206 protein-coding genes and 2 pseudogenes (1 of these 208 cut by a window edge) are annotated in these 227,947 nt (G+C 61.0%); 100 read left to right on the forward strand and 108 right to left on the reverse strand.

Annotated elements, in window-relative coordinates; all coding sequences use genetic code 11:
- The first annotated feature begins 46 nt into the window (after positions 1-46).
- From hisF to Q8O69_RS12645, 3 genes are all read left to right on the forward strand, one after another.
- Complete coding sequence (gene hisF, locus Q8O69_RS12635; protein WP_305592621.1) at positions 47-817, forward strand: imidazole glycerol phosphate synthase subunit HisF; 771 nt, start codon at positions 47-49, stop codon at positions 815-817.
- Positions 818-1,028: 211 nt separating this feature from the next.
- Positions 1,029-1,784: an ABC transporter substrate-binding protein gene (locus Q8O69_RS12640; RefSeq protein WP_305592623.1), complete on the forward strand. Its 756-nt coding sequence runs from the start codon at positions 1,029-1,031 to the stop codon at positions 1,782-1,784.
- 76 nt (positions 1,785-1,860) lie between these two features.
- Entirely contained in the window at positions 1,861-2,616 is a 756-nt protein-coding gene (locus Q8O69_RS12645; protein ID WP_305592625.1) for an ABC transporter substrate-binding protein, read from the forward strand.
- Positions 2,617-2,919: 303 nt separating this feature from the next.
- On the opposite strand, the gene Q8O69_RS12650 is transcribed toward Q8O69_RS12645, so the two are convergent.
- From Q8O69_RS12650 to gpmI, 3 genes are all read right to left on the reverse strand, one after another.
- The gene (locus tag Q8O69_RS12650; protein WP_305592627.1) at positions 2,920-4,227 is read right to left on the reverse strand and encodes a S41 family peptidase; all 1,308 of its coding nucleotides are present in this window, start codon (positions 4,225-4,227) and stop codon (positions 2,920-2,922) included.
- Positions 4,228-4,261: 34 nt separating this feature from the next.
- A complete protein-coding gene (locus Q8O69_RS12655; RefSeq protein ID WP_305592629.1) occupies positions 4,262-5,512 on the reverse strand; it encodes a murein hydrolase activator EnvC in 1,251 nt (416 codons plus the stop codon).
- Between the two features lie 409 nt (positions 5,513-5,921).
- Complete coding sequence (gene gpmI / locus Q8O69_RS12660) at positions 5,922-7,457, reverse strand: 2,3-bisphosphoglycerate-independent phosphoglycerate mutase (RefSeq protein ID WP_305592630.1); 1,536 nt, start codon at positions 7,455-7,457, stop codon at positions 5,922-5,924.
- 139 nt (positions 7,458-7,596) lie between these two features.
- Between gpmI and Q8O69_RS12665 the strand changes: the two genes are divergently transcribed.
- The 3 genes from Q8O69_RS12665 to secB are packed head-to-tail and all read left to right on the forward strand — an operon-like array spanning position 7,597 to position 8,802.
- Complete coding sequence (locus Q8O69_RS12665; RefSeq protein ID WP_305592632.1) at positions 7,597-8,010, forward strand: rhodanese-like domain-containing protein; 414 nt, start codon at positions 7,597-7,599, stop codon at positions 8,008-8,010.
- A 1-nt stretch (position 8,011) separates the two neighbouring features.
- Positions 8,012-8,266, forward strand: coding sequence for a glutaredoxin 3 (gene grxC / locus Q8O69_RS12670; RefSeq protein WP_305592634.1), 255 nt, complete (start codon positions 8,012-8,014; stop codon positions 8,264-8,266).
- Positions 8,267-8,310: 44 nt separating this feature from the next.
- Positions 8,311-8,802: a protein-export chaperone SecB gene (gene secB, locus Q8O69_RS12675; protein WP_305592636.1), complete on the forward strand. Its 492-nt coding sequence runs from the start codon at positions 8,311-8,313 to the stop codon at positions 8,800-8,802.
- Positions 8,803-9,057: 255 nt separating this feature from the next.
- Here secB and trmL read toward each other — a convergent pair whose 3' ends face one another.
- Complete coding sequence (trmL, locus tag Q8O69_RS12680) at positions 9,058-9,534, reverse strand: tRNA (uridine(34)/cytosine(34)/5-carboxymethylaminomethyluridine(34)-2'-O)-methyltransferase TrmL (protein WP_305592638.1); 477 nt, start codon at positions 9,532-9,534, stop codon at positions 9,058-9,060.
- Here trmL and Q8O69_RS12685 point away from each other — a divergent pair.
- Complete coding sequence (locus Q8O69_RS12685) at positions 9,533-9,973, forward strand: hypothetical protein (protein ID WP_305592640.1); 441 nt, start codon at positions 9,533-9,535, stop codon at positions 9,971-9,973. The genes trmL and Q8O69_RS12685 overlap by 2 nt on opposite strands.
- A 971-nt stretch (positions 9,974-10,944) precedes the next feature.
- Here the strand turns inward: Q8O69_RS12685 and ntrC are convergent.
- The 5 genes from ntrC to glnA form a co-directional block, all read right to left on the reverse strand.
- The gene (gene ntrC / locus Q8O69_RS12690; protein WP_305592642.1) at positions 10,945-12,381 is read right to left on the reverse strand and encodes a nitrogen regulation protein NR(I); all 1,437 of its coding nucleotides are present in this window, start codon (positions 12,379-12,381) and stop codon (positions 10,945-10,947) included.
- Positions 12,378-13,463, reverse strand: coding sequence for a nitrogen regulation protein NR(II) (gene glnL, locus Q8O69_RS12695; RefSeq protein ID WP_371136132.1), 1,086 nt, complete (start codon positions 13,461-13,463; stop codon positions 12,378-12,380). Before glnL ends, ntrC begins: the two co-directional genes overlap by 4 nt.
- 207 nt (positions 13,464-13,670) lie before the next feature.
- Positions 13,671-14,288 carry a DUF4124 domain-containing protein gene (locus Q8O69_RS12700; protein WP_305592870.1) on the reverse strand — a complete coding sequence of 206 codons (618 nt, stop codon included), beginning with the start codon at positions 14,286-14,288 and terminating at the stop codon, positions 13,671-13,673.
- 2 nt (positions 14,289-14,290) lie between these two features.
- Positions 14,291-14,845 carry a DUF4124 domain-containing protein gene (locus Q8O69_RS12705; RefSeq protein WP_305592644.1) on the reverse strand — a complete coding sequence of 185 codons (555 nt, stop codon included), beginning with the start codon at positions 14,843-14,845 and terminating at the stop codon, positions 14,291-14,293.
- Between the two features lie 174 nt (positions 14,846-15,019).
- Entirely contained in the window at positions 15,020-16,426 is a 1,407-nt protein-coding gene (gene glnA / locus Q8O69_RS12710; RefSeq protein ID WP_275962192.1) for a glutamate--ammonia ligase, read from the reverse strand.
- Between the two features lie 326 nt (positions 16,427-16,752).
- Between glnA and thiI the strand changes: the two genes are divergently transcribed.
- The 12 genes and pseudogenes from thiI (at position 16,753) to Q8O69_RS12775 (ending at position 35,939) form a co-directional block, all read left to right on the forward strand.
- A complete protein-coding gene (gene thiI / locus Q8O69_RS12715; RefSeq protein ID WP_305592647.1) occupies positions 16,753-18,207 on the forward strand; it encodes a tRNA uracil 4-sulfurtransferase ThiI in 1,455 nt (484 codons plus the stop codon).
- 161 nt (positions 18,208-18,368) lie between these two features.
- Positions 18,369-20,189 carry a translational GTPase TypA gene (gene typA / locus Q8O69_RS12720; RefSeq protein WP_305592648.1) on the forward strand — a complete coding sequence of 607 codons (1,821 nt, stop codon included), beginning with the start codon at positions 18,369-18,371 and terminating at the stop codon, positions 20,187-20,189.
- A 368-nt stretch (positions 20,190-20,557) separates the two neighbouring features.
- Positions 20,558-22,213: a ShlB/FhaC/HecB family hemolysin secretion/activation protein gene (locus Q8O69_RS12725; RefSeq protein ID WP_305592650.1), complete on the forward strand. Its 1,656-nt coding sequence runs from the start codon at positions 20,558-20,560 to the stop codon at positions 22,211-22,213.
- 48 nt (positions 22,214-22,261) lie between these two features.
- Positions 22,262-23,086 (forward strand): annotated as a pseudogene (locus tag Q8O69_RS22225) (filamentous hemagglutinin N-terminal domain-containing protein); the annotation flags it as partial.
- Positions 23,087-23,233: 147 nt separating this feature from the next.
- Positions 23,234-30,538 (forward strand): hemagglutinin repeat-containing protein, encoded by a 7,305-nt coding sequence (locus Q8O69_RS12735; protein WP_305592654.1) that lies wholly within the window; start codon positions 23,234-23,236, stop codon positions 30,536-30,538.
- A gap of 739 nt (positions 30,539-31,277) precedes the next feature.
- Complete coding sequence (locus Q8O69_RS12740) at positions 31,278-31,535, forward strand: hypothetical protein (RefSeq protein WP_305592656.1); 258 nt, start codon at positions 31,278-31,280, stop codon at positions 31,533-31,535.
- Complete coding sequence (locus Q8O69_RS12745) at positions 31,532-32,344, forward strand: Imm49 family immunity protein (protein WP_305592658.1); 813 nt, start codon at positions 31,532-31,534, stop codon at positions 32,342-32,344. The genes Q8O69_RS12740 and Q8O69_RS12745 overlap by 4 nt, the downstream gene beginning before the upstream one ends.
- 386 nt (positions 32,345-32,730) lie before the next feature.
- Positions 32,731-33,150, forward strand: a complete 420-nt coding sequence (locus Q8O69_RS12755) for a hypothetical protein (RefSeq protein WP_305592660.1) — start codon at positions 32,731-32,733, stop codon at positions 33,148-33,150.
- 81 nt (positions 33,151-33,231) lie between these two features.
- On the forward strand, positions 33,232-33,915 hold the full coding sequence (locus Q8O69_RS12760; RefSeq protein ID WP_305592662.1) for a hypothetical protein: 684 nt from the start codon (positions 33,232-33,234) through the stop codon (positions 33,913-33,915).
- Between the two features lie 91 nt (positions 33,916-34,006).
- A complete protein-coding gene (locus Q8O69_RS12765) occupies positions 34,007-34,678 on the forward strand; it encodes a hypothetical protein (protein WP_305592664.1) in 672 nt (223 codons plus the stop codon).
- Positions 34,679-34,939: 261 nt separating this feature from the next.
- Positions 34,940-35,359, forward strand: coding sequence for an RDD family protein (locus Q8O69_RS12770; RefSeq protein ID WP_305592666.1), 420 nt, complete (start codon positions 34,940-34,942; stop codon positions 35,357-35,359).
- 112 nt (positions 35,360-35,471) lie between these two features.
- Positions 35,472-35,939 (forward strand): hypothetical protein, encoded by a 468-nt coding sequence (locus tag Q8O69_RS12775; protein ID WP_305592668.1) that lies wholly within the window; start codon positions 35,472-35,474, stop codon positions 35,937-35,939.
- Positions 35,940-36,014: 75 nt separating this feature from the next.
- Here Q8O69_RS12775 and Q8O69_RS12780 read toward each other — a convergent pair whose 3' ends face one another.
- Entirely contained in the window at positions 36,015-36,695 is a 681-nt protein-coding gene (locus Q8O69_RS12780; RefSeq protein WP_305592670.1) for a polysaccharide lyase family 7 protein, read from the reverse strand.
- Between the two features lie 744 nt (positions 36,696-37,439).
- Between Q8O69_RS12780 and Q8O69_RS12785 the strand changes: the two genes are divergently transcribed.
- Positions 37,440-38,651: a M23 family metallopeptidase gene (locus Q8O69_RS12785; RefSeq protein WP_305592672.1), complete on the forward strand. Its 1,212-nt coding sequence runs from the start codon at positions 37,440-37,442 to the stop codon at positions 38,649-38,651.
- 122 nt (positions 38,652-38,773) lie between these two features.
- Here Q8O69_RS12785 and Q8O69_RS12790 read toward each other — a convergent pair whose 3' ends face one another.
- The 17 genes from Q8O69_RS12790 to Q8O69_RS12870 form a co-directional block, all read right to left on the reverse strand.
- Positions 38,774-39,850 (reverse strand): polyamine ABC transporter substrate-binding protein, encoded by a 1,077-nt coding sequence (locus tag Q8O69_RS12790; protein WP_275962197.1) that lies wholly within the window; start codon positions 39,848-39,850, stop codon positions 38,774-38,776.
- A 78-nt stretch (positions 39,851-39,928) separates the two neighbouring features.
- Complete coding sequence (locus Q8O69_RS12795) at positions 39,929-40,270, reverse strand: cupin domain-containing protein (RefSeq protein ID WP_305592674.1); 342 nt, start codon at positions 40,268-40,270, stop codon at positions 39,929-39,931.
- An 11-nt stretch (positions 40,271-40,281) separates the two neighbouring features.
- Positions 40,282-41,688 (reverse strand): FAD-binding oxidoreductase, encoded by a 1,407-nt coding sequence (locus Q8O69_RS12800; RefSeq protein WP_305592676.1) that lies wholly within the window; start codon positions 41,686-41,688, stop codon positions 40,282-40,284.
- A gap of 48 nt (positions 41,689-41,736) precedes the next feature.
- A complete protein-coding gene (locus Q8O69_RS12805; protein ID WP_305592677.1) occupies positions 41,737-42,558 on the reverse strand; it encodes an AraC family transcriptional regulator in 822 nt (273 codons plus the stop codon).
- A 68-nt stretch (positions 42,559-42,626) separates the two neighbouring features.
- Positions 42,627-44,108: a right-handed parallel beta-helix repeat-containing protein gene (locus tag Q8O69_RS12810; protein ID WP_305592679.1), complete on the reverse strand. Its 1,482-nt coding sequence runs from the start codon at positions 44,106-44,108 to the stop codon at positions 42,627-42,629.
- 15 nt (positions 44,109-44,123) lie between these two features.
- The gene (locus Q8O69_RS12815) at positions 44,124-45,233 is read right to left on the reverse strand and encodes a polysaccharide lyase (protein WP_305592681.1); all 1,110 of its coding nucleotides are present in this window, start codon (positions 45,231-45,233) and stop codon (positions 44,124-44,126) included.
- On the reverse strand, positions 45,224-46,642 hold the full coding sequence (locus Q8O69_RS12820; RefSeq protein ID WP_305592683.1) for an alginate biosynthesis protein AlgX: 1,419 nt from the start codon (positions 46,640-46,642) through the stop codon (positions 45,224-45,226). The genes Q8O69_RS12815 and Q8O69_RS12820 overlap by 10 nt, the downstream gene beginning before the upstream one ends.
- Before the next feature lie 34 nt (positions 46,643-46,676).
- Positions 46,677-47,324: an alginate O-acetyltransferase AlgF gene (locus Q8O69_RS12825; protein ID WP_305592685.1), complete on the reverse strand. Its 648-nt coding sequence runs from the start codon at positions 47,322-47,324 to the stop codon at positions 46,677-46,679.
- A 14-nt stretch (positions 47,325-47,338) separates the two neighbouring features.
- The gene (locus tag Q8O69_RS12830; protein WP_305592687.1) at positions 47,339-48,442 is read right to left on the reverse strand and encodes an alginate O-acetyltransferase; all 1,104 of its coding nucleotides are present in this window, start codon (positions 48,440-48,442) and stop codon (positions 47,339-47,341) included.
- A gap of 10 nt (positions 48,443-48,452) precedes the next feature.
- Positions 48,453-49,886: an MBOAT family protein gene (locus Q8O69_RS12835; protein ID WP_305592689.1), complete on the reverse strand. Its 1,434-nt coding sequence runs from the start codon at positions 49,884-49,886 to the stop codon at positions 48,453-48,455.
- A gap of 17 nt (positions 49,887-49,903) precedes the next feature.
- Positions 49,904-51,298 (reverse strand): alginate export family protein, encoded by a 1,395-nt coding sequence (locus tag Q8O69_RS12840; RefSeq protein ID WP_305592691.1) that lies wholly within the window; start codon positions 51,296-51,298, stop codon positions 49,904-49,906.
- Entirely contained in the window at positions 51,295-52,713 is a 1,419-nt protein-coding gene (locus Q8O69_RS12845; protein ID WP_305592693.1) for a sel1 repeat family protein, read from the reverse strand. The genes Q8O69_RS12840 and Q8O69_RS12845 overlap by 4 nt, the downstream gene beginning before the upstream one ends.
- A 65-nt stretch (positions 52,714-52,778) precedes the next feature.
- Positions 52,779-53,924, reverse strand: coding sequence for a PilZ domain-containing protein (locus tag Q8O69_RS12850; protein ID WP_305592695.1), 1,146 nt, complete (start codon positions 53,922-53,924; stop codon positions 52,779-52,781).
- A 17-nt stretch (positions 53,925-53,941) separates the two neighbouring features.
- Positions 53,942-55,474 carry a glycosyltransferase gene (locus tag Q8O69_RS12855; protein ID WP_305592697.1) on the reverse strand — a complete coding sequence of 511 codons (1,533 nt, stop codon included), beginning with the start codon at positions 55,472-55,474 and terminating at the stop codon, positions 53,942-53,944.
- 75 nt (positions 55,475-55,549) lie between these two features.
- Positions 55,550-56,977 carry a mannose-1-phosphate guanylyltransferase/mannose-6-phosphate isomerase gene (locus tag Q8O69_RS12860; RefSeq protein ID WP_305592699.1) on the reverse strand — a complete coding sequence of 476 codons (1,428 nt, stop codon included), beginning with the start codon at positions 56,975-56,977 and terminating at the stop codon, positions 55,550-55,552.
- A gap of 117 nt (positions 56,978-57,094) precedes the next feature.
- Positions 57,095-58,405 carry a nucleotide sugar dehydrogenase gene (locus Q8O69_RS12865; protein ID WP_305592700.1) on the reverse strand — a complete coding sequence of 437 codons (1,311 nt, stop codon included), beginning with the start codon at positions 58,403-58,405 and terminating at the stop codon, positions 57,095-57,097.
- Positions 58,406-58,893: 488 nt separating this feature from the next.
- Positions 58,894-59,292: a YkgJ family cysteine cluster protein gene (locus Q8O69_RS12870; protein ID WP_305592871.1), complete on the reverse strand. Its 399-nt coding sequence runs from the start codon at positions 59,290-59,292 to the stop codon at positions 58,894-58,896.
- 314 nt (positions 59,293-59,606) lie between these two features.
- Here Q8O69_RS12870 and Q8O69_RS12875 point away from each other — a divergent pair, with 314 nt between their 5' ends.
- From Q8O69_RS12875 to Q8O69_RS12905, 7 genes are all read left to right on the forward strand, one after another.
- On the forward strand, positions 59,607-63,185 hold the full coding sequence (locus Q8O69_RS12875; RefSeq protein WP_305592702.1) for a DUF2339 domain-containing protein: 3,579 nt from the start codon (positions 59,607-59,609) through the stop codon (positions 63,183-63,185).
- The gene (locus tag Q8O69_RS12880; protein WP_305592704.1) at positions 63,182-64,552 is read left to right on the forward strand and encodes a DUF3999 domain-containing protein; all 1,371 of its coding nucleotides are present in this window, start codon (positions 63,182-63,184) and stop codon (positions 64,550-64,552) included. Before Q8O69_RS12875 ends, Q8O69_RS12880 begins: the two co-directional genes overlap by 4 nt.
- Positions 64,553-64,746: 194 nt before the next feature.
- Positions 64,747-66,390, forward strand: a complete 1,644-nt coding sequence (locus tag Q8O69_RS12885; RefSeq protein WP_305592705.1) for a histidine kinase N-terminal 7TM domain-containing protein — start codon at positions 64,747-64,749, stop codon at positions 66,388-66,390.
- A 92-nt stretch (positions 66,391-66,482) separates the two neighbouring features.
- Entirely contained in the window at positions 66,483-67,490 is a 1,008-nt protein-coding gene (locus Q8O69_RS12890) for a class 1 fructose-bisphosphatase (protein ID WP_275962205.1), read from the forward strand.
- 3 nt (positions 67,491-67,493) lie between these two features.
- Positions 67,494-68,111, forward strand: a complete 618-nt coding sequence (locus Q8O69_RS12895; RefSeq protein ID WP_305592707.1) for a DUF924 family protein — start codon at positions 67,494-67,496, stop codon at positions 68,109-68,111.
- A gap of 68 nt (positions 68,112-68,179) precedes the next feature.
- Complete coding sequence (bamE, locus tag Q8O69_RS12900; protein WP_305592709.1) at positions 68,180-68,434, forward strand: outer membrane protein assembly factor BamE; 255 nt, start codon at positions 68,180-68,182, stop codon at positions 68,432-68,434.
- Positions 68,434-68,997 carry a lipocalin family protein gene (locus Q8O69_RS12905; RefSeq protein ID WP_305592711.1) on the forward strand — a complete coding sequence of 188 codons (564 nt, stop codon included), beginning with the start codon at positions 68,434-68,436 and terminating at the stop codon, positions 68,995-68,997. The genes bamE and Q8O69_RS12905 overlap by 1 nt, the downstream gene beginning before the upstream one ends.
- A gap of 7 nt (positions 68,998-69,004) precedes the next feature.
- On the opposite strand, the gene Q8O69_RS12910 is transcribed toward Q8O69_RS12905, so the two are convergent.
- Positions 69,005-69,295 carry a DUF2141 domain-containing protein gene (locus tag Q8O69_RS12910; RefSeq protein ID WP_305592713.1) on the reverse strand — a complete coding sequence of 97 codons (291 nt, stop codon included), beginning with the start codon at positions 69,293-69,295 and terminating at the stop codon, positions 69,005-69,007.
- A gap of 376 nt (positions 69,296-69,671) precedes the next feature.
- Here Q8O69_RS12910 and Q8O69_RS12915 point away from each other — a divergent pair, with 376 nt between their 5' ends.
- Genes Q8O69_RS12915 through Q8O69_RS12930 form a run of 4 tightly spaced genes read left to right on the forward strand, consistent with a single transcriptional unit; the run spans position 69,672 to position 72,982 of the window.
- On the forward strand, positions 69,672-70,400 hold the full coding sequence (locus Q8O69_RS12915) for a dialkylrecorsinol condensing enzyme (RefSeq protein ID WP_305592715.1): 729 nt from the start codon (positions 69,672-69,674) through the stop codon (positions 70,398-70,400).
- Between the two features lie 19 nt (positions 70,401-70,419).
- The gene (locus Q8O69_RS12920) at positions 70,420-71,586 is read left to right on the forward strand and encodes a beta-ketoacyl-ACP synthase III (RefSeq protein ID WP_305592716.1); all 1,167 of its coding nucleotides are present in this window, start codon (positions 70,420-70,422) and stop codon (positions 71,584-71,586) included.
- Positions 71,583-71,990, forward strand: coding sequence for a hypothetical protein (locus tag Q8O69_RS12925; protein ID WP_275962212.1), 408 nt, complete (start codon positions 71,583-71,585; stop codon positions 71,988-71,990). The genes Q8O69_RS12920 and Q8O69_RS12925 overlap by 4 nt, the downstream gene beginning before the upstream one ends.
- The gene (locus Q8O69_RS12930) at positions 71,987-72,982 is read left to right on the forward strand and encodes a BtrH N-terminal domain-containing protein (RefSeq protein ID WP_305592719.1); all 996 of its coding nucleotides are present in this window, start codon (positions 71,987-71,989) and stop codon (positions 72,980-72,982) included. The genes Q8O69_RS12925 and Q8O69_RS12930 overlap by 4 nt, the downstream gene beginning before the upstream one ends.
- A 64-nt stretch (positions 72,983-73,046) precedes the next feature.
- On the opposite strand, the gene Q8O69_RS12935 is transcribed toward Q8O69_RS12930, so the two are convergent.
- Genes Q8O69_RS12935 through Q8O69_RS12960 form a run of 6 tightly spaced genes read right to left on the reverse strand, consistent with a single transcriptional unit; the run spans position 73,047 to position 77,429 of the window.
- Positions 73,047-73,604, reverse strand: a complete 558-nt coding sequence (locus Q8O69_RS12935; protein WP_305592721.1) for a hypothetical protein — start codon at positions 73,602-73,604, stop codon at positions 73,047-73,049.
- Positions 73,595-74,719 (reverse strand): beta-ketoacyl synthase N-terminal-like domain-containing protein, encoded by a 1,125-nt coding sequence (locus tag Q8O69_RS12940; RefSeq protein ID WP_305592723.1) that lies wholly within the window; start codon positions 74,717-74,719, stop codon positions 73,595-73,597. The genes Q8O69_RS12935 and Q8O69_RS12940 overlap by 10 nt, the downstream gene beginning before the upstream one ends.
- Entirely contained in the window at positions 74,716-74,982 is a 267-nt protein-coding gene (locus Q8O69_RS12945) for an acyl carrier protein (protein WP_275962216.1), read from the reverse strand. The genes Q8O69_RS12940 and Q8O69_RS12945 overlap by 4 nt, the downstream gene beginning before the upstream one ends.
- Positions 74,964-76,148 (reverse strand): ABC transporter permease, encoded by a 1,185-nt coding sequence (locus Q8O69_RS12950; protein WP_305592725.1) that lies wholly within the window; start codon positions 76,146-76,148, stop codon positions 74,964-74,966. The genes Q8O69_RS12945 and Q8O69_RS12950 overlap by 19 nt, the downstream gene beginning before the upstream one ends.
- Positions 76,145-77,029, reverse strand: coding sequence for an ABC transporter ATP-binding protein (locus tag Q8O69_RS12955; protein WP_305592727.1), 885 nt, complete (start codon positions 77,027-77,029; stop codon positions 76,145-76,147). Before Q8O69_RS12955 ends, Q8O69_RS12950 begins: the two co-directional genes overlap by 4 nt.
- Positions 77,022-77,429 (reverse strand): beta-hydroxyacyl-ACP dehydratase, encoded by a 408-nt coding sequence (locus tag Q8O69_RS12960; RefSeq protein ID WP_305592729.1) that lies wholly within the window; start codon positions 77,427-77,429, stop codon positions 77,022-77,024. Before Q8O69_RS12960 ends, Q8O69_RS12955 begins: the two co-directional genes overlap by 8 nt.
- Before the next feature lie 102 nt (positions 77,430-77,531).
- Here Q8O69_RS12960 and Q8O69_RS12965 point away from each other — a divergent pair, with 102 nt between their 5' ends.
- Positions 77,532-78,086, forward strand: coding sequence for an isoprenylcysteine carboxylmethyltransferase family protein (locus tag Q8O69_RS12965; protein ID WP_305592731.1), 555 nt, complete (start codon positions 77,532-77,534; stop codon positions 78,084-78,086).
- A gap of 4 nt (positions 78,087-78,090) precedes the next feature.
- Here the strand turns inward: Q8O69_RS12965 and Q8O69_RS12970 are convergent, their stop codons facing one another.
- Positions 78,091-78,525: a hypothetical protein gene (locus Q8O69_RS12970; protein ID WP_305592733.1), complete on the reverse strand. Its 435-nt coding sequence runs from the start codon at positions 78,523-78,525 to the stop codon at positions 78,091-78,093.
- 108 nt (positions 78,526-78,633) lie between these two features.
- Here Q8O69_RS12970 and pip point away from each other — a divergent pair, with 108 nt between their 5' ends.
- Together pip and dtd are read left to right on the forward strand one after the other, a co-directional pair.
- Positions 78,634-79,605, forward strand: coding sequence for a prolyl aminopeptidase (pip, locus tag Q8O69_RS12975; protein WP_305592735.1), 972 nt, complete (start codon positions 78,634-78,636; stop codon positions 79,603-79,605).
- Complete coding sequence (gene dtd / locus Q8O69_RS12980) at positions 79,602-80,039, forward strand: D-aminoacyl-tRNA deacylase (RefSeq protein ID WP_305592737.1); 438 nt, start codon at positions 79,602-79,604, stop codon at positions 80,037-80,039. Before pip ends, dtd begins: the two co-directional genes overlap by 4 nt.
- On the opposite strand, the gene Q8O69_RS12985 is transcribed toward dtd, so the two are convergent.
- Complete coding sequence (locus Q8O69_RS12985; protein ID WP_305592739.1) at positions 80,036-80,623, reverse strand: 2-hydroxychromene-2-carboxylate isomerase; 588 nt, start codon at positions 80,621-80,623, stop codon at positions 80,036-80,038. The two genes, dtd and Q8O69_RS12985, sit on opposite strands and share 4 nt — an antisense overlap.
- A 46-nt stretch (positions 80,624-80,669) precedes the next feature.
- Positions 80,670-81,398 carry an SDR family oxidoreductase gene (locus Q8O69_RS12990; RefSeq protein ID WP_305592741.1) on the reverse strand — a complete coding sequence of 243 codons (729 nt, stop codon included), beginning with the start codon at positions 81,396-81,398 and terminating at the stop codon, positions 80,670-80,672.
- A gap of 100 nt (positions 81,399-81,498) precedes the next feature.
- Between Q8O69_RS12990 and Q8O69_RS12995 the strand changes: the two genes are divergently transcribed.
- Positions 81,499-81,984, forward strand: coding sequence for a helix-turn-helix domain-containing protein (locus tag Q8O69_RS12995; protein ID WP_305592743.1), 486 nt, complete (start codon positions 81,499-81,501; stop codon positions 81,982-81,984).
- A 98-nt stretch (positions 81,985-82,082) separates the two neighbouring features.
- Here the strand turns inward: Q8O69_RS12995 and Q8O69_RS13000 are convergent, their stop codons facing one another.
- From Q8O69_RS13000 to ubiE, 9 genes are all read right to left on the reverse strand, one after another.
- Positions 82,083-82,790: a 16S rRNA (uracil(1498)-N(3))-methyltransferase gene (locus Q8O69_RS13000; protein WP_305592745.1), complete on the reverse strand. Its 708-nt coding sequence runs from the start codon at positions 82,788-82,790 to the stop codon at positions 82,083-82,085.
- Positions 82,787-83,590 (reverse strand): twin-arginine translocase subunit TatC, encoded by an 804-nt coding sequence (gene tatC, locus Q8O69_RS13005; protein WP_305592747.1) that lies wholly within the window; start codon positions 83,588-83,590, stop codon positions 82,787-82,789. Before tatC ends, Q8O69_RS13000 begins: the two co-directional genes overlap by 4 nt.
- The gene (tatB, locus tag Q8O69_RS13010) at positions 83,587-83,940 is read right to left on the reverse strand and encodes a Sec-independent protein translocase protein TatB (protein WP_305592748.1); all 354 of its coding nucleotides are present in this window, start codon (positions 83,938-83,940) and stop codon (positions 83,587-83,589) included. Before tatB ends, tatC begins: the two co-directional genes overlap by 4 nt.
- Before the next feature lie 3 nt (positions 83,941-83,943).
- A complete protein-coding gene (gene tatA, locus Q8O69_RS13015) occupies positions 83,944-84,174 on the reverse strand; it encodes a twin-arginine translocase TatA/TatE family subunit (RefSeq protein ID WP_275962231.1) in 231 nt (76 codons plus the stop codon).
- Positions 84,175-84,202: 28 nt separating this feature from the next.
- Positions 84,203-84,535: a phosphoribosyl-ATP diphosphatase gene (locus Q8O69_RS13020; protein WP_275962437.1), complete on the reverse strand. Its 333-nt coding sequence runs from the start codon at positions 84,533-84,535 to the stop codon at positions 84,203-84,205.
- A 7-nt stretch (positions 84,536-84,542) separates the two neighbouring features.
- A complete protein-coding gene (gene hisI, locus Q8O69_RS13025) occupies positions 84,543-84,944 on the reverse strand; it encodes a phosphoribosyl-AMP cyclohydrolase (protein WP_305592749.1) in 402 nt (133 codons plus the stop codon).
- Between the two features lie 67 nt (positions 84,945-85,011).
- A complete protein-coding gene (gene ubiB / locus Q8O69_RS13030) occupies positions 85,012-86,601 on the reverse strand; it encodes a ubiquinone biosynthesis regulatory protein kinase UbiB (protein ID WP_305592750.1) in 1,590 nt (529 codons plus the stop codon).
- A complete protein-coding gene (locus Q8O69_RS13035; RefSeq protein ID WP_305592751.1) occupies positions 86,598-87,215 on the reverse strand; it encodes an SCP2 domain-containing protein in 618 nt (205 codons plus the stop codon). Before Q8O69_RS13035 ends, ubiB begins: the two co-directional genes overlap by 4 nt.
- Entirely contained in the window at positions 87,215-87,985 is a 771-nt protein-coding gene (ubiE, locus tag Q8O69_RS13040; protein WP_090254901.1) for a bifunctional demethylmenaquinone methyltransferase/2-methoxy-6-polyprenyl-1,4-benzoquinol methylase UbiE, read from the reverse strand. Before ubiE ends, Q8O69_RS13035 begins: the two co-directional genes overlap by 1 nt.
- A 174-nt stretch (positions 87,986-88,159) precedes the next feature.
- On the opposite strand from ubiE, the gene Q8O69_RS13045 reads away from it, so the two are divergent.
- The 3 genes from Q8O69_RS13045 to Q8O69_RS13055 all read left to right on the forward strand — a co-directional run bounded on the left by Q8O69_RS13045 (position 88,160) and on the right by Q8O69_RS13055 (position 89,834).
- On the forward strand, positions 88,160-88,438 hold the full coding sequence (locus Q8O69_RS13045) for a polyhydroxyalkanoic acid system family protein (RefSeq protein ID WP_275962236.1): 279 nt from the start codon (positions 88,160-88,162) through the stop codon (positions 88,436-88,438).
- Between the two features lie 150 nt (positions 88,439-88,588).
- The gene (locus Q8O69_RS13050) at positions 88,589-89,029 is read left to right on the forward strand and encodes a phasin family protein (RefSeq protein WP_275962237.1); all 441 of its coding nucleotides are present in this window, start codon (positions 88,589-88,591) and stop codon (positions 89,027-89,029) included.
- A gap of 10 nt (positions 89,030-89,039) precedes the next feature.
- Positions 89,040-89,834, forward strand: a complete 795-nt coding sequence (locus Q8O69_RS13055; protein WP_305592752.1) for a phasin family protein — start codon at positions 89,040-89,042, stop codon at positions 89,832-89,834.
- Between the two features lie 63 nt (positions 89,835-89,897).
- Here Q8O69_RS13055 and Q8O69_RS13060 read toward each other — a convergent pair whose 3' ends face one another.
- The 11 genes from Q8O69_RS13060 to betB all read right to left on the reverse strand — a co-directional run bounded on the left by Q8O69_RS13060 (position 89,898) and on the right by betB (position 104,368).
- A complete protein-coding gene (locus Q8O69_RS13060) occupies positions 89,898-90,512 on the reverse strand; it encodes a TetR/AcrR family transcriptional regulator (protein WP_275962239.1) in 615 nt (204 codons plus the stop codon).
- Between the two features lie 87 nt (positions 90,513-90,599).
- On the reverse strand, positions 90,600-92,282 hold the full coding sequence (gene phaC, locus Q8O69_RS13065) for a class II poly(R)-hydroxyalkanoic acid synthase (RefSeq protein ID WP_275962240.1): 1,683 nt from the start codon (positions 92,280-92,282) through the stop codon (positions 90,600-90,602).
- 204 nt (positions 92,283-92,486) lie between these two features.
- Entirely contained in the window at positions 92,487-93,347 is an 861-nt protein-coding gene (phaZ, locus tag Q8O69_RS13070; protein WP_275962241.1) for a poly(3-hydroxyalkanoate) depolymerase, read from the reverse strand.
- Positions 93,348-93,503: 156 nt separating this feature from the next.
- Positions 93,504-95,183: a class II poly(R)-hydroxyalkanoic acid synthase gene (phaC, locus tag Q8O69_RS13075; RefSeq protein WP_305592753.1), complete on the reverse strand. Its 1,680-nt coding sequence runs from the start codon at positions 95,181-95,183 to the stop codon at positions 93,504-93,506.
- Positions 95,184-95,698: 515 nt separating this feature from the next.
- Complete coding sequence (locus Q8O69_RS13080) at positions 95,699-96,073, reverse strand: DUF971 domain-containing protein (protein ID WP_275962243.1); 375 nt, start codon at positions 96,071-96,073, stop codon at positions 95,699-95,701.
- 91 nt (positions 96,074-96,164) lie between these two features.
- The gene (gene hslU / locus Q8O69_RS13085; protein ID WP_305592754.1) at positions 96,165-97,505 is read right to left on the reverse strand and encodes an HslU--HslV peptidase ATPase subunit; all 1,341 of its coding nucleotides are present in this window, start codon (positions 97,503-97,505) and stop codon (positions 96,165-96,167) included.
- Positions 97,506-97,717: 212 nt separating this feature from the next.
- On the reverse strand, positions 97,718-98,257 hold the full coding sequence (gene hslV, locus Q8O69_RS13090) for an ATP-dependent protease subunit HslV (RefSeq protein ID WP_167146634.1): 540 nt from the start codon (positions 98,255-98,257) through the stop codon (positions 97,718-97,720).
- A 132-nt stretch (positions 98,258-98,389) separates the two neighbouring features.
- Positions 98,390-99,070: an SPOR domain-containing protein gene (locus tag Q8O69_RS13095; RefSeq protein WP_305592755.1), complete on the reverse strand. Its 681-nt coding sequence runs from the start codon at positions 99,068-99,070 to the stop codon at positions 98,390-98,392.
- The gene (gene argS, locus Q8O69_RS13100; protein WP_305592756.1) at positions 99,071-100,810 is read right to left on the reverse strand and encodes an arginine--tRNA ligase; all 1,740 of its coding nucleotides are present in this window, start codon (positions 100,808-100,810) and stop codon (positions 99,071-99,073) included.
- 214 nt (positions 100,811-101,024) lie between these two features.
- Complete coding sequence (gene betA, locus Q8O69_RS13105) at positions 101,025-102,713, reverse strand: choline dehydrogenase (protein WP_305592757.1); 1,689 nt, start codon at positions 102,711-102,713, stop codon at positions 101,025-101,027.
- Positions 102,714-102,895: 182 nt separating this feature from the next.
- Positions 102,896-104,368, reverse strand: coding sequence for a betaine-aldehyde dehydrogenase (gene betB, locus Q8O69_RS13110; protein WP_305592758.1), 1,473 nt, complete (start codon positions 104,366-104,368; stop codon positions 102,896-102,898).
- A 273-nt stretch (positions 104,369-104,641) separates the two neighbouring features.
- Between betB and Q8O69_RS13115 the strand changes: the two genes are divergently transcribed.
- Both Q8O69_RS13115 and Q8O69_RS13120 read left to right on the forward strand, forming a co-directional pair.
- On the forward strand, positions 104,642-104,914 hold the full coding sequence (locus Q8O69_RS13115) for a CopG family ribbon-helix-helix protein (RefSeq protein WP_305592759.1): 273 nt from the start codon (positions 104,642-104,644) through the stop codon (positions 104,912-104,914).
- A complete protein-coding gene (locus tag Q8O69_RS13120; protein WP_305592760.1) occupies positions 104,911-105,201 on the forward strand; it encodes a type II toxin-antitoxin system RelE/ParE family toxin in 291 nt (96 codons plus the stop codon). Before Q8O69_RS13115 ends, Q8O69_RS13120 begins: the two co-directional genes overlap by 4 nt.
- Before the next feature lie 142 nt (positions 105,202-105,343).
- Here the strand turns inward: Q8O69_RS13120 and betI are convergent, their stop codons facing one another.
- From betI to Q8O69_RS13195, 15 genes are all read right to left on the reverse strand, one after another.
- Positions 105,344-105,934: a transcriptional regulator BetI gene (gene betI / locus Q8O69_RS13125; protein ID WP_305592761.1), complete on the reverse strand. Its 591-nt coding sequence runs from the start codon at positions 105,932-105,934 to the stop codon at positions 105,344-105,346.
- 135 nt (positions 105,935-106,069) lie between these two features.
- A complete protein-coding gene (locus Q8O69_RS13130; protein ID WP_305592762.1) occupies positions 106,070-106,759 on the reverse strand; it encodes an L-2-amino-thiazoline-4-carboxylic acid hydrolase in 690 nt (229 codons plus the stop codon).
- 34 nt (positions 106,760-106,793) lie between these two features.
- Positions 106,794-107,336 carry a DinB family protein gene (locus Q8O69_RS13135; protein ID WP_305592763.1) on the reverse strand — a complete coding sequence of 181 codons (543 nt, stop codon included), beginning with the start codon at positions 107,334-107,336 and terminating at the stop codon, positions 106,794-106,796.
- Positions 107,337-107,363: 27 nt separating this feature from the next.
- The gene (locus Q8O69_RS13140; protein ID WP_305592764.1) at positions 107,364-107,672 is read right to left on the reverse strand and encodes an NIPSNAP family protein; all 309 of its coding nucleotides are present in this window, start codon (positions 107,670-107,672) and stop codon (positions 107,364-107,366) included.
- A gap of 71 nt (positions 107,673-107,743) precedes the next feature.
- Positions 107,744-108,712 carry an endonuclease/exonuclease/phosphatase family protein gene (locus Q8O69_RS13145; protein WP_305592765.1) on the reverse strand — a complete coding sequence of 323 codons (969 nt, stop codon included), beginning with the start codon at positions 108,710-108,712 and terminating at the stop codon, positions 107,744-107,746.
- Positions 108,713-108,741: 29 nt separating this feature from the next.
- The gene (locus tag Q8O69_RS13150; RefSeq protein WP_305592766.1) at positions 108,742-109,437 is read right to left on the reverse strand and encodes a triacylglycerol lipase; all 696 of its coding nucleotides are present in this window, start codon (positions 109,435-109,437) and stop codon (positions 108,742-108,744) included.
- 5 nt (positions 109,438-109,442) lie between these two features.
- Positions 109,443-109,751, reverse strand: a complete 309-nt coding sequence (locus Q8O69_RS13155) for a cupin domain-containing protein (protein ID WP_305592767.1) — start codon at positions 109,749-109,751, stop codon at positions 109,443-109,445.
- A gap of 40 nt (positions 109,752-109,791) precedes the next feature.
- Entirely contained in the window at positions 109,792-109,998 is a 207-nt protein-coding gene (locus tag Q8O69_RS13160) for a DUF2986 domain-containing protein (protein WP_305592768.1), read from the reverse strand.
- A gap of 407 nt (positions 109,999-110,405) precedes the next feature.
- Complete coding sequence (locus Q8O69_RS13165; RefSeq protein WP_305592769.1) at positions 110,406-110,957, reverse strand: GNAT family N-acetyltransferase; 552 nt, start codon at positions 110,955-110,957, stop codon at positions 110,406-110,408.
- A 117-nt stretch (positions 110,958-111,074) separates the two neighbouring features.
- Positions 111,075-111,905, reverse strand: a complete 831-nt coding sequence (locus tag Q8O69_RS13170) for a hypothetical protein (RefSeq protein WP_305592770.1) — start codon at positions 111,903-111,905, stop codon at positions 111,075-111,077.
- A gap of 267 nt (positions 111,906-112,172) precedes the next feature.
- Positions 112,173-113,033, reverse strand: a complete 861-nt coding sequence (locus Q8O69_RS13175; RefSeq protein WP_305592771.1) for a glycine betaine ABC transporter substrate-binding protein — start codon at positions 113,031-113,033, stop codon at positions 112,173-112,175.
- Between the two features lie 400 nt (positions 113,034-113,433).
- Positions 113,434-114,378, reverse strand: a complete 945-nt coding sequence (locus Q8O69_RS13180) for a choline ABC transporter substrate-binding protein (RefSeq protein WP_305592772.1) — start codon at positions 114,376-114,378, stop codon at positions 113,434-113,436.
- Positions 114,379-114,410: 32 nt separating this feature from the next.
- Positions 114,411-115,292 carry a proline/glycine betaine ABC transporter permease gene (locus Q8O69_RS13185; protein ID WP_305592773.1) on the reverse strand — a complete coding sequence of 294 codons (882 nt, stop codon included), beginning with the start codon at positions 115,290-115,292 and terminating at the stop codon, positions 114,411-114,413.
- Entirely contained in the window at positions 115,285-116,490 is a 1,206-nt protein-coding gene (locus Q8O69_RS13190) for a glycine betaine/L-proline ABC transporter ATP-binding protein (protein ID WP_305592774.1), read from the reverse strand. The genes Q8O69_RS13185 and Q8O69_RS13190 overlap by 8 nt, the downstream gene beginning before the upstream one ends.
- A 665-nt stretch (positions 116,491-117,155) precedes the next feature.
- The gene (locus Q8O69_RS13195; protein WP_305592872.1) at positions 117,156-118,085 is read right to left on the reverse strand and encodes a choline ABC transporter substrate-binding protein; all 930 of its coding nucleotides are present in this window, start codon (positions 118,083-118,085) and stop codon (positions 117,156-117,158) included.
- A 336-nt stretch (positions 118,086-118,421) separates the two neighbouring features.
- Here Q8O69_RS13195 and Q8O69_RS13200 point away from each other — a divergent pair.
- Positions 118,422-119,801 (forward strand): annotated as a pseudogene (locus Q8O69_RS13200) (L-serine ammonia-lyase).
- Positions 119,802-120,215: 414 nt separating this feature from the next.
- Positions 120,216-121,319 (forward strand): GlxA family transcriptional regulator, encoded by a 1,104-nt coding sequence (locus Q8O69_RS13205; RefSeq protein ID WP_305592775.1) that lies wholly within the window; start codon positions 120,216-120,218, stop codon positions 121,317-121,319.
- Positions 121,320-121,490: 171 nt separating this feature from the next.
- Here the strand turns inward: Q8O69_RS13205 and gbcB are convergent, their stop codons facing one another.
- A complete protein-coding gene (gene gbcB, locus Q8O69_RS13210) occupies positions 121,491-122,594 on the reverse strand; it encodes a glycine-betaine demethylase subunit GbcB (protein WP_305592776.1) in 1,104 nt (367 codons plus the stop codon).
- 351 nt (positions 122,595-122,945) lie between these two features.
- Between gbcB and gbcA the strand changes: the two genes are divergently transcribed.
- The 8 genes from gbcA (at position 122,946) to Q8O69_RS13250 (ending at position 132,977) form a co-directional block, all read left to right on the forward strand.
- On the forward strand, positions 122,946-124,238 hold the full coding sequence (gene gbcA, locus Q8O69_RS13215) for a glycine-betaine demethylase subunit GbcA (protein WP_305592777.1): 1,293 nt from the start codon (positions 122,946-122,948) through the stop codon (positions 124,236-124,238).
- Between the two features lie 538 nt (positions 124,239-124,776).
- The gene (locus tag Q8O69_RS13220) at positions 124,777-125,754 is read left to right on the forward strand and encodes a dipeptidase (protein WP_305592778.1); all 978 of its coding nucleotides are present in this window, start codon (positions 124,777-124,779) and stop codon (positions 125,752-125,754) included.
- Positions 125,755-125,899: 145 nt separating this feature from the next.
- Positions 125,900-126,430 (forward strand): DUF5943 domain-containing protein, encoded by a 531-nt coding sequence (locus Q8O69_RS13225; protein ID WP_305592779.1) that lies wholly within the window; start codon positions 125,900-125,902, stop codon positions 126,428-126,430.
- A gap of 15 nt (positions 126,431-126,445) precedes the next feature.
- The gene (dgcA, locus tag Q8O69_RS13230; RefSeq protein ID WP_305592780.1) at positions 126,446-128,506 is read left to right on the forward strand and encodes a dimethylglycine demethylation protein DgcA; all 2,061 of its coding nucleotides are present in this window, start codon (positions 126,446-126,448) and stop codon (positions 128,504-128,506) included.
- A 172-nt stretch (positions 128,507-128,678) separates the two neighbouring features.
- Positions 128,679-130,643, forward strand: coding sequence for a dimethylglycine demethylation protein DgcB (dgcB, locus tag Q8O69_RS13235; protein WP_305592781.1), 1,965 nt, complete (start codon positions 128,679-128,681; stop codon positions 130,641-130,643).
- Positions 130,640-131,863, forward strand: a complete 1,224-nt coding sequence (locus Q8O69_RS13240; protein ID WP_305592782.1) for an electron transfer flavoprotein subunit alpha/FixB family protein — start codon at positions 130,640-130,642, stop codon at positions 131,861-131,863. The genes dgcB and Q8O69_RS13240 overlap by 4 nt, the downstream gene beginning before the upstream one ends.
- A 69-nt stretch (positions 131,864-131,932) precedes the next feature.
- Complete coding sequence (locus Q8O69_RS13245) at positions 131,933-132,706, forward strand: electron transfer flavoprotein subunit beta (RefSeq protein WP_305592783.1); 774 nt, start codon at positions 131,933-131,935, stop codon at positions 132,704-132,706.
- Positions 132,707-132,731: 25 nt separating this feature from the next.
- Positions 132,732-132,977 carry a hypothetical protein gene (locus Q8O69_RS13250; protein ID WP_090379281.1) on the forward strand — a complete coding sequence of 82 codons (246 nt, stop codon included), beginning with the start codon at positions 132,732-132,734 and terminating at the stop codon, positions 132,975-132,977.
- On the opposite strand, the gene Q8O69_RS13255 is transcribed toward Q8O69_RS13250, so the two are convergent.
- A complete protein-coding gene (locus Q8O69_RS13255) occupies positions 132,974-134,017 on the reverse strand; it encodes a low specificity L-threonine aldolase (RefSeq protein WP_305592784.1) in 1,044 nt (347 codons plus the stop codon). The two genes, Q8O69_RS13250 and Q8O69_RS13255, sit on opposite strands and share 4 nt — an antisense overlap.
- 421 nt (positions 134,018-134,438) lie before the next feature.
- Here Q8O69_RS13255 and Q8O69_RS13260 point away from each other — a divergent pair, with 421 nt between their 5' ends.
- From Q8O69_RS13260 to torT, 10 genes are all read left to right on the forward strand, one after another.
- Complete coding sequence (locus tag Q8O69_RS13260) at positions 134,439-134,741, forward strand: hypothetical protein (RefSeq protein WP_305592785.1); 303 nt, start codon at positions 134,439-134,441, stop codon at positions 134,739-134,741.
- A gap of 73 nt (positions 134,742-134,814) precedes the next feature.
- Complete coding sequence (locus tag Q8O69_RS13265) at positions 134,815-135,546, forward strand: TraX family protein (protein WP_305592786.1); 732 nt, start codon at positions 134,815-134,817, stop codon at positions 135,544-135,546.
- Between the two features lie 206 nt (positions 135,547-135,752).
- Positions 135,753-137,006: a serine hydroxymethyltransferase gene (glyA, locus tag Q8O69_RS13270; protein ID WP_305592787.1), complete on the forward strand. Its 1,254-nt coding sequence runs from the start codon at positions 135,753-135,755 to the stop codon at positions 137,004-137,006.
- A gap of 76 nt (positions 137,007-137,082) precedes the next feature.
- Positions 137,083-138,333, forward strand: a complete 1,251-nt coding sequence (locus Q8O69_RS13275) for a sarcosine oxidase subunit beta family protein (protein WP_305592788.1) — start codon at positions 137,083-137,085, stop codon at positions 138,331-138,333.
- A gap of 12 nt (positions 138,334-138,345) precedes the next feature.
- Entirely contained in the window at positions 138,346-138,672 is a 327-nt protein-coding gene (locus Q8O69_RS13280; RefSeq protein WP_305592789.1) for a sarcosine oxidase subunit delta, read from the forward strand.
- The gene (locus Q8O69_RS13285; protein ID WP_305592790.1) at positions 138,669-141,689 is read left to right on the forward strand and encodes a sarcosine oxidase subunit alpha; all 3,021 of its coding nucleotides are present in this window, start codon (positions 138,669-138,671) and stop codon (positions 141,687-141,689) included. The genes Q8O69_RS13280 and Q8O69_RS13285 overlap by 4 nt, the downstream gene beginning before the upstream one ends.
- Complete coding sequence (locus tag Q8O69_RS13290) at positions 141,682-142,314, forward strand: sarcosine oxidase subunit gamma (RefSeq protein ID WP_305592791.1); 633 nt, start codon at positions 141,682-141,684, stop codon at positions 142,312-142,314. The genes Q8O69_RS13285 and Q8O69_RS13290 overlap by 8 nt, the downstream gene beginning before the upstream one ends.
- Before the next feature lie 127 nt (positions 142,315-142,441).
- Positions 142,442-143,305, forward strand: a complete 864-nt coding sequence (gene purU, locus Q8O69_RS13295; RefSeq protein ID WP_305592792.1) for a formyltetrahydrofolate deformylase — start codon at positions 142,442-142,444, stop codon at positions 143,303-143,305.
- 144 nt (positions 143,306-143,449) lie between these two features.
- Positions 143,450-144,649 carry a formaldehyde dehydrogenase, glutathione-independent gene (gene fdhA / locus Q8O69_RS13300; RefSeq protein WP_305592793.1) on the forward strand — a complete coding sequence of 400 codons (1,200 nt, stop codon included), beginning with the start codon at positions 143,450-143,452 and terminating at the stop codon, positions 144,647-144,649.
- A 180-nt stretch (positions 144,650-144,829) separates the two neighbouring features.
- The gene (gene torT / locus Q8O69_RS13305; RefSeq protein WP_305592794.1) at positions 144,830-145,861 is read left to right on the forward strand and encodes a TMAO reductase system periplasmic protein TorT; all 1,032 of its coding nucleotides are present in this window, start codon (positions 144,830-144,832) and stop codon (positions 145,859-145,861) included.
- Between the two features lie 21 nt (positions 145,862-145,882).
- Here torT and Q8O69_RS13310 read toward each other — a convergent pair whose 3' ends face one another.
- Positions 145,883-146,776 (reverse strand): acyltransferase, encoded by an 894-nt coding sequence (locus Q8O69_RS13310; protein WP_305592795.1) that lies wholly within the window; start codon positions 146,774-146,776, stop codon positions 145,883-145,885.
- A 181-nt stretch (positions 146,777-146,957) separates the two neighbouring features.
- Here Q8O69_RS13310 and Q8O69_RS13315 point away from each other — a divergent pair, with 181 nt between their 5' ends.
- The 6 genes from Q8O69_RS13315 (at position 146,958) to Q8O69_RS13340 (ending at position 153,749) form a co-directional block, all read left to right on the forward strand.
- Complete coding sequence (locus Q8O69_RS13315) at positions 146,958-148,184, forward strand: HD-GYP domain-containing protein (RefSeq protein ID WP_305592796.1); 1,227 nt, start codon at positions 146,958-146,960, stop codon at positions 148,182-148,184.
- Between the two features lie 1,627 nt (positions 148,185-149,811).
- Positions 149,812-150,402: a methyl-accepting chemotaxis protein gene (locus Q8O69_RS22230; protein WP_371136136.1), complete on the forward strand. Its 591-nt coding sequence runs from the start codon at positions 149,812-149,814 to the stop codon at positions 150,400-150,402.
- A gap of 171 nt (positions 150,403-150,573) precedes the next feature.
- Positions 150,574-151,260 carry a two-component system response regulator CreB gene (creB, locus tag Q8O69_RS13325; protein ID WP_305592798.1) on the forward strand — a complete coding sequence of 229 codons (687 nt, stop codon included), beginning with the start codon at positions 150,574-150,576 and terminating at the stop codon, positions 151,258-151,260.
- Entirely contained in the window at positions 151,260-152,693 is a 1,434-nt protein-coding gene (creC, locus tag Q8O69_RS13330; protein ID WP_305592799.1) for a two-component system sensor histidine kinase CreC, read from the forward strand. The genes creB and creC overlap by 1 nt, the downstream gene beginning before the upstream one ends.
- Positions 152,694-152,837: 144 nt before the next feature.
- Positions 152,838-153,275, forward strand: coding sequence for a CBS domain-containing protein (locus Q8O69_RS13335; RefSeq protein WP_305592800.1), 438 nt, complete (start codon positions 152,838-152,840; stop codon positions 153,273-153,275).
- 27 nt (positions 153,276-153,302) lie between these two features.
- Positions 153,303-153,749, forward strand: a complete 447-nt coding sequence (locus tag Q8O69_RS13340) for a GNAT family N-acetyltransferase (protein WP_305592801.1) — start codon at positions 153,303-153,305, stop codon at positions 153,747-153,749.
- Here the strand turns inward: Q8O69_RS13340 and Q8O69_RS13345 are convergent.
- Entirely contained in the window at positions 153,746-154,255 is a 510-nt protein-coding gene (locus Q8O69_RS13345; protein WP_305592802.1) for a DinB family protein, read from the reverse strand. The two genes, Q8O69_RS13340 and Q8O69_RS13345, sit on opposite strands and share 4 nt — an antisense overlap.
- A 128-nt stretch (positions 154,256-154,383) precedes the next feature.
- On the opposite strand from Q8O69_RS13345, the gene Q8O69_RS13350 reads away from it, so the two are divergent.
- On the forward strand, positions 154,384-154,536 hold the full coding sequence (locus Q8O69_RS13350; RefSeq protein WP_275962302.1) for a DUF3096 domain-containing protein: 153 nt from the start codon (positions 154,384-154,386) through the stop codon (positions 154,534-154,536).
- A 39-nt stretch (positions 154,537-154,575) separates the two neighbouring features.
- On the opposite strand, the gene Q8O69_RS13355 is transcribed toward Q8O69_RS13350, so the two are convergent.
- From Q8O69_RS13355 to gbpA, 6 genes are all read right to left on the reverse strand, one after another.
- Positions 154,576-154,917 (reverse strand): DUF2834 domain-containing protein, encoded by a 342-nt coding sequence (locus Q8O69_RS13355; protein ID WP_305592803.1) that lies wholly within the window; start codon positions 154,915-154,917, stop codon positions 154,576-154,578.
- A gap of 52 nt (positions 154,918-154,969) precedes the next feature.
- Positions 154,970-155,806 carry an alpha/beta fold hydrolase gene (locus Q8O69_RS13360; RefSeq protein ID WP_305592804.1) on the reverse strand — a complete coding sequence of 279 codons (837 nt, stop codon included), beginning with the start codon at positions 155,804-155,806 and terminating at the stop codon, positions 154,970-154,972.
- A 72-nt stretch (positions 155,807-155,878) separates the two neighbouring features.
- Positions 155,879-156,349 (reverse strand): OsmC family protein, encoded by a 471-nt coding sequence (locus Q8O69_RS13365; RefSeq protein WP_305592805.1) that lies wholly within the window; start codon positions 156,347-156,349, stop codon positions 155,879-155,881.
- A 31-nt stretch (positions 156,350-156,380) separates the two neighbouring features.
- Positions 156,381-156,821: a DUF2628 domain-containing protein gene (locus tag Q8O69_RS13370; protein WP_305592806.1), complete on the reverse strand. Its 441-nt coding sequence runs from the start codon at positions 156,819-156,821 to the stop codon at positions 156,381-156,383.
- 188 nt (positions 156,822-157,009) lie between these two features.
- Complete coding sequence (locus Q8O69_RS13375) at positions 157,010-158,572, reverse strand: S8 family serine peptidase (protein WP_305592807.1); 1,563 nt, start codon at positions 158,570-158,572, stop codon at positions 157,010-157,012.
- Between the two features lie 390 nt (positions 158,573-158,962).
- Positions 158,963-160,384, reverse strand: coding sequence for an N-acetylglucosamine-binding protein GbpA (gene gbpA, locus Q8O69_RS13380; protein WP_305592808.1), 1,422 nt, complete (start codon positions 160,382-160,384; stop codon positions 158,963-158,965).
- Between the two features lie 257 nt (positions 160,385-160,641).
- Between gbpA and creD the strand changes: the two genes are divergently transcribed.
- From creD to Q8O69_RS13405, 5 genes are all read left to right on the forward strand, one after another.
- Positions 160,642-162,000, forward strand: coding sequence for a cell envelope integrity protein CreD (gene creD / locus Q8O69_RS13385; RefSeq protein WP_305592809.1), 1,359 nt, complete (start codon positions 160,642-160,644; stop codon positions 161,998-162,000).
- Between the two features lie 56 nt (positions 162,001-162,056).
- The gene (locus tag Q8O69_RS13390) at positions 162,057-162,362 is read left to right on the forward strand and encodes a hypothetical protein (protein WP_305592810.1); all 306 of its coding nucleotides are present in this window, start codon (positions 162,057-162,059) and stop codon (positions 162,360-162,362) included.
- Between the two features lie 403 nt (positions 162,363-162,765).
- Complete coding sequence (locus Q8O69_RS13395; RefSeq protein ID WP_305592811.1) at positions 162,766-163,026, forward strand: DUF4212 domain-containing protein; 261 nt, start codon at positions 162,766-162,768, stop codon at positions 163,024-163,026.
- Between the two features lie 3 nt (positions 163,027-163,029).
- On the forward strand, positions 163,030-164,799 hold the full coding sequence (locus Q8O69_RS13400; RefSeq protein WP_305592812.1) for a sodium:solute symporter family protein: 1,770 nt from the start codon (positions 163,030-163,032) through the stop codon (positions 164,797-164,799).
- Between the two features lie 83 nt (positions 164,800-164,882).
- Positions 164,883-165,389 (forward strand): hypothetical protein, encoded by a 507-nt coding sequence (locus Q8O69_RS13405; RefSeq protein WP_305592813.1) that lies wholly within the window; start codon positions 164,883-164,885, stop codon positions 165,387-165,389.
- Between the two features lie 79 nt (positions 165,390-165,468).
- Here the strand turns inward: Q8O69_RS13405 and Q8O69_RS13410 are convergent, their stop codons facing one another.
- The 5 genes from Q8O69_RS13410 to Q8O69_RS13430 form a co-directional block, all read right to left on the reverse strand.
- On the reverse strand, positions 165,469-165,651 hold the full coding sequence (locus Q8O69_RS13410; RefSeq protein WP_304871183.1) for a hypothetical protein: 183 nt from the start codon (positions 165,649-165,651) through the stop codon (positions 165,469-165,471).
- The gene (locus tag Q8O69_RS13415; RefSeq protein ID WP_305592814.1) at positions 165,648-166,778 is read right to left on the reverse strand and encodes a PepSY domain-containing protein; all 1,131 of its coding nucleotides are present in this window, start codon (positions 166,776-166,778) and stop codon (positions 165,648-165,650) included. The genes Q8O69_RS13410 and Q8O69_RS13415 overlap by 4 nt, the downstream gene beginning before the upstream one ends.
- 60 nt (positions 166,779-166,838) lie before the next feature.
- The gene (locus Q8O69_RS13420; RefSeq protein ID WP_305592815.1) at positions 166,839-169,244 is read right to left on the reverse strand and encodes a TonB-dependent siderophore receptor; all 2,406 of its coding nucleotides are present in this window, start codon (positions 169,242-169,244) and stop codon (positions 166,839-166,841) included.
- Between the two features lie 128 nt (positions 169,245-169,372).
- Positions 169,373-170,326, reverse strand: coding sequence for a FecR domain-containing protein (locus Q8O69_RS13425; RefSeq protein WP_305592816.1), 954 nt, complete (start codon positions 170,324-170,326; stop codon positions 169,373-169,375).
- A complete protein-coding gene (locus Q8O69_RS13430; RefSeq protein ID WP_305592817.1) occupies positions 170,323-170,841 on the reverse strand; it encodes an RNA polymerase sigma factor in 519 nt (172 codons plus the stop codon). Before Q8O69_RS13430 ends, Q8O69_RS13425 begins: the two co-directional genes overlap by 4 nt.
- Positions 170,842-171,048: 207 nt before the next feature.
- Between Q8O69_RS13430 and yegQ the strand changes: the two genes are divergently transcribed.
- Positions 171,049-172,365 (forward strand): tRNA 5-hydroxyuridine modification protein YegQ, encoded by a 1,317-nt coding sequence (yegQ, locus tag Q8O69_RS13435; RefSeq protein ID WP_305592818.1) that lies wholly within the window; start codon positions 171,049-171,051, stop codon positions 172,363-172,365.
- Between the two features lie 113 nt (positions 172,366-172,478).
- On the opposite strand, the gene Q8O69_RS13440 is transcribed toward yegQ, so the two are convergent.
- The 3 genes from Q8O69_RS13440 to Q8O69_RS13450 all read right to left on the reverse strand — a co-directional run bounded on the left by Q8O69_RS13440 (position 172,479) and on the right by Q8O69_RS13450 (position 177,459).
- Positions 172,479-173,183, reverse strand: coding sequence for a PolC-type DNA polymerase III (locus Q8O69_RS13440; RefSeq protein WP_305592819.1), 705 nt, complete (start codon positions 173,181-173,183; stop codon positions 172,479-172,481).
- A complete protein-coding gene (locus Q8O69_RS13445) occupies positions 173,180-175,111 on the reverse strand; it encodes a putative nucleotidyltransferase substrate binding domain-containing protein (protein ID WP_305592820.1) in 1,932 nt (643 codons plus the stop codon). The genes Q8O69_RS13440 and Q8O69_RS13445 overlap by 4 nt, the downstream gene beginning before the upstream one ends.
- A 170-nt stretch (positions 175,112-175,281) precedes the next feature.
- Positions 175,282-177,459, reverse strand: coding sequence for a malate synthase G (locus Q8O69_RS13450; RefSeq protein WP_305592821.1), 2,178 nt, complete (start codon positions 177,457-177,459; stop codon positions 175,282-175,284).
- Between the two features lie 299 nt (positions 177,460-177,758).
- Between Q8O69_RS13450 and Q8O69_RS13455 the strand changes: the two genes are divergently transcribed.
- Entirely contained in the window at positions 177,759-178,205 is a 447-nt protein-coding gene (locus Q8O69_RS13455) for a GNAT family N-acetyltransferase (protein WP_305592822.1), read from the forward strand.
- A 21-nt stretch (positions 178,206-178,226) separates the two neighbouring features.
- Positions 178,227-178,745, forward strand: a complete 519-nt coding sequence (locus Q8O69_RS13460; protein ID WP_305592823.1) for a glycine cleavage system protein R — start codon at positions 178,227-178,229, stop codon at positions 178,743-178,745.
- Between the two features lie 213 nt (positions 178,746-178,958).
- On the opposite strand, the gene rarD is transcribed toward Q8O69_RS13460, so the two are convergent.
- From rarD to Q8O69_RS13480, 4 genes are all read right to left on the reverse strand, one after another.
- A complete protein-coding gene (rarD, locus tag Q8O69_RS13465; protein WP_305592824.1) occupies positions 178,959-179,852 on the reverse strand; it encodes an EamA family transporter RarD in 894 nt (297 codons plus the stop codon).
- Between the two features lie 140 nt (positions 179,853-179,992).
- Positions 179,993-180,565, reverse strand: a complete 573-nt coding sequence (locus Q8O69_RS13470; protein WP_305592825.1) for a DUF4166 domain-containing protein — start codon at positions 180,563-180,565, stop codon at positions 179,993-179,995.
- Between the two features lie 35 nt (positions 180,566-180,600).
- Positions 180,601-181,575 carry a serine/threonine protein kinase gene (locus Q8O69_RS13475; RefSeq protein WP_305592826.1) on the reverse strand — a complete coding sequence of 325 codons (975 nt, stop codon included), beginning with the start codon at positions 181,573-181,575 and terminating at the stop codon, positions 180,601-180,603.
- A 198-nt stretch (positions 181,576-181,773) separates the two neighbouring features.
- The gene (locus tag Q8O69_RS13480; protein ID WP_305592827.1) at positions 181,774-182,508 is read right to left on the reverse strand and encodes a ComF family protein; all 735 of its coding nucleotides are present in this window, start codon (positions 182,506-182,508) and stop codon (positions 181,774-181,776) included.
- A gap of 80 nt (positions 182,509-182,588) precedes the next feature.
- Here Q8O69_RS13480 and bioB point away from each other — a divergent pair, with 80 nt between their 5' ends.
- The 11 genes from bioB to Q8O69_RS13535 all read left to right on the forward strand — a co-directional run bounded on the left by bioB (position 182,589) and on the right by Q8O69_RS13535 (position 195,776).
- Entirely contained in the window at positions 182,589-183,644 is a 1,056-nt protein-coding gene (gene bioB / locus Q8O69_RS13485) for a biotin synthase BioB (protein ID WP_305592828.1), read from the forward strand.
- 111 nt (positions 183,645-183,755) lie between these two features.
- Entirely contained in the window at positions 183,756-184,937 is a 1,182-nt protein-coding gene (bioF, locus tag Q8O69_RS13490) for an 8-amino-7-oxononanoate synthase (protein WP_305592829.1), read from the forward strand.
- Positions 184,930-185,661 carry an alpha/beta fold hydrolase gene (locus tag Q8O69_RS13495; protein ID WP_305592830.1) on the forward strand — a complete coding sequence of 244 codons (732 nt, stop codon included), beginning with the start codon at positions 184,930-184,932 and terminating at the stop codon, positions 185,659-185,661. The genes bioF and Q8O69_RS13495 overlap by 8 nt, the downstream gene beginning before the upstream one ends.
- On the forward strand, positions 185,654-186,460 hold the full coding sequence (gene bioC / locus Q8O69_RS13500; RefSeq protein ID WP_305592831.1) for a malonyl-ACP O-methyltransferase BioC: 807 nt from the start codon (positions 185,654-185,656) through the stop codon (positions 186,458-186,460). The genes Q8O69_RS13495 and bioC overlap by 8 nt, the downstream gene beginning before the upstream one ends.
- Before the next feature lie 63 nt (positions 186,461-186,523).
- Positions 186,524-187,213, forward strand: a complete 690-nt coding sequence (gene bioD, locus Q8O69_RS13505; protein WP_305592832.1) for a dethiobiotin synthase — start codon at positions 186,524-186,526, stop codon at positions 187,211-187,213.
- A gap of 96 nt (positions 187,214-187,309) precedes the next feature.
- Entirely contained in the window at positions 187,310-187,609 is a 300-nt protein-coding gene (locus Q8O69_RS13510) for a hypothetical protein (RefSeq protein WP_160014726.1), read from the forward strand.
- 155 nt (positions 187,610-187,764) lie between these two features.
- Positions 187,765-188,457 (forward strand): putative metalloprotease CJM1_0395 family protein, encoded by a 693-nt coding sequence (locus Q8O69_RS13515; RefSeq protein ID WP_371136134.1) that lies wholly within the window; start codon positions 187,765-187,767, stop codon positions 188,455-188,457.
- A gap of 165 nt (positions 188,458-188,622) precedes the next feature.
- Entirely contained in the window at positions 188,623-190,428 is a 1,806-nt protein-coding gene (locus Q8O69_RS13520; RefSeq protein WP_275962337.1) for a phenylacyl-CoA dehydrogenase, read from the forward strand.
- Positions 190,429-190,603: 175 nt separating this feature from the next.
- The gene (locus Q8O69_RS13525; RefSeq protein WP_305592834.1) at positions 190,604-191,893 is read left to right on the forward strand and encodes a GGDEF domain-containing protein; all 1,290 of its coding nucleotides are present in this window, start codon (positions 190,604-190,606) and stop codon (positions 191,891-191,893) included.
- Between the two features lie 112 nt (positions 191,894-192,005).
- Positions 192,006-193,802, forward strand: a complete 1,797-nt coding sequence (locus Q8O69_RS13530; RefSeq protein WP_305592835.1) for an acyl-CoA dehydrogenase C-terminal domain-containing protein — start codon at positions 192,006-192,008, stop codon at positions 193,800-193,802.
- A gap of 195 nt (positions 193,803-193,997) precedes the next feature.
- The gene (locus tag Q8O69_RS13535) at positions 193,998-195,776 is read left to right on the forward strand and encodes an acyl-CoA dehydrogenase C-terminal domain-containing protein (protein WP_305592836.1); all 1,779 of its coding nucleotides are present in this window, start codon (positions 193,998-194,000) and stop codon (positions 195,774-195,776) included.
- A 228-nt stretch (positions 195,777-196,004) separates the two neighbouring features.
- On the opposite strand, the gene Q8O69_RS13540 is transcribed toward Q8O69_RS13535, so the two are convergent.
- Positions 196,005-196,637, reverse strand: a complete 633-nt coding sequence (locus Q8O69_RS13540; RefSeq protein ID WP_305592837.1) for a HutD family protein — start codon at positions 196,635-196,637, stop codon at positions 196,005-196,007.
- 270 nt (positions 196,638-196,907) lie between these two features.
- Between Q8O69_RS13540 and hutI the strand changes: the two genes are divergently transcribed.
- The 6 genes from hutI to hutC all read left to right on the forward strand — a co-directional run bounded on the left by hutI (position 196,908) and on the right by hutC (position 204,568).
- Positions 196,908-198,143 carry an imidazolonepropionase gene (hutI, locus tag Q8O69_RS13545; RefSeq protein ID WP_305592838.1) on the forward strand — a complete coding sequence of 412 codons (1,236 nt, stop codon included), beginning with the start codon at positions 196,908-196,910 and terminating at the stop codon, positions 198,141-198,143.
- The gene (gene hutG, locus Q8O69_RS13550; RefSeq protein ID WP_305592839.1) at positions 198,133-199,071 is read left to right on the forward strand and encodes a formimidoylglutamase; all 939 of its coding nucleotides are present in this window, start codon (positions 198,133-198,135) and stop codon (positions 199,069-199,071) included. The genes hutI and hutG overlap by 11 nt, the downstream gene beginning before the upstream one ends.
- Positions 199,072-199,191: 120 nt before the next feature.
- Positions 199,192-200,517 carry a YjiH family protein gene (locus Q8O69_RS13555; protein ID WP_305592840.1) on the forward strand — a complete coding sequence of 442 codons (1,326 nt, stop codon included), beginning with the start codon at positions 199,192-199,194 and terminating at the stop codon, positions 200,515-200,517.
- Between the two features lie 39 nt (positions 200,518-200,556).
- Complete coding sequence (gene hutU, locus Q8O69_RS13560; protein WP_305592841.1) at positions 200,557-202,239, forward strand: urocanate hydratase; 1,683 nt, start codon at positions 200,557-200,559, stop codon at positions 202,237-202,239.
- On the forward strand, positions 202,236-203,771 hold the full coding sequence (gene hutH / locus Q8O69_RS13565; RefSeq protein WP_305592842.1) for a histidine ammonia-lyase: 1,536 nt from the start codon (positions 202,236-202,238) through the stop codon (positions 203,769-203,771). The genes hutU and hutH overlap by 4 nt, the downstream gene beginning before the upstream one ends.
- 83 nt (positions 203,772-203,854) lie before the next feature.
- Complete coding sequence (hutC, locus tag Q8O69_RS13570) at positions 203,855-204,568, forward strand: histidine utilization repressor (protein ID WP_305592843.1); 714 nt, start codon at positions 203,855-203,857, stop codon at positions 204,566-204,568.
- A 6-nt stretch (positions 204,569-204,574) separates the two neighbouring features.
- On the opposite strand, the gene Q8O69_RS13575 is transcribed toward hutC, so the two are convergent.
- Positions 204,575-205,231, reverse strand: coding sequence for an endonuclease I family protein (locus tag Q8O69_RS13575; RefSeq protein WP_305592844.1), 657 nt, complete (start codon positions 205,229-205,231; stop codon positions 204,575-204,577).
- Between the two features lie 198 nt (positions 205,232-205,429).
- On the opposite strand from Q8O69_RS13575, the gene Q8O69_RS13580 reads away from it, so the two are divergent.
- Positions 205,430-205,675: a hypothetical protein gene (locus tag Q8O69_RS13580; protein WP_305592845.1), complete on the forward strand. Its 246-nt coding sequence runs from the start codon at positions 205,430-205,432 to the stop codon at positions 205,673-205,675.
- Here the strand turns inward: Q8O69_RS13580 and Q8O69_RS13585 are convergent.
- The 3 genes from Q8O69_RS13585 to Q8O69_RS13595 are packed head-to-tail and all read right to left on the reverse strand — an operon-like array spanning position 205,665 to position 207,566.
- Positions 205,665-206,072, reverse strand: coding sequence for a PaaI family thioesterase (locus Q8O69_RS13585; RefSeq protein ID WP_305592846.1), 408 nt, complete (start codon positions 206,070-206,072; stop codon positions 205,665-205,667). The genes Q8O69_RS13580 and Q8O69_RS13585 overlap by 11 nt on opposite strands.
- Before the next feature lie 28 nt (positions 206,073-206,100).
- Positions 206,101-206,979, reverse strand: coding sequence for an alpha/beta fold hydrolase (locus Q8O69_RS13590; protein ID WP_305592847.1), 879 nt, complete (start codon positions 206,977-206,979; stop codon positions 206,101-206,103).
- A complete protein-coding gene (locus Q8O69_RS13595; RefSeq protein WP_305592848.1) occupies positions 206,976-207,566 on the reverse strand; it encodes a TetR/AcrR family transcriptional regulator in 591 nt (196 codons plus the stop codon). Before Q8O69_RS13595 ends, Q8O69_RS13590 begins: the two co-directional genes overlap by 4 nt.
- A gap of 197 nt (positions 207,567-207,763) precedes the next feature.
- Here Q8O69_RS13595 and Q8O69_RS13600 point away from each other — a divergent pair, with 197 nt between their 5' ends.
- The 3 genes from Q8O69_RS13600 (at position 207,764) to Q8O69_RS13610 (ending at position 210,679) form a co-directional block, all read left to right on the forward strand.
- Positions 207,764-208,360 (forward strand): LemA family protein, encoded by a 597-nt coding sequence (locus Q8O69_RS13600; protein ID WP_160014708.1) that lies wholly within the window; start codon positions 207,764-207,766, stop codon positions 208,358-208,360.
- A 17-nt stretch (positions 208,361-208,377) separates the two neighbouring features.
- Positions 208,378-210,300, forward strand: coding sequence for a M48 family metallopeptidase (locus tag Q8O69_RS13605; RefSeq protein ID WP_305592849.1), 1,923 nt, complete (start codon positions 208,378-208,380; stop codon positions 210,298-210,300).
- 190 nt (positions 210,301-210,490) lie between these two features.
- Complete coding sequence (locus Q8O69_RS13610) at positions 210,491-210,679, forward strand: hypothetical protein (RefSeq protein ID WP_305592850.1); 189 nt, start codon at positions 210,491-210,493, stop codon at positions 210,677-210,679.
- 39 nt (positions 210,680-210,718) lie between these two features.
- On the opposite strand, the gene Q8O69_RS13615 is transcribed toward Q8O69_RS13610, so the two are convergent.
- Both Q8O69_RS13615 and Q8O69_RS13620 read right to left on the reverse strand, forming a co-directional pair.
- A complete protein-coding gene (locus tag Q8O69_RS13615) occupies positions 210,719-211,624 on the reverse strand; it encodes a LysR family transcriptional regulator (protein ID WP_305592851.1) in 906 nt (301 codons plus the stop codon).
- 69 nt (positions 211,625-211,693) lie between these two features.
- Positions 211,694-212,623 (reverse strand): ion channel, encoded by a 930-nt coding sequence (locus Q8O69_RS13620; protein WP_305592852.1) that lies wholly within the window; start codon positions 212,621-212,623, stop codon positions 211,694-211,696.
- Between the two features lie 176 nt (positions 212,624-212,799).
- Here Q8O69_RS13620 and Q8O69_RS13625 point away from each other — a divergent pair, with 176 nt between their 5' ends.
- Together Q8O69_RS13625 and speB are read left to right on the forward strand one after the other, a co-directional pair.
- On the forward strand, positions 212,800-213,879 hold the full coding sequence (locus tag Q8O69_RS13625; protein WP_305592853.1) for an extracellular solute-binding protein: 1,080 nt from the start codon (positions 212,800-212,802) through the stop codon (positions 213,877-213,879).
- Between the two features lie 10 nt (positions 213,880-213,889).
- Positions 213,890-214,861: an agmatinase gene (gene speB, locus Q8O69_RS13630; protein WP_305592854.1), complete on the forward strand. Its 972-nt coding sequence runs from the start codon at positions 213,890-213,892 to the stop codon at positions 214,859-214,861.
- Between the two features lie 268 nt (positions 214,862-215,129).
- Here the strand turns inward: speB and Q8O69_RS13635 are convergent, their stop codons facing one another.
- From Q8O69_RS13635 to tyrS, 4 genes are all read right to left on the reverse strand, one after another.
- Complete coding sequence (locus tag Q8O69_RS13635) at positions 215,130-216,689, reverse strand: acyl CoA:acetate/3-ketoacid CoA transferase (protein ID WP_305592855.1); 1,560 nt, start codon at positions 216,687-216,689, stop codon at positions 215,130-215,132.
- Positions 216,690-216,788: 99 nt separating this feature from the next.
- Positions 216,789-218,174, reverse strand: a complete 1,386-nt coding sequence (locus tag Q8O69_RS13640) for a GntP family permease (protein ID WP_305592856.1) — start codon at positions 218,172-218,174, stop codon at positions 216,789-216,791.
- A 599-nt stretch (positions 218,175-218,773) separates the two neighbouring features.
- Positions 218,774-220,234 (reverse strand): sigma-54-dependent Fis family transcriptional regulator, encoded by a 1,461-nt coding sequence (locus Q8O69_RS13645; protein ID WP_305592857.1) that lies wholly within the window; start codon positions 220,232-220,234, stop codon positions 218,774-218,776.
- A gap of 262 nt (positions 220,235-220,496) precedes the next feature.
- A complete protein-coding gene (gene tyrS / locus Q8O69_RS13650; protein ID WP_305592858.1) occupies positions 220,497-221,738 on the reverse strand; it encodes a tyrosine--tRNA ligase in 1,242 nt (413 codons plus the stop codon).
- Positions 221,739-222,033: 295 nt separating this feature from the next.
- Here tyrS and Q8O69_RS13655 point away from each other — a divergent pair, with 295 nt between their 5' ends.
- The gene (locus tag Q8O69_RS13655) at positions 222,034-223,119 is read left to right on the forward strand and encodes a GGDEF domain-containing protein (RefSeq protein ID WP_305592859.1); all 1,086 of its coding nucleotides are present in this window, start codon (positions 222,034-222,036) and stop codon (positions 223,117-223,119) included.
- A 141-nt stretch (positions 223,120-223,260) separates the two neighbouring features.
- Entirely contained in the window at positions 223,261-224,622 is a 1,362-nt protein-coding gene (locus Q8O69_RS13660) for a bifunctional diguanylate cyclase/phosphodiesterase (RefSeq protein ID WP_305592860.1), read from the forward strand.
- Positions 224,623-224,940: 318 nt separating this feature from the next.
- On the opposite strand, the gene Q8O69_RS13665 is transcribed toward Q8O69_RS13660, so the two are convergent.
- From Q8O69_RS13665 to Q8O69_RS13675, 3 genes are all read right to left on the reverse strand, one after another.
- Positions 224,941-225,711: a hypothetical protein gene (locus tag Q8O69_RS13665; protein WP_305592861.1), complete on the reverse strand. Its 771-nt coding sequence runs from the start codon at positions 225,709-225,711 to the stop codon at positions 224,941-224,943.
- An 18-nt stretch (positions 225,712-225,729) separates the two neighbouring features.
- Positions 225,730-227,166 (reverse strand): cyclic GMP-AMP synthase DncV-like nucleotidyltransferase, encoded by a 1,437-nt coding sequence (locus Q8O69_RS13670; protein ID WP_305592862.1) that lies wholly within the window; start codon positions 227,164-227,166, stop codon positions 225,730-225,732.
- Positions 227,167-227,240: 74 nt separating this feature from the next.
- Positions 227,241-227,947 carry the 3' portion of a nuclease-related domain-containing protein gene (locus Q8O69_RS13675; protein ID WP_305592863.1) on the reverse strand. The gene runs 64 nt beyond the window's last position, so the window shows 707 of its 771 coding nt (coding positions 65-771); its start codon lies off the right edge, out of view; it ends in the stop codon at positions 227,241-227,243.

The following is a 227,947-nucleotide window of genomic DNA, read 5'->3' on the forward strand; positions in this document are numbered from 1 at the left end:
CGACGATGGGTATCGCTGCGCTCAACCCATCCTACGGAATACTGTTATGGCTTTAGCTAAACGCATCATCCCCTGCCTCGACGTGGACAACGGCCGCGTGGTCAAGGGCGTGCAGTTCGAGAACATCCGCGATGCCGGCGATCCGGTGGAAATCGCCCGCCGTTACGACGAGCAGGGCGCCGACGAGATCACCTTCCTCGACATCACCGCCAGCGTCGACGGCCGCGACACCACCCTGCATACGGTCGAGCGCATGGCCAGCCAGGTGTTCATTCCGCTGACCGTGGGCGGCGGCGTGCGCAGCGTGCAGGACATCCGCAACCTGTTGAATGCCGGTGCGGACAAGGTCTCGATCAACACCGCGGCGGTGTTCACCCCCGAGTTCGTCGGCGAGGCGGCTGCGCGCTTCGGTTCGCAGTGCATCGTCGTCGCCATCGACGCCAAGTGCGTGTCGTTGCCCGGCGAGCCCCCGCGCTGGGAGATCTTCACCCACGGCGGGCGCAAGCCGACCGGCCTGGATGCCGTGCTTTGGGCGAAGAAGATGGAAGACCTCGGTGCCGGCGAGATCCTCCTGACCAGCATGGATCAGGACGGAGTGAAGCGCGGTTACGACCTCGGCGTTACCCGTGCCATCAGCGAGCTGGTCGGCATTCCGGTGATTGCCTCCGGCGGCGTCGGTAACCTGGAACACCTGGCCGCCGGCATCCTCGAGGGCAAGGCCGATGCGGTACTGGCCGCGAGCATCTTCCACTTCGGCGAATACACCGTGCCCGAGGCCAAGGCCTATCTGGCCAGTCGCGGCATCGTGGTGCGCTGACAGGCTGTCGGGCGAAGCTGGGAACGAGTCGACGGCACCTGCCAGCGCCCTGCGGTAATGTGTCGGCTGGCGTCTGCCGACAAATACATAAATGCGTCATTCCAGGTCTAGTAGCGGACTGGCCGCGGCGTGCCGTCCTGGCCGGCGCTGGTGCAATCATTCGGGCTGAGTATGCTGCGGCGACCTGCCATCAGAAAAAAGAGAATGCAATATGTGCAAACGCCTGCTGTTCGCGTTGGCCGGCACCCTTATGCTGCTTGCCGGTATCGCCCGCGCCGACGTGGCTGCCAGTTACCGCGTGGTTCTGCTTACCGAGAATTTTCCGCCCTACAACATGGCGAGCAACGGCAAGAACTTCGCTCGGGAAGACAATCTTGACGGCATCGCCGTGGATATCCTGCGCGAGATGTTCAAGCGTGCCGGGATCGACTACAGCATGACCCTGCGCTTCCCCTGGGAGCGCATCTACAAGCTGGCGCTGGAGAAGCCGGGTTACGGGGTGTTTGTCACCGCGCGTCTGCCCGAGCGCGAGGCGCTGTTCAAGTGGGTCGGGCCGATCGGCCCGGACGACTGGGTGCTGCTGGGGCGGGACGACAGCACTATCAGGCTGGACAGTCTGGAAGAGGCCAAACGGTACAAGGTCGGTGCCTACAAGGGTGACGCCATCGCCGACCATCTGCAGCAGCAGGGCCTGCAGCCGGTTACCGCCTTGCGCGACCAGCTCAACGCCAAGAAGCTCATGGCTGGGCAGATCGACCTCTGGGCCACCGGCGACCCCGCCGGACGTTACCTGGCGAAACAGGCAGGTGTCTCCGGATTGAAAACCATCCTGCGTTTCGACAGCGCCGAGTTGTACCTGGCGCTCAACAAGGCTGTGCCCGACGAGGTGGTACAGAAGCTGCAGGCTGAGCTGGAGCAGATGCGCGGCGAAGGCGTGGTCGATGACATCCTCGGCCGCTACCTGTAAAACACCCTCTCAGCAGCTTGGCCACGAGCCGGGTTGCCGCTAGCCATAATCACAACACATGCGAGCGGAAAGACTAATGTTGAAAATCATAAAAAGCAGTCTGTTGTTCGGCCTTATCTTCAGTGCCTGCGCGGCCCATGCCGAGTTGCCCTATGGCTACAAGGTGGTGCTGCTGACCGAGAACTTCCCGCCGTTCAATATGTCGGTCGACGACAAGAACTTCGCCCGTGACGACGGCATCGACGGTATCAGCGCCGAGATCGTCCGGGCGATGTTCAAGCGCGCCAAGATCGACTACAGCCTGAGTCTGCGCTTTCCCTGGGATCGGCTGTACCGCCTGACCCTGGACAAGCCCAACTATGGTTTGTTCTCCACCACCTTCACCCCGGAGCGCCAGCCCCTGTTCAAGTGGGTGGGGCCGATTGCCAACACCGGCTGGGTGCTGCTGGCCGCGCCAGGCAACAACCTCAGCGTGGCGAGCCTGAAGGAAGCTGGGCAATACAAGGTCGGCGCTTACAAGAACGATGCGGTCAGCCAGCATCTGGAGAGCCAGGGGCTGCAGCCGGTCAATGCGCTGCGCGACCAGCAGAACGTGCAGAAGTTGATCAAGGGGCAGATCGACCTGTGGGCTACCACCGATCCGGTCGGGCGCTACCTGGCCAAGCAGGAAGGGGTCAGCGGCTTGACTACCGTACTGCGTTTCAATGAGGCCGAGCTGTACCTGGCGTTGAACAAGGACACCCCGGACGAGGTGGTACAGCGCTTGCAAAAGGCGCTGGACGAGCTGCGCAACGAAGGCTTTGTCGAGGACATGATCAACAGCTATCTGTAGTCGTTAAGCGGCGTTAAAAAGCCCGGCCTTGAGTGATCAAGGTCGGGCTTTTTGCTGGTTATAAGTCCGCGTGTCGGGCTGTGAAGAACTACCTGTAGGAGATCCCCCGTCGTCCTGACAGCCGCGCTGTCGCGCAGCAAACTGGGTGGATCTAACCTGTCTGTCGGCTTGTGGACACCTGTGGGAGGGGCTTTAGCCGCGAAGCTTTGCTGTGCCGCGAAGAATTCGCGGCTGAAGCGCAGCGCCGCCCGGCCGCTCCTACAGTATCTGCTTTATGCCGCAGGCTTCTTGCTGGGGATGGAGTCAATCGCCGCGGGTGATGTTCAGGCCCTTGAGCAGATTGAGTGCCTGGCTCAGCTGGTAGTCGTCATCCTGTGGGCGGGCCGGCTGGCCGGATTTGTTCTGGCTGGGTTTGTCCGCGCCGCCGTTGCCGTTACCCAGGTGACCCTGCAGGTCGGCTTCCTTGATGTTGGCCTCATCCTGTTCGCGGGTCAGCTTGGCGCGTGCCACTTCGATGTCCGGCACTATGCCCTGGGCCTGGATCGAGCGGCCATTGGGGGTGTAGTAGAGCGCGGTGGTGAGTTTCAGGGCGCTGTCGTTGTTCAGCGGCAGCACCGTTTGCACCGAGCCTTTGCCGAAGCTGTCGGTGCCCATCAGCACGCCGCGCTTGTGATCTTGCAGGGCGCCGGCGACGATCTCCGAGGCCGAAGCGCTGCCGCCATTGATCAGCACCACCAACGGCACGCCTTCGCTGGCATCTGCCGGGTCGGCGGAGAAACGCAATTCGGAGTTGGCGATGCGCCCTTCGGTGTAGACGATCAGGCCTTTCTTGAGGAAATGGTCGGATACCTCGACCGCGGCCTGGAGTACGCCGCCGGGGTTGTTGCGCAGATCCAGCACCAGGCCACGCAGCTTCTTGCCGTTGTCCTTGCGCAGCTTGTTCAGGGCCTTGCCGACTTCCTCGCCGCTGTTGACCTGGAACTGGGAGATGCGCACATAGCCGTAGCCGTCCTCGAGCAACTGGCTCTTGACGCTCCTGACCTTGATCACCGCGCGGGTCAGTTCCACATCGAAGGGCTTGCCGCCCTCGCGCACCAGGGTCAGGAGGATCTTGCTGCCGGCTTCGCCGCGCATCTTGTCCACGGCTTCGAGCATCGACAGGCCCTTGGTCGGCTGGCCGTCGATCTTGACGATCAGGTCGCCCGGCTGGATCCCGGCTTTCGAGGCCGGGGTGTCGTCGATCGGCGAGATCACCTTGACGAAGCCGTCTTCCATGCCGACTTCGATGCCCAGACCGCCGAACTCGCCGCTGGTGCTTTCCTGCAGCTCACGGAAGGTTTGCGGGTCGAGGTAGGCGGAATGCGGATCGAGATTGCTGAGCATGCCCTTGATCGCATTTTCCAGCAGGGTCTTGTCGCTGACGGGTTCGACATAGGCCGCCTTGATTCGATCCATCACCTCGGCGAAGGTGCGCAGTTCGTCCAGCGGCAACGGCGCCTTGTCATTCGCGATGGCCGCCGCCGGCGGCGTTTCGGCGGCCTGCAGCAGGTGAGGGCCGCCGAGCAGTGCGATAGCCAGGGCCAGAGAGGTGAGGCGAGACAGATGCGGCATGTCGAACTAACTCCTAGAGAGGTGAACGCAGTGCTTATCCTTGCGTGCGGCACCATTGTGCGGGGTCGCTGGGGCGGCCCTGCTGGCGGATCGCGAAATACAGCGCGGGAGTGTCTTGCCCGCCGCTGGTGCCGACTGTGGCGATGGGCTCGCCGGCATTGACCAGGTCGCCGGCGTCCCGCAGCAGGCTCTGGTTGTGCCCATACAGGCTCAGGTAGCCATTGCCATGATCGAGAATGACCAGAAGCCCGGCGCCGCGCAACCAGTCGGCGAACACCACGCGGCCGCCATGCACGGCGCGAACCTGGCTACCGGCGCTGGCGCCGATCAATACGCCATCCCACTTGGTCCGAGCGTCAGCGCCGCGCGGGGTTCCGTAACGGGCGACCAAACGTCCATCGACCGGCCAGGGCAACTTGCCGCGCGCCTGGGCGAAAGGCCCGCCGTAAGTGCTGCCGGCGCTGACCAGTGGGCCGCTGCCAGGGTTGCTGGCGGCGGCAGTGCTGCTGCGCTGTTGCTCGCGCGCCGCGATCAAGGCCTGCTGCCGCGCCTGTTCGGCTTCGCGCGCCTGGCGGGCCAGGGTGGCTTCGATGGTTTTCAGGACCCGGGCCAGTTGCGCCTGCTCCTGCTGGCGGGCCTTGAGCTTGTGGTCGCGGGCGGAATATTCCTGGTTCAGCTTGGCCAGGGCCAGTTGGCGCTCCTTGCGCGCCTGGGCGAGTTGCTCGGCGCGAGCGTCGAGGGCGCCTTTGTCTTCCAGCAACTGGTTCTGCTGCTCGACGATGTCCTGCTCGACGTTGGCCAGCTGGCGCAAGGTTTCATTGAAGGTGGCCAACTGCTCCATGCGCGCTTCGCTGAGGTAGTCGTAATAGGTCAGGGTGCGCGAGAACTTTTCCGGATTCTGCTGGTTCAGCAGCAGCTTCAGGTATTCCTGGCGACCGCTCTGGTAGGCGGCGCGGGCCTGAATGCCGATCAGTCGTTGTTGCTCGAGGCGCGCGTCATGGAGTTTTTTTTTCTCTTGATTGAGGCGCTGGATTTCCACCTCGCCGTCTTTCAGGCTTTTTTGCAGCTCCTCGACCTGCTTTTCCAACTCGCCCATTTCGGTTTCGGTTTTCTGCAGGTCTTTCTGCACGCCGGATTTGTCCTGCTGCAACTTCTCCAGCAGCTTTTTCAGCTCGGCCACATCGCTGCGGGCGGCTTCCAGCTGTTTCTGGGTGTCGGCTTTCTCGTCGGCAAACGCCGGAGTCAGCAGGCAGGCGAGGAAAATCAGGGCAAGGAAGCGAAACATGGTACTGGCGACACCTGGGCGGGAGACGGGCCTAGTATGCCTAAAAATCCAGCGGCAAGCTGCAAGATGCGTTGACCGCTCGGCGCTGCCGGCAGGCCCGGGGTTGCCGGGATGTTGGGCTTCGCGGAGCTCAGCCCAACCTACGCAGACTAGTGTCGTGTCAATCCTGAAATGTCGGATCACTGTAGGGTGGGTTAGCGGCGCCAACCACCGAACGATCAGGCACCGCCATCGTGGCGCGCCGCGTAACCCACCAGGCGATATGCCTGCGTTGCGCCAATGGTGGGTTACGGCGCAACGGATCTTACTGGTTCATCGCTATCGGCAGCGTGCGCCTAACCCACCCTACAGGGGATCGCGGTACATGGGTAAGACCGCGATTGACCGACATTTCAACGTTGTCGTGACACTACTTCAGTTGAATGATGCTGGTGCCGGTCATTTCCTCTGGGATGGGCAGGCCCATCAGAGTCAGCATGGTCGGCGCCACGTCGGCCAGCACGCCGCCTTCGCGCATGCTCAGCTGGCGCTTGCCGATGTAGATGAAGGGCACCGGCTCGCAGGTGTGGGCGGTGTGCACCTGGCCGGTGCAGGCATCCTCCATCTGTTCGACGTTGCCGTGGTCGGCGGTGAGCAGGGCTTCGCCGCCGACTTTGTCCAGCGCCGCGACGATGCGGCCGACGCAGCTGTCCAGGCATTCCACGGCCTTGACCGCGGCGTCGAACACGCCGGTGTGGCCGACCATGTCGCCGTTGGCGTAGTTGACGACGATCACGTCATAACGCTGTTGCTCGATCGCCTCGACGATCCGCTCGGTGACCTCCGGCGCGTTCATTTCGGGCTGCAGGTCGTAGGTGGCGACATTCGGCGACGGGATCAGGATCCGCTCCTCGCCCTCGAATGGCTCTTCGCGCCCGCCGGAGAAGAAGAAGGTGACGTGGGCGTATTTCTCGGTTTCGGCGATGCGCAGCTGGGTCTTGCCGTGCTTGGCCAGGTATTCGCCGAGCACATTGGTCAGGCTGGCCGGAGCGAAGGCGCTGGGCGCCGGAATGTTCGCGGCGTACTGGGTGAGCATGACGAAGTCGGCCAGTTGCGGCAGGCGGGCGCGTGGGAACTCCTGGAAATCGGCCTCGACGAAGGTGCGGGTCAGTTCGCGGGCGCGGTCGGCGCGGAAGTTCATGAACACCACGGCGTCGCCGTCCTCGACCTGGACCGGCTGGCCGAGGGTGGTGGCCTTGACGAACTCGTCGTTCTCGCCGCGGGCGTAGGCGGCCTGCAAGCCTTCGAGCGCGTTGGCGGCGTTGAACTGGCCCTGGCCGTTGACGATCAGGTTGTAGGCCTGCTCGACGCGGTCCCAGCGGTTGTCGCGGTCCATGGCGAAGTAGCGGCCGATCAGGCTGGCGATGCGGCCCTTGCCGAGCCTGGCGAAGGTGCTGTCGAGCAGTTCGATGAAGGCCTGGGCGCTTTTCGGTGGAGTGTCGCGACCGTCGAGGAAGGCGTGCAGATAAATTTTATCGGCGCCGCGCTGGGCGGCCAGTTCGGCCATGGCGGCCAGGTGATCCTGGTGGCTGTGCACGCCACCATCAGACAGCAGGCCGAGGATGTGCACGGCCTTGCCGGCGCTCACCGCCTGATCCACCGCGCGGGTGATTGCCGGGTTGTCGAAGAACTCGCCGTCGCGGATGGCCTTGGTCACCCGGGTGAAATCCTGGTACACCACGCGGCCGGCGCCGAGGTTCATATGGCCGACCTCGGAGTTGCCCATCTGGCCGTCCGGCAGGCCGACGTCCATGCCCGAGCCTGAGATCAGGCTGTGCGGCTGGGTGGCGCGCAGGTGGTCGTAGACCGGCGTGTTGGCGGAATGGATGGCGTTGTATTCGGTGCTGTCACTGTGACCGAAGCCGTCGAGAATGATCAGGACCAAAGGTTTGGGCGTGGCGCTCATTAATCTGGCTCGCTGTGCATAAGGGCAAGAGGCCGGGCATTTTAAGGCCTGGTGTCGGATCCGTCACCGCTGGGCGGGGTGTGGCCGACCTGTGGGGCTGTGTATACTGCCGGGATTTTACCGTCCCCGGAACCACTCCATGCTTGCCAATCTGATTGAATTTGTCTCTACCCACTATGTATTGGGCGGATTGTTCGTTGTCCTGCTGGCGCTGCTGATCTTCACGGAGCTGCGCAAAGGCGGACAAAGCCTGAGCAGCCGCCAGCTGACCGCCTTGATCAACAGCGAGCAAGGCCTGGTACTGGATGTGCGCGGGCAGAAGGATTTTTCTGCCGGCCATATCGTCGGCGCCCTGCATATCCCCTATGAAAAAGTCGTCAGCCGCATCGCCGAACTGGAAAAATACAAAGGCAAGACCCTGATCGTGGTCGATGCCATGGGCCAGCATGCCGGTACGGTCAGTCGCGACCTGAAAAAAGCCGGTTTCAATGCCGCCAAGCTGTCTGGCGGGATTGCCAGCTGGCGCGGTGACAACCTGCCATTGGTGAAGTGATATGTCTGCCGTCGTCATTTATTCCAGCGATTGGTGCCCCTACTGCATGCGCGCCAAGCAGTTGCTGGCTCGCAAGGGCGTGAATTTCGACGAAATCAAGGTCGACGGCAAGCCCGAGGTGCGCGCGGAAATGACTCGCAAGGCGCAGCGGACCTCGGTGCCGCAGATCTGGATCGGCAGCAGCCATATTGGTGGTTGCGACGATCTGTATGCCCTGGAGCGCGCGGGTAAGCTGGATGCGCTGCTCGAGGCTTAGTACCCTCCTCATCTACTCAGTACCCACGACAAGAAGGCTTTGCCATGACTGAACAAGCTAGCAACGGCGCCGCCGCCCAGGGCGAACAGAATCCGCAGTTTTCCCTGCAGCGCATCTATGTGCGCGACCTGTCCTTCGAGGCGCCGAAGAGCCCGGAAATCTTCCGTCAGGAATGGACTCCGAGCGTTGCCCTGGACCTGAACACCCGGCAGAAGCCGCTCGATGGCGACTTCCACGAAGTGGTGCTGACCCTTTCGGTCACCGTGAAGAATGGCGAAGAAACCGCCTTCATCGCCGAAGTCCAGCAAGCCGGGATCTTCCTGGTCAAGGGCCTGGACGCCGCCTCCATGAGCCACACCCTGGGCGCGTTCTGCCCGAACATCCTGTTCCCCTATGCCCGTGAAACCCTGGACAGCCTGGTAGTGCGTGGCTCCTTCCCGGCCCTGATGCTGGCGCCGGTGAACTTCGACGCGCTCTACGCGCAAGAACTGCAGCGCATTCAGCAGCAGGCTGACGAGGCCGCTCCGGCCCACTGAGGCGTCGGCTCCAGTCGATAAAAAGCGCCCCATACAGGCTGTATGGGGCGCTTTTTTTTGGCTATGTACCCATTAACTGTTGAGCCAGATCGCAACCTTGTGGGAGGGGCTTTAGCCGCGAAACAATGTCAGTGTTTCGAAGATTTTCGCGGATGAATCCGCGCCTACAAAAACCTTTGCCATCAACACAGAGCCTTTTTGTATGCGCGCCAGCCCGGGTCGCTGGCGCAAGGTCGTTGCTGCGCGCGGTGCGGTCTATTCGGCGGGATCCGCTGGCATGGCGAAATCCTGCTGGCGCCAGGCCTCGTAGACCGCCACTGCCACGGTATTGGACAGGTTCAGGCTGCGACAGCCTGCGCGCATCGGCAGGCGCAGGCACTGCTCGGCGGGCAGGCCGTCGCGGATGTCCTGGGGCAGGCCGCGGCTTTCCGGGCCGAACAGAAAGGCATCGCCGGGTTGGTAGCGCACCTGGTGATAGAGCTGGGCGCCTTTGGTGGTGAAGGCAAAGACGCGCGGCTGGCCGAGGCTCTCCAGGCAGCTGGACAGGTCCGCATGGCGCCGCAGGGTGGCGTACTCGTGGTAGTCGAGGCCGGCGCGGCGCAGGCGCTTGTCATCCAGCTCGAAGCCCAGTGGCTCGATCAGGTGCAGGTGGCAGCCGCTGTTGGCGCAGAGCCTGATAATGTTGCCGGTATTCGGCGGAATTTCCGGTTGAAAAAGGATCACGTGAAACATGCGCGGCTCCAAGCCTGAAGACGGTCGGCATTCTACTCCTGATCCGGGACCGCGACCGCGTCCCTGGGCGCGGGTGATCGGCTCCCTGGCGCTATTCGGCTTCCTGATCGGATTGATGATCGGCCGCATGCTGCAGCCCGACCCCCTGCGGCTGGCCAGTGTCGAGGTAGCGCAGCAGGGGCTGCAGCTGTGGTTCAACGTCGAGCCGAAGGTGCGTGTCGATCACATCGCGGGGGTGTTTTTCCTGCGGGTCGAAAGCCTGGGTCGTGAGCAGCAGGGGCAGTTGCGCCTGCAGGACAAGATGGTCAATTGGCGGCTGCGGCGCGAGGGGCGAGACTTGCTGCTGCGGCTGCTGGCAGCTCGTCCGCTGCGCGGCGAATGGCGTGCCGAGGCGCTGGACGGGCGCTGGCGGCTGACGGTCAGCCTGGCCTACGAATAAAAGAGGGGAATCCCCGGCCTGCCTGTACCAAGGTCCCCGAAACTGGGATTGCTTAAGCATATGCAGGGGGTGTGCCAGTTTTATTACGATGGCGCAAAGCTCCGTTTTTGCTGGGTTGCGGCGCTGTCGCCGGGAGTCGGGGCGCTGTGCCCGCGGACAAAAATGTTCCTTGCCTGTGCATTCGGGGGCATCCGGGCGCCGATCCGGCGCATGGGTCGAGGTCGCCGCGTCCAATTGGTGCTGGCGACGGCCAGGGGCAAGAGCGATGATCGGGCGGATTACCCTGGGGCTGATCAAGGATTACGGGGCGGCGTAGCCCGGATAAGCCCAGGCGCAATCCGGGAAGCACTCTCGCGGATTACCCTGGCACTTGTTGGGCTGCGAGAGCCGGGCGGCTGGATAAGGCGTCATCCAGCCGATGTCGCCGACCTGGTACTCGAGCCGCAGGGCTCGTCGGTCTGCGCTTTTGCTGGCTCGGGGTGGTGCCGGAGGGCTTTCTGCCGCGGTCGGCCAAGGCCAAGCAGCAGAAAAAGGCTATGTTCCAGTTATGTGTTGTATGCAGCAATGCCCTGTAGGCGCTAGCTTGCTGGCGATCCGGCGTCCCCGCGATACTTTCTGATCAAAAGCATCGCCAGCAAGCTGGCTCCTACAGTCTGCTGTACGACAGCGCGGCGTCAAAGACGGGCGGCCCCTCTTACGGGGTGACCTCTCTTGAAGAGCTGTCAGCGCAAGTCGCGCAATCGTGCAATACGTAACCGCTATAGAGCAAAAAAAGGCTATATACCTGTTAACTGTTGAGCCTGATGGCAACCTCGTGGGAGGGGCTTTAGCCGCGAAACATTGTTAGTGTTTTGGAGATTTTCGCGGATGAATCCCCTCCCACAAAAACGTTATCTCTCATGCAACAGATAACGGGTACATAGCCAAAAAAAAACGGGCCAGCGGCCCGTTCTTGCCTATCCAGCCGGCGCTCAGCTGTCGTCGCTGTCGTCGTCGTCGGCGCTATCGACCTTCATGCCCAGTTCCTTGATCTTGCGGGTCAGGGTGTTGCGGCCCCAGCCCAGCAGCAGGGCGGCGTCACGGCGGCGGCCGGCGGTGTGCTTGAGCGCCGTTTCGATCATGATCCGCTCGAAGGTTGGTACGGCGCTGCCGAGTAGATCCGACTGGCCGCGGGTCAGGGCCTGGTCGGCCCATTGGCGCAGGGCCTGTTCCCAGTTGCTCACCGGTGCGCTGTCCTGCGGCTGGCTGAGCAGTTCCGGGGGCAGGTCGCCGACATGCACTTCGCGCCCGGAAGCCATCACGGTGATCCAGCGGCAGGTGTTTTCCAGCTGGCGTACGTTGCCGGGCCAGGGCAGGTTGCGCAGGTAGCCCTCGGTCTCGCTTTTCAGCAGTTTGGGCTCCACCGCCAGTTCCAGTGCGGCGCGGGCGAGGAAGTGGCGGGCCAGGGTCGGGATGTCTTCGCGGCGGTCGGCCAGACGCGGGATGTGGATGCGGATCACATTGAGACGGTGAAACAGGTCTTCGCGGAACTTGCCTTCCTGCACCAGGGTTTCCAGGTTCTGGTGGGTGGCGGCGATGATCCGCACATCCACCTTGACCGGCGTGTGGCCGCCGACCCGGTAGAACTCGCCGTCGGCCAGCACGCGCAGTAGGCGGGTCTGGGTGTCGGCCGGCATGTCGCCGATTTCGTCGAGAAACAGGGTGCCGCCGTCGGCCTGCTCGAAGCGTCCGCGACGCTGGTTGGCGGCGCCGGTGAAGGCGCCTTTTTCGTGGCCGAACAGCTCGGATTCCATCAGGTCTTTCGGGATCGCCGCCATGTTCAGCGCGATAAAGGGCGAGGCGGCCCGCGGGCTGTGGCGGTGCAGAGCGTGGGCGACTAGTTCCTTGCCGGTGCCGGATTCGCCGTTGATCAAGACCGTGATATTGGAGTGGGAGAGCCGGCCGATGGCGCGAAACACCTCCTGCATGGCCGGCGCTTCGCCGATGATTTCCGGCGTGCGCGGCTGCTCGACAGGTACCTGCAGGCCTTGCTGCTCCTGTGCGTGCTGGTAGGCGCGCTTGACCAGGGCGACCGCCTCATCGACGTCGAACGGTTTGGGCAGGTACTCGAAGGCGCCGCCCTGATAGGACGCCACGGCGCTGTCCAGGTCGGAATGGGCGGTCATGATGATGACCGGCAGGCGCGGGTAGAGGTTGCGGATCTGCGCCAGCAGTTCCAGGCCGCTGGAACCGGGCATGCGGATATCCGAGACGATCACATCCGGCTGTTGCCGGCTGAGGTGGCTGAGCACGCCGTCGGCGCTGTCGAAGCTCTGGGTGGTCATGCCTTCCTGTTGCAGGGCTTTTTCCAGCACCCAGCGGATGGAGCGGTCGTCGTCGACGATCCATACGGTTTCACTGCGACTCATGACGGAGTTACTCCTTGTTCAAGCGGCAGGAAGATCGAGAACAGGGTATGCCCGGGATGGCTCTCGCACTCGATCAGCCCCTGATGCTGACTAATGATGTTCTGGGTTATCGCCAGGCCCAGCCCGGTGCCGTCGGCACGTCCGCTGACCATGGGATAGAAGATGGTGTCCTGCAGCTCGGCAGGGATGCCGGGGCCGTTGTCGATGATTTCCAGGCGGGCCACCAGGCGATGGCGGATATGGCCGATGGTGAACTGGCGCAGGGTGCGGGAGCGCAGGGTGATGCGGCCCAGGCGCAGATCGTTTTGTCCGGACAGCGCCTGCATGGCGTTGCGCACGATATTCAGTACCGCCTGGATCATCTGCTCGCGGTCGATCAGCACATCCGGAATGCTCGGGTCGTAATCGCGCACCAAAATGATGCTGCCCTGGCTTTCCGCTTCCACCAGGCTGCCGACGCGCTCGAGCACCTCGTGCACGTTGGTCAGCGCCAGGGACGGCAGTTTGTTCGAGCCGAGCATGCGGTCGACTAGATTTCTTAGCCGGTCTGCCTCCTCGATTATCACATTGGTGTAATCCTTGAGGCTTTCTTCGGGCAGCTCGCGGGCCAGCAGCTGCGCGGCGCCACGGATGCCGCCGAGGGGGTTCTTGATCTCATGGGCCAGGCCGCGCACCAGCAGTTTGGTGGTTTCCTGTTTGGACAGCTGCGCCTCCTCCTTGGTGATGCGCAGCAGACGGTCGCGCGGGTGTACTTCGAGCAGCAGCAGGGTTTCGCCTTTGCTGAGCACCGGCGTCACCGCGTAGTCGACGGTCAGGGTTTGGCCGCTGACCGAGGTCACCACCGCTTCACGCTTGTTGAAGGGGTGGGCTTGCTGGACGGCCTGGCGTAGTGCGCTTAGCGCCTCGCTGGATTCGGTAAACAGTTCGCTGATGAATTGCCCGTGACTGCGCTGGCCACTGACGGCCAGGAGCATCTCCGCTGCCGGGTTCATGTACTCAAGACGCAGGTCGTCGTTGAGCAGCAGCGTGGCAGTGGTCAGGTTGTCCAGCAGCAGGCGGTGCAGTGCGTCGTTGATGATCATATGGGATGTCAGCAGACCCTTGGGTTCCAGCAATTCAGCTGGAAAATGCAAGAAGCAAACCAAAGCCCCGAAAAGAAGCGTGTTTGGCCGTGGGATGCCGGGAATTAGCTGCTTTTCAGCGCAGCCGGGTCGCGCGTGGCGACCCAAAACAGGGAGAGTATAGAAATGCCGGGCAATATGCGCACTGCTTTGGTGCGCGGTGCCGGTTTAGATAAATGGCACGAAGGGAATGTCTTTCTTTTCCGGCGGCTTGTCCTTGAGCGGACACTCCGGGCGCACGCCGTAATCGGCCTTCTTGCAGGGGTTGACCATGCGCTTCTGTGCCAGGGAGATGCGCAACATGTGGAACGGCTGGGTCGGCGTGCGTTCGATAATGCGCCCCTGCTGATCGATGATCTCCACCGCCAGCTGGTGGGTGCCGCGGTCGATATTCTCCAGTGGGAATACCGGGCTTGTGCCCGCTTCGCCGACCTGTACGCCGTCCAGCAGCAGACGATAGCTGTGCTGGGGGAAGAGTTTTGGTTCGCTGTTGACGCTGACAATCAGGTTGCCGGCGCTGTCGCGGATGGTCGCATCGGGCTGCGGCACCAGAATACGCAGCAGGCTATAACGTTGGCTGGGCTCTGGTGGCGCTTCAATCACTGGCGCGGTGTGCGTCTGGATGGCGGGCATCGAGTTGCTGGGCGCCAGCTCGACACGCTCGGCATTTCCCGAGCGGGGTTTATCGGTGAAGACGCGATTCCCTTCGGCATCTATATAGGTGTAGACCTGCGCGAAGGCAGGTAGAGCGAGCAGCATCAGGCCGCATAACAGCAGATTGCGCATGGTCATGGAGCTGGCTTGGGTTTTGGAGGCGGTGGGCGCAGGGCCGGGCTGCTGGTATTGACCCTTTGCACGGTAAAGGTGGCAGTGGCGCTCTGCTGGATCGACTGCTCGCCGCTGAGTACTTCCACGGCCAGGCTGTGTTCGCCGCGATCCGCATTGCTCACTTGCAGGCGTGGCACGTTGCTCGGTTGACCGTAAGGCTTGCCGTCGAGCAGCAGGCGTAGGCGATGGTTGCTGGCCAGGCGCGGCTGGATGTCCACACCCACGCTGAAGGTGCCATTGTTGGCGCGCAGCGCTTCATCGTCGGGGATGCCGGTCAGCTGCAGTGTGCTGTAAGGCGCGGCGTTGCTGACTGGGTCAGGGGTGGTTGCGGCTGGCAGGCTGGGTACCGGCATCGACACGCTATTGGTTTTCGGCAACTCGACATTCTGCGTTGCCTGGCCTTCCGGCGGCTGGTCGGTGAATACCGTATTGCCATTGGCGTCAGTGTATTTGTAGATCTGCGCACTGGCTGGCAGCGCCAGGCTCAGTAGCAGGCAGATGAGTAGAGGGCGCATGCCTGACTCTCCCTAGTGATGTGCCCTAAGCCTTGCACTGGTAAGGCGCTCTGGCAAGCCCGTTGATGGCTGGGCGTATACCAGCGCAGGAATCATCGGGTTAAAAGGTGTTGCGGGTGTGCCTCAAAACGCAAAAAGGCCACCCGAAGGTGGCCTCTTGTATTGCGTGCGGGATTAGACGCTGTAGTACAGGTCGTATTCCAGCGGGTGTACGAAGGTGCGTACTTTGATTTCTTCTTCGCTTTTCAGCTCAAGGTAAGCGTCGATGAAGTCGTCGGAGAACACGCCGCCTTTGGTCAGGAACGCACGGCCTTTATCCAGCTCTTCCAGGGCTTCTTTCAGGCTGCCGCACACTTGCGGGATCAGCTTGCCTTCTTCTGGCGGCAGGTCGTAGAGGTTCTTGTCGGCAGCATCGCCTGGGTGGATCTTGTTCTGGATGCCGTCGATACCAGCCATCAGCAGAGCTGCGAAGGCCAGGTATGGGTTGGCAGCCGGGTCCGGGAAGCGTGCTTCGATGCGGCGAGCTTTCGGGCTGGAAACGTAAGGAATACGGATCGAAGCCGAACGGTTACGCGCCGAGTAGGCCAGCATTACTGGAGCTTCGAAACCTGGGACCAGACGCTTGTAGGAGTTGGTCGACGGGTTGGTGAAGCCGTTTAGTGCTTTACCGTGCTTGATGATACCGCCGATGAAGTACAGAGCGGTGTCGGACAGGCCGGCATAGCCTTCGCCAGCGAAGGTGTTCTTGCCATCTTTGGAGATGGACATGTGTACGTGCATACCCGAACCGTTGTCACCGTACAGTGGCTTCGGCATAAAGGTCGCGGTTTTGCCATAGGCATCGGCCACGTTGTGTACGCAGTACTTCAGGGTCTGAACTTCGTCAGCCTTGGCAACCAGGGTGTTGAACTTCACGCCGATTTCGTTCTGACCGGCAGTCGCCACTTCGTGGTGGTGAACTTCGATGACCAGGCCCATTTCTTCCATGGCATTACACATGGCAGTACGGATTTCGTGGTCGTGGTCGCACGGCGGAACTGGGAAGTAACCACCTTTGACGGCTGGGCGGTGGCCCTTGTTGCCGCCTTCGATGTCAGCGTCGGTGTTCCAGGACGCCTGCTCGGAGAAGATCTTGAACATCGAGCCGGAGATGTCGGACTTGAACTTCACTTCGTCGAAGATGAAGAACTCAGGCTCTGGACCTACGAATACGGTGTCACCGATGCCGGTGGTTTTCAGGAACTCTTCAGCGCGCTTGGCGATCGAGCGCGGGTCACGATCGTAGCCTTGCATGGTGCTTGGCTCGATGATGTCGCAAACGATGATCAGGGTTGGCTCTTCGGTGAACGGGTCCAGTACGGCGGTTTCGTCAACCGGCAGCAGGATCATGTCGGAGGCTTCGATGCCTTTCCAGCCGTGGATGGAGGAGCCGTCGAACATTTTGCCGACTTCGAAGAACTCGTCGTCCAGCGCATCGCGTGCCGGCATGGTCACGTGGTGCTGTTTGCCCTTGGTGTCGGTGAAGCGCAGGTCAACCCACTTCACGTCGTGTTCTTTAATAAGTTGAATCGACTTCGACATGCTGTCCTCCAGGTGGATAAGGCTCGAATCGTGAGCCCTCAATAGTACGGTACGGCCGCGGCATACTCCGCCAGGGCATCCTGCCTCACAAGGGAGCAAATTGCATGCCAGTGCACAGGAATGGGTGTAAGCCCTGAAACTCAGGGCTGGCGGGGGCTGCGTGGCGCTGCCTGATAAATATTTGCACTGTTATGGGTCGCTGTATTTGTTGCGCGCTCTTAAATGGTGCGCGTTTTGTGCGCGTGAGGATTTTTGATCAAAGCGTGAGCAATTTCCGCTATAATCCGCGCCCCTGTTTTTTCGCGGCCTCGGCACTCACTGTTTTCATGAAACTGATCGTTAAAGTCTTCCCAGAAATCACCATTAAAAGTCGGCCGGTGCGTAAGCACTTTATCCGGCAGCTGGCGAAGAACATTCGTTCGGTTTTGCGTGAGTTCGATCCACAGCTGCAAGTCAGCGGTGTGTGGGACAACCTGGAAGTCGAAACCCAGATCAGTGAGGCGAAAACCCTGCAGGCGATGATCGAGCGCTTGAGTTGCACGCCGGGCATCACTCATTTCCTGCAAGTTGATGAATACCCGCTGGGTGATTTCGACGATGTGCTGGAAAAATGCAAGCTGCACTTCGCCGATCAGCTGCCGGGCAAGATTTTCGCCGTACGCTGCAAGCGCGCCGGCAAGCATGCGTTCAGCTCCATGGATGTCGAACGCTATGTCGGCAGCCAGCTGCGCCAGCAGTGCGGCGCAGCCGGCATCTCGCTAAAAGATCCCGACGTTGTGGTGCGCATGGAGATCCGCGACCAGCGCCTGTTCGTTATTCACCACCAGCACGAAGGCCTGGGCGGTTATCCGCTCGGCTCGCTGGAGCAGACCCTGGTGCTGATGAGTGGCGGTTTCGATTCCACCGTCGCCGCTTACCAAATGATGCGCCGCGGCCTGGTTACCCACTTCTGTTTCTTTAATCTAGGCGGCCGCGCCCACGAGCTGGGCGTGATGGAAGTGGCGCACTACCTCTGGCAGAAGTTCGGCAGCTCGCACCGCGTACTCTTTATCAGCGTGCCGTTTGAGGAAGTGCTGGGCGAGATTCTCGGCAAGGTCGATAACAGCCAGATGGGCGTGATCCTCAAACGCATGATGCTGCGCGCCTCTACGCGCATGGCCGAGCGCCTGCAGATTGATGCGCTGGTCACCGGTGAAGCGATTTCCCAGGTGTCGAGCCAGACCCTGCCGAACCTTGCGGTAATCGATTCGGCCACCGACATGCTGGTGCTGCGTCCACTACTCGCCAGCCATAAGCAGGACATCATCGACACCGCCACGCGCATCGGCACCGCCGAGTTCGCCAAACATATGCCGGAATATTGCGGGGTGATTTCGGTCAACCCGACCACCAAGGCGAAGAAGCTGCGCATCGAACATGAAGAAAACCAGTTCGATATGGCCATCCTCGAGCGTGCCCTGGAGCGCGCGACCCTGCTGCCGATCGACAAGGTGATCGACGAGCTGGGCAAGGACGTGCAGATCGAGGAAGTCAGCGAAGCCCTGGCCAGCCATGTGATCATCGATATTCGTCACCCCGATGCCGCCGAGGACGAGCCACTCGCCCTGCCAGGCGTCGAGGTCATGGCGCTGCCGTTCTATGCCCTGAACAGCAAGTTCAAAGAGCTGGATGAGGCGCGCCAGTACCTGTTGTATTGCGATAAAGGTGTGATGAGTCGTTTGCACGCCCACCACTTGCTGAGTGAGGGGCATGCCAATGTGCGCGTTTATCGTCCGGCATAAAACGCCCGGGTTGAATGGCGGCAGTATCCGCCATCGCCCTCCCGACCCACAGGCGGCGTAACAGCCACAGCGCTCGTACGCCGCCTGGCAGAAAACGCAATTAGTTAATACTCGCCGCCTAGAATAAGCGGCACACCGAATCCTCTGATCGAGATACACACGTGATCGAAAATCTACGCAACATCGCCATCATTGCCCACGTTGACCATGGTAAGACCACCCTGGTAGACAAACTCCTGCGTCAGTCCGGCACCCTTGAGCGCAACGAGCTCAACGACGAGCGCGTGATGGACAGCAACGACCAGGAAAAAGAGCGCGGCATTACCATTCTCGCGAAGAACACCGCGATCAACTGGAACGGCTACCACATCAACATCGTCGACACCCCCGGCCACGCCGACTTCGGCGGTGAAGTTGAGCGCGTGATGTCGATGGTTGACTCCGTACTGCTGCTGGTCGACGCCCAGGACGGCCCGATGCCGCAAACCCGCTTCGTGACCAAGAAGGCCTTCGAAGCCGGCCTGCGTCCAATCGTGGTAATCAACAAGGTCGACCGTCCAGGTGCGCGTCCGGACTGGGTTCTGGACCAGATCTTCGACCTGTTCGACAACCTCGGTGCTACCGAAGAACAGCTGGACTTCAAAGTCGTCTACGCCTCGGCCCTGAACGGCATTGCCGGTCTGGATCACACCGACATGGCTGAAGACATGACCCCGCTGTACCAGTCCATCGTCGACAACGTGCCATCGCCGCAGGTTGATATCGATGGTCCGTTCCAGATGCAAATCTCCGCACTGGACTACAACAGCTTCCTCGGCATTATCGGCGTTGGCCGTATCGCCCGTGGTCGCGTCAAGCCGAACACCCCGGTGATCGCCATCGACGCTGACGGCAAGAAGCGCAACGGTCGTATCCTCAAGCTGATGGGTCACCACGGCCTGCACCGCATCGACGTTGAAGAAGCCACCGCGGGTGACATCGTTTGCGTCAGCGGCATGGACTCGCTGTTCATCTCCGACACCCTGTGCGACATCAACCATGTCGAAGCGATGACTCCGCTGACCGTCGACGAGCCGACCGTATCCATGACCTTCCAGGTCAACGATTCGCCGTTCTGCGGTAAAGAAGGCAAGTTCGTTACCAGCCGCAATATCAAAGAGCGTCTGGACAAAGAGCTGCTGTACAACGTGGCCCTGCGTGTTGAAGAAGGCGACAGCGCTGACAAGTTCAAAGTCTCCGGCCGTGGTGAGCTGCACCTCTCGGTACTGATCGAAACCATGCGTCGCGAAGGCTTCGAAATGGGTGTAGGTCGTCCGGAAGTGATCATCCGTACGGTCGACGGCGTGAAGCAGGAACCCTTCGAAAACGTCACCATCGACACCCCGGAAGAATCCCAGGGCAAGGTCATGGAAGAGATGGGCCTGCGTAAGGGCGACCTGACCAACATGGTGCCGGATGGCAAAGGCCGTGTACGTCTGGAATACAACATCCCTGCTCGCGGTCTGATCGGTTTCCGTAACCAGTTCCTGACCCTGACCAACGGTGCTGGCATCCTGACCTCGATCTTCGATCGCTACGACACCATGAAGTCCGGCGACATGTCCGGCCGTCAGAACGGTGTTCTGGTCTCGGTTGAAACCGGCAAGGCGCTGACCTACTCCCTGGAAACTCTGCAGGCGCGTGGCAAGCTGTTCGTTGAGCACGGTCAAGAGATCTACAACGGTCAGATCGTTGGTCTGAACAGCCGTGACAACGACATGGGCGTTAACCCAACCAAAGGCAAGAAGCTCGACAACATGCGCGCTTCCGGTAAGGACGAAACCATCGCTCTGGTTCCACCGGTGAAATTCACCCTGGAACAGGCTCTGGAATTCATCCAGGACGACGAGCTGTGCGAAGTTACGCCCAAATCGATCCGTCTGCGTAAGAAGATCCTCGACGAAGGCGAGCGCACCCGCGCTGCCAAGAAAGCCAAGAACTGATCCAGTTCTAGCTGACTAAAAGCCCCCGCCGGCGAGAGCCGGCGGGGGCTTTTTTATTCTGATTGACCTGACAGCGGCATTGTCGGCTCGGGGCGTTTTCTGTAAGTTGCGCGACAGCAACCGGTGGTCAGAAGTTCAGGATGAGCGGCCGGTTCTGTGAGGTAGGTCACGCGTCTTGAGCGTGATGGCAACTCGCCATGTGTTCTAATGCGCGCCGCATTTTCCTCTGTTAATCCGCTATTCAAAGGATTGAAGGCATGTCCCTTCGTAGTAAACCTTTATGGCCTGCCATCCTTGGCGGCCACCCTGCGTGTCATCGCTGTACGACGTTAAAAATGGCTCCCGGCCATTTTTTGGCCGTTTGGCTGATGTGTGCCCTTGTTCCTGCTGTATCGCTGGCGCAAACGCCAGGTGATCGGGATCTTATCCGTGAGCGTCAGGAGCGTCTGCTGCAAGAGCAGGAGCGTCGCCTGGATGAGTTGCGCCAGTTGCCCGGTAAGGTCGAGCAACTACCTGCGCAGCCGGTTGCTGAAGATGAGCGCTGTTTTGCCATCGAGCAGATCAATCTGGTTGGCGCCACGCTGCTTAGTTCAGCCGATCAGGCCAGCATTCTTAAACCCTACAATGGCCAATGCTTGGGCGTTGGTCAGCTCAATCAGCTGCTTAAGGACATCACCAATCACTACCTTGGTCGTGGTTATGTCACCACGCGTGCCTACCTGCCGCAGCAAGACCTGGCCAGCGGCACGCTGCAGGTCACGGTAGTCGAGGGCCAGCTGGAAGGCTTGAACAGCTCGGAGCTGGCCTCGGATCGTGAGTTGGCCATGAGCTTTCCCGGCACGACCGAACGCGTGCTGAACTTGCGTGAGCTGGAGCAACTGGTTGAGCAGCTCAACCGCTTGCCATCGCGTCAGGCACAGCTGGAACTGGTGCCCGGTGAGCAGGTCGGTGGTAGCCGCGTGCAGTTGCAAGGTCAGCGCAGCAAGCCGTGGCGCGCCAGCCTGGCGCGGCATAACGATGGTCAACTGAGCACGGGTGAGCAGCAGTGGGGGCTGGGGCTGGATTGGGACAGTCCGTTGGGCTTGGCGGATCAGTTGAGCCTGCGTGCCGGTCGCGATGCAGTCAGTGATAGCTATCGCCACTCCCACAACCAGAGCCTCAACTACAGCCTGCCGTACGGCTGGTGGACCTTCAATTACAGCTACAGCCAGAGCTACTACCGCACCGAGAGCGAGGCCAACGGCTTTGCCTTCGATCAGGATGGCGACAGCAAGACCCACGCCTTGCGTGCCGAGCGTGTGCTGCACCGCGACAGCCTGAGCAAAACCGCCGCCAGCCTGGGCGTCAGCCACTTGCGCAGCAACAACTTTATCCTCGGCAACCTGATCGATGTTTCCAGCCAGCGCCTGTCTGAAGCGCAGCTGGGCTTCAACCATGGCCGACGTATCGGCAGTGCTTTCGTTAACGCCGACCTCGGTTGGCAGCACGGCACCGGCGCATTCGATGCGCAGCGCAGCGGCAGCCCGCAAGGCGGTCAGCCGGTGGCGCGTTACAACAAATACAGCCTGACCCTGAGCTACCTGCAGCCGTTCCAGCTGTGGGGTGAGTCATTCAGCTTCGACAGCCTGGCCAACGGCCAGCGCAGCGAAGATGTGCTGTACAGCCCGCAACGCATCAGCGTTGGCGGCCTCAGCTCGGTTCGCGGTTTCAAGGAACAATCGCTGTCAGGCGACAGCGGCGCCTACTGGCGCAACCAAGTGCGCTGGCGCAAGGCGGTGAGCTGGCAACCGCTGCAGCCCTTTGTTAGTGAGTACGGCGTGGCATTCGCCTACGACATGGGCGTGATCAGCGGCGGGCGTTACAACCCGGACCAGCATGGCCGCCTCTCCGGCAATGCCATCGAGCTGAGCGCCCGCGGCCAGCATCTGGCCGCATCGGTGACCTTCGCCCGTTCACTGGAACGCCCAGACGCCATCGAGCGCCAGGAGCATCCGGTGTACTTCCGGGTCGACCTGTTCTTCTGATTCTTTGCTGATTTTCGAATTTAAAGCCCTACGGGTTGGAGTTATTACATGGACGTTCGCGCGCCCTTTTTCCAAAATATTGCCTGTGTCTTGATCGGCGTACTGTTCCTGAATCCGGTCGTGACTACCGCGGCCGAACTGGCGCTGGATGCCCAGGCCGGCAATAACGCTGCGCTAACCCAGGCCGCCAATGGCGTGCCCATGGTCAATATCGCCACCCCCAATGGCAGCGGTCTGTCGCACAACAAGTTCACTGACTTCAACGTCAGCCAGCAGGGCCTGATTCTCAACAACAGCGCCCAGGCGCTGGTGCAAACGCAGTTGGGCGGCTACGTGATGGGTAACCCAAACCTGGGCGGCCCCAACCTCACGGGTGGCGCGGCGAATATCATCCTCAATGAGGTCAACGGCGGTAGCCCTAGTCAGCTCAAGGGCTACACCGAAGTGGCCGGTAAGTCCGCTGCGGTCATCGTCGCCAACCCGCATGGCATCAGCTGCGATGGTTGCGGCTTTATCAATACCCCGCGCGTCACCCTCAGCACCGGCAAGCCAGTGGTAGAAGGCGGGCGTTTGGATCGCTTTGATGTCGATGGCGGGCAGATCAGCATCGAAGGCGATGGCCTCAATGCGCGCAATGTCAGCCAGTTCGACCTGATTACCCGCAGTGCGCAGATCAATGCCGAACTGCATGCCAACCAGCTGAATGTGATTACCGGGCGTAACGAAGTTGACGCCGCCAGCCTCAATGCCACCGCCAAAGCCGATGATGGCAGCGCCAAACCGCAACTGGCCATCGACAGCTCAGCGCTGGGCGGCATGTACGCCGGCGCAATTCGTCTGGTCGGCACCGAGGCCGGTGTCGGCGTGAAACTGGCCGGTGATATGGCCGCCAGTGCCGGCGATATCCAGATCGACGCCAATGGCCAGCTGAGCATGGCGCGCACCGCCGCCAGCCGCGACCTGCAGCTAAAGGCCGAGAATATCGAGTTGAATGCCGACACCTTCGCCGGGCGCAATGCCGTGGTAGAAGCCAGTGGCCAGACATTGGTCAAAGAAAGCCTGGCAGCCACCCAGCAGCTGACCGTTAAAGGTGGCGAACTGCTCAACCAAGGCGTGGTCGAGGCGGGTGTACGTGCCGATGGCAGCCTGAACAACACGGCCACCCTGAGCCTGCAAACCAGCGCGGTGACAAACCCCGGCACCATCACCTCCCACGGCAACCTGAACAGTGATGTGCAGACCCTGGATAACCGCGCCGGCAAGCTGCTCAGCGCCGGTGACGCAACGCTAAACGCGCAGACACTGGACAACCAGGGCGGGCGTATCGTTGCGCAGAAAAACCTCGACCTGAGCGGTAGCCAGCTGAACAACCAGGACGGTGAAGTCCTGGCACAGCAGGCGATGAAGGTCACGGCGGCCAACCTGAATAACCAGGACGGCACCCTGGCGGGCGGCGCGCTTGATCTGCAACTCAGCGCGAACCTGAACAACCAGGGCGGCTTGATTGAATCCGCCAGCGATCTGCAACTGGCGGCCAATACCCTGAGCAACAACGGCGGCAAACTGCGCGCCCTGGGTGGTGAGGGCGAAAGCCGGTTTGTTCTGGGTGGCCTGTTCAATAACGATGCCGGCTTGGTCGAGATTGGCAGTGGTGCCTTTGCCCTGAGCAGCGTTGGCTTGAGCAACCTGGGCGGTACGGTTCGTCACGTGGGCGATCAGGGCTTTGCTATCGACCTGGCGGCACTTGGTCAGGCTGGCGGTCGCTTTATCACCAACGGTGCGGTCGATCTCAGCCTGGATGAGTGGAGCAATATCAGCTCGCTGCAAGCCAAGACGCTCAACATCAATATCAATCGTCTTAGCCAAAGCGCTACCGGCGCTCTGCTTGCCGTTGATGGCATCACCACCAGCGGTGAGCGCTGGGAAAACCACGGCCGTATCGAAACCGATGGCGCACTGCACCTGACCCTGAGCGATGCCTACACCGGCAATGGCAAGCTGCTCGCCCAAAGCGACCTGAGCCTCACTGCAAACAGTGCCGACCTGGGCAGCGCTGCCGAGTTGCGCAGTGCCGGCGGCGTGCAAATTGATATCAGCGCTGGCTTGAGCAGTGCCGGCAAGATCACCTCGGCCAATGACCTGAGCGTCAAGGCGGCCAGCCTCAACAATCAAGGCACCTTGGGCAGTGCTGCGGCGTTGCACATCGAAGCGGCGCAGTTGATCAACCAGGGCGGCCTGCTGTTTAGCGGTGGCGGTATGCAGCTGTTGGCTGACCGCATAAGCAACCTATATGCCGATATCTACAGCCTGGGTGCGCTGACCATTGCCAAGGATGGTGCTGGCAATAAATCGACCCTGCTGGAAAACCGCTCTGGCAGCATCGAGTCAAGTGGCGATATGAGCTTGCGGGCGACCACCCTGACCAACCGCAAGGAAGTGTTTACCCCCGGCAAGCAGCTGACGGCCGGCAGCATCAGTGTGGTGTGCTACGACTGCAGCGGAGATCACCATAACGTCGATTACGTCGCTACTGAACGCTTCAATATCACGGTGGACCAAGACTCCGCGGCTTCCAGAATCCACAGTGGCGGCAACCTGACAATTCAAGGCGACGCCATTGCCAACCGTTACAGCAGCCTGAGTGCCAGCGGCAATATCAACATCACCGGCATCACCCTGGAAAACATGGGCGCGGCCAGTGGCATTATCGAGCGAATTCGGCGCTTCAATACCGGGCGTGTCACCGATGGTACGGATGAACGCTTCCGCGACAACCACATCAATCCCTACAACGCCGCAGCTTTGCCCAAGGAAGTACCCAGCGCGCTCTATGCCTGGACACTGACCAGCGATATTGAGACCCAGACGCCAAATGGCTCCGGTGCTCCGGCCATCATCCAGGCCGGCGGCAATGTCAGCATTCAAGCTACGCAAAGCCTGACCAACTCCTCGGTGTTGAATAACCAGGCCGCTCAGGCTGGCACTGCACCGGGACTCGACACTCAGGTCACCGGCAGCAGCCAACCCTTGGTCGTACAACTTAATGCGCAGTTACCGGCAGACAGTCAGCAATTGGTTGTCGACCCACTGGCACTGCCTGGTTTTGCGTTGCCGCAAGGGCAGAATGGGCTGTTCCAGCTCAATAACGACCCGGGCTACCCCTATCTGATTGAAACCAACCCGGCGTTTGCCAGCCTGAGCAACTTCCTTAACTCGGGTTACCTGCTCGATGCGGTGGGCTACAACCCGGATCAAACCCAGCGCCGCTTGGGTGATGGCCTGTATGAACAGCGCCTGATTCAGCAAGCCATCGCCGCCCGTACCGGCAAGCGCTTCCTCGCTGGTTTGAACTCGGACGAAGCGCAGTTCAAGTACCTGATGGACAACGCCATCGCCAGCAAACAAGCGCTGAATCTGGCCCCCGGCATCGCCTTGACTGCCGAGCAGGTTGCCGCCCTGACCCACGATATCGTCTGGATGCAGGAGCAGATCGTGAATGGTCAGAAGGTTCTGGTGCCGGTGCTCTATCTGGCTCAGGCCAATGACCGTTTGGCTCCGGGTGGTGCCTTGATTCAAGGGCAGGATGTTGCGTTGATCAGTGGCAGCAACCTGAACAACAGCGGCACCCTGCGTGCTAGTAACAATCTCAGCGCGACGGCCAACAACATCGGCAATAGCGGCCTGATGCAAGCGGGCGAGCGTCTCGCGCTGCTGGCCACCGACAGCATCCGCAATGCCCAGGGCGGTATCATTGCCGGCAAGGACGTCACGGCGATTGCCCTGACCGGTGATATCAGCAACGAGCGCACTATCACTCAGGAAGCACGCAGCGGGCGTAACTTCAGCCAGCTCACCAGCGTGGTCGACAAGGCTGCTGGCATCGAAGCCAGCAACGACCTGATCCTATCCGCAGGTCGCGATATTCAGAATATCGGTGGCAGCCTCAAGGCCGGCGGCAATGCCAGCCTGAGCGCCGGGCAGGACCTGATCATCGCCTCCGCCGAGGCCGAAAACGGCCAGATGCGCAAGGACAAACGCCATTTCTGGGAAAAGAGCAGCACTACCCAGTACGGTAGTGATGTACAGGTCGGTGGTGACCTGAGTGCTGAGGCGAGTCGGGATCTGGCGGTGATCGCCAGCAAGGTTAAGGCCGGTGGGGATGTCGACCTGTTGGCCGGGGGCGACGTGCTGATCGGGGCTGCGGCTAACGAAAGCAGCAGTGAGTACCGCTATAACCGCGGTAGTAAAAAGAAGATCAATCAGGAAAACACCACCGTTCGCCAGCAAATGGCTGAAATTGAGGCGGGTGGTAACCTGCTGGTCATTGCGGATAACGACCTGACCCTGAGTGCTAGCAAGTTAAAGGCTGGAGATGAGGCCTACCTCTACGCTGGCAGCAACTTGAGCCTACTGACTGAGGCGAATCAGGATTACAGCTTCTATTCAAAGTCCACGAAAAAGTCCGGATCGTTTGGTCGCAGCAGCAAGAAAAGTGTTCTAAGTGAAAGCGAATCCATCACTTCAGTAGGGTCAAGTGTCACAGCCAACAATGCGGTTTTGACTGCTGGGCAAGATCTGCGCGTGATCGGCAGCAGTGTTGAGGCTAGTGCTGGTGATGTCAGTTTGTCGGCTGCCAATGACATCTTGATTGGCCATGCGCTCGACAGCACTGCAACCCGCCAAGCGAGTAGTTCAAGCAAAAGCTCTTGGGGTGGGTTGAAGTCCAGCAAATTAAAACATGATGTCAAAGAGTCCAGTACCCAGGCCGTGGGTAGCCTGATCTCCGGTGACAATGTCGATCTTCAGGCCGGGCGTGACGTTCAGGTCACTGCTTCTGGAGTAGTTAGTACCGAAGATCTAAATATTCTGGCTGCTCGCGACATCACGATTGATGCCGCAACCAACACCTTTACTCGCGATGAAAAACATAAATCCAAGAACCGCGATCTGACAGGGCTGGCGACCGGTAATAATTTGGGGCTGGACGATATTACCGGTAATCAGCACCTGTCCATCAGCAAGGGCAAGGGTAACAGCCAGGCTGAAGAAACGACGTTGACCGGCAGTACCGTAGGTTCAAGCGAGGGCAGTGTCTCCTTGACTGCCGGGCGCAAGATTGGCGTTGTCGCCAGCGATATCGTAAGTACCAAGGACATGTCTCTAACCGCTTCTGATGTGAGCATCGTTGCGGGTATTGAAACCGCCAAGCAGAGCAGCAAGGACGGTTCAAGTAGTCTGGCAGTCGGGCGGGTGGTCGGCGGCAGTGTGGTCGATACGGTACAAAGTATTTACGACACGGCTAAGGCTGCCAACGAGGCCGAGGATAGTCGTCTCAAAGCGGTCAAGACCGCTCAGGCGTTGCTGTCTGCCTATTCAGCAGTACAGCAAGGGGACTCTGCAGCGGCGAATATCGCCGACGGCAAACCTGCGAATAGCAGTGGGTCGCTGATCAAGATTGGTACTGAAGTCGCCCACACGCGCAGCAAGAGTAGTAGCCAATACAGCGCTGAACAGGTCAAACAATCCAATCTCAACAGCGGTGGCACGCTCAGTATCGTCGCATCCGGGGCCGAAGCATCGAGCAATGGCGATATCCATATCGTCGGCAGTGCGCTCAAGGCTGCCGATACCGAGTTGCTGGCCAAACGCGACATCGTTCTGGAAAGCGCGCAGAACAGCGCTGAATGGAATAACCAGAGCAAAACTAATCGCACCAGTGTTGGGGCCAGTTTCAACATTGGCCAGCAGAATGGTTTCACTCTTGACCTAGGTGCCAAGCTGTCCGGCAATACGGGTAAGGGCCACGATATTACCCAGGTTAACAGCACGCTCGACACTGGCTCTCTGCTGTTGGTGAGCGGGAAGGACACCACCCTGGCCGGCGCACAAGTTCGCGCTGATAAAGTCGATGCTGCTATCGGGGGCGACCTGAACATTGCCTCTCGCCAGGATGAGGCAAAGAACAAAAACGAGCAGAAGAGCGCTGGTTTTGGTGCAAGCATCTGCATTCCGCCCTTCTGCTATGGCGCGACTGTAAGTGGTACTGCCAGCCTGGCCGGTGGCAAGACCAGCACGGATTACCAGGCCGTTACCGAGCAAAGTGGCATTTACGTTGGTAAGGGTGGCTATGACATTACCGTTGGCGATACCACCCGTTTACAAGGGGCGGTGATTGCCAGCGAGGCAACCGCGGACAAGAACCGTCTAAGTACGGATCGCTTGGAACACAGCGACATTCGCAACCGCAGCGAGATCAAGAGCCAGTCCGCTAGCCTGAGTGTTTCCTACAGCTCGAGTGGCGAAACCAAGGGGGGCGACAGTATTAATGCCGGCTCCTCGATGGGTGGCGGGCTACCCCTTGCGCTTAAAGAGTCCGACCGCAGCACCACCAAGAGTGCGGTAAGCGCAGGCACCCTCGAGGTGCGAAACCCAGATGATGCGAACGACCTCAATGGCTTGAGCCGCGAAACTGCAGGTGCCAACCAGCAACTCGACCGCCCTGATGAGAAGGCTATGCAAGAACGCATGGACTTGATTCAGAGCACGGCGGCTCTGGGCCAGAGCGTGGTCTCAACCATCTCCCAGGCCAAACAGAAAGATGCCCAGGAGAAACTCAAGCAGGCAGAAAAAAGTGGCTCTCCAACTGATGTGACTGCGGCCAGGGTGGCCATGGAGGAAGCACGGCGTTGGGATGTAGGCGGCGATATGCGTCTATTTGCCAATATCACCACAGGTCTGCTGGCAGCGGGATTGGGTGGTACAGGTGCTGGCACTACGGCAGGCATCGTGGCCAATACCACCGCGGCCGACACCTTTAAGCGAATTGGTGACTACGCCGACAAACAGAGCAACGCCGCCACTGACGAAGCTACTAAGGCGGCCTGGGCAGAAGGCGGTATCGCACGAGTTCTGTTACATGCGACGGCCGGTGCCATCCAGGGTTTGGCCGGTGGCAGTGTGGGAAGTGGCGCTCTAGGGGCGGGCCTGTCGGCTGCGGTTATGCCGGCTATCGCTAAGGCGTTGGAAGGCAGCGGGCTGAGCGAGAGTGACCGCAATGCAGTTGCAACGCTGATTGCTACTGGGATGGGTGTAGCTGCTGGTTCGGGTGAAGGTATTGCTGGGCAGGTTGTTGCGGGGGGGAGTGCCGGTAATGTGGATCTATATAACCGGCAGTTGCATGCGGCTGAGCGCAAGGCCCTAGAAGCTGAAGCAAAGCGACTTGCGGAGCAAACAGGCAGCACTGTTTCCAGCTCAGGGGTGACATGGGAGGATTTGCTCCTGTTGGCCGCTGGTGCTGAGTTGGATGCGGCGGAGAATGCACGCCTGCAGTCTATTCTTGGTCAATATGGCGAGGGCAATCCCGAAGCCGATACATTTGCCCGAGACTTTCTTGTCGCCGCAGGGATTATGCAAGAGCTTGCCTCTCGCAATATCCCCCTGACTTGGTCAGACGGGAAACCAATCGTCGCTCACGGTGAGACTGTCTATGCCTTTCAGGCGACTACCGCACAATTCAATGACTCCACTTTATTCAAGCATGGTGCTCAATATCAGTCACAGCAAAGCTCTATCTGGCTAGGCGATGAACTGGTTCCAGAACTTTGGAAGAAACAGTTCGGTGAGAGAGAGGCCGCCAGATACCTGAATGAAATCCTCCGTAACTCAACGAATCAGGCCGAGTTCGATGATGCTGTGCAGCGGGTATCTGCTGTCGCCAGCGGTGGGATTACAGACTTAACCGCGGAGGCGGTTGAAGCGGGATTGGCGCTTCATGGCGGCGGTAAAGCATTGCTGGCAGCTAGGGCTGTGCTGGCGAAGAGGGCTGTTGTTGCGGAAAGCTCCACTGCTCGGAATCTAGCGGGATTACCTGACAACGAGGCTGGGCTTGCTGGCAGCGCTCTGCGTGAAGTGCAAGTCGGGAAATTCTCTTCCCAAATTGATGATAAGTTAAAATCATTAACTCCTGGAGAACTGTTGGAAGGCCAAGTTGGAAAGGCACTAAGTGATGAGGGTGTTCTTCTGAATTATCAGAGTAAGATTAGAAGGGGGTTTGTAAATGGAAAGCCACAAGACGTCGGCGAGATTGATGCAGAAACCCCAAATTTTATTATTGAGATAACTAGTAGTTCGAAGCCGAGTAAGATGGGACAGTTGGCAAAGTTGCAAAATAACACTTTGCTTAACCCGGAGCGAAAAGAAGTGATTTTGTTTGCACCGAATGTGACTGGTGCTCAGAAACTGAAAGCGTATGAGAGTGCTGGTGTGAAGGTGGTAAATAGTCTGGAAGAACTTATAAGTTACGGAAAAAGTAGAGGGGGACTATAAGTGGGCGATTCAGCTATGCTCGTGTCTTCTCATGAGGTTACTGAGGGGGAGTTTCAGGAGTTCATTTCCATGCTTGGGGGAGCGGTGAGTCCTCAATTGCGAGCTTCAGTGTCTGAAGGGGAGTCTACTGTATGGATTTCATTACTATATATAAGCCGCTATCCGGGGCTCTATGAGGATTACTTGTTCAATTGGGAGAAGTGTCTCGGGGGGGCACCTAAAACCGTGTTGGAGATGCGGCTTGATCACACGCAAGGAGCCCGTGAGTTGTATTTGCGGGTCGCTTTTGAGTTTGGGCGTTTGTGGTCAGTAGTATTGGTTGATGTGGACGATGTTGACGTTTCGTATGAGTTGGTATGTGAAAAATACATAGAAGTTTAAAGATGATTAACAGAAAAATGGGACAGATTTATTTTTCGGTTGGTGAGGGTGTCATTAAATAAATCTGTCCCCTTTTCTGCTTTTGTCGTCGGCGCAAACCCAAGGGGCGCGTTAAGTGAAAAATATAAAATTGATGGCGGACTATCAGTGCCATCCTCTTTGGAATATGAGTCCGGATGAATATGGAGACATAGATCCTTGCGAGCTTCCTATTTCTAAAGGGCTTCAGATGGGAAAAAGGGGACAGATTTATTTTTCGTTGGTTGGGCGCCATTAAATAAATCTGTCCCCTTTTTAAGTCCTTGATGGTAAGTGCGGGTCCAACTGCTTTGATGGGGTTTACGTCAAAGGTAATCAGGTGATCGTCAACGAGGTCAAACCGCTCAGTGCGAATGGATCAATTAAGTTGAGTAGTGGTAACAAATCAACCGACTTGGGAACTCAAATGTCTGATGAGTGGATTGTTAGCAGGGCTGAGGCACTCAAAGCCACGAATGATCCTGCCAAGATGGAGGTAGGAAACAAAATCCTGGCAGCGAGAGGCGCAGGAAAACTCACGACCGTGGTTTCTGGTGTTAACAGCAACGGCATGGTCATCGTGAAGGTGAAGCCATGAGTGAAATGAAGGAAACGCGTGAAGAGTGGTTGACGCAAGTAGTCCACTTACAGAATGACCATTCAAAAGAGCAACTAAAAAAGGATATAGAAAACCACCATAAATTAAAGTGGGGTTGTGTACTCTATTCTGCTTCATATTTACCAAGGTACCGTGGCCTTAAGTCTTTTTTCGTTGAAAACGATATACAAGGTTTGAAACAGCACTTCTACGTAGCCTGTAAGCTCTTGATAGCCAGCCAAAAAGAGGCTGAACCTGGCGGCGATCCCTTTGCAGGTTACGGATCATTTTTGTACGGCCTGCTCAGCGACAGCCCAGAAATCTACGACTGGCTAACCCATACTGAACTCAAAGCAAAAGATGACGTCAAAACGCCGCATTTCCATTGGCACCAATTCCAACTGGTGCTGCGCCGCGATGACGACGCCTTGCGCGAAACCATTGCCCTAGTGGCCAAAAAAGGCCGCAAACACGACAAATCACTTTCCCAAGCCGAGCAAGACTTCTTCACTTTACTGCTCAAGCAAGACAAAGAGGGCTTGCAAGCCTTGATCGAAAACCAAGCCAAGATCAAATCGGTCAACGAGTTGGAAGGCCAGTTCTTGGCAGGCTTTGCCGTCGTCCACGCCAAACTGTGCTGGTACCGAGGCATTGAAGTACAAATTCAGAACCCCTTGGTGCCCATGGAGTTGCTTCCTATTGAGCCGCTGGATTTTTATGACGTCGAGTATGACTTCCTTCGCCAAGGCTGGATGCCACCACCGCCCCCGGGGCTGTTTTCTAAGGTCAAGCGCTTGCTCTTGAAGTAACGCAGTGGCGGAGGAAAAAGCCAGGATTAGTTTAGTTCCTCCGTTGTTTAAATATAAGAATCGCTATGTGATTAGAGCTATAAATTCTTTAGGAACTTTTGCGAGAAGTAATAGGGGCAGACTACGATGTAAAAAGGGGACGATAAAGGGGGTAAATTTATTTCCCTGATTTAGCTAACCTAAAAGCTCCATGGGTGGAGGATTACTTATACCTAGGATGGGGCGCGTCGTTTACCGAACTTCCCGCACCATGTTGTGCGGCGTAACCATAGCCATCGGATGGTATTTGCTGCTGAGAGTAATCAGCGTTATCTCACGTGGGAAAATAAATCCGTCCACATTTCGTGAGTGAGCCGAATACTACATTTCTAAAGGAGTACATCAACATGGTGTTTCGTTTTTCTATTTTCGCGTTATTAGCAACTGCACTGCTATCTACAGGATGTGCGAGCGGACGTTTGTCGCAACCGCTGGATGAGCGGCTGGTTGGTAACTGGGAAGGTTTGCGCGAAGAGGGGAGTGCTTGTCAGTTCCTGGCCTGGAAGTCGGCATTTAGGGCGGATGGTTCTTTTGAGATCATCTTCTTCCGCGACCAGGCGCGCACCCAGCTAATTCAGGCAGAGCGTGGCATCTGGACAGCCGCCAATGGTCGAAGTGAACTCAAAACTGAGGGTGTTGGCCAGCCAGAGGTTTATCTCTACACCTTCCACGGGCCGGATACTGTTCATTATGAGAATACGGTTAAAGACCCGTCGGCGGACTGTCAGGCTGACTATCAGTTTACCGAGCGGCGGGTTGCTCAGTAAGTTAAGTGGTAATGGGTTTTGCTCGGTGCTGTAGTTGTAAATTAACGTTGTCTAGGCTGTAAATATAATTCGAGGTTGTTTATGTTGGTGCGTTTTCTGATGGCCGCTGTGCTGGTTTCGTTAGTCGGTTGCTCTACGGTTAAACCAAAAGAGTTGGCTGGCGCTGATGCTGGTCAGCTTCAGGGCAAGACATTGGGCTATTCGCGCTATAGCGAGTTGCCAGATTTCATTGCACAAACACCGGTTAATGTGCAGTTTGGTTTGTTGGGTGTGGCGACAGCGATATCCAATGGCAACAGCATGATTCGCGATAACAAGATTGAAGATCCAGCGCTGGATATGGCCAAGCAGCTAGCGGATGAGTTGGCTGCTGCACAGAAGATGACGGTTGCTCATGCCGCTGCTGCAGTTGAGTCTGCTGACCTGGATAAGGTCATCGCAGCATATCCGCAGGCTGATTATATTCTGGATATGCGCACCAGTGGGTGGGGCAGCATTTACTACGTATCCGACTTTAATAACTACAAAGTGGCTTACAGCGTGCACGCGCGTCTGATAGATCGCAAAGCGAAAACGGTGTTGGCTGAAAAGGCTTGTTCATATACGCCGGTCTATGAAGACACCAACAAAGCACCGTCCTATCGTGAGCTTAAGCAAGGTACTGGGCTTCGCTCTCAGCTGTCTCAGTCGGTTGATTACTGCTTGGCTGATGTCCGTAAAGTTATGGGTTTGGGTTCGCCAGCAGCACTCGCTAAAACTCCGTAGTAATTAATCTAGTTATTAGTTCAGGCCGCGTAGCGGGCCATTTAATAATGGCTCGTTGCGGTCTGTGTTTTTCATCGGTTTGAGGTCTTATATGCTTTCTCGTTTTTTGTTCATTTCTCTAGCCGCTGCATGTCTTACAGGTTGTGCTTTCGGTAGCAAAGTCGATTATTCCCAGATATATCCGCAAGTAGGCGCTAAGCCGGCCAAGATTATTGAGGTGGCAGTAGTAGATGAGCGGGCTTACGTCTTGAATGGCAGCAAGACCGCCAACTATGTAGGGCTTGTTCGTGGCAGCTATTACATTCCCTATGACGTTAAGACCCGTAGCGGTGAGTCCCTGGCGCAGGATCTGCAGCAATCCATCATCGGTGGGATCAAGCAGGCTGGTGGCACAGCTGAGGCTGTGGCCTCACCAAGTGCTCAGGCTTCCAGTACTGGCCGACAGCTGCTGACTGTGCGGATCAAAGAGTGGAAGAGCGAAGTTTTTATGGGAACGGTGCTGACCTACGTTCTGGCAGTCGATGTGTACGATGAGGCGGGTCAGCGCCTGGCATCGTCGCCTGTTTCAGGCTCAGAGGGTGTCGGCGACTATACGGTGACAGGAAAGTCCATCTTGACGCGCCTGCTGGCCGCCGAGAGTGTGGCCTCAGTGCTGTCCGGCTCGGTTGCGGCTGCTTATGTGCCTGCGGCTGAGCTACCTGCTGCTCAGCGTGCGCCGCTACCGTTGTTCGTTCCGCGTGGTGTGGGTGACGGTGTGTTCTAAAACGTTTGAGAACAGATAGGTGAGCGGTCTGCTCTAGAAAAAAACTGACAGATACTTCGCTTAGTTATCCTCTTTAGTTGAACGAATGATTGATGCCATGGGTAAGTTTTGAAGCGGAGTGCATTCTTAGTATGAATGTCAGAAGAATTTTCCCTGCAGGTCTCTGGGGAAGTGGTTGTGGCTCAATTGCTGCGATCTATTTTGAGTTCGTTCGTTAAGTTTCTTTGCGGATTTATATAATATTAAATATGGGTGATGGATATGAGCTTGATTGATGGAAGTGTTGATGGCAAATTTTCTATAAGTTTAGCCAGCCCTGGAAAACGTCTGGTTGCGCAGTTAATTGATGCGATAATTGCCTTTTCCCTGTTTTACGTGACTCTGCATGTTGTTGAGGTTCTGTCATTATCCGGTCAGGTTGATGTTTTTTCAGCTCTTGTCGTCGGAGGTAGCTACTATTTCCTTTCTGATGCAATGCCTAAAGGGCAAAGCATCGGGAAACGGATGTTAAAAATAGCCGTTGTCAGTGATGTTAGCTATATTGACTGCAATGTTTTTCAATCGGTTTTGCGCAATATAACAACACCCTTTCTTGGTGTTATTGACTGGGTTTTTATATTCACCAGTTCCAGGAAACGGCTTGGGGATATGCTTGCCTCAACTATAGTGATAAATTCTTGATTTTTATTCTTGAATGGGCCTAGTTTGGCCGGATTGCAGCGCTTGGGTTTTGCGGGGTTGTGATTTCGAGTTCAGTGTTTGGCCGGTGGTCTAATATTAATTTGGGGTTTATATGAAGAATGTGTTCTGCTTGTTTATTATTATCGGCTTGCAAGGTTGTGTCAAAGATATGCCGCCTATGGCGGATACTTCTAACGCCGCCAAAATAACCTATACCAAAATATCTTTTGCCCCCGGTGAAAGGCAGTCGTTGTGGATGTTTGATAACCCGCGTTTTGAAAGCGCTGCAGGATCAGGGCGGCTTATCGAACACGGGAATTTTGCAAGGCAGTCAGCATCCGTATATGTACCCGCAGGCGAGCGTAAGTATTTTAAAGCGAGCTATCTTCTAGCTCGCCCAGCCGCTTATGGTTCTTATGGCTCTATTTCTGAATGCTCTGCAGGTATAAGTTTTATACCTGTGCGAGATAAAAAATATACGCTTACTCAGCAGCCTTCTACTGGTGGCTGTGCAATTAAACTGGTCGACGAAGAAGGTGATGTTCCTGCCTCGCTGGAAGATCTTGGGGTTTTAGAATAAGTCCGAGTTTTCCCCGCAGTTAGAAGGGCCACTTTTAGATGAATAGTGGCCTTTTTTCATTGTGTCGCTCTATATTTATCGATGTTCAATTTTCAATTGCTTGAACGTCGCACCGCCTGCTTCGGTTTCATAGCCGCTGTTGTCCAGGGTGTAGATGCCGGCTTTGAAATACAGCTGGTGGCTTTTCCATGCTGTGTTGAGCTTTCCCTGCCAGCGTTTGATCGCTCCACCGGGCTCGATCATGCCGATGCTCAGAGTGCCGTCTTTGGCCAGGTGCACTTCGTAGCTGAAGTCCTGATTCAGCTTGATCTTGCTGGACAGTACGATTTTTTGTGAGTCGCTATCGGTGGGTTTGCCGCGAAAGGCAATCACCACATTGCCGTAGCCTGTTTGTGCCACATATTGATAGCCCAGCATCAGGGGTGGCGCAGAGCTCTGTTTGGTGTGTATCTGGGAGAAGGCGACCAGGCCGGTTGAAGGCACCTGGGTGATCCTGGCTGTGGCGCTAAGAATGTTGGTGGCGGCGGAGTAGGTCCAGTTGCGCAATGTGCCATTGGCGAAGGTTTCGCGCATTTCGCTACGCGGGAACTCGGAGTTGGGCGTGGTCGTGCCGTTGACCGGCGCCCAGAAGCTGATGGTGCCGTCTTTCGACTGGAAGTAGTGATCCTGATAACCACCAGCCAGGGCGGGTGTTTCAATGGTGGTCGCAGGGACGCCGACAGGGATGGTCAGGTTCCAGGTGGTGAGGTCGATCATGGTGGCTACTCCGATGGCAGAACGGCAGTCGGGGCACCTGGCATTTCCAATTACATACAGCTCCATTAGCGACGTTTGTCGCGATACCTGTCGGGTGCTTGGGCCGAGAGTATCGAGGGACTGATCGGTCGGTAATTACCGCTCGTCATTGTTTTGTCGCCGTATTTTTGGCGGATTTATGAGCGTCTCATTTCGAAATCTATCTATCAGCTGTTGCGTAACGGTTTTCCCGTTTCACGCTGTGATGGGCTGCGCGCTGCACTGGGTTTTTATCGGTGAGGGCATCTTGCAAGGATGTGCGCGAGGTCTCGAACTGATCGCCGTTACAGTCTTTTGTCAGCCAAGCGTTTCCATACCAAACCTGAGAGGCAGTGGCATGGCTGTCGGGTTTCCTTGCTTTTTTCCTCAGCCGAGGCTGTCCGCAGCGCAATACGCAATTGCTACATAGTCAAATAGATCTGCCGATTTCTTCTTTTGTAATTCGCTGCGGTGTATTTGCTAAACGTGGCGTCAGGTTTTCCTTACAATCATTTCAATCTAGCGTTTAGTTCAAATTGTTTTATTTCTAATGGCTTTATTTCTTGCCGATTAACGCATGCTGTCTACTATCCGAGTACCTGTGCTGTATCTGTAGATATAAGTGTTGCGCGATTTTAATATGCGTGCATGCTTTGTTTTTGCTCAGGTATTAATAGTGTTGGTTTATTAACAGGGAAGGGTTACATGATGAATGGACGCACTCGTATGGCTTTTAATCTTGTGGTTTTTTCTTGCTTGGGCGCGGGCTGGATAAATGCAGATGCTACAGCCAGTGAAATACACCAGCCGGCCTTTAATTACTCTGCGCAAGAGATACAGCGGCTGATGCCAGCAAGCGGTGACGTGCGTTTTAGCAACGCGCTGTTTCTGTATGGGCGCGATGCCGAGGCGTTTGACCTTGCCGGTTATCTTGCGGTGCATGCGCCTCTGCTACGTGACAAGCAGGAGCTGATAGCCCATTGGAGCGGTTACTACAGCATCAACCCTAAGGTTGTGCTGGCGCTTATGGAGATTAAAAGCGGGCTGATGTCTGCGCCCAGCCAGGAGAAGTTGCAGGCGCCTTTTGCGCAGTTGTCGACGGCGACTGGTTTTGCCGGGCAGTTGCGCGATGTCTTGCAGCAGTTATCGCAACGGTTCTACGGCTTTGAGGCCTACCAACGGCGACACGCTAAAGATATAGGGGGTTTGAATGGTGCCAGCGCCGCGCTGTTAGGTTTGCTGCAGGACGCCAATAGTGAACCTGTGCTACTGACGCGGACACCGCCGCTGCAGGCCTTTACGCAACAATTTGCCCAGCTGTTTAGTACGCCTCCTGAACAGTTGCGCAACGTTGAATCGAGTCGAGAAATCGCGCTAGTAGCTAATGCGCTGCCGCCGACCAACATGCTGCAATTACCCTGGTATCAGGGCTATTCCTGGAAATCAAACGGCGCACATTCCCACACCGGGTCGGGTTCGCCGTACTCATCCATCGACGTGTCCTATGACTGGCCGGGTTGGGGCGCGTCGACTTACAGCGTGGCGGCTGCGCATGGTGGCCGCGTCAGCGTCTTATCCCGTTGCCAGGTGAGGGTAACCAATGCCAATGGTTGGGCGACCAATTATTACCATATGGATAATATTCGGGTGAGTAATGGGGAAACCATCACGGCTAATACAAAACTAGGGAACTACGCCGGTAACCGTAATGCCGCACTTTGCGAAGGCGGCAGTTCAACGGGGCCGCACTTGCATTTTTCACTTTTATACAACGGTCGTTATGTTTCATTGCAGGGCGTTAATTTAGGTGCAATGCGTATTTCAGTGGGCGCCTACAATTACGATGATCAATGCAATCGTTTCAACTTCTACAACTTAAACACGCAGCGCTACCAGTGTGCGTGGAGTGCGCTGTATAACGCGGGGCCGTTGAATTAGCCGTATTGGGCGGTATGCTTTTAGGCGGCAGCCAAGAATTAAGGGTGATGTGATTGGAAAGCCCCCGCCAACTTATGCTGGCGGGGGCTTTTTATGGGTTGTGAATTTATACCTACGACGACTTAGATCCCGCTTTTGACCTTGCTCCAGATGCGCGTGCGTACGCGATCGATCTTCAGCGGCATGGCTTCCAGGGCGTAGAGGTTGGCCATCGCGTCCTGCGGTGGGTAGACCGTGGCATCGGCTTTCAGCTTGGGGTCGACCAGGCTGTCGGCGGCGCTGTTGCCGTTGGCGTATTGCACGTGGTTGGTGATCTGCGCGATCACCTCGGGCTGCAGCAGGTAGTTCATAAAGGCGTAGGCGGCCTGCTCGTTGTTGCTGTCGGCGGGCATGGTGACCATGTCGAACCAGATCGGCGTGCCTTCTTTGGGGATCACGTAGTTGATGCTGATGCCATTGTTCGCCTCAGTGGCGCGGTTGCCGGCCTGCATGATGTCGCCGGAGAAGCCCACGGCCATGCAGATATCGCCATTGGCCAGGTCGCCGACGTATTTGGACGAGTGGAAATAGCGCACGTTCTTGCGCATCTCCAGCAACAAGGCTTCGGCTTTTTGGTAGTCCTCAAGGTTCTGGCTGTGGTGCGGCAGCCCCAGGTAATGCAGGGCAATCGGCAGCAGCTCCGGGCCGTTGTCGAGAATCGCCACGCCGCACTGGCTGAGCTTGGCCAGGTATTCGGGCTTGAAGATCAGGTCCCAGGAATCGAGCGGCACATCTTCGCCGAGCACTTCGCGCACCTTGGCCACGTTGTAGCCGATGCCGGTGCTGCCCCACAGGTAGGGGAAGCCGTACTGGTTGCCAGGGTCGTTGGTTTCCAGGGCTTTCATCAGGATCGGGTTGAGGTTGTTCCAGCCGGGTAGGCGGCTCTTATCGAGTTTCTTCAGTGCGCCGCCCTGGATTTGCCGGGCCATGTAGTGATTGGACGGGAATACCACGTCATAGCCCGAGCGACCGGCCATCAGCTTGGCGTCGAGGGTTTCGTTGCTGTCGTAGACGTCGTAGTGGCTGCTGATGCCGCTGCTTTGCTCGAACTGCTTGAGGGTGTCCGGGGCGATGTAGTCGGTCCAGTTGTAGATGCGCACGGTTTCTGCGGCCTGGCTGACGCTGCTGAGCAGCAGCAGAGGAAGCAATTTCTTCAGCATGGGAGTACCTCATCGTTTTTATCGGTGTTGTCGAAGTGGCAGTAGCAGGTGAATGACGTTGGCCTGCGCTGGGCCGGGTTATTTGAGCAGGACGAAACTCTTGCGCACGGTTTCCGTGATGTCCCACACGCCGAAGGTGTTGGCCGGCATTAGCAGGGCATCGCCGGCCTGGATCTGCATGGGCTCGCCGCCATCCGGGGTGAAGGTGCAGCGGCCGGCGATAAAGTGGCAGAACTCCTGCTGGGCGATCTGCCGGCGCCAACGTCCGGGTGTGCATTCCCAGATGCCGGCGGCGACGCCGTCGGCATGCTCGATGCCCTGGCTGCTGGTGATGGCCACCGGCTCGCTAAGTGGTACGGCGACCGGGCTGACGTCCGTCAGGGGCATTTGGGCGGTGTTCTTGAAGTGTTCGATGCTCATGAAACTCTCCGTTAACGCATGAATTTTTCCATGGTGCCGGCCAGGCTGCTGGCCAGCTTGCGCCGCCAGGGCGCGCTGTCTGGGTTGGCCAGCACACGGTCTTCGTACACGAAGCTCTGGATGATCGCGTTGTAGCCGAGCCAGCGCAGGGGTTCCGGCTCCCAGCGCGGCAGGCGGTTGAGCGGTTGGTCGCCGAGCACCCAGGGCTGGCGGGTCAGCTCGCTCTGCTGGTCGAGAATCAGATCCGCCAGGGTGCGCCCGCCGAGGTTGCTGGCGCCCACGCCTTCGCCGCCGTAACCACCGGACAGGGCGATGCCGCTCTGCCGGTCCACCAGCATGTGTGGGCGAAAGCGCCGCGCCATACCCAGGTTGCCGCCCCAGGCGTGGGTGATGCGCACCTGCTTGAGTTGCGGGAACAGTTCGCCGAACAGGTAACGGCGCAGGTCGCGCTCGTCCTCACTGAGGTTGAAGTCATGGCGCAGTTGGCCGCCAAAGCGATAGCCGCCACGGGCGCCAAACACCAGCCGGTCGTCGGCGCTGCGCTGGCCATAGGTAACCTGGCGGCTGTTCTCGCTAAAGGCCTGACCGCGCTCCAGGCCAATGTCGGCCCAGACTTCCTTTGGTAGTGGCTCGGTGGCTACCAGCAGGCTCTGTACCGGCAATTGGTGTTTGCCCAGGGGCGGCAGGCTGGCGGCGTAACCTTCCACAGCCGGGACGATCCAGTCAGCGCGCACGCTGCCGCTGGCGGTGCGCACCAGACCGGTTTGCCAGTCGATCACCCGGCTTTGCTCATACAGCTCGACGCCCATAGCGGCCACGCAGCGCGCCAGGCCGCGCACCAGTTTGGCCGGCTGGATGGTCGCGCAGTGCGGGGTGTAGATGGCGCCGAAGGCGTTGGCCAGCTGCAACTGCTTGCCGAGGTCAAAGGGCGTCAACCAGCGGTAGTCGTGTTCATCCAGGCCCAGGTCGCGCAGCTCGGCCAGGTGCTGGCGCAGGCTGGTCAGCTGCTCGGGGTAGCGCGCAGCGCAATACAGCACCCCGGCTTTGCGGTAATCGCAGGCGATCTGTTCACGCTGCAGCACGCTGGCGACTTCATCGGGAATGCCGTGCAGCAGGGCATAGGCACTCTGGCGCGCGGCGCTGGGATGGTCGGCTAGCAGGTTGTCTTGGCCGAGCAGGTTGCCCATCAGCCAGCCGCCGTTGCGCCCGGAGGCGCCGAAACCGGCAATCTCGCCTTCGAGGATGACGATGCGCAGCTGTGGTGCTTTGCGTTTGAGGTAATAGGCGGTCCACAGGCCGGTATAGCCCGCGCCGATAATGGCTACATCGGCGTGCAGGTCTTCGGTCAGCGCGGGGCGGGCGGTCAGCGGTTCGTCCAGCTGATCCATCCACAGGCTGAGGGAGCGCCATGGGCTCATCGTCGATCTCCGGCAGTTAATAACTCTGCGCAGAGACTAGGAGGTCGATCAGGGCTTGTCTTGTGTGCGTGCCCGCAAGGAAATTTGTTTGAGGTAGGCCTTGGGCGACATGCCGGTGTGCCGGCGGAAGCAGCTGTAGAAGGCCGAGAGCGAATTGAACCCAGCGGCGAAGGCCAGCTCATCGATGCGCTGCAGGTCGTTGCCGGCCTCCAGGCTGGCGAGCAGGTGCTGCAAGCGCTTGTGGTTGATATAGCGGTAGAAGCTCTGGCCGAGCACCTGGTTGAGCAGGTGGGAGATCTGGTTGCGGCTGTAGCCGGTGGCTGCGGCGACCTGCGGCAAACTGAGCTGCGGGTCGAGGTAGGCCTGGGCGCGCTGCATATAGTCTTCCAGGTCCTGCGCGAGCAGGCCCAGCTGGCGGGCGCTAAGACCGAGGCGGCTAAGGACTGGGCGGGAATCACTGGCTGCGGATAGCTCGCGCTCTTCGCGCATCAGCGTGGCGTATTCATGGATGCGCCAGATCAGCCCGTCGCGCACGGTAATCGCCTCGCCGGTGCGAAACGCCAGCAGGCCGCCGCTGCCGTGCAGGCTGATGCGGTACTGGATAAACGCGGTATGGCCGTCGATGCGGATGCGGTCGGTGTGCTCCAGGGCTTCACCGGGCTGGCGCGGCAGGTTGTGGCGCACGTACTCGCGCAGCTCGGCAAAGCCCATGCAGCGCTGCTGGAAGAAGTCGTGGTACTGGATATCCGGGTGATACAGCGCCATTACCGCGTCGAGGTCGCGGTCTTTCCAGCTGTAGTGATAACGCATCACCGTGGCGCGGGTGCGCTCGGTCTGCTGGGCGTCATCGGGGAAGTCGGGATTATCCATGCCGCTCAGCTTGCCCGAGGGCCGGGCGCAGCTCAATCCTGCTGTCGCTGTGCCTTTGCCTCAGGAACTCAGTTGTTGCAGATGGGGGCGCCTGAGGTGTCGGCTGCCCCGGCCAGGCTCTGGGAAATCTGCAGGTGGCAGTTACGCCGCACCGTGCTGTCGAGCACCTGGCTTTGCAGGGGTAGCAGATCGCCGGTCAGCAGGTTTTGCAGCAGCGGGTTGGCGCGGTAGTGATTGTTCCCGAGCACCGTATTCTGCATTCCTTCTACGCGGATCATGGCTTTGCCGATGCCTTCCAGGGTATTGCCGGTGATCACCAGCTGCCCGGCAGTCAGCTTGGCGTTACGCAGGCTGATGGCGTATTCCGGCGTCGACAGAATGCGGTTACCGAGGATGAATGCGCCGTTCAGCTCTCCGGCATCAATGGCACTCAGTCGGCTATTGGCAATCAGGTTGTCCTCGATCAGCAAGGCTGCGCTGCCGTTGAGTCGACGCAGCATCAGGCCATAGCCATTCGAGGCGCCCAGGCGGTTGCCCTTGATCAATAGGGCGCCGGCCTGATCACTGACTTCGATGGCGCTTTTGCCGGTGTGCAAGATCAGGTTGTTCTGGATACGTCCGCTACTGCTGCCACTGATGCGGATGCCGCTGTTGTGCTGCACACCGTCGATACGGTTGTCGGCGATCAAGAAGCGGCTGTTGCCAAGGTCAATGGCGTATTGCTGCTGCTTGTTGAACTGGTTATCGCGGATCAGTGCGTCGCTGTGGCGCAGCTCAAGTGGGGTCGACATGCCGTCGAAGTGGCTGTTGCTTATTTCGATGCGGGCTGCCGGGCTGCTTGGCGATTGCTGAGTGCTCAGGCCACTGCTGATGCCGCGGGAAAAGTTGGCGTTGTAGCCGATTTTTACCAGCTGCGAATGATCAACCTGCAGGCGGCTGCCGGCCCAGTTCATGATAAAGGGGCGGGTGGGGCGGTCGGTGGCCAGGGCGCGCCCGTCGCTCCAGCTTTCCAGGCGCGATCCTTGTGCACGCAGCAGGCCCTGGTTGATCAGTGCGGTGCCGGAGGGGCCGAAGAGGTACAGCACCTGGTTGTCGATCAGCAGGGCGGCATCTTCGGCAATCATCAACGGGTAGCTGAGCAGGTAACCGTCTTCATGGCGACGCAGGACCTGCGGGTTGTTCAGCTGGGCCTGCAGTTGCGCCAAGGTCACGGCGCCGCCACGGATTACCACTGCGCGAGGATGTTGCGCCTGGTAACCGGCAATCGCCCGGAACAGGCCGTTATGCACAAAGGGTTCGAAAGGCCAGCTGCCGGCCTGGGCAGAGTACATCGGCTCCAGGCTGGCGCTGCCGCGCGCGGTTGGCGCGCGCAGGTCGAAGGCCGGCGGCTGGCTTGCATTCAGGGTGCGTTGGCGAACCTCTTGCTGTTGCTGTTGCTGCCATTGCGGATCCAGCGTGTGCAGTGCGGCCGGGGCGGACTGGGCTGCGAGGCTGCAGCCGAAGCTGGTCGCCAACAGCAGGAAGCGGCAGAAGGACAGTGCCTGTGACATGGGTTCCATCCTGGGTCAGTTGAGCTGGGGGTAAAGCGGCTTGAGGTCGCCGCCTACCTGGCTGTAGTGGTTTATGTCTTCGCCGTACTCCTGGTACATGCGTCGGGCCCACTGGTGCTGCGGGTAGCGGCTGAGGAAGGGCAGTAGCCAGACCATCTTGTGTTCGCCGACATCCTCCTGGCGCGTCGTCAGTTCCACCAGGGTGTCAGGCTCAAGTACGGCGCGGGCGGCAAAGTTGGCAAGGCGGGCGAGTTTCTCGCGCTCCTGCACAGTCAGCGAGCGGTTGTTCAGTTCGGCGGCTTCCACCAACAGCACCAGAGGTACCAGCGCGTAGTGGCTGTAGTCGGCTGCCAAGCGGCCTCGTGCGACTTCCAGTGGCAGATAGTCGTAATCGCCCTGGCCTGGGGTGAGCTGGGTAAAGGCGCGGCGCAAGGCAACATCGGCCCATGCCAGCGCCTTGTCATCGTTGAGCAGCATGCCCGTGGCCGCAACAGCCCATGCCGCCCAGTAGTCGTGGTTGTTGAAGTAGATGCCAGGGTCATAGCGGCGCGGTTCGTATTCCGCGACCACTTTGTCTGATAGCTGGCCAAGCCAGCGCGCCTGGGCCTCGCTCAGCTGGTAGCGCTGATCACTCAGGGCTTGCACCTTTAGCAACGTCGAGGCGATGGCGGCCAGAGCCCATTTGCGCGAAGCGACGCCGGTCTTGCTGGCATCATCGCTGAGCAGCGCGGTTTGGTTGGCCCAGGCATCCAGCCACTGATCCAGGCAGGCCAGTGCGGTATTGGCTTCGCTGGCCTTGCGGGTGCGTTGGAACACCTGGCCGGCTTTGACCAGGCCGCCGATGTACTGTTGTACCTGTTTGCGGATGCGCTGGGTGTCCTTGCTCTGGCGCTGAACCAGCTTGGTTTTGCTCGCGTCGCGCTGGTCGTACTTGCTGTCGAGTTGCAGATGTCCGGTATAGGCGGCTGGCGGTTTTTTCGGGCACCGCTCGCTGCGGTAGTCCGTGACCAGTCGCGCCGCTGCGGTCGATTGGTTAGCCCAGATCGATTGTGCGGCGCTGGCGCTCAGCGGGCTAGCGAGCAGCAGGACTAGCGCCATGCGGCGGGTCGGAGTGCTCAAAGGCATAGTTTTGTCTCAACCTGGAACGGCTGCTCGACGACCTGAGTCGGTTCGAGGAACACCGACAGCAGGTTGGCATCACGAAACTCTGCCGCGCGGCTGAGCTCCAGGTAGTACTGGCCGCCCGTGACGATGGCTTCACGGCGGAACCACACCTTGTCGCGTGCGCCATTGTCGTAATAGGCAATGATGTAGAAGTTCTTGATGTTGGGGTCGCTGATGCGGATGTCGAGCACTGCGTCCAGGCCTTTCAGGGCCTTGCGCCCTTCGCCGGCGTTACTGAGCAGTTCCAGGCGATCATTGAGGGCCATGCTCGGGCGCTCAATCTTGCCTTCCAGTACGTTCTCACTGGCTTTACAGCCGCCATTCACGGCCGGGATCAGCTGGCGGTAGGTCAGCTCGCCGTCCAAGCGGTAGTTGGCGGGCAGTTCCCAGACAATCAGCTTGGGCGCCTTGTCCGGGTTGTAATTGGTCGAGAGCAGGTATTCCAGCAGCGAACCGTCCTGGCCGGCACCGGGCAGGGCGTAGTTGATCAGGTCACTGCCCAGGTAATCCTTGAGAAAGCCGTCGAAGTTGAACTGCTTGGTTTCATCTTCACGGGCGGCGGAGTTACTGGTACCGACCAGGACGATTTCCGGGTCTGGCTGCTCTTCGAACAACTGGGCCGCATCGTTGCTTTCCGGGACGGTCTGGTAGCCAGGCACGAACTGGTAGCCGAAGTGGTTACCGCAAATGGTCGACAAGCCCAGATTGAGGGTGCCGTCTTTGTACAGGGTCAGGCTCTGTTCGGTTGTATAGCCCTTGCGCGGTAGCTGGGCATAGACCGGGTGCTGGCGAATGGCATCGGCGGTGACCTTGGCGGTAGTCTGCGCGCCAACGGGTGTCCAGTGGTGGTCACGGCGGAAGAAGAAGTCCTTCGGCGGTTGTTCCACCAGGCTCATGATGTCCGGGACAATGGCTCCAGCATCGCGCATCTGCTGCAGGAACCGGCTCAGATTGCCGCTGGCCAGTTGATAGTCAAAGCCGTGTGTCTGCCCTGGCAGCAACTGGGCGCGGTGCATCAGGCCGCGGGTTGGTTGTATTGCCATGGCGACCTGTGTGCCGTGGCTGGCAAAGGCGCGCATCAAGCGGGCGAACTCCGGCTGCATTGCGGCAGGGATGCCGAAGTCGTTGGTCAGGTCCACTTCCGAGCGAAACAGCCAGCGATCACGGCCTGGCACGATTTGCTTGAGCAGCTTCATGTTGCCTTCTGCGTACTCGTCCGGCGAGCTTAGCCCAGGGCAGATCAGGCACTGCAGATCCGTGCACTCTTCCTTTTTCTCCGCCGGAGCGGCAGCCAAAGCGACTTGCGCACAGGTTGCGAGCAGGCTGCCGAGAGCCAGCGAGAAATAGCGTTTCATGGTCGTCGGGTTCATCGTCCGCTCACTTGTATAACCGCCAGGCCAGGGTTCATTCGGTGGGGTCGATACTGTTAGCCAGGGTAATCGCACGGTAGCCATTGCCTGCGGGCAGCAGGGCATAGCTGTAGGAGCGACCCTTTTTCAGGAACAACTCATCGAAGCTGGCCAGCTTGTCAGCCTCGGCATAAGCGGCGAAAGCGATCTTCAGCTCATTGACCATGCGGCTGCCGGTCTGGTCGCGGGTGATCATCTCCACCACCACGTGTTGGCCGTCGACTGTCTTCAATGCAGCGGGCTTCTCGGTGAGGTTGTAGAACGCGATCTGCGCTTTGCGTGGTTCATTGACGAACTGGTCGGCGATCAGCAGCAGTTCGCCGTCACGGTAGATCACTGTGCTTGCGGTGTTGGCTTTCAGCTCGCTTTCCAGTGCCTTGTCGCCCACGGCAATTCGCTGCTTGCCCGGCGCAACGAAGCGATAGCCGCCAAATTGGCCGCTGGTGACGGCCTGGGGTTTGTTCTTGCCGCTGAGGGTGACTTCGATATTGCGTTCGCTCAGGTTCAGCACGCGGACAAATGCCGAGTTGGCTGGAGCCACTGCGTCATACAGGTCGGCATTACCGTCCTGGGCGGCCTGGCTGATGCCCCAGCTGAATGTCAGGAGCAGTACGCTCAACGCGCGAAATATGGAAACAGGCATAAAAGCACCTCTAATTAGTGTTGTGCAGTGGTTGGGGTGGCCAAGGCCGAGGGAATCTGGCGCTGGGCGAGCAGAGTGCGCAGGGGGAATTCCCAGATGATGGTTTGCAGGTCGCTGCTTGCGGCAGCTGGGCTGGCGAGGAACTCATCCATGGACTGGAACGGCCCGCGTGCTTCCAGCGCAACGCTGATCAGGTCACGTTGCAGCGCCTGTTTGAGAAAGCCGATGAAGTTCCAGTCGTCGATACGGGTATAGCTGGTGCCCACCAGTGCCAGTGACAGGCCTTCGTCGCCGAACAGGCTGTCGGCGGCAATGCTTTGGTCCTGCTTCAGGGTTTCGTAGAGGCTGATATGCACGGGTTCGAAGTAGGCGGGGGCAAGTCGAGGATCGAATTTCAGGTAGTTGAGCAAATCCCCCAGCACTTCCTTTTCGCTGACCGCGCGGGTGGCGTAAGCCGTATCCGCACGTAACTCGGGGAACTGCAGCGCCAGGGTCTGTGCGGCAAGCTCGGCGCCTTTCGGGCTCCAGTGGGTGTCGTTGCGCAAGAACAGCTGCTCATCCGCCGCCGCTGACAGATAGGCGCTGCGCAGGTTTACCGTGTCGATGCCGCGCTCGCGCAGTTCTTCGCTAAAACGCTCATACAGGCCGGTGAGCTGCGCTGTGGGCGCGTAGGCAGCGTGCTGGGCGTAGGTGTCCAGCTTCATCGGGATGGGCAGCAGAATCAGGCGTTTGCCTTGCTGCGCCAGCTGCGCTTGAACCTTGCTGATCTGCGCCAGCTGCTTATCCAGGTTGCGCTCGAGGTCATTGGGCACCAGGTATTCCTGGTTAGTGAACAGCCAGCCATCACGCCCCAGTACAACGCCGCTGGCGCCTTCACGGAAGATCGCATGCTGGATATTGGCCCACAGTTTGACGGACGGGTCGCGCAGAAACAGGCGCTTGTCATAGTACTGCTCAAACTGGCGTACCAGTTTGCCGTCGAGAAACAGGGACATGGCCTGGGTCTGAGTGCCGGCGAAGCCGAAAACCGCCGGCAGGGAGTACAGGAACATGCCAAACAGCATCACGCAGAAGAGGATGCCGTTGATCTTGCTGGCCGAGTTCATCACGGGAAACATGGGTGCATCCTCAGAACTGGAAGTACAGGAAAGGTGAAAAGGAGTTGGCTGCCAGGCGGCTGAGCGTCAGGAGGAAACCTGTCCACAACAGCAATGCGCTGAGTCCGCTGACGCGCTGCATGAAGTACTGATCTTTGTTGGTTCCGGCGTAGTAACGAATGTTGATGCCACCCGCGATGACGATCCACAGCAGCGCAATCAGGGTGAACGTCAGGGTCATGGCTGAGGTGCCAAACCAATACATGTCCAGTGAACCGAAACCATTCAGGCCGATCAGGGCCTGGTAGATTTCCAGGCTGTGCGGCAGGTTGCCGGTGAAGAACAGCGGCATGCAGGAGGCCAGCAGCAGCATGCAGCGCACATTGCGCCAGAAGTTGTAAGGCGTGGTGACCTTGGTCGCGATGCCCAGTTTGCGTTCGAGCACCATGGCGATACCGAAGAACAGCCCCCAGAAGATGAAGGCGAAGCTTGGCCCGTGCCAGAGCCCGGATAGGATCATGGTGATAACCAGTCCGGTGAGCATGCCGACCAGGCGTTTACGCACCAGCGGCATATACACGTAGTCGCGCAGGAAGTCGGCCAGGGTCATGTGCCAGCGTTGCCAGAACTCGGTAATGCTTTGTGCGATGTAGGGTTGGTTGAAGTTCTCCGCAAAGCGAAAGCCCATCATCATGCCCAGGCCGATGGCCATATCGCTGTAGCCGGAGAAGTCGAAATACAACTGCAGGGCCGAAATAAGTATGCCGAACCAGGCATCGGCCATCTGCAACTCGCCACCGCCGCCGATAAACAGGGTGTTCATTGGTGCCAGAGAGTCGGCAATCAGCACCTTCTTGATAAAACCGAGCATGAAGCGACAGGCGCCGAGGGAGAACAACTCCATGGAGTGGGTGCGCTGCTTGAGCTGTTTGTCGATCAGGCTGTAACGCAGAATTGGCCCGGCAATCAGTTGCGGGAAGAGCGCAATGTAGGCCGCGAAGTCGACAAAGCGTTCGGTAGGTTCTGCATTACGCCGATAGATGTCGACGATATAGCTCAGCGCCTGGAATACGTAAAAGGAGATCCCCAGCGGCAGGATGATGTGTTCAAGGGTGAAGGTATTGATGCCCAGCGGCTCCAGTACTGCGACGAGCACGTCGGCACCGAAGTTGGCGTATTTGAAGTAGCCCAGGGTGGCCAGGTTGCCGATGACCCCGACGGTTAGCAGGCGAAAGGCAATTTTCTTTTCGCCAGCATCCATCCGCGCCTTGATGCGCAGGCCGAACCAGTAGTTCCAGTACGAGATGGCGACGAACAGCAGAAGGAAGTCTGGGCGCCACCAGGCATAGAACAGGTAGCTGCCAAGCACGATCACGTACGAGCGCCAGTGGTCCTTGGCTATGTAATAGCAGAGCAGGAACATCGGCAGAAACAGGAACAGAAATACGTTGGAGGCGAAGATCATGCTGGCGCTTCTCTCGGTCAGTAACTCAGGGTGATGCCCAGGGTCAGCTGGTAGTCGTCACCGATCTCCAGCGCACTGCCGGCCCGGAAGTAACTCAGGCTGGTCAGGGTGTTGAGTTGCACGCGCTTGCCGTCATAGGCCAGCGGAAACATGCGCCAGTAGTGGTTGATGTCCAGGGCTTGGCCCAGATGGGATGAGCGCCCACCGGGGGCTTCACCTTCGGTGCTGGTGACGCGTAGCGGCAACTGGGCGGTGCTGTTGCGCAGGCGTAGGTCGCTCAGGCGCACATCCAGCGCAGTACGATCAGTAGGCTGGGTTTCCAGCGCCACACCATAGAACGCCAGGTTGCTCAGGTTGACCCCGACCAGGTTGCTGACCAGGCGGCTGCTGTAGCTGAGCGGATCGTTGCGCCGATCGGATTGAATGCGATTGAGGTTGAAACCATCGTTGCCGCTGTCATCCGGGCGGTCAGTTATGCCTGCCGTGAGGGCAATCCGCGGGGTCCACGGCAGAGTGTCAAAGCGTTTGCCGATGTCAGCCACTACTGCCCAGCCTGTCTTGTCGCCGCTCGTGCGCAGACCATTGCTTTGCGTGGTTTCCAGGTCGCCGTCGAGAGCGGCAACTTCCAGGTGGTAGTCGCTGATCAGGGAGGTCAGCTGGCGTGTGTCGCCGCGCAGGAATACGCCATAGCGCAGGCCGTCGAAGTCCTGGCGATCAGCCCGTGAGCTGCCCGAGTAATCGTCTTCGTGCAGTAGGCGAGCGCCTAGCCAATGGTCGGCATGCCAGCGCCAGGCGTACTCGGCCATCAGATAACGAATCTTCTTGTCGCGCGGATCGAGTCGGTTGTCGTCCGAGTTGTAGTAATAGAATTTTTCGCCAACCGCGACAAAACCACTGGCGAAAGTGTCGTTGTAGTCCAGGCGCAGGGCTTCCAGGCTGTCGTCCCACCAGATGCCAAAACGATCACTGAAGCGCTGGCGGCCGAAGGTCAGAGAGAAGCGCGGGTCGTCGCCCAACAGGTTACGCCGCACATAGAACTCGCGGGCTTCAGCATAGGCGTGGCGCCGACTCGACTGGCTGTCGCTGTTGCCCTCGGTGTCCTGCAGTGCATTCGGGTCGGTGTCGTAGTTCAGCCACAAACGGCCGAACGCTTCCCACTTCGCCCAGCGTTGCTCGGGTGAGTACCAGCGGTAGGACGGCTCGTAACGCAGGCTGAAGAAGCTGCGGCGATCTTCGCCCAGGCGTGTTTCGTCAGGGCCGTAGCCACTGCGCAGGAATAGTTTGTGGGTCACCAGCGAGGTAACGGGCTCCAACTCCGGCGTGGGGGCGGCGGTTTCTTCGGCATGCAGCGCGGCCAGCGGTATGCAGGCCAGCACCAGTGTCATGGGGCTGAAGGTGATGTTGAGTCTCACAGTGCTGATTCCTCAATAAGGCGATTGCCGTCGGCAGTGGCTACATCACGTTGCTGTGGGGTGATGCGCGTCTGCAGGGCCAGCATCAGGTCTGTGGCGCGTTGGTCGCCCAGTTCGTGGGCGGCATAGGCGAAGGTGTAGGCCTTGGCGTTATCGCGGCAGATGGCACGGCCGTAGGTGTACAGCCTGGCGATGCGTAGTAGGGCGTTGGCGGAGCCTTTCTGTGCCTCTTGCATGTACAGCGCCAGGGCGCGGTCCTGGTCGGGCTCGTCCAGCCCGCCCTGGCTGTACAGGTCACCTTCGAGGAGCACGGCTTCTTCGTAGTGCTCGGCCTGCAGTTCGGCAATCAGGCGTTGGCTCAACAGTGGGTCGAGCGTGCGCCAGAGCACCAGGTGAAAACTGGCGCGCAAGGCTTTTATGCGCTGCGGGGTGATCGGTTGCTCTCGCTCGGCCATGCTCAGGGTCAGGTTTTCACCTTGGCGTTGTTCGAGGCGCTGGATCAGGGCCTCGACCGGCTCTGGGCCATAGCGGTCCGGGGCGGTCATCAGGAAGCCGGCTTTACTCAGCATGGCCGGGCCGAAGTCGCGCGCAATGGCATTGTCCAGCCACTGCAGGACTTCACGGTCGAGTTGTTCGACCAGGCTGGCGTGTGCCTGCGCCTTGAGGTCGCGAGCTTTTACTTCCTCGGGCGTATCCGCACGGTTCTGCGGGCGACTGTTGTTGTAGGCACTGATTTCGGCGTTGCGCACGTTGGTCAGTTGCTGGCCAATGCGGTGCACCAGATCAACCGGCAGTGCCTGCATGCGTGGGCTCAATTCGGTGGCGAAGACGCGAAAGCGCGAATTGCGTTCTTCACCGAGGAACTCGTAGTAGCGATACACCGCCCGTGTATCGCTTTCAACGGCGAGCTTGAACCATTTCTCGGCATCCGCTCGATCACCGATATGCACCGCTGCAACAGCGCGATACAGCGGGGCGTGGCAGTACAGCAGGCAGGCGCGGTCATAGAGTTCGATCAGCCGTGCAACCTCAGCTGGTTGAAACAGCTCCGGGTAGACCAGGAACACCTCGAGGCGCGTATCGACAGCAATAAAGTCACGACCTGTGGCGAAGCGCTCGAGCGCTTGGCGAATATAGGTTCGGTTGGCCTCGCGCAAGCGCGGCTTGTAGTCCACCAGGCGTGCCAGTGGGATCAGCGCGCCGATATCACCGCGACCGTCGGCAAATGCCAGCTTGAACAAAGTGATGGCCTGCATGGCATTGCCCGGGCTACGCCCGGCCAGCACTTCGCCAAGCAAGCGCGTGGCACCCAGGTCGCCACGTTCTGCCAGATGGCGCAGGTCTTCTTCGACCTGCGCCTGGCCGTCCTGAAACAGCGCATAGCGAACTTGCTCAAGGCTACGTGCTGCTTGCACGCCGCCACTCAGTGACAGCGTCAGGGCGGCGGTGCAAATGAGGGATCTGACCTGCATGGGCAACCTCAGAATGTCCAGCGCAGGGGCAGGCCGAGCCCGAAGTCGACGGCCGCAGGTAGCTGATAGGCGCTGAGTGGCAGCTCGCTTTCCGGCTTGATGGTCAGTTCGACCATCTGGTTGACCTCGTCCAGGCGGCTGGCCACGATTTCCCCGGCGATGGTGTCGTGGCTGCCCAGTACGCGTAGCTCAACCGAGTGCACGCGCTCCAGCTTGTCCATTTTCTCGAAGGGCACGCTGGCCTTGATATGCAGCGGCTGATCCTGCGGTAGCAGATGCATCAGCGGGTCCTGTTTGTAGGCAAAGCCATCCAGACGCGGCTTGGGGAAATACAGGGTGCAGTCGCACGGGCTGGCAATCACGGTTTCCACCGTGACGCGGCCGAGCAGCGCCGCCATATCTGGCGCACTCAGGTCTGCCAGTGCAGCAACATCGGCCGGGCTGGTCAGGCTGCTGGCCAATTGGGTGGATACGCTGGCCAACGGCTGGCCGCTGGTAACGCTGGTTTGCTCGGCGTTGATCAGGTACTTGAGATTGCCGTTCTCCGGCATGCTCACGATGTAAGCATTGGCACTGACCACGGCCTGCGCTGCAGGCATATGGAAGAACAGCAGATAGCTCTTGTAGAGAATTAGGCTGACAGCCGCCAGCCCCGCACTGAGGAACAGCAGGGTGCCCAATGCCGCTTTCACCCGGTCGCCAGGTGTGCGTGCGCTGGCATGCTTGGTCTTGCGTTCTTTGATGTAGTTTTCACGCTGCATCACGTTGAACAGGCCGTTGATGTCGGCAATCTCGCCGGACATATAGGCCGAAATGATGTAGCGCAGAATGTCGCGCTTCTGCCGATCCAGCTCGACGAACTCGGCGCCGACTTCCTGGCCACGCTGGGAAACGATTTTCACCTTGGTGTCGATGTTCAGGTCGATCTTGTTCAACTTCAGTCGGATCGACGCAGTGAACAGGCTGCCGAGCTTCATTGGCTGCTCGATCAACAGGCCCAGGCCGCCTAGGGAAATATCCTGTATTTCGCATTCCAAACCCTTCAGGCCATTGCCTTCGAGGGTGATGCGGGCCGGTATTTTGGTGCGCACGAACTGACGTTCATCAATCGCTTCGTGAACAACATTTGCAGGTAAGACAGTGGTGCTACTCATAGCATTCGCGCCTTTACTTAAGGTTGCGTGAGATCTAGCAGGACCGAAATGACCCCGAAGAAAATGGCGATGGAGGACAGCAGCATCGCCTTCGAAGTCCATCGGTTAAGGGCTGCATCGAAACTGACGCTGCCATTGCTGAGTGTGGTTTTTTGCCGGGTCCAGCTCTGCCGGTCCATGTGGAACATGGTGTAAACCTTCATCACCGAGCCGACGATCTGGTTGTAATACAGAACGAACGGGTAAATCGGGTCCACCGGGTGCTTGCTGAAGAAGAACAGCAGGGTCACCAGGGTGCGTGACAGCAACACCCAGAACAGGTACAGCAGCAGGTACTGGATGCCGAACAGCAGGCCGGCCACGACTGATGCGCTCAAGCCCATCAGGCAGGTCCACATGGACACCCGCTGGTCGTAGAGCACGTACATGGTGAACAGGCCCAGGCGTTCAATACCCAGTAATTTGGTGATGCGAAAATTCTGCCGCAGCGAGTTGCCATACCAGCGGTACATCAGTTGGCGGGTCGCGCGCAGGAAGCTGCTGTCTGGTGGATGTTCGACCGTCAGGGTGTGGCTGTCGGGTACGTAAAAGGTGTCCCAGCCCGAGCGCATCAGGCTAAACCAGGAAGACTTATCGTCGCCGGTAAGGAATTGGAAGCGCCCCAGGCGCCAGTGATCGAGAAAGTCGGCCTCTACATCTTTGATGAACTCGGGGTCGGTCATCACACTGGCGCGGAAGAATGACAGGCGCCCAGTCATGGTCAGTACGCGTTTGGATAGCGCCATCGAGCACATGTTGATGTGCCGCTGGACGAAACGCATGGTGTGCCACTCCTGCATCAGCTTGCTGCCTTCCACCTCGCAGAATTCATTGGTAGTAAGGCCGCCGACGCTGGGCAGGTAGGCGAACATGGTCACTGCGCGCTCCACGCAGCCGGGCAGCATCATGGTGTCGCCGTCGACCACGCCGACGACTGCGTTTTCCAGTGGCATCTGCCGCGACAGAGCGCGAAAGGCATGGGCCAGACCGTCGCGTTTACCGGTGCCGCGGGCGCGAACGATGATCAGTTTGATGTCATCACGCCCGCGCACTTCCTGACGCATGATGTCCTTGATGAAGTTCTCATCACCTTTCTCCACGATCGAGGCGATGATCGTGCAGGGCACGGGCAGGCGCTGAACTTCCTGAAATACCGACTGATAGACCTTGTAGGTGGTATGAGTCGGAATGCGGAAGCTGGTGACGACCATGAACATATGCTCGGGCAACGCTGCCGCGCCCATGCGCTCCACTGCTTTGCGCATGCGCGGGAAGCGCCAGTGCAGGAAGTACATACCGCGCGTGTAGTGAATCGCCGCATTGCCGTAGCGCCACATGCCCAGGGCGCCGATCAGAAAGATAAATTTCTGATGCGACGGGTCCAGGTAGCTCGGGTCGATCATTTCGGAGGCGAGTGCGATCAATGCGATCAGGCAGGCCCAGCCGCACAGCTTGCCGAACGCTGGCGAAGTCTCGATCCACTTCAGTGCCCCTACAAAAAACCTAAGCATGCGTCATGCTTCCTCCATTGAAGCCGTTCTCTACCGCGAGGCGTTGAGCCATGCGGCCCCGGAACCGGGCCTTGATTAGTTGACCGTGGTGTCTGTACGGCCGTAGACGTCTTCGAAGCGCTCGATGTCGTCCTCACCTAGGTAGCTGCCCGACTGCACCTCGATGATTTCCAGAGGAATCTTGCCGGGGTTAGACAGGCGATGAATGGCGGCGATGGGGATGTAGGTCGACTGGTTTTCCCAGAGCAGGAATGACTTCTCGTCGCAGGTCACCCGCGCCGTTCCCGATACCACAATCCAGTGCTCGGCCCGGTGGTGATGCTTCTGCAGCGACAGGCTGGCGCCCGGTTTGACGACGATGCGTTTGACCTGAAAACGATTGCCGCTGTCGATGGAGTCATAGCTGCCCCACGGGCGATAGACCTGGCAATGATCCTGCGCTTCCGTACGGCCCTGGGCAGTCAGGGTGTTGACCAACTGTTTGACGTCCTGCACGCGGTCCTTGTGCGCAACCATTACGGCATCCTTGGTTTCCACCACCACCACGTCATCCAGGCCGACCAGGGTTACCAGCTTGCTCTGGCTATGCACCAGGCAGTTGTGGCTGTCATGCATCACCACGTCGCCGGCGTGACTGTTGCCGTTGCTGTCCTTGTCCTGAACGTCCCACAGCGCCGACCAGGAGCCGACATCGTTCCAGCCAGCGGCGAGCGGCACCACGCAGGCACGATCAGTTTTTTCCATCACGGCGTAGTCGATGGAATTATCCGGACAGCATTCAAAAGAGCCCGGGTCGATACGGATGAACTCCAGGTCAGCCTTGCTGCGACTCAGGGCCAGTTGGCAGGTGTCATAGATGTCGGGGTCGTGGCGTTGCAGTTCTTCCAGATAACGGCTGCAGCGGAACAAGAACATGCCGCTGTTCCAGAAGTAGTCGCCCTGTGCGACAAACGCGCTGGCGGTGGCCAGATCGGGTTTTTCGACAAACTGCTCAACCTGCAAAACACCGGCAGACAACCCGGCTTTTGCGCCGCCGGTCTTGATGTAGCCATAGCCTGTTTCTGCGCGCTCAGCCGGCACGCCAAACAGCACCATCTCGCCTTGCTCCGCCGCTTTACGGGCCACGCCGAGCGCCGTATGGAAAACCTGCAGGTCGTCGATCACATGGTCAGCCGGCAAAACCAGCAGCAACTCGTCGCGACCTTCGGCGAGCAGGTGCATCGCGGCAATCGCCACGGCTGGCGCAGTATTGCGACCGAAAGGTTCGAGCAGGATGCTTTGTGCCTTGCAATCGATGGCAGCGAGCTGCTCGCTGACAATAAAACGATGTTCTTCATTGCACACCACAATGGGTTTGCCCATGCCCTCAAGCGCCAGGCGCTTGAGGGTTTGCTGGAACATCGTGGCGCTACCGGTGAGGGCTAGGAACTGCTTTGGGTACAGCTTGCGCGAGAGCGGCCAGAGCCGAGATCCGCTACCGCCGGATAAAATCAGAGGAATCATGTTGTCACTCCTTGTAAACATCGATTCAGATCGTGTCGGCAGTAGCATTGGCAATGCGCCGCAGTCGAGCTGGCGGCACCTATAGCGGTGCCGCCTTTACTGTTGTTGATTGTTGGTTTACCAGCAGATGCCTTCCTTGGTCGCGCTGGTGGTGTGTTCCATAAAGCCGACCAGGTCGAGGATCTGTTTATCCTCACCGACGTTCTGCAGCACTTGCGCGAAGCGTGCATCGCCGTTGCCGATGATCAGCACGTCAGATGCCGATACCACCTCATCAAGCTCTTTGCACAGCAGCGAGGAAACGTGAGGGATCTTCGACTCGATGTATTCCTTGTTCGCCCCGAAAACCCGCGCGTATTCGACGTTGCTGTCGAAAATCCGCAGCTCGTAACCCTTGCCGATCAGCATCTCGGCCAGTTCAACCAGCGGGCTTTCGCGCAGGTCATCGGTGCCGGCCTTGAAGCTCAGGCCGAGCAGGCCGATCTTGCGTTTGTCATAGCTGGCGACCATGTCGTAGGCGCGCTGCACCTGGGCACGGTTGCTCGGCATGATGGATGCCAGCAGCGGGTGCTCGACATCCATCTGCCCTGCACGGTAGGTCAGGGCGCGGACGTCCTTGGGCAGGCAGGAGCCGCCAAATGCGTAGCCTGGGCGCAGGTAGTAGCGCGACAGGTTGAGCTTGTGGTCCTGACACACCACATCCATCACTTCACGGCCATCGACGCCGCATGCCTTGGCGATGTTGCCGATCTCGTTGGCGAAGCTGACCTTGGTCGCATGCCAGACGTTGCAGGTGTACTTGATCATTTCCGCGACTTCGATCGATTTGCGGATGATCGGTGCATCCAGCTCGCTGTAGAGCTCTTGCAGCAGGTCACCGGACTGCTCGTCCAGTTCACCGATAACGGTCATGGCCGGGAAGTCGTAGTCCTTGATTGCCGTGCTTTCGCGGAGAAATTCTGGGTTGGTGGCGACGCCAAAGTCGATGCCAGCCTTCTTGCCGGAGGCGGCTTCGATCAGGGGAATCACTACGTTGTTGACGGTGCCTGGCAGAACGGTGCTGCGTACCACCACGGTGTGGCGGTCCTGCTTGTCGCGCAGCGCTTCACCGATCTGCTTGCACACGGATTCCATATAGCCGAGGTCGAGATCGCCGTTGCGCTTGCTTGGTGTGCCTACGGCAATAAAGGACAGTTCACTTGCCAGAACCGCTGCGCCTACGTCGGTCGTCCCGCGCAGCAGGCCGGAATTGACGCCGGCTTCGAGCAGCTCGGCAAGGCCGGGTTCAACGATGGGGGATTTGCCTTGATTGATCAGGTCAATCTTCGGTTGTGATACATCGACCCCGATGACTTCATGTCCGCGCGCTGACAAACAGCCGGCACAGACAGCGCCTACGTAGCCCAATCCGAAAATACTGATTCTCATAGATCCCTCTCTCAATTAGTGAACAGTCGGCTTAACGCGATGCCAACTTCCATATTCATTAGTACGCCGGGAACATTTCTTAATCGTGACTAACTGCGATTAAGAAGTGGCGGCAGCTGAATTGGCGCGGATACTAAGTTGGCTGTTTTTGCTCTTCAAGCAAAACATGAACCAATTTGTGATTATTTTTTATTTGCTAGTTGTGTTGTTATTTTTATCTTTAAAAACAATAACTTATAGTTTGATATTTTTCAGGCGCCAAAAAGTAGTTATCAATAAGAGTGTTATAAATATGGCGCCATAAAAATAGCGCCATTTATGCACGGTTATATATCGCGGTAGGGTTTGTTTGCGCGGAAGTTGTGCATTTTCGCACTTTGTTGCACTGCGCAGAGGTGGGAGGCGGTTAAGCGGGGGGTAGTGGATGAGGCGTGCGGGACTTGGGCGTCAACAGTTGCTGTCGCCCGGATGCAAAGAGGAGGGGGGGGTTAGTTCTTCGGCTTGTACGCGCAATAGCCTGGGCGGGGGCCGATCTTCGGGTGGTTGCGGCAGGTATCCGGACGCTTTTCGTAGATGGTGCACAGGCGGGTTTTGCGGTCGAGGTAGTAGCAGTCGTTGTTGCTCATGCGGGTCAGGGTGAAGATGCCCGACTTCTGGTGGAAGCGTTCGACGATGCCGTCTTTCTGTAGGCGCTTGGCGATGTTCTTCAGCGGCTCGCTGCGTTCGAATTCATCGACTACGCCGATGCGGATCAGGTCGTTCAGTCGTGCTTCGACCGGCAACGTGCAGCAGCTGGACATGCAGCTGTGGCACATATCAGCGGTGTATTTGGCCCAGGTTTCCAGGCGATCAAGTTCGGCGGCGGCAATCAGGTTGTTTTTCATCAGCGCAGGCATGCATCAGTTGTGCGGCGCGCGATGATAGCGGCCTTGCGGCGTTTGTGAATGACTATCTGCCGGCTGGTCATGGTTTGTGCGGTTGTGGCCGGGGCAATTCTTTATGTCTACCGTCCATGGCAGACACCCTTCGGGCCGTTGCTGCGCAACGTTAAAAATGGCTCCTGCCATTTTTTGCTGTGCTGTGATGCGTGCGGCATTCGTCTCTCTGGGTATGCACCGGTCGGGCTCCTATACTGCTGCGCAGTTTGCGCCGCTGGCCGGGCAACAGGATGTTCGGGTTTAGCTGAATAGGAACGCGCTGCATGCAATGGATTTTCATGCTGGTGGGGTTGGTGCTCGGTGCCTTGGCGGATGAGACGCTGACGGCTTCGCTGCTGGGTGCATTACTGGGCCTGGGCCTTGGTCAGGCGCTCAAGCTGCATGGGCTGGAACGCGAGAATGCCGCGCTAACGGCGCAGCTCAAGGCCTTTTCTCAGCGTTTCGAGCAGGGTACTGCGGCGCTGTATGAGCGTTTGCTTAAGTTGGAGCAGGGCGCCACGCCAGCCCCCGAGGCGCCACCGCTCAGCACTGTTGCCGAACCCGAGCCTGAGCCGATTGCCTCTGCCCAGGCGGCCGAACCCGAACTGGACTGGACCCTAGACTTTGTCCTGCCTGAGCCCGCTCCCGAGCCTGTCGTAGCCAGGCAGGCTACGCCTCAACCCGCAGACGCTGCGCCGATCAAGCCGCCCGCTAAGCCATGGAAACCTGCCGAACCGCGTCAGCCAACTCTGCTTGAACGGGGCTTTACTGCGGCCAAGGACTGGTTGCTGGGCGGTAATACGGTGCTACGCGTAGGTGTGGTGCTGCTGTTTCTCGGTCTGGCCTTCCTGCTGCGTTACGCCACCGAAGGCGTGGTGGTGCCAGTGGAGTTGCGCTATGCCAGCGTTGCCGCCAGCGCCGTGGCGCTGTTGGCTCTAGGCTGGTGGTTGCGCCTGCGTAACCCCAACTATGCGCTGATGCTGCAGGGTACTGGGATCGCGGTGCTGTACCTGACGGTGTTTGCCGCCATGCGCCTGCATCCGTTGCTGGACCCCGGCGTGGCGCTGGGCCTGCTGGTGCTGGTGACGGTGTTTTCGGCGATTCTGGCGGTCAAGCAGAATGCCCTGGGCCTTGCGGCTGCAGCGGCTCTGGGCGGTTTCGCTGCGCCGATTCTAACGTCTACCGGCAGCGGCAATCATGTGGCGCTGTTCAGCTACTTCGCCCTGCTCAATGCTGGGATCTTTGCCATCGCCTGGTTCAAGGCCTGGCGCCTGCTCAACCTGATCGGCTTTGTCGGCACCTTCGGCATCGGTTTCGCTTGGGGCATCCGCTCCTATACGCCGGAACTGCTGTGGAGCACCGAGCCGTTTCTGATTCTGTTCTTCCTGATGTATGTGGCCATCGGTCTGCTGTTTGCCCGGCGCAAGCTGCGCGAGGCTCTGGACGCGCCCGAGGATCGCGATGCGCTGCTGCGCTGGGCGGCGCGCAAGGGCGACTACATAGATGCCACCGTGCTGTTCGGTCCGCCGCTGGTGGGCTTTGGTCTGCAGTTCGCCCTGGTGCAGCATATCGAGTTTGCTGCGGCCTTTAGCGCCCTGGCGTTGGGATTGTTCTACCTAGTATTGGCACGGCTGCTGGTCGGTCGCACCGGTGACCGCGCTGTGTTGCTGGTGGAGACCTGCCTGGCGCTGGGTGTGGTGTTCGGCAGCCTGGCGATTCCCTTGGGTCTGGATGCGCGCTGGACCTCGGCCGCCTGGGCGGTGGAAGGCGCGGGTATTTTCTGGCTCGGCCTGCGTCAGCAACGCAGCCTGGCCCGGGCGTTTGCCCTGTTGCTGCAGTTTGGCGCAGCGCTGGCGTTTGCCATCGGCTTGCGCGGCGGTGAGTTGGCTCTGCTGGACGGCGCGCCGCTGGGCGCGTTGATGCTCGGGGTGGCCTTGCTGTTCAGCTACTGGCAGTTGCGCCAGGACACGGAGCACGCCAGCAGCTGGGAAGTGCGCGGGCTGCCGCTGCTGGCCTGCGCCGGACTGGCCTTCCTTTATCTGATTGCACCACTGCTGTTTGCCGCACAGGGCACGGCGATCAGCTGGGCCCTGGCCGGTCTACTGACCCTGTGGCTGGGCCTGCGCATACAGGCGCGGAGTTTCCTGTTCAGCGCCTTTGCCGTGCAGTTGCTTGGTGGTCTGGTGTTTATGCTGGACATGGCCGGTAATGCATCCAGCGGTATGGGCGGCTTCTCTGCCGGTTGGCAGGGCTTGTTGACCTCGTCCTTGATCGGCTTCGGCCTGATCGCCGGCATGCTGCTGGCCGCCCGTGATCCGCAGGTCGGCGCTGATCGCCGTCTGCTGCGCGGCCTGTCCGTGGTGCTGCTGGTGGGGCTGGTGTTTCTCAATCTGGCGGTGCTGTTCGTTCTGCCCTGGGCTACGGCCAGCGCGGTATGGGGCGGCAGCGGCCTGTTGATTATCTGGCTCAGCCTGCATCTGCAGCAGCGCGCCAGTTTTGTCTTCGGCCTGTTGTTGCAGGTGCTGGCGGGGCTGGTGTTCCTTGCGGTCAGCCCGCTGCTATTCGGCCAGCTGTCGGCCGAGGGGCTACGGCCGCTGGCCCATATGGATTTCTGGACGCCGCTGGTACTTGGCGTCGCCGCCCTGGTCGGCGCCTGGCGTTTGCAACAGCTGGCGCGTCGCGAGGCGCCCAGCGCCCTGGGTAATTTCAGTTTGCTTGGCTTGGCGCAGATGCTGCTGGTGTGGGGTGCGGCCTGGTGGGCGTTGGCACTGAGCAGTGAAGTGCTGCGATTTGTCGCCGCTGAATGGCAGAGTAGCGCCTTGCTCGCGCTGTTGGCGGCTAGCGTCGCCCTGGCGGCATTCCTTGCGCCGCGCACACGCTGGGCCGAACTGGCGCTACTGTGTTGCCTGCTGACGCCGCTGGCCGGCGTGGTGCTGCTGCATGCCTGGCACCTGCACTATCACCCGGCAGCGCAGTTTGGCTGGCTGTCCTGGACGCTGCTGTTCGCCGTGCACTTCTGGGCGCTACGGCGTTTGGCTGTACAGCTGCCGGCGGGGGCGCTGAGCGCGGCCCATGTGCTCGGCTGCTGGTTGCTGCTGGGCGTGCTGGCGCTGGAGTTGCGCTACCTGCTGCTGGCGCTTTCAGAGCATTACAACGCCTGGCGCTGGCTGGGCTGGGCGCTGCTGCCGAGTGCCTATCTGTGGCTGATGGCGTTGCCTCGTCGCTGGCCTTGGCCGCTGGCGGCCTATCCGCGGGAATACCGTTTGCTGGCGGCGGCGCCGCTGGCGCTGCTGATGCTCGGCTGGTTCTGGCTGGCCAACGTCGCCAGCGCCGGGGATGCCGAACCGCTGGCCTATCTGCCGTTGCTCAATCCGCTGGAGCTGGGTTTGCTGTTTGCCCTTGGCGCAGTGTTCGCCTGGGCGCGCATGGGCTTGGCTGAGCTGGGCGTGACAAACGTGCGCAGCCAGTGGCTGACTCAGGCCGTGGCGGGGGCTTCGCTGTTCGTCCTGTTGACTGCCATGGTCATGCGCAGCGCCCATCACTGGGGGGGCGTGCCTTATCAGCTGGATGCGCTGCTCGATTCGATGCTGGTGCAGGCCGGCTTGTCGATTGTCTGGACGCTGATCGCTCTACCGCTGATGGTCCTCGGCAACCGCCGTGGTCGGCGCGAGCTGTGGCTGATCGGTGCGGCGTTGATCGCGCTGGTGGTGGCCAAGCTGTTCTTCGTCGAACTGGGTAATCGCGGTGGCCTGGAGCGCATCGTGTCGTTTATTGGTGTGGGTGTGTTGCTGTTGGTGGTGGGCTATTTCGCCCCCTTGCCGGCACGCAAGGCGGATGCGGATCAGCCGCAGGAGCAAGCATGATCAGTCGTTTTATCCCTGGCGCATGCTGCGCTGCGTTTCTCGGCCTGCTGTGCAGCGCGTCAGTCCTGGCACAGGAGCAGCCGGGCGACTATGCGGTGCAATTACCGCTGAGTCTTAGTGGCGACGGCCCCTGGTATCGCCTGGATGTGCCGATGGCGGTGCATTTTGCCGCGCGCTATGGCGATTTGCGTGATCTGCGGGTGTTTAACGCCGAAGGTCAGGCCCTGGCTTATGCCCTGGTGGCAGGGCAGGGCGAGTCGCGCGACAGCCAGCAGGAGCAGGCGGTGAAGTGGTTTCCGCTGTACGCCGAGCAGGGCGACAGCAGTGCTACGCCGAGCCTGCGGGTACAGCGCAGTACCAGCGGCACGCTGATCGAGCTGCTCGATGAGGCGGGCTCCTCAGCCAAACCAGCCTTGCTGCGTGGTTGGCTGCTGGATGCCAGCGCACTGCAAGAGCCGTTGGTGCATCTGCAACTGGACTGGAGCGGCGGCCAGGATGGTTTTCAGCGTTTTAGCATCGAAGCCAGTGATGACCTGCAAGCCTGGCAGCCCTGGGGCAGCGGCCAATTAGCGCGTCTGTCGTTTGATGGTGAGCGTGTCGAACAGCGCCAGGTCGAGCTGCCGGGGCGCAAGGCGCGCTACCTGCGCCTGCTCTGGCAAAGCCCACAGCAAGCGCCGCAGCTGACGGCGGCCAGCTTGCGCAGCCAACGCAGTGACAGCATGCCGGCGCCGCTGGTGTGGTCGCAGCCGCTGGCGGCGACGCGCAGTCCGGATGGCCAGTATCAGTGGCAATTGCCCCTGGCCTTGCCGCTTGAGCGCCTGCACGTCGAGCTCAGTCAAGCCAATAGCCTGGCGCCGATCCGTGTCAGCGGTCGCAGCGAAGCCAAGGGCGCCTGGCAATCGCTGGCGCAGGGTCTGCTTTATAGGCTGCCGGAAAATGGCGTGGAAATCCGTCAGGACGAATTGCCGTTGCCGGGTTGGGCGATGCAGCAGCTGCGTCTGCAGGTGGATGAGCGCGGCGGCGGCCTGGGCGTCGAGCCGCCGCAGATCAAAGTCGCGGTGCGCGCGACCCAGCTGGTGTTTCTCCAACGCGGCAGTCCGCCCTATCGGCTGGCACTGGGGCGGGCAGGTGCAAAATCGGCCGCCTTGCCGTTGACTACGCTGATTCCTGGCTATCAGCCGCAGCGCCTGCAGCAACTGGGCACAGCCGAAGCGCAGTTGCAGGCGGAGAACCTGGCGCAGCAAGAACAGGCCGCAGCTGCTGAGAGCGACTGGAAACGCTGGGGCTTGTGGCTGGTGCTGCTACTCGGGGTAGGCTTATTGGCACTGATGGCGGTCAGCCTGTTACGCCGGCCGAGTGCTGAATAGAGCCCGCTAACAGAAATAAAGCCCAGCTGCCTAACGAATTTTGCAGTATGGTTGGCATCTTCAATTGATTGGCGTTTGAGGTCAGGAAGGCCCTTGCGTATTTCTACTGCGACCCGTCTTCGGGTGATTTACGTGCGTTTGCCAGGCTCGATTGGCAAACGCGCCGAGCCGTTTTCCTTGGCAGTGCCCTACCGATGAATGCCTGCGGTAATTCCGGCTGGGCGCTCAGTGGGCAGGTTCTTCTGACTTCTGTGGTCTGCATCGGTGTGCTGCTGTTGGCCCGCTGGGTTACGCAGCAACGTTATTTCCCAGGGCGCGAAAGCTTTATCGTGCTGCACCTGGCGAGCCTCTGGTGGCTGATCGCCGCGAGCCTGGAAATGGCCGCGCAAGGCCCGCAGTGCAAGGTGTTCTGGGCCACCATGGCCTGGCCGGGGATTCTTGTGGTGCCCACCTTCTGGGCAATCTTCCTCTGGCAATACGTCAACAGCGTGCGCCAATCGCTGCCACTGCGCAGTACCCTGGGTTTGGCCGTGGTGCCGGTGCTGATCTGGCTGATGGCCCTGAGCAATCCCTGGCATGGTCTGTTCTACGGCGCAGGTACCGCGCCGCTCAGTGATGAGCCGGGCGCGCCGATTCGTTATCAGCATGGGCCGCTGTTCTACGCCGCCGCCGCTTATGTCTACCTGTTTATGACCTTCTGCATGGGCGTGGTGCTGCGTGCGGCGATCGTCAGCTATGGCGTGCATCGACGTCATTACCTGGCTTTTGTCTTCGTTACGGCAGTGCCCTGGATCGCCAATATCAGCTATGTGGTGTTCGGCTGGATGCTCTTCGGCTTCGACCCGACGCCCTTCAGTTTCGCCTTTACCTTGGTGGCCTTTGCCTGGCTGATTGTCGGTGTGCGGTTATTCGACCTGCTGCCTGTGGCTCGCCACCTGCTGCTGGATGCCCTGCTCGATCCGGTGCTGGTGGTCGATGCGCAGTTGCGGGTGATCGAGGCGAACCCGGCCGCATTGAAACTGGCTGGACTGCGCAGTGGCTGGCAGGGCCGGCAGCTGGCCGACTGGCCGATCCTTGGTGCGGATTTGCAGCAGTTACTGAGCCAGCAGACGCAGGGCGAGCATGATCGGCTGCTGACCCTGGCCAACTCGGCGCGGTATTTCGAAGTGCGTATCCGCGCCATCGAGCGGGTGACCCATCGCGGCACCCTGGTGCTGGGGCAGATGCTCTACCTGCGTGATGTCACCCAGCGCCACCTTAGCGAACTGAAGCTGGCCGAAGCCCTGGCCCTTAGCGAAGAGCGTCTGCGCACTATCACCAATCTGCATGAGCAGCTGCAGGAGCAGGCGCTGTGTGACCCGCTGACCGGGTTGTACAACCGGCGTTATCTGGATGAGTTCTTTACCCGCGAGTTGGCCGTGGCGCAGCGCGAACGCACGCCGATTTCCCTGGCGCTGATCGATCTGGATCATTTCAAGCAGCTCAACGACGAGCATGGCCACCTGGAAGGCGACGATGTGCTCAAGGGCGTGGCCCAGCACCTGCTGGAGAACCTGCGCAGCTCGGATGCGGTATTCCGTATCGGTGGCGAAGAGTTCCTGCTGATCCTGCCGCGCGCCGATGCCCATGAAGCCCGCGCGCGTCTGGAAACCATCTGCCGCGATTTAGCCGCACATCCCCTGCCGACCCGTGGCGGCGCACGCTATGTAACCCTGTCCGCGGGCCTGGCGCTGTGGCCCGAGCAGGGCCTGGTGCTCGATGAGTTGCTGCAGGTGGCCGATGCCGCCCTGTATCAGGCTAAGCATGCAGGGCGTAATAGGGTTTGTAGCCTGGCCTGATGGCCCGGCCGCTCCTTCCATCCAGTGCTAAAGCGCTTTCCCCGCTAAAGGGGTAAACTGCGCGCGATTTTTCTTCCTTCCCGGAGCCATCCATGTCCCGCGTTACCCTCAGCCGCTACCTGATCGAGCAGACCCGCTGCAACCACACCCCGGCCGATCTGCGTTTCCTTATCGAAGTGGTCGCACGGGCCTGTAAGGAGATCAGCCATCAGGTATCCAAGGGTGCACTGGGCGGCGTGCTGGGCAGCATGGGCACCGAGAACGTGCAGGGCGAGGTGCAGAAGAAGCTCGACGTGATTTCCAACGAAATCCTGTTGGAAGCCAACGAGTGGGGCGGTCACCTGGCCGGTATGGCGTCCGAAGAAATGGACAATGCCTACCAGATTCCCGGCAAGTACCCGAAAGGTGCCTACCTGCTGGTTTTCGACCCGCTGGACGGCTCCAGCAACATCGATGTCAACGTCTCGGTCGGCACCATCTTCTCGGTACTGCGTTGCCCGGACCGCAATGGCGATGAAGGCGATCTGGGTGAGGAAGCCTTCCTGCAGCCGGGCACCGAGCAGGTGGCTGCCGGTTATGCAATCTACGGCCCGCAGACCATGCTGCTGCTGACCCTGGGTGATGGCGTTAAAGGCTTCACCCTGGACCGCGAGTTGGGCAGCTTCGTGCTGACCCACGACAACATCAAGGTGCCGGAGTCGACCAAGGAATTCGCCATCAACATGTCCAACCAGCGTCACTGGGAGGCGCCGGTACAGCGCTATGTCAGCGAGTTGCTGGCGGGCGAAGAAGGCCCGCTGGGCAAGAACTACAACATGCGCTGGATCGCCTCGATGGTGGCCGATGTGCATCGCATCCTCACCCGTGGTGGCGTGTTTATGTACCCGCGCGACAGCCGCGAGCCAGAGAAGCCGGGCAAGCTGCGCTTGATGTACGAAGCCAACCCGATGTCGATGATCATCGAGCAGGCTGGCGGCGTGGCCACCAACGGCACTCAGCGCATTCTCGATATTCAGCCGACTTCCCTGCACCAGCGTGTCGCGGTCTTCCTCGGTTCCAAGGAAGAAGTGCTGCGCATCAGCGCCTATCACCGCGAGTAAGCGATGAACGCGCCCTGGCAGCCGTTGCTTGACTGGTGGTTCGGTGCGGCCGGCTGCGGCCCTGGCGTGACGGCTGCTGAGGTGGCTGCCAGTCGTACCGCGTTGTGGTTCGGCAAGCAGGACCGCCAGGATGATCAGGCGCGCGAGCAGTTTGGCGCGCTGGTCGAGCAGGCTCTGGCCAGTGGGTTGCAAGACTGGCAAGGCGAGCCTGAAGGCTGGCTGGCGACCCTGCTGTTGCTTGATCAGCTGCCGCGGATGATCTTTCGCGATACCCCGCGCGCTTTTGCCGGCGACCCGCTGGCTCGACCTTTGGCCCTGCACGGGCTGGCCCAGGGCTGGGATCAGCAGCTGCGCCCGATCCAACGGGTGTTTGCCTATCTGGTGCTGGAGCATGCCGAAGACCTGACGCTGCAGAATCAGGCCGTGCAGCTGTTTCAGGCATTGCTTGAGCAGGCTGCAAGCGCCGAGCGCGAGCTGTTTGCCGGCTATCTGGACTATGCCGAGCGCCATCAGCGAGTAATCGCGCGCTTTGCTCGCTTCCCCCATCGCAATCAGATACTCGGCCGCACTTCCAGTGCCGAGGAATCTGCCTTTCTGCTGGAACCTGGCTCGCGCTTCTAGCATCCAAGCAGGCAAGCTCGGCATTGCTATGCCAAGCTGGTCTTGGTTCTTTTCTCAGGAGTTTCCCCATGTCTCTGCGTGTCGTCGCTCTACTCGCCGGTTGCCTGCTGCTGGCCGCCTGCAACAAGATCAATCAGGACAATTACACCCAGCTCAAGGCGGGTATGAGCAAGGATGAGGTCGAGAGCCTGCTGGGCAAGCCAGGCGAATGCGCCGGCGCGCTGGGCATGTCCAGCTGCACCTGGGGCGATGAACAGCGCTTTATCAGCGTTCAGTACGCCGGCGACAAGGTCATGATGTTTTCCGGCAAGGGTTTGAAGTGATGCGCCTGCTGGCGGCGTTGGCCGCAGCGGCTCTGCTGGTGGGCTGCGCCAATTCCGGTACGGGCGTGGTGCCGCCGAAGACTGTCGAGCAGGTCGATCTAAAGCGTTATCAAGGCCTCTGGTACGAACAGGCGCGTTTGCCGATGTTCTTCCAGCGCAATTGCGCGCAGTCCGAGGCGCTTTATGAGCTGCAGGAAGGCGGCACTATCGGCGTGACCAATCGCTGCCGCACCTACGATGGCGATATGCAGCAGGTGCAGGGCCAGGCCGTGGCGCAGGTGCCGGGCGAGACTAATAAACTCTGGGTGCGTTTCGACAACTGGGCCAGCAGCCTGCTGCCGGGGCTGACCAAGGGCGAGTACTGGGTGCTCTATCTGGATGATGGTTACCAGGCCGCGCTGGTTGGGCATCCCAATCGCAAGTATCTCTGGCTGCTGACCCGTGATCAGGACCCCAGCGCGAAACACCTTGCGACGCTACTTGAAGAAGCGCGTAGCCGTGGTTATGACACCCGTGAGCTGATCTGGCGACGCACGGCTGCTGAGATGGCCCTGCAGCGTTAAGCAGCGCTTATTTCTTGGCTTTCGGGCTCTGCAGGCGGATGTGCAGTTGAGTGTCCGCCGTGCCGTGCTCGAACAGGCTGTCAATCGGTGTGGGCTTGCCATTGAGCAGCGGTGGGTTGGCGGAAAAGCCCACCGGTTCCAGCGGGATGCCGCGCCGGCCATGGTCGAGCTGGCCGTTGCCGTTGCTGTCCTGGTACAGCTGAATGGCATAACGCCCAGGCGGCAGGTCGACTAGGCGCAGCTGGCCGTCGCCACTCTGCTGCAGGCGCAGTGGCTGTTCCGGCCAACGTTGCAGCATGCCGCTCACCAGCGCCGCATGTACGGTTGCCGTGGCTTGTATGCCATCTACTGTGACCAGGATGTCACCGGCTCGGGCATATGAGCCGACCAGTAGCAGCAAAAGGCCAGTCTGATAGCCTGCCTTCTTTACGGTTTGAAGAATTCTCTGTGGCATAATCCGGGCATTTCGCAGGAAGTGGCTGGCGATGCGTCAGGTCTTGATCGTTCATTTTTCACAAACCGGCCAGCTAGACAGGTTGGCGCAATCGGTATGCGAGCCGTTACAGCAATGCAGCGATATTCAGTTGGATTACCTCCAGCTGCAACCCGCGCAACCTTACCCCTTTCCCTGGCCGTTTCTCGAGTTTTTCCGGATTTTTCCGGAAACCGTGCTGATGCGCCCGCAGCCTCTGTTGCCGTTGGCGGTGGATGCGAGCAAGCGTTATGACCTGGTGATTCTTGCCTATCAGGTGTGGTTTCTTTCGCCGTCGCAGCCGATGACTGCTTTCCTTGCTTCGCCTGAGGCCGCGCACTTGCTCAAGGGCACGCCGGTGGTAACCCTGATCGGCTGCCGCAATATGTGGCTGATGGCCCAGGAGAAGGTCAAGAGCCGCCTTACTGAACTGGGCGCGCGGCTGGTGGACAATATCGCTCTGACTGACGCCTGCGGCACTGCGGCGAGTTTTCTGGCGACGCCCTTGTGGCTGTTTACCGGGCGGCAGAAATCCTACAGCTGGGTGCCGCGCGCCGGTATTGATGAGGCTGAAATTGTCGCCGCCAGCCGCTTTGGCGTGGCCATGGCGCAACGCTTGACGGCCGACAGTCTGCCGATTGAGCAGCCGATGCTCAGCGGCCTGGGGGCGGTGAAGATTGATGAAAAGCTGATCGCCAGTGAGAAGGTCGGCAATCGCAGCTTTCAGCTCTGGAGCCGCTTGCTGGCCGCTTTAGGCCCGCAACATAGCCGTCGCCGCGGTGCCGGGCTGGTGGTTTATATCCTGTTTCTGTTGTGCCTGATCGTCACCGTAGTGCCGCTCAGTGCCTTGCTTAAAAAGTTGTTGGCGCCGCTGTTAAAAGAGCGCACCCAGCGTGAGAAGGCGTACTTTGCCGGCCCGTCTGGCGAGTGAAGTGACCTGAGGAAGTCCCGTGGTACAACCTGTATTTATCAATCGCATCAGCGCTTTCCTGCCCCATGAGCCGGTCGACAACGAGCAGATGGAAGCGTGCCTGGGCCTGGTCGGCGGCAAGCCGTCGCGCGCGCGCAAGCTGATTTTGCGTAGCAACGGCATCCAGCAGCGTCACTATGTGATCGACCCGCAGACCGGCGCGCCGAGCATGAACAATGCCCAGGTCAGTGCGGCAGCGATTCGCGGCCTGTTGGGCGGCGATTTCCAGCTGGCGGATCTTGATTGTCTGGTGGCCAGCAGCGCCTCACCGGATCAGGTCATGCCCGGCCATGCGGTGATGGTGCAGGGCGAACTGGGCAACCCACCGTGCGAAGTGGTGTCCACCGCCGGTATCTGCCTGTGCGGCATGACCGCGCTGAAATACGCTTGGATGAGCGTGGCCAGTGGCGAAAGCCGCAACGCCGTGGCCTGTGGCTCGGAAGTGGCTTCGACGCTGATGCAGGCGAGCAACTTCAACGCCGAGTATGAGAGCCGCCTCGACGAGTTGGAAACCCACCCGGAAATCGCCTTTGAGAAGGACTTTCTGCGCTGGATGCTCTCCGATGGCGCCGGTGCCGTGCTGCTCCAGGGCCAGCCGAACCGCAAGGGCCTGAGCCTGCGCATCGACTGGATCGACATCTTTTCCTTCGCCGACCAGATGCCGCCGTGCATGTACGCCGGGGCGGAAATGGTCGACGGCCAGCTGCAGGGCTGGAGCCGCTATGAAGGCGCTGAGCGCAATCGGCGCTCGCTGATGGCGATCAAGCAGGACGTCAAACTGCTTAACGACAACATCGTCAAATACACCGTCGAAGAAACCCTCAAACGCATCATGGCGCGCCGCGAGCTGCATGCCGAGGCGATCGATTATTTTCTCCCGCACTACTCGTCGGAGTTCTTCCGCGAACGCCTGTCCGTGGGCCTGGCCAATGCGGGTTTGCCGATTCCGCAAGAACGCTGGTTTACCAACCTGACCAGCAAAGGCAATACCGGCGCTGCGTCGATCTTTATCATGCTTGATGAGTTGTTCAATTCAGGTAGCCTGCGCAGCGGCCAGCGTTTGCTCTGCTATGTGCCAGAAAGTGGGCGCTTCTCCAGCGCCTTTATGCAGTTGACAGTGGTTGGCCAGGACGGTGACAACACATGAAGCTCGATGAGGTTCCCCAGGATCACAGCTCCACTTACGGCGGCCACTGCAAGTTGGTCTACGCCGTGGATGCCAGCGGCCATTATCAGGGCGCGCAGAGCGATGGCTGGGAGCCGGAAGCCTTCGCCACCCAGCTGGCTGTAGCCGAACTGCAGGAGCAGGAAGCCGAGGCCGAAGCGGGCTGGCAGCGCGGCGAGCTGTCGCCACTGAAGTGCCTGATGTACCGCTACCGCCTGGATGAGCCGGCGCTGGCGCAGATTACCGGGCTGTGGCAATGGCGTATTCGTCGGCATTTTCGCCCGACGATTTACCGCAAGCTGTCGGCAGCCATCCTGGCGCGTTATGCGGAGGCGTTCGGCCTGCCCGTTGAGCAATTGATTTCTTATCAGAAGGGCATGGCATGAGCAGCTTTCAGCATCAACAGAGCGCCCACTGCGAAAGCGGGGTGATGGCCAGCCTGTTGACCCATGCCGGTCTGCCGATAAGCGAGCCGATGGCCTTCGGCCTGGCGTCTGGCCTGGCGTTCGCCTACCTGCCGATCGTCAAACTTAGCGGCATGCCGCTGATTGCTTACCGCATGCCGCCCAAGCACCTGATCAAGACCCTGAGTAAGCGTTTGGGGGCGAAGCTGCACACGCGCACCTTTGGCGATCCCGAGCAGGGCCGTCGTGAGCTGGACGCCGCGCTGGACAGCGGTCGCCTGGCCGGGCTGCAGAGTTCGGTGTTCTGGTTGCCGTACTTTCCGCCGGAGATGCGTTTTCACTTCAACGCGCACAACCTGCTGGCCTATGGCCGCGAGGGCAATGACTACCTGATCAGCGACCCGGTGTTTGAAGAACCGGTGCGTTGCGCCGCCGAAGACCTGCAGAAAGCCCGTTTCGCCAAAGGTGCGCTGGCCGCCAAGGGGCTGATGTACTGGCTCGATGATGTGCCGCTGGAGCAGGACTGGAACAAGCTGATCCGCCAGAGCGTGCTCTCCACCACGCGCATTCTCGATGGCATGCCGCTGCCCTGGATCGGTATTCGCGGCATCCAGCATCTGGCCAAGCAGATCGACAGACTCGATCCGGCGCAGAGCAAATACAACCGTCTGTACCTGACCCATATTGTGCGCATGCAGGAAGAAATCGGCACCGGCGGTGCGGGTTTTCGCTTTATGTACGCGAGCTTTTTGCAGGAGGCCGGCGAGCTGATCGGCGACGCCAGCTTGCAGGAGGCCTCGGCCCAGCTGACGGCGATCGGCGATGATTGGCGGCAGTTCGCCTCGGCCTGCGTACGCGCCAGCCGCAACAAGGGTGAGACGCCAAGCTTTGCGCCCATCGCCGAGAGTCTGCGCAGCATTGCCCTGCAGGAGCGTGGGTTGATGCAGGAACTGGCGGCCTGGAGCAAGCGGTAGGTGGATCGTGCTTTATCGATCCACCGATCAGTACCACAGGGGGATGAAAACAGCGTCATCCACCCTACAGATGCAGGCGCAGCACCTCGACACCACGGCTTAGCTCGGCAAAGTCGTTGGCGTAAGCCCCGGCTATCGCCCCCTCCAGCAGCAGCGCCTGCACGCAGAAATCCCCCCGCTCATCACAAACCAGCAGCAACGCCTGCTCGATCAAACCATCCTGCAAATCCAGATTGGCCAGGGTCTGCAATTGCGCCCAGACCTGCTCGCCAGCACCGATAAATAGATTCGGCCCGTCGATGCCCAGTTGCTGGGCGATATGAAAGCCGGCGGCGTTGCTGACGCTATTCACAAACTCGAAGGGCTTGGGCTGTTTGTGCTGCACGTACACCGCTTCCAGCAACGCGCCCATGGTGGCCCGCGCCGGGTGGGCGGAGGCCAGGTACAGGCCGCAGTTGTTGCGCACCTGTGCTTTCAGGGGCGCAGCGGCCAGCAGGCATTGCAGGATCAGGCGGTCGATACGCCGTGGCGGGCTGTCCAGCCACTGGCCGAGGGCTGCCTTCAACTGTTTGTCATCCGTGCTGGCCAGGCCATGGACTTCACTGGCGGCTATTACCGGCATGTCATGTCCCCCTGAGCGCAGCCTTGCAATACCAGGCTGGCGTTATTGCCGCCAAAGCCGAAGAAGTTGGTCAGCAGCAGGCTATCTGCCGCCAGTTGCTGCGGTTCTGCACTCAATGGCAGCAGTGCTTCGCTGGCGTAGCTCACGCCGGGCAGTGGGCCGTTTTGCAGGGCCTTGAGCAGCAGCAGGCTTTCACTTAGCCCGCAGGCACCCAGGGTATGGCCGAGCCAGGGTTTGAGCAGGCTTAGGCCCGGCATCTGTTCGCCATAGAGCAGGCGCATGCCGTTGCTTTCGGCTACATCGTTAGCGCTGGTGGCGGTGCCGTGCAGTTTCACCAGGTCGATCTGCGCCGCCGTGCAGCTGGCGCTGCGTAGCGCCTGTTGCATGACCCAGTGGATATGACTGCCATCTTCGCGGGTGGTGGTTAGGCTGCTGGTGTCGCAGGCGCTAAAACCGCCCAGCAGGCGCGCCAAGGGTGCGTCATCCGGCTCGCGGCCGAGCAGCACGGCGGCATAGGCTTCGCCCAGCAGCAGGCCGTCGCGCTCGGGGTGAAAGGGCCGGTACTGGCCGCTGGGGCTGGTCAGCATCAGCGCGCCGAAACCCTGCTTGGCGATAGCGCTGGGGGTTTCGAAACTCAGCACCAGGGCGCGGGCGTACTGACCGGTGTTGACCAGCCGGGCACCATACAGCAGGCCGTTGGCGGCGCTGGTGCAGGCGGTATTCAGGGTAAAGGCGGCGGCAAAACCCCAGCGCTGGCGCAGCTGGCTGGCGAGCAGATCCAGCGGCGTTGAGTCTTCCGGGCGAAAGCCCTGCTGCTGGCGGGTCAGGGCTTCCAGTTCGCTGATATCCAGGCTGGTGCTGGCGATAATCAGCAGGCAGTCGTCGAGTGCCTGAGGATTGGCACCGAGGGTTTCGCCGAGCAGGCGATCCAGGCGCTCACTCAGGCTTTCGCCAGTTTTCGTGGCGTACAGATAAGTACGCGGCTCAAGCACTTCATGCAGCACAAAGGGCTCGCCCTGGGGCGGCTGATCGCTTTGCAGGGCGCGGGCGGCGCTGTGCAGGTCATCACCCAGGGCGCAGTGCAGGGCGGCGCGTTGCAGATAGATCGGGGTCACTGCTGCTGCCTGATATAGGCGGCGATGCTGGCGATAGTGCCGAGGATGCGTCGACCGTCCTTGGCGCCCTCAATACGCACGCCGTAGTGCTGCTGCAGCGCCAGGGAGACTTGCAGGGCATCCAGGCTGTCCATGGCGATACGGCTCTTCGCGCCGAACAGTGGCTCGTCATCGCTGATGCTTTGCCAGTCGATATCATCTTCCTTGTCGCACTCGCGGATCAGCAGTTGTTTGAGTTGTTGTTCTAGTAGTGAGTGGTCCATTGCGTGCGCTGTACTCGTCGGGTGAACAAAAGCAGCCCGGCCACGCCGCACAGCGCTGCAAACAGCAGCAGGCGTGCGCAGTAGGGGGCGATGTCGGCCAGTGAGCCGTGGCCCACCAGCAGGGTGAGAAAGGCATCCAGCGCCCAGCTCATTGGGGAGATTTCCGCCAGTTGGGCCATGGCCGCCGGCATTACACTTTTCGGCACCATAATCCCGCCAATCGCGGCGAGGAGGATATTGATACCGCCGCCGAGCAATAGCGCCTGCTCGTTGCTGCGCGCCAATGCGGCCAGCAGCAAGCCCAGGCTGCAGGTGGCCAGAGCGATGCTGATGGCCAATAGCGGGTAGGCCACGGCGCTACCGGGCAGGCTAAGCGCCGGCAGACCAAGCAGTGGTAGGCCGTAGACGCCAATACTCAGCAGCAGAGCGAACTGCAGCAGGTTGATGGCGAAGTACGGCAGCAGTTTGCTCAACACCAGGGTGCCAAGGTTTAGCCCGAGGCAGCGCAGGCGCAGCAGGGTGCCGCTTTGTTGTTCGCGCTGAAAGCCACCGGCCATGGGCAGCACGACGAAGAACATGCCGAAAATCAGCCAGGCCGGCACGCTCAGTTGGGTGGCGTTGGCACGGCCGCTAAGGTCGCCGCTGGCCAGCTGTTCCTGCTCATTGATCTGGCTCTGGGTGCGCTGCTGCACCAGTTGCAGGCGCTCGGCGCGGCTTAGTTCGGCATCGATCACACCGCTATCTTCCAGATAGGCCAGCAGCCGGGTCTGCGCCAGGGCGATGCTCACCGCGCTGTGCAAGCGCTGGCGCGAGAGTTTGTCGAACTGCGCCGGGAAGCTCAGGCTCGGCCCTTGATGCGGGCTGTCCAGCAGCTTGTCGGAGAAGTCTGCGGGCAAGCGCACATGGGCCAGGCTTTCGCTGCTCTCGTCGAACAGCTGGCTGTCCGGCAGTTGCGCCTGCAAAGCGTCGCGGAAGAACTGGCTGGCGTCGTCGTGCGGCGCTTCGATAATCAGGCGCAGCGCCGGCGGCTTGTCCTGCATATAGCTGGACATGGCCCCTGCCATCAGCAGCAGAAACAGGGTCGGCATAATAAACAGCACGGCCAGCGCATGGGGGTCGCGCAGCAGCAACAGCACTTCCTTGCGCGCCAGCGCCCAGAGCCTCATAGCCGGCCTCCGTTAAGGCGCAGGTAGAGCTGCTCGAGCGAAGGGCGGCCAAAGCGCAGCAGATTGGGCAGGCCATCCTGCGCGGCAACAAATTCGCTGATTGCCAGCAGCTGTTGGCCGTTCAGGGCGGCAATACGCAGGCCCTTGGGCAGCACTTCGACCGTCAGCTGCAGGCTCGCGAGCAGTTGGTGAAGGCCGGCGGGTGGCGCGTCCGGCCATTCCAGCAGCAGGCCGTGGTCGTCGCCGAGCAGCTGGCGCTTGTCCAGGTCCAGGCGCACCTGACCTTCGTGCAGCAGCAGAATGCGCTGCGCCACCCGCTCGACCTCTTCCAGGTAGTGGCTGGTGTAGATCACCGCCTTGCCCTCGGCGGTCAGCTGTTCCACGGCGGCCAGCAAGTGTTGACGACTCGCCGCATCGACGCCCACGGTGGCTTCATCGAACAGATAGAGATCGGCGGGTTGCAGCAGGCCGATGGCGAAATTCAAGCGCCGCTGTTCGCCGCCGGAGAGCTGCTCGCTGCGCCGGGTCAGCTTGTCTTGCAGGGCGCAGATTTCGATGCACTGCTGCAGGCGCTGGCGGCGCTCATTGCCGCGCAGGCGATAGAGGTCGGCAAAGAGTTCGAGGTTTTCGCCCACCTTGAGCCCGGCATAGAAGGCCAGCTGTTGCGGCACCAGGCCGAGCCTGGGTTGGCCCTCCCAGCGCAGCTCGCCCTGCTGCAGCGCCAGCACGCCGCTCAGCAGCGAGAGCAGGGTGGTCTTGCCGGCGCCATTGCTGCCGAGCAGGCCCAGGCATTCGCCGGCCTGCAGCTGCAGGTCGATGCCTTGCAGTGCGGCGCGGTTGGCTCCTGGATAGCTGTGGACGACATTGCGCAGTTCAAGCATGGATCAGCACCAGCAGCAGTTTGCCGTCGAGCAGCAGGCGTTGCTCGCTATGGATGCTGAAGGCATACAGCGCGCCGGCCGGGCTTAGCGCTTCTTGCTGGGCGCTGACCTGCAGCGCGCCACTGCGCTGGGTCGGTTCATGGTGCAGCTGCAACTGCGAGAGCTTGCCGACCAGTGCCATTTCAATGGCACTGGCATCGCCGTATAAGGCACCATGCGCGGCGCATAATTGGGCGGCCGCCTCGAACAGCAGGCAGGGTGAGGCGTCGGTGCCAAATGTGTCCAGATAGCGCCAGGCACTCAGGCCCTGAATGTTCAGGCTGTCATGCGCCAACAGGCCATCCAGCCAGAGGGCTGGGCCTTGGTGGGGCAGCAGGCTGTGCAGTTGAGTGCGATCCATTGCGGGCGGCCGAGGTAAACAGGCCGGCAGTGTAACAGAGGGGCTGCAGGTCACGCAGCGCCTGGCTTTGACGGATTATTGGGCGGAGTGGGAGAAGGCGTTATGGGCTGGTTGCAGGGGTTGGCCTTCGGGCTGGGGACATTGGTGTTGCTGGCGCTGTCCTGGCGGGCGTTGCTGCGGCCGCAGTCCCACGGCTTCTACCGGTTCTTCGCCTGGGAGGCGATTTTGGCCTTGCTGGTGCTTAACGGGCCGGTCTGGTTTGTCGACCGTTTTGCCCTGCATCAGCGCCTGTCCTGGCTGTTGTTGTTCGCCTCTTTGCTGCTGCTGTTTGCCGGCCTCTATCAGCTTCGGCGTATGGGCCGTCCCGATGGGCAGCGTACGGATGCCGAGCTGTTCGCCTTCGAGCGCACCTCGCAGTTGGTCACCAGCGGCATCTTCCGCCTGATCCGCCACCCGCTGTACGCCTCGCTGCTGTTGCTGGCTTGGGGCGTGGCCTGCAAACAGCCCAATGGCCTGAGCCTGGTTCTGGCATTACTGGCCAGCCTGGCACTCTGGCTGACCGCCAAGCGCGACGAGGCCGAGTGTTTGCAGCAGTTTGGTGAGGCGTACCGCGACTATATGCAGCGCAGCAAGATGTTTATTCCTTGGCTCCTCTAATCATCTATTCCCAGTTCAGCCGCGCCAGCTTCCACTCATCGCCTTCCAGCCACCATTCCAGTTTTACGCTGTAGTGACGGGCACTGTCGGGTATCAAACCTTCGGCGCCGGCCAGACCGACCTGGGCCTCGGTGTGGCCTTTTTCGCGGTAGGTCGTATCGAGGTAGCTGTTCTTGCTCAGGGCCAGCACCTTGACGTTCTTGTGGCGCATAAACAGCAGCAACATGGTGCGCTGCGCCCACTCGCGGTCGAACTCCCCCTGGGCCGAAAACTGCGGGTGCAATTGGTCGAGTACCGCGCTGTTCTGCTTCGCCTCCAGATTGTCCTGCAGTTGTTGCACGGCCGCTTCCAGCGCTGCTTGCGGGTCATCCTTGGCGCCGCAACCGGCGAGCAGGGTGCAAAACATTAGGAAAGCTAAGGCAAATATCCTTGTTGGCATGCTCAACTCCTTTTTCATGGTTATGATGCCCGGCAGGGCTTTAGGCGGCCGCGACAGGCGAATCACCTTCGCCAGCCGTCAAGTTACGCATCAATTCAGGAGCATGCCATGCAGACCTTGTATCCGGAGATTAAACCCTACGCCCGTCATGAGCTGGCGGTGCAGGCGCCGCACGTGCTCTATGTCGACGAAAGTGGTTCGCCGGATGGTTTGCCCGTGGTGTTTATCCATGGCGGCCCGGGTGCCGGGTGCGACGCTGCCAGCCGGCGCTACTTCGACCCCAACCTCTATCGCATCGTCACCTTTGATCAGCGTGGCTGCGGCCGTTCCACCCCCCACGCCAGCCTGGACAACAACACCACCCAGGCGCTGATCGCCGACATGGAGCAAATCCGCGAGCACCTCGGTATCGACAAGTGGGTGCTGTTCGGCGGCTCCTGGGGTTCGACCCTGGCCCTGGCTTACGCCCAGGCCCATCCGCAGCGCGTGCATGGGCTGATTCTGCGCGGCATCTTCCTGTGTCGCCCACAGGAAATTCAGTGGTTCTACCAGGAAGGTGCCAGCCGCCTGTTCCCCGATTACTGGGAAGACTACCTGGCGCCGATCCCGGCCGATGAGCGTGGTGATCTGGTACAAGCCTTCCATAAACGGCTGACCGGCCCGGATCAGATTGCCCAGATGCACGCCGCCAAAGCCTGGTCGACCTGGGAAGGCCGCACCGCCACCCTGCGCCCTAATCCGCAGGTGGTCGACCGCTTCAGCGACGCCCACCGCGCGCTGTCGATCGCCCGCATCGAATGTCATTACTTCGTTAACAACGCCTTCCTCGAAACCGATCAGCTGTTGCGCGATATGCCGAAGATCGCCCACCTGCCGGGGGTAATCGTGCATGGCCGCTATGACGTGATCTGCCCGCTGGACAACGCCTGGGCACTGCATCAGGCCTGGCCGAACAGCGAACTGCAGATCATCCGCGACGCCGGCCATTCGGCGGCCGAAACCGGGATCACCGACGCCCTGGTGCGTGCGGCGGATGAACTGGCGCGGCGCCTGCTCAACCTGGCTCCGGACGAAGCATGAAGGCACTGATCCAGCGCGTGCGCGGTGCACGGGTGGAAGTAGCGGGTGAGGTGGTTGGCGCGATTGATCAGGGCCTGCTGGCGCTGGTCGGCGTTGAGCCGCAGGACACTCCGGCCAGCGTCGAGAAAACTCTGCACAAACTGCTCAACTACCGCGTGTTCAGCGATGCGGCCGGCAAGATGAATCTGTCGCTCAGCGATATTGGCGGCGGTCTGCTGCTGGTCTCGCAATTCACCCTGGCTGCCGATACCAAGAGCGGCCTACGGCCAAGTTTCTCCAGCGCTGCACCGCCGACGCTGGGTGCTGAACTGTTCGACCTGCTGGTCGCCCAGGCCCGCGCCAAGCACCCGCAGGTCGCTACCGGCCAGTTCGGTGCCGATATGCAGGTGCATCTGGTTAATGATGGGCCGGTGACCTTTCTTCTAGAAAGCTAGCGCGCCAGGGCTTCGGCGACAAAATCCAAGCGATCCTGACCGAAGTGCATCTCGCTGCCGACAAAGAACGTCGGTGCGCCAAACACGCCGCGTTTGACCGCCTCTTCGGTGGTGGCCTTGAGGCGTTCTTTGACCACTTCATCGCTGACCAGGTGCTCGAACTCGGCCGGGTCGAAGCCAGCGGCGCTAAGCACTTCGGCGACTACTTCAGGTTTGCCGAGGTTCTTCTGTTGCACCCATAGCGCCCCGAAGATGGTTTTCACGTAGTGCTCGAAACGCTCGCTGTTTTCATAGCCGGCCGCGCCGCGCATCAGCGTCAGGGTGTTGATCGGGAAGCCCGGGCTGAAGGCCATCGGCACGCCGTAGCGACTGGCGAAACGCGCCAGGTCCTTGAGCATCCAGGCGCCCTTGCTCGGAATCATGACCGGCGACTGGTTACCGGTGGCCTTGAATACGCCGCCGAGCAGCATCGGTCGCCAGACGATCTGCGCGCCGGCTTCGCGGGCAATTCGCGGTAACTGAGTCCAGGCCAGGTAGCTGGCCGGGCTGCCGAAATCGAAAAAGAACTCTAGGGTTTTGCTCATTACATGCTCCTTTGGGAGGTCTTGTTATTGGGAGAGCGCGCAGTTGTTAAAACGTCTCGGACCATGGCCGTAGATCCAGCTCATGCACCCAGCAATCGCGAGGCTGGCAATGGATCTGCCAGTAGGTGTCGGCAATGTGCTCGGGGTTGAGGATGCCGTCCTGATCCTTAAGTTGGTAAAGCTGGGGAAAGGTATCGCGGATAAACGCAGTGTCGATGGCCCCGTCGATGATCGGGTGCGCGACATGGATGCCTTTGGGGCCGAGTTCGCGGGCCATGCTCTGGGCCAACGCACGCAGGGCGAACTTGGCGCTGGCGAAGGCGGAGAAATTCGCCCGGCCGCGCAAGGAAGCTGTGGCGCCGGTAAAGATGATGGTGCCCTGGCCACGCGGCAGCATGACCTTGGCCCCTTCACGGCCGGTGAGAAAACCAGCCAGCGCCGCCATTTCCCAGACTTTGCGATAGACCCGTTCGGTGGTTTCGGTAATGGAAAACTGCACGTTGGCGCCGATGTTGAACACCACCGCATGCAGTGGGCCGACCTCGCGCTCAATGGTGGCGAACAGCTCGACCACTTGCTCTTCGATCCGCGCATCGCAACCAAAGGCGCGAGCCGTTCCGCCAGCCGCTTCGATCTCTGCTACCAGTGGGCCAAGTTTCTCGGCATTGCGCCTTGCCACACAGGCGACATAGCCCTCGCGGGCGAAGCGCTTGGCGATGGCGCCGCCCGTGGCATCCCCCGCACCGACGACCAGAATTGCTTTGCGTTCGCTCATTGCAGTCTCCATAAGTTCTATTTTGGAACCGTGCTTGATAGTCAGTTCCATTTTGGAACCTGTCAAGCTATGGTGAGCCATTGCGGTTGGAGACTGGCTTATGCGTTGGGAAGAACTTGAGCAGCAACCCTGCTCCCTGGCTCGCACGTTATCGGTGGTGGGTGACCGCTGGACGCTGCTGGTGCTGCGCGAGAGCTTTCTCGGTATTCGTCGTTTCGACGAGTTCGAGAAACGCCTGGGGATTACCCGCCACGTGCTGGCCGAGCGGCTGAAAAAGCTGGTGGACGCTGGGGTGCTGGACAAGGTGGCCTATCAGCAGCGGCCGTTGCGTGAGGAATACTGCCTGAGCGCCAAGGGCCGCGATCTGTATCCGGCCATCATGGCCCTGGTGCATTGGGGCGACCGCCATATGAGCGGCGCCGAGGGTGCGCCGATTCGGCATATACACCGCACCTGTGGGCAGCCGATGCATGGCGTGCTGGTGTGTTCGGATTGTGGAGAGCCGCTTGAACCTAGGGATGTTCAGCTGGAAGAAGCGCCTGCGCTCAAGGGGCAGCTATTACCTGTGCATTGGCATGCACAATAGACTGGAGAGAAACCGTAGGAGCACGCCATGCGTGCGAGCGATTTCCCAGATACCGCCACTCGCGGGCATGGCCCGCTCCTACATAGTCAGGTGTTCGTTTAGAAAAGTCGCGCCAACAAGGCAGTAACCGCGGTTTCCACCCGCAGAATCCGCGCGCCCAGTTGCACCGGTTGCAGGCCTGCTTCGGCAAGCTTTTCCACTTCGTAGGCAATCCAGCCACCTTCCGGACCGATGGCCAGCGTCACGGCCTGTTCGACTGCCCGTGGGCAGGCCGGGAAGTCACCGGGGTGGCCGACCAGACCCAGGGTATCGGCTGCGATGCCTGGTAGTTGGTCTTCGACAAAGGGCTTAAAGCGCTTTTCGATAATCACTTCCGGCAGCACGGTATCGCGGGCTTGCTCCAGGCCAAGGATCAGTTGCTCGCGAATGGCTGCGGGTTCCAGAAAAGGCGTCTGCCAGAAGCTTTTTTCCACCCGGTAGCTGTTCAGCAGAATCAGCCGAGGCACGCCCATGCTGCTGACGGTTTGCAGCACGCGGCGCAGCATCTTCGGTCGGGGCAGGGCCAGCAGCAGGGTCAGTGGCAGTTTTTCCGGCGGTAGTTGGTCGAGCTGGATCGACAGCTCGGCATGCTCGGCATCCAGACGCAGCAACTGACCGCTGCCCATCAGGCCATTCAGGCGGCCAACACGCAGGCTGTCGCCGGCTTCGGCGCGATGAACCTCATGCAGGTGCTTGAGGCGGCGGCCGCTAAGCAGCACGCGGTCGGCGGCGATAAAGTCGCCGTCTTCCAGTAGCAGCAGGTTCACGGTTGCGCGGCGGGCGGCTGGTCGTTGGAGGGGCTGTCGCTTTCGGCTTCAGCCGCCGCGTCCTGTTCGGCGCGGCGTTTGACCAGGCTGCCGCAGAGCAGGCCAGCTTCGAACAGCAGCCACATGGGCACGGCCAGCAGGGTTTGCGAGAACACGTCCGGTGGAGTCAGCACCATGCCGACGACAAAGCAGCCGACTACCACATAGGGCCGGCTTTTACGCAGGGTGGCAACGTCGACAACGCCGATCCAGATCAGCAGAAAGGTGGCAATCGGGATCTCGAACGCCACGCCGAAGGCGAAGAACAGGGTGAGGACGAAATCCAGGTATTGACCGATATCGGTCATCATCGCCACGCCTTCCGGGGTCACGCTGGCGAAGAAGCCGAACATGATCGGGAACACCACGAAGTAGGCGAAGGCCATGCCGGCGTAGAACAGCAGGATGCTGGAGATCAGCAGCGGTATGGCAATGCGCTTCTCGTGCTTGTACAGCCCGGGCGCGATAAAGCCCCAGATCTGATGCAGGATGATCGGTATCGCCAAAAACAGCGCAACCATCAGCGTCAGCTTGAACGGCGTGAGGAACGGCGAGGCCACCCCGGTGGCGATCATCGTCGCGCCTTCGGGCAGGTAGGCACGCAACGGCGCGGCGACCAGCGCGTAGATGTCCTGGGAGAAATAGAACAGTCCGGCGAACAGCAGCAGGACGGCGCCGACAATACGCAGCAGGCGCGTGCGCAGTTCGGTCAGGTGGGAGACCAGGGGCATTTCCTGATCGCTGTCCGGTCGTTGGCTCATGGCTGCGGGCTTTTATCCTGGCGGGTGCTATCAGTCGCGGCGGCCGACTCTGCTGCTGGGGGCGTGGCAGGGCTCGGTTCCGTGATGCTGCTGAGCGGCGCGTTGAGGCTTTGCTTCATCGCGTTCATTTCCCGCTCCAGCTCAAGGATCTGCTCGTTATGCAGTTGGCGGCGGATTTCATCCGCGCCGATCTCGCGCTCGACTTCAGCCTTGATCGCACTGAAGCTGCGTTTGATCCGGCCGATCCACAAACCGGCCGTGCGCACTGCGCCGGGCAGGCGATCAGGCCCCAGCACCACCAGGGCGACCACCGCGATCAGCAGCAGCTCGGTAAAGCCGATATCGAACATGGCTTAGTCTTTTTTCGCCGGCTCTTCGACCTTGCGCGCCTGAGCGTCAATGGTCTGGCCTTTGGGTTCTTCCACGGCAGGTTTGTCTTCTTCGTTGCCCATGGACTTCTTGAAGCCCTTGATCGCATCGCCCAGATCCGAGCCGAGGCCCTTGAGGCGCTTGGTGCCGAACAGCATGACCACGATCAGCAGGACGATCAGGAGTTGCCAGATGCTAATGCCACCGAATCCCATAACGCGTACTCCGTAATTTAAGGGTTAATCAGTCTTGTGCGCGCGCAGCTTTTTCCGCGTGCCCGGACAAGCCGAAACGCCGGTCCAGTTCGTCCAGTACGGCTTGGGGATGCTGGCCGAGTGCGGCGAGCATGACCAGGCTGTGGAACCACAGGTCGGCGGTTTCATAAATCACATCGCTGCAGTCACCGCTGACGGCAGCATCCTTGGCGGCGAGGATGGTTTCCACCGATTCCTCACCGACCTTTTCCAGAATCTTGTTCAGGCCCTTGTGGTACAGGCTGGCGACATAGGAACTGTCGGCGGCCGCGCCTTTGCGCGACTCCAGCACTTCGGCCAGGCGGCTCAGGGTGTCGGTCATGTCCGCGCTACTCATGACTGCCTCCTGCGGCATAGATGGCATGCGGGTCTTTGAGTACCGCATCGACGGTTTTCCACTCGGCATTCTCATAGACGCGATAGAAGCAGCTCTCGCGACCGGTATGGCAGGCGATGCCGCCCAGTTGCTCGACCATCAGGATGATCACGTCGGCGTCGCAATCCAGGCGCAGCTCGTGGAGCTTCTGCACATGGCCGGATTCTTCACCCTTGCGCCACAGCTTGCCACGCGAGCGCGACCAGTAGATGGCACGCTGCTCGGCGGCGGTCAGGGTCAGGGCCTCACGGTTCATCCAGGCCATCATCAGCACGCGGCCGGTTTTGTGGTCCTGGGCGATGGCCGGCACCAGGCCGTCCGCGTTCCAGTTGATTTCGTCGAGCCAGTCAGTCATTGCGCTATCCGCCCATCTCGGGCTGTTTGATTCAGAAAGCTAGTGTGCCAGTGCGCACCCGGTGTGGCTATCGGCGCAGCACCAGATAGAGGCCGCCGGCGAGCATCAGCCAGCTCGGCCAGGCGATCAGGCTTAATGCCAGGCCTTGTGTAGCCGCGCCAGCGATCAGCGCTGCGCCGAGCAGGCGGGCCGGCCATTGGCGGCTCGGTGCAGGCTGTTCCTGACGGCTGGTCGGTTGCTGGTTTAGGCGCTCCAGGGTTTCGCGGGCGATCTGCGACAGGTGCGGCACCTGCTCGGCCTGCAGTTGCAGGTTGCGCAGCAGGTGCAGCGGGCTGATGCGCTCGCGCATCCAGCGTTCGAGAAACGGCTGGGCGGTGCTCCACAGGTCCAGATCCGGGTACAGCTGACGCCCGAGGCCTTCGATATTCAGCAGGGTCTTCTGCAGCAGCACCAGTTGCGGTTGCACTTCCATATTGAAGCGTCGCGCGGTCTGGAACAGGCGCAGCAGCACCTGGCCGAAGGAGATGTCCTTCAGTGGTTTTTCGAAGATCGGCTCGCACACGGTGCGGATTGCCGCCTCGAAATCATTGATCTTGGTTTCCGCCGGCACCCAGCCCGAGTCGATATGCAGCTGCGCCACGCGGCGGTAATCGCGCTTGAAGAAGGCGATCAGGTTGCGCGCCAGGTAGTCCTGATCTTCGGCGGTGAGGCTGCCGATGATGCCGCAGTCGATGGCAATGTACTGCGGATTCCACGGTGTGCGGGTGCTGACGAAGATATTGCCGGGGTGCATGTCTGCGTGGAAGAAGCTGTCGCGGAACACCTGGGTGAAGAAAATCTCCACGCCGCGCTCGGCCAGCAGTTTCATGTCGGTGCGCTGGTCGGCCAGGGTGTCCAGGTCGGTGACCTGAATGCCGTAGATACGCTCCATCACCAGCACTTTCGGCCGGCAATAGTCCCAGTACACCTGCGGCACATAGAGCAGCGGCGAGCCTTCAAAGTTACGCCGCAGCTGGCTGGCGTTGGCCGCTTCGCGCAGCAGGTCGAGCTCGTCGTAAATGGTCTTTTCGTAATCGCTGACCACTTCCACCGGGCGTAGCCGGCGCGCGTCTGCGGAGGCGCGCTCGGCCACTTTGGCGAGCAGGAACAACCAGGCGATGTCCTGCTCAATCACCGGTTTCAGGCCGGGGCGGATGACCTTGACCACCACCTCTTCGCCGCTTTTCAGCTGCGCGGCATGTACCTGGGCGACGGAGGCCGAGGCCAGCGGCTGCGTATCAAAGCGGGCAAACACTTCACCGACCTTGGCACCCAGCTGGGACTCGATCAGCGCCAGCGCCTTGGCCGGATCGAAGGGCGGTACCTGATCCTGCAGCTTGGCCAGCTCATCGGCGATATCGGTTGGCAGCAGGTCGCGGCGGGTGGAAAGCAGCTGGCCGAACTTGATAAAGATCGGCCCCAGTTCCTCCAGCGCCAAACGCAAGCGTGCACCGCGCGACAGCAACAAGTCGCGGCGTGGCAGCCAGCGCCAGGGCAATACATAACGCAGCGCGCGTGCCCAGAAGGGCAGCGGCAGGGCGAATAACAGGTCGTCCAGCTGGTAGCGAATGACTACGCGCTGGATACGCAACAGACGACGAACGGCAAGCAGCTTCATGCGATGGGCTTATGGCGTTGGGCGAGGCGCTCGATGCGCGCGTCGAGTCGGTCGAGGGATAGCTTGAGGTGGTCCAGTTCGGCGAAGCGCGCATCGGCTTCGCGCTGGCCGACCAGGCTGCGGGATTCTTCACTGAGGTAATCGGCCAGGTTCAGGCGCAGGCTGTCGAGCGCCTGGCTGCTCCAGTTCACTCGGCTGCGCAGATGGCCACCGAGCAGCTGGCTGCCGACCGGGCCGAGCCAGCGCGACAGTTCGTATTCCCAGTCCAGCTCGAGATCCTGAAGGATTCCGGCCAGTTCCAGCAGGGCGGCGCTATCGCCATCCAGGCTGACGTCCGGGCTGTGCAGGATGCTGGTCTTGTCGCGGCTCAAGGCCAGACGCACCAGACTGGCGGCGGGGGCGCGCAGGTGGCAATCCGCTTCACCCGCCCACTGCGCGGCCAGTTGCAGACCGCTGGCGCTGGGCAGGATAAACAGCTGCAGATTCGGTGCGGCGCACTCCACGGCAATCACCCGGCCACTCAAGCGCGCCAGGCGCGGCAGCGCGGTGCTGTCCATGGCCAATACGCGATTGAGGCCGAGTTCGACGCCGGCCAGCAGCCCGGTCAGCAGCATCAGGGCTTGATGCCGCGGTGCAGGGCGACGATGCCGCCGGTCATATTGTGGAAGGTCACGCGCTCGAAGCCGGCTTCAACCATCATAGCCTTGAGGGTGTCCTGATCCGGGTGCATGCGGATCGACTCGGCCAAGTAGCGGTAGCTTTCGGCGTCGTTGGTGATCAGCTTGCCGGCCAGCGGCATGAACTTGAACGAGTAGGCGTCGTAGAACTTCGACAGCAGCGGGCTGGACGGTTTGGAGAATTCCAGGATCAGCAGGCGACCGCCCGGTTTGAGCACGCGCAGCATCGAACGGATGGCGTCCTCTTTATGCGTCACGTTGCGCAGGCCGAAGGCGATGGTCACCACGTCGAAGTGGTTGTCCGGGAACGGCAGTTTCTCCGCATCGGCCTGGACGAAGCTGACGTTGCCGGCCACGCCCTTGTCGAGCAGGCGATCACGGCCGACACGCAGCATCGATTCGTTGATATCAGCCAGCACCACTTCGCCAGTCGGACCGACCAGGCTGGAGAACTTACGGGTCAGATCGCCGGTGCCGCCGGCGATATCCAGCACCCGGTTGCCACTGCGCACGCCCGACAGTTCGATGGTGAAACGCTTCCACAGGCGGTGCATACCGCCCGACAGCACATCGTTCATCAGGTCGTACTTGGCCGCCACCGAGTGGAAGACTTCGGCGACTTTTTCCGCCTTCTGGCTTTCCGGCACGCTCTGGAAACCAAAGTGCGTGGTGGGTTCGCTGTCGCTGCTCTTGCGCGGATCGTTCATCTTGCCCTTTCCTAAAACACAGAGGCTGCATCTAAAGTGGCGGCCATTCTAAACCTAAAAGCCGCCCTAGGCTTCAAGCCGCGCGCGCAAGTAAAAGCCTGAAGGCTTTGCACCCGCGCAGCTTGCTATAGTCTCGCGACCTAAGGTCGCAGTTAACTGGCGAGGAGAAATGCCATGGCCAAGATCACCGTCGAACGTCCCCACTCCCTGGGGCGCGAAGTCGCCCGGGAAAAAGCCGAGCAACTGGCCGAGCGCCTGGCCCGCGAATACGACGTGCGCTACCGCTGGAATGGCGACAACCTGGAGTTCAAGCGCAGCGGCGCGGATGGCCGTATTGAAGTGCATGAGCACAGCGTGCGTGTGCAGCTCAGCCTGGGGCTGTTGTTGTCGGCAATGAGCAGCAGCATCAAGCGCGAAATTGAAGAAGTGCTGGATAAGAATCTGCAGGCGTGAGGTTTTTATGGCCGTTGCTGGGCATTCTTAAAGATGGCTTTCTGTAATTTTTTACAGGCTTAGTATGCGGTTTCTAATTTTCATCGATACCGTGCTCCTAAGCCTGCATTCCGTGGGCGTTTCCTCGAAACACTTAGAGTGAGGTGCACCATGTCGAAAGTTGCCGTTAAAAAGAAAGCCGTCGTTGAAGAAGCCAGCAGCGTGCTGAGCGACGCAAAAGTGTACGCCCGCAAGATTTACTTGGCTGGCCTGGGCGCTTACGCCAAAGCGGGCCAGGAAGGTGCCGAGTACTTCAAAGAACTCGTGAAGAGCGGCGAAGGCGTTGAAAAACAAGGCAAAAAACTGGTCAACGAACAAGTTGAAGCAGCCAACAGCCAGATCGACAGCGTTAAAAGCACTGTCACCAGCAACGTCAGCAGCGTCAAAGGCAAGTTTGAAGTGCAGCTCGACAAAATCGAGAAAGCCTTCGACAACCGCGTTGCCAGCGCCCTGAACCGCATTGGTATCCCGTCCAAGCAGGATGTTGAAGCACTCTCTGCTAAGCTGGATGAGCTGAGCGCGTTGCTCGAGCACGTCGCGCGTACCAAGTAAGGAGAGCAGGATGGCTGTCAAAAAGAAAACCGAAAAGCAAACCACTTCCTGGATCGGCGAAGTAGAAAAATACTCGCGTCAAATCTGGCTGGCTGGTTTGGGTGCCTACTCCAAGGTCAGCAAGGACGGCAACAAGCTGTTCGACACGCTGGTCAAGGATGGCGAAAAAGCTGAGAAGCAAGCCAAGACCGAAGTCGACAAGCAAGTTGGCGCAGTGAAGTCCACTGTGGGTTCGAAAGTGGACACTGCCAAGTCGAAAGTCGATGAAGTCAAAGACAAGGCTATTGGCAAGTGGGGCGAGCTGGAAGAAGCCTTCGACAAGCGTCTGAACAATGCCATTTCGCGTCTCGGTGTACCGAGCCGCAATGAAGTGAAAGCGCTCAACGCCAAAGTGGAAAGCCTGACCAAGCAGATCGAGCAACTGACCGGTGTTTCGGTTAAGTCGGTCAAGCCTGCCGTCAAGAAGGTTGCTGCCAAGCCTGCCGCTAAACCCGCTGCCAAGCCGGTTGCCAAAGCTGCAGCTAAGCCAGCGGCCAAACCTGCCGCTAAACCGGTAGCCAAGGCTGCTGCCAAGCCAGCTGCTAAACCTGCTGCCAAGCCGGTTGCCAAAGCAGCAGCTAAACCAGCTGCCAAACCAGCTGCCAAACCAGCAGCCAAGCCTGCCGCTAAACCGGCAGTCAAAGCTGCCGCCAAGCCGGCACCAGCCAAGCCAGTAGCCGCCAAACCGGCTGCTCCGGCAGCCGCTGCTGCACCTGCTCCGGCCGCTGCACCTGCTGCACCCGTGACACCTGCCGCCCAGTCGTAAGACGCGCAGCAGTCAACGCAAACGCCCGGCCTAGTGCCGGGCGTTTGCGTTTAGGTGTACGGGTTAATCTTCCAGGTAGCGTTGCGCCAGGTGTTCGGCGGCGTAGCGCGACTCTTCGGCCAGGTGCGGGGCCACCAGCATCATCACCTGATAGACCACCAGGCGACTCTCGCCTTCGCGACCGATGATGCGCTGGTAGTCGAGGGAGAACAGCAGGGTCAGGGTGATCTGCTCGACCAGTTGGCCCAGCGACTGGGTGTCGCTTTGCAGTTGGCCATCAAGTTGCAGTTGGGCGAGCAATTCGGCCAGCGCACGTTTGAGGCTATTGAGCCAGTGACGCATGCCACGTTCCAGTTTTGGCAAGCGGCTGGTCAGGTTGGACAGGTCCTGGAACAGAAAGCGGTAGTGCGCCAGGCGCTCGACGATCAGGTGCAGAAACAGCCAGTAATCCTCCACATCCAGCTGCACGTCTTCCGGCGGCGAAAGCAGCGGCGCGAGTTCCGCCTGAAAGCGCTCGAACAGGCCGAGGATCAGCGGCTCTTTGCCGTGGAAGTGGTAGTACAGGTTGCCCGGGCTGATACCCAGTTCGTTGGCGATTTCCAGGGTGGAAACGTTCGGTTCGCCCTTCTGGTTGAACAGCAGCAGGGCGCATTCAAGGATTCTGTCGCGGGTTTTCATCCGGTCTTCTTATTCTGGCCGCGGGAAGGCTGACGATACCTGGCCGCAAGGGTTTGCGGCCAGTCTGATCATGCGTGGCTTGGCGTTTTAGCGCACATGCACATAGGTGCCGGGCGCGGCTTCCATGGCCGGGTAATTCTGGTTGCCCAGGGCCATCAGGGTGTCCTTCTGCTCGCCCGAGCGTTCCTGCATCCAGTTCAGCCACACTGGCCACCAACTGCCCTGTACGTGCTCGGCATCGTGGTACCAGGCGCGCGGGTCGCCGGTGAGTTTGGGGTTTTCCAGGTAGTTGGATTTGGGGTTGCCCGGCGGGTTGAGGATGCTCTGGATATGCCCGCTGTTGGACAGGATAAAGCGGCGGTCGCCGCCCAGCAGCAGGGTCGAGCGGTACACCGCATCCCAGGGGGTGATGTGGTCGTTGATCCCGGCGACGCTGAAGCTGTCCACCGTGACCTTCTGCAGATCGACCGGGGTGCCGCAGACTTCCAGGCCGCGCGGGTGGGTCAGCGGGTTGTGTTTGAAGAAGTCGATCAGGTCGCCATGCAGGGCGGCCGGCAGGCGGGTGTTGTCGTTGTTCCAGTAGAGAATGTCGAAGGCCGGTGGCTGCTTGCCGAGCAGGTAGTTGTTGACCCAGTAATTCCAGATCAGATCATTCGGCCGCATCCAGGCAAACACCCGCGCCATGTCGCGGCCATCCAGCACGCCCTGTTGATAGGAACGGCGTTTGGCGGCTTCGAGGGTCAGCTCATCGGCAAACAGCATGGCCGGGCTGTCGATCTGGCTGTCCAGCAGGCTGACCATATAGGTGGCGCTGGCCACTTTGCGCAGCTGGCGTTTGGCCTGCAGATGGCCTTGTAGCGCGGCGATGGTCAGGCCGCCGGCGCAGGCGCCGAGCAGGTTGACGTCCTTGCTGCCGGTGATTTCCCGGCAGGCATCGATGGCGACTTCCAGCGCTTCCACGTAGCTCGACAGGCCCCACTCGCGGTGCCGTGGATCGGGGTTGCGCCAGCTGACCACGAAGGTCTGCAGGCCGTTCTTCAGCGCGTACTGGACGAAGCTCTTCTCGCTGGAGAGGTCGAAAATATAGAACTTGTTGATCTGTGGCGGCACGATCAGCAGCGGCTTGGCGTACTGCTTTTCGCTCATCGGCTTGTACTGGATCAGCTCCAGCAGCTCGCTGCGAAACACCACGGCGCCGCTGGTGGTGGCCAGGTTACGGCCGACCTCGAAGGCATGCTTGCTGACCTGGCTGGGCATACCGTCGTTGTTCACCAGGTCATCGAACAGATGGCTTACGCCCTTGAGCAGACTGCTGCCGCCGCTGTTGAACAGCTCCTTGATCACCTGTGGGTTGAGCAGGGTGTTGCTGGGGGCCAGGGCGTCACCGAGAAGGGTGGCAACAAAGCGCGCGCGGGCGCGGTCATCGGCATCCAGGTTGCTCTCGTCGATCCAGCTGTTCAGCTGTTTCTGGCAGGCCAGGTAGGCTTGCAGGCTGCGGCTGTAAATCGGGTTGTCACGCCAGGTTGGGTCGGCGAAGCGCGGGTCTTGCGGGTTGACCTTGAACGGCTTGTCGCCCATCAGCACGCGACCCAGTTGGCCGCCCAGCGCAGCAACATGCCGGGCACTGTGAATGGGTTGCTTGATCCCCTGCAGGGCCAGGCCACGCAGGGTGGACAGCAGGTCGCGGCCGCGCAGACCGACTACTGCATTTTGCGCGTTCATCACGCTTTTGTTCGCCGGCAAGGCGCGTTTGCTGGGTTGGTCTCGCATTGGGCAACACTCCGTCGTCAAACCGTGAGACTTCAAGGTTGATAGATAAGCAGCAAGGCTTATACCAATGCGCGCGCATGTGCGTTCCAGACTGCCGCGCGCCAAGTCCCAGGTAATACAACGTGCCCGAAAGTGGGTCAAGCACTGTGCGTGCAGCACAGCCTCAGTGCGCGCTGTTGAGGCGCTTGCCCAACCAAGGTGCGGTTAGCCGAGCGTGCGGGCTGACGCGGGCTGCGGGTGCATGACCGCGCGCTGACGTTCTTCCTCGAGGAATTTCATGATGATCGGTGCCACGGCTTCGGCGCGGGTCACCAAGAACAGGTGGCCATCGTCGATTACGTGCAGCTCGGAGTTGGGGATGCGCCAGGCCAGCAGACGCATATTCACCAGCGGGATCAGCGGGTCATCGTCACCGGCCATTACCAGCGTCGGTTGGCGGATCTTGTGCAGCCAGTGGATGCTGGTCCAGCCTAGCCCAGCGAACAGCTGCCAGTAGTAGCCCATCTTGCCGCCCGAACGGACTTTACTGGCGTGCGCCAGGGCCAGTTTCGGGTCGCGGCGGAAGGCGCCGCCGTAGATTTCCGGGGCAATCTGCACGCCGTAGGACGGCTGCACGTAGCGCCGCGGGCTGGCCATGCACCAGAGCACCTTGGGTTTGCCAGGCACCATCACCGCGCCGGCCGAGGTGGCGGCGAGGATCAGCTTCTTGCAACGCTCCGGGTAGTCATGGGCGAACTGCTGCGCCAGGGCACCGCCCCAGGACACGCCAATCGCATTGACCTGACCGTAGTCGAGGTAATCGAGCATGCGCGCGGCGAGTTTGGCCAGGCCAGGAAAGCGATACGGCGTGCTGGGCGTAGAGGAGCCGCCAACGCCGGGTACGTCGAAGGCGATGACCTCCAGGCCTGGGTCCAGGGCGCGCACGAAAGGCATGACCAGCTCCAGGTTGGCCCCGATGCCGTTGAAGATCAGCAGCGGGGTCATCTTGCCGTTACCGGGGCGAACCGCGGTACGGATGGTCTGGCCGTCCAGTTCAATGGTACGGAATACGAAAGGTAGCGACATGCGCAAAAGCCCTATCAATTAAAACGCTGGATCAGACCCTCCGGGTCTTTTCCAGAAACGCCAGGGCAAAGCCTGGTTCGCCTCACCCGCGCAAATGAGCGGGTGGGCGAGCGACACCTCCAGTGCCGCGGGCAGTGTTGCGCAGTGCGCAGTTGATCAACGTTCGTGAACGTAGGTACCGGGGGCTGCTTCGCCGGCCGGATGTTTCTTGTTGCCCAGTTGGCTCGGTGCCTTTTTCTGCGCGCCGGAGCGCTCGCCAAGCCAGACCTGCCAATGCAGCCACCAGGAGTCGGCGTGCTTGGTCGAACTGGCTTGCCAGGTTTTCGGGTCCGCGTGCATCTGGGTGTTGGTCATGTAACGTGATTTCGGGTTGCCCGGCGGGTTGAGAATGCTCTGGATATGCCCGCTGTTGGACAGAATGAATTCGACATTGCCGCCAAACAGCTTGGCCGACTTGTAGCACGACTCCCACGGGGTGATGTGGTCGGTGGTGCCGGCCACGCAGTAGAGGTCGCTGGTCACCTGCTTGAGGTCGACCGGGGTACCGCAGACTTCCAGCGCACCTGGGCGAATCAGCGGGTTGGAGGTAAACATGTCGATAAATTCGCCATGCAGGGCAGCCGGCAGGCGCGTGGTGTCGTTGTTCCAGTAGAGGATGTCGAACACCGGTGGCTCGTTGCCGAGCAGGTAGTTGTTCACCCAGTAGTTCCAGATCAGGTCGTTGGGGCGCATCCAGGCGAACACCTTGGCCATGTCGCTGCCTTCCAGCACGCCGGCCTGATAGGAGCGGCGCTTGGCCATCTCCAGGCTTTTCTCGTCGGCGAACAGCGCCACGTCGGTTTCCAGGCGGTTATCCAGCACGCTGACCAGCAGGGTCAAGGCATGCACCTTCTTCTCACCCAGCGCGGCGTAATGGCCCAACAGCGAGGTAGTGGTCAGGCCGCCGGAGCAGGCGCCGAGCATGTTGATGTCTTTGCTGCCGGTGACGGCAGTAACCACGTCGATGGCTTCTTTCAGTGCTTCGATATAGGTCGACAGGCCCCACTCGCGGTGGGCCTTGGTCGGGTTGCGCCAGCTCACCACGAAGGTCTGGATGCCGTTGCGCAACAGGAAGCGCGCCACGCTCTTTTCCGGTGACAGGTCGAAGACGTAGAACTTGTTGATCTGCGGCGGCACCACCAGCAGTGGGCGCTCGTGCACCTGCTCGGTGATCGGCTTGTACTGGATCAGCTCCAGCAGGTCGTTGCGGAAAATCACCGCGCCATCGGTGGTGGCCAAGCTTTTGCCGACCTCGAAGGCATTCATGTTGACCTGGCTCGGCATGCCACCGTTGTTGACGATGTCCTGGGCCAGGTGCGACAGGCCGTCAAGCAGGCTCTTGCCGCCGGTTTCAAAGAAGCGCTTAACGGCCGCCGGGTTGGCCATGCTGTTGCTCGGGGCCATGGCTTCGGTCATCAGGTTGATCACGAAGTGGCCACGGCTGGCATCCTGTTCAGACAGGTTGCTGTGCTCGACCCAGTCATGCAGCTCTTTGCGCCAGGCCAGGTAGGTCTGCAGGTAGCGGCGGTACAGCGGATTCTGACTCCAGGCCGGATCGGCAAAACGCCGGTCGCCTTCGGTGGGGGTGAGGTCGGATTGGCCGAGCATCACGTTCTTCAGCTCCATGCTGAAGTGGGCAAGGTGTTTGGCGCTGTGCAGGGGTTGCTTGAGGGCTTGCTTGAGCACGACTCGGGCGGAGCTAAGTAGGTCTTTACCGCGGATGCCGATCACCGGGTTAAGGCCCAAAGTGTTCTCGGAGGCCTGGTGTTTCAGGTCATCATTATTCTTATCTGTCATCTACAACGCTCCATTGTCCTGAGACGAAATACCGGCATACGGCTGTGCACGGCGACACAGGGCTAGAACCTGCTCCAAGTCTGCTGCGCGTCGGTCCTGCTGCGTTAAGAGCAGACTCGGAATGCTCATGTACAAAAGTACACTCCGCTTCCTCGCCTGTTCTTGCCTTGCATGACTCTAGCTCGCGAGACTTTGAACAGGTTCCATGAACCAGGTATTGCCCGGATTACCAAGGGCGGATCGCTCCGCAATCTTCCTCGTCGCAGGGGCTGCCTGGCGCGAGAAACTTCCAACTACTTGGTTACCCGAGTTTGAGAATTTGTGCAAGCCGGCCGCGATCCAGGCCGAATGCGCGATGAGTATGCAGGGAAGGATTAGAAAATGCGCTCTAACCGGTCAGGATCAACGGGCTAGACGGGCTGCTGCGCTGCGGCAGATTGCCGCTCGGCGCTGTGCGAGTGAGGAAATAGCTGAAGCACCTGAGTCAATTCCTGACGGCATGTGGCCCGGGCACTTCAGAGCATCAGTTTGACCACGCTTTCGCTGGGGTCACGGGACTTGCCGGCGGCGGCGAGGGTGGCGAGGTAATCGCTCCACAGTTCGCTCTGGCGCAGGGACAGCTGTTCCAGATAATCCCAGGTGAACAGGCCGCTGTCGTGGCCGTCATCAAAGGTCAGTTTGAGGGCGTAATTGCCGGCGGGCTCGATCTTGCTCAGGCCGACGCCGAGCTTGCCGGTTTGCAGAATCGGTTTGCCATGGCCCTGTACTTCCGCCGATGGCGAATGTACGCGCAGAAACTCGGCGGGCAGGGTGTAGTGCTCGTCCGCCCCGTAATGCAGCTCCAGGGTTTTCGAGGCCTTGTGTAGTTTGATCGCCGTGGGGATACGCATGCTCGATTCCAGAGGCGGTGTAGCCCGGATGCAATCCGGGGGCTTCGTAATACGCTCCCTCGGATTGCAACCGGGCTACGGGGTGGGGTGGTTACAGAATATAGCGCGACAGGTCTTCGTCCTGCGCCAGCTCGCCGAGGTGACTGTTGACGTAAGCGGCGTCGATCACGATCGGCGTGCCGTTCTGCTGGCCAGCCAGGTCGCCAGCGCTGAAAGAGACTTCCTCCAACAGGCGCTCGAGCAGGGTGTGCAGGCGGCGCGCGCCGATGTTCTCGGTCTTCTCGTTGACCTGATAAGCAATTTCGGCGATGCGCTTGATGCCTTCGGCGACAAACTGGATGCCCAGGCCTTCGGTGTTGAGCAGCGCGGCGTATTGCTCGGTCAGCGAGGCGTGCGGCTCGGTGAGGATGCGCTCGAAGTCCTGTGGGGTCAGGGCTTTCAGCTCCACGCGAATCGGCAGGCGGCCTTGCAGCTCCGGCACCAGGTCGCTTGGCTTGCTCAGGTGAAAGGCGCCGGAGGCGATAAACAAAATGTGGTCGGTTTTCACCATACCCAGCTTGGTGTTCACCGTGCAGCCTTCGATCAGCGGCAGCAGGTCGCGCTGCACGCCTTCGCGGGATACGTCGGCGCCGCCGGTATTGCCGCGCTTGGCCACCTTGTCGATCTCGTCGATAAACACGATGCCGTTCTGTTCCACGGCTTCCAGAGCCTGGGCCTTGAGTTCTTCCTCGTTGACCAGGCGCGCGGCTTCTTCATCGCGCACCATCTTCAGGGCTTCCTTGACCTTGAGCTTGCGGCTCTTCTTCTTGCCCTTGCCCATGTTGGAAAACAGGCTTTGCAGCTGGTTGGTCATCTCTTCCATGCCCGGCGGGGTCATGATTTCGATGCCGGCCGGGGCGTCGGCCACTTCGATCTCGATGTCCTTGTCGTCCAGCTGGCCTTCGCGCAGGCGCTTGCGGAACAGCTGACGGGTGTTGGAATCGCTGCCCGGCGCGGCTTCCTCGCTGAAACCGGTGCGGGCCGGTGGCAGCAGGGCATCGAGGATGCGCTCTTCGGCGGCATCTTCGGCGCGGTGGCGCACCTTGATCATCTCCTGCTCGCGCAGCATCTTGATCGCCGCATCGGCGAGGTCACGGATCATCGACTCGACATCTCGGCCGACATAGCCGACCTCGGTGAACTTGGTCGCTTCCACCTTGATAAACGGCGCATTGGCCAGCTTGGCCAGGCGGCGGGCGATTTCGGTCTTGCCGACGCCGGTAGGGCCGATCATCAGGATGTTCTTCGGCGTTACTTCGGTGCGCAGCTCAAGCGGCAGCTGCATGCGCCGCCAGCGGTTGCGCAGGGCAATGGCCACGGCGCGCTTGGCGTCGTCCTGACCGATGATATGGCGGTTGAGTTCGTGAACGATCTCGCGGGGCGTCATGGACATGCGGGTTTACTCCAGAAAAGACCGCTAATCAGGGTGTTTAAAGCGTCGCGAGCGAAGGTCAGGCAAGGCGAAAGTAGGCGAGGAAGCGGAGTTTACGTCTGTAAATGAGCATGACTCATTCCATTCGCTCTCCGGGCCGCCCTTACGGGCGTTCAGCGACAAGTCGCTGTCCGAAGCCTGCTTGCAACGCAGCATGGCCGAGCGCAGCAGCTTTAAACGGCCGGATCGGCGCAGTCCTCTTCTTCGATAGTCAGGGTTTGGTTAGTGAAGACACAGATGGAGCCGGCAATGTTCAGCGCGGTTTCGGTGATTTCACGGGCACTCAAATCGGTTTTCTGCAGCAGGGCCATGGCCGCGGCCTGGGCGAAGCCGCCACCGGAACCCATGGCGATCAGGCCGTGCTCGGGCTCAACCACATCGCCGTTGCCGGTGATGATCAGCGAGGCGTCCTTGTTGGCCACTGCCAGCATGGCTTCCAGGCGGCTCAGCGAGCGGTCGGTGCGCCAGTCTTTGGCCAGCTCGACGGCAGCGCGCACCAGGTGGCCCTGGTGTTTTTCCAGCTGGCCTTCAAAGCGTTCAAACAGGGTAAAGGCGTCGGCGGTGGCACCGGCGAAGCCGGCCAGCACCTGGCCGTGGTACAGGCGACGAACTTTTTTCGCGTTGCCTTTCATCACGGTATTGCCGAGGGACACCTGGCCGTCGCCGCCCATGACGACTTTGCCGTTGCGGCGCACTGAAACGATGGTGGTCAAGGGGAGAGTCTCCACGCAGCGGGGCGAAAGTGCCCAATGCCGAATGAAGTGGGGGCAGCGATGCCCTGCTTCAAGCCCTGGGGCATCCGCTGTCCGACAAATAGTCGTGCGAATGCGCCACAGGGCCTGAACTTACTGGCTTTGCCGCTGCTGTAACAACAGATTGCTAAAGCCGCTGGCGGCCAGGGATTTCTGCGCTTGGCCGAGCTGTTCGCGGGTGGCGAAGGGGCCGACCAGCACGCGGTGCCAGGTTTCTTCGCGCACCGTGCCGGATTCCACCTGCACGTTCTGTCCGAGCAGGATGATCTGCGCGCGCAGGCTGTCGGCGTCGTCCTTGCGGCGGAACGAGCCGGCCTGGAGGAAGAATTGCGAGCTGACCGGACCTTTGGCGACTACTGGCGGCGGTGGCGGCACCTGGCCGTTGAGCGCGGCTTCGGCGCGGGCGGCATCGATCTTCGCCGCTTCTTCCGGGGTAACCGGCTTCTGCGCGGGCGGTGCGACGGGCTCGATGCTTTGCGGCGGCAGGATCACTTCCGATTCCGGCAGCAGGGTGTAGAAGTCGTATTTGGGCTTGGCCGGCTCGTTAGTGGCAGGCTTGGCGGCCGCCGCTTTATTGGCCTGAGTGACGCGCGCCTGTTCGACCTTGTTGCGCTTGATCTCGTCGCGGCCCGGTTCGAGGCTGAACAGAAACACCATAAAACCGCCGATCACCAGGCCGCAGACCAGCCAGAACCAGCCCGGCACCGGTTTTTTCGCCGGTGCTTGGTAACGGCTGGCGCCGCGTTTGGCGGCGGGTTTTTTCTTGGCGGCCACTTACATGCGCTCCAGGGTTTCCAGGCCGAGCAGTTCCAGGCCCTGCTTGAGCGTACGCGCGGTCAGCGCGGCCAGGCGCAGGCGGCTGTTACGTACAGCCTCGTCCTCGGTGGAGAGGATCGGGCAATTCTCGTAGAAGCTCGAGAACAGCCCGGCCAGGTCGTACAGGTAAGCGCAGAGCAGGTGCGGTTCGCCCTTGTCGGCGACGCTGGCGAGCACCTCATTGAACTGCGCGAGCTTGCCGGCCAGTTCGATTTCGTGGGCGGCCTGCAGGTCGAGGCTGCCTTCGATCTGCTCGAAACCCTTGCCCAGCTTGCGGAACACGCTGGCCACGCGGGTGTAGGCGTACAGCAGATACGGCGCGGTGTTGCCCTCGAAGCTCAGCATCAGCTCGAAGTTGAAGCGGTAGTCGCTGGTGCGGTGCTTGGACAGGTCGGCGTATTTCACCGCACCGATGCCCACGGCGCGGGCGATTTGGCGCAGTTCGGCTTCGTCCAGCTCGGGGTTCTTGCCTTTGACCAGGGCGTAGGCGCGCTCTTCGGCCTCATCGAGCAGGTCGACTAGCTTCACGGTGCCGCCGTCGCGGGTCTTGAATGGGCGGCCATCGGCGCCGTTCATGGTGCCGAAGCCCATGTGTTCCAGCTGCATGCTGGCAGGCACGAAACCGGCCAGGCGCGCGGCGGTGAAAACCATCTGGAAGTGCAGGGCTTGGCGCTGATCGACGAAGTACAGCGCGCGGTCGGCTTTCAATACGTTAGCGCGGTAGCGCGTGGCGGCCAGGTCGGTGGTGGCGTACAGGTAACCGCCGCCAGCTTTCTGCACGATCAGTGGCAGCGGATTGCCTTCAGCGTTCTTGAACTCGTCCATAAACACGCACTGCGCGCCGTCGCTTTCGCTGAGCAGGCCCTTGGCCTTGAGGTCGGCGACCACGTTGGCCAGGTCGTCGTTGTAGGCGCTCTCGCCTTTCACGTCGGCCATGGAGAGCTTCACGCCGAGGCGGTCATACAGCGCCTGGCAGTGGCTCAGGGAAATATCGTTGAAGCGGTGCCACAGGCGCAGGCATTCGGCATCGCCGGCCTGCAGCTGCACCACCAGCTCACGAGCACGCTCGGCGAACTCGGGGGATTCGTCGAAGCGCTTCTTCGCCGCGCGGTAGAAACCTTCCAGGTCAGCCAGCTCGCTTTCGGCGGCCTCTGGGTTTTCCTGCATAAAGGCCAGCAGCATGCCGAACTGGGTGCCCCAGTCGCCCACGTGGTTCTGCCGGATCACGTCGTCGCCGAGGAATTCCAGCACCCGCGCCACACCGTCACCGATGATGGTCGAGCGCAGGTGGCCGACGTGCATCTCTTTGGCCAGGTTCGGCGCCGACAAGTCGACCACCACGCGCTGCGCCGGGCCAGCCTTGCGCACGCCGAGCTTGGCGTCGGCCAGCAGGGCATCCAGGCGTGCGGCCAGGGCTTGGGTGTTCTGATAGAAATTGAGGAAGCCCGGGCCAGCGATCTCGACCTTGCTGATCGCGGCATCGCTCGGCAGCGCGGCAATCAGCTTCTCGGCCAGGTCGCGCGGTTTCATGCCGGCCGGCTTGGCCAGCATCATGGCGATATTGCTGGCGAAGTCGCCGTGGGTCTTGTCCTTGGTGTTCTCCACCTGAATGGCCGGGCTCAGGCCTTCCGGCAGCACGCCGTCGGCGGTGAGGCGGGTCAGGGCTTGCTGGATCAGGTGGCGAATGCTGTCTTTCATGGTCTGCTCGGTCGGCCGTTGCGGCGGCGGCGCACAAAGGCGCTGGTTGAAAACTGCGCATTATCGACGCCCTTCGCCCGCAGCTTCAAGCAGCGTGTGGTTTTGGCCGGTTAAAGGCAGGCGAGCCGTGGTGTAGCCCGGATGAAATCCGGGGAGCGTCGGCCCCGGCAAAGCCGCTCCCGGATTGCATCCGGGCTACGGGTGATCGCGCTGACTACGCGGAGCGTTGCGCCGTGCCGCGTACTGCCGCGTTACCGGCGACGAAATACGGCGCGCTGCTGCGTGGCAGCGGGGCGCGGCCACGGATTTTGTCGGCAATCTTCTCGGCCATCATGATGGTTGGCGCATTCAGATTGCCGGTGACGATCAGCGGCATGATCGACGCATCCACCACCCGCAGGCCCTGCACACCGTGCACCCGGCCCTGACCATCGACCACCGCCATATCGTCTTCGCCCATCTTGCAGGAACATGACGGATGGTAGGCGGTTTCTGCATGTTCGCGGATAAAGGCGTCCAGTTCGGCATCCGTCTGCAGCTCGGCACCGGGGCTGATCTCACGACCGCGATACGGGTCCAGCGCCGCCTGCGCCATGATTTCGCGGGTGATGCGGATGCCGTCGCGGAACTCGCGCCAGTCCTGCTCGTGCGCCATGTAGTTAAAGAGGATGCTCGGGTGCTGGCGCGGGTCCTTGGATTTGACCTGAATGCGTCCACGGCTTGGCGAGCGCATGGAACCCATATGCGCCTGGAAACCATGTTCCTTCACCGCGTTGCTGCCGTTGTAGTTAATTGCCACCGGCAGGAAGTGGTACTGGATATTTGGCCACTCGAACTCGCTACTTGAGCGGATAAAACCGCCGGCTTCGAACTGGTTGCTGGCGCCGATGCCCTTGCCGAGGAACAGCCAATTGGCGCCGATCATCGGCTGGTTCCACCATTGCAGCGCCGGGTACAGCGACACCGGCTGCTTGCAGGCGTATTGCAGGTACACCTCCAGATGGTCCTGCAGGTTCTGGCCGACGCCGGGCAGGTCGTGCACCAAGGGGATGTCCAGTTCACGCAGCAGCGCCGCCGGGCCGACGCCGGAGCGTTGCAGCACCTGCGGGGAAGCAATCGCACCGCCACACAGCAGCACTTCGCGGCGCGCGTTGACGGTGATCGGCGTGTCGTTGTCGCCGAGCAGGTAAGCCACGCCGCTGGCGCGTTTGCCGCTGAACAGAATACGGTCGGTGAGGGCGTGGGTAACGATGGTCAGGTTTGGCCGTTCGCGGGCCTGATCGAGATAACCACGCGCGGTGCTGGAGCGGCGGCCCTTGGGCGTAACGGTGCGGTCCATCGGGCCGAAGCCTTCCTGCTGGTAGCCGTTGAGGTCGTCGGTGCGTGGATAACCGGCTTGCACGCCGGCTTCGATCATGGCGTGGAACAGCGGGTTATTGCCGTTCTTCGGCGTGGTTACCGACACCGGGCCCTCGCCGCCGTGATAGGCGTTGGCGCCAATATCACGGGTTTCCGCCTTGCGGAAATACGGCAGGCAATCCAGGTAGCTCCAGTCTTCCAGGCCTTTTTCCTCGGCCCAACCGTCGTAATCCATAGCGTTGCCACGGATGTAGCACATGCCGTTGATCAAGGATGAACCGCCCAGGCCCTTGCCGCGTCCGCATTCCATGCGGCGGTTGTTCATATGCGGTTCGGGCTCGGTCAGGTAGGCCCAGTTGTAGCGCCGGCCTTGCAGCGGGAAGGCCAGGGCGGCGGGCATCTGGGTGCGGAAATCCAGGCGGTAATCCGGGCCGCCGGCTTCCAGCAGCAGCACGCTGACGTCAGCGTCTTCGGTCAGGCGGGTGGCCAGCACGTTACCGGCCGAGCCGGCGCCGATGATGATGTAGTCGAATTCCTGGGGCATAAAAACTCCTGTAGCCCGGATGCACTCCGGGGAAAACGCGGTGACTGTTCCCGGATTGCATCCGGGCTACGGGGCGGTGAAGACCGGGTGATCGGGTTGCCGTATGGATAGCAGTCGGTCTGTGGGAGGGGCTTTAGCCGCGACACCTTTCGCGGCCAAAGCCCCTCCCACGGATAAGATGCTTAAAACACCGAGGTGTAACCGCCCAGTTCGACCTGTACCGATTTGATCCGCGTGTAGTGCGCGAGGGTGGTCAGGCCGTTTTCGCGGCCGACGCCGGATTGCTTGTAGCCGCCCACCGGCATTTCCGCCGGCGACTCGCCCCAGGTGTTGATCCAGCAGATACCGGCTTCCAGCTTGTGGATCACCCGGTGCGCGCGGTTCAGGTCGCGGGTGACCACGCCGGCGGCCAGGCCGTACTCGGTGGCGTTGGCGCGGCGGATCACTTCCTCTTCGGTGTCGTAAATCAGGATGCTCATCACCGGGCCGAAGATTTCTTCCCGCACGATGGTCATGCCGTCGTTGCAGTCGGTGAATACGGTCGGCGCTACATACGCGCCTTTGGCGTAGTCGCCCTCGGTGACGCGGTTGCCGCCGATCAGCAGGCGTGCGCCTTCGCTGCGGCCTTTGTCGATATAGCCGAGCACGCTGTCCATATGCGCCGCGCTGACCAGTGGGCCGAAGTTGGTGGAGTCATTCAGCGGATCGCCGAGGCGGATGCGTTTGACCCGCTCAACTACCTTGGCCTCGAAGCGTGCCTGCAGCATGCGTGGCACAAACACGCGGGTGCCGTTGGTGCAGACCTGGCCGGAACTGTAGAAGTTGGCCATGACCGCGATATCGGCGGCGCGGTCGAGGTCGGCGTCTTCGAAGATGATCAGCGGCGACTTGCCGCCCAGCTCCATGGTCACTTCCTTGAGCGACGAGCTGGAGGCGCTGGCCATCACCTTCTTGCCGGTCACGGTGCCGCCGGTAAAGGAAATCTTCTCGATACCCGGATGTTCGGTCAGCCACTGGCCGACTTCACGGCCGCTGCCAGTCAGCACGTTGAACACGCCATCCGGCAGGCCGGCAGCGCTGTAGATTTCCGCCAGTTTCAGCGCGCTGAGCGAGGTCACTTCGCTGGGTTTGAAGATCATCGCGTTGCCAGCGGCCAGGGCCGGGGCGGATTTCCACAGGGCAATCTGGATCGGGTAGTTCCATGCGCCAATACCGGCGACCACGCCCAGCGGCTCGCGGCGGGTGTAGACGAAGCTGGTTTCGCGCAGCGGGATCTGCTCGCCTTCGATAGCTGGAATCAGCCCGGCGTAGTACTCCAGCACGTCGGCGCCGGTGACGATATCGACGTAGCGGGTTTCGCTCAAAGGCTTGCCGGTGTCGAGGGTTTCCAGCTCGGCCAGTTCATCGTTGCGCTCGCGCAGAATGTCCACGGCCTTACGCAGGATGCGCGAGCGCTGCATGGCGGTCATCGCCGCCCACACCTTCTGGCCCTCGGTGGCGCTGGCTACAGCCAGTTCCACGTCGGCCTGGCTGGCGCGCTGCACGCGGGCCAGCACTTCGCCGGTGGCGGGGTTGATGCTGTCGAAGGTTTCGCCGCTGCTGGCCGTTACATAACGGCCGCCAATAAAGAGCTGCTGTTCGTCGAAGCGGGGCATGGCGCGTTCCTCGTGTGCGGTGGGCGACGCGAGCCAGCTGGCGCAGGTCGTCGGTGTAAGCAATATAGACCCAAGGCTAAATTATCTTAATTGAACGATCAATCAATAAAAACGACAGGGCACAACCAAACGCGACACGCAGGGCATCTAGCCGGTGGGTGCTGTGGCGCAAAAAAGCATGTTGGGTGCTTTTTAACCACCGTCCGTCAATGCCAGTTTGTCCCTTTGAATACCTTGTAATACATTGCATTCAATAGTGTGGAGGGCACCTTAATGAGCGTCACAACCGTGCGGCTGCAACCTGAACTCGAAGAAAATCTTGGGGCCATGGCCGAAAAGCTTAATCGCAGTAAAAGCTGGCTTATTAATCAGGCGCTTAGAGAGTTTTTTGAGCGCCAGGCGCTAGAGCAGAACCGCTGGCAGGAAACACTCCAAGCTATTGAGTCCGTCGCACAGGGCAAGGTCGTGTCCGGTGAGGCGGTAAACACCTGGCTGCAAAGCTGGGGCAGCTCCAATGAACTGCCACCACCCAAGGCGGGCGAATGAAGCTGGTCTACTCAGAAGAGTCCGTGGCAGATCTGGTTCGTCTGCGGGCATTTATTGCTGAGAAAGATCCCCTTGCCGCCGCACGTGTAGCAACAGAACTCATTGCGCGCATCGAAAGTCTCCGCCTATTCCCAACAATGGGACGCGCAGTCGAGTTAGCTCCAGACCCCAGCGCTATTCGTGACGCAATATTCGGGAAGTACGTAATTCGCTATGCCGCTCATAGCCAGACAGTCGTGATTCTTCGTATATGGCATCACTACGAAGACCGCATGCAAAGCATCTAACTACGGGTTCAGTCGTTGACTGTGCTGCGTTGGTCGAACGCCGTGTAACCCTCCAGGCAGGAGGCTGGTTGAGCCCCATGGTGAGTTACGGCGCAATCAAACCATCTGTGGCTGGGCGCTAGTGGCCGGTGCCTAACCCACCCTACGTGGCCTTGGCCAATTGCAGATCAAGGTATTCATAGGCGATCTCAATCGCCTGGCGGGTGTCGAAGCCTTCGCCGGACAGCGCGCCGCGCAGCCACAAACCATCGATCAAAGCCGCCAGACCACGGGCAGCGGTGCGCGCCTGATCCTGCGGCAATACCCGGCTGAATTGCCCACACAGGTTGGAATACAAACGGTGATCGTTGACCCGCTGCAAACGCCGCAGCGCCGGCTGGTGCATGCTGGTGGCCCAGAACGCCAGCCAGGTTTTCATCGCCGGGCCGTTGACCTGGCTGTCATCGAAGTTGCCTTCAATCATCGCCCGCAGGTGTTCGCGCGGCTGGTCCGGCGGCAGGCTGGCGCGGCGTTCGCGCACGGCATCGCTGAGCGCCTGCATCAGGTGGCGCATGGTGGCGTCGAGCAGGCCGTTCTTGTCGCGGAAATAGTGGCTGATGATGCCGTTGGAGACCCCGGCGATCCGCGCAATATAGGCGATGCTGGCATCGCTCATGCCGACCTGATCAACCGCTTCGAGGGTGGCCGCGATCAATTGCGAGCGGCGGATCGGTTGCATTCCGACCTTGGGCATCTGCTTCTCCATCGATGGGGGCGTCCCCGGAATGCGCGCAGTCTAGGCCGGTTATTGTTGAACGATCAATCAAACATGACGTTCCAGAGATGACCTGTCGGTCAGGGGCATGCCGCTGCGCGAGGGCCGACGGAGCTAGATTCCAGGCTGATCAGCGGCGGTTTTATCGACGCCCGTGCCTTCGCGAGCAATCAGCTGAACGGGCGGCACGCTAAAGCGGAAATCGCAGTAGGCCGCGCCGCCGGCGAGGGTTTGCGTGCGCTGCAGAGTCACGCGCCAATCGCTGGCCATGCGGTAATCCAGGCTGCACGCGGCAAAGTGGGTCAGCTCCGGCACGCCCTGGTCGCGCAAGTAGCTGGCCAGCGGGCACACCTGCACATCAAAGGCCACGCCATCGGCGGCGGGCAGATTGCTGCGGCGGAAAGGGCGGGTAAACACCAGGCTGAACAGCGCATCGAGTAGCCACTTGATGCGCGTCTGCAAGCGGCCGCTGCGCAGGCGCGACACCTTGAACGCCATGGCGCTGGCCGGGGCAAAGATCTGCCAGTTTATCTGCTCGATCCACTCGCCGGCCTGCTGCTGGCCAATGCCTTGCTCCTGCAGGACGCGGTACAGCGCGCAATCCCACTGCATATAACGCAGCAGCAGATTCACCCCAGGCGAATGGCTTACCTGCGTGTATTGCAATTCACGTTGTATTTCCAGGGTTCTGGCCCACACCGCTGCCGCCGTGGCCGCTGGTAAACAAGCACCCAGCTGCGCCTGCGCCGCCCGGCGAAAGGCGATGCGCGGGAGATAAACCAGCAGCAGGGCGAGTGGCTTCATCGGCTGTCTTGGCTCTGGTGGATTGCGGAGCGCATTAGCGCGGCTCAACGTCGGCAATCAGCGCCAGTAAATCGGTCACGCCGATATCCTGGCCGGCCTGGTGCAGCAAGGTGCTGGCCTGACCGCGATGGTGGGTTTGATGATTGAAGAAATGCAGCATCAGGCTGGCGTACGGCCGCTGCGCCGGCACGCCCTTCATATTGCCGTAGGCCAGCACATGCTCCAGGTCCGGCTCGGTCAGTGCTGCTACCCAGTCGCTGATATGCCCATCCAGCCGGCCGCGCAAGGTATGCAGCGGCGCGAAGGTGTCGAACAAAAGCTGATCCAGTGCCACTGGCCGTTGCAGATCGCTGATCACTTCACGCAGCTCCGCGCAGGCCGGGTGCTCGGCAAAGCGCTTGAGCCAGATGATATCGGCCACCGCAATATGGTTAAGCGTGGCGAGGATGGACGGGAAAAACCCCCCGCGATCCTCACTCAGCGCCTGCGACGACAGCTGGCCGGCAGCCGCGTAGAGCTTGTCATTCATCCATGCGTTATAGCGGGCCATTAACTGAAAGTGGGCGAGCTGGGACATGCGCTTAACTCGGCAATTAAGGTTCAGTCAGGCATCGAATACCGGGCGGAAAAAGGTGCGCTCGTAGCTGATCACGCACTGGGTCTCTTCCGCATATTTAAAGGCCGCCAGGCACTCGGCGTCGGCAAAGGATTTCAGCCGGTACTGCTCGTACTCCGCGAGGCTGGGGAAGCTGAACATCGCCAGGCCGATATTGTTGGCACCTTCCGAGGGCAGAAAGTAACCGTGATGCGTACCGCCAAACTTCGCCACCAGGGCAATCCACAGCTTGCCGTAATGCTCGAATTCCTTGAGTTTGCGCGGGTCGAGCACATAGCGGATATGGCAGGTGATCATGGTGGTCCCTCAATGATTGGAATGGCTTGCTGTGCGGGTGCAGGCGGTTAGGCAAAGTAAACCTGTCGCCTTTATTTCTCTAGCGTCGGCACCAGGCGAACCAGTACCGGCAAATGATCCGAGCCCAACGGTGGACCTACCTGGCGCGCCGCCACCGCCCAATGCGGCGTGACCAACACATGGTCGATAGGCAACCCGAGCACGCCCTGCAAGACGGCCGGCCAGGTCGCGGCCAAACCGCTGGCGCGGCGCAAACCCAATTGCGCTAGCCCGCTAAAGGCCGACGACCAAGGCGTGGCATTCAGGTCGCCGGCTAAAACCGTCGGTATGGCGCTGGCTGCGGCTTGCGTGGCCAGGGCCGCCAACTTGGCGTTACGCACGCTGTGATACTGCGGCGAAAGCGGCGGCATCGGGTGCAGGGCGATAATCCCGATCGGCTGGCCGTGCCACTGCAACTGCGCCTCGATATGGGCAATCCCCTGCGCATCCTCGACCACCTCTACCTGCTGCAGCGGGTGGCGTGACAACACAGCGATGCCAAAGGGGCTGTCCTGGGCAACGATGTGTTGAAAGGGGTAATCGCGCAGCGTGCGCAAGCCTTGCGCATAGGCTGGGGAAACCTCCAGCAGCACCACCACATCCGGCTTTTCCTGGGCCAACCAAGTGGCTAACCCTTGCGTGTTGCGGCTATCTAGATGGACGTTGGCACTGGCCACGGCAAACAGCTGGACCTGCGGCTCGCCAGTTGGTGCCGGCGCGGATGCCGTCAGCCAGGGCAATGGCAGCGCCAACAGCAGAACGGCCCAGCGTTTATCACGGCAACAGGCCAACCCGGCAAACACCACTAACCCGAGCAAGAACAGCCACTGCCAATGGCTGGCCAGGTCGATCAGCCAGGCCAGCGTGCCTGCGGAGTCTGCGAGCAGGTGCGAGAGCAGCGGTAGCAGCAGGCCGAGTAGGCAAAGCAGCGCGAGCGTAATAACGCGTCTGGCCCAGAAGGCGCTGCGGTTGGGCTTATCGGGCGGGCTAGTTGTGGCCATATTCGATTATTCGCGCTGCCAACAACTGGTTAGGGGTCATGGTTGAAATGACCATGCTGCAGAAACAGCTTGATCTGGCTGGTCACAACATCTGCATTGGCCATAAACGTATGGCTGTGCGGAACAGTAATAAAGTCCTTCATCTCAGCGAGCTTTGCGCTCTCCACCGAAACCTTGCCATCGTTTGGCTTGGGCAAATCGCCTGCAAACCATGGGTCCAGGCTTTCTGTGCCGGCGACTATGCCGATCTCCAGAGGGATCGATTTAAGCTGGTTGGGCGTGCTGTCGGCTTCCGTGCCGAGCTGCTGTCCGGCTGGCCCGGTCGCTATTTTGTACCACCACTGGTCTTTCTTATTCGTTGCCACCTCGCTGCCGTGGTTGGGTGGGCCAAGCATGACCACCCGCTTGGCTTCGGCAACGACGTTGTTCTGAAAGTACTGCCTGACCAAGATGCCGCCCAGAGAATGGGTAACAAAGTGGATGCTCTGCGCCCCCGCCTTTTTACACTCGGCAATGCCGTCCCCCACCACTGACGCCAGCTGTTGAATGTCTTGTTCCGTGGACGGGTAGCTGTTGTTGATAACGGTGTAGTGCTCTTTGGCTAACGAGTCTTCGATTGCATTCATCGAATAGCTGGTTCGGCCCATGCCATGCAATAGCACCACGCACTCATTGGCCAGTGATGCCGGCGCAATAAACAACAAGAGATAAAGACTGAGGCGCATGTGGGTTAACCCTGAAACCAGAACTCAACCTCATCCGTCTCGACCTCAAATAAAGCCGAGTGCTCAACGTTTGCAGGTACGTGATACCACTCACCGACGCTAACCCTGATCGTTTGGTTATTCATAGTCAGGACCAACTCGCCGCGCGTAATCACGCCATGGTTGTCGGTGTCATGGCTGTGCGGCGGGATGGATGTTCCGGCGGGGTAGGAGGCAAACAGAACGGTGCTGTCTTTTGCCTCAAGCTTGTAGGCGTCAAAGCGGCCGTCGAATAAGGGCAGTTGTTTGATTCTGTTTGGGTATTGGCCTGGCATATGAGCGTTCTTCCTTGTAGTCCATCACTGCGTATTGAATTTATGGCTGTGGCGCGTCTTTGATTGGAGCAGTTAAATCCGATTCCGTTGGCTCGGGAGTAACGATTGAATCTTGGCCGGCTTCAGCGGCCAGCTTTAAACGGTCGGCTTTGCTGATGTAGGTGGATTTCTTTTTTGGTGCCAATTTGGCGTTGGCTTTTTTGGCGTGAGCTTCTAGTAGCTGTTTGATCTTTTTGCGGCGGTTCATGGATTTAGGCCGGGTTGGTTAATAGTGGTATGCAAAGAAAGTAAGTTTTGCGAGCTGTCTAGCGGTGTGATGGTTCTGAGTAGATCAAAAATAAGCCACTCCGACCTCTTTAGCTTTTTGGGCCCCGCGCCCATTTCCGTCACGGTAATGGGCCGATACGGGAAAGCAGCGAAGGCTTGTTGCGGAGTGCGCTAGCAATGGCATCAATGCCCAAGACGCTAATGACTACAGCGGCTAGTAGGGGGCCGACAGTGCGGTCAGACACGACGACAATTGCGACCGCAAGTACGACGAAGAATAGTCCGAAGACCGCGGTTACGATTCTGTAGTTGCTTGATCCGCCTGTACTTTTTTTCAGAGTTTCCTTAGGCATCACCGGGTTCCAGTTCGGCTTTGAGGGGTTCGGGTCAAGTCTTCAGCCAGTCGTCGCGAGTGACCACATGGGTAGCCTCGAGTGTACCGTACCAAGTTTCTACGCCTCGGTAGTGCATGTGCAGCCTATCCATCACGCGTGCTGATGCGACGTTGTCAGGGTGGCGCACAGCGATCAGTTCCTGGGCGGCAAGAGAGTCGAAAGCGAACTCAGCCATGCGCAGCGCTGCCTCGCTGGCCATGCCTTTGCGCCAGAAATCGGGATGCAGTCGCCAGCCAATTTCGAGTGGGTTGCTCCTCAAGCTGTCCAGGTCGTCGGGAAGGTCGGCTTCGCGACGGGCGTACTGAATGCAGCCAGTACCAGCGACCCGGCCGCTTGCGGGGTCGATGAAGGCCCACCAGCTGGTACCCCAAGCAGCCCAGCATCGCTGAACTCGGGCGATCCAGGCCGCGGTCTGTTCACGTGTTGCCGGCTGGCCACTGATATAGCGCATGACTTCGGGGATCTGGTCCATTGCGTACACACCGTCGAGATGCTGCTCGGTAATCGGCTCCAGACGCATGCGAGTTGTGTGCAAGATGATCAAGACTGCTCCGTGAGGCTTGTGGTGGCAAAGGGGACAGATTTATTTTGCGATAAATAAATCTGTCCCCTTTAGTTGTGTCCCCTTTAGTTCAGTGAGCGCAGCGAACGGTTTGAACCACTAGTTAGGGCTCTCACCTTCAGAAGTGAATTCTATTTTTGGAGGCAATTCGGACATGGCATAGTGGACGAATTGCTGCCCAAGCGCAGTTAGTTCATAACCTTCATGTACATCGAATGCCGATACAAGAGGTTTAGGTCCGCTCCCTTGCGGCTTTCTGGCGGCTGGCTTTGCAATGAAATTACCAAATCGATCTGTTTCCCTGTGTTGCCGTATTATTCCGCCGGTGCTTAAATCGCGAAATAATAATTTATAAAGATCGGCGTCTGCTGAGTCTTCGCGTACAGCACCCTTTCCGATCTTTTTCCATATACCGCCGCGCGTTATTCCGGCACTGTTGTAGATGGCCCCAATTACTTGAAAGTGCATTTCTGAATATGTATTAATCCAATCAATGTACATTCTTACCACGTCGTCGCTTGAGACTGTTGTAGCAGCAGCGTTTGACAGAATATTCCTTATGTAAATGCGTTTTTCTTCACTTTCAGCGCCGGCCCATTCGCGAAATGTTTTCTTAACTAATGACTGATATTCTTTACTTTCTATTCTTTCGGTAACCGTTTCATCTTGAAGGTCAAGCCTAGCCATTATCTCGATAATGGTTTCTTCTTTCTCTTTGAGTTCATCTCGAAGCATTTGCACCCAGTGTTCGAAAAAGCGATTTACCTTTTCCTGCTCGCCTTCTGACCACGCGCCTGCAATAGCCGAAAAAACTCCTCCTGCAAAAGGGACTGCGCCTCCAATAGCTTGTAAGGCACCGCGTGAATATTTTGCAATTTTTCCTTCTTTAGGTAGTTCAAGGTTTTCGTCATTATTGACTTCATCATTCATGGCGTTCTCCTTATTGCCCTAACTATTAATTCTGCGACATGCCAATGTCGCTTTTACCTGCCGTATAACGCCGCTTTACCTGCTAGAGCCTGTTTATATCCCACACCGTATGTCGCAACTCAGCGGGATTAGGCGAAAGCGGTGCAGCCACAATCCCCCAACCCTATCCACCCCCATCTCCACCTGTCTAGAACATTCTCCACCGTCATTTCGCAGGCACAAAAAAGCGGGCCGTAGCCCGCTTCTATATAGAGGTGCAGCCTGGGCTTATTTAAGCCACTCGGCGACGCGCTCTGGGTTTTTGCTGATCCAGTCTTTGGCGGCATCTTCCGGTTTGGCGCCTTCGCGGATGGCGAGCATGACGGCGCCGACTTCTTCACCGCTCCAGGAGAATTTCTTCAGGAAGGCAGCGGCTTCTGGGGCTTTGCCGGCGAGGCTGGGGTTGGCCACGGTGTCGACGTGTTCGTCATCGCCGAAGACTTTTTTCGGGTCTTCGAGGAAGCGCAGGTTCCATTTGGCGAACATCCAGTGCGGAATCCAGCCGGTGACGACGATGGCTTGTTTGTTTTTCTCGGCGCGGGTCAGGGCGGTGGCCATGGCCGGGCCGGAGCTTGGCATCAGTTTGATGTCAGCCAGGGCGTATTCCTTGATCGCTTCTTCGGCGCGGCGCATGACGCCGGCACCGGCGTCGATGCCGGTGATTTTGCCGTCGAAGTCTTTGGCGTAGGTTTGCAGGTCGGCGATGGTTTTGGCTTGGACGTAGTCCGGTACGATCAGGCCGATTTTGGCGCCGGCGTAGTTGGTGCCGAGCACTTCGACTTTGTCTTTGAGTTTTTCAAAGTATTCGCCGTGGGTGGCGGGCAGCCAGGCGGAGAGGGTGGCGTCGAGGTCGCCGCGCGCTACGCCTTGCCACATGATGGCCGGCTCTACAGGTTTGAGTGCCACGCTGTAGCCGAGTTTGCTCTGGAGAATTTCCCCGGCGACAAAGGTGGCGGCGACGCTGTCGTCCCAGCCGTTGACGTAGCCGATGTTCAGGGTGGGTTTGTCCGCCGCCATGGCGCTGCTCATGCCGAGGGCCAGGGCGGCGACGCCGAGGCTTTGCAGGCAGAGGTTTTTCAGGTTTCGCATAGGGTGTGCTCCGTCAGTGAGAGTGGCAGTTCAGTGAGTTACTGGCGCGTTCTTCTTGCGGGCCTAGCTGGGTAAACATGTTGCTGTTGCGCTTGTGTAGCCCGGATGGAATCCGGGGTTTTGCAGTGCCGGCGAGTCCGTTCCCGGATTGCATCCGGGCTACGTATTGATTTCCTGTAGCCCCTCTCCCCAACCCTCGGCTTTGGCATCCTGCGTCGCCCTACCTCTTGCATCCATGCAGTCGTCTCCCCAAAGGGGCGAGGGGGTTGATCGGTCGCGAGGTAAATCGCGGGTGCAGCAAACCAGGCGATGGCCGTGTGGCCTCGCTGGTTGAGTTGCTAAATAGGTGAATCAGTTAACCGCGCCGCCCGCAGATCACTGGGGCGGCGCGGTGTTTGACTTACAGGCCGAGGTGTTTCTTCACCGCTGCAAGGCCGTCCTGGCCGTCATAGGTGGTTACGCCGGCCAGCCACTGGTCGAGGATTGCCGGGTTGGCTTTGATCCACTCTTTGGCGACGGTGGTGGGGTTCTGTTTATCCAGAACCTTTTCCATCAGCTGGCTTTCGATTTCCACGGTGAACTGCAGGTTGTTCAGCAGTTTGCCGACGTTGGCGCAGCGTGCTTCGTAATCCGCCGGTACTACGGTGTAGACCTTGGCGGCGCCGAAATCCGGGCCGAACACGTCATCGCCGCCTTCCAGGTAGGTGATGTCGAACTGGGTGTTCATCGGGTGCGGTGCCCAGCCGAGGAACACGGCGGGTTCATTCTTCTTCACCGCGCGTTGCAGCTGAACCAGCATGCCGGCTTCGCTGGATTCGACCATTTTGAAGTCGCCGAGGCCGAACTGGTTGCTCTTGATCATGCCGTCGATCAGCAGGTTGCCGTCGTTGCCTGGCTCGATGCCGAAGATTTTGCCGTCCAGCTGATCCTTGAACTTGGCGATATCGGCAAAGCTTTTCAGCCCGGCTTCAGCGGCGTAGGTCGGCACGGCGAGGGTGTATTTGGCGCCTTCCAGGTTGGCTTTGGGCAGTACTTTGACGCCGCCATCCTTGGTGAAGGGTTCGATCACGGCGTCCATCGAGGGCGCCCAGTAACCGAGGAATACGTCGATCTGGCCTTTCTGCACGCCGGTAAAGGCGATGGGCACGGAGGCCATGATTTTGCGGGTCTGGTAGCCCAGGCCTTCGCTGAGGGTCATGGCGACGCCGGTGGTGGCGGCGATGTCGGCCCAGCCGATTTCGGCGAAGCGCACCATCTTGCAACTCTCCGGCTCCTGCGCCCAGGCGCTTTGCAGCATGGCCACGGAGAGCAGGCCGACACCTGCGAGCTGTTTAATCGTTTTCATCTGCGACTCCCTGTGATGGCAAAAGCTAAGGCTTACTGACGTTGAAGCTTGCCGCTGAACCAGCCGAACAGGCTGCTGCGTTTGGCGGTTTGCGGGGTACCGAAACTTTCCGTGATGCGGTCGAGAATGATCGCCAACAGCACCACGGCCATGCCGCTTTCGAAGCCCAGGCCGATGTCCAGGCGCTGGATGCTCGCCAGTACGTCGTTACCCAGGCCGCCGGCGCCGACCATCGAGGCGATGATCACCATCGACAGGGCCATCATGATGGTTTGGTTGACCCCGGCCATGATCGACGGCATGGCGTTGGGCAGCTGGACCTTGAACAGTAGCTGACGCGGGGTGCAGCCGAAGGATTGGCCGGCTTCGATGATTTCTTTATTCACCTGGCGGATGCCCAGGTTGGTCAGGCGCACGGCCGGTGGCATGGCGAATATCACCGTGGCGATGATCCCCGGCACGCGGCCGAGGCCGAACAGCATGGCGGCGGGAATCAGGTAAACGAACGCCGGCATGGTCTGCATAAAGTCGAGAATCGGCCGGATGATGGTTGCCACCCGCTCACTGCGCGCCGCCCAGATGCCCAGGGGAATGCCGAGTAGCAAGCTGATCAGCGTGGCGGAGAAGGTCAGGCCTAGGGTCACCACGGTCTGTTCCCAGAAGCCGGTGAGCACGATCAGCACGAAGGAGATGGCGGTGAAGATGGCGAACTTGTAGCCGATTCGCCACAGGCCGAGGCCGATAAAGATGGCGATCAGCAGCCAGGCCGGTGGCAGCATCAGCAGCCATTCGATGCCTTCGGAGAAGCCGTTGACCACCGCGCCGATGCTGTCGAAGCCATCGCTGTAGTTGTCCAGCAGGTGCTGCACCACGTCGTTGACCCAGCTGCCCAGGTCGAGCTGTTTCTCACTCATGGAACTCTCCCTGCAGGCGGGTCAGCAGACGACCTTTGCTGATGGCGCCGCTGTAGCGGCCATTGCTGTCGACCACCGGAATCGGCCCTTCGTTGTCCACCAGGCGTTCAATCACCTGGTCCAGCGGCAGGTCTTCGGGGATCGGTTTGATTGACTTGAGCACCTGGTCGTCGAGGCCGCAGGTGCCGCCGCCTTCGACCAGCAGGGCGATGCGCTCCAGGCTGATGGAGCCCTGGAAGGTGTGCTGTTCGTCGACCACAAAGGCGTAGTGCTTATCCAGCGCCTGCAGCTCCTGGCAGACCTTCTGCGCATCCGGCGCTTTGCCGTTGTGCACGTAGATCGGCACGCTGTCGGCCATCAGCTGGCCGGCGGTGAGGTAGCGGTTGGTGTCGACGGTGTTGAAGAAGTTGCGCACGTAATCGTTGGCGGGGTTATCGATCAGCTCCTGCGGGGTGCCGACCTGAACCAGTTTGCCGCCTTCCATGATGCCGATGCGGGTGCCGATGCGCATGGCTTCTTCGATGTCGTGGGAAACGAAGATGATGGTGCGGCGGTCGGTCTTCTGCAGCTCCAGCAGCACGTCCTGCATCTCGCGGCGCTTGAGCGGGTCGAGGGCAGAAAACGCCTCGTCCATGATGATCATTGACGGGTCAACCGCCAGGGCGCGGGCCAGGCCGACGCGCTGTTGCATGCCGCCGGACAGCTCATGCGGCATCTTGTGCGCAAAGGTGTCCAGGCCAACCTGCTTGAGTACCTGCATGGCGCGCTCTTCGCGCACCTTCTTGCTCTTGCCGGCTACTTCCAGGCCGAAGGCGGCGTTGTCCAGCACGCTGCGCGAGGGCATCAGGGCGAAGGACTGGAAGACCATGCTCATGTCGCGGCGGCGCAGATCGATCAGCTCCGCCTTGGGCATCTTGGCGACGTTCTGACCGTCGATGTAGACGTTGCCGCCGCTGGGTTCAACCAGGCGGTTGATCAGGCGAATCAGGGTGGATTTGCCGGAGCCGGAGAGGCCCATCAGCACGAAAATTTCACCTTCCTCGACGCTGAAGGACACGTCGCTGACGCCGATAACCGCGCCTTTCTCCGCAAGAATCCGTTCCTTGCTCCACCCCTGCTTGAGCAGGTCGATGGCTTCTTGTGGCTCTGCGCCGAACACCTTGTAGAGGTTTTCGACGACGATTTTTCCAGACTGCATGGGATGATTCCCCTTCAGTAGACATCCAGATCAGTGCTGCGGAACCGCGCCTACGCCAGCTGGCGTACGTACGGTGATGCCGACTGTTCTTGCCTGTGTGGGTTTACTGGGTTCCGGGGTCGGGTCCGTGCCTTGCCGCGCAACACATTCAGGGCGCTCAGGCACAACCGCTGCAACGCTCCAGTTGCCTTGTGGGCAATGGACGCTATGGGGGCGTACTGTCGAGTCAACCTTGCTGTGCCGTGCTGCAAACCGCGTTCCAAACCCTCTGGCAGTGTTACGAAGTCCCATCCTTGGGTTTTACACACCTCGACCCGAGGTGCGCGTACATCCGAAATTTCTTGTTGGGCTGGCACCCATCGCGTGGTGAGCCAGCGCTTATATATTCTTCGGTCCGGGGCTGTGGGCTCCCGGTCTGTCGACCCTGCTCAGGCGACAGCGACGAAATCGGCTGACTCAACGATATAGTCTTCGGCCTGTCGCAATTGTCGGTTTGCGACTCTGACGTGTTGCGCGGCGACATGCCCTTTGACTAAAAAAACCATAACAGACTTTTTACCCGCGATGCCAAGGCTGCAAGCCACGCCGGCCGTGGTTTGCAGCTTTTTAAATGGCCACAGCCACGATGACCCGTGGGCTGTGGCGAAATCGAAAAAAACTCAAAATTAGTCATTCGCCGCCAGGCTCGCGGGGGCTTTTGGCGGCTGCCCGTCGCGTCGGGTTACCCCTTGCAGCCAGCTGGCCAGAGCCTGCGGATTGGCTTTCAACCAGGCCTTGGCCTCGCGTCGCGGGTTGGTGTTCTTATTGAGGATCGCGCCCATCAGGTAGCTTTCCATCTCCAGGCTGAAGCGCAGGTTCTGCAGCAACTGGGTGACGTTCGGGCACTGTTCGGCCAGGCCGGCGCGCACGTTGGTGTACACCGTTGCGCCGCCGTAGTTGGGGCCGAAGAACTCATCGCCGCCGTCCAGGTAATGCATCTGCAGTTGGTTGTTCATCGGGTGCGGCGCCCAGCCGAGAAATACCACCCATTGCTTGAGGTGTTCGGCGCGTTTGACCTGGGCCAGCATGCCGTTCTCGCTGGATTCCACCAGGCTGAAACCGGCCAGGCCGAAGGCGTTCTTGTCGATCATCTGCTGGATCAGCTTGTTGCCGTCGTTGCCCGGTTCGATGCCGTAGAGTTTGCCGCCCAGTTCTTTACTGAAGCGCGCAAGATCGGCGAAGTTCTTCACGCCGCCATCATAGGCGGCCTGATTCACCGCCAGGGTGTATTTGGCACCGATGAGGTTGGCGCCGAGGGTCTTCACCGAGCCGTTGGCGGCGTAGGGCTTGATGTCGTTTTCCATGCTCGGCATCCAGTTACCGAGGAATACGTCGATCTTGCCGTCCTGCATGGCCTGGTAGGTATCCGGCACAGACAGGCGTTTGACCTGGGTGCGGTAACCCAGCTCGCTGAGCACCTGGCGGGTGACGGCGGTGGTCACGGTAATGTCGGTCCAGCCGACATCGGCAAAGCGAATCAGCCCGCACTGCGCCGGCTCAGCAGCCTGCGCCAGTAGTGGTGTGCTCAGAGCTGCCGCCAGCAGGCAACCGCGCATATTCAGTGTCATCAAGCCTCTCCCGATTACGGTGACAGGGCGCGCCTGTGCAGGCACGCAGTCGGCCACGGGGCGGGCAGGGCAAGCAGCGGCTGGCCGGTCCATGGGCGCGGCGATCATGCCGACAGATTTCCTTCGCTGCCTATGCGTGAAGTCGCAACTAGAACGCTGCTGTCGTGAATTGCTGCTGCAGTGCTTGAAACTGCGCGCTGTCGCACAAGTCGCGTTCGTTTGCGGCGCTGACGGATTTAGATATGGACGGGTCGGTGTGGAGCGACAGCGGCGTGGGGAAATCCTGATCATGGCCTGCATGTAGCAATCGTGCAGGAGAGTGTCGTGGCTATCAGCGTGTTTGACCTGTTCAAGATCGGCATTGGCCCGTCCAGCTCGCATACCGTCGGGCCGATGCGCGCGGCGGCGCTGTTTAGCGGCGCATTGGCCGAGCGGCGTTTGCTGGAACGTACGGCGCGCCTGCAGGTGCGCCTGTACGGTTCGTTGTCGGCCACCGGTGTTGGCCATGGCAGCGACCGTGCAGTGATCATGGGGCTGATGGGTGAGTGGCCGGATCAGGTCGACCCGAGCAGCATCGAGCCGCGTATCGCCGAGCTATTGGCCAGCGGCCAGTTGCAGCTTGGCGGGCGCGTCAGCATCGCCTTCGATTGGCAGTGTGACATGCTGCTGCTGGATGAAAACCTGCCCTATCACCCCAACGCCATGACCCTCAGCGCCTTTGCCGCCGATGGCAGCCTGCTGCACGAAAACACCTATTACTCGGTGGGCGGCGGTTTTGTCGTGGATGCCGAGCAGGCCGCCAGCGGCCAGCTGGATCAGGACCACACCGTACTGCCCTACGACTTCAACAGCGCCGAACAGCTGTTGCAGCTGTGTAAGGAGAATGGCCTACGCGTCTCCGAACTGATGATGGCCAACGAAAAGGCCTGGCGCAGCGAGGCGGAAATCCGCAGCGGGCTGATGCGCCTGTAGCAGGCCATGCGCGAGTGTGTCGAGCAGGGCTTGAAGCACGAGGGCATTCTGCCCGGCGGGCTGAATGTGAAGCGCCGCGCCGCCAAGCTGCACCGCAGCTTGCAGGAAATGAGTAAGCCCAATGTGATCGGCTCGACCCTCAGCGGTATGGAGTGGGTCAACCTGTTCGCCCTGGCGGTAAACGAGGAAAACGCCGCTGGCGGGCGCATGGTCACCGCACCGACCAATGGCGCGGCGGGGATTATTCCGGCGGTGCTGCATTACTTTGTGCGCTTCAGCCCGGCGGTCAGCGAAGCCAATGTCGTCGACTACCTACTGGCGGCTGCGGCCATCGGCATTCTGTGCAAGAAGAACGCGTCCATCTCCGGCGCTGAAGTCGGTTGTCAGGGCGAAGTCGGTTCGGCTTGTGCCATGGCGGCGGCGGGGCTGGCGGAGATTCTCGGGGCTACGCCTGAGCAGGTGGAGAACGCCGCGGAAATCGGCCTGGAACATAACCTTGGTCTGACCTGCGATCCGGTCGGCGGTCTGGTGCAGGTGCCCTGTATCGAGCGCAACGCGATTGCTGCGGTGAAAGCGATCAACGCCGCACAGATGGCCTTGCGCGGTGACGGTCAGCACTTTATCTCGCTGGACCGGGTGATCCGCACCATGCGCGACACCGGCGCGGATATGCATGACAAGTACAAGGAAACCTCGCGCGGCGGTTTAGCCGTCAGCGCGGTTGAATGTTAAAGCGCACGCTCAGGCCGCTGCGCACGATTGTGGTGCAGGGCTGTTCGGTGCGGCGGAAAAGGGCAGCGCAACGCTGCTGAATACGGCCTGACCGTTGGTCCGTTACCGCGCTGTTTTTACCCTGCGTAGCGGGGTGACAAAGCACCTGCCCGGCAGTGCTACCGAAATGCTCAAGCGCCCGCCGAACGGGCGTTTGCGGTCGTAATCAGAATGCTTCTGTCGCTCCTGCCAACGCCTAGTGGCACTAGCGGTGGGCTAACTCGTCTGTTTTTAATTGAACGCCCAATCAATTTAGGCACGGCCTTTGCGTTGTGCTGATTGTCGATCTGGCGTTGTGCAGTCCCAGAACCATAAGAAGAGCCACCCTATAGAGGGGCTCACTACCGTGCTTTGCTTCGCGTGAGGGTTTACCTGATGTCACAGTCCACTCAAGGGGCACAACCCCAGAGCCGTGCGCCGCAGTCCATCGGCTTTCTCCTGCTCGACAACTTCACCCTGATTTCCCTGGCGTCTGCCGTTGAGCCGCTGCGTATGGCCAACCAGTTGTCCGGCAAGGAGTTGTACCGCTGGCACACCCTCAGCCAAAGCGGCCTGCCGGTTTGCGCCAGTGATGGCCTGCAGATCACCCCGGACGCCAGCCTGGTTACGGCGCCGCGTCTGGATGCGGTGATCGTCTGCGGCGGTGTGGACATTCAGCACAGCGTTACCCGCGAGCACGTGCAGTGGCTGCAAAGCCAGGCCCGCCATGGCGCGCAACTGGGCGCGGTATGCACCGGCAGCTGGGCGCTGGCCAAGGCCGGGCTGCTCGATGGTTTCGATTGCAGCGTGCACTGGGAATGCCTGGCCTCGATGCAGGAAGCCTTCCCCCGCGCAGCAGTCAGCACTCGCCTGTTCTCGATTGATCGCAATCGCCACACCAGCTCCGGCGGCACCGCGCCGATGGACATGATGCTGCACGTGATCGGCCGCGAGCATGGCCGCGAACTGGCGGCGGCGATTTCCGAGATGTTTATCTACGAACGTATCCGCAACGAGCAGGATCACCAGCGTGTGCCGCTCAAACATATGCTTGGCACCAACCAGCCGAAGCTGCAGGAAATCGTCGCGCTGATGGAAGCCAACCTGGAAGAGCCCATCGACCTCGATCAGCTGGCGCTGTATGTCGATGTCTCGCGCCGTCAGCTGGAGCGCCTGTTCCAGAAGTACCTGCACTGCTCGCCGTCGCGCTACTACCTCAAGCTGCGCCTGATTCGCGCACGCCAGCTGCTCAAGCAGACCAGCATGTCGATCATCGAAGTGGCCTCGGTCTGCGGTTTTGTCTCCACGCCGCATTTTTCCAAGTGCTACCGCGAATACTTCGGCATCCCGCCGCGCGACGAACGCGCCGGCCAGCAGAGCGGCCATGTAGTGGCGTTGCTGCCCATGCCGGAAGACCTGATGCGCCCTTCGCCATCCTCGGCCATGGCGGCGCTGACGCGGGCGCAGGGGGAGTCGACCTTTGCCAGCGTCAGGCTTTAAGCCACGCTGAATACCCTGTAGGAGCGGGCTTGCCCGCGATCAGTTTTATCGCGGGCAAGCCCGCTCCTACAAAGGCCCATCGCAGCATGTTCCGCTCAAACAAAAACGCCGCACTGGCCTTGATGGCGAGTGCGGCGTTTTGCTGTGTGCGCTGTGGTGGTTACAAGGTGCTCAATACTCGATTGCCACATCACCCTGCGGCACGCTGCAGCACGACAGGATATAACCCTCGGCGACGTCTTCGTCGGTGATGCCGCCGTTGTGTTCCATGCTCACTTCGCCAGCGGTCTTCAGCACCTTGCAGGTGCCGCAGATACCCATGCCGCAGGCCTTGGGGATATGCAGGCCGAGCTTGGCGGCGGCCGCATGCACGGTTTCGCCTGGGTCGACGCGGATGCTCTTGCCGGTGTTGGTGAACGCCACCTGATGCTGATCGGCCGCTGGCACCGGGTCGGCATCGGCGGCTTCGGCAGCCAGCTCCTTGACCTCGGCGCGTACCTCCGGCGGCGTCGCACCGAAGGATTCTTCGTGGTAGCGGCTGATGTCGTAGTGGTTGGCTTCGAGCAGGCGCTTGACCGCATTCATATAGGGCGTCGGGCCGCAGCAGAAGATTTCCCGCTCCAGATAATCCGGGGCAATCAGCTCCAGCATTTTCTGGTTGAGGTAGCCGCGATAACCGGCCCAGGCCTCGCCCAGGCCGTGTTTTTCACAGATCACGTGCAGGCTGAAGTTGCTGATCCGCGCGGCCATATGTTCCAGCTCGCGGTGGTAGATGATGTCCTTCGGCGAGCGCGCGCTGTGCACGAACACCATGTCGACATTGCCGTTGGTGTCGTAGAACCAGCGCGCCATCGACATCACTGGGGTGATACCGACGCCGCCGCTGAGGTAGAGCACCTTCTCGGCGGGAAAGTCGATGGCGTTGAACAGCCCGACCGGGCCGTGCACCGGCAGCTCGTCACCTTCATTGAGGTTGTCGTGCAGCCAGTTGGAGACCTTGCCGCCCGGCACCCGCTTGATGGTGATGGAGAAGCTGTAGGGCACCGAAGGCGAGCTGGAAATGGTGTAGGAGCGCATCACCGGTTGGCCGTCGATCTCCAGCTCCAGGGTGACGAACTGCCCCGGTTTGAAGAAATACAGCACCGGCTGATCGGCCATAAAGCAGAAGGTGCGCACGTCCCAGGTTTCCTGGATGACTTTGACGCAACGCACCATATGCCGACCATTGCTCCAGGTCTGCGTGGTAACCGGGTTGAGGAAGTCGTTCGTCGTCATGGACGTCTCTCCGCGCGGCCGGACATCGGCCTTGTATGGGCGGATTGTGCGTACTGGCAGGCGCGCTCATTTATCTGCCAGCGACATTTACATGCTTATCGCGACCTGCCGCGCAGGCCTTGGTTTGCCGCGTCGGAAACGGATGTGACCATGTCGCCCATAGATAAGGTTTCGCCCCCACTCAGCGCCACACTCGCGGCCAGCCGAAGCAAAAGGTCACGAGCGAATTCCTCTTTCATCCAGTCGCCATCGGCAGGCGCAGAACGGGGCAATGACGCCACCTTGCGTAGCAACCGATTAGCCACTTTATTGCGGCAACTCGCCGAGCGAGTCGCCATTGAGGAGTTACCGATGGACGTCACTTCCACCCTGAGCTTGGGCGATCCGCTGGAGCCCGCACGCAAGGCCACCGCCGAGATGCTGCAAACCCGCGAGCGCACCTTTTCGCTGCCGCAGCCGTTCTATAACGATGAGCGGCTGTTCAAGATCGATATGCAGGAGATCTTCCACAAGGAATGGCTGATCGCCGGCATGACCTGCGAGATCCCGGCCAAGGGCAACTACCTCACCCTGCAGATTGGCGACAACCCGATCATGGTGATTCGCGGCGCCGATGGTGTGGTGCATGCCTTCCATAACGTCTGCCGGCATCGCGGCTCGCGCCTGTGCACCAGCGACAAGGGTAAGGTGGCCAAGTTGGTCTGCCACTACCACCAGTGGACCTACGAGCTGGACGGACGCCTGCTGTTCGCCGGCACCGAAATGGGCGCGGATTTCGACCTCAAGGACTACAGCCTCAAGCCGGTCAACTGCAAGGTGGCGGGCGGCTATATCTTTATCTCCCTGGCGGAAAACCCGCCGGCCATCGACGATTTCCTCAGCACCCTGGCCCATTACATGGAGCCCTACGACATGGAAAACACCAAGGTGGCGGTGCAGACCACCTTGATGGAAAAGGCCAACTGGAAGCTGGTGCTGGAAAACAACCGCGAGTGCTACCACTGCAACGGTTCGCACCCGGAGCTGCTGAATACCCTGCTGGAGTGGGATGACGTCACCGACCCGCGCGCCACCCAGGCGTTCAAAGATCAGGTAAGCGAGTGCACGACCCGCTGGGACAAGGACAACATCCCCTACGCCCACGCCAGCTTTGGCCTGCGTAACCGCATCGTGCGCATGCCGCTGCTCAAGGGCACCGTGTCGATGACCATGGACGGCAAGCCAGGCTGCAAGAAACTGATGGGCCGCATCACCGACCCGGACCTGGGCTCGATGCGCATCCTCCATCTGCCGCATTCGTGGAACCACTGCATGGGCGATCACCTGATCGTCTTCACCGTCTGGCCGATCAGCGCCCAGGAAACCATGGTCACCACCAAATGGCTGGTGCACAAGGATGCGGTGGAAGGTGTCGATTACGACGTGGCGCGCCTGCGTCAGGTATGGGACGCCACCAACGATCAGGATCGGCGCCTGGCCGAAGAGAACCAGCGCGGCATCAATTCCACCGCCTACCAGCCCGGCCCCTACTCGAAGACCTACGAGTTCGGCGTGGTCAACTTTGTCGACTGGTACAGCGAGCGCGTGCTCAACAACCTCGGCGCAGCGCCAGCGCCGTACTTGCGTCAGGTCGGCGCGGAGTAAGGCTGCAGATGACGCTTGGCCTGTGGCTACTGCTCGGCCTGACCGCCTACGGTCTGCTGGCCGCGCGCCCCAGGCCCGCGTCCACCGCAACACACTGAGACCCTCCTCAAGGGTCACCTTGGCCTCTGCCGGATACCCCCGGGCAGGGGCTTTTTTTATTGGCGATGTATCAGAACTGTATGCAGGCTGCTTTTGTAGGGTGGGTTAGTGGCGCCGGGGCTAGTTATTGACTGCACCACGCAACTCGGGCGCTGCGTAACCCACCATTGCGGTTTGCCGGTAGATCGTCATGGTGGGTTACGGCGCGTTGAGAATCGGTGGTATTTGCCTGATTCCGGTTCGCGCCTAACCCACCCTACGGGTAGTCGCTGCCTTGTACCGACCCTCTGGCCTGCGCATATCCGCCTGCGACCCGGCTTTGACGCTTTCGGCAATACCCCGGTCGTTTTTGCACCGGGTCGCCTCAGCCCCCAGGGATATGCTCAGTCCAAAGCGCCAACAACGGGTTTGGCGACACAGCTAAAAAGGGGACTGCCTGATGAGCCCAGCCGAATTGCACGCCGACAGCATCGTTATTGACGGGCTGATCATCGCCAAGTGGAACCGCGAACTGTTCGAAGACATGCGCAAAGGCGGCCTGACGGCGGCCAACTGCACCGTGTCGGTGTGGGAGGGCTTTCAGGCCACGGTGAACAATATCGCTGCCAGCCAGAAGCTGATCCGCGAGAACAGCGACTTGGTGATGCCGGTGCGCACCACCGCCGACATCCGTAAGGCTAAAGAGCAGGGCAAGACCGGCATCCTCTTCGGCTTCCAGAATGCCCACGCGTTTGAAGACCAGATCGGCTATGTCGAGGTGTTCAAGCAGCTCGGCGTGGGCATCGTGCAGATGTGCTACAACACCCAGAACCTGGTCGGCACCGGCTGCTACGAGCGTGACGGCGGGCTGTCCGGCTTCGGTCGCGAGATCGTTGCCGAGATGAACCGCGTCGGCATTATGTGCGACCTGTCGCATGTGGGTTCGAAGACTTCCGAGGAAGTCATTCACGAATCGAAAAAGCCGGTGTGCTACTCCCACTGCCTGCCGTCCGGCTTGAAAGAACACCCGCGCAACAAGTCCGATGAAGAGCTGAAATTTATCGCCGACCACGGCGGTTTCGTCGGTGTGACCATGTTCGCCCCCTTCCTGGCCAAGGGCATCGATTCGACCATCGACGACTACGCCGAAGCCATCGAGTACGTGATGAATATCGTCGGCGAAGACGCCATCGGCATCGGCACCGACTTCACCCAGGGCCACGGCCAAGACTTCTTCGAGTACCTGACCCACGACAAGGGCTACGCCCGCCGCCTGACCAGCTTCGGCAAGATCATCAACCCGCTGGGCATCCGCACCGTCGGCGAATTTCCCAACCTCACCGAGACCTTGCTCAAACGCGGCCATTCCGAACGCGTGGTGCGCAAGATCATGGGCGAGAACTGGGTAAACGTCCTCAGGGATGTTTGGGGCGAATAAGGTCCGAGCACAACACGATAAATGTGGGAGGGGCTTTAGCCGCGACCTGCCCCGTCAGGGCAGCGCTGTTAAGAGCCTCGCGGCTAAAGCGGTACGCCGCCCGGCCCCTCCCACAAACCAAACAAGACTCTGGAGCACTAAACATATGGCCACCCACGCACCCGAAATGCCGATTCAGGTCGACGACGAAACCGGCGTCTGGACCACCGACGCCCTGCCGATGCTCTATGTGCCGCGGCATTTCTTCGTCAACAACCATATCGGTATCGAGGAAGTGCTGGGCGCTGATGCCTATGCCGAGATTCTCTACAAAGCCGGCTACAAGTCCGCCTGGCACTGGTGCGAGAAAGAGGCGGAGTGCCATGGCCTGTCCGGCGTGGCGGTGTTTGAGCACTACATGAAGCGCCTGTCGCAGCGCGGCTGGGGGCTGTTCGAGATCGAAGCCATCGACCTGGCCGCTGGCACCGCCTCGGTAAAGCTCAAGCACTCGGCCTTCGTCTACGTCTACGGCAAGTGCGGGCGCAAGGTCGACTACATGTTCACCGGCTGGTTTGCCGGCGCCATGGATCAGATTCTCCAAGCCCAGGGCAGCGCGCTGCGCACCGTGGCCGAGCAGGTCTATGGCGGTTCCGAAGAGGGCCACGATGATGGCCTGTTTATCGTCAAGCCGCGCTAAGTCGAGGATCGAGTCATGGCTTTCGAAGCAATGTTCCAGCCGATCCAGATCGGCAAGCTGACTATTCGTAACCGCATCGTATCCACCGCGCACGCCGAGGTCATGGCCACCGACGGCGGTATGACCACCGAGCGTTACGTCAAGTACTACGAAGAGAAGGCCAAGGGCGGCGTCGGTCTGGCCATCTGCGGCGGCTCGTCGGTGGTCTCCATCGACAGCCCGCACGGCTGGTGGAGTTCGGTGAACCTGTCCACCGACCGGATCATTCCGCATTTCCAGAAGCTGGCGGATGCCATGCACAAGCATGGCGCGAAGATCATGATCCAGATTACCCACATGGGCCGCCGCTCACGCTGGGATGGCTTCGACTGGCCGACCCTGATGTCGCCGTCCGGTATCCGCGAACCGGTACACCGTGCCACCTGCAAGACCATCGAGCCGGAGGAAATGTGGCGCGTCATCGGTGACTTCGCCAAGGCAGCGGCTCGGGCCAAAGCCGGCGGCCTGGACGGCGTCGAGCTGTCGGCTGTGCACCAGCACATGATCGACCAGTTCTGGTCGCCACGGGTGAACAAGCGCACTGACGAATGGGGTGGCACCTTTGAAGGCCGGATGAAGTTCGGCCTGGAAGTGATCAAAGCGGTGCGCGCCGAGGTCGGTCCCGATTTCTGCGTGGGCCTGCGTATCTCCGGTGACGAGTTCCACCCGGACGGCCTCTCTCACGAGGACATGAAGCAGATCGCCGCCTATTACGATGCCACCGGCCTGATCGACTTTATCGGCGTGGTTGGCTCTGGTGCCGACACCCACAACACTCTGGCCAACGTCATTCCGAACATGAGCTACCCGCCGGAGCCGTTCCTGCACTTGGCAGCCGGGATCAAGGAAGTGGTCAAGGTGCCGGTGCTGCACGCGCAGAACATCAAGGACCCGAACCAGGCCACGCGTATTCTCGAAGGCGGCTACGTGGACATGGTCGGCATGACCCGCGCGCACATCGCCGACCCGCACCTGATCGCCAAGATCAAGATGGGCCAGGTCGACCAGATCAAGCAGTGCGTCGGTGCCAACTACTGCATCGACCGCCAGTATCAAGGCCTCGACGTGCTGTGTATCCAGAACGCCGCGACCAGCCGCGAATACATGGGCCTGCCGCATATCATCGAGAAAACCACTGGGCCGAAGCGCAAGGTGGTGATTGTTGGTGGCGGCCCGGCCGGGATGGAAGCGGCGCGCGTGGCTGCCGAGCGTGGCCACGATGTGACCCTGTTCGAGAAGAAAGACAGCCTCGGCGGGCAAATCACCTTGGCCGCCAAGGCACCGCAGCGCGACCAGATGGCCGGCATTACCCGCTGGTTCCAGCTGGAGTTGGCCCGCCTGAATATCGACCTACGCTTGGGTACTGGTGCTGATGAAGCGAGCATCCTCGACCTGCGCCCAGACATCGTCGTGCTGGCCAACGGCGGTCATCCGTTTATCGAGCAAAACGAACATTGGGGCGCCGCTGAAGGCCTGGTGGTCAGCAGCTGGGACGTCCTCGATGGCACCGTGGCGCCGGGCAATAACGTGCTGGTGTACGACACCATTTGCGAATTCGGCGGTATGTCGGTGGCCGACTTTATCGCCGAGAAGGGCGCCAAGGTCGAGATCGTCACCGACGACATCAAGCCGGGTGTAGCCATGGGCGGCACCACGTTCCCGACTTACTACCGCAGCATGTACCCAAAAGAAGTGATCATGACCGGCGACATGATGCTGGAAAAGGTCTACCGCGAAGGCGACAAGCTGGTGGCGGTGCTGGAGAACGAATACACCGGCGCGAAAGAAGAGCGGGTGGTCGACCAGGTGGTGGTGGAGAACGGCGTGCGTCCTGATGAGCGCCTCTACTACGCCCTCAAGGAAGGCTCGCGCAACAAGGGCCAGATTGACGTCGAAGCGCTGTTTGCGATCCAGCCGCAGCCTTGCCTGAGTCAGCCGGGCGACGGCTACCTGCTGTTCCGTATCGGCGACTGCGTAGCCCAGCGTAATACCCATGCGGCGATCTACGACGCGCTGCGCTTGTGCAAGGACTTCTGATGCCTGTCTCCCCTCTCCCATGCTTCTGTTACAGAAAGCCGGGAGAGGGGCCGGGGGAGAGGGGCTTTTCTGCGCGGATCTGCGTCGTAGCTGCCCCTCTCCCTAGCCCTCTCCCCGCAGGGGCGAGGGGACTGAACCGTGTTGTTTGCCGGTCCCGCGAAGGAGACCAATGATGTTAAACACCCTACTCCCCATCCTGCTCTTTGCCGCCCTGGCCCTTGCGGTTATCGGTGCAGCGAAGCGCTTTCTAATGTGGCGCCGTGGTCGCCCGGCACAGGTTGACTGGCTCGGCGGGCTGCTGGCCATGCCGCGCCGCTATATGGTCGACCTGCACCATGTGGTGGCCCGCGACAAATACATCGCCAACACTCACGTCGCCACGGCCGGTGGCTTTGTTTTGGCCGCAGCGCTGGCAATTCTGGTGCACGGTTTTGGCCTGCACAGCCGCATTCTCGGCTTCGCCCTGCTGGCGGCCTGCGCACTGATGTTTGCCGGCGCCCTGTTTGTCGCCAAGCGCCGCCTCGACCCGCCGGCGCGGTTGTCGAAAGGCCCGTGGATGCGCCTGCCGAAAAGCCTGCTGATGTTTGCCGGCAGCTTCTTTATCGCCACGCTTCCTGTTGCTGGGATTCTGCCCGCCGACTTTGGTGGCTGGGTGCTGGCGCTGCTGCTGACCGTCGGCGTGGCCTGGGGTGTGTCCGAGCTGTTCTTCGGCATGACCTGGGGTGGGCCGATGAAGCACGCCTTCGCCGGCGCGCTGCACCTGGCCTGGCACCGCCGCAGTGAACGCTTTGGCGGTGGTCGCTCCACCGGCCTCAAAGCGTTGAATCTGGATGACCCTAAAGCCCCGCTGGGCGTGGAAAAACCCACGGACTTCACCTGGAACCAGCTGCTCGGTTTCGACGCCTGCGTGCAATGCGGTAAATGCGAGGCAGCCTGCCCAGCCTTCGCCGCCGGCCAGCCGCTCAACCCGAAAAAACTAATCCAGGACATGGTGGTCGGCCTGGCCGGCGGCACGGATGTCAAGTTCGCCGGTTCGCCTTATCCGGGCAAACCAGTTGGCGAGCATAGCGGCGGCCCCCATCTGCCGATCGTCAATCTGAATGGCAAGGCCCTGGTCGATGCCGAGACGCTGTGGTCCTGCACCACCTGCCGCGCCTGCGTCGAGGAATGCCCGATGATGATCGAGCACGTCGATGCCATCGTCGATATGCGCCGCCATCTGACCCTGGAAAAAGGCGCCACCCCGAACAAGGGCGCGGAGGTGCTGGACAACCTGATCGCCACCGACAACCCCGGCGGTTTCAACCCTGGTGGTCGACTGAACTGGGCGGCGGATTTGAACCTGCCGCTGATGAGCGACAAACAGAACGTCGATGTGCTGTTCTGGGTCGGTGATGGCGCCTTCGATATGCGTAACCAGCGCACCCTGCGCGCCTTTGTCAAAGTGCTGAAAGCCGCCAAGGTCGACTTCGCCGTGCTCGGTCTGGAAGAACGCGACAGCGGCGACGTGGCGCGCCGTCTCGGTGATGAAGCAACCTTCCAGCTGCTGGCCAAGCGCAATATCGCCACCCTGGCCAAGTACCAGTTCAAGCGCATCGTCACCTGCGACCCGCACAGCTTCCATGTGCTGAAAAACGAATACGGCGAGCTGGGCGGCCGCTACCCGGTGCTGCACCACAGCACCTATATGGATGAACTGATCACCGGTCATAAACTCAACCTCGGCACCCACAAGGGTGGTTCGGTCACCTACCACGACCCGTGCTACCTGGGCCGCTACAACGGTGAGTACGAAGCACCGCGCAATGTGCTGAATGCCATCGGGATTGAAGTGAAAGAGATGCAGCGCTCCGGTTTCCGTTCCCGTTGCTGCGGCGGTGGCGGCGGTGCGCCGATCACCGATATTCCTGGCAAGCAGCGTATCCCCGATATGCGCATGGTCGATATCAAGGAGACCGGTGCCGAGCTGGTGGCCGTGGGTTGTCCGCAGTGCACAGCGATGCTCGAAGGGGTGGTCGGCGTGCGCCCGGAGGTCAAGGATATTGCCGAGCTGGTAGCCGATGTGTTGATCGAGGGCGTGGTCGAGGCGAAGCAGCCTGCGCCGGCTCCGCGCGAACTAGCCGAGGTAAGCCCATGAGCGACCTTATCCGCCGTGACCCACGGGCCGAATGGATCGCCCGCAACCGCCTGCACCCGCTGCATGTCGCGTTGCAAAAGGTTGAATCCAGCTGGATGGGGCCCAATGGGGTGCTGCGCAAGAATCCCCATGCCGTCGGCTTTACCGGCCCCAATGGCCTTAAACGTATCGACCGTTCCGGCACTCAGCAGGGCGGCAGCCAGAAACGCAGCACGGCCAGCGCCGTGGTGCAGTTGCCACTGCATGTGATCGAACAGCCGGCGTTCTATATCGCCGTGGTACCGGATATGGTCGGCGGCCGCCTGAGCGCCCACGACAAGGACCTGCTCGGTCTGGCGCACAAGCTCGCCGGCAGCGATGGCGCAGTGGTCGCGGTGATCTTTGGCGAACACAAGGAAAGCGCCTTCGACTGCAACGGCGTTGACCGCCTGCTGCAGTTCGCCGATGACGCTTTCGACGGATACGCCCCGGAAGCACGGGTACTGGCCCTCGGTGCGCTGGAGCGCCAACTCTCGCCGCGGCACTGGCTGCTGCCGGACAGCCGCACCGGCGGTGGCGAACTGGGCCGGCGCCTGGCCGCCAAGCTGGGTGAGCGTCCGGCCACGCGGGTCTGGCAGGTAGCGGATGGCATTGCCAGTGGTCGTGCGGGGGCTGGGCGTGAAGATCTGGTGCAATCAGCGCCACGGCTGATTCTGGCGGCGGTTGAATGCGCCGAACCAGTCAGCGAAACCCGCCATGAAGTGCGGCCACTGGCGCTCAGTGAAGCACTGGTCAGCCACTTGCCACGGATTCAGTATCTCGGTGCGGTGGCGGTCGACCCGGCGCAGATTCCCATGGCCGAGGCCGAATTTATTCTCTCTGGCGGCAACGGGGTCAAGGACTGGACGCTATTCCACCAGGCCGCCGCTGCCCTGGGCGCCACCGAAGGCGCCTCGCGGGTGGCGGTGGACGATGGCTTTATGGGCCGCGAGCGTCAGGTTGGCGCGTCCGGCATCTGGGTCACGGCGCGCGTGTATGTGGCCGTGGGGATTTCCGGGGCGATCCAGCACCTGCAAGGCATAGGTGCCTGCGACAAGGTGGTGGCGATCAACCTCGACCCGACCTGCGACATGATCAAACGCGCCGACCTCTCGGTGATCGGCGAGTCTGCGGCGATCCTGCAGGCGTTGATCGAGCGTGTTGCCGCTCATCGGCAGGGAGGCGCGCGTGATGCCGCATAAGGTTTGTCTTCGCGATTCTCAACCGCGATTTCCGGATTACATCGGGGCTACGGGGGCTACGGGGGCTGCATGGCTGAGTTGAATATTGTTGCGCTGGTTTCGGTAGGCGCTCACCCCACCTCCGGCCGGCCACGCCGCGCCGAGCAGGACGCCCGCGCCGTCGAGCTGGGCCTGCGCCTGGCGGGTGAGCGTTTGCAGGTGCTGCATGCCGGAGACCCGCAGCAGGAGGCGCTGCGCGCTTACCTGGGAATGGGCCTTGCGCAGATCAAGATTCTCGAACAACCGGCGCACAGCGATGCGCTGCCGGTGCTGGCCGAGTACCTGGCCGACTCCAGTGCGCAGCTGGTATTGACCGGCAGCCAGGCGGAAACCGGTGAAGGCTCGGGCATGCTGCCTTACCTGCTGGCGGAACAGCTCGGCTGGCCGCTGGTGGTCGGGCTGGCGGCGGTGGAGCAGGTCAGCAATGGCGTGGCTCAGGTGCTGCAAGCCCTGCCGCGCGGACAGCGCCGGCGCTTGCAGGTGCGTCTGCCGTTTGTTGCCAGTGTCGATAACGCTGCACCGACTGCCCGGCAGAGCGCCTTTGGTCCGGCTCGCCGTGGGCTGTTGACGGCCGAGGAAGTAGAACTGGTCGCCGACCCGCTATTTGCCAGCGCGCAATTGCAACCGGCCAAACCGCGCCCTAAACGCCTTAAGGTGATCAAGGCCAAAACCGGCGCCGAACGCATGAAAGCCGCCACCGCCAAAGCGTCGGGCGGCGGTGGGCAGGTGCTCAAGGATGTCTCGCCACAGGCCGGTGCCGAGGCTATCTTCAAGTTGCTATTGGAAGAAGGCGTGCTGCGCTAGCGCGCCACCACAGGAGGATTTGACCATGATGCATGCCGACCTGATCGATCAGGAGGATCTACGCGAACGCCTGGTGGCGCTGGGGCTGTCGATTCCACCCGGGGTGACCGCCGAGCAGGCCTGCGAGCATGCCGTCAGCGGTCTTAGTCCGGAGCGCGCCGTGGCGCTGCGGCGTCTGGTGGAGGAGTTGCTCGGCGGCAGCGCGACCTTGCTACCGAATGTGCGCGAGGCGATTTCGCGCACTTTGTTACCAGCGCTTGTGCCTCGTTAACTCGCCGCCATGGCTTGGCGAATATCCCCTGCCAGCTGACGCACCCGCGCTTCGTCGGTGTCCCAGGAACACATAAAGCGTGCGCCGCCGGCTCCGATAAAGGTGTAGAAGCGCCAGCCCTGGCCGCGCAGGATTTCCAGCGCCGGTTCTGACATCTGCAGGAACACCCCGTTGGCCTGTACCGGGAACATCAGGCTGACGCCCGGAATATCGCTGACCAGCTCGGCCAGCAGGCGCGCGCAGTGGTTGGCGTGCTGGGCGTAACGCAGCCAGGCGCCGTCCTGCAGAATGCCGACCCAGGGCGCGGACAGGTAGCGCATTTTTGAAGCCAGCTGACCGGCCTGCTTGCAGCGGTAGTCGAAGTCTTCGGCCAGGTCCTTGTTGAAGAACAGGATCGCCTCACCCACGGCCATGCCGTTCTTGGTGCCGCCAAAACACAGCACATCTACGCCGGCTTTCCAGGTCAGGTCGGCTGGGCTGCAGCCGAGAAAGGCACAGGCATTGGAGAAACGCGCGCCGTCCATATGCAGATGTAGGCCCAGTTCGCGGCACACCGCGCTGATCGCCCGTACTTCATCGGGGCTGTAGACGGTGCCGACTTCCGTGGCCTGGGTCAGGGTGACTACCCGTGGCTTGGGGTAGTGAATGTCCTGGCGTTTGAGGGCGATTTCACGGATCGCTTCGGGGGTCAGCTTGCCGTTCTCGGTCTTGGCCAGCAGCAATTTGGAACCGTTGGAGAAGAACTCCGGTGCGCCGCACTCGTCGGTCTCGACGTGGGCAGTCTCCGAGCAGATCACGCTGTGATAGCTCTGGCACAGCGCCGCCAGCGCCAGGGAGTTGGCCGCGGTACCGTTGAAGGCGAAGAACACTTCGCAGTCGGTTTCGAACAGCTGGCGGAAGTGGTCGGCGGCGCGCGCTGTCCATTGGTCATCACCGTAGGCGCGGTCGTGGCCCCGGTTGGCCTCGGCCATGGCGGCCCAGGCTTCCGGACAGATACCTGAGTAGTTATCGCTGGCGAACTGTTGCGAAAGATCGGGCATTGCTAGTTCCTTCTATCGGTTGCCGAGCGGGCCGGCGAATGGGTTTACTTTACCTGCGCGTGTGCGGCCCGGCGGACGTTGTGGCGACATCTTGTTTATTCCAGGCGCTGTTTGGCCTGGTAAGTAGTCTTGACGGCGCGACGGCCTGAGACGGCACAGCACCGGGATGCGGCGCTGGCAGCGGAATAAATGAAAGGAACTCATGGCGCTGCCCGGCCTCACAGCTAGGGCCAGGGTGAGTGGCCGCCTGACGGGATCGTGGCGTCGTTTGCGGCGCCAATGGGGTTATCGCTCGACAGACAGTCACTCGTCGTGGACCGCTAGAGCAGGCCGTGGTGCCTTGGCTGTTGGGGTTCGAACCATGGGTTCGCGTCGACCAGCCAGGTGTTGCCCCTGTCACTGACCCGCACAGGAATCCACCATGAACTACCGTCATCTGATCGCATTTTTCCTTCCCCTGGCCTTTGCCCTGCCGGCCGTTGCCGCAGAGCCCTGGCCTGCCGGCGCCAAGGCCTCATTTGTCAATGAGTGCGTGGCGGGCGCCCCCAAGGGGCACGATATGAACAACCTGAAGGCGTATTGCGAATGTGCCGCCGAGAAGGTCGGCGGTGAGTTCAGCGAGGCGGAAATGCAGGCCATGGCCAGCCAATCGACACCTGACGCGGCCATGCAGCAACGCCTGATCAAGGCCTCGGCCAGCTGCGAAAGCAAGCTGCAGGGCTGATCTGATGCCGGGTGCGCATTGACGCTGTCATTGGGTTACCGTCAGGTAATCCGCTGACTCCGTGAGTGCCGCAATGCTGACACCCCCTGCCGGGCGCACCCGCGACGCCGCGCTGGATCTGCTCAAGTGGCTGGCCCTGGCGACCATGCTATTCGACCACCTGCGGCATGTCTGGCCGTCCCTGTACTGGCTGTATATCCCGGGGCGCCTGGCCTTTCCGTTTTTCTGTCTGGCGATTGCCGCCAACCTGGCGCGGCCTTCGGCAGATGGCGGCAAACCTTTTCCCCTGCGCTACCTCGGGCTGCTGGTTCTGTTCGCACTGCTCTCCGAATGGCCCTATCGGCTGCTGGTGGTTACGCTAGAGTCGCTGAATGTTATGCCGACCCTGGTACTGGGCTTGCTGATCGCCGGTGGGGTGGGGCAACCCAATGGGCAGCGGCGCTGGCTGGCTATCACGGCGGTACTGGTGGCGCTGGTCGGCCATCCCTGGTTGATGTTCGGCTTGGCCGGCGCGCTGCTGCCTGCGGCCTTTATCTATGCCTTGCAGCGCCCGGGGGCGAGCTGGGTCTGGCCGGTGATGCTGTGCCTGGCCGCCAACTACTGGCCGCCGTTCTACATTAACGCGAGCCGCGGCGACCCCTTCGCCTGGAGCGTTATCCTGATCTGCATGGCGGCGCCGCTGCTGGGGCTGTGGTTGTTGCGCCAGCCGCTCCAGGGCGAGGTGCTGCCGGTACGGCGCTGGGCCTACCTGTTCTACCCCGGCCACTTTCTCCTGCTGGTCGCTGTACGCGCACTGTTCACCTGAGCGCATTCGCGCGCTGCCGCGTACTAGCCCGCCTGTCTTGCGCATGTCCGATAGCGACACGTCGCACCCTCGCATGTCGCAAACGCAATCCCCCGTGGCGTGCCTAGGCATCTGACCGATCAGGGCCAGTCATACCATCGGCTCACAAGGGCTCAGCCCGCTTCCGACATAGATGCGCCACACCCCGGTGCCGCAGGAGATCAGCGATGTTCAGCAAGAACGACCAGATTCAAGGCTACGACGACGAATTGCTCAGCGCGATCAACGCCGAGGAAAGCCGTCAGGAGCACCATATCGAGCTGATCGCCTCGGAAAACTACACCAGCCAGCGGGTCATGGAAGCGCAGGGCAGCGGCCTGACCAACAAGTACGCCGAAGGCTATCCGGGCAAGCGTTATTACGGCGGCTGCGAGCATGTCGATGTGGTCGAGCAGCTGGCCATCGACCGCGCCAAGGCGCTGTTCGGCGCCGACTATGCCAACGTTCAGCCGCACTCCGGCTCGTCGGCTAACAGCGCGGTATACCTGGCGCTGATCAATGCCGGCGATACCATCCTCGGCATGAGCCTGGCCCACGGCGGCCACCTGACCCACGGCGCCAAGGTGTCGTCCTCGGGCAAGCTGTACAACGCCGTGCAGTACGGTATCGACACCGCCACCGGCCTGATCGATTACGACGAAGTCGAGCGCCTGGCCGTCGAGTGTCAGCCGAAGATGATCGTTGCCGGTTTCTCCGCCTACTCGAAAACCCTGGATTTTCCGCGTTTCCGCGCCATTGCCGACAAGGTCGGGGCGCTGCTGTTTGTCGACATGGCCCACGTCGCCGGCCTGGTCGCCGCCGGTCTGTATCCCAACCCGATTCCCTTTGCCGATGTGGTCACCACCACCACCCACAAGACCCTGCGCGGTCCGCGTGGCGGCTTGATCCTTGCTCGCGCGAATGCCGAGATCGAGAAGAAACTTAACTCGGCGGTATTCCCCGGCGCTCAGGGTGGCCCGTTGATGCATGTGATCGCGGCCAAGGCGGTGTGCTTCAAGGAAGCCATGGAGCCTGGCTTCAAGGAATACCAAGCGCAGGTGATCAAAAACGCCCAGGCCATGGCCAAGGTGTTTATCGAACGCGGCTACGACGTGGTTTCCGGCGGCACCGACAACCACCTGTTTCTGGTTAGCCTGATCCGTCAGGGCCTGACTGGCAAAGACGCCGATGCGGCCCTGGGGCGCGCCGGGATCACGGTCAACAAGAACGCCGTGCCGAATGACCCGCAGTCGCCGTTTGTCACTTCGGGCCTGCGTATCGGCACCCCGGCCATCACCACGCGCGGCCTCAAGGAAGCGCAGAGCATCGAGCTGGCTGGGTGGATCTGCAACATCCTCGACCACCTGGGCGATGCCGATGTCGAGGCGCAGGTGGCGACTCTGGCGGCAGGGCTGTGCGCCGATTACCCGGTCTACCGTTGAACGCAATGATCCACCCGGTTCGGTGACTGCCGCGCCTGGCGACAAGGTTCCAGCTTTCCGTTTCAGGAGCACCTTTATGCAACGTTATTCCGGCTTCGGCCTGTTCAAGCACGCTTTCAGCCACCACGAAAACTGGCAGCGTATGTGGCGCAACCCGACGCCCAAGCCGGTGTACGACGTGATCATCGTCGGCGGTGGCGGTCACGGTCTGGCGACCGCTTATTACCTGGCCAAAGAGTTCGGCATCAAGAACGTCGCGGTGATCGAGAAGGGCTGGCTGGGCGGCGGCAACACCGCGCGCAACACCACCATCGTGCGTTCCAACTACCTGTGGGATGAATCGGCGCACCTGTATGAGCACGCGATGAAGCTGTGGGAAGGCCTGTCCCAGGACCTCAACTACAACGTCATGTTCAGCCAGCGCGGTGTCTACAACCTCTGCCACACCCTGCAGGACATGCGCGACTCCGAGCGCCGCGTCAGCGCCAACCGCCTTAACGGCGTGGACGGCGAACTGCTGGACGCCAAGCAGGTGGCCGAAGAGATTCCGTATCTGGATTGCAGCAAGAACACCCGTTACCCGGTGATGGGCTCCACCGTGCAGCGTCGCGGTGGCGTGGCCCGTCACGACGCCGTGGCCTGGGGTTATGCCCGCGCCGCCGATGCTCTGGGCGTGGACCTGCTGCAGCAGACCGAAGTGATCGGCTTTCGCAAGGAAAACGGCGTGTGCATCGGCGTGGAAACCAACAAGGGCTTTATCGGCGGCAAGCGCGTTGGCGTGGTCACGGCCGGTAACTCCGGGCATATGGCCGGGCTGGCCGGCTTCCGATTACCGCTGGAATCCCATCCGCTGCAGGCGCTGGTGTCCGAGCCGATCAAGCCGATTATCGACAGCGTGATCATGTCCAACGCCGTGCACGGCTATATCAGCCAGTCCGACAAGGGCGACCTGGTCATCGGTGCCGGCATCGACGGTTACAACGGCTACGGCCAGCGTGGCTCCTACGGCACCATCGAGCACACCCTGCAGGCCATCGTCGAGATGTTCCCGGTGCTCTCGCGGGTACGCATGAACCGTCAATGGGGCGGCATCGTCGACACCTCGCCGGACGCCTGCCCGATCATTTCCAAGACCCCGGTGCCGAACCTGTTCTTCAACTGCGGTTGGGGCACCGGCGGATTCAAGGCCACGCCGGGTTCGGGCCACGTGTTCGCCGCCAGCCTGGCCAAGGGTGAAATGCACCCGCTGGCCAAACCGTTCTCCATGGACCGTTTCCACACCGGCGCACTGATCGACGAGCACGGCGCTGCTGCCGTGGCTCACTAAGAGGGCTTACCCATGTTGCATATCTTCTGCCCTCACTGCGGCGAACTGCGCTCCGAAGAGGAATTCCACGCCAAGGGCCAGGCGCATATTCCGCGCCCGCTGGACCCAGCCGCCTGCACCGATGCCGAGTGGGGTGAATACCTGTTCTTTCGCGATAACCCACGGGGCATTCACCACGAGCTGTGGGTGCACTCCGCCGGCTGCCGCAAGTACTTCAACGCCACCCGTCACACGGTGACCTACGAAATTCTCGAAACCTACAAGATCGGCGAGAAGCCCAGCGTTACCGCTGCCGGCGCTGCCGAGAAAAAGGCCATCGACCAAGGAGTAACGGCATGAGCCAGGTCAATCGTCTTGCTACAGGCGGCCGCGTTGACCGCAGCCAGCCCCTGACATTCAGCTTCAATGGGCAGAGCTACCAGGGCTTTGCCGGCGACACCCTGGCGGCCGCCTTGCTGGCCAACGGCGTGGATATTGTCGGCCGTAGCTTCAAGTATTCGCGGCCGCGCGGCATCGTTGCGGCGGGCGCGGAAGAGCCGAACGCCGTGCTGCAGATTGGCAGCACTGAAGCGGCGCAGATCCCCAACGTGCGCGCCACCCAGCAGGCGCTGTATGCCGGCCTGGTCGCCAGCAGCACCAATGGCTGGCCGAGCGTAAACACCGACCTGATGGGCATTCTCGGCAAGGTCGGCGGCAAGATGATGCCGCCGGGGTTCTACTACAAGACCTTTATGTACCCGCAGAACCTCTGGCTGACCTACGAAAAATACATCCGCAAGGCCGCAGGGCTTGGTCGTGCGCCGACCGCCGTGGACCCGGACAGCTACGACTACATGAACCAGCACTGCGACGTGCTGGTGGTCGGTGCCGGCCCGGCAGGCCTGGCCGCAGCCCTGGCGGCTGCGCGCAGCGGGGCGCGGGTAATTCTCGCCGATGAGCAGGAAGAGTTCGGCGGCAGCCTGCTCAGCACCCGCGAAACCCTCGACGGTAAACCGGCCGCCGACTGGGCCGCGCAGGTGATTGCCGAATTATCCGGCATGCCTGAAGTCACCCTGCTGCCGCGTTCCACGGTCAACGGTTACCACGACCACAACTTCCTCACCATTCACCAGCGCCTGACCGATCACCTTGGTGAGATCGCGCCACTTGGCATGGTGCGTCAGCGTATGCACCGTGTGCGTGCCACGCGTGTAGTGCTGGCCACCGGTGCCCACGAGCGGCCGCTGGTGTACGCCAACAACGATGTGCCGGGCAATATGCTCGCCGATGCGGTGTCCACCTACGTGCGCCGTTATGGCGTGGCGCCGGGCAAGCAGCTGGTGCTGTCGACCAACAACGATTACGCCTACCGCGTGGTGCTCGACTGGCTCGACGCCGGCCTGCAGGTGGTGGCGGTGGCCGATGCCCGCAGCAACCCACGCGGCACCTGGGTGGAAGAGGCGCGCAAGCGTGGCGTGCGCATCCTCACCGGCAGCGCCGTGGTCGAAGCCGCCGGCAGCAAGCGGGTGACCGCTGCGCGCATCTGTGCCATCGATGTACAGAGCCATAAGGTCAGCAGCCCGGGTGAGGTGCTCGACTGCGATTTGATCGTCAGTTCCGGCGGCTACAGCCCGGTGGTGCACCTGGCCTCGCATCTGGGCGGCCGGCCGACCTGGCGTGAAGATATTCTGGCCTTTGTGCCAGGCGAGGGCGGCTTCCAGAAGCGCCTGTGCGCTGGTGCGGTGAACGGTGTGTTCGGCTTGTGTGATGCCCTGGCCGATGGTTTCGAGGCGGGTGTCTCGGCGGCTGCCGAAGCCGGCTTCAAGGCGGTTTCCGCCAGCCTGCCGCAGGTCGCTGTCCGTCTGGAAGAACCTTCCCTGGCACTGTTCCAGGTGCCGCATGACAAGCCGACGGCGCGCGCGCCCAAGCAGTTTGTCGACCTGCAGAACGACGTCACCGCAGCCGGTATCGAGCTGGCCACCCGCGAGGGCTTCGAGTCGGTCGAGCACGTCAAGCGCTACACCGCGCTGGGCTTCGGCACCGACCAGGGCAAGCTGGGCAATATCAACGGTCTGGCGATTGCCGCTCGCTCGCTGGGTATCAGCATCCCGCAGATGGGCACCACCATGTTCCGCCCGAACTACACGCCGGTGACCTTCGGCGCGGTGGCCGGTCGTCACTGTGGCGCGTTGTTCGAGCCCAAGCGTTATACCGCGATGCAAAGCTGGCACCTGCAGAACGGTGCCGAGTTCGAGGACGTGGGTCAGTGGAAGCGCCCTTGGTACTTTCCAAAAGCCGGCGAAGACCTGCACGCCGCCGTGGCCCGCGAGTGCCTGGCCGTGCGTAACGCAGTCGGCATCCTCGATGCCTCGACGCTGGGCAAAATCGACATTCAAGGCCCGGATGCCCGCGAGTTTCTCAACCGTGTGTACACCAATGCCTGGACCAAGCTGGATGTGGGCAAGGCCCGTTACGGCCTGATGTGCAAGGAAGACGGCATGGTCTTCGACGACGGTGTAACCGCCTGCCTGGCCGACAACCATTTCCTGATGACCACCACCACCGGCGGCGCCGCACGGGTGATGGAGTGGCTGGAGATTTACCACCAGACCGAGTGGCCGGAACTCAAGGTGTACTTCACCTCGGTTACCGACCACTGGGCGACCATGACCCTGTCCGGCCCCAACAGCCGCAAGCTGCTGGCCGAGGTCACCGACATCGACCTGGACAAGGATGCATTCCCGTTTATGAGCTGGAAGGAAGGCCTGGTTGGCGGTGTGCCGGCGCGGGTGTTCCGCATCTCTTTCACAGGTGAGCTCTCTTACGAAGTCAACGTTCAGGCCGACTACGCCCTGGGCGTGTGGGAAAAGATCATCGAAGCGGGCAAGAAGCATGGCCTGACGCCTTACGGCACCGAGACCATGCACGTACTGCGTGCTGAGAAGGGCTTCATCATCGTCGGTCAGGACACCGACGGTTCGGTCACCCCAGACGACCTCAACATGGGCTGGTGCGTAGGCCGCACCAAGCCGTTCTCGTGGATCGGCTGGCGCGGCATGAACCGCGAAGACAGCCTGCGCGAAGATCGCAAGCAGCTGGTCGGGCTCAAACCCGTCGACCCGAACACCGTGCTGCCGGAAGGCGCGCAACTGGTGTTCGACCCGAAACAGTCCATTCCGATGCAGATGGTCGGCCACGTCACTTCCAGCTATATGAGCGCGGCGCTGGGGTATTCCTTTGCCATGGGTGTGGTCAAGGGTGGCCTCAAGCGCATCGGTGAGCGGGTGTTCGCGCCGCTGGCCGATGGCAGCCTGATCGAAGCCGAAATCGTCAGCTCCGTGTTCTATGACCCGAAAGGGGATCGCCAGAATGTCTAACTTGATCAACGTCTATCAGCAACGCCCGGCTGCCGCACATGCCGAATCGCCACTGTTCCACGCCGGCCTTGAGCAACTGGCGGGCAAAGGTTCAGCCCGCGCCGGGGTGACAGTGCGCGAGAAGAAGCTGCTCGGTCACCTGACCCTGCGCGGCGATGGCAAAGACCCGGCATTTGCCGGCGGCGTGCACAAGGCTCTGGGCCTGGAGCTGCCGGTGGCACTGACCCTGGTGGCCGCTGGCGACACCTCGCTGCAATGGCTGGCGCCGGATGAATGGCTGCTGATTGTGCCGAGCGGCAGCGAGTTCGCGGTCGAGCAGAAGCTGCGCGAAGCGCTGGAGGGTCAGCATATTTCGATCGTCAACGTCAGCGGCGGGCAAACCCTGCTGGAACTGAGCGGGCCGAAGGTGCGTGAAGTGCTGATGAAGTCCACCAGCTATGACGTGCACCCGAGCAACTTCCCGGTGGGCAAGGCGGTGGGCACCCACTTCGCCAAGTCGCAACTGGTGATCCGCCACACCGCCGAAGACACCTGGGAGCTGCTGATTCGCCGCAGCTTCTCTGACTACTTCTGGCTGTGGCTGCAGGACGCTAGCGCCGAGTTTGGTCTGGCGATCAAGGCCTGACACCGCAGTCGTCTTCTGTAGGAGCGGACTTGTCCGCGAAGTCTTTCGCGGCCAAGGCCGCTCCTACAGGCGTTCTCGGACAGCTCTATCTCCTGAGGGAGAAAGCTGAACAGCAACGGAGTTTGTTATGAGCCGCACCCCCGATACCTGGATTCTCACCGCCCACTGCCCGAGCGTGCTCGGCACCGTGGATGCGGTGACGCGCTTTCTGTTCGAGCAGCGCTGCTATGTCACCGAACACCATTCCTTCGATGATCGACTGTCGGCACGGTTCTTTATCCGCGTGGAGTTTCGTCAGCCGGATGACTTCGACGAGCAAGCCTTTCGCGCCGGCCTCGATCAGCGTCTGACGGCCTTCGGCATGCAGGTTGAGCTGACCCCGCCGGGCTACCGCGCCAAGGTGGTGCTGATGGTCAGCAAGGCCGATCACTGCCTGAACGACCTGCTCTATCGCCAGCGCATCGGCCACCTGGCCATGGACGTGGTGGCGGTGGTGTCCAACCACCCGAACCTGGAGCCGCTGGCGCGTTGGCACGATATTCCCTACTACCACTTCCCGCTCGACCCGGCTGACAAGCCGGCGCAGGAGCGCCAGGTGTTGCAGGTGATCGAGGACAGCGGCGCCGAGCTGGTGGTGCTTGCCCGCTATATGCAGGTGCTCTCACCTGAGCTGTGCCGCCAGCTGGATGGCTGGGCGATCAATATCCACCACTCGCTGCTGCCCGGTTTCAAGGGCGCCAAGCCCTATCACCAGGCCTACGAGAAGGGCGTCAAACTGGTTGGCGCCACTGCCCACTACATCAACAACGACCTCGACGAGGGGCCGATCATCGCCCAGGGCGTGGAGTCGGTGGATCACGCCCACTACCCCGAAGACCTGATCGCCAAGGGTCGCGATATCGAATGCCAGACCCTGGCCAAAGCCATCGGTTACCACCTCGAACGACGGGTGTTTCTCAACGCCAGCCGTACGGTGGTGCTGCACGCCTAAACCGCAACTGCTGAATCCCCGCTACGGGTGGATCACCGACTGCCAAACCCTCGGCCCCACCCGGCAACAGACACAAGCTCCAGTACAAGGCCGCGCGACCGTTGGCCGCGCCTTTGTATTCACAACAAGAGAGGAGAAATACGTATGTCTGGTAATCGTGGCGTCGTCTATCTCGGCGCTGGCAAGGTCGAAGTGCAGAAAATCGACTATCCGAAAATGCAGGACCCGCGCGGTCGCAAGATCGAGCATGGGGTCATCCTGCGTGTGGTCTCCACCAATATTTGCGGCTCCGACCAGCATATGGTGCGCGGTCGTACCACGGCGCAAACCGGTCTGGTGCTGGGCCATGAGATCACCGGTGAGGTGATCGAGAAGGGCCGCGACGTGGAGAACCTGAAGATTGGTGACCTGGTCTCGGTGCCGTTCAATGTGGCCTGCGGCCGCTGCCGTTCGTGCAAGGAACAACACACCGGCGTTTGCCTGTCGGTCAATCCGGCGCGAGCCGGTGGTGCTTACGGCTATGTCGACATGGGCGACTGGACCGGAGGTCAGGCCGAATACGCCATGGTGCCGTATGCCGACTTCAACCTGCTGAAACTGCCGGATCGCGACAAGGCCATGGAGAAAATCCGCGACCTGACCTGCCTGTCCGACATTCTGCCCACCGGTTACCACGGCGCAGTGACGGCTGGCGTTGGCCCAGGCAGCACCGTGTATATCGCCGGTGCCGGCCCGGTCGGTTTGGCGGCAGCAGCTTCTGCCCGTTTGCTGGGCGCGGCGGTGGTGATTGTCGGCGACGTTAATCCGGTGCGCTTGGCTCACGCCAAGGCGGTCGGCTTCGAGATTGCTGATTTGTCCAAAGATACCCCGCTGCACGAACAGATCGCCGCGCTGCTGGGCGAGCCGGAAGTTGATTGCGCCGTCGATGCGGTGGGCTTCGAGGCTCGCGGTCATGGTCACGCAGGCGTCCAACAAGAAGCGCCGGCCACTGTACTCAACTCGCTGATGGGCGTGGTGCGGGTGGCCGGCAAGATCGGCATTCCCGGCCTCTACGTCACCGAAGATCCGGGTGCGGTGGACGCGGCGGCGAAGATCGGCTCCTTAAGCATTCGCTTCGGTCTCGGCTGGGCCAAGTCGCACAGCTTCCACACCGGCCAAACCCCGGTGATGAAGTACAACCGCGCGCTGATGCAGGCGATCATGTGGGATCGCATCAACATCGCCGAAGTGGTCGGCGTGCAGGTGATCAGCCTGGACGACGCACCGCGCGGTTACGGCGAGTTCGATGCCGGCGTGCCGAAGAAGTTTGTGATCGACCCGCACAAGATGTTTAGCGCGGCCTGATTGCCCTCAGATATACAGGCGGGCAGTTGGTGTGCCCGCCTGCAGTCGCATGCGCCGTTCCTCACCCAAGGGGCGTACCCGCTTTCTGCTTTTTTTCTGCTCCGTAAATAGAACCTGAAAAGTGGCTAGAGTAAGTGCACGGCACGGCTGTTCAGTGCCCACTTTCCAGGGCAGGACCTTATGCGGGCAATCTGCTTCACCCTATGCTGGCTTTGGATGAGTGGCCTGGCGTGGGCCACGGACTGGTACCCGGTGGAGGTGCTGGCCGATGGCGTATCGCAGCAGTACCAACCCCTGTCGCAAGCGGCTAAACCCTGGCGGGTCTGCGCATTGTTGCCGCATGGCAAGGACCGCTATTGGTGGGGCGTGGCCTGGGGGCTGGATGAGGAGGCAGCACGTCAAGGCGTGCGGCTAGGCATCTATGAAGCCGGCGGCTATGAAAACCCGCAGGTGCAAGCGCAACAGTTGCACAACTGTCAGCAGCGTAATGCCGATGCCTATGTGATTGCGGCGATCGACGCCCAGGCCCTCTGCACGACAATCGCCCAACTGCTCGAGCAGGGCAAACCGGTTATCGATCTGGTCAACGGCATCGACTGTCCGGGGCTGAGCGCCAGCTCCAGCGTGGATTTTGCCGATATGACCGGCGCCGCCCTGGCGTATATCGATAACCATCGCCCGTCGGGGCCTTTCAGCCTGGGTTGGTTACCTGGGCCGCAAGGCGCCGGTTGGGTGCTGGATTCGGAAAAGGCGCTGCGCGCAGCCGAACAGAGCAAACCGATGACCGTGCACCACGGCGGTTATGCCCCGGTGGATCGCGCCAGTCAGGCGCAACTGGTGCGCGAACTGCTAAGGCAGCATCCGCGTCTCGACTTCCTGCTGGGCAATGCTGAAGCCGCCGGCTTTGCCGCGCAGCTGGTGCAGACCTCGGGACAGAACTACCAGGCACGGGTGCTGGCCACCTACACCACTGAGCGGATCGTCGAGCAGATTCGTGATGGTTTTATTGTTGCCGCGCCCACCGACTCACCGGTGCTGCAGGCGCGCATCGCGGTGGACCTGGCGGTGCGCGCACTGGAAGGTCGCGCGCATGCACGGCGGGTCAGTCCGATGATCGAGGTGCTCGACCAGACCAGCCTGGAACAGTTCGATATGAGCCGTCTGATGCCGCCGCCTGAGCACTGGATGATTCGCCGTGAACTGCCGCAGTAGTTGAGCGGCAGCGGTGTCCGGTCAGCTGGGCTGTTCGGCGCGAATCTGCGCGATCCGCGCATCCTTGTCTTGCCACAACTTCGTCACCCAGTCCTGCACAAATTGGCGGAATACTGGGTCGTTCTCGTAGTCGCCTTGCCACAGCGCCGGGTCGAGGTCGCGGGTCTGGATATCGATGATGACCTTGTCCACCTGGCCGCTGATCAGCTCCCAGAAACCGGGAATCCGCGCGCTCGGATACACCACGGTTACGTCCAGCACGGTGTCCAACTGTTCGCCCAGTGCGGCGAGGACAAAGGCCACGCCGCCGGCTTTCGGCTTGAGCAGATGCTGATATGGCGAGCCTTGCTGCGCCTGTTTGGCCGGGGTGCAGCGGGTGCCTTCGAGGTAATTGACCACGGTCACCGGCAGGTCCTTGAACTTCTCGCAGGCACGTTTGGTGATTTCCAGGTCCTGGCCCTTGAGTTCGGGGTGCTTGGCCAGAAACGCCTTGGAGTAGCGGCGCATAAAGGGGTAATCCAGCGCCCAGAACGCCAGGCCGAGAAAGGGCACCCAGATTAGCTGCTGCTTGAGGAAGAACTTGAAGTAGGGCGTCTTGCGATTGAACGCCTGCACCAGAGCGGGGATATCGACCCACGACTGATGGTTGCTGATCACCAGGTAGGAGGTGCTCTGGCGCAGGTCGGCACTGCCGCGAATGTCCCAGTGCACCGGCAGCAGGGTGGCGAAGATCAGCTTGTTGATCTCCGCCCAGGTTTCCGCCACCCACATCACCCCGCGCGAGCTAGCGGTTTTCAGCGCCTTGCCGGGCAATACGAACTTGCCGAGGGCGATCAGCAGCAGTGGGCCGATCAGTATCAGCGTGTTGAGCAACAGCAGAATAATGACGCTAAGACCGGTCAATAGACGGCGCATGGCAACTCCTTGTGGTGCGCGAGTGGGGCAATGATAAGCAGTAGTGCTAAGGCTTCCAAGCCGCCGATCTGCGACCGATGTCTTATTGCCATCAGTCCGCCCGCGTCATAACAATGCAGGCTGATTGATCATCTACGCTGTCTGAGAGTTACTGGTTTTTGGCCTCTTTTGAGTGCAATCCATGTTGAAGTGCATCGCAGTGGCCGACGTGCGCGTCGGTATGTATATCCACGAGTTCTGTGGCGCATGGATGGACCACCCCTTCTGGAAATCCAAGTTTCTTCTCAGTTCGGAAAAAGACCTGCAGCGGATCACGGCCAGCAGCATCAGTGAGTTGTGGATTGATGTCAGCAAAGGTCTGGATGTCGAGGTTGGCACCGCCAGTGTCAGTCCTGAGGAAGTCGCTGCCCAAGCCGAGGCACGCCTGCTGGAAGCGGTGCAGAGCCCGCCCGTCAGCCTGGCGATTTCCATGGAGGATGAGGTGCAGCGTGCGGTCAAGCTCTGCGCCCGCTCCAAGGCCGCGGTGGTCAGCATGTTTGGTGATGCACGGATGGGGCAGGCGTTGCAGTTTGAGCAGGCGGGCGAGTTGGTCGAGGAAATTTCCGATTCGATCATGCGTCACCCCAATGCGCTGATCAGCCTAGCGCGGCTGAAAAACGCCGATGAATACACCTATATGCATTCGGTGGCGGTGTGCGCACTGATGATTGCCCTGGCGCGCAATCTCGGCCTCAACGAGGGCCAGGTGCGTGAGGCCGGGCTGGCCGGTTTGCTCCACGATATCGGCAAGATGGCGATTCCCAATACGGTACTGAACAAGCCGGGCAAGCTCACCGACGGCGAGTTCGCCACCGTGCGCGATCACCCCGAAGCGGGTTCGCGCATGCTGCTGGACAGTAAGCAGGTCAGCGCGCTGGTGCTGGATGTATGCCTGCATCACCACGAAAAGGTTGACGGCAGCGGTTACCCGCATCGCCTGGCCGGTGAGCAGATCAGTCTGTACGCGCGCATGGGCGCGGTGTGCGACGTGTATGACGCGATCACCTCCAATCGACCGTACAAGCAGGGTTGGGACCCTGCCGAGTCGATCCGCAAAATGGCCGAGTGGAAGGGCCATTTCGACCCTGTGGTGTTCCAGGCTTTTGTCAAAACCGTGGGCATCTACCCGGTGGGTTCGCTGGTGCGTCTGGAGAGCGGGCGTATTGGCGTGGTGATGGAGCAGCAGGCCAAGTCCTTGCTCGCGCCGAGGGTCAAGGTGTTCTTCTCGGCCAAATCGAAAACCCCGATCCCGCAGGAAATTCTCGACCTGAGCAAGCTGGTTGGGCGCGACAAGATCGTCGGTCGCGAGTCCGCCGAGGAGTGGGGCTTTCGCCATGTCGACGAACTCTGGAGCGGCGTCTCTAGCTAGGGTTTCAGCTGCGCCTCAGTCAGCAGGTCGCGCCAACCTCGGGCCAGGTAACGGGCCGTGGCCCGGTCACTCATCTATGCTCACTGCATATTGCCGCTTACAGGCACGCTGCTTGGGCGTGCTTCTTGCTTTAAGGTTTGCTTTGGCGCGCCCCTGAAGTTGGCGCGCTTCACAGGTTGAGGTGTGTATGACTGGAGTACTCAAACCGGGCGTGCGGCTGCTGGAGCGTTTCAGCTTCGCGCGCAAGTTTCAGTTGGTGTTTGTGCTGTTCGCTTTGCCGCTGGGCTTTTCGTTGTGGGTGATTGGCAGCAATTATCAGGATCGACTCAACTCCATCGACAATGAACTTGAAGGTATCAGTGCCCTGCAGGGCATGGCCGGCGTGCAGCAGGCATTGATTGAACAGCGCACGTTGCTGTCACGCTGGAAGGGCACCGAGAAAGCCGCCGAAGCGCTGCTGCGGGAACGCGCCAGCGGTCTTGGGTCAGCCTTGCAAGCGCTGGAGCAGCCGCTTAAATCCGAGCTGCTGAGTGATCAGGCACGGCAACATTTGCAAAATCTCAGCGCCGGCCAGGCCGAACTGAGTGTCGAAGTGCTGGGTAAGCTGGCTTTGCCCGATGCCCTCGAACGTTACCAAAAGAACCTGCTAGGCCTGCTCGCCTTGCGCGAACAGGTGGCCACCGACAGTGGGCTGATCCTCGATCCACATCTCGACACCTACCTGATGATGGAGCAGCTGACCTACACCTTGCCGCGCCTTCTGGAACAATTGGGCAGCTTTGCCAGCCAGGGTTATGGCGCCGTGGTGTCGCAGCATTTCACCTTGCAGAGCCGGGTGTTGATCCGCGATCTGCGGCGTAGCCTGGATGAATCGCGCAGCCAGTTGCTCAAGGCGCAATCGACCCTCGGACTTGAATCGCCGCGCGCCATGCGCCAGCTGCAAGGGCCTTACGATGAGGCGCTGCAGGGTTATGAAGCCTTCCTCGCAGGCATCGATCGCGACATGTTTGAGGCCAGCCCAATGGCCTTGACCCCGGAGCAGTTTGTGCAGCGCACCGATGCTTTGCAGGGCCAGTTGCTCGGCCTGCAGGCGGCGTTGTACCAGCAGTTTGCTGTCAGCCTCGGCGAGTACCGGCAGAACGGCCTGGTCGCGATGATCGAAGTGATTGGCGTGTTCAGCGTGCTGACCCTGCTGGCGCTGTATGTGTTGTTCTGCCTCAACGCTTCGATCCGCCGCAGCACCGCTGGGATCATCCAGGCCGCCGAAGGCCTGCGCGATGGTGACCTGCGCGTGCGCATGCAGGTGCATGGAGCGGATGATCTGGCGAGTATCGCCATGGCGCTGAATACCGCGGTTGGCCAGTTGCGCGACTCCATGCAGGGGGTCAACCAGCAGAGCCTGCAACTCGGTGGCACGGTGCAGATGCTTAACGGCGAGGCGCGCAATGCCCTGGAGTCGGTGGAGCAGCAGCAGGCGCAGATGAGCCAGATTGCCGCCGCCGCCACACAAATGGCTGCTACCGCGCAGAGCGTGGCGCAAAGTTGCGAGCAGGCTGCCGTGGAAGCCGGGCAGACCCGCGAGATTGCCGAACAGAGCAACCAGCGTAGCGCCCGCACCAGTGCCAGCATGCGTCAGCTCAGCAGCCGTCTGGGCGACAGCGCTACCACCTTGCAGCAACTGCGCACCCAGACCGAGCAGATCACCCGCGTGGTGGATGTGATCAAGGGTATTGCCGAACAGACCAACCTGCTCGCGCTCAACGCCGCCATCGAAGCGGCGCGCGCCGGTGATCAGGGCCGCGGCTTTGCCGTGGTGGCCGACGAGGTGCGTTCGCTGTCGCAGCGCACGCAGAACTCCACGGCGGAAATCGCCGAAACCGTGGCCAACCTGCATCGCGTGGTCGGCCAGTCGGTCACCCAGATGGAAGACGCCGTGCGCCAGGCCGAAGGCGATGTTGGCAGCGTGCTGGCCATGGGCGAGGACCTGAATGCCATCGTCGAGTCGGTGCAACTGGTCACCGACCGTTTGGCGCAGATCGCCACTGCCGCCGAGCAGCAGGCCGCCACGGCCGATGAGGTCAGCGGCAATATTCAGCAGGTCGACCAGGCCGCCAGTGCCTTGCTTGAAGGCGCGCAGGCGGTGAGCAACGCCGCCGAACAGCTGCGTCAGGGCAGTCAGGCGCTGGAGCAGAACACCGCACGCTTCAAACTCGACTGAGGCCCGTAGGAACGGGCTTGTCCGCGATGCGCTTGTCCATCTGAGAGTCGCTCGCTGGCATGGGCTAGGTGCCCCCGCCGCTCCTACAGGATATGCCGCCTGCGGCTCGCCCTTGACGCTGGCAGCGGCCTGCCGCAGGCTCCTCGCCGAGTTGCCACGAGCAGGACGCCCATGCCGCATATTCTGATTGTCGAAGACGAAGCCGCGATCGCCGACACCCTGATCTTCGCCCTGCAAAGCGAAGGCTTTACCACTACCTGGCTAAGCCTGGCCGAGCAGGCTCTGGCCGAACAGCAGCGCAATCCGGCCGACCTGCTGATTCTCGATGTCGGCCTGCCGGATATCAGTGGCTTCGAGGCCTGCAAGCGCCTGCGGCGGTTCTCCGAGGTGCCGGTGATTTTCCTCACCGCACGCAGCGAGGAAATCGACCGCGTGGTTGGCCTGGAAATCGGCGCCGACGACTATGTGGTCAAACCCTTTAGCCCCCGGGAAGTGGCCGCGCGGGTCAAAGCCATCCTCAAACGTATGGCGCCGCGTGAAGCGCCTGCTGAAAGCCCCGCCAGTGGCCCGTTTCAGATAGACAGCGAGCGGGTGCAAATCCACTATCACGGCCAATTGCTCAGCCTCACTCGTCACGAATTTCGTTTGCTGCAAAGCCTGCTGGCGCAACCTGAGCGGGTGTTCTCCCGTGAGCAGTTGCTTGACGGCCTGGGCGTGGCCGCCGATGTCGGCTACGAACGCACCATCGATAGCCATATCAAAAGTCTGCGCGCCAAGCTGCGTCAGGTGGCCGCTGCGGCCGAGCCGATCCAGACCCATCGCGGCCTGGGTTACAGCTACTCGCCGAGGCACGCCTGATGCCGTTGGGGATTCGCATCTTTCTGGTGTACTTCCTGTTTGTCGGGCTGGCCGGCTGGTTTGTGCTGAGTACGGTGATGGACGAAGTCCGCCCCGGCGTGCGTCAGAGCACCGAGGAAACCTTGGTGGACACCGCCAACCTGCTGGCGGAGATCCTGCGCGATGAGGTCAAGGCCGGCCGCCTGCAACAGAGCCGCCTGCCCGCCTTGTTGCAGGCCTACGGCCAGCGTCAACCGCAGGCGAAGATCTGGGGTGTGGAGAAGACTCAGGTCAACCACCGCATCTATGTCACCGACGCCAAGGGCATTGTGTTGCTCGATTCCACAGGCGCGGCGGTGGGCCAGGATTATTCGCGTTGGAACGATGTGCTGCGCACCCTGCGCGGCGAGTATGGCGCGCGCTCGACCAAGGAAGACCCGAACGATCCCGACTCTTCGGTGATGTACGTCGCCGCGCCGATCATGGACGGCGCACAGATTATCGGCGTGGTCTCGGTGGCCAAGCCCAATCGCACCTTGCAGCCCTATATCGAACGCTCAGAGCTGCGCCTGGCCTGGCTCGGCGGTGGGTTGATTGTGCTGGGCCTGTTGATCGGCGCACTGCTGTCCTGGTGGCTCAGCGCCGCGCTGCGCAAACTGACCCGCTACGCCCAGGCCGTCAGCGCCGGGCAGCGTGCCGAACTGCCCAGTGTGCGCGGCGGCGAGCTGGCGCAACTGGCCGAAGCCATTGAGCGCATGCGCACCGAGCTGGAAGGCAAGGCCTATGTCGAGCGCTATGTGCACACCCTGACCCACGAGCTGAAAAGCCCGCTGGCGGCGATTCGCGGCGCGGCGGAATTGCTCGATGGCGAGATGCCCGCGCCACAACGGCAGCGCTTCGTGGCAAACATAGAGCAAGAAAGCGCGCGTATGCAGCAACTGATCGAGCGCTTGTTGCATCTGGCCCAGGTCGAACAGCGCCAGGGGCTGGAAGAGCAGGTGGCGGTGCCATTGAGGGCGCTGGTCGACTCCCTGCTACAGGCACAGATGGCGCGTATCGAGGCCGCCGGCCTGCAGATTGAGAACCATATTGGCGCTGAATTAAGCGCGCGTGGTGAGGCCTTTCTGTTGCGTCAGGCGCTGGCCAATCTGCTGGATAATGCCCTGGATTTCACTCCGCCAGGCGGACTGATCTGCTTTAACGCCCAGGCCCTTGGCGGGCAGATTGAACTGCGACTGTTTAACCAGGGCGAGTCGATTCCCGATTACGCCCTTGCGCGCCTGAGTGAGCGTTTCTACTCCCTGCCGCGCCCCGGTAGCGGGCGTAAGAGCACCGGTTTGGGGCTGAATTTTGTCGAGGAAGTGATGCAGCTGCACGGCGGCGCATTGCACATCGGCAATGTCGACGGCGGGGTAGAGGCGCGGCTCGGTCTGCCGCTATTTCAGGGCAACTGAAACGCTGCTTGGCACCGACCTTGCTGGCCTGCAATGGTTGCGCTGAACCCGCGCAGATGCTCTGATCGGGTCTCGGGTTGGCCCTCAACGGCCGCCTCGCGCACTATCCTCAATGCCAATAAGAAACAGAGCAGGAGCCACTGCATGAAAACAGTTGCCGAGATCCTTCGCGCCAAGCCACAGGCCGCCGTGTATAGCGTGAGCCCAGGCACTTCGGTGCTGGATGCAATCAAGTTGATGGCCGAGAAAGGCATTGGCGCACTGGTGGTGCTGGATGACAAAGGCCGCCTGGCCGGCATCGTCAGCGAGCGTGACTACGCGCGCAAAGTTGCACTGCTGGAGCGCTCCGCATTCAGTGCGATGATCAGCGAAATTATGACAGCAGATGTCATAACTGTCGGCCCGCGTGACACCTCGCAGCACTGCATGCAACTGATGACCGACCGCCACCTGCGCCATTTGCCGGTATTGGCCGAAGGCGAATTGATCGGCCTGCTGTCGATTGGTGACCTGGTCAAACACACCATCGCCGAACAGGCCAGCCTGATCCAGCAACTGGAACAGTACATTCGCGGCGAGTAAGGCCGCGCACGCAACAGGGATAGGTTGATGGACATCCGTAGTGTCGGGGCCGGCGAGCTGGATGCGCTGCTCGCCTTGTATGAGCATTTACATCCTGATGATCAACCGCTGCCCGCGCGCGATCAGGTTGAAGCGGTGTGGCAGGCGATCATCGCCAACCCCGCCCAGCAGTGTTTTGGCCTGTACCGCGATGCGCAGCTGGTGGCCAGCTGCAGCATAAACCTGGTAGCTAATCTGACGCGCGGGTGTAGACCCTTTGCCCTGATCGAAAACGTGGTGACCCACAGTGAGCATCGTGGGCGCGGCTACGGTCAGGCGTTGTTAGCTCATGCCCAGGCGTTTGCCTGGGGCCAGGGCTGCTACAAGGTGATGTTGATGACCAGCAGCAAGGACCCAGCAACCCTGCGTTTCTATGAGGCCGCCGGGTTTGATCGGCATGACAAACGAGCCTTTATCGCCAAGCCGCCGGCTTAGCTCGCTTCGCGGCGCTGCGGCTGATCCTGATGCAGAAAGCGCGTGTAGATATCCCGCGGTGGCGCCAGTTGCAGTTGCGCCATGATCCGGCCGACCGCGCCACGGTGGTAGCCGCCGTGGGTGACGATATGCGCGAGCATTTCTTCGCGGCTCATGCCGCCGGCATCACCATCGACGAAATTGAAACTCAGGCGCTCGGCCAACTGCTCGGCGCTTAGCCCCGCAACATAATCCAGATACCAGCGATCAGTGTCCTGCACCGCCTGATGCAGCGCCTCCAGCGTGGGCGTTTCCGGGGTGTTGGTGGCGCTGTAGCTGTGGTTGATGCTTTGCAGGTTGGCGACAAAGACCCGCTCAACCACATAGATGTGATTGAGGATACGTAAGGCGGCGTGCAGCTCGCTTTGCTGGGTAATCGGGTCAAGGCGTTGCAGCTCAGCAAAGAGTTCCTGGTTGGCCCAGGCCTTGTACTGTAGCAGTGAGGTTAACAAGCTGGCGGTGCTCATAAAGGGCCTTCAATACGCAGGTTGGCTAAACAGGCTGATGGGTTGATTACGGCTCGACCGCTGGATAGTGCTGTGCGCTTTGGGCGTGGCGCGCATACTGGCGGTTCAATAACTCTCAGGTGACGATTATGACCCTTGCCCTTACTCCACTGATTTCGCTGATCGCCGGTATTCTGATTCTGGTAATGCCGCGTTTGCTGAACTACATCGTGGCAATTTATCTGATCGTGATTGGTCTGGTCGGCATCTTCGGCACCGGCAATTTCAATCTGAGCTTTTAAGCGTTGAGTAGCCCGGTTTCTCCGGGCTGCTCCGTCCACTCAGGCTGTAGTTGAGGCGCTATCCTGTGGCGCTTTGCTACCTGTATCGAGGGTCTTGAGCACTAGGTACAGCAGCGGGCCGATCGATACAAGCAGCGCAGTCAGGGCAAAGAACGGCAGCAGGTAGGCCAGCGACTTGCCCCGTGCGCGGCCGTCGCGGTACATCCAGATGCAGGCCAGTGCCGCGAGGATGTAGAGGTCGATCACCACCTGGGCGGTGTCGGCGCTAGACATCAGCTGCATACCGAATTGCAGCAGCGATTGCTGCGCATGCAACATCACATAAAGCGTGTAGGCGCTGAACGCCAGCAAGGTGATCAGGGGCAGTGCGAGCTTTTTCATGATGTCGTCCTTGGGGCGTTTTAAGTCGAAGCGTCTGCGCTTTATGGCGTTATCACTCGGCCGCTCGGGTTGCTGAGGTACTGAGCTGTACTGCCGCCATTACGGCTTCAGCGTTCTCCAGCAGGCAGGAGTAATGCGCTTGTTCGGCGCCACGGGTCACCGCGTTGGCATTGCGCAGATGCTCCTGCAGGTAAATGGACATGGCAATGGGCGCCCAGTTATCTGCGGCGCCATGCCACAGGCTGACTGCCGCCGTGACGTTATCCAACTCTGCAGCCCAGGGCTCGACGTAGAGTTTTACGTCGCGCACATAGCTGCGAGTCCCATGCTTGAAACACGCGCGCTGAATATCTGCCAGCCATGCCTGGGTGTCGGCCTGGCGCAACAGTTCGGGGTCTTTGCCGCTAGCACCGGCGAACAGTAGGTTCAGCAACAGGCGCGGGCCGATCTTCACTAACAGCGCCTGATACCAGGCAAAGGCCCGGAAAAGCCTTGGATAATGCTGCGCCCAAAGGAAGGTATAACGCCCCGCGCCCATGCCGACGCTATTGCTGGGGATTTCCAGCGGCGCGGCAGCGGAGAGCAGGTACACCTCAGCCACCCGCTCACTCAACAGCGCGGCGACACGTAACGCCAGGCAGGCACCGATGGAAAAGCCAAGCAGGCGAATCGGCTGGCCAGCTGCGTTATCACTGATCTGTTGCGCCAGTTGTTGCAGATAGGCCGCGCTGCTGAGTTCGCCCGGCAGGTTGCGCTCTACCACCAGCAGCTTGATGCCGTGCGCCAATGCCGCCTGATGCAGCATCGCCGCCTCAACCGCCGCGCCCGGTACACCATGGAAATAAAACACTGGCTGCCCATCGGGACAGCCGTATGCAGTTGGATTCACGCCTTATCCCCTAGCATCAGCCGTTATGGTTAAACCGCATCTTCTGTCGGAGTCGATGTGGCCTGTGTGGCGTTACTCGCTAAACCGCGGTTCGCAGCGCACTTCGGACTTCACCGAGTTGGCGATAAAGCACTCTTCATGTGCCTGGTGGTGCATCTGCTCAATCTGTTCGTGGCTGGGCACGCGCTCACCAGAAAAACTGACCGCAGGGCGCAGGGTGACCTGGGCGATAAACAGCTTGCCGGCAGCGTTCGCCTGCATCAGCCCGCTGGCATTGTCACGGTAGTCATCGACGCAGAAGCGACGCTTGGCGGCGATGGAGAGAAACCACAGCATGTGGCAGCTGGCGAGTGAGGCGACAAAGGCCTCCTCGGGATCGACGGCGCTTGCATCCGACATCGGCAGCGGCACCACATGCGGTGAGGACGAGCCGGCAACCTCCAGGCCGCCATCAAACCGCAGCAGATGTTTGCGGCTGTAACGGTTGCCGAGAAAGTCCTGCTCACCGCGTTGCCAGATCACCTCAGCGACATACTCCGTCACGTCATTCTCCTGATGCTGTTGAGTTGGGCGCTTACCACCAGCCGTTATCGTTCAGCAGCATCTTCTTGTAGTAATCGATATTGGCGCGCGTGGCGAATACCGCGCTGATGCCATAGCCCAGGGCGTTGGCGATTTTGCTGTAACCGAGGTAGTCCAGGCCGATGCCGAGGATGATCACCACCACTGCGCAGACCAGAAACAGTGCCAGGCCCTTTTTCCACATGCCCTTGATGGCGTAGTAGATCGGCCCGAAGAAGAACGCCAGAAAGTTGAAACTGAAGGCCTTGCGCCGCTCCTCGGCGGGCAGCTGCTTGAACTTGGGCATTTTGATGCCGCCGGCATGATGGATCGCGCTAAAGCGCTGCTTCCATTTATCCGAGATAGGTAGCGCGGCGATCTGCTCGTCGGATACCAGTGATTCTGCGTCGGCGACGCTGGCTTGCGGGGTGGCGTAGGGGTTGTGCTGGGTCATGGCCGTTCATCCTTAATTGGCGATCAGCGGCACGCTACGCATTTCTGTAAATACTGTCCATTTGCGCCGGGATGATTTGCGCAATCTTGTGATCTTTTCAGCGTCGCTCCATGCGCGCTTGGCTGAGGCATTGATAGCTGTACAGGGCGAGAGGCCCCGGGCAGTTGCCTGCCTCGGGGCCGGGCGAATTACTCGTAGCGCCAGTAGAGGGTCACGCCGGAGAAGCTGGAATAGCCCCGTACACCGATATGCCAGGTGCCGGCTGCAGGGTTTTCCTGAGTGCAGGTTTCCTGGTTGCCGTCGAGGTAGGGGCGGCAGGTCCATTGGCTGGTGGTGGGTTGGCTGCCCAGGCGGGTGTAAAGGTCGGCATCACCGCTGCCGCCACTGATTCTTACCGTCAGACGCTGGGCTCCGCTTGGCACGACCACGTTGTAACGCACCCAGGCGTCCCGCGCGCCGGAGAGGTTGGGGTAGGTCTGTTCCTCGCCATTGCCGCCACCCGTGGCATCACAGCCGCGCTGGGCGATCAGGTCGCTGGCCCGTTTGGCTTTGACGATACCGTAGCCGTAGTAGGGGTCGCGGCCTGCAGTGCCACGGTCTTCGGCGGTGCTGTTGATTACCTTGCGAATCTGCGCAGGGGTGCATTGGCGGTGCTGACTCCACACCAGGGCGTAGACCGCTGACACATGCGGCGTGGCCATCGAGGTGCCGTTGTAGTTCGCATAGTTGTTGCCAGGCAGGGTGGAGCGCACGCCAACGCCGGGAGCGGCGACTTCGACCTGATTGTTGTATTGCGAAAACGAGGCACGATTGCCGCTGCTGTCGACCGCCGCGACCGATACGACCGAGTCGTAGGAGGCGGGGTAGGAGAGGGTGCTCGTGCCACTGTTGCCGGCAGCTGCGACGACCAGCACACCATTCTGGTAAGCCGCATCCATGGCATTGCGCTCGGTTACCGACGAGGCGCCGCCGCCCAGGCTCATGCTGATCACCGTCGAGCCAGCCGCGCGGCACTGCTGGATGGCCATCACCAGATCAGAGCCATAAGCCCAGCTGCCGCTATTGTTGAATACCTTGACGATATGTAGACCGAGATTGCCCGACGGGCTGACGCCGACCACGCCAAGGTTGTTGCCACCCAGCGCGGCGATGGTGCCGGCGACGTGGGTGCCATGGCCATTACCATCCTCGTACCAGTTGCCACTGTTGACGCTGCCATAGCCGTCATTGCCGGTGATACCTGCCGAGGGAAGGTCCTGATGGCCGAGGTCATAGCCGGAGTCGACGATGCACACCTTCATATTGGAAATGGCGTTATCGGGCAGCAGATCGGCCTGCACCATGGGAATGCCATAGGGCACTTGTTCAGCCATCAGGTAGCGGCGCGGGTCGAGTTCGACATACTCGATTGCCGGGTTGGCCTGCAGCTGTTTGAGTTGCGCCGGGTTCAGGTGCGCCACGCTGGCGGCCTGACTGTCCAGGTGCATCAGCGGTTGTACCTGCGCCTGGCTGAGCAGGCGCTGGGCGGCGCGGCTTTCGAATTGGCCGGCGCTCAGGGGTTGCGACTGGTTGGACTGGCTCATCGGTGAAGGCGACAATTCCTTGTACTTGATGATGTAGCGCGGCGACTGTTGGTCGTCGACGGCGATCTGCGCCTGGGCCGCGAAGCTGGGTTTTTCGTCAGCCTGGGCGTAGGCCCAGCCTGCGCTGACTAACAGTAGTAAGGCAGTGGTGCGTTGAAATCCTTGCATGGTTATCTCCAGATTGTTTGCCGCGTAGTGCAGCTGCCAGAACCCTAGGAGACTGTGCTGAAAAGCCAAGGCCGTTCGTCGTTTTTTATCTATAAAAAATAAATAAAATCAATTATTTAAGTCGATATTGAGCCGGCCTTTCGGATGCCCAAAAGGGGATGTGAAACGCTGCTGCTGACACCTGGCCCAGGGCTGCGGTTACACCGGCACGGGGAGGGTGGTGATACGCGCAACGCTGGCGGCTAGGGGCTATACGTCAGTGCCTGGGCATACCTGTGGCTCCACATAGACGAACGCCAAGGCGCAGTGCATGCGCCTGTGCCGTACGTATTCTCAGGGGGTATAGGGTGGCCGCGCCGGCCAAACCGCTTGGCGGGCGCGGCGCTTATCTCAGTCGGCTATCCAGGCGTCTTGCCAATGGCTGCCGATACCGGGCTCGAACTGGGTCGAGGCGGCTGACCATTGCGAGCAATAGCCACTCTGAGGAAAGGGACGACACTGATACAGCTGTCCCGTCTTGGGTTGCAGCACCCGCGTGCCGGCTGTGTAACTGCGCAGGCCATCCGGGAAGCTGAAGTCGTAGCTGGCGCTGCCGTCGTCTGCGACAAACATCATGTCGAAGGTTTTCTGCAGCACCTGCTCGCTGCCGGTCACCTTGGCGCTGACCACCAATTGGTGATGGCCGGGCGCAGGGTTCTCGACATTGATGCTCATTGGCTGACTGCCGTTGGCCAGTTCGGTGGCGGCAAAGCCTTTGGCATTGCCGCCGTGATCGTAGACGTAGCTGCTGATCTGCAGCGCGCCCACGGCGGTGACGTTGAACTCGAGGCGCAGCTGGCCGCCACGGATGCGATAGCTGGGCTGCAGGCCATCCACCAGCAGGTCGTGGTCCGGTGCAGGGGCTTTGTCGATCTGCAACTCGATGCGCTGGATGCCGCTGTCGGCGCGGGCAAACAGGCTGTTCTGGCCGTACACCGGCTGAATTGCGCCATCGCTGCCGCGCTGGCCGGCCTTGAGCTGGCTCTGCTGCTGGTTGATGCGGCTGGCCAGCAGGTAGGTCCACTGGTTGCGTTGGCCCTGCTCGCTGGTTTCAACCTGCAGCCGCGTCTGCAAGTCACTGCGTTCGCCGCTGGTATCAAAGACCCGGGTCATCGCCTGATCGCCGACTTGCAGATCCACCGAGGGGTAGAGCATGCCCTTGGCTTGCCAGGCGGATGGATCGGGAGGCGTTGTCACATCGCCGAACAGCACATCCATCACGTTGTAGAAACTCATCGGCGTATCGCCCACTTCCCACACGCCGAGGATCACCTGGTAACCCTCGCGCGGCGGTACATCGCAGTTATGGGTGACCTCCTGCGGCGGCTGTTGCATGCCGCCATCGACCACGCAGAAGGGTACGAGCTCGAACGCGGCGCGGTTTAACGGCTGATTGGCCAGCCAGTCAGGGCGGGTGATGTAGTAGCGCCAGTTGCGCGTGACATGGTTGGCGGTAAAGCGCCAGGTGAAATTCGTCGGCCCTGCAGTGATTGGGCGCTTGGCCCAGCGGCTGACGGTCTGTTCATTGAGGGGGGAGAACTGCGCCAAGCCGGCGCTGGCGATCTGGCCATCGGCAGGGCCGTTTTGCGGGAAGCCGGAGTAGCCTTCCAGGCTTTGCGGTTCCCATTGCACGGCACCGCACTGGCTGTTTTCACCCAGCTTGCACAGATAGCCGCGTGCTTCAGGTTGTTTGATATAGCCGTGGGCGGATACGTTGCCGCTACCCAGCATTAATAGTGCGCTGACCGCGCAAATCCATTGGCGCTTATGCATGACAGTCCCTTCTCAGATTGGATAAATCTTGGTGAAGCCGTTTACCGGTCGCCTTGTGAGCAACAAGTGAGTTAGCACTCTAGTGCAGAAAACTCTGGCTTCCAGTGGAATGGACGAACGGTCGCAGGCATGTGCGAGCAAGCCGCTCGTGCGCATGTGGCCGATAAGTCTCCACACACTCTCCATCTGCCCTCCATAAAGCCACCACCTACGCCGCCCAGACTCTGCCCACCTAAACCGTATCGGAGAGTTGCACCATGAGCCGCATTCTGGGTTTCAAGCTGGGCGCTATTGCCCTGCTGATTTTGTTATTGCTGGTCCCGCTGTCGATGATCGGCGGGCTGGTGAGCGAGCGGCAGTATCAGCGCGCCGAGGTGCTGCAGGACATCGCGCGCAGTTCCAGCTACCGCCAGCAGCTCACCGGGCCGATTCTGGTGATGCCTTACACCAAGGTGTGGAACCAGTGGAAAACCCACGCCAAGACCGGCGAGCGTTACCTGGAAGAGCAGAAGAGCCGCGGCCGTTTGTACTTTCTGCCGGAGCGCTTTGTGCTTAATGGCCATGTTTCCACCGAGGAGCGTGCGCGCGGTATCTACAAGGCGCTGCTGTACCGCAGCGACAACCAGATCAGTGGCGCATTCAAGCTGCCGGCGCGCCTGGGGCTGGGTGATGAGCTGGGTCTGTATCAGTTTGACCGGCCCTTCCTCTCGGTCGGTATCAGCGATATCCGCGGCATCAGCAATGACCTGCAGTTGCGCTTCAACGGCATGAACCTGAGCTTTGCCCCTGGCAGCGCCGAGGAGCGTTTCGGCGCCGGTGTGCATGCACCGCTGCCGGCACTGGATACCCAGGGTGGGCAAGTGCTGGAGTTCGCTTTCGATCTGAAACTGCAGGGCACCGAGCAGCTGAGCATCACCCCGGTAGGCCGTGACAGCCGGGTCGAGCTGACCTCCGGCTGGCCGCATCCGAGCTTTGTTGGTGAATACCTGCCGAGCAGTCGTGAGGTGTCGGCCAAGGGCTTCAAGGCGCTGTGGCAGACCAGCTTCTTCGCCACCAACCTGGAAGAGGCGCTGGCCGATTGCGTACGTGGGGAAAGCTGCAATGCGCTGACCGCGCGCAACTTCGGCGTGAGCTTTGTCGACCCGGTGGACCAGTACCTGAAGACCGAGCGGGCGATCAAGTATGCCCTGCTATTTATCGGCCTGACCTTCGCCGTGTTCTTCCTCTTTGAAGTGCTCAAACGCATGGCCGTGCACCCGGTGCAGTACGCCCTGGTGGGCATGTCGCTGGCGCTGTTTTACCTGTTGCTGCTGTCGCTGTCCGAGCACCTGAGTTTTGCCCTGGCTTACGGCATTGCGGCGACCGCCTGCGTGCTGCTGATCGGCTTCTACGTCAGTTACGTGCTGCACAGCGCCCTACGTGGTGCGGGCTTCGGCACCTTGCTGGCGCTGCTCTACGGCATGTTGTTCGGCCTGCTCGGGGCTGAGGACTACGCCCTGCTGATGGGCTCGGTACTGGTGTTCGGCGTGCTCGCCGGGGTGATGGTGCTGACCCGCAAACTCGACTGGTACGGCGTCGGCCGTCTGCCACTGGCCAGCCCAGCCAGCGACCTTTGACCAATAGCGGCGCCGGCCCAGCCAGCGCCGCTTTTTTACCTGTGTAGGAGTTGAGCATGATGCGTTTATTGATGCAGTTCTCTGCTTGTTTCGCCTTGGGGCTGGCGGTGGCCTTTATGGTGCTTCTGGGCCTGATGTTCTGCGGCCAGTTTGACCTGATCAAAGGCCTGCAGCTGACCGGCCAGCCCCTGGCGCAGTTGAGCCTGGTGCTGTTGCCAGAGGCGTTATGGGAGAGCCTGACCGGCCTGGCCAACGCCCCGCAGAACCTTGAGGTGCAGTCCTTTCTCAGCCTGTGCACGGCGCTTGGCCAGATCGGCCTGCTGCTGGCCGCCGGCTTCTTCCGCTTGTGGTATGTGCGATGAGCGGGCATATCGGTTTACGCGAAGAGTCGCGTGCCGGGCATTTGCTGGCGCGGCGGATTGCGCGGTTGTTTGCCGCTGCAGCGAACCAACAAGCACAGCGTGCAGCGGGCAAGCCTGGAGCGGTTGGTGATGTGCTTGTGCGGTCGGGATAACGGCGGGCTTGAGGGGCGTGGTGCAGGTGTTGTTCGAGGGCGTTTAGCGGGGCGCAGCTGTTATGTCATTCGACTAACGTCCTAGTGTTGACCGTTGGCCTGTCGCTGGTTTGCCTAACATATTGTTATATATAGATAAAAATTGTCTTCCGGGGTGCGCTCAGGCAGCTAATACCAATGTCTATCTGTCGGCCCTAATGGCCTGCTGCTAGCTTGAGGGTGCATGAGAATAACAATAACCGGAGGAGTTTATGACTTCTGAACAAGCTAACGCTGCAGCGTACTGGAAGGCGAATGTTCGGCTGATTACCTGGAGCCTGATTGTCTGGGCCCTGGTGTCTTACGGCTTCGCCATACTTCTTCGACCGATGCTGGCAGGTATTTCTGTCGGTGGTACTGACCTTGGTTTCTGGTTCGCCCAGCAAGGTTCGATCATTACCTTTGTCGTGATCATTTTCTTTTACGCCTGGAAAATGAACAAACTCGATAAACAATTCGGTGTCGAGGAATAATCCATGAGCCAGTTTGTAATCAATATGCTGTTTGTGGGCGCTTCCTTCGCGCTCTACTTCGGCATCGCTGTCTGGGCACGCGCCGGCTCGACTAAAGAGTTTTATGTCGCCGGCGGTGGTGTTCACCCCGTCACCAACGGCATGGCAACTGCAGCCGACTGGATGTCTGCGGCGTCGTTTATTTCCATGGCGGGCCTGATCGCCGCCGGTGGTTATGCCAACTCAACCTTCCTGATGGGCTGGACCGGTGGCTATGTGCTGCTGGCCATGCTGCTGGCGCCGTACCTGCGCAAATTCGGCAAGTTCACTGTGCCGGACTTTATCGGTGATCGCTTCTACAGCAACGGTGCACGTCTGGCCGCAGTGGTCTGCCTGATCATCATCTGCGTCACCTACGTGATCGGCCAGATGGCCGGTGCTGGCGTGGCGTTCTCGCGCTTCCTTGAAGTGAGCAACTCCACCGGTATCTGGATCGCGGCTGGCGTGGTGTTCTGCTACGCGGTGTTCGGCGGGATGAAGGGCATTACCTACACCCAGGTGGCGCAGTACGTGGTGCTGATCATTGCCTATACCATTCCTGCGGTGTTTATCTCCCTGCAACTGACCGGCAATCCGATTCCGATGTTCGGCATGTTCAGCGAGCACACTGAGTCAGGCGTGCCGCTGCTGCAGAAACTCAATGAAGTTGTGGCTGGGCTGGGCTTTACCGACTACACCGCCGATGTCACCAACAAGCTGAACATGGTGCTCTTCACCATGTCGCTGATGATTGGTACGGCCGGTCTGCCGCACGTCATCATTCGCTTCTTCACCGTGCCGAAAGTCGCCGACGCGCGTTGGTCGGCTGGCTGGACTCTGGTGTTTATCTCCCTGCTCTATCTCACCGCGCCTGCTGTGGCCTCCATGGCACGCCTGAACCTGATGACCACGGTTTATCCGCAGGGTGTTGAAGCACCAGCACTGGCCTATGAAGAGCGTCCTGAGTGGGTGAAAACCTGGGAAACTACTGGTCTGATCAAGTGGGAAGACAAGAACGCTGACGGTCGCATCCAGCTGTACAACGATGCCGCGCCTGCCTTCACCCCGACCGCCGAAACACGCGGCTGGAAAGGCAACGAGCTGACCGTGAACAACGACATCCTGGTACTGGCTAACCCGGAAATCGCCAACCTGCCGGGCTGGGTTATCGGCCTGATTGCAGCGGGTGCCATTGCTGCCGCGTTGTCCACTGCTGCCGGTCTGTTGCTGGCTATTTCCTCGGCGGTGAGTCATGACCTGATCAAGAACATGATCAATCCGAAAATCAGCGAGAAGGGGGAAATGCTCGCCGCGCGGATCTCCATGGGGGTCGCGATTCTGCTGGCCACTTGGCTGGGGCTCAATCCGCCAGGCTTTGCTGCGCAGGTGGTGGCGTTGGCCTTCGGCATCGCCGCGGCCACGCTGTTCCCGGCGCTGATGATGGGCATCTTCTCCAAGCGGGTAAACGACAAGGGTGCGATTGCCGGCATGCTGGTCGGTCTGGTGTTCACCGTCGTTTACATCTTCCTGTACCTGGGCTGGTTCTTTATCCCTGGTACTGCGACCTTCGCCAACACCCCGGATAACTGGATGTTCGGCATCTCGCCGCTGTCCATCGGTACTGTGGGTGCTCTGATCAACTTCGCGGTTGCCTACGGCGTGTCGCTGGTCAGCGTTGCACCGCCGAAGGAGATTCAGGAATTGGTGGAAAGCGTACGTACTCCCAAAGGTGCTGGTGGCGCATTGAGCCACTAAGCATAATCCCCCCGATCATCTTTGATCAGGGTCTTACCAGCGGGCCTCCTTAGGAGGCCCGTTTGATTTTCGGGAGTCAGTCAATGTTGTGGACAATACTTGCCATCGTGGTGTCGGGGCTGGGGGCGGCTGGTATTGCCATGCTGCTGCGCAAACTGACGCGCAACCGCTTGCCCAAGTGGATCATTCCGGCGTTTGGCGGTTTGGGCATGCTGAGTTACCAGATTTATTACGAGTACTCCTGGTTCGACCACCAGCTGCAGCGTCAGCCGGCGGAGTCGGTGCTGGTAGCCAGCGAAAACGGCGAGGTGTTCTGGCGGCCCTGGACGTTTTACTGGCCGATGACCAAGGCTTTCACCGTGCTCGACAGCAAAAGCGTGCAGCGCCAGGAGACAGAGGCGGGCGTGATCAGTGCCTTTAACCTCTACCGCTTTGAAAAGCAGCACGTCGACCACGTCAGCCATCAGGCGCATCTGCTTAATTGCACCACGGCAGAACTGCTGCCTTTGGACGCAGACCAAAAGCCGCTGCTGGATCAGTTGAAGGTCGTAGCTAAAGAGGATGCGCTCTACCGGCAGGTTTGCCAGTAGTAGGCCGCAGCACCGACACCGATTCCCCTCGCGAATACATACAGGTTGCCGACTGGCTCGCCCTGATCCCTTTACGGGTTTACGGGCGCCGGGTTTGGCTGCGCTGCAGCAACGGCCAGCAACCAAGTACGGCTGGTAGGCCGAGGCCAAGCCAGGCCACGGCATCCCAGCCACCATCACCCAATAGCGCACTGATCAGGCCGATGGCGCTGAGCAGGCCGATCAGCAGCGGCAAGGCGAAGGTCGATTGGCGCCAGTTCATGCTGTTGCCTCCGTGCGCTCACGCGTTGTAGCTGCGGTGCGCCGGCGTACCCACCAGAGGTACAGGCCGCTGCCTAGCACGATGATGGTCAGCACATCCAGCACCGCCCAGAGCACTTTCATCGGCATGCCGCCGTAGTCACCAAAGTGCAGCGGCTGCGACATCGACAGCGCATCCATATACCAGGGCCGTTGGCCGATGGCGGTGACGTCCAGGCTGCGTGCATCGATCAGCACCGGTGTCCACAGGTGGGCGGTGAGGTGCGTGTTGCCTTTCATAAATACGCTGTAGTGGTGCTCGCTGGAAAAACGCGTACCGGGGAAGGCGATAAAGTCCGGCTGCATTTCCGGCGTGGCCTGCGCGGCAATCGTCAGCACCTGATTGACGGGCGCACGCTCGGTCAGCGGCGGCGCATCGCGGTACGGCGCGACCATCGCCGCCAGGGCTTCGGTGCGCCAGGCGCTGATCAGCAAGTCGGCGCAGGCGCTGATTACCCCGGTTACACCGACCACCAGCGCCCAGGTCAGGGTGACGATGCCGATCAGGTTGTGCAGGTCGAGCCAGCGTGTGCGGGTGGCTTTCTCCCGGCGCACTTCGGCGAATTTCAGTCGGCGCATAAACGGCGCATAGAGCACCACGCCGGAGATGATCGCGACCACGAACAGCAGGCCCATAAACGCCAGCAACAGCTTGCCCGGCAGGCCGGCGAACATGTCCACGTGCAAACGCAGAATGACCATCAGCAGGCCGCCGTTGGCCGCTGGCATTTCAATCGCCTCGCCGCTGCGCGCATCGAGCATAAAGGTGTGCGAGGAGTTCGGCTCGGTGCCGGCGGTGGCGGCGGTAATCGCCACCACGCCGTTGGGTTCGTCGTCCTCGAAACCGAAGTACTGCACCACTTCGCCCGGGCGATAACGCTCGGCGGCCTCGACCAGCTGTTGCAGGCTCAGATGCGGGGTTTCGGCCGGCAGCTCACGCAGTTCTGGCGCTTCGCCGAGCAGGTGCTCCAGCTCATGGTGAAAGATCAGCGGCAGACCGGTCAGGGCCAGCATCAGCAGAAACAGGGTGCAGATCAGACTGGTCCAGGTGTGCACCTGGGACCAGCGGCGGATGGTGGTGGCTTTCATCGGCATATCCAGAAATGCCTACGCCGCCCGGTATGGCGGCGCAGGGGTGCGACGGGGTGCTTACCAGGCGTAGTTGAGGCTGGCGGTCACGCGACGCGGATCGCCGGCGTAGCAGTAGAAGCCGTCGCAGGTGGCCAGGTATTCCTTGTCGAACAGGTTGTTGGCGTTGAGCGCCACGCTGGCGCCGTGCAGGCTGTTATCGAGTTGGCCGAGGTCATAACGCACGGCTGCGTCGTAGACCGTGTAGGCGTTGGAATGGCCATCCGCTGTGTCACGCACGAAGCCGATGCTGCCGACAGAAATGTTGTCGGTGGAGCCGACGTAGCGCGCGCCGAAGCCAACACCGAAGCCGGCCAGCGAACCCGCTGCCCAGTCATAGTCGGCCCAGATCGCCGCTTGATGCTCGGGGGTCAGCGGTAGCGCGCGGTTCTTGTCGCGAGGATCACCGACTTTGGTCATCTTGCTGTTGGCGTAGGTGTAAGAAGCGGTCAGCTTGAAGTTTTCGGTCACGTTGCCGATCGCTTCCAGCTCGAAACCACGGACTTGCACTTCCTCCAGGGGCTGGGTGGCTCCCAGCGTGTTGGTGCTGACGATGTTCTGCCGTTTCAGGTCATAAGCCGCGGCGGTGAACAGCATGTCGCTGCCCGGCGGCTGATACTTGATCCCCAGTTCATACTGTTTGCCCGTGCTCGGCTGGAATGCTTTGCCCTCACTGCCACCCGCTTCCGCCTGGAAGGATTCGGCGTAAGAAATGTAAGGGGTAACGCCGGAGTCGAACACGTAGCTCAGCGCTGCGTTGCCGCTGAATTGGCTGTCGCGACGGCTGTCTTTGGCGTCATTGGCGTTGTAGAACACCGAGTCGGTATCCAGTTTGTCCCAGCGGCCGCCGAGGGTCAGGCGCCATGCGTCGAGAGCCATCTGATCCTGCAGATAGAGGCCGGTGCTTGTGCGCTTCTGGTTGTAGTTCTGAAAAGCCGTGTAGGCGACACCGCTGAAGTCCTGGCCGTAAATCGGGCGAATGATGTTGCTGCTGGGAGCTGTGCCGTACAGCCAGCGGTAATCGGTGTCGACGCGCAGATAGTCCACGCCGAGCAACAGCGTGTGACCGATTGCGCCAGTGTTGAAATCGGCCTGGAAGTTGTTGTCTACGGCGAAGTGGCTGATGTTTTCGTCGTACACGTTTGCACCGCGCGCCACCGTGCCGTCATCGGCAACAGCGGTGGCCCAGCCGCCAGCGGTGATGATCTGGTTATCCAGTTCGAGTTTGCTATAGCGCAGGTTCTGATTGAACTGCCAGATATCGTTGAAGCGGTGCTCGAAGGCATAGCCCAGTGCGTAGAACGTCTTGTCGTAGAACTCCCAGTCAGGGTCGCCAAGATTCTTGTTGTAGTCGATCTTGCCGGCTGGGGTGCTCAGCTTGGTGCCTTGCAGTGGCAGGAACTGGCTGGTGCCGCCGGTATCGTCACGGTTGAACTGGCTGAGGAAGGTCAGTTTGCTGTCGTCGGTAATGTTCCACGACAGGCTGGGCGCGAGGTTGAAACGCTGGTCGTCCATGTGCTCGATAACGGTGCCACTGTCACGGCCGGTACCGCTGAGACGGTAGAGGAAGCGGCCGTCATCGTCGATTTTGCCGGTACTGTCGAAGCTGATCTGTTTGTGGTTGTAGTTACCGACTTGCACCTGCACTTCATGGCTGCTTTCGGCCTGTGGGCGGCGGCTGACGGCATCCACCAGGCCGCCGGGCGGTGTCTGGCCATACACTGCCGAGGCCGGGCCGCGCAGTACGGCGACGCGTTCCAGGTTCCAGGTTTCCAGCTTGGCCATGGTGTAGCTGCCCTTGGGCAGCGGCAGACCGTCGAGCATCTGGATCGGCTCGAAACCGCGAATCTTCATCCAGTCGGCGCGGCTGTCGCTGCCGTAACTGCTGGCAACCACGCCAGGCATATAGCGCACGGCATCATCGAGGTTCTGCACCTGGCGATCCTGCATCTGCTCGCGGGTGGCCACCGAGATCGAGCGCGGTGCTTCCAGCAGCGGTGTGTCGGTCTTGCTGCCAGCCGCGGTGCGCGAGGCCAGGTAGCCTGGCGCAGGGCCCCAGGCGCTTTCCACGTTCTGCGCGGCAGTCACCGTGACATCCGGCAAGGCCACGGCCGCTTGCGGCACCGGCGCCAGGCTGTAGCTGCCGGCGCTGTTCTGTTGCAACTGCAGGCCGCTGCCTTGCAGCGCCTGGTGCAGGGCGCCGAGGGCGTCGTAGTCGCCGGCAACCGGGGCCGATTGCTTATTGGCAGTCAGCGCGGGGTCGATGCTCAGGACAATACCGGCCTGGCTGGCGATCTGCGTCAGGGTGCTGGCCAGTGGGGCGGCTGGCAGCTGGTAACTATCCGCCAGGGCGGGAGCGCAGACGCTGGCGAGGCTGATGGCGACGGCCAGCAGGCCGGGGCGGAACAGGGGCAGGACGCGGGTCATTACGAAACTCTCCTAAGCGGGAATGCATCTCAATGACCTGTTGCCGAAGCAGAATGCAAAAGTGACAGGGCTATTTGAAAATAATTTGCAAACGCCCTGGCGTATCACCCGGCGGCGCAGCGCGACACTTACTGCGCTGCAGGTACGACCTTGGCCCACCAGTTGCCAAAACGCTCGATACGCACCGGCAAACTAGGTGGCAGGGCGGCCAAGGCCTTGTCGCTGTCGTGCAGGGGGAAGCTGCCGCTGATGCGCAGGTCGGCCAGGCTTGGGTCGAGGCCCAGGTAGCCGCTGCGGTATTCGCCCAGGGCGTCGAGCAAGTCGGCCAGGCGCAGGTTGTCGGCCACCAGCATGCCGTGGCTCCAGGCCGCGGCGCTGAGTGGCGCAGCCTGCACGCTGCCGAGGCGCTGGCGCTGCATCAGCACCTGTTCGCCGGTCTGGATAATCCGTTCGCTGCTTCCTTCGGCCGGGTGCGCGGCGACGGCTGACTGCAATACGGTCAGGCGCGTGCTGTTGCCTTCACGGCGTACCAGAAAGCGCGTGCCGAGGGCGCGCAGGCTGCCGTGTTCAGTCAGCACCACAAAGGGCCGCGAATCGCCATGGGCGGTCTGCACGAGGATCTCGCCGCTGTGCAAGCGCACCGCGCGCTGGCTGTCGCTGTATTCGATATCCACGGCGCTGGCGCTGTTCAGGTGCACCAGGCTGTGGTCGCTGAGCAGCAGCTCGCGTTTTTCGCCACGGCCGGTTCGTTCATCGGCCAGGTAATCGCCGAGTGGGCGCTGTTGCGCCAACAGGCCGAGCAGCAGCGCGCTGCTCAGTAGCAGGCCAAGCGCCGTACCGCCCATACGGCGCAGGCCTTTGTTACGCGCGCTGTGCAACAAGGCCTGACGCGCCGGTGCCGCGGCGGCCGAGGCCAGGCGAATATCCAGGCCATTCAGTTGCTGCCAGACCCGCGCATGTTCGGGATGCGACGCCAACCATGCGGCGAACGCGTGCTGCTGTTCGGCGCTGACCGTGCCTGAGTCCAGGCACAGTTGCCATTCGATGGCGGCATCCAGCACCTGGGCCGATACCGCGTTCATTGCGGCGCTCCATACAGGGCGATGTAGCACTGGCGCAGGCCTTGGGCCAGGTACTGGCGCACGCGGGATACGGAAACGCCGAGGCGCTCGGCGATTTCTGCGTGGCCCATGCCGTCCAGGCGATTATGCAGAAAGGCCGCGCGGGCGTTGCTCGACAGCTGGCCGAGCAGGCGATCGATCTCGCGCAGTGCATCCAGGGCTAGCGCCTGTTCTTCGGCGCTAGGTTGCACATCCTGCGGTTGCTGGCCGAGTTCTTCGAGGTAGGCACGTTCCAGTGCGCTGCGGCGGAAGTGATCAATCAGCAGGCCCTTGGCGATGGTGGTCAGCAGCGCGCGTGGCTCGCGGGCCTGATCCAGATCATTGCGGCCGAGCAGGCGGACAAAGGTGTCCTGGCTGAGGTCCTCGGCGCGTTCCGGGCTGTACAGGCTTTTGCGCAGCCAGCCGAGCAGCCAATCGCGGTGATCGCGATAAAACAGGCCGACAAGTTGCTGGTGGGTGGAATCGCCGGCCGACACGCGGACCTCGCAACAGGAGATAGGAAACAAATCGAGAATTATTCGCATATGATGACAGGGCCGCCCCCTGCGCTGCAATCAGCCGTTGGGCTGCCGCGATGGGTGGTTGCACCGTGCCATGACACCGCCATGACATAGATGCAGATCAATAGCTGCCGACAACTGGCGCGCTAGAGTGACCAGCCCTGTTGGCTGAGCGCTTGACCCATGGCATCGACTCCGCGTTACCCCGAGCTGCTTTCGCCAGCCGGCACCCTGAAAAACATGCGCTACGCCTTCGCTTACGGCGCGGATGCGGTGTACGCCGGGCAGCCGCGCTACAGCCTGCGGGTGCGCAACAACGAGTTCGACCACGACAACCTTGAGGCGGGTATCCGCGAGGCGCATGCCCAGGGCAAGCAGTTCTATGTGGTGGTCAACATCGCGCCGCATAACGCCAAGCTGAAGACCTTTCTGCGTGACCTGCTGCCGGTGGTGCTGATGGGGCCGGATGCGCTGATCATGTCCGACCCCGGCTTGATCATGCTGGTGCGCGAACACTTCCCACAGATGCCGATTCACCTGTCGGTGCAGGCCAATGCGGTGAACTGGGCCAGCGTGCAGTTCTGGAAGCAGCAGGGCTTGAGCCGGGTGATTCTATCGCGCGAGCTGTCGCTGGAGGAGATCGCCGAGATACGCAGCGAAGTGCCGGGCATGCAGCTGGAAGTCTTCGTTCACGGCGCGCTGTGCATGGCCTATTCCGGGCGCTGCCTGCTGTCGGGCTATATCAACAAGCGCGACCCCAACCAGGGCAGCTGCACCAACGCCTGTCGCTGGCAGTATCAGGCCAAGCCGGCCAGCGAGAACGAGCTGGGCGAGGTGGTGCAGCTTGTCGAGCCGACCTTGGGCGTGGGTGCGCCGACCGCGCAGCTGTTTCTGCTGGAAGATGCCAGCCGCCCCGGCGAGCAGATGGCCGCCTTTGAGGATGAGCACGGCACCTACATCATGAACTCCAAGGACTTGCGCGCGGTGCAGCACGTCGAACGCCTGGTGCAGATGGGCGTGCATTCGCTGAAGATCGAGGGCCGTACCAAATCCCACTACTACGTGGCGCGCACCGCCCAGGTGTACCGCAAAGCCATCGATGATGCGGTGGCCGGCAAACCCTTCGACAAATCCCTGATGACGACCCTGGAGTCCCTGGCTCATCGCGGCTACACCGAGGGCTTTCTGCGCCGTCATGTGCACGATGAATATCAGAACTATCAGCGTGGCAGTTCGGTATCCGAACAGCAGCAGTTTGTCGGCGAACTGACCGGCGAGCGACGTGGTGAGCTGGCCGAGGTGCGGGTAAAGAACCGCTTTGCCGTCGGCGATGGCCTGGAGCTGATGACGCCCCAGGGCAACCTGCGTTTTACCCTCGAACAGCTGGAAAACAGCAAGGGCCAGGCGGTGGCAGTCGCGCCCGGCGACGGTCATGTGCTGTACCTGCCGGTGCCGCCTGCGGTGCAGCTGGAATATGGCCTGCTGATGCGCGATCTGTAGGCGCACTCTGCGGCGCTGCTTTTTAGCTGTCGTAGGAGCACGTCATGCGTGCGATTTCTTTCGCGGGCATGGAACTAGGCGTCCCCCCGTTCCTACGGTTGTTAAACAGGGTTCTACATCGAATGCGCGCGCTGGCGGCGACGGCTGTTGAGTTGCTGCAGCAGTGCCGGCAGGCTATCGAGCTGTTGCTGGCGCGCCTTGCTGAACAGAATCAGCGCCAGCTCTGCAGTCACCAGGGCATCGGCGCTGGCGTGGTGGCGTTGCTGCACCTGCAGACCGAAATACTGCGTCCAGTCGTCTAGCCCGGCGTGGGGCAGATTGGCTTTGGGGCAGACCAGCGGGGCGATCTCGGCGACATCAAAGAAGGCGTGCTGCAAGCGGTAGCCCAGGCTTTGCTTAAGGGCGCGAGCGAGCATGCGTTGGTCGAACTCGGCATGGAAGGCCAGCAGCGGGCTGTCGCCGACAAACTCCATAAAACTCAACAGGGCTTCGGCCGGCTCCTCGCCATTGGCGATCTCGTTGGGTGCGATGCCGTGGATCAGAGTGCTGGCGCTGGCCTGATGGCCGTCGCGCTGCAGGGTGCATTCGAACTGCTGGCTAAGATCGATGGCGCCGTTGTCGATCACCACCGCGCCGATCGACAGCACCTGATCGCGGCGCATATTCAGCCCGCTGGTTTCCAGATCAAGGATGACCAAGCGCTGCTGCTGCAGCGGGCGCTCATCGAGTGCGCAGGGCTCGGCCAGCTTGCCGCGCCGCTGCAGCTGCAGTTGGGTCAGCGCCGGGCCACGCCCGCTAAACCAGGTGAACTTGCTCATAGTTGGTACCTCACAGCCAGGCTGCTCTGTAGCCGCTGCGCCTGGCGGAAAGATTCACGCAGGATGCGCCGGTCGAGGTGGTTGAGATTATCGGGATCGACGCGGTTGGAATAGGCTTGCCCATTGCGCGCCTGCAGCTGGTGCTGCTGCATGCGCGCCTGCTGAATGTAGTGATAGGCCTCTTCATAGGCCGCGCCATCCTGAGCTTCGATCACCCCTTGCTGAATCAGCGCGCGCAGGCGTTCCAGGGTGTTGCAGGCGTCCACGCCATGGGCCAGGGCCAGCAGGCGGGCACCGTCGACAAAGGGTGTCAGGCCCTGCACTTTGAGGTCCAGGGTGTCTTTCTCTGCACCTGTGCGGGCCACCACGAAATCGCGGAACATGCCCACGGGTGGGCGCTGGCGCAGGGCGTTTTCCGCCAGCATGCGCTGAAACAGACTATTGCCGGCGACCTGCTGCAGCAGGCCCTGGCGCAGTTGCTCGCAACCCTCGGTTTCGCCCCATACGGCGCGCAGGTCGAAATAGATGCTCGAGGCCAGCAGGTTCTCCGGCGTGGCTTCCTGCACAAAACTGCTGAAACGCCGCGACCACTCCTGGCGCGACAGGCACAGCTCGGGGTTGCCGGCCATGATATTGCCCTTGCACAGGGTAAAGTCGCACTGCGCCAGGCGCAGGTTGATTTCATGGGCCAGCGGCAGCAGGCGGCCGCGAATGGCGGCGGCTTCGGCTGCATCGGCAGCTTCGAAGAGGATGCCGTTGTCCTGGTCGGTGTGCAGGGTCTGTTCGCTGCGCCCCTCGCTGCCGAACACCAGCCAGGTAAACGGCACGCCAGGGTCGCCTAGATCTTCCAGGGTCAGTTCGATCACTCGGCAGACGGTGTGGTCGTTGAGCAGGGTGATCAGCTGGGTGATCTGCGTCGAACTGGCGCCGTGGGCGAGCATGCTGTCGACCAGTTGGCGCACATCGCTGCGCAGCGCCGCCAGGGTTTCCACCCGCCCGGCGTGGCGAATGGTGCGCGCCAGATGCACCAGATCGACCCGCTGCAAGCTGAACAGGTCACGCTCGGAAATCACCCCGCACAGCTGGCCATGCTCAACCAGGCAGACGTGGGCGATATGCCGTTCGGTCATGGCCATCGCCGCATCGAAGGCGCTGGCATCCGGCGGCAGATGGAAGGGTGACTGGGTCATCAGGCGGTCGATGGGCTGGGTCAGATCGACGCCATCGGCCACTACGCGGCGCAGGTCACGCAGGGTAAAGATGCCCAGCGGTTTCAGCGCCGGGTCGACAATGACGATGCTGCCGACCTGCTGCTCGTGCATCAGCTTGACCGCATCGCGCAGCGGCATGTCCGGGGCGCAACTGATCGGGTTGCGCATGGCCAACTGGCCAAGGCGGGTGTCGAGGGAATACTGCGCGCCGAGGGTTTCCACCGCGCGCATCTGCACCTGCTGGTTGACCTGATCGAGCAGGCTGCTGACCCCGCGCAGGGCAAAGTCGCGCAGCGGGTTGGACAGGGAGAACAGCTTGATAAAGGCCGGCTTGTTCAGCAGCAGGCAGAAGGTGTCTTCGGCGGCCAGGTGTTCGGTACGGGTGGCGCGCTCGCCGATCAGTGCGGCCAGCGGGAAGCATTCGCCGGTGGTGATCTCGAAGGTGGTTTCCGTGCCGCGGCGTGCCGAGTGCGGGCGCTCGCCATGCACGCGGCCCTGCTTGACGATAAAAAAGTGCTCAACCGGGCCGTCGGTCGGCTTGATGATGGTTTCGCCTTCACCATAGAAACGCAGCTGACAGTTCTCCACCAGATACGCCAGGTGCGCGGTATCCATCTGGTTGAACGGCGGGAATTTCTGCAGAAAGGCCATGGTGCCATGGATGTTCTGCAGCACCGCCGTCTTGCCTGCCTGGGCGATTGCGTCTGCGCTGCTCATGGGCGGCCTCGGGAGTTGGCTATATAGGCATGATCGGCCTTTGCGGTCGCCCGGGCCATTGGACGTAAGTCTAGAAGCCAGCCACGGCCTGGCGCGGTCTGTCGCAGGGTTTTTGGCCGCAATAAAAAACCGCCCATAAGGGCGGTTTTTTATGTGGCTACAGCTGCGGGTTACAGGCCGTTGGCGGCTTTGAACTCGCGGCGGCGGCGGTGCAGGACTGGCTCGGTGTAGCCGTTCGGCTGCTTGGCGCCTTCGACCACCAGTTCCAGGGCAGCCTGGAAGGCGATGTTGCTGTCGAAGTTCGGTGCCAGCGGACGGTACAGCGGGTCAGCCGCGTTCTGCCGGTCAACCACCGGGGCCATGCGCTTGAGGCTGGCAACGATCTGCTCTTCAGTGGCGATGCCATGACGCAGCCAGTTGGCCAGCAGCTGGCTGGAGATGCGCAGGGTAGCGCGGTCTTCCATCAGGCCAACGTCATTGATGTCCGGCACCTTGGAGCAGCCGACGCCCTGGTCGATCCAGCGCACTACATAACCGAGGATGCCCTGGGAGTTGTTGTCCAGTTCGTTCTGGATTTCGTCAGCCGACCAGTTGGTGTCCTTGGCCAGCGGAATGCTCAGGATATCGTCGATCGACGCGCGGGCGCGTTGGGCCAGTTCGGCCTGACGGGCGAACACGTCGACCTTGTGGTAGTGCAGCGCGTGCAGTGCGGCGGCGGTCGGCGACGGTACCCAGGCGGTGTTGGCACCGGCCAGTGGGTGAGCGATCTTCTGCTCGAGCATACCGGCCATCAGGTCAGGCATGGCCCACATGCCTTTACCGATCTGCGCGCGACCTTGCAGGCCGGTGGCCAGGCCGATATCGACGTTCCAGTTTTCGTAGGCGCTGATCCACTTCTCGGACTTCATGGCGGCCTTGCGCACGACGGCGCCAGCTTCCATGGAGGTGTGGATTTCGTCACCGGTACGGTCGAGGAAGCCGGTGTTGATAAACACCACGCGCTCGCTGGCGGCCTTGATGCAGGCTTTCAGGTTGACGGTGGTGCGGCGCTCTTCGTCCATGATGCCGACTTTCAGGGTGTTGCGCGTCAGGCCAAGGACGTCTTCAACGCGACCGAAGATTTCGGTGGTGAAGGCCACTTCTTCCGGGCCGTGCATCTTCGGCTTAACGATATAGACCGAGCCGGTGCGGGTGTTCTTGCGGCTGGTGTTGCCATTCAGGTTGTGGATGGCGATCAGGCTGGTGAACAACGCGTCTTGGATGCCCTCCGGAATCTCGTTGCCCTGGGCATCGAGAATCGCTGGGTTGGTCATCAGGTGGCCGACATTGCGCACGAACAGCAGGCTGCGACCGTGCAGGGTCAGCTCGCTACCGTCGGTCTTGGTGTAGACGCGATCCGGGTTCATGGTGCGGGTGAAGGTCTGGCCGCCTTTGGCCACTTCTTCCGCCAGGTCGCCCTTCATCAGGCCGAGCCAGTTTTTGTAGATCACCACTTTGTCGTCAGCATCGACGGCCGCTACGGAGTCTTCGCAGTCCATGATGGTGGTCAGCGCAGCTTCCATCAGCACGTCTTTAACGCCAGCGGCGTCGGTCTGGCCGACTGGGGTGTTGGCATCGATCTGAATTTCGAAATGCAGGCCGTTGTGCTTGAGCAGTATGGCGATAGGCGCGTCGCTTGCGCCCTGGAAACCAACCAGCTGCGCGTCGTCACGCAGGCCGCTGTTGCTGCCGCCTTTGAGGCTGACAACCAGCTTGCCGGCTTCGATGCGGTAACCGGTGGAGTCGACGTGGGAGCCAGCAGCCAGCGGCGCGGCGTCGTCGAGGAAGGCGCGGGCGAAGGCAATTACCTTGTCGCCGCGCACCTTGTTGTAGCCACGGCCTTTCTCGGCGCCGCCTTCTTCGCTGATCACGTCGGTGCCGTACAGGGCGTCGTACAGCGAACCCCAGCGGGCGTTGGAGGCGTTGAGGGCGAAACGCGCGTTCATCACCGGTACTACCAGCTGCGGGCCGGCCAGACGGGCAATTTCTTCGTCGACGTTCTGCGTGGTGGCCTGGAAGTCAGCCGGCTCTGGCAGCAGGTAACCGATTTCCTCAAGGAAGGCTTTGTAGGCAGCGGCGTCATGGGCCTGGCCTGCGCGGGCCTGGTGCCAGCCGTCGATCTGCGCCTGAATCGCATCGCGTTTGGCGAGCAGCGCACGGTTTTTCGGGGCCAGGTCATTGATGACCGCTTCGGCACCCGCCCAGAACTTGTCGGCAGCGATGCCGGTACCGGGGATGGCTTCGTTATTCACGAAGTCGAACAGCACTTTGGCAACCTGCAGGCTGCCTACTTGAACGCGTTCAGTCATCACTTGCCTCACTCTGCTCAGCTCTACTCAATAGCCGCGTCGGACATGGGAAATACGTCATGTAGTCCGAGGCGCGGCATACTACATCAAGATCCGGGGAAAATCAGTGGGTGCGCGTCGCTCTGCGACCAAGAAGTGCTTTGCAGTCACCATGTGTGGCGTATTGTCGCGGTTAGCGTTGAATATTGTTTCATAAAAGTTAAAAAACAGTACACAGTTTATTGTGTGTGTTTCTCGATCTGCTTGCTCAAGGCGCGCCTGCCTATACTGCTGCTCCACCGTTCTGGAGAGTGATCACCATGCATATACAGGCAGCCACTGCCGCAGATCTGGACGAACTGGCCGAGCTGTTTGGCGCGTATCTGCGCTTTTATGAGGTGGCCAAACCTCAGTCGCAGGTGCGGGATTTTCTCGCCGCGCGCCTGCGCAACAACGATTCGACCATTCTGCTGGCCCGTGATGCACGCGGTGCGGCGCAAGGCTTCGTCCAGCTCTATGCCTTTTTCTCTTCGCTGGCATTACAGCCAGCCTGGCTGCTGAGTGACCTGTATGTCAGTGAGCAGGTGCGCCGCCAGGGTGTTGGCGAAGCGCTGATGAACGCCGCTCGCGCCCATGCCGAGGCCACAGGCGCATGCGGTTTGCAGTTGGAGACGGCAAAGAGCAATCTGCCAGGACAAGCCCTCTACGAACGCCTGGGTTATGTGCGTGATGAGGTGTTTTTTACCTATTGGCTGGCGCTCAAATAAGCCTCGTATAAGGAGTTGTTCATGGACCATCTGGTATTGACGGTTATTGCCCAGGATCAGCCGGGTCTGGTCGAGCGCATCGCCCAGTGCATCAGCGAGCACGACGGTAACTGGCTGGAAAGCCGCATGTCGCGCATGGCCGGGCAGTTCGCCGGAATCCTGCGGGTCGATGTGCCGCTGGATGCGCACTCCGGGCTGGTCACCGCGCTGGAGGAGTTACAGGCCCATGGCATCCGTGTGCAGATCGCTGCCGGCGGCACCGAGCCGGTAACGGTTTGGCAAGCCATTCGCCTGGAACTGGTGGGCAATGATCGCCCAGGCATCGTGCGCGATATCACCCGTCTGCTCAGCAGCCATGGCGTCAATCTGGAACGCCTGAACACCGAAGTGGTGCCGGCTCCGATGAGCGGCGAGCTGCTGTTCCAGGCCCAGGCTGTGCTGGGCGTACCGCAGAGCCTGAGTCTGGAGCAGTTGCAGACCCATCTGGAAACCCTGGCTGATGATCTGATGGTGGAGCTAAAGCTGCAGGCCGAGGAGTAAACGGCTTTATCCACGTTCCATGTGGATAACTCTGTGCGTAGCATGAGGAGCCCCGGAGCATAGCCTAGTGCCCCGGGGCTTTTTGCTAAGTGCTTATTTTTTAAGCACTTAGCAGTTGGTTGTGCACAAAGGCCGGGGATGCTTCTGTGGATAAGCCGGGGGCAACTGGCTGTAGGCCAGATGCCTCGGGTGTTACAGGCTGCTGGTTGTTTTCTAGCCAGCCTGGCGTTTGCGCAGGCTTAACCAGGCATCCACGCTATAGATCGCCAAGCCCGCCCAGATGCAGATAAAGGCCAGCAGTTTGCTCGGGTCGAAATGCTCATCAAACAGAAAGATCGCCTGCAACAGCACCAGCGTTGGTGCCAGGTACTGCAGAAAGCCCAGGGTGGTGTAGGGCAGATGGCGGGCGGCGGCGTTGAAGCACACCAGCGGCACCAGGGTGATCGGCCCGGCGGCGATTAGCCACAGCGCTTCCGGGGTGCTCCAGAAATCAGCCTGGGTGCTCATCGCCGCAGGGTGCATAAGCAGCCAGCCGAGCGCCAGCGGCAGCAGCAGCCAGGTTTCCACCACCAGGCCGGGCAATGCGGCCACCGGTGCCTGCTTGCGGATCAGTCCATAAAAGCCAAAGGTCAGCGCCAGTACCAGCGATACCCAGGGAATGCTGCCCACCTGCCACAGCTGTTGCAGTACTCCCAACGCGGCCAGGGCCACGGCCAGCCACTGCAGGCGGCGCAAGCGTTCGCCAAGAATCAGCATGCCCAGCAGCACGTTGACCAGCGGGTTGATGTAATAGCCCAGGCTGGCCTCAAGCATGCGTTCGTTATTCACCGCCCACACATACACCAGCCAGTTACTGGCGATCAGCACGCCACTCAGGGCCAGCACGGCAAAGCGTTTGGGGTTATCCAGCAGCTCGCGCAGCCAGCCGGGGTGCTTCCACACCAGCAGCAACAGCGCGCCGAACAGCGCGGACCAGAGGGCACGATGAACGATGATTTCCAGCGCAGGGACGCTCTGGATGGCTTTGAAGTAGAGCGGGAACAGGCCCCAGATGATGTAGGCGGTCAGGCCGAGAATATACCCGCGGCGCGGGTTGGCGGTGGCCATGCAGGGTCCTTGCTTAGGCTGCTAACTAGAGGCTCGGAATTCTAGTCGGGGCAGCAGGGACTTGTCTGGCCGTTCAGCTTTGTTATTAACGCCCCGCGGGCAATTAGCGTAAGCCTGGCTTTACAGGACGTCGGTAACTGTTATGGCGTGTGGTCGCGCGACTCGGCTGTCGCGCTGTCCAGTTGCAGCGCCCCGCTATAGCTGAGCAGGTTGCCGAGCAGGGGCAGGCTGAAGCCGACGTGGAAGTGATAGCGACCATCTTCAATACGTTTGTAGGCCTCGGTACGCGGCAGTAGCCATAATGGAATGCGCACACCGTGCAGCCAAGCCTTGAGCGGCCGCCAGTACCAACCGCCTTGGCGAATATCTACCGCCAAGGCCAGTGTCAGTGCCCCGGTGGACTCCAGCCAGTAACCGTCCGGCCAGCTGCCACTGGGCTGAAAGCGTGAGTAGAGCATGGCGGAATCGGCGAAGCAGCGGTTCCAGTGCAGGCTGTCATCTGTGCCATGGATATCCACTTGGAATGCGACACGTGTGTGCTCCGTTGGAATACCCAAACGCGTCGCCAGGCGTGCACCGACGATCCCGGCAAGACCTCGACCCAATTGCAGATCGACCTGTCCGTGCAGCTTGCCGCCCTGCTGGTGTAGCTGTTGCAGCAACGGGTTTAGTTGAACAAAGCCCGCACCAAACCAGCGTTCGACGATAGACATAGAGAGCTCCTTTCTCGATTAGAGGTGTTGCTGGTTTAGAACAGCTTTAGCGGTTCTTCATCCAGTGCCGACAGCTGCTCACGCAGGATCAGAATCTGATCGCCCCAGTAACGCTCGCTGCCAAACCAGGGGAAACTCATGGGGAAGGCCGGGTCGTCCCAGCGGCGCGCCAGCCAGGCGCTGTAATGCATCAGGCGCAAGGCGCGCAGGCCTTCGATCAGCGGCAGTTCGCGCGGGTTGAAGTCGTGAAACTCCTGATAACCATCCATCAGCTCCGACAGTTGGCCGAGGCGCTCGTGACGTTCGCCGGCGAGCATCATCCACAAATCCTGCACGGCCGGCCCCATGCGGCAGTCGTCGAGGTCGACCATGTGGAAGGTGTCGTCGCGGCACAGCAGGTTGCCGGGGTGGCAATCGCCATGCAGACGGATCGCCTGCACCGGATTGGCGGCGAACAGCACATCCAGGCGCTTGAGCAGGTCACGCGCCACCGACTCGTAAGCCGGCAGCAGGCTGCGCGGAATAAAGTTGCCATCCAGCAGGGTGGCCAGCGATGCATGGCCGAAGTTGCTCACCTGCAAGGCTTCACGGTGGGCAAACGGCTTGAGTGAGCCGACCGCATGCAGGCGGCCGAGTAGCTGACCGAGGCGATACAGTTGGTCGAGGTTGCCAGGCTCCGGCGCGCGGCCGCCGCGGCGTGGGAACAGCGCAAAACGAAAGCCGGCATAGCTGAACAGGGTTTCGCCATCGCGCAGCAGGGGTGCGACTACCGGCACCTCGCACTCGGCCAGCTCGAAGGTAAAGCTGTGCTCCTCGCGAATCGCTTCATCGGTCCAGCGGTCCGGGCGATAGAACTTGGCGATCAGCGGCGTTTCGTCCTCGATGCCGACCTGGTAGACGCGATTTTCATAGCTGTTCAGCGCCAGTACGCGGGCGTCGCTGAGGTAGCCGATGCTCTCCACGGCATCCAGCACCAGGTCGGGTGTGAGTGCGGCAAATGGATGGGACATGGGCGACTCCGGGGTAATTGGCCGCAGAGTGTAGCGCTTATGCATGGGCGGGCGGTGTTTGAGCGCTGCGCAGGATGGCGTTGAGCGCAGCGATACCCATCACCAGTTCGTAGCCTGGATAAGCGCAGCGCAATCCGGGATAGCACTTCGGATAGTGCTCCCGGATTGCGCCAAGGCTTATCCGGGCTACGAGGCGGGTTAATCGCCTGGCTTTGGCGTGCGCGCCAGGCAATACACATCAACCCGCGCCGTACCTGCCTTGTTTAATAGCCGCGCCAGGCTTTCGGCGGTGGCGCCAGTGGTCAGTACATCATCGACTAGCGCCACATGCAGGCCGCTGACTACGCTGCCCGGCGCCAAGGCAAAGGCCTTGCGTAGGTTGCGTTTACGGGTGGCGGCGTCCAGTTGCTGTTGCGCTGGGGTGTCGACAACCCGCTGCAACCAGTGTGCCTGCAGCGGCAGTTGCAGGCTGGCGCTCAGCCATTCAGCGAGCAGACCGGCCTGGTTGAAGCCACGCTGGCGTTGGCGCTTGTCCGCCAGCGGTACGGGCAGCAGCAGATCGGGGCGCGGCAGCCCTTCATCGAAGGCATGTTGCAGATGCTGTGACAAAAGCTCGCCGAGCAGACGTCCCAATGGCCACTTGGCCTGATGCTTGAACCGGGTAATCAGGCTGTCGATGGGGAAGGCGTAGCGCCAGGGCACTTCGACCTTGCTAAAGCTGGGCGGCTTTTTCAGGCAGGCCCCGCAGACCAAGCCGTGGCTGGGCAGCGGCAGGGCGCAGACCTGACAATGCCCGCCGAGCCACGGCAGCTCGGCTTCGCAGCTGGTGCAAATGGCCAGCGCGGCGTCTGCGGCTTCGTCGCAGAGCAAACAGCTTTGATTGCTTTTTAACCAGTTGTAAACCGGGTGTTGTGAGTTGGGTTGACAGCGCATACGCCTTCCATAACTATGCCGAACATCCGTGTCGCGTCCGCTGAATCTAGCAGGGCGCAGCCAACAATAAGGAATTACCGATGAGCGCCACCACCGCCGCCAACCTGCGTCACGACTGGACTCTTAATGAGGTCAAGGCGCTCTTCGAACAACCGTTCAACGACCTGCTGTTCCAAGCGCAGACCGTGCACCGCGCGCACTTCGACCCGAACCGCGTGCAGGTCTCGACCCTGCTGTCGATCAAGACCGGCGCCTGCCCGGAAGACTGCAAGTACTGCCCGCAGTCCGGCCACTACAACACCGGTCTGGAAAAGGAAAAACTGCTGGAAGTGCAGAAGGTGCTGGAGGCCGCCGCCGAGGCCAAGGCCATCGGCTCTACGCGTTTCTGCATGGGCGCGGCCTGGAAACACCCGTCGGCCAAGGATATGCCCTACGTGCTGAAAATGGTCGAAGGCGTCAAGGCCCTGGGCCTGGAAACCTGCATGACTCTGGGCAAGCTGGATAAAGAGCAGACCCAGGCCCTGGCGGCTGCCGGCCTGGACTACTACAACCACAACCTGGACACCTCGCCGGAGTTCTACGGCAACATCATCACCACCCGCACTTACGGCGAACGCCTGGAAACTCTGGCCTACGTACGTGATTCGGGGATGAAGATCTGCTCCGGCGGCATCCTCGGCATGGGCGAGTCGCTGGACGACCGCGCCGGCCTGCTGATTCAGTTGGCCAACCTGCCGGAGCATCCGGAATCGGTGCCGATCAACATGCTGGTGAAAGTCAAAGGCACGCCGCTGGCCGATGAGCAGGATGTCGATCCGTTCGACTTTATCCGCATGCTCGCCGTGGCGCGGATCATGATGCCGCAGTCGCACGTGCGCCTGTCCGCTGGCCGCGAGGCGATGAACGAGCAGATGCAGGCCCTGGCGTTCTTTGCCGGTGCCAACTCAATTTTCTATGGCGAGAAACTGCTGACCACCGCCAACCCGCAAGCCAACCAGGACATGCAGTTGTTCGCTCGCCTCGGCATCAAGCCGGAAGAGCGCGAAGAACACGCCGACGAGGTGCACCAGGCAGCCATTGAGCAGGCGCTGGTCGAACAGCGCGATTCCAAGCTGTTCTATAACGCAGCGGTCTAATCCCTTCGAACCGGTAGGAGCGGGCCCTGCCCGCGAAGGTTGCGAGCCTTTCGCGGGCATGGAACTAGGCGTCCCCCCGCGCTCCTACATCGTCGCTTTTCCGAGGCTTGCATGCCCTTCGATCTGTCCGCCCGCCTTGCCGAGCGCCGCACTACCAATCTCTATCGCCAGCGGCCCTTGCTTGAGTCACCGCAGGGGCCGCTGGTTACGGTCGATGGCCGGCAGCTGCTGGCCTTCTGCTCCAACGATTACCTTGGCCTGGCCAATCATCCGCAGGTGATCGACGCCTGGCGCGCCGGTGCGCAGAAGTGGGGCGTGGGCGGCGGCGCCTCGCATCTGGTGATCGGCCACAGCACGCCGCATCAGCAGCTCGAAGAAGCGCTGGCCGAGTTCACCGGGCGCCCCCGTGCGCTGCTGTTTTCCACCGGTTATATGGCCAACCTCGGTGCGGTCACCGCGCTGGTCGGGCAGGGCGATAGCGTGCTGGAGGATCGGCTTAACCACGCGTCCCTGCTGGATGCCGGCTTGCTCAGCGGCGCGCGCTTTTCCCGTTATCTGCATAACGATGGCGTCAGCCTGGCCAATCGCCTGCGCAAGGTCAGCGGCAATACCCTGATCGTCACCGACGGCGTATTCAGCATGGATGGCGACCTGGCTGATCTGCCTTCACTGTGCGCCGAAGCGCGCCGCGCCAATGCCTGGGTGATGGTCGATGATGCCCATGGTTTCGGCCCGCTGGGCGCCACCGGCGGCGGGATTGTCGAGCACTTCGGCCTGGGCCTGGATGATGTGCAGGTGCTGGTCGGTACCTTGGGCAAGGCCTTCGGTACCGCTGGCGCCTTTGTCGCAGGCAGCGAGGAGCTGATCGAGACCCTGGTGCAGTTCGCCCGGCCCTATATCTACACCACCAGTCAGCCACCGGCGCTGGCCTGCGCCACCCTGAAAAGCCTGGAGTTGCTGCGCAGCGAACATTGGCGGCGCGAGCACCTGAATGCCCTGATCAAACGGTTCCGCGAAGGTGCCCAGGCCATCGGCCTGGAGCTGATGGACAGCGCCACGCCGATTCAACCAATCCTGATCGGCGATAGCGGCCGCGCCATGCAGCTGTCGCAGATGCTGCGTGAGCGCGGCCTACTGGTCACCGCCATTCGCCCGCCCACCGTGCCGGCCGGCAGCGCCCGTCTGCGCGTCACCCTGTCCGCTGCCCATAGCCTGGAGCAGCTGGAACTGCTGCTGGAGGCTCTGGCCGAGTGCTGGCCTCTGCTGGCTGGCGAGGCCGTCGCGCATGCGTGATCGACTGATTCTGTTGCCTGGCTGGGGCCTTGGCACTGCGCCTCTGCAGCCGCTGGCCGAGGCCTTGCGCGGCCTCGATCCGCGTTTGCAGGTGCAGGTCGAGCCGCTGCCTTTATTGGTTTCTAGCGACCCAGCCGACTGGCTGGACGAACTCGACGCCAACCTGCCTGAGGATGCCTGGCTTGGCGGCTGGTCCCTCGGCGGCATGCTTGCCGCTGAACTGGCAGCGCGCCGTGGCGAACGCTGCAGCGGGCTGCTGACTCTGGCCAGCAATCTGCGTTTTGTTGCTGAGCCAGGCTGGCCTGCGGCTATGCCCGCCGAGACGTTTAAGGCTTTCCGCCAGGGCTGCGCCGCTGATGCGTCCGCTACCCTGAAGCGGTTTACCCTACTTTGCGCCCAGGGCGCGGCGGATGCTCGCGGCCTGTCGCGGCAGTTGCTGGCGGCGGCTCCGCAGGTGCAGCCCGAGGCACTGCTGGCCGGGCTGGATCTGCTCGCCAACCTGGACGCGCGCGCAGCGCTGCAAGCCTTTGTCGGCCCGCAGCTGCATCTGTTCGCCGGCCAGGATGCCTTGGTGCCTGCGGCTGCCGCCCCGGCCTTGCTGGCGCTGCTACCGGATGTCGAGATCGGTCTGATCGATAACGCCAGTCACGCTTTTGCCCTGGAGCGCCCGCATGAAATTGCCGCGGCGATTCAGGCCTTTCTGCATGAGGCCGGTGATGACTGATCTGGCGCATAACCCCCTCGGCGGCCTGCCGGATAAACGTCAGGTAGCGGCGTCGTTCTCCCGCGCGGCGCAAAGCTATGACAGCGTGGCGGCTCTGCAGCGCAACGTGGGCCAGCAATTGCTAGGGCAGTTGCCGGCGGCGATCAACCCGGCGCGTTGGCTCGATCTAGGCTGTGGCACCGGCTATTTCAGTCGCGCGCTGGGTGAGCGTTTTCCGATCAGCCAGGGCGTTGCTGTGGATATCGCCGAAGGCATGCTGCAGCACGCCCGGCCATTGGGTGGTGCGCAGCAGTTTATTGCCGGCGATGCCGAGCGTTTGCCGCTGCAAAGTGCGTCCTGCGATTTGCTGTTTTCCAGCCTGGCGCTGCAGTGGTGCGCGGACTTCTCCGCGGTGCTCAGTGAAGCCGCACGGGTGCTGCGCCCAGGTGGCGTGCTGGCGTTTAGCAGCCTGTGTGTCGGCACCCTGCAGGAGCTGCGCGACAGCTGGCAGGCGGTGGATGGCTTTGTCCACGTCAATCGCTTCCGCCGTTTTGAGGATTATCAGCAGCTGTGCGGTGACAGCGGGCTGACGCTGCTCAGCCTGCAAACCACGCCTGAGACGCTTTATTACCCCGATGTACGCAGCCTGACCCATGAGCTGAAAGCCCTCGGCGCGCACAACCTCAACCCTGGCCGTCCAGGTGGCCTGACCGGGCGGGCGCGCATGCTGGCGTTGCTCAATGCCTACGAACAGTTCCGTCAGCCTCAAGGACTGCCGGCGACCTATCAGGTGGTTTACGGCGTATTGCGCAAGGGTTGAGATAAGCGCGGCCTGCCCTGAATGTCTGCAGCACGTCGTCACTACTCCTCACCAGAGATCTTTATGAGCCAAGCATTTTTCGTGACCGGCACCGACACCGAAATCGGCAAAACCACCATCGCCGCCGGGCTGCTGCACGCGGCACGAATGGCGGGGCTGTCGACTGCTGCGGCCAAGCCGGTGGCCTCCGGCTGCGTGCGCACAGTGGATGGCCTGCGCAACGACGACGCCCTGGCATTGCTCGGCGAATGCACCCTGGCGCTGCGCTACGAAGAGGTCAATCCGCTGGCATTCGAGCCGGCGATTGCTCCGCATCTGGCTGCGCGCGAGGCGGGTGTATTGCTGGATGTTGCCGCGCTGCAAGGGCCGGTGCAGGCGATTCTGGACAAGCAGGCGGACTTCACCTTGGTCGAAGGTGCGGGTGGCTGGCGCGTACCGCTGGCCGGGGATGCGGCGCTTTCGGATCTGGCGATTGCCCTGCAGTTGCCGGTGATTCTGGTGGTCGGCGTGCGTCTGGGCTGCATCAACCAGGCATTGCTCAGCGCTGAAGCGATTCTGCGCGACGGCCTGCCGCTGGCGGGCTGGGTGGCCAATCTGGTCGATCCGCAGACTTCGCGTCTTGGGGACAATCTGGCGACCCTGGCCGAGCGTCTGCCTGCCCCCTGTCTGGGTTATCTGCCGCGCCTGGCCGAGGCCACGCCGGCTGCGGTTTCTGGCTATCTCAATCTCGATCTATTGCACCGCGCGCTATAAGCAGGCCAAGTGCCATAGCCTTTTGCTTGTACGTTTTTCGAGCAATTTCTGCTTCAATTAAAGCCGTTAGTGGTTTGCCATAGCGGGAGCTTGGGCATGGAAATTTCTGGAAGCGCCTTCAACTCGGGCATCAGCACCATTCAGTCCGGCCAGCGCCGGGTCGATCAGGCTGCGGCGGATATCGCCAGCAATGCGGTTACCCAGCCACAGCAGCCGACCTCCACACCGCCGGCCAATCAGGTCAACCCTGCGCCGAGCTCGGCCGAGCAGACTCGTCCCGACCTGGCGGAAAGTCTGGTCGCCCTGCGCCAAGGTCAGAATGAGGCGGAAGCGGGCGCCAAAGTGGTGAAGACTGCCGATGAGGTGCTCGGCACCCTGATCGATACCACGGCTTGATACGCTTGCCCCTAGCGTAGTCCGGCTCTGTTACGGAGTTTTAGCAGTCAGGGGCGAGGAGTCATTGCATGCAGATTGGCGGCGCAACGTCTTATCCTGCGCCTGCAGCAACTCTACTGCCGGCTCGGCCTCTTGCGTCCAATGTTTCCCCTGATGTGTCCCCCGATATCACCCGCGCCGCCCAGGCGCCGGTAACTGCCGCCCAACCGCTGGCCGATGAGCAATCGGCGTCGGCGCGTGAAGAAGCCGATAAACCTGCCGACACCTCGGCCAATCCCGATAAAGCCAAAAGCCGCGAAGGCGAGCCCAGCCCGCAGCAGCAACGCCTTGAGCAACTGGAAATCGCCAAACTGGTCAGTCGTGATCAGGAGGTGCGCACCCACGAGCAGGCGCACGCTGCCGTCGGTGGGCGCTATGCCGGGGCGCCGAGCTACACCTATGAGCGCGGCCCGGACGGCAAGCGCTATGCGGTAGGCGGTGAGGTGGGCATCGATGCCAGCCCAATCCCCAACGACCCCGAAGCCACCCTGCGCAAGATGGAGGTGGTGATTCGCGCGGCCCTGGCGCCAGCCGAACCGTCGGCGCAGGATCGTCAGGTGGCGGCGCAAGCCCAGGCGCAAATGGCCGAAGCGCGTGCCCAGTTGGCGCAACAGCAGCGCAGTGAGGCAGAAGCCGCCAGTGAAGCGCGTGCCGAGCAGCGTAAACAAGAGGACGAAAAGAAGCCCGAGGAGGAGGAAAAATCCACCGCGCCCGTCCAGCAGGATCTGCCGCCACCACCTAGTCTTGATCTGTACAGGCAGCTCAGCGGTTTGCAGACGGCGGCCCCGGTTGTCGATCTGGTGGCCTGAACGGCGTTAGGGGTGCTTGACATTAAATAGGCATAAACGTATGTTTCAAACGCTTGTTTGATTAGCTCGGTTGCCAAGGGGCAGGCGAGCGCCGGGATTGCTCCCGAAAACGACCGAATATCCGGTCACCTACACACTAAGAATCCACCGCAGAGGTTAACCGCTATGCCTGATTACAAGGCCCCCTTGCGTGATATCCGTTTCGTACGCGACGAACTGCTCGGCTACGAAGCGCATTATCAGAGCCTGCCTGGCTGCCAGGACGCTACTCCGGACATGGTCGACGCCATCCTTGAAGAAGGCGCCAAGTTCTGTGAGCAAGTGCTTTCGCCGCTGAATCGTGTAGGTGACACCGAAGGTTGCACCTGGTCCGCCGAAGGCGTGAAAACCCCAACCGGCTTCAAAGCTGCCTACAAGCAGTATGTAGAAGGTGGCTGGCCGAGCCTGGCTCACGACGTTGACCACGGCGGCCAAGGCCTGCCGGAGTCCCTGGGTCTGGTTGTCAGCGAAATGGTCGGCACCTCGAACTGGTCGTGGGGCATGTACCCAGGCCTGTCGCACGGCGCGATGAACACCATCTCCGAGCACGGCACCGACGAGCAGAAGCACACCTACCTGACCAAGCTGGTATCCGGCGAGTGGACCGGCACCATGTGCCTGACCGAGCCGCATTGCGGCACCGACCTGGGCATGCTGCGTACCAAGGCCGAGCCTCAGGCTGACGGTTCGTACAAGGTTTCCGGCACCAAGATCTTTATCTCCGCTGGCGAACACGACATGGCCGATAACATCGTCCACATCGTGCTGGCCCGCCTGCCCGACGCGCCGCAAGGCACCAAAGGCATCTCGCTGTTTATCGTGCCGAAGTTCTCGGTTAACGCTGACGGCACCGTTGGCGCACGTAACGCCGTTTCCTGTGGCTCGCTTGAGCACAAGATGGGCATCCACGGTAACGCCACCTGCGTGATGAACTTCGACGGCGCTACCGGTTACCTGATCGGCCCGGCGAACAAAGGCTTGAACTGCATGTTCACCTTTATGAACACCGCGCGTCTGGGTACTGCTCTGCAAGGTCTGGCTCACGCTGAAATCGGTTTCCAGGGTGGCCTGAAGTACGCTCGTGAGCGTCTGCAAATGCGTTCCCTGACTGGCCCGAAAGCGCCGGAAAAAGCCGCTGACCCGATCATCGTCCACCCGGACGTGCGTCGCATGCTGCTGACCATGAAAGCTTTCGCCGAAGGCAACCGTGCGATGGTGTACTTCACCGCCAAGCAGGTTGATATCGTCAAGTACAGCAAAGACGAAGCTGAGAAGAAGCAAGCTGACGCACTGCTGGCTTTCCTCACGCCAATCGCCAAAGCATTCATGACCGAAGTTGGCTTCGAAGCAGCCAACCACGGCGTGCAGATCTATGGCGGCCACGGCTTTATCGCCGAGTGGGGCATGGAGCAGAACGTTCGCGACAGCCGTATTTCCATGCTGTACGAAGGCACCACCGGTATCCAGGCACTCGACCTGCTGGGCCGTAAAGTGCTGCAGACTCAAGGCGAAGCGCTGAAAGGCTTCACCAAGATCGTGCACAAGTTCTGCCAGGCCAACGAAGCCAACGACGCCGTTAAAGCGTTCGTCGAGCCTCTGGCCAAGCTGAACAAAGAGTGGGGCGACCTGACCATGAAAGTGGGCATGGCCGCGATGAAAGACCGCGAAGAAGTCGGTGCCGCTTCGGTGGACTACCTGATGTACTCCGGCTACGTCTGCCTGGCCTACTTCTGGGCTGACATGGCGCGCCTGGCTGCCGAGAAAATCGCTGCCGGTACTGAAGACGAAGCCTTCTACAAGGCCAAGCTGCAGACCGCTCGTTTCTACTTCGCGCGCATCCTGCCGCGTACCCGTAGCCACGTAGAGGCCATGCTGTCCGGCGCCAACAACCTGATGGACATGGACGAAGAGCACTTCGCTCTGGGCTACTAAGCCTTAGTTCCAGCGCAGGTCGAAAAACCGCTGCCCCTTGGGGTGGCGGTTTTTTTTGGCTAATCGAAAGTCCCAGGCAGCTTGTCGATTTGCCTGCCAGGTTCCGTGCGAAACACTCTCGTTACAGGCAAACTGCGCGGCGTTGTCCACTTTTCATTGTTGTGTGGAGCCCGTCTTGTCGCGTCTTGCTGCTGTGCGCTTCAGTCATTTTCTGCCTTCGCTGCTGCTTCTGCTCGGCGGCTTGCTGTTGGCGCGGCTGGCGGTGCTGAGCGAGTTTTTCACCTCGCTGTTCAATGTGCTGCCGACCCTGCTGCTATTGCTCGGCGGCGCGTTCTGCCTGGTCTATGGCCGTCAGCGCGAGGTGTTTCTGCTGCTGACGCTGTACCTCGGCTACTTTCTGCTCGATACCCAGGTCGATCATTTCCGCGCCACGGGACAGGTGCGCAGTGATGCTGCGCTGATTTTTCATCTGTGTAGCCTGTTGCTGCCGCTGCTCTACAGCCTGTATGCCGCTTGGCAGGAACGCACCCATCTGCTGCAGGACCTGATCGCCCGCGCCGCTGTGCTGCTGGCAGTCAGTGCGGTAGCGGTGGGCCTGGCGCAGCGCTTTCCCGAGGCGTTGCTGCACTGGTTGTCGCTGGTGCGCTGGCCGGCGCTGCAGGTCGAGTGGCTGGCGCTGGTGCAGCTGGCCTACCCGGTGTTTATCCTCGGTCTGATTCTGCTGCTGGTGCAGTACCTGCGTGCGCCGCGGCCGTTGCATGCGGCGCAGTTGCTGGGGCTGTGCGGCCTGCTGTGGATGCTGCCGAACACCTTTATTCTACCCAATGCGCTGAATGTGATGAGCAGCCAGATCATGCTGATTCTGGTCGCCGCAGTAGCACACGAGGCCTATCAGATGGCCTTCCGTGACGAGCTTACCGGTCTGCCGGGACGCCGCGCCTTGAATGAACGCCTGCAACGCTTAGGCCGCAGTTATGTGATCGCCATGGCCGATGTCGATCACTTCAAGAAATTCAACGACACCCATGGCCACGATGTCGGCGATCAGGTGCTGCGCCTGGTCGCCGCTCAGCTGCGCAAGATCGGCGGCGGAGGCAAGGCCTATCGTTATGGCGGCGAGGAATTCACCCTGGTGTTCCCCGGCAAGACACTTGAGGAGTGCCTGCCCCATCTTGAAGTGGTGCGCCAGGCCATCGAGACCTACCGCATCCAGCTACGCGATAAACAGCAGCGCCCGCAGGACGATAAGCAGGGGCGGGCACGGCGGGCCGGCAGCGCGGCGAGTCAGGTGTCGGTGACCGTCAGCATGGGCGTGGCTGAGCGCGGGTTGGAGCAACGCAGCCCGGAAGAGGTGCTCAAGGCCGCCGACCAGGCGCTGTATAACGCCAAGGGCGCTGGGCGTAACTGTGTGCGCAGTTATGGTCAGCGGCGCGGGGCGGTCAAGCTGGATACCGCGCGCACCTGAGACTGCCAGGGCTAATGGCAGTGTATTCAGCATCCGCACTGTGATTGTTGAGGCGCCGCATGAGCCGTAGCGTAGGCAGCTAATCCACGCTCTAGCTGACGGAGATGCCAGCATGCCCGAGTACAAAGCCCCCCTGCGCGATATGCACTTTCTGATCGACGAGGTCTTCGACTTTCATGCCGGCTACGCCGCGATGGGCGCCAGCGACGCCACCCCGGATATGGTCAGCGCGATCCTCGCCGAGGGCGCGAAGTTCTGCGAGCAGGTGCTGGCCCCGCTGAATCGCTCCGGTGATGAAGAGGAATGCCAGATCAACGATGGCGTGGTGACCACACCCAAGGGTTTCAAGGAAGCCTTTGCCCAGTACGTTGAGGGTGGCTGGAATGGCCTGGCTGCGGACCCGGCCTACGGCGGCCAGGGTCTGCCGCATTCCCTCGGTCTATTGATCGGGGAAATGGTCGGCGCGAGCAACACCTCCTGGGGCATGTACCCCGGCCTGACCCACGGCGCGATGTCGGCGATCCACGCCCACGGCACCGAAGCGCAGAAGCAGACCTACCTGAGCAAACTCACCGAAGGCAGCTGGACCGGCACCATGTGCCTGACCGAAGCCCACTGCGGTACCGACCTGGGGCTGATCAAGACCCGCGCCGTGCCCCAGGCCGATGGCAGCTATGCGGTCAGCGGCAGCAAGATCTTTATCTCCGCCGGCGAGCACGATATGAGCGAGAACATCGTGCATCTGGTGCTGGCCAAACTGCCCGACGCGCCGGCTGGCACCAAGGGTATCTCGCTGTTTATCGTGCCCAAGTTTCTGCCTAACGCGGAAGGGCAGGCAGGGGCGCGCAACGGCGTCAGCTGCGGCTCGATCGAACACAAGATGGGCATCAAGGCTTCCGCCACTTGCGTGATGAACTTCGATAGCGCCACCGGTTATCTGATCGGCGAGGCCAACAAGGGCCTCATCTGCATGTTCACCATGATGAACCACGCACGCCTGGGCACCGGCATGCAGGGTCTGTGTCTGGGTGAAACCAGCTTCCAGGGCGCGATCAAGTACGCCACTGAGCGGCTGCAGATGCGTGCGCTGACCGGGCCGAAGGCACCGGATAAAGCCGCCGACCCGATCATCGTGCATCCCGATGTGCGGCGCATGCTGCTGACCATGAAAGCCTTCAACGAAGGCAACCGCGCGCTGGCCTATTTCACCGCGCAGCTGATCGATCAGGCGCACCGTGGTGATAGCGCCGAGCAGCGTGAAGAGGCGGAGAACCTGCTGGCTTTCCTCACGCCGATCTGCAAAGCCTTTATGACCGAGACCGGCCTGGAAGTGACCAACCACGGTATGCAGGTATTCGGCGGCCACGGTTTTATCCGCGAGTGGGGCATGGAGCAGCTGGTGCGTGACTGCCGCATTGCGCCTATCTACGAAGGCACCAACGGCATCCAGGCCCTCGATCTGCTCGGACGCAAGGTGCTCGGTAGCCAGGGCAAATTGCTGCGTGGCTTTACCAAGATCGTTCACAAACTCTGTGAGGCCCAGGCCGAGCATCCGCAGCTCAAGGGCTATGTCGCCCAACTGGCGACGCTCAATCAGCAGTGGGGCGTGCTGACCCAGAAGATCGGCATGGTGGCGATGAAGAACCCGGACGAAGTCGGCGCGGCGTCGGTGGATTACCTGATGTATTCCGGCTACGTCACCCTGGCGTACTTCTGGCTGCGCATGGCCCTGGTTGCCGAGCAGAAGCTGGCGGAGGGCGCGGGTGATGCAGCGTTCTACCAGGCCAAGCTGGCCACCTGCGAGTTCTACTTCAAACGCCTGTTGCCGCGTACCGCCACCCACCTGGCCGGTGCTGAGGCGGGCAGTGAGTGTCTGATGCGTTTGCCGGCGGAACACTTCGCCCTCTGACAGGCGGTTGTAACCCACACAAAGCCCGCCATCCGGCGGGTTTTGTCGTAATACGGGGTTGGTTGGCCTAACAAACGGATGATGACCATTTGGTCACGACGCGACGCTATGTGTCTAAAAAGTTGTTCGGTTAGACTCGGTGCACATCTTTACACCTACTGCTTCACATCTGCTGCTCGTTCGAGGAATTGCCCCATGGCTGACTACAAAGCTCCCCTACGCGATATGCGCTTCGTGCTCAATGAAGTGTTTGAAGTTTCCAAGCTGTGGGCCCAGTTGCCGGCCTTGGCTGAAGTGGTTGATGAAGACACTGCCGCGGCCATTCTCGAAGAAGCCGGCAAGGTCACTGGCGGCGTAATCGCCCCGCTGAACCGCAGTGGCGACGAAGAAGGTTGCTCCTGGGCAAATGGCTCGGTGAAAACCCCGGCCGGCTTCCCGGAAGCCTACAAAACCTACGCCGAAGGCGGCTGGGTTGGCGTTGGTGGCGACCCGGTATTCGGCGGTATGGGCATGCCCAAGGCGATCTCGGCCCAGGTCGAAGAAATGGTCAACTCGGCCAACCTGTCGTTCGGCCTGTACCCGATGCTGACCGCCGGTGCCTGCCTGTCGATCAACGCCCACGCCAGCGAAGAGCTGAAAGAGAAATACCTGCCGAACATGTATTCCGGCGTATGGGCAGGCTCCATGTGCCTGACCGAGCCGCATGCCGGCACCGACCTGGGCATCATCCGCACCAAGGCCGAGCCGCAGGCTGATGGCAGCTTCAAGGTTTCCGGCACCAAGATCTTTATCACCGGCGGTGAGCACGACCTGACCGAGAACATCATCCACCTGGTACTGGCCAAGCTGCCGGACGCCCCAGCGGGCCCGAAAGGTATCTCGCTGTTCCTGGTGCCGAAGTTTATGGTCAACGCCGACGGTTCCTTGGGCGAGCAGAACAGCCTGTCCTGCGGCTCCATCGAACACAAGATGGGTATCAAGGCCTCGGCCACCTGCGTGATGAACTTCGACGGTGCTACCGGCTGGATCGTCGATGCGCCGAACAAGGGCCTCGCCGCCATGTTCACCATGATGAACTACGAGCGTCTGGGCGTTGGTATCCAGGGCCTGTCCCTGGGCGAACGCAGCTACCAGAACGCCGTGGAATACGCCCGCGACCGTATCCAGAGCCGCGCGCCGACTGGCCCGGTGGCTAAAGACAAAGCCGCCGACCCGATCATCGTGCACCCGGATGTGCGTCGCATGCTGCTGACCATGAAAGCGCTGAACGAAGGCGGCCGTGCCTTCTCCAGCTACGTGGCCATGCAGCTCGACACCGCCAAGTACAGCATCGAGCCCGCCACCCGCAAGCGCGCCGAAGAGCTGGTTGCTTTGCTGACTCCGGTAGCTAAAGCCTTCCTCACCGATATGGCGCTGGAAACCACCACCCACGGCCAGCAGATTTTCGGCGGCCACGGTTATATCCGTGAGTGGGGTCAGGAGCAGCTGATCCGCGACTGCCGCATCACCCAGATCTACGAAGGCACCAACGGTATCCAGGCGCTCGATCTGGTCGGCCGTAAAGTGGTCGGCAGCGGCGGTGCGTTCTACAAGCACTTCGCCGAAGAGATCAAAGCCTTCACCGATTCCGCCGACAGCAGCCTGGCCGAATTTATCGAGCCGCTGAAAGGCGCCATCGCCAACCTGGAACTGATGACCGCCGACCTGCTGGAACGCGCCAAGGCCAACCCGAATGAAGTCGGCGCTGCCTCGGTTGAGTACCTGCAAGTGTTTGGTTACACCGCCTATGCCTACATGTGGGCCCTGATGGCACGCACCGCGCTGGCCAAGCAGGATCAGGACGAGTTCTACGTCAGCAAACTGGGCACCGCGCGTTTCTTCTTCGCCCGCCTGCTGCCGCGTATCCACTCGCTGACTGCATCGGTCAAGGCTGGTAGCGAAAGCCTGTACCTGCTCGACGCTGCGCAGTTCTAAAGATTGCTTGGTAACAACAAAACTCTGGCACAGCGCCTAATGCTGTTCACATAAGAAAAATGCCGCTTTCCCTTGCCTGGGAAGCGGCATTTTTTTGTGCTCAAAGCCGTAGGATGGGTGCGAACCCATCAGCCAATTGATGGGTTAGCACCCATCCTACGGTCTATAAACCAGAGCCCCGGCCCAGTGCCGGGGCTTTTGCGTTTAAGGGCCTGGATTTGTCTGGCGCTAAACCCAGTTATCTCTTAGCCGATCAATGGCGTCCTGCCCGGCGCTGCACGGCTCCAGTCGCGCCAAATAGAGGCCGCTGCGGCCATGGCTGGTCAGCTGCCAGGGGATGGCTTCGTCTTGCACCAGCAAGCCTTGCCCGGCGTTCAGGCTCACGGGCGCGGTGTCGGCCCTGGCGCACGTCAGGCCTGCGCCGCTGCAGCAGTAGATAAACAGCACCGCGCTGCTGTCGAGCCACTGCTGGCCCTGCAGCTCGCGGTATTCCAGGCGCTGTTGCCAGCGGTTGCGCCGGCTCATCAGATTGAAGTCCTGCACCGGGCCATCAAGCAGCTCGGCCTGCACATCCAGCTCGCCGGGAAAGGCCACCACCGGGGTGTGGCTATCGAGCTCAAGGCTGATCTGCTCGGGCAGATTCAGGCGCAGGCCCGCGCCGCAGAGCAAGCCCAGGCTGCGGTCGATGCCGGGGTAATGCGAGAAGGGGTCGGCGCTCTCCACCCGCGCGCTGCTAATACGCCACTCAAAGTTGTTTAGATCCGCGTCAGTCGGCGCGATGGCCAGTTCCAGGGTTACACCCTTGCCGTTCTTCCACGGCAGTTGGCGGGCGGTGCTGCTGTCGATAATACGGATGCTCACGGCGGTTGCTCATACAGGCTTTTTGCATATGTATATACATTAACGTTTTGCGGCTGCACAGAGGCTGTGCCAGGCGAGCGCTGCCGTTCGTCTGCTGCTGGACTTTACTGTTGCACAGCATGCGCCGTCTATCTCGGCGGTTTCTTTGGTTATGCTTTAGCGCGGGCATATGACGGTTGTAGCACGGCAGTGATTTTTGGCTGACGAACGGGGTTGACGACTGCATGGTCGAATTTTATTGTATATACAAGTTCGCTCAAGGAGAGTCCCATGTCCCCGTCCGCCCCGCGCCTGCTTTGGCGCGAGCTCTGCCTCTTTGATGGCCTGACGACGCTGGCTGAGCCGGTCAATCTGCTGGTGGCGGATGGCAAGGTCGCGGGACTGTGGCCTACCAGCGCGTTTCCTGAAGCTATGGCTGAAGGCGCGCTCGAAGCCGGGCACGGCGGGGTGATGACCCCGGGTCTGGTGGATTGCCACACGCATCTGGTGTACGCCGGCAACCGCGCCGCTGAATTCGAGCAGCGTCTTGAGGGCGTCAGCTACGCCGAGATCGCCAAGGCCGGCGGCGGTATTCTCAGTACCGTGCGCGCCACCCGTGCGGCCAGCGAGGACGAGCTGCTGGCGCAGAGCCTGCCGCGTTTGCAGGCGCTGCTGGACGACGGTGTGACCACCCTGGAAATCAAATCCGGCTACGGCCTCAGCACCGCTGATGAATTGAAGATGCTGCGCGTCGCCCGCCGCCTCGGCGAGCTGCTGCCGCTGCGCATCACCACTACCTTGCTCGGCGCCCACGCCTTGCCGGCGGAGTTCGTCGGCGACAGCGATGGCTATATCGCTCTGGTGTGCAACGAGATGATCCCGGCGGCTGTTGCCGAAGGCCTGGTCGATGCGGTGGATGTGTTCTGCGAAAACATTGCCTTTAGCCCGGCGCAGTGCGAGCTGGTGTTCCAGGCTGCGCAACGTCACGGCCTGCCGATCAAGGTGCACGCCGAGCAGCTGTCCAATCAGGGCGCCAGTGCCCTGGCCGCGCGCTATCAGGGCCTCTCGGCCGACCATATCGAGTTTCTCGACGAGGCCGGGGTTCAAGCCATGGCCGCTGCTGGCACCGTGGCCACTCTGTTGCCAGGGGCCTTTTATACCCTGCGCGAAACCCAGCTGCCGCCCATCGCGCTGCTGCGTCAGTACAACGTGCCGATGGCCCTGGCCAGCGATGCCAACCCCGGCACCTCGCCGATCTGCTTTCCAACCCTGACCCTTAACCAAGCCTGCACCCTGTTCCGTTTGACCCCGCGCGAAGCCCTGGCCGGTATGACCGCCCACGCCGCCCGCGCTCTCGGCCGCCCAGATCTCGGGCGGATCGAGGTTGGGGCCCCCGCCGATCTGTGCCTGTGGGATGTGCAGCAACCTGCCGAACTGGCCTATGCGGTCCAGCCGGGGCGGCTGCGTCAGCGCATCTTCAACGGCGCCATTAGCTACAGCAAAGAGGTCAACAGCCATGCACGCTGATCGCAATTCCATGCAGCTCTGGCAGGGCCGCGTCGACCCAGAGGCCGACAGCCCGCGCTGGCATCAGCGCATCCAGGCGCTCAGCGTGGACAGCCAGCCTGGCGTCGCCCTGCTCGGTTTCGCCAGCGACGAAGGCGTGCGGCGCAACCATGGCCGCGTTGGCGCGGTAAATGGGCCGCTGGCGATACGCAAGGCGTTGGCCAACCTTGCCTGGCATCGCCAGGGTGCGGCCTATGACGCCGGTGATGTGCTGTGCACCGATGGCGATCTGGAAAGCGCTCAGGCGCGCCTCGCTCACAACGTCTGCGCGCTGCTGGATGCCGGACATCTGCCCATCGTTCTCGGGGGCGGCCATGAGGTGGCCTTCGGCAGCTGGCAGGGTATTGCCGAACACTTAGCTGGTGGAAAACCTCGAATCGGCATTATCAATTTCGATGCGCATTTTGATCTGCGCGACCCGGCCCACGCCCGCTCTTCCGGCACGCCGTTCGCGCAGATCGCCGAGCAGTGCGCCGCCCGTGGCTGGCCATTCGCCTATGCCTGCCTCGGCGTCAGCCGCGCCAGCAATACCCGCGCCCTGTTTCAACGCGCCGCCGAACTCAATGTGCTGGTGCGTGAAGATCGCGAGATTCGCGAAGGCAGCCTGACGGCGCTTAGTGCCGAGTTGCAGTCCTTTATCGCCGGTTGCGACGCGATCTATCTGACCATCGATATCGACGTGCTGCCGGCCTGCGAAGCCCCGGGCGTCAGCGCCCCGGCAGCGCGTGGCGTGCCGCTGGCGCTGCTTGAGCCGCTGCTGGAAACCGTGCGCGACAGCGGCAAGCTGCGCTTGATGGACCTGGCTGAACTCAACCCCGAACACGACATCGACAGCCGCACTGCCAAGGTCGCGGCGCGGCTGATTCACCTGTTGACCCTGACCGGCTAAGCGCTACTTGGCCACTTCCCTGACAACAATAAATACAGAGGAATGCACAGATGACACCCTTCACCCAGCACCGCCACGGCGGCAGCGCGGCACCCCGTTTGTTGCGCGTGGAGAGCTGTCATGTCTGAACAGCTCACGGCGTTTGCCAGCGTGTCCAAGGCTCGCGCCCTGGCCCGGTTGCTCGGCTACAGCCTGATCGGCCTGCTGCTGTTTTTCGTACCCTTCGAAATCGGCGGGCGCTCGACCATCCTCCTCGACCATGCGGCCACGGCCTTGCAAACCCATGCACGGCCGCTGGTGATCACTATTGCCATGCTGTTTATGCTCTACGGCGCGCTGCAGCCCTGGTTCAGCGGCAGCTGGCGCGGCGACCTGACGCGCACCGTGTTCAGCGTGCTCAAGGTGTTCGGTCTGCTGATCGGCGTGGCCTATCTGCTGCGTGTCGGGCCTGAAGCGCTGTACCAGCCGGGCATGCTGCCGTTTCTGTTCGACAAGCTGGTGCTCAGCCTGGCGCTGATCGTACCGCTGGGCGCGCTGGCCCTGGTGTTTCTGATCGGCTTCGGCCTGCTGGAGCTGGTCGGTGTGCTGATGCAGCCGGTAATGCGGCCGATCTGGCGCACGCCGGGCAAGTCGGCAATCGATGCGGTGGCCTCGTTCGTCGGTAGCTACTCGGTGGGCCTGCTGATCACCGACCGCATGTACCAGCAGGGCCACTACAGCGTGCGCGAGGCGGCGATTATCGCCACCGGCTTCTCCACGGTGTCGGCGCCTTTTATGGTGATCATCGCCAAGACCCTGGGCCTGATGGAAATCTGGAACCTGTATTTCTGGAGCGCAATGCTGGTGACCTTCAGCGTTACCGCCGTCAGCGCGCGCATCTACCCGCTGTCGCGCCTGCCCTCCGAAAGCCGCCCCGAGCCGCAGCTGCAAGCGGGCGAAAGCCGCATCGGCAATGCTTGGCGTGCCGGCCTCAGTCAGGCGGCCAGTGCGCCCTCGCTGCTTAGTGCGCTGCGCGAGACCTTTGTCGACGGCCTGCGCATGACCGCCGCCATCCTGCCGAGCATTCTTGCCGTCGGTCTGCTCGGCTTGCTCGCCGCCAAATACACCCCGCTGTTCGATGCCCTCGGCGTGCTGTTTTACCCGCTGACCTGGCTGTTTGGCCTGAACGAGCCGATGCAGGTGGCCCGCGCCATTTCTTCCGGCCTGGCGGAAATGTTCCTGCCGGCCATGTTGCTGAAAGACGCCGACGGGCTGGTCAAGTTCGTCACCGCCATCGTCTCGGTGAGCAGCGTGCTGTTTCTCTCGGCCTCAATTCCCTGCGTGCTGGCCACGCGAATTCCCCTGCGCCTGCGCGACCTGTTGCTGGTCTGGCTGCAGCGCACGTTCTTAAGCCTGTTGTTCAGCATTCCGCTGGGCTACCTGGCGCTCTACATGGGCTGGCTGTAAGCCGCCCGCACCTAACGATCTGTTGATAAGGAGCTTGCTATGAGCCTTTTCCGTGACACCGAAATCCGCGCCGCCCGTGGCACCACGCTGACCGCCAAGAGCTGGCTGACTGAAGCGCCGCTGCGCATGCTGATGAACAACCTCGACCCGGAAGTGGCCGAGAACCCCAAGGAGCTTGTGGTGTATGGCGGCATCGGCCGCGCCGCGCGCAACTGGGAGTGCTACGACAAGATCGTCGAAGTGCTGACCCGCCTGGAAGACAACCAGACTCTGCTGATCCAGTCCGGCAAGCCGGTTGGCGTGTTTGAAACCCACAAAGACGCGCCGCGCGTGCTGCTGGCCAACTCCAACCTGGTGCCGCACTGGGCTACCTGGGAGCACTTCAACGAACTGGATGCCAAGGGCCTGGCTATGTACGGGCAGATGACCGCTGGCAGCTGGATCTATATCGGCAGCCAGGGCATCGTCCAGGGCACCTATGAAACCTTCGTCGAGGCCGGTCGCCAGCATTACGGCGGCAACCTCAAAGGTAAGTGGGTACTGACTGCAGGCCTCGGCGGCATGGGCGGCGCCCAGCCTCTGGCAGCGACCCTGGCCGGCGCCTGCTCGCTGAATATCGAGTGCCAGCAATCGCGTATCGATTTCCGCCTGAAGACCCGTTATGTCGACGAGCAGGCCAGTGATCTGGACGACGCGCTGGCGCGTATCGACAAGTACTGCAGCGAAGGCAAGGCAGTGTCCATCGCGCTGTGTGGCAACGCGGCTGAAATATTGCCGGAACTGGTCAAGCGCGGCGTGCGCCCGGACATGGTCACCGACCAGACCAGCGCCCACGACCCGCGCCACGGCTACCTGCCGGCCGGCTGGAGCTGGGACGACTACGTGGCCCGCGGCAAAACCGAGGAGGCCGTGGTGGTCAAGGCTGCCAAGCAGTCCATGGCCGTGCATGTGCGCGCCATGCTGGCCTTCCAGCAGATGGGCGTGCCGACCTTCGACTACGGCAACAATATCCGCCAGATGGCCCTGCAGGAGGGTGTCGACAACGCCTTCGACTTCCCCGGTTTCGTCCCGGCTTATATCCGTCCGCTGTTCTGCCAGGGCATCGGCCCGTTCCGCTGGGTGGCGCTGTCCGGTGACCCTGAGGACATCTATAAGACCGACGCCAAGGTCAAAGAGCTGATCCCGGACGACGCCCACCTGCACAACTGGCTGGACATGGCCCGCGAGCGCATCAGCTTCCAGGGCTTGCCAGCACGTATCTGCTGGGTTGGCCTGAAAGACCGCGCACGCCTGGCCCAGGCCTTCAACGACATGGTCGCCAGCGGTGAGCTGAAAGCGCCAATCGTGATCGGTCGCGACCACCTCGATTCCGGCTCGGTGGCCAGCCCCAACCGTGAAACCGAGGCCATGCAGGACGGCTCCGACGCCGTCTCCGACTGGCCGCTGCTCAACGCTCTGCTGAATACCGCAGGCGGCGCGACCTGGGTGTCGCTGCACCATGGTGGCGGCGTCGGCATGGGCTACTCGCAGCATTCCGGCGTGGTAATCGTCGCCGACGGCACGCCAGAAGCCCGCGCCCGTCTCGGCCGCGTACTGCGCAACGACCCGGGCGCCGGGGTGATGCGCCACGCCGATGCGGGTTATGAAATTGCCGTAGAGTGCGCCCGCGAGCAGGGTCTGGACCTGCCGATGATTGCCGTTACCCAAGGAGCCAATGCATGAGCCTGTTTACCCTGACCCCCGGCCAACTGAGCTTGGCCCAACTGCGCACCGCCTATCAGGCGCCGCTGCGCTTGACGTTGGCAGAGTCGGCCTACCCGGCCATCGAAGCCAGTGTCGCCTGCGTCAACGGCATCATCGCCGAGGGCCGCACCGCTTACGGCATCAACACCGGTTTCGGCTTGTTGGCTTCGACCCGCATCGCCAATGAGTATCTGGAAAAACTGCAGCGCTCGCTGGTGCTGTCGCATGCCGCCGGTATCGGTGCGCCGCTGGATGACGCCATGGTGCGGCTGATCATGTTGCTCAAGGTCAACAGCCTGGCGCGCGGCTTCTCTGGCATTCGCCGCCAGGTGATCGAGGCGCTGATCGCGCTGATCAACGCCGAGGTCTACCCGCATATCCCGCTCAAGGGCTCGGTGGGTGCCTCCGGCGACCTCGCGCCGCTGGCGCATATGTCGCTGGTGCTGTTGGGCGAAAGCCAGGCGCGGTATCGCGGCGAATGGCTGCCGGCAGCTGAGGCATTAGCCATCGCCGGTTTGCAGCCGATGACCCTGGCGGCCAAGGAAGGTTTGGCGCTGCTTAACGGCACTCAAGTGTCGACTGCCTACGCCTTGCGCGGGTTGTTCGAGGCCGAGGATCTGTTCGCTGCGGCAACCGTCTGCGGTGGTCTGACCGTCGAGGCTGCTTTGGGCTCACGGGCGCCGTTCGACCCGCGTATCCATGCCGCTCGCGGTCAGCGTGGGCAGATCGATGCGGCGGCGGTTTATCGTCATTTGCTCGGCGACAGCAGTGAAGTCGGTCGTTCCCACGAAGCTTGCGACAAAGTGCAAGACCCGTACTCGCTGCGCTGTCAGCCCCAGGTCATGGGTGCCTGCCTGACTCAGCTGCGCCAGGCCGCCGAGGTGCTGGCGGTGGAAGCCAATGCGGTGTCGGATAACCCGCTGGTGTTCGCCGCCGAGGGCGAGGTGATTTCCGGTGGTAACTTCCACGCCGAGCCGGTGGCTATGGCCGCCGACAATATCGCCCTGGCCATCGCCGAAATTGGCGCGCTGAGCGAGCGTCGCACCTCGCTGATGATGGACAAACACATGTCGCAACTGCCGCCGTTTCTGGTGGCCAATGGCGGGGTCAACTCCGGCTTTATGATCGCCCAGGTCACCGCTGCCGCACTGGCCAGCGAGAACAAGGCCCTGGCTCATCCGCACAGCGTCGACAGCCTGCCGACCTCGGCGAATCAGGAAGACCATGTGTCCATGGCCCCAGCTGCTGGCAAGCGCCTGTGGGAAATGGCCGCCAACACCCGTGGCGTGCTGGCCATCGAATGGCTGGGCGCCTGCCAGGGCCTGGATTTCCGCGAAGGGCTGAAGAGCTCGCCGCTGCTCGAGCAGGCGCGCCAGGCGTTGCGCGCACAGGTGCCGTACTACGTGGAAGACCGCTTCTTCGCCCCGGATATCGAGGCTGCCAATGCCCTGCTCGCCGAGCGCGTGCTGACCCCGTTGTTGCCGAGCGGGGTATTGCCGTCTCTGGCGTAAGCCGTTGCACCCCTCTCCATGGTGGGAGAGGGCAGGTAAGCCGGTTATTATCCGCGCATCGGGTAACAACCCAAGGAGCCGCTGTGAGCAGTACAACCCCGCGCTACAAGGCGATTGAAGCGTTTCTGCTGGAGCGCATCCACAGCGGCGCTTACCCGGTCAATCATCAGATCCCGGCGGAAGAGCAGCTAGCGCGGGATTTTGGGGTCAGTCGGATGACCGCCAACAAGGCTATCCGCGATCTGGTGCAGAAGGGTTACCTGCAGCGCCAGGCCGGGCTGGGCACCTTTGTCACCGACCGCAAGGCCGAATCATCGCTGCATGAAGTGCTGAATATCGCCAGTGAAGTGCGCGGCCGTGGGCATGCCTACAGCAACGACATCATTCGCTGTGAAGCGCTGGCGGCGGATGATGAAGTGGCGCTGCGTCTGGGCCTGCGTCTGGGCGCGGAGGTGTTTCACAGCATCCTGGTGCACCGCGAGGATGGTGTGCCGATCCAGCTGGAAGACCGCTTCGTCAACCCGCGTTGGGTGCCGCATTACCTGGACAGTGATTTCTCTCGGCAGACGCCCAACGAGGTGCTGGTTAGCAGCTGCCCGATTTCCGATGTCGAGCATGTGGTCGAGGCGGTGCTGGTCGATCAGCAGGTGGCCGACTGGCTGGCTATCGAAGTGGCCGCGCCGTGCCTGAGCGTGATCCGCCGGACCTGGTCGGATGAGCATCTGATCAGCTACGCCCGGCTGATCCATCCGGGCGATCGCTATAAGATTCGCTCATCGCACAAGCCGCGCCGCTAAAACCGATCAGTTATTGATCTGCTGCTCGACCAGTTCGGGATTGTCGATAAAACGGTTGCGGGTGCCTTGCAGGCTGGCGACTTTGTCGTTGCGTGCTTTTTCCTCGGCATCCGGCGGGTCCATCTGGTGCCACTTCTTATACATCTGCACCTGGCCGACGATGGGCAGGTTGTACTCGACATGCATATAGAAGATCGCACGCGCCACATTGCCTTTGGCCTCGTCACGTGGCTCGACCAGCTGGAAACTGGTTTTCATGTCGCAGCCGATGTCGGCGAACTTGCTCGGCACGCTGTCATCCAGATCACCGAACTGCGCATTGCGCCGCACCAGCTCGACACGGGTTAGCGCCGGGTAGAGGTTGTGCAGGTCGGAGGCCATATAGACGTAGCGCGGGTTCATGATTCCGCACTGGCGGTCGGTGACGCAGCGCAGCGCGCTTTTCAGCTGTTTGCTGCTGTAGATCGCGCTGGCCTTGAGTTGGCCGCTTTCCTCGGTGAATTCTTTACCGCAGTACAGCGTGCTGCCGCCCTGGCCATAAAGCTGGCTCCAGAACAGTTGCACGGCGGCTTTGGGATCGGAAAGCTGGTTCTGCCCGTTGGCCAGGGTGGGTAGGCTGATGCTGGCTGCCAGGCAGCCGATGGCAAGAAACAATGAGCGCATGTGTGGCCCCAATGACCGCCGTTGACGGGGTCTGTTGTTTTTGTAAGACAAGATCGAGTCTAACAAGACCTGCGTCACAAAATAAAGCCAAGCGTTTGCTCGGTTTTGCTGGGAAAGGCGCTGTGTAAGCTATGGCTTACACAGCGTGCTGCAGATCGCCACTATGCCGGGAACCGGCCGACGACTAATCTGCTGCCCATGGACGTCGCGCAGGAAGCGCACTTTAGCAACAGGGATACGTGGGACAGCTGCCAGGATGGCAAGCAGATCAAGGATGTCAGCAAACAGTCTGCAAAGACCCCGCAATGCGGGGTTTTCTTTTTTATGCTCAGCGCATCCATGCGCTTCACCCCTCTGGGGCTTGCGCGCAAAAACGCTCCCGACGTTTTTGTGGCATTCGCCAAACCGCATAATCCTTACCGACCTACCGAAGCTATCGCGTGATCACGCTAAATACCGCGCTCGCCCGAGCAATACGCACCGACTCGACGACAAAGTAGCAATTGGCAAACGCCAGGCTTTTGCCGACCTTCTGCACATCGCTTTCGATGCTGATCCAGTCGCCAAGTTTGGCGGTGCCGGCGTAGTCGATGCTTAGGCTGCTGGTGACTATCGGCGTCGGTGGCTCCTGGGCGAAGGCGCTGTTATAGCCCAGGGCCACATCCGCCAGGCTGCTGAGTACGCCGCCATGCACCAGGCCGCGCGCATTGCAGTGTTTCTCCTCGGCGCGCAGGCCAATCACCAGGCCTTTATCGCTGCGCTGGTTGTAGATCGGCCCGAGCAAATCGAGAAAGGGGCTGCTGCGAAACAGCGGGGTAAAACCTGCCGGAACCATGTTCATCAGCGAAACCTCCTTTGCTCTGGGATATTCAGGCGGCCTGGCGCTGCGCCTGCAACTCGGCGAACCAGTTCAGCGTTTCATCCCACAGCGACTGCGCCGCCGGACGGAAGTAGCCCATATGGCCGATGGCACCGATGCTGGCGGCTGAGTCGATGGTGCGCGCCTGATAGGGCGCGGCGCTGTAAGCGGCCATAAAGGCATCGCGCGAGGCGGGCGGGGCCCACAGGTCGTCCAGGGCGTTGGCGGCAATGATTGGCGTGCTGACCTGAGCAAAGCGCTCGGCGAGATCGGGCATCTGCGGGTCTTCGAAGAAGTAGCGCGGGTAGCCGCACCAGCGCTTCCACTGTTTGTACACGCCCAGCGGCAAATCCTCGCCCATGCCCAGCTTGCTCCAGGCCAGGTAGCCCTTGTAGCGGGTCAGCAGCGGGCCGATCAGTCGCCACATGGTCAGCACGCGCAGTTGCTCGGCCTTGGGCATCCAGCCGTGCCAACCAGCACCAGTGCCAAAGGTGTAGAAACCCTGGACCTGATCATGGTTCGGCAGCAGACCGAAGGCATGCCCGCCAAAGGAGTGACCGACCATATACAGCGGCCGCTGCGGATGACGGTGCTGGTCGATGGCGGCCGCCAGGTCGAGGTGCGCCCAGTCCAGATAGTCCATGGCAAAGCCGCGCAGGCTGGTCGGTTTCGATTGGCCGATACCACGATAATCGAGGCTCAGGGTGCTGTAGCCGCGCTGCGCTGCGTACTCGGCAAAGCGTCGGTAGAAACCCTGAGGCACGCCGGTGGCGCCGGCAATCACCAGCTGCGCCACCGGCTCCGGGGCGTGATAAAGCGTGGCGGTCAGCGGATAACCGTCGAGTGCCGGCAGCTGCACGCTTTCGCTAAGAATGGCTGGGGTATTCATGGGCGGACTCCTCCCGGAAACTGTTCGCGGGTCAGGTTGAACAGGGCAGTGGCGGCGCGCTTGAGCGGCTCGCTGCTGCCGGCCACGCGGGCTTGCAGCAGCCCGCCTTCATACAGCGCGACAAACAGTGCGGCGAGGTTATCCGCCTGTTCGCTGGGGTAGCCGTAGGCATGCAGTTGCGCACTCAATGCCTGACGCACGGCGGTAAAACTGCGCTGCAGGGCGGCGCGAATCTCCACATCCTCAGGCCCGCTTTCCAGGGCGATGGTGGCCAGCGGGCAGCCACGCTCGAACTGGCTGCTCTCCAGCTGCTGCAGCGCGCCTTGCAACCAGTTGTGCAGCGCCTTGAGCGGGTCGGCTTGCTGAGCAAAAAGCTGGCTGAACAGGCCGTCGATATGCCGGCTGATATGCTCGATAGCCGCCACCGCCAGCTCGCTTTTGCCGCCAGGGAAGTGGTGATAGAGGCTGCCCTTGGGCGCGCCGGCAATTTCCAGCAGTTCACTCAGACCAACGCCGTGCAGCCCCTTGCGTTGCAGGGCATCGGCCATGGCGTGAATCAGTTTGTCGCGGGTCGAGGTCTTTTTCATGGGCTAAATATATAGACCGGTCGGTCTATTTTGCCAAGGGTTTTCTTCGTCATAGCCAGCCGATATGGCGCGGCATAAGTTGGCTTTGCTGTCGACGCACCTTCAGGCGTGCCGCGCAGAGTGCGCCGGTGAGCATTTCCTTTAGCGCTTTTCCGCTACCATCTGCTTCTCTCCCGCATGCGATAAGGATTTCCCTCATGTCCATCTCCACGCTGATTTTTCTGGCGGTTGTCGCCGCGCTGATCTTTTACGTGATTGGCATTTACAACCAGCTGGTGACCTTGCGTAACCGCTTTCAGAACGCCTTTGCGCAGATCGAAGTGCAGCTCAAGCGTCGCTATGACCTGATCCCCAATCTGGTGGAAACCGCCAAGGGCTATATGGCCCATGAGCGGGAAACCCTGGAAGCGGTGATTGCCGCGCGCAACAACGCGGTGACCGGGCTCAAGGCGGCAGCGGCGCAGCCGGGTAACGCGCAGAGCATGGCGCAACTGGGTGGCGCGGAAGGGCTGCTCAACAGCGCCCTGGGCCGGCTGAACGTCACGCTTGAGGCTTACCCGGACCTCAAGGCCTCGGCGAATATGCAGCAGCTCAGCGAAGAGTTGAGCAGCACCGAGAACAAGGTGGCCTTTGCCCGCCAGGCGTTCAACGATGCGGTGATGGCCTACAACACCTACAAGCAGGCATTCCCACCGGTGCTGCTGGCCGCCAGCTTTGGCCACGCCCAGGACGCCAGCCTGCTGGAGTTCGCCGACAGTGCGGCGATTCAGGAAGCGCCGAAGGTGTCGTTCTAAGTTAAGGGCTCGGCACGATGAACTTCTTCGAGCAACAGGACCGCGCCCGGCGTAACAGCGGGCGTCTGCTGATTCTGATGGCGCTGGCGGTGCTTAGCCTGATCAGCCTGACCAGTCTGGCGCTGGGGGCGATCTGGCAGCTATTCGGCAACGATCAGAACTCGCTGGGTCTGCTTGATGGCCCAGGCAGCCTGCTGCCCAGTTGGCCACTGGTGGGTTGTGTGGCGCTGGTGGTGATCGGCGTGGTGTTGCTGGGCAGTCTGTACAAGCAGCTGCAGCTGAGCCGTGGTGGCCAGGCGATTGCCGAGCGCCTGGGCGGACGCTTGATCAACCTGTCGCCACAGAACCTTGAAGAGCGCCGGCTGCTCAATGTGGTGGAGGAAATGGCCCTGGCCTCGGGCACCTCGGTGCCGCCGGTGTATGTGCTTGATGATGCCGGGATCAATGCCTTTGCCGCCGGTCTGACGCCGCAGGATGCGGTGATCGGGATTACCCGTGGGGCGATCTGTCAGCTCAGTCGTGATGAATTGCAGGGCGTGATCGCCCATGAGTTCAGCCATATCTTCCACGGCGATATGCGCCTCAACACGCGCCTGGTGTCGGTACTGCACGGCATTCTGCTGCTGGGCCTGATCGGCGGTTTTCTGCTGCGCAGCAGCGGGCGCAGTGGCCGCTCCAGCCGTAACAACTCGGTGGCGATCGTGCTCGCCATCGGCGTCACGCTGTGGGTGCTGGGTTATGCCGGGACCTTTTTCGGCAACCTGATCAAGGCCGCCGTAAGCCGCCAGCGCGAGTTTCTTGCCGATGCCTCGGCCGTGCAGTACACCCGCAACCCGGAGAGCATTGCCGGGGCCTTGAAGAAGATCGGCGGCAATCTGTATGGCTCACAACTGCAGGCCGGGCATGCCGCCGAGTTCAGCCATATGTATTTTGCCGCCGGCATCAGCCAGGCCCTGGAAGGCATGCTGGCTACCCATCCACCGCTAGATCAACGTATCCGCCGCATCACTCCGGGCTGGGATGGCCGCTACCCGCATGTGGCCGAGCTTAGCGCGGCAACGCCGGTGGCGGCAGCCAGCGATTCGACCGTGAATCTGTATGACCTGAGTGCCTTTGTCCCCGGCCTGAGCGCCGCAGCGGCGAGTGAGGCGATTGGCGCCATTGGCGACCCACAAGCCGCGCATCTGCTGGCCGCGCGCAGCACCCTGGCGCAGCTGGATCTGGCCCTGAGTGAGGCGGCGCACAGCTGCAGCGGCGCCCAGGCATTGCTTTACGGCCTGCTGCTCGACCCTGTCGAGACGCAAGCTGTGCAGCAATTACAGCTGTTGCAGCCGCGTATCGCCGCCGAGGTTGCCACGCAGCTTGAGCAGTTGCGTGAGCCGCTGCGCCAGCTGGCGCCGGGTATGCGTTTGTCGTTGCTGGATCTGGCCATGCCGGCCCTCAAGCAGTTGGCGGCCGATCAGTTCGCCGCGCTCAAGGCCAATCTGGCTCTGCTGATTCGTGCCGACGGCCGGGTCGCGCTGCTGGAATGGACGCTGCTGCGGATTGTCGAGCGCAATGTCGAAGGCGCACGTGCGCAGACCAGCCGCTACCAGCTGCAGGAGCTGGCCGCTGAGACTCGCGTGGTGCTGTCGCTGCTGGCCCGCGCCGGCGGGGTGGATGAGCCGGCCGCGCAGCTGGCTTTCCAGCATGCTGGCAGCGAGCTGGCGTTCCCGCTTGAGCAACTGCTGCCGGCCAGCGCCAGTGGCTTGGCGGCGCTGGAACCTGCGCTGCGCCGCCTGAGCCTGCTCTGGCCGTTGCAGAAACCGCAGCTGCTCAAGGCCATGGCGCGCTGCATCGAGCATGACGGCCAGATCAACCCCGCCGAGGCCGAGCTGATGCGCGCCGTGGCAGATATCCTCGATTGCCCGATGCCGCCCTTGCTCGCCGCACGTGGTTGACCGCCCGGCGGTGCGGCTTGACCCTGCGCCGCGGGCGGTAGACTGTAAAACGGCGGCGCACTGTCATGCCTTGGTCATCAAACCGGGCAATGCTGAACTGGCCAATAACAACCACCTTTAGGGCGTTCGCCCCTTCATTGCACTGCCTCCTGACCCCGTCACGCCGTTTTTAAGCGGCAAGGAGAGAGCCATGAACCTGTTGCAGCCCGTCACCGCTGGGTTGTTTGATCCGCAGCTACAGCTTGAGGCCGAGCCTGATGCACTTGAGGCAGATCGGCGCGGCGCTAGCATCCACGCGGAAATCATCCACACCATCGCCGCTATCGACCAACTGACTGCGCACTGGCAGCGGCCTCCTGAACCGCCGCAGTTGCGCTAAGCAGTCCCGCGCCAGGCAACATGGCTGTCGCCTGGCGCTTTATTTATCAGCCGCCGCAAAGGCCTGCAGCAAATCTTCGCTAAACGCCTGCTGGGCATCACTGGGGTGCTGGCCGCGATGGCTGGCCAAGTGAAACGGCACCTCAAAACTCAATGCTTCGGCCTGCAGGGCGCGTAAGCGGCCGCTGGCCAACCAGGGCGCGGCGATATGTTCGGGCAAATAACCGATATGCCGGCCAGAGAGGATAAACGCCAGGGTGCCGTCCACCTGTTCGGTCTGCGCCGAACTGGCCGCGCTCTGGAAAGGCTCGCGGGCTTGCACGAAACGGTAGGGATGATGCACCCGGTCGGCCTGCTGCAAGTCTTCCAGGCTGATCTGCGGGCGCTTGAACAGCGCATGCCGCTCCGCGCAAAACAGCACCTGGCGCTCACGAAACAGCGGCTGATAATCCAGCGCAGTCTGGTTGCCGGAGAAATAGCCGATGGCCAGATGCAGCTGGCCCTGTAACAGACGGCGTTCCAGCTCGGCGGGCATGGCGGTCAGCAGCTCAATCTGCACCGCCTGGTTGCGCCCGCGAAAGCGGCCAATGGCCTCGGCCACCTGTCCCAGCACGCTGGCCGCCAAACCCTCGGAGAGGCCGATACGCAGCTCACCCAGCAGTTTGTCGGCCATGCCCTGGGCTTCGCCCTTAAAGGTGTCGATGGCACTGAACAGTTTGCGCGTGGCGCTTAGCACCTGCTCACCTTTGGGCGTCAGGTGAAAGCCGCCCTTGCCGCGCTCGCACAGACGAAAACCCAGGCGGGTTTCCAGTTTGGCCATCTGCGTGCTGATGGTCGACTGACCAATCCCCAGCTCACCCTGGGCGGCGCTGAAACCGCCGCACTCCACCACGGTGACGAACAGACGCAGCAACTGCAGATCAAGGTCGCGTAACTGGCTGAGCATGCCGGCTCCAAACATTGCTGATGGTCGATGCGCCAGTAGATCACTTGGGTTTTCTTCGATGCAACTTGCCTAGCGAGTCATCTTCTTCACAAACACCACAACAAACAGCGCCATGGTAAAGCTGCCGGCGAATGCCTCGAAGGCCGCAATCGGCCGGGCCAGGCCGTGGGGGGTGATATCGCCGTAGCCGAGGGTGGTGAAGGTCACCACGCTGAAGTAAAGACAGTCGGCGAGGTCGTCCAGGTTGGCCAGCCAGCCACGTTCCAGGGCCAGCCCCAGAGGCTGGTCGGCGTGTTGTACGCCGACCAGAAAGTACAGCAGGCCGCAGAAAACGATCAGCGCGATGGAGAACAGCACGACGTTTAGCGGCTTTTCGCCGTAGCCGCTAAACAGGTCGACCAGCCAAGACAGCAGGCGTCTGCCGCCATAGCGCGGCAGTTGCCGGCGGCGCATAACCATCTCGCGGTGGAAGAACAGCCCGGCCTGCTCGAACAGCCCGGCCTTCTCCAGGTGCAGGCGCAGGTTGCGGTAGGTTTCCTCGGCCTCTTCAAAGCAACGCCGGGCTGCAGCGCTGTCGCCCAGGCGCTGGTGCGCGTGGCCCTGGCGCTCCTGGCGCAGACGGCGGTCCCAGATCACGTTGTCCAGGCGCGCGCCGTCCAGTTGCACGCCGAGCAGGTTGCAGTCGCGCAGGTCGCAGCAATGCAGGTTGGCGCCGCGCAGGTCAGCTTTCATCAGCGAGCTGCCGCGCAGATCGAGGCCAAACAGGTGGGCTTTCTGCAGGTCAGCGCGGTACAGGTCGCTGTCGCGCAGGTCGTAGCCGGTGCGCTGGTGGTGGTTGACCAGATCGATGCCGGCCAACTGGGCGTACTTGAGCTGAAAAGCGCGCATCGGCGCGCCGCTTTGCGCACGCTGGTGCAGGGCGGCGCACAGGCCATCGAGGCCGCGTTTGTCCTGATCAGCATCGAGCCAGAAGCGTTCATCGACCTGCAGCTCGCTCATAGCGCCGCTCTCCGTGGTGGTTTAGCAAGCCTAGTCGGCTGCTGGCGCTGCGAAAGGCTTGATCCGCTTACACATTGATAAATGGCAATGTCAGCGTGCGCCACTTCATATTTACCCGAAGCAAACCGCGCGGCAGGATGGCCTCAGCCCACTGGAAGTCGATGAGGTAGTTCGCCATGCGCCCGCTCATGCCCCTGTTACTGCTGTGCTGCGCCGTTGCTGCGCAGGCCGAAGAGAAGGCCCTGAACCTTTACAGCTGGTCCGCCTACCTGCCGGAGCAGGCGTTGCAGCGCTTCAAGGATGAAACCGGGATCACCGTCAAATACGACATCTTCGACAGCGCCGAAGCCCTGGACAGCAAACTGCTCACCGGCGGCAGCGGTTATGACGTCGTCTTCCCGGCCTCCAGCGGCCTGGCCCGGGCGATTCAGGCCAAGGCCGTGCAGCCGCTGGATCGCGCGCAGTTGCACAATCTGCACAACCTCGACGGCGAACTGCTGGGCAAACTTGCCAGTGCCGACCCCGGCAACCAGTACGGCCTGCCGTACACCTGGGGCACGGTCGGCGTGGGTTTCAACCTTCAGGCGCTCGAACAACGACTGCCCGGCGTGCCGCTGAACAGCCTGGATCTGTTGTTCAAGCCCGAGTACGCCAGCAAGCTCAAGGACTGCGGCATCGCGGTGATCGACTCGCCGCAGGAAGTGATCAGCATCGTCCTCAACTACCTGGGCAAAGACCCTTACAGCAGCGAGCGTGCCGATCTCGATGCGGTGGCGCAGCTGCTCGCCCAGCTGCAACCGAACCTGCGTTACGTCGGTGCCGGCCGGCATATCAATGACCTGGCCAAGGGCGAAATCTGTCTGGCGCTGACCTACAACGGCGACGCCTATATGGCCGCAGCCAACGCCGCTGAGGCCAAGCAGCCGTTCGAGGTGCAGTACCGCATCCCGCGTGAGGGCACTTTGCTGTGGTTCGACACCATGGCCATCCCTGCCGATGCGCCGCACCCCGAGGCTGCCCACGCCTTTATCGATTACATGCTGCGCCCCGAGGCCATCGCTGAGCTGACCAACAGCGTGTTCTTCGCCAACGCCAACCAGGCCGCCACGGCGCTGGTCGACCCGGCGATCAGCGGCGATGCCGATATCTACCCCGATGACGCAGTGCGCGCGCGGCTGTTTGCCGAGCAACTGCTGCCGCTGCGCCAACAGCGTGAGCGCACGCGCATCTGGACCACATTCCGCAGTCAGTATTGAGTACAAGGCAATGGAAGAATTTAACGGCAACGACCTGGCATTTACCCGCGACAGCCTCTACGGCACCTTCTCCGAGCCGACCTACGCCGGCGTCACCAGCTTTATGCGCCGGCGCTACAGCCGCGACTTGCAGGGCGTGGATCTGGTGGTTAGCGGCGTGCCTTTCGACACCGCCACCACCAACCGCCCCGGCACCCGCTTCGGCCCGCGAGCGATTCGCGCGGCCTCGATCACCAGCGCCTGGGAGCGGCATTACCCCTGGGAGTTCGACCCCTTCGATCACCTGGCAGTGATCGATTACGGCGACTGCAATTTTGATCACGCCCTGCCGCACAAGATTCCGGCGGCCATCGAGGCGCATGCCGAGCATATCGTGCAGGCCGGTTGCGCCATGCTCACCCTGGGCGGCGACCACTTCATCAGCTACCCGCTGCTCAAGGCCCATGCGCGCAAACACGGCGCGCTGTCGCTGGTGCACTTCGATGCGCACAGCGACACCTGGCCGGACAGCGATGATAGCGAGCAGGGCGTCAGCCACGGCACCATGTTCTATCACGCGGCCCGTGAAGGGCTGGTCGATCCATCGCGCTCGGTGCAGATCGGCCTGCGCACCACCAATGACGATGTGATGGGCTTTCAGGTGCTGGATGCGCGCCAAGTGCACCGCAGCACGCCGGAGCAGATCGCCGCGCAGATCCGTGCGCGGGTCGGCGACAACCCGGTGTACCTGACCTTCGATATCGACTGCCTCGACCCAGCCTTCGCCCCCGGCACCGGCACGCCGGTCTGTGGCGGCCTGAGCACGCATCAGGCGCTGGAAATTCTCCGTGGCCTGCGCGGCATCAACCTGGTCGGCATGGACGTGGTGGAAGTCTCGCCACCCTACGACAACGCCGAAGTCACCGCCCTGGCTGGCGCTACGGTGGCGATGGAGTTGGTGTGTTTGTATGCCGCGCGGCATAAGTTGGGCGAAAAGACGTAGGGTGGAAATCGCGGTTTATTTCCACCCTTGGCGTTCACCTAGGCTACCCATGGTGGACCGGTGAAGCTTGGTCCACCCTACGATTCTGACGGGCCCTGCGAAACCTGTAGGAGCGGCCTTGGCCGCGATTTTGCTTATTCACGTCGATTCGCGGGCAAGGACTAGGCGTCCCCCCCGCTCCTACAAGCACTGAGCATGTCGGCCAAAGCCAATTCAGGGATCGCCATAAAAAACGGGCCCAGCAGGCCCGTAAATTAACACTCAAGTTTTACTCGGCATTCAGCTGCTCGCTCAGGCCCATGGCTGCCGGCAGAAACAGCCGCGCATCCATCAGCTGCGGTGCACGCACGATGGGGGTGAAGTCCATGCGGTCGAGGATGTCGCGTTGGATATCCACCCCCGGTGCTACTTCGATCAGCTCCAGACCGTCCAGCGTCAGGCGCAGTACGCAGCGCTCGGTGACGTAGAGCACCGGCTGGCCGCGTTCGGCAGCTTGGTGGCCGGCGAAGGTACGGTGTTCCACCTCGGCGACAAACTTGCGCAGCTCGCCGTCCTTGATGATGCGCAGCTGGCCGTTCTCGATGCGGATATCCTGCGGCCCGGCGCTGAAGGTGCCGAGGAACACCACCTGCTTGGCGTTCTGGCTGATATTGATAAAGCCGCCGGCCCCGGCCAGGCGTGAGCCGAACTTGGACACGTTGAGGTTGCCCGCCGCATCGGCCTGGGCCAGGCCGAGGAAGGCGATGTCCAGGCCGCCGCCGTCATAGAAATCGAACTGATAAGGCTGGTCGAGCAGCGCGCTGTGGTTGCTCGCTGCGCCAAAATCCAGCCCCGAGGCGGGTATGCCGCCGATCACCCCGGGCTCGGCGGTCAGGGTCAGGCGTTCGATCACGCCTTCCTCGGCCGCAACCCCGGCCACACCTTCGGGCATGCCGATACCGAGGTTGACCACCGCACCGGCTTGCAGCTCCAGCGCCGCACGGCGGGCGATCAGTTTGCGTACATCCAGCGGCATGGCCTTGAGGCTGTCCATGGCGACGCGGGTTTCGCCGGCGAAGGCCGGGTTGTAGGCGGTGGCGAAGGTTTGCTGGTGATTGGCCGGCTCGGCCAGCACCACACAGTCCACCAGAATCCCCGGGATTTTCACCTCGCGGGCATTTAGCGAACCGCGTTCGACGATGCGCTCAACCTGGGCGATCACCAGCCCGCCCGAGTTGCGCGCGGCCATGGCGATGGCCAGGCTCTCGATGGTCAGCGCCTCGCGCTCGAAACTCAGGTTGCCGTCGGCATCGCTGCTGGTGGCACGCACCACCGCCACGTTAATCGGGAAGGTCGGGTAGAACAGGTAATCCTCGCCGTCGATCGGCATCAGCCGCACCAGCTCGGTGGTGGTACACGCATTGAGCTTGCCGCCGCCGTGGCGCGGGTCAACGTAGGTGCCCAAACCAACCCGCGACAGCTGCCCCGGCTTGCCGGCGGCGATATCGCGAAACAGCTGGGAGATCACTCCCTGCGGCAGGTTGTAGGCCTCGATGCGGTTGTCCACTGCCAGCTTCTGCAGCCCCGGCACCAGGCCCCAGTGGCCGCCGATCACCCGGCGCACCAGGCCTTCATGGGCCAGGTGATTAAGGCCACGACCCTTGCCATCGCCTTGGCCGGCGGCATACACCAGGGTCAGGTCGCGTGGAGCCTGTTCAGCAAGAAAGCGCTGCTCCAGGGCAATGGCGATTTCCTCTGCGAAACCGATGCCGACAAAGCCGCCGGTGGCCAGATTGGCGTTATCCGGAATGCGCGCCACAGCAGCGGCGGCGGTGATGATCTTGCTCATAGCGGGTACTCGAAAGCGAAAGGGGATCTCGACCGTAGGAGCGGGCCATGCCCGCGATAGCGGTTCGCGGGCATGGCCCGCTCCTACGGGTGTCGTGACTTAGAAACTGCCAAACAGGGTGCCGAGCGTGATGACCACCACCAGCGCCACCATCGGGAAGGCCACGGTGTTAACGAAGATAAATTTGTACGACTCGCGGTGCGTCAGCTTGCAGATCGCCAGCAGCGAGATCACCGCGCCGTTGTGCGGCAGGGTGTCCATGCAGCCGGAGGCCATGGCGGCGACGCGGTGCAGCAGCTCAGGGCTGATGCCGGCGGCGTTGGCCAGGGTCAGGTACTGCTCGCCGAGGGTCTTCAGCGCAATCGACATACCGCCAGACGCTGAACCGGTGATGCCGGCGAGGATATTCACCGCTACAGCTTCGGAGATCAGCGGGTTATCGGAGACGCCGAGCACCAGGTCGCGAATGATCACAAAACCGGCCAACGAGGCGATCACCGTGCCGTAACCCACTTCGGCAGCGGTGTTGAGGATTGGCAGCATGGAGCCGAAGGCGCCGTCGTTGACGCTTTTCTTCAGATCCATCCAGCGCTTCCAGTGCATGGCGATCAACAGCAGGATGGCCGCGCTCAGGGCGACGATGATCGACCAGATACCGATCAGCGATTTGGCGTCCTGCAGGCCGCCGAACTCCGGTTTGGCCAGGTAGCTGGTGTCGAGGCTCGGCAGAATCTGCTTGGCCATCAGGAAGTTCAGGCCTATCACCACAAAGATCGGCAGCAGTGCCAGCCAGAAACCAGGAATATTGCGGTTGTCTTCTGCCACTGGGTCGTCGCGGTGCTCGCCGTAGCCTTCACCGGCAGCCATCAACTTGCGCGATTGTGCGGTAAGCCACCAGCTACCGAGGCCGAACATGATCAGCCCGGCAATCACACCCAGACCTGGCGCTGCAAAGGCGTCGGTGCCGAAGAAGGGATTGGGAATGGCGTTCTGGATTGCCGGCGTGCCGGGCAGTGCGGTCATGGTGAAGGTGAACGAGCCGAGGGCGATGGCCCCGGGGATCAGCCGCTTGGGAATGCCCGCTTCACGGAACAACGCCGCGCCAATCGGGTACACGGCAAAGGCCACGACAAACAGCGACACACCGCCGTAGGTGAGGATGCCGCACGCCAGCACGATGGCCAGAATTGCTCGCTCACTGCCGACCTTGGCAACGATGCCGTGGGCGATGGCGCGGGCTGAGCCCGAGTCGTCCATCAACTTGCCGAACAGCGCGCCGAGCAAGAACAGCGGGAAGAACTGGATCACGTAGCCGCCCATGGCCTTCATAAACACCTGGGTGTAGGTGGGCAGCAGCAGGCCGATATCGCCGGCGAACAGCAACGCCAGCAATGCGAGCAGCGGGGCGAGGATCAGCACGTTGATGCCGCGGTAGGCGAGGTACATCAACAATGCGAGGGAAATCAGAATACCGAGGGTACCCATGGCTGGTTCCTTTTGTTGTTGTTTTAAGCACCGCTCTGTGGCGACGCTGATGAGCTTGCTCGTGAAGTCAGGCAGCGAGGCAAAGCGTTGAGCAGACTAGAGCGAAAGCTGTGCCAGACAGGGCTACGACTTTGGTCTAGGTGGGTGAAAGGCTTGTGGTTGATGGGTTGCGTGGGGTTTCAGGCGATTTGGTGGGGTTGCCGGGGGAGGAGGGCGTGTCTGTTTTTTTGGAATAAGTCCATAAATTTGGATGGCTAGATGGGGTGTAAATCCAGAAATCTGGATTTTCGCCTTTGTAGGAGCGGGCCATGCCCGCGAATCGGGGTAACAAAGCATCGCGGGCATGGCCCGCTCCTACAGATAGCTACGTTCGTGGGAGGGGCTTTAGCCGCGACAACAGCGGTTAAAAGCTCGCCGCTAAAGCGGAATGCCGCCCAGCGCCTCCCACAGCACACGCACGGCTGGCTTTGCTTGTGTAGGAGCGGGGGGGACGCCTAGTTCCTTGCCCGCGATCTCTTGCTGACTCAAAAACATCGCGGGCATGGCCCGCTCCTACAGGAAACTGCGTGCGTACATTCGGGCTGCGAGTTGCGCCAGGCTCAATCGTGCTTACCCAGCCCATGCAGCGCGAGCTTGGCATACAGCCCGGCGCGGGAAATGCCCAGGCGTTCCGCCGCCTGTTGGCGGTTGCCGGCCGTGGCTTGCAGGGCTTCGACCAGGGCCTGGCGTTCGGCCTGCGCCAGTTGCTCTGCCAGGGTTTGCGCCCCTGTGGCAGCTGGCTGCAGCGCAATGCTGTGTGCTGCGGGCGTTACCGGATCAACCAACAACGCCCGCACAGTCTGCGCATCCAGACGCCCGTCGACATCCAATTGCGCGCGTTCCAGCAGGTTGCGCAGCTCGCGCACATTACCGCGCCAGGGCTGCGCGCTGAGCAGGGCGAGGGCGTCGTCGCTGACTTCCAGCGGGGCCTGGGTGGAGCGATTGGCGATATCGTCGAGCAGATGCTCCAGCAGCGCTGGAATATCTTCGCGACGCTCGCGCAGTGGCGGCACGCGCAGGGCCAGCACGTTAAGGCGGTAGTAGAGGTCGTCGCGGAACTGCCCGGCGGCGACCTTGGCTTCCAGGTCGATATGCGTGGCGGCGATCACTCGCACATTCAGCGGTTTGACCTGATTGGAGCCCAGCGGCTCGACCTCCTGCTCCTGCAAGACGCGCAGCAGTTTGGCCTGTAGCGGCAGCGGCAGGTCGCCGATTTCATCGAGGAATAGCGTGCCGCCGTTAGCCACCTCGAACTTGCCGATGCGTGCCTTGCGATCCGCACCGGTAAAGGCGCCGGGCGCGGTGCCGAACAGCTCGGCCTCGACCAGGGTTTCCGGAATGGCCGCCACGTTGACCGCGACAAACGGGCCGTTGGCCCGTGGCGACAGGTTGTGGATGCCCTGGGCCAGCAGCTCCTTGCCGGTGCCGGTTTCGCCGCGCAACAGCACCGTGGCGTCCAGTTGCGCGGCGCGGCGGGCCTGGCGTTTGACTTCGCTGGCTGCGCTGCTGGCGCCGATAAACCCAGCAATGGTGTAACGCGCACGGCGCGCCTTGGCCAATTCGTGCTGGGTGGCGACCAGCTGGCTCTGCAGGGTGTTGAACTTGGCCATCAGCGGCTTGAGGTGGCGGGCGCGGTCGAACAGTACAAAGCCCAGCGCGCCGACCAGGGTGCCGTCCTCATCGCGCAACGGAATACGGGTGACCACGAAATGCTCGCTGCCGAAGGCCATCAGGTCGAGCATGCTTGGCTGGCCACTTTCCACCACTTCGCGCAGGCGGCTGGCCGGCAGCACTTCTTCGATCTCCTTGCCGAGCACACTGCGTGGGTCGCTGATGCCGACCTTCTCGGCGTACTTGTCGTTGATCCAGACGATGCGCGCCTGGCGGTTGACCGCGATGGTGCCCTCGCATTGCGCGTTCAAATGGTCGAACAGCAATGGCATGGCCACGGCGCGGAAACGCTCGGGCGAAACGCCGATGATCAGGCCGTGTTGGTCGAGGTCGTCGCGGGCAATGGCCATGGGCGCAGTACATCCAGAATCAGGTGCGGCCGATTATGGGTGGCGCTGCGCGCAGGGGGCAACCGGCGGGCGCTATGCACGCAGCCGGCATACGGTTGATAAAAGCATCGCGGGCATGGCCCGCCACAACAGCTAAGCCCGTCGCGCACAGTCTGTGGGAGGCGCTTTAGCGGCGAGCTTGTAACCTCTGTTATCGCGGCTAAAGCCCCTCCCACGAACGTAGCTACCTTTTAGGAGCGGGCCATGCCCGCGATAAACCCAGTTACTGCGCCTGCAACAAGTAATGCCGCTTCTTGCCCAGGCTTAGCCGTCGGCCCAGTTGCCAGGCCTGCAGCGGCTGGTCCGGGTTGCTCTGCCGTTCGCCATCCAGCAGCAAGCCGCCACCGCTCGCCAGGCGGCGTACTGCGCTGCGTGAGGGCTGCAAGTTATGGCGCAGCAGCAGATCAGTCAGGCTTAGGCCGCCAGCCAGGTCATCAGTGCTGACGCTTAGCTGCGGCAACTCAGCATCCGTTTCCTGCGCGCTAAACAGCGCCAGGGCGGTGGCTGCGGCGTCGTGCGCGGCCTGTTCACCGTGGGCCAGGGCGGTGGCGGCGTTGGCCAGGATGATCTTCGCCTGGTTTAGCTCGGCACCTGCGAGGGCGCTCAAACGCGCCACCTCATCCAGCGGCAGTTCGCTGAACAGGGCGAGAAAGCGCCCCACATCGGCGTCGTCGCAATTGCGCCAGAACTGCCAGAAGTCGTACGGCGATAGCTTGTCGCCATTCAGCCACACCGCACCGCTGGCGGACTTGCCCATCTTGCGCCCGTCGCGGGTGGTCAGCAGCGGCATGGTCAGGCCGAACAGCGGCTGGCAACCTTGGCGCCGGCCCAGCTCCACGCCATTGATGATATTGGCCCACTGGTCGGCGCCGCCCAGTTGCAGGGTGCAATTGTGTCGGCGCGCCAGCTCGGTGAAGTCATGGGCCTGCAGCAGGGTGTAGCCGAATTCCTGAAAACTCAGCGAATGCTCACGCTCCAGGCGGTTACGCACCGCATCGAAGGTCAGCAGGCGGTTGATGGAGAAGTGCCGGCCGACCTGATCGAGAAACTGCAGGTAGCCGATGCCGTCCAGCCAGTCGGCGTTATCCACCACCAGGCCGTCGCTGGGGCCATCACCCAGTTGGATGTAGCGGGCAAAGCAGCCGGTAATCCCGGCGATGTTGTGCTGGATCTGCGCTTCCGTCAGCAGCGGCCGGCTACTGTCGCGAAAGCTCGGGTCGCCAATGCGCGTGGTGGCGCCGCCGATCAGCAGGATTGGCTTATGCCCCGCGCGTTGCAGGTGGCGCATCAGCATCAGCGCCTGCAAATGGCCAACGTGCAGGCTGTCCGCCGTGGCATCGAAACCGAGGTAAAAGGTGATCGGGCCCTGGCTGAGCGCCAGGCGCAGGCCATCGAGGTCGGTGCTCTGGTGGATAAAACCACGGGCATCAAGCTGGTCGAGCAGATCAAGGGTGTTACGGGGCATAAGTGTCTCCTGGTTAAGGCAAAGGCCTGAGGAGACTGGAGTGAGGGAGTGCTATCCGGGCCGCCTCAGGCGGATCGGACATGCAACAACGCATCTACCGCCTGGTGAGAGGGGGCAGGGCGTAATAGAACGCGGAAATTGGGCAGATGTGCTTGTGCATGGGGCAGCACTTTAAGGGCTGTGGCGGGCAAGTCAACCGCCCGTGGTCGGCGGCTTGCGCGCAGCCTGGCTGGTCAAGGCCCTGGCAGTTGAGGCACAGTGAGCCATCAAACCGCCATCTATGCAGCGCCGGGCCATGTTTTTTCGACCGCGAACCAAACCGGGCAATGACAACAGTGCTGCCGTCGACGACCTGCAGGATGTCGGCCAGCGCTCGTTGATCCGCATGATCTTTGCCACCACCGGGCTGACCCTCGGGGTGTTCTGCGTGCTGCAATTTATGGCCGGCAACTACCTGTTTGCCAGCTTTGAACTGCTGGCCACCGGCGTGCTGCTGTGGGGCGCCTGGCGCATCGTCAAGGTGCGCAACTTGCTGCCGTGGATCTACCTCTACCTGCTGCCGACCTTCAGCTTTCTGCTGTACATCATCGTTATTCCCAATGCCTCGAAAACCGCCTTCGTCTGGGTCTACAGCATCCCCGTGCTGTCCTACCTGCTGCTGGGGCGCAAGCGCGGCAGCCTACTGTCGCTGCCCTTTGTGATCGGCGCCTGCCTGCTGTACCTGTACACCTACCCGATCCAGCTGGATGCGCAAAGCCTGATCGATCTGGGTAACGCGGTGTTCTGCGGGGTGATGATCATCATCTTCGTGCACCTCTACGAAACCCGCCGCGCCACCGCTCATCAGCAGTTGCAGCACATGGCGCGCACCGACGCGCTGACCGGCGTGGCCAGCCGTGGCAGCTTCCAGCAGAGCCTGGAACAGAGCATCCGCGAGGCGCAGCGCAGCCAGGCCAAGCTGGTGCTGGTGGTGCTGGATATCGACTATTTCAAGGCGGTAAATGACCAGTACGGCCACGATGCCGGCGACCAGGCCCTGCGCTATATCTGCAACAGCCTTAGCCAGCGCCTGCGCGCCACCGACACCCTCGGCCGCCTGGGTGGCGAAGAGTTCGGCCTGCTGCTGCGCAACACCGATGGCCAGGGCGCCGAACCGCTGGTGGAAAGCCTGCGCGCGCAGCTGTGCAGCCAGCCGATGCGTTACGGTGATGAGGAGATTGCCCTGTCGGCCACCTTCGGCCTGGCCGAATGGCCCGTCGACGGCAGCACCGCCGAACAGCTGTACCGCTGTGCCGATCAGCGCCTGTATCGCGGCAAGGAGCTGGGCCGCAATCGCCTGGTGGGGCGCGGCAGTTCGCAGGATCAACAGCGCGGCGAATAAGCCCGGCCAACGCCGCGCGCAATCGCGCAGAACGCCCCTGTTGCGCCGTCTACACTCAACTCGGCTTATCGATAAACCGCTGCGTTGGCATGCCCCCGGGCGACCTCCTTGGCGCTGCAATTGGTCACTCAGGGACTTTTCATGACCGTCCTTTCCGCCTTTCTCAAGCAGGTCATCAAGCTCTGGCATTCGCCCGATCTGGCGCTGATCGGGCAGCGCCGCGAACGGCGCATGCGCATGCTCGCCAGCCTGGTATTGCTGCTGGTCGGCAGCCTCTGGGGCATCTTCTTCAGCCTGCGCGGCGAGTGGGGCATCGTGATGATGGACCTGCTGATGATCCTCTGCGGCCTGGGCGTATTTATCCTCACCCTGCGCAACCGCGTGCGCCTGGCCAATCTGCTGCTGTTCGGCGTGATCATCCTGGTGATCGTCGGCACCACCTTGTTGATGGACCCGCACACCGCCGCCGCGCCGCGCGCGACCCACCTGTATCTGCTGCCGATTGCCGTGGCGGCGCTGATGGCCTTTCGCGATGAACGCCTGTGGCTGCGCTACGGCGTTGCACTGTTCTGCCTCGGTTTGTTTACCGTGCTGGCCTCCTCATCCTGGAGCCCAACCAGCGCCTACCACCTGCCGGATGACGTGCGCATGGCCGGCTCCTGGGTGCAGAGCGTGGCGGCCATGCTGATGCTGTTTGCCCTGCTGCATATTCTGCAAAGCGACGCCGCCGAACGCTCGATGCTCGACCGCGACCTGCATGCCGCGCTGCGTGAGCAACAGTTTGTGTTGCACTACCAGGCGCAACTGAACAGCAGCGGCACAGTCACCGGCGCCGAAGTGCTGATCCGCTGGCAACACCCGCAACGCGGGCTGGTGCCGCCCGCCGAGTTTATCGGCCATGCCGAGAAAACCGGGCTGATTATCCCGATTGGCCAATGGGTGCTGGAGCAGGCTTTTACCCAACTGCGCGCCTGGAAGGACGACCCGCTGTACCGCGACATCAGCCTGGCGGTGAATATCAGCCAGAAGCAGTTTCGCCAGGCCAGCTTCGTCACCGATATGCTTGGGCTGATCGAAACCTACGGCATCGACGCACGCCGGCTCGAACTGGAACTGACCGAAACCCTGATCGTCCACGACATCGACGACCTGATGCGCAAAATGGCCGTACTGGTCGAGCGCGGCGTGCGCTTCTCCCTGGATGACTTTGGCACCGGCTTCTCCTCCCTCAGCCACCTCAAACGCCTGCCCCTCAACACCCTGAAAATCGACCGCTCCTTTGTCAGCGACCTGCTTACCGATGCCAACAGCCAAGCCATCGTGCGCACCGTAATCGCCCTGGCGCAAAGCATGGGCATGACCGTGATAGCCGAAGGCGTGGAAACCCATGCGCAACAGCAGTTTTTGCTCGATAACGGTTGTGTGCAGTTTCAGGGTTACCTGTTTAGCAAACCGCTGCCGCTGCAGGCGTTTACTGCGTTTGTGGAAAGGCAGAATGGGTGAGGGCGAGAAATGGAAAAGCTGCGTAATGCGCTAAGCCGCTTCACTTAAGCAGCGGGTGGCCGCGATCATCCCCTCGCCCCTCCGGGGAGAGGGTTAGGGAGAGGGGAAAATCTCCAAATTGGCGGTGTTTTAAGCCTATCCCCCCAATTAGTAGGGTGGGTTAGCCGCATATGGCGATTGCCAGGCATCAGCCCACTCGGCATGCGGCGTAACCCACCATCGGCGCAACGCTCTCTAAGAGCTGGTGGGTTACGCGCCGCACCAGTGTCTCAGGTGGCTTTTCGGGCGGTGTTGGCGACGCTAACCCACCCTACTCAGCTAACGGTCTATATCCAGTCTTTTTCTAATTGAATCCCAGTCTGACGAGAGTGCTGGATTCACCTTCTTGAAGGCCCTAGAGGATAGCTGTATTGAAGCGCTAGTCTTGGAAGTTTCATAAAACACTAGGTACTCCATTATTGCGCACTCAAATTTAGTGCCGGCTACCTTATTAAGAAATAACTTATAAGTCTGCTCGTAAGTTCTTTCACATCTTGAGTGTAGCCATGCTAGCCTGATAAATTTTGCCATAACTTGCTCTGCAAATAGGACTTGGGAAGCAACAAGAACTATGCTGTAGTCCACATCCCTGCTGAACGCTATGCTAAGCCAAATCGCTAAATAAATTACATACCTAATCGTCATGCCCTTAAGCATTTTTGAGGTGATTTCTTTGCTGAATAAGCTGTTTTCAAGTAGTTGCGCGCCAATCCTTCTAGCTCGAGTTCCTGCATTGTTGTTGTAGTATGCGTCCGATGTATTGCATGTTAAGTCAAATCCATAAGCGTGACTTAAAAAATCTTTTATTCTCTCATCCTCAGCGCGCGGGAAATAATATAGTTTTACCACTAGCCCGCTAATGAAGACCGCAGTGACGGCTATCGCAAAAGCAGTATTGATGGCGACATATGATGCGGGGTAATTGGCCTTGTCTACATAAAGAGACAATATGGAAAGTATGGCGCCGAAAAAAAATGCCAGATCTGAAAATAAGCTGGCTCGGGCAAGTGGAATGTAAAATTTAATATTTACAGGGTCGGATTTTGACATGTCTTCCTCTGGGGCTTGTTAATCGATAACGACATAAAAGATATCGCTGCGCCCAACAACTGACTCATCGCTTCGTTTAATTACATAAGCCTCAACCATGTGTACTCCATGGTATTCTAAGTATTCTCTCCTTACACCATGAGTTTCAGAGCTATAAAACTGACCTCGCATGCATTTTGCTGCGTAGGCTGCTGCGTCAGTATTGGTAATTCGCCATTTAACTGAATAATCTCTGGGGAATGGGAGTCCCGCCAAGCTCAGGGCATTAAATTCTAGCCAGATCCCCGGGCGAAGAGGTGTCAGGCTTTGCACTTCGGCTTGTCGGATGCTACGTTCACTTTCGGCTCGATATGTTTTTATTCTGACGTTAATGGGCGCGCTATTCGCATTGCGCCATTTAGGTCTTTCCATATGTGGGAGTTTCGTAAAGTTTTCCGGGAGTGCACTGCGTCCTATGGCTTTAACTGCCGATACCATATCGCTCCAAGAGGAAGCTAAGGATTCGAGTGCTGCTATGGCAACAGGGCTCACACGAGCCGCTTTCTCTACCGCCTCTGCCTTGGCGAACTCATCACCGAAGACTCTCCTCCATTTCGCTATGCTTTCATCTTTATCTTCTTCGTCATAGGCCTCATCAATCCAGTCGCGATACCGATTGATCACGTTCCTGAAATTAGAATATTTCGCTTGATCCCAGCACCGGCTCTGGATTTCACTCCAAAGTACAGGGTTGTGTACCTCGGGTAGATAATAATTTGCTTGCAGCCAGTCATCTAAACGGCCCACTATTTCTTTGAGTGCGGAGGGTACATCAGAAAACTCTAATCTTGACCCGTCGTTGGCAAGAATGCGCTCACCCAGCATTGTGGTCAGCAAAAACGATGGGCACGTGAAAGTTGTTTTTATATCGCGTAAATATTTTAAAAGCCTTGTCACTTTCCTCAGGTTGTTCTTTGATGAACTGGTGTTTTTTGCTATCAGCCAGTCTGTATAGTCTCCTGGCCTTGATGGCTCAAACTCATTGCTATTTCTATTGCAGACTTCATATTCATCAGTAAACCGGCGATCTTTAATGCATGGTGCTATGTCTATTTTCCTTTCGCCAGCATATTCTATAGTTACGCAGTGTGACGACTTTATGACTTTTCCAGCGTAGGTGGCACTCGCACGAAAAGCCTCATGCAGAGTGTTTATATACTGTTTAGGTTCCCAGTCTTCGACGTGATCAATATAGACGAGCAAGTCGGCATCAAACGAAGCTCCGTCTATAGGCCTTATAATGGTTTTGTGAGCCCATGAGCCATGTGCAGCATACCTGATGATTTTAGGCTTCCAATCTGCGTTCAAAAGATAGCGCTGCACAGCATCTATGCTGCTTTCAAGTTGATCAAATCTGGATTGGTTCAGATTGACGGTGTCTTTCAGGAAGTCATTGAATTGCGAAACTAACTTCATTGTTACATCCTTGCGTTGAAGTATGCGAAATGGATAATAGGGACAGGCAACGATTTCCAGTTCTCACCAGCATCTCAAATATTCTGCACCGCCCGACACCTCGGAAACCCCGAACACCCCCAAAACTGCTGGCCAACATTGGCCCCGGTTTTACGAATGCGAATAACCAGAGCACTACCACATTTCGGACACTGTCGCTCAGCTGTCGGATCACTACGGCGTTTAAGGTTTTGCACATGCTCGCGGTGGGTGGCGAGGGTTGGCGCGCGGCGGCCGGATTGCAGGGCGTGCAGCATGGCGTCGACTTCAGTCGCGCTAAATACCGGCTGCTGAAATGACTTGATATAGCGGATAAAGCCGATGCCTTGGGTGACGTTGGCCGGCACCTCGGTTTTGAATGTGCTGCCGCCGACAAAGGTGATCACCGAGTGCAGGTGCTCGGGGTTTACGCCAAGGGTGGCTTCCAGCGCTTTAAGGTGTTTGTAGTTCTGCCGCAGCGGGTTCTGGAATTTGAAGGTGCGTTTGTAGAGCTTCTGCGTCCACTGCGCCTGCTTTTCGCTGCCGAAGATCCAGCCGCTCATGTTCTTCGTTTCCAGCACGAAGATGCCGTAGGGCGAGAGGAATACGTGGTCGATCTGCGTGGTGCCGTCGGGCGTGTTGAGGGTGACGTTGTGCAGGCGGCGGTAGGTGTGTTTGTCCAGCTGCCAATGGGCGAATAAGCGCACCAGCAGCTCACCAATATGGCCCTTGGCCCAAGGCGACTTGAGCAGGCCGAGCAGCA

The organism is Pseudomonas sp. (assembly GCF_030690725.1).
Taxonomy (GTDB): domain Bacteria; phylum Pseudomonadota; class Gammaproteobacteria; order Pseudomonadales; family Pseudomonadaceae; genus Aquipseudomonas.

Coding starts and splice junctions, on each gene's coding strand:
- Q8O69_RS12685 (WP_305592640.1), top strand. CDS start 9,533: ATGCGCGGCTCCAAGCCTGAAGACGGTCGGCATTCTACTCCTGATCCG.
- Q8O69_RS13640 (WP_305592856.1), bottom strand. CDS start 218,174: ATGGGTACCCTCGGTATTCTGATTTCCCTCGCATTGTTGATGTACCTC.
- Q8O69_RS13195 (WP_305592872.1), bottom strand. CDS start 118,085: ATGCGCGGTTGCCTGCTGGCGGCAGCTCTGAGCACACCACTACTGGCG.
- Q8O69_RS13580 (WP_305592845.1), top strand. CDS start 205,430: ATGGACGTCGCGCAGGAAGCGCACTTTAGCAACAGGGATACGTGGGAC.
- Q8O69_RS13610 (WP_305592850.1), top strand. CDS start 210,491: ATGAACCTGTTGCAGCCCGTCACCGCTGGGTTGTTTGATCCGCAGCTA.
- Q8O69_RS12970 (WP_305592733.1), bottom strand. CDS start 78,525: ATGCCAACAAGGATATTTGCCTTAGCTTTCCTAATGTTTTGCACCCTG.
- Q8O69_RS12890 (WP_275962205.1), top strand. CDS start 66,483: ATGTCCCGCGTTACCCTCAGCCGCTACCTGATCGAGCAGACCCGCTGC.
- ubiE (WP_090254901.1), bottom strand. CDS start 87,985: ATGAACGATCCGCGCAAGAGCAGCGACAGCGAACCCACCACGCACTTT.
- Q8O69_RS13035 (WP_305592751.1), bottom strand. CDS start 87,215: ATGCTGCTGACCGGGCTGCTGGCCGGCGTCGAACTCGGCCTCAATCGC.
- Q8O69_RS13150 (WP_305592766.1), bottom strand. CDS start 109,437: ATGCGCCTCAGTCTTTATCTCTTGTTGTTTATTGCGCCGGCATCACTG.
- Q8O69_RS13555 (WP_305592840.1), top strand. CDS start 199,192: ATGTCTGAACAGCTCACGGCGTTTGCCAGCGTGTCCAAGGCTCGCGCC.
- Q8O69_RS12955 (WP_305592727.1), bottom strand. CDS start 77,029: ATGCTTGAACTGCGCAATGTCGTCCACAGCTATCCAGGAGCCAACCGC.
- Q8O69_RS12995 (WP_305592743.1), top strand. CDS start 81,499: ATGCGTTGGGAAGAACTTGAGCAGCAACCCTGCTCCCTGGCTCGCACG.
- Q8O69_RS12930 (WP_305592719.1), top strand. CDS start 71,987: ATGAGCAGCTTTCAGCATCAACAGAGCGCCCACTGCGAAAGCGGGGTG.
- Q8O69_RS13660 (WP_305592860.1), top strand. CDS start 223,261: ATGACCGTCCTTTCCGCCTTTCTCAAGCAGGTCATCAAGCTCTGGCAT.
- Q8O69_RS12795 (WP_305592674.1), bottom strand. CDS start 40,270: ATGAGCATCGAACACTTCAAGAACACCGCCCAAATGCCCCTGACGGAC.
- Q8O69_RS13390 (WP_305592810.1), top strand. CDS start 162,057: ATGATGCGTTTATTGATGCAGTTCTCTGCTTGTTTCGCCTTGGGGCTG.
- Q8O69_RS13635 (WP_305592855.1), bottom strand. CDS start 216,689: ATGAGCAAGATCATCACCGCCGCCGCTGCTGTGGCGCGCATTCCGGAT.
- Q8O69_RS12850 (WP_305592695.1), bottom strand. CDS start 53,924: ATGAGTAGCACCACTGTCTTACCTGCAAATGTTGTTCACGAAGCGATT.
- Q8O69_RS13310 (WP_305592795.1), bottom strand. CDS start 146,776: ATGCGCCGTCTATTGACCGGTCTTAGCGTCATTATTCTGCTGTTGCTC.
- Q8O69_RS13470 (WP_305592825.1), bottom strand. CDS start 180,565: ATGTCTATCGTCGAACGCTGGTTTGGTGCGGGCTTTGTTCAACTAAAC.
- hutH (WP_305592842.1), top strand. CDS start 202,236: ATGAGCCTGTTTACCCTGACCCCCGGCCAACTGAGCTTGGCCCAACTG.
- Q8O69_RS13410 (WP_304871183.1), bottom strand. CDS start 165,651: ATGAACTGGCGCCAATCGACCTTCGCCTTGCCGCTGCTGATCGGCCTG.
- Q8O69_RS12665 (WP_305592632.1), top strand. CDS start 7,597: ATGCTTGCCAATCTGATTGAATTTGTCTCTACCCACTATGTATTGGGC.
- Q8O69_RS13450 (WP_305592821.1), bottom strand. CDS start 177,459: ATGACTGAACGCGTTCAAGTAGGCAGCCTGCAGGTTGCCAAAGTGCTG.
- hisI (WP_305592749.1), bottom strand. CDS start 84,944: ATGACTGACTGGCTCGACGAAATCAACTGGAACGCGGACGGCCTGGTG.
- Q8O69_RS12815 (WP_305592681.1), bottom strand. CDS start 45,233: ATGCCTTTGAGCACTCCGACCCGCCGCATGGCGCTAGTCCTGCTGCTC.
- Q8O69_RS13315 (WP_305592796.1), top strand. CDS start 146,958: ATGTTGAAGTGCATCGCAGTGGCCGACGTGCGCGTCGGTATGTATATC.
- Q8O69_RS12745 (WP_305592658.1), top strand. CDS start 31,532: ATGAGTGAAATGAAGGAAACGCGTGAAGAGTGGTTGACGCAAGTAGTC.
- gbcB (WP_305592776.1), bottom strand. CDS start 122,594: ATGACGACGAACGACTTCCTCAACCCGGTTACCACGCAGACCTGGAGC.
- hutU (WP_305592841.1), top strand. CDS start 200,557: ATGAGCCTTTTCCGTGACACCGAAATCCGCGCCGCCCGTGGCACCACG.
- Q8O69_RS12705 (WP_305592644.1), bottom strand. CDS start 14,845: ATGCGCCCTCTACTCATCTGCCTGCTACTGAGCCTGGCGCTGCCAGCC.
- Q8O69_RS12990 (WP_305592741.1), bottom strand. CDS start 81,398: ATGAGCGAACGCAAAGCAATTCTGGTCGTCGGTGCGGGGGATGCCACG.
- tatC (WP_305592747.1), bottom strand. CDS start 83,590: ATGAGCCAACGACCGGACAGCGATCAGGAAATGCCCCTGGTCTCCCAC.
- Q8O69_RS13625 (WP_305592853.1), top strand. CDS start 212,800: ATGCGCCCGCTCATGCCCCTGTTACTGCTGTGCTGCGCCGTTGCTGCG.
- Q8O69_RS13155 (WP_305592767.1), bottom strand. CDS start 109,751: ATGCCAGGCCAATACCCAAACAGAATCAAACAACTGCCCTTATTCGAC.
- Q8O69_RS13495 (WP_305592830.1), top strand. CDS start 184,930: ATGCGTGATCGACTGATTCTGTTGCCTGGCTGGGGCCTTGGCACTGCG.
- Q8O69_RS13440 (WP_305592819.1), bottom strand. CDS start 173,183: ATGAGCAAGTTCACCTGGTTTAGCGGGCGTGGCCCGGCGCTGACCCAA.
- Q8O69_RS12790 (WP_275962197.1), bottom strand. CDS start 39,850: ATGCTGAAGAAATTGCTTCCTCTGCTGCTGCTCAGCAGCGTCAGCCAG.
- hslU (WP_305592754.1), bottom strand. CDS start 97,505: ATGTCCATGACGCCCCGCGAGATCGTTCACGAACTCAACCGCCATATC.
- Q8O69_RS12895 (WP_305592707.1), top strand. CDS start 67,494: ATGAACGCGCCCTGGCAGCCGTTGCTTGACTGGTGGTTCGGTGCGGCC.
- Q8O69_RS12755 (WP_305592660.1), top strand. CDS start 32,731: ATGGTGTTTCGTTTTTCTATTTTCGCGTTATTAGCAACTGCACTGCTA.
- Q8O69_RS13475 (WP_305592826.1), bottom strand. CDS start 181,575: ATGTCCCATCCATTTGCCGCACTCACACCCGACCTGGTGCTGGATGCC.
- phaZ (WP_275962241.1), bottom strand. CDS start 93,347: ATGTCGCTACCTTTCGTATTCCGTACCATTGAACTGGACGGCCAGACC.
- bioD (WP_305592832.1), top strand. CDS start 186,524: ATGAGCCAAGCATTTTTCGTGACCGGCACCGACACCGAAATCGGCAAA.
- Q8O69_RS12880 (WP_305592704.1), top strand. CDS start 63,182: ATGATCAGTCGTTTTATCCCTGGCGCATGCTGCGCTGCGTTTCTCGGC.
- Q8O69_RS13285 (WP_305592790.1), top strand. CDS start 138,669: ATGAGCCAGGTCAATCGTCTTGCTACAGGCGGCCGCGTTGACCGCAGC.
- gbpA (WP_305592808.1), bottom strand. CDS start 160,384: ATGCATAAGCGCCAATGGATTTGCGCGGTCAGCGCACTATTAATGCTG.
- gbcA (WP_305592777.1), top strand. CDS start 122,946: ATGGACGTCACTTCCACCCTGAGCTTGGGCGATCCGCTGGAGCCCGCA.
- Q8O69_RS12780 (WP_305592670.1), bottom strand. CDS start 36,695: ATGATCGACCTCACCACCTGGAACCTGACCATCCCTGTCGGCGTCCCT.
- Q8O69_RS13175 (WP_305592771.1), bottom strand. CDS start 113,033: ATGCGAAACCTGAAAAACCTCTGCCTGCAAAGCCTCGGCGTCGCCGCC.
- Q8O69_RS13590 (WP_305592847.1), bottom strand. CDS start 206,979: ATGAATACCCCAGCCATTCTTAGCGAAAGCGTGCAGCTGCCGGCACTC.
- Q8O69_RS13080 (WP_275962243.1), bottom strand. CDS start 96,073: ATGCGTATCCCCACGGCGATCAAACTACACAAGGCCTCGAAAACCCTG.
- Q8O69_RS13060 (WP_275962239.1), bottom strand. CDS start 90,512: ATGAAAACCCGCGACAGAATCCTTGAATGCGCCCTGCTGCTGTTCAAC.
- Q8O69_RS13575 (WP_305592844.1), bottom strand. CDS start 205,231: ATGCGCTCATTGTTTCTTGCCATCGGCTGCCTGGCAGCCAGCATCAGC.
- Q8O69_RS13240 (WP_305592782.1), top strand. CDS start 130,640: ATGAGCGACCTTATCCGCCGTGACCCACGGGCCGAATGGATCGCCCGC.
- Q8O69_RS13045 (WP_275962236.1), top strand. CDS start 88,160: ATGGCCAAGATCACCGTCGAACGTCCCCACTCCCTGGGGCGCGAAGTC.
- Q8O69_RS12805 (WP_305592677.1), bottom strand. CDS start 42,558: ATGGATAATCCCGACTTCCCCGATGACGCCCAGCAGACCGAGCGCACC.
- Q8O69_RS13265 (WP_305592786.1), top strand. CDS start 134,815: ATGCTGACACCCCCTGCCGGGCGCACCCGCGACGCCGCGCTGGATCTG.
- secB (WP_305592636.1), top strand. CDS start 8,311: ATGACTGAACAAGCTAGCAACGGCGCCGCCGCCCAGGGCGAACAGAAT.
- Q8O69_RS13020 (WP_275962437.1), bottom strand. CDS start 84,535: ATGACCGACACCCTGAGCCGCCTGGCCGAAGTGCTGGAGTCGCGCAAA.
- Q8O69_RS12770 (WP_305592666.1), top strand. CDS start 34,940: ATGAGCTTGATTGATGGAAGTGTTGATGGCAAATTTTCTATAAGTTTA.
- creB (WP_305592798.1), top strand. CDS start 150,574: ATGCCGCATATTCTGATTGTCGAAGACGAAGCCGCGATCGCCGACACC.
- Q8O69_RS12910 (WP_305592713.1), bottom strand. CDS start 69,295: ATGCTGCAACGTTGGCCGGAACAGCCACTGCGCCTGCAGCAGAGTGGC.
- trmL (WP_305592638.1), bottom strand. CDS start 9,534: ATGTTTCACGTGATCCTTTTTCAACCGGAAATTCCGCCGAATACCGGC.
- Q8O69_RS13395 (WP_305592811.1), top strand. CDS start 162,766: ATGACTTCTGAACAAGCTAACGCTGCAGCGTACTGGAAGGCGAATGTT.
- Q8O69_RS13130 (WP_305592762.1), bottom strand. CDS start 106,759: ATGAAGCCACTCGCCCTGCTGCTGGTTTATCTCCCGCGCATCGCCTTT.
- Q8O69_RS12855 (WP_305592697.1), bottom strand. CDS start 55,474: ATGCTTAGGTTTTTTGTAGGGGCACTGAAGTGGATCGAGACTTCGCCA.
- hutI (WP_305592838.1), top strand. CDS start 196,908: ATGTCCCCGTCCGCCCCGCGCCTGCTTTGGCGCGAGCTCTGCCTCTTT.
- ubiB (WP_305592750.1), bottom strand. CDS start 86,601: ATGAAGCTGCTTGCCGTTCGTCGTCTGTTGCGTATCCAGCGCGTAGTC.
- Q8O69_RS13405 (WP_305592813.1), top strand. CDS start 164,883: ATGTTGTGGACAATACTTGCCATCGTGGTGTCGGGGCTGGGGGCGGCT.
- Q8O69_RS13220 (WP_305592778.1), top strand. CDS start 124,777: ATGAGCCCAGCCGAATTGCACGCCGACAGCATCGTTATTGACGGGCTG.
- Q8O69_RS13335 (WP_305592800.1), top strand. CDS start 152,838: ATGAAAACAGTTGCCGAGATCCTTCGCGCCAAGCCACAGGCCGCCGTG.
- Q8O69_RS13645 (WP_305592857.1), bottom strand. CDS start 220,234: ATGGCCATTGCCCGCGACGACCTCGACCAACACGGCCTGATCATCGGC.
- Q8O69_RS13225 (WP_305592779.1), top strand. CDS start 125,900: ATGGCCACCCACGCACCCGAAATGCCGATTCAGGTCGACGACGAAACC.
- Q8O69_RS13605 (WP_305592849.1), top strand. CDS start 208,378: ATGAACTTCTTCGAGCAACAGGACCGCGCCCGGCGTAACAGCGGGCGT.
- grxC (WP_305592634.1), top strand. CDS start 8,012: ATGTCTGCCGTCGTCATTTATTCCAGCGATTGGTGCCCCTACTGCATG.
- Q8O69_RS13585 (WP_305592846.1), bottom strand. CDS start 206,072: ATGAACATGGTTCCGGCAGGTTTTACCCCGCTGTTTCGCAGCAGCCCC.
- Q8O69_RS13595 (WP_305592848.1), bottom strand. CDS start 207,566: ATGAAAAAGACCTCGACCCGCGACAAACTGATTCACGCCATGGCCGAT.
- tyrS (WP_305592858.1), bottom strand. CDS start 221,738: ATGCCCCGTAACACCCTTGATCTGCTCGACCAGCTTGATGCCCGTGGT.
- Q8O69_RS13245 (WP_305592783.1), top strand. CDS start 131,933: ATGGCTGAGTTGAATATTGTTGCGCTGGTTTCGGTAGGCGCTCACCCC.
- purU (WP_305592792.1), top strand. CDS start 142,442: ATGAGCCGCACCCCCGATACCTGGATTCTCACCGCCCACTGCCCGAGC.
- Q8O69_RS12950 (WP_305592725.1), bottom strand. CDS start 76,148: ATGAGGCTCTGGGCGCTGGCGCGCAAGGAAGTGCTGTTGCTGCTGCGC.
- Q8O69_RS13115 (WP_305592759.1), top strand. CDS start 104,642: ATGAGCGTCACAACCGTGCGGCTGCAACCTGAACTCGAAGAAAATCTT.
- dgcB (WP_305592781.1), top strand. CDS start 128,679: ATGTTAAACACCCTACTCCCCATCCTGCTCTTTGCCGCCCTGGCCCTT.
- Q8O69_RS13415 (WP_305592814.1), bottom strand. CDS start 166,778: ATGAAAGCCACCACCATCCGCCGCTGGTCCCAGGTGCACACCTGGACC.
- Q8O69_RS12725 (WP_305592650.1), top strand. CDS start 20,558: ATGTGTGCCCTTGTTCCTGCTGTATCGCTGGCGCAAACGCCAGGTGAT.
- Q8O69_RS13180 (WP_305592772.1), bottom strand. CDS start 114,378: ATGAAAACGATTAAACAGCTCGCAGGTGTCGGCCTGCTCTCCGTGGCC.
- dgcA (WP_305592780.1), top strand. CDS start 126,446: ATGGCTTTCGAAGCAATGTTCCAGCCGATCCAGATCGGCAAGCTGACT.
- creC (WP_305592799.1), top strand. CDS start 151,260: ATGCCGTTGGGGATTCGCATCTTTCTGGTGTACTTCCTGTTTGTCGGG.
- bamE (WP_305592709.1), top strand. CDS start 68,180: ATGTCTCTGCGTGTCGTCGCTCTACTCGCCGGTTGCCTGCTGCTGGCC.
- hutG (WP_305592839.1), top strand. CDS start 198,133: ATGCACGCTGATCGCAATTCCATGCAGCTCTGGCAGGGCCGCGTCGAC.
- Q8O69_RS13260 (WP_305592785.1), top strand. CDS start 134,439: ATGAACTACCGTCATCTGATCGCATTTTTCCTTCCCCTGGCCTTTGCC.
- Q8O69_RS13655 (WP_305592859.1), top strand. CDS start 222,034: ATGTTTTTTCGACCGCGAACCAAACCGGGCAATGACAACAGTGCTGCC.
- argS (WP_305592756.1), bottom strand. CDS start 100,810: ATGAAAGACAGCATTCGCCACCTGATCCAGCAAGCCCTGACCCGCCTC.
- Q8O69_RS12945 (WP_275962216.1), bottom strand. CDS start 74,982: ATGGACCACTCACTACTAGAACAACAACTCAAACAACTGCTGATCCGC.
- Q8O69_RS12865 (WP_305592700.1), bottom strand. CDS start 58,405: ATGAGAATCAGTATTTTCGGATTGGGCTACGTAGGCGCTGTCTGTGCC.
- thiI (WP_305592647.1), top strand. CDS start 16,753: ATGAAACTGATCGTTAAAGTCTTCCCAGAAATCACCATTAAAAGTCGG.
- Q8O69_RS13190 (WP_305592774.1), bottom strand. CDS start 116,490: ATGCAGTCTGGAAAAATCGTCGTCGAAAACCTCTACAAGGTGTTCGGC.
- Q8O69_RS13375 (WP_305592807.1), bottom strand. CDS start 158,572: ATGCAAGGATTTCAACGCACCACTGCCTTACTACTGTTAGTCAGCGCA.
- Q8O69_RS12640 (WP_305592623.1), top strand. CDS start 1,029: ATGTGCAAACGCCTGCTGTTCGCGTTGGCCGGCACCCTTATGCTGCTT.
- Q8O69_RS13620 (WP_305592852.1), bottom strand. CDS start 212,623: ATGAGCGAGCTGCAGGTCGATGAACGCTTCTGGCTCGATGCTGATCAG.
- rarD (WP_305592824.1), bottom strand. CDS start 179,852: ATGGCCACCGCCAACCCGCGCCGCGGGTATATTCTCGGCCTGACCGCC.
- pip (WP_305592735.1), top strand. CDS start 78,634: ATGCAGACCTTGTATCCGGAGATTAAACCCTACGCCCGTCATGAGCTG.
- ntrC (WP_305592642.1), bottom strand. CDS start 12,381: ATGAGTCGCAGTGAAACCGTATGGATCGTCGACGACGACCGCTCCATC.
- Q8O69_RS13370 (WP_305592806.1), bottom strand. CDS start 156,821: ATGACCCAGCACAACCCCTACGCCACCCCGCAAGCCAGCGTCGCCGAC.
- Q8O69_RS13455 (WP_305592822.1), top strand. CDS start 177,759: ATGCATATACAGGCAGCCACTGCCGCAGATCTGGACGAACTGGCCGAG.
- glnL (WP_371136132.1), bottom strand. CDS start 13,463: ATGATCATCAACGACGCACTGCACCGCCTGCTGCTGGACAACCTGACC.
- Q8O69_RS12775 (WP_305592668.1), top strand. CDS start 35,472: ATGAAGAATGTGTTCTGCTTGTTTATTATTATCGGCTTGCAAGGTTGT.
- Q8O69_RS13055 (WP_305592752.1), top strand. CDS start 89,040: ATGGCTGTCAAAAAGAAAACCGAAAAGCAAACCACTTCCTGGATCGGC.
- Q8O69_RS13050 (WP_275962237.1), top strand. CDS start 88,589: ATGTCGAAAGTTGCCGTTAAAAAGAAAGCCGTCGTTGAAGAAGCCAGC.
- Q8O69_RS13460 (WP_305592823.1), top strand. CDS start 178,227: ATGGACCATCTGGTATTGACGGTTATTGCCCAGGATCAGCCGGGTCTG.
- Q8O69_RS12650 (WP_305592627.1), bottom strand. CDS start 4,227: ATGCCGCATCTGTCTCGCCTCACCTCTCTGGCCCTGGCTATCGCACTG.
- Q8O69_RS13615 (WP_305592851.1), bottom strand. CDS start 211,624: ATGCTCAGCCAGTTACGCGACCTTGATCTGCAGTTGCTGCGTCTGTTC.
- Q8O69_RS12835 (WP_305592689.1), bottom strand. CDS start 49,886: ATGATCTTCGCCTCCAACGTATTTCTGTTCCTGTTTCTGCCGATGTTC.
- Q8O69_RS12985 (WP_305592739.1), bottom strand. CDS start 80,623: ATGAGCAAAACCCTAGAGTTCTTTTTCGATTTCGGCAGCCCGGCCAGC.
- Q8O69_RS13135 (WP_305592763.1), bottom strand. CDS start 107,336: ATGTCCCAGCTCGCCCACTTTCAGTTAATGGCCCGCTATAACGCATGG.
- betB (WP_305592758.1), bottom strand. CDS start 104,368: ATGCCCCGCTTCGACGAACAGCAGCTCTTTATTGGCGGCCGTTATGTA.
- Q8O69_RS13185 (WP_305592773.1), bottom strand. CDS start 115,292: ATGAGTGAGAAACAGCTCGACCTGGGCAGCTGGGTCAACGACGTGGTG.
- Q8O69_RS12800 (WP_305592676.1), bottom strand. CDS start 41,688: ATGAGCCCATGGCGCTCCCTCAGCCTGTGGATGGATCAGCTGGACGAA.
- betI (WP_305592761.1), bottom strand. CDS start 105,934: ATGCCCAAGGTCGGAATGCAACCGATCCGCCGCTCGCAATTGATCGCG.
- Q8O69_RS12885 (WP_305592705.1), top strand. CDS start 64,747: ATGAATGCCTGCGGTAATTCCGGCTGGGCGCTCAGTGGGCAGGTTCTT.
- fdhA (WP_305592793.1), top strand. CDS start 143,450: ATGTCTGGTAATCGTGGCGTCGTCTATCTCGGCGCTGGCAAGGTCGAA.
- Q8O69_RS13535 (WP_305592836.1), top strand. CDS start 193,998: ATGGCTGACTACAAAGCTCCCCTACGCGATATGCGCTTCGTGCTCAAT.
- Q8O69_RS13670 (WP_305592862.1), bottom strand. CDS start 227,166: ATGAAGTTAGTTTCGCAATTCAATGACTTCCTGAAAGACACCGTCAAT.
- Q8O69_RS12810 (WP_305592679.1), bottom strand. CDS start 44,108: ATGTCACAGGCACTGTCCTTCTGCCGCTTCCTGCTGTTGGCGACCAGC.
- Q8O69_RS13445 (WP_305592820.1), bottom strand. CDS start 175,111: ATGAGCAGCGCAGACGCAATCGCCCAGGCAGGCAAGACGGCGGTGCTG.
- Q8O69_RS13140 (WP_305592764.1), bottom strand. CDS start 107,672: ATGATCACCTGCCATATCCGCTATGTGCTCGACCCGCGCAAACTCAAG.
- Q8O69_RS13510 (WP_160014726.1), top strand. CDS start 187,310: ATGGAAATTTCTGGAAGCGCCTTCAACTCGGGCATCAGCACCATTCAG.
- phaC (WP_305592753.1), bottom strand. CDS start 95,183: ATGACAGATAAGAATAATGATGACCTGAAACACCAGGCCTCCGAGAAC.
- Q8O69_RS12760 (WP_305592662.1), top strand. CDS start 33,232: ATGTTGGTGCGTTTTCTGATGGCCGCTGTGCTGGTTTCGTTAGTCGGT.
- tatB (WP_305592748.1), bottom strand. CDS start 83,940: ATGTTCGATATCGGCTTTACCGAGCTGCTGCTGATCGCGGTGGTCGCC.
- bioF (WP_305592829.1), top strand. CDS start 183,756: ATGCCCTTCGATCTGTCCGCCCGCCTTGCCGAGCGCCGCACTACCAAT.
- betA (WP_305592757.1), bottom strand. CDS start 102,713: ATGCCCCAGGAATTCGACTACATCATCATCGGCGCCGGCTCGGCCGGT.
- Q8O69_RS12875 (WP_305592702.1), top strand. CDS start 59,607: ATGCAATGGATTTTCATGCTGGTGGGGTTGGTGCTCGGTGCCTTGGCG.
- bioC (WP_305592831.1), top strand. CDS start 185,654: ATGACTGATCTGGCGCATAACCCCCTCGGCGGCCTGCCGGATAAACGT.
- bioB (WP_305592828.1), top strand. CDS start 182,589: ATGAGCGCCACCACCGCCGCCAACCTGCGTCACGACTGGACTCTTAAT.
- Q8O69_RS13170 (WP_305592770.1), bottom strand. CDS start 111,905: ATGAATGATGAAGTCAATAATGACGAAAACCTTGAACTACCTAAAGAA.
- Q8O69_RS12785 (WP_305592672.1), top strand. CDS start 37,440: ATGGCTTTTAATCTTGTGGTTTTTTCTTGCTTGGGCGCGGGCTGGATA.
- torT (WP_305592794.1), top strand. CDS start 144,830: ATGCGGGCAATCTGCTTCACCCTATGCTGGCTTTGGATGAGTGGCCTG.
- creD (WP_305592809.1), top strand. CDS start 160,642: ATGAGCCGCATTCTGGGTTTCAAGCTGGGCGCTATTGCCCTGCTGATT.
- Q8O69_RS13145 (WP_305592765.1), bottom strand. CDS start 108,712: ATGGCCACAACTAGCCCGCCCGATAAGCCCAACCGCAGCGCCTTCTGG.
- Q8O69_RS12935 (WP_305592721.1), bottom strand. CDS start 73,604: ATGCCGGTAATAGCCGCCAGTGAAGTCCATGGCCTGGCCAGCACGGAT.
- gpmI (WP_305592630.1), bottom strand. CDS start 7,457: ATGAGCGCCACGCCCAAACCTTTGGTCCTGATCATTCTCGACGGCTTC.
- Q8O69_RS12965 (WP_305592731.1), top strand. CDS start 77,532: ATGGGCTGGTTGCAGGGGTTGGCCTTCGGGCTGGGGACATTGGTGTTG.
- yegQ (WP_305592818.1), top strand. CDS start 171,049: ATGGCATCGACTCCGCGTTACCCCGAGCTGCTTTCGCCAGCCGGCACC.
- Q8O69_RS12915 (WP_305592715.1), top strand. CDS start 69,672: ATGCGCCCGCAGCCTCTGTTGCCGTTGGCGGTGGATGCGAGCAAGCGT.
- Q8O69_RS12905 (WP_305592711.1), top strand. CDS start 68,434: ATGCGCCTGCTGGCGGCGTTGGCCGCAGCGGCTCTGCTGGTGGGCTGC.
- dtd (WP_305592737.1), top strand. CDS start 79,602: ATGAAGGCACTGATCCAGCGCGTGCGCGGTGCACGGGTGGAAGTAGCG.
- glyA (WP_305592787.1), top strand. CDS start 135,753: ATGTTCAGCAAGAACGACCAGATTCAAGGCTACGACGACGAATTGCTC.
- Q8O69_RS13280 (WP_305592789.1), top strand. CDS start 138,346: ATGTTGCATATCTTCTGCCCTCACTGCGGCGAACTGCGCTCCGAAGAG.
- Q8O69_RS13520 (WP_275962337.1), top strand. CDS start 188,623: ATGCCTGATTACAAGGCCCCCTTGCGTGATATCCGTTTCGTACGCGAC.
- Q8O69_RS13290 (WP_305592791.1), top strand. CDS start 141,682: ATGTCTAACTTGATCAACGTCTATCAGCAACGCCCGGCTGCCGCACAT.
- Q8O69_RS13345 (WP_305592802.1), bottom strand. CDS start 154,255: ATGAGCACCGCCAGCTTGTTAACCTCACTGCTACAGTACAAGGCCTGG.
- Q8O69_RS13340 (WP_305592801.1), top strand. CDS start 153,303: ATGGACATCCGTAGTGTCGGGGCCGGCGAGCTGGATGCGCTGCTCGCC.
- Q8O69_RS13420 (WP_305592815.1), bottom strand. CDS start 169,244: ATGACCCGCGTCCTGCCCCTGTTCCGCCCCGGCCTGCTGGCCGTCGCC.
- Q8O69_RS13425 (WP_305592816.1), bottom strand. CDS start 170,326: ATGAACGCGGTATCGGCCCAGGTGCTGGATGCCGCCATCGAATGGCAA.
- tatA (WP_275962231.1), bottom strand. CDS start 84,174: ATGGGATTCGGTGGCATTAGCATCTGGCAACTCCTGATCGTCCTGCTG.
- Q8O69_RS13350 (WP_275962302.1), top strand. CDS start 154,384: ATGACCCTTGCCCTTACTCCACTGATTTCGCTGATCGCCGGTATTCTG.
- phaC (WP_275962240.1), bottom strand. CDS start 92,282: ATGCGAGACCAACCCAGCAAACGCGCCTTGCCGGCGAACAAAAGCGTG.
- Q8O69_RS13255 (WP_305592784.1), bottom strand. CDS start 134,017: ATGCCCGATCTTTCGCAACAGTTCGCCAGCGATAACTACTCAGGTATC.
- Q8O69_RS12700 (WP_305592870.1), bottom strand. CDS start 14,288: ATGCGCAATCTGCTGTTATGCGGCCTGATGCTGCTCGCTCTACCTGCC.
- glnA (WP_275962192.1), bottom strand. CDS start 16,426: ATGTCGAAGTCGATTCAACTTATTAAAGAACACGACGTGAAGTGGGTT.
- Q8O69_RS13250 (WP_090379281.1), top strand. CDS start 132,732: ATGATGCATGCCGACCTGATCGATCAGGAGGATCTACGCGAACGCCTG.
- Q8O69_RS13275 (WP_305592788.1), top strand. CDS start 137,083: ATGCAACGTTATTCCGGCTTCGGCCTGTTCAAGCACGCTTTCAGCCAC.
- Q8O69_RS13205 (WP_305592775.1), top strand. CDS start 120,216: ATGTCACAGTCCACTCAAGGGGCACAACCCCAGAGCCGTGCGCCGCAG.
- Q8O69_RS12925 (WP_275962212.1), top strand. CDS start 71,583: ATGAAGCTCGATGAGGTTCCCCAGGATCACAGCTCCACTTACGGCGGC.
- Q8O69_RS13120 (WP_305592760.1), top strand. CDS start 104,911: ATGAAGCTGGTCTACTCAGAAGAGTCCGTGGCAGATCTGGTTCGTCTG.
- Q8O69_RS12960 (WP_305592729.1), bottom strand. CDS start 77,429: ATGGATCGCACTCAACTGCACAGCCTGCTGCCCCACCAAGGCCCAGCC.
- Q8O69_RS13530 (WP_305592835.1), top strand. CDS start 192,006: ATGCCCGAGTACAAAGCCCCCCTGCGCGATATGCACTTTCTGATCGAC.
- Q8O69_RS13600 (WP_160014708.1), top strand. CDS start 207,764: ATGTCCATCTCCACGCTGATTTTTCTGGCGGTTGTCGCCGCGCTGATC.
- Q8O69_RS12820 (WP_305592683.1), bottom strand. CDS start 46,642: ATGAACCCGACGACCATGAAACGCTATTTCTCGCTGGCTCTCGGCAGC.
- Q8O69_RS12825 (WP_305592685.1), bottom strand. CDS start 47,324: ATGCCTGTTTCCATATTTCGCGCGTTGAGCGTACTGCTCCTGACATTC.
- Q8O69_RS13400 (WP_305592812.1), top strand. CDS start 163,030: ATGAGCCAGTTTGTAATCAATATGCTGTTTGTGGGCGCTTCCTTCGCG.
- Q8O69_RS13665 (WP_305592861.1), bottom strand. CDS start 225,711: ATGTCAAAATCCGACCCTGTAAATATTAAATTTTACATTCCACTTGCC.
- Q8O69_RS13160 (WP_305592768.1), bottom strand. CDS start 109,998: ATGAACCGCCGCAAAAAGATCAAACAGCTACTAGAAGCTCACGCCAAA.
- hisF (WP_305592621.1), top strand. CDS start 47: ATGGCTTTAGCTAAACGCATCATCCCCTGCCTCGACGTGGACAACGGC.
- Q8O69_RS12645 (WP_305592625.1), top strand. CDS start 1,861: ATGTTGAAAATCATAAAAAGCAGTCTGTTGTTCGGCCTTATCTTCAGT.
- Q8O69_RS12765 (WP_305592664.1), top strand. CDS start 34,007: ATGCTTTCTCGTTTTTTGTTCATTTCTCTAGCCGCTGCATGTCTTACA.
- Q8O69_RS13480 (WP_305592827.1), bottom strand. CDS start 182,508: ATGCGCTGTCAACCCAACTCACAACACCCGGTTTACAACTGGTTAAAA.
- Q8O69_RS22230 (WP_371136136.1), top strand. CDS start 149,812: ATGCGTCAGCTCAGCAGCCGTCTGGGCGACAGCGCTACCACCTTGCAG.
- Q8O69_RS13355 (WP_305592803.1), bottom strand. CDS start 154,917: ATGAAAAAGCTCGCACTGCCCCTGATCACCTTGCTGGCGTTCAGCGCC.
- Q8O69_RS12830 (WP_305592687.1), bottom strand. CDS start 48,442: ATGTTTCCCGTGATGAACTCGGCCAGCAAGATCAACGGCATCCTCTTC.
- speB (WP_305592854.1), top strand. CDS start 213,890: ATGGAAGAATTTAACGGCAACGACCTGGCATTTACCCGCGACAGCCTC.
- Q8O69_RS12860 (WP_305592699.1), bottom strand. CDS start 56,977: ATGATTCCTCTGATTTTATCCGGCGGTAGCGGATCTCGGCTCTGGCCG.
- Q8O69_RS12655 (WP_305592629.1), bottom strand. CDS start 5,512: ATGTTTCGCTTCCTTGCCCTGATTTTCCTCGCCTGCCTGCTGACTCCG.